The organism is Shewanella sp. SR1, assembly GCF_020447145.1.
Taxonomy (GTDB): domain Bacteria; phylum Pseudomonadota; class Gammaproteobacteria; order Enterobacterales; family Shewanellaceae; genus Shewanella; species Shewanella baltica.
Window position 1 is genome coordinate 1 of the sequence record NZ_JAJAEF010000010.1, and the last position, 181,004, is coordinate 181,004.

A 181,004-nucleotide genomic window follows, 5' to 3' on the forward strand; every position below is an offset into this window, starting at 1 on the left:
GTACATATTGCTATGAACACTCATTGTTACATTGATTTAAATTTTTGACTGCCAACCCGAAGGTTAAGCAGTTTCGATTAACTCAACACCTGTGAGTGTCCACACAGATTTGCTTGATAAATTGTTAAAGAGCGTTGACCACACACTGAGTTTTCAGCGGGTCAGGGCTGCGTATTCTACGCATTCCCGTTAGTGCGTCAAGTAGTTTTTTAAACTTTCTCAACACTCATCGTTTAGCTCGCTAACCGATGAACTGCTTGGTTTTCTTTGCTTAACTTGCGTTACGCTGTCTGCCGTGTCAGTGGATGCGCATTATAGGGAGATTGAGAAAGTCCGCAAGGGCTTTTTTGAGAAAAATGGATCTTTTTTTAATACTTTCAGTTAGTCACACAATACCCCCACTTTATCCTCAGACTTATCCACAAAATAGGTTTTAACGGTTAAATTTGCTACAGCGATGGGTTTGCTTTAATGGCTATCGATGAGAGTGAAATGATGTTCAATGGGGAATAACGACGATTAGCTATATAAAGAAGAGTAAGAATGTAATCCGGATGACACGAGAGTCGCGCTAGGCTTATTAAAGAGGAAATAAAAAGGCAACTTAGATAAGTTGCCTTTAGTGTGCGTTCTATTCTACTTATTCAGTAGGCTTAATCTGTCAGCAGATTAACTTAACTTGCCGTGACATTGTTTGTACTTGCGACCTGAGCCACAAGGACAAGGATCGTTACGACCCACTTTCTCACCATCACGGATCATCGGTGCTTGCGCAGTGACAGCTTCATGCTCATCACCACCGCCAACAAGCGACTCTGCCGCTGCGTGTTGATAGTCGCGCTGGATCTTGGCATCTTCTTCACGACGACGCGCTTCCATTTCTTCCACATCTGACTGAGCTTGAACTTGTACTTTCGACAGCACACTGATGACGTCGTGTTTCAAGGTATTCAATAGTTGTTGGAATAACTCAAACGACTCACGCTTATATTCTTGCTTTGGATTTTTCTGTGCGTAACCACGTAAGTGGATACCTTGACGCAGATGGTCCATCGCCGCTAAGTGTTCTTTCCACAGACCATCGAGCGTTTGTAGCATAACGGCTTTCTCGAACTGGCGTAGCACTTGCGCGCCAACCATTTCTTCTTTTGCCTTATACGCATCGCCCCAAGCAGTGATAATACGCTCACGTAGACTCTCTTCATGCAGATCGTCTTCTTTATCTAACCATTCCTGGATAGGTAGTTTGAGCATAAACTCTTGGTGTAGACGTTGCTCTAAACCTGGGATATCCCACAGCTCTTCTACTGATTGTGGTGGAATATACTGATCGATGACCGCGCCAATCACATCGTCTTGAATGTTTTGGATAGTATCTTCAATACTTTCAGCATCCATCAACTCGTTGCGCTGAGCGTAAACCACTTGGCGCTGATCGTTAGCGACGTCATCAAATTCAAGTAATTGCTTACGAATATCGAAGTTACGTGCTTCAACTTTACGTTGAGCGTTTTCGATTGCACGAGACACCCATGGATGCTCGATGGCTTCGCCTTCTTCCATACCCAGCTTTTTCATCATGCCAGAGACACGATCCGAGGCGAAGATGCGCATTAAGCTATCTTCCATCGACAGGTAGAAACGTGATGAACCCGCGTCACCTTGACGACCCGCACGACCACGTAACTGATTGTCGATACGGCGTGATTCGTGACGTTCGGTACCTAGGATGTGCAAACCACCCGCGGCGACGACTTCATCATGACGAATTTGCCAATCGGCTTTGATCTTAGCTTTTTGCTCAGCGGTTGGATTATCGAGTTCATCGATTTCCATGTTCCAGTTGCCACCAAGCACGATGTCAGTACCACGACCAGCCATGTTCGTCGCAATAGTCACGGAACCAGTACGGCCAGCTTGCGCGACGATTTCAGCTTCTCGTTCGTGGAATTTAGCATTTAAGACTTCGTGCGGAATTTTTTCTTGCACCATTAAGCGCGCTAACAGTTCAGACTGTTCGATTGAGACTGTACCCACCAATACTGGCTGACCACGTTCGCGGCAATCTTTAATGTCTTTGATGATAGCTTGATATTTTTCATCGGCGGTCAGGTAAACCAAATCCGCCATATCCTTACGCACCATTGGACGGTTAGTCGGCACAACGACTGTGTCTAATCCATAGATGTGTTGGAATTCGAACGCTTCAGTGTCGGCTGTACCTGTCATACCTGCCAGCTTCTCGTATTGACGGAAGTAGTTCTGGAAAGTGATCGAAGCCAATGTTTGGTTTTCGTTTTGAATGTGCACGCCTTCTTTGGCTTCAACAGCTTGATGTAAGCCTTCTGACCAACGACGACCCGGCATAGTACGACCTGTGTGTTCATCGACTATGATGACTTCGTTGTCTTGTACTATGTAATCCACATCACGCTCAAACAGCGTGTGCGCACGGAGCGCCGCGTTGACGTGGTGTAATAGGGAAATATTTGCAGCAGAATAGAGTGAGTCGCCTTCGGCTAACATGCCGCGCTCGATCAGCAGATTTTCTACTTTTTCTTGACCACGTTCGGTGAAATGCACTTGTTTGGCTTTTTCATCGATGCTGTAGTCGCCCTCACCCACATACTCTTCCGTATCTTCTTTATCTTGACGGATAAGATTAGGGATCAAGGTGTTGATCTTGATGTATAGCTCAGAGCTATCTTCAGCAGCGCCAGAGATGATCAGCGGCGTACGCGCTTCGTCGATTAAGATTGAATCCACTTCATCGATTAGGGCGTAGTGCAACGGACGTTGTACTCGTTCTTGCGGTGAAAATGCCATGTTATCGCGCAGATAATCGAAACCAAACTCATTGTTGGTACCGTAAGTGATATCGGCGTTGTAGGCATCTTTCTTTGCCTGCTGACCGAGACCTGCCACGTTGATGCCGACAGTTAAACCGAGGAACTCAAACAGTGGACGGTTATTCTCGGCATCACGACGTGCTAAGTAATCGTTCACGGTAATCACGTGAACGCCTTTGCCCGTCAATGCGTTTAAGTAAGCGGGCAAGGTTGCCGTTAAGGTTTTACCTTCACCCGTACGCATCTCAGCAATACGGTTACTGTCGAGTACCATACCACCGAGTAACTGTACGTCGAAGTGGCGCATGTCAAATACACGCTTAGACGCTTCACGTACTGTCGCAAACGCTTCAGCCATGATGCTATCTAATGAAGCGCCGGCAGCTAAACGCTCACGGAACTCAGCGGTTTTCGCTTTTAATGCTTCATCGGTTAATTTTTCATAATCAGCTTCTAGTGCGTTAATGCTAATAACGATCTTTTGAAGCCCTTTAAGGGTGCGGTCGTTGCGACTACCAAATACTTTTGTCAGTAATTTACCAAACATCTGAATCACTTATTCTCTGTAGGCCAAGTCCATGATGGAAACTAGAAGCCAATGTTTCAATTAACTTGCTTTGCGGTAGACAAACTTTTGTGGATCTATCTGCTGTCCGCCGCGCAACACTTCATAATGCACATGAGCCCCAGTTGAGCGCCCAGTGCTTCCCATACTGGCGATTGCATCGCCTTTTGCGACCACATCACCTACAGTCACTGACAAAGCTTTATTATGGCCATAACGCGTATGTAAACCGTTACCATGGTCTATTTCGACCAACTCGCCATAACCGAACATGTTCCCAGCCCAAGTTACTACGCCTGCAGCAGTCGCAACAACTTTGGCCCCTTCTCGGCCGGTAAAATCAATCCCCTTATGCACAGTCCTGCGACCGTTGAAAGGGTCATTACGTAATCCGTAGGGCGACGATAACCAACCTTTATCGAGTGGGATCCCTGATATATAACGTTCATCATCTATATGGTGGTTAGATGACACTGTTTCAAGTAGTGATAGCTGAACATTATTATTGTCAATTCGTGATGCCAACTTATCCATATCGTCGATAAGCTGTCCGAGCTCGATGTTAGTGCCTAATTCGCTCAAACCACCCACACCAACTTCGGATGAGAAATCGAAATCTTCATCCAATTTGTTCTGCTGGGCGACCTGTTGACCTAAGGCTTCGAGACGGGTGATCTTGGCTTGCATACGTGCAACATGAGTCACTAGCATAGCCAGTTGAGACTCGGTAGCACTTTTTAGCTCTAAGACTTGTTTCTTTTGTTGTTCGCGCACAAGACGATCGTTATCGACACTGGCTTGCTGATCTTGAAATCGAGCTGAGTTGTGTTGATAAATACCGGACCCAGTGGCCAACAATAGTATTGGAAGTAGCAACCAGCGTTTACTGGGCTGCCAGCGTGTGACGCCATTCCGACCTTGAATAAATACTGTTACACTCATAGCCTAATTCAGCCATCTTATTATCATATGAAAAAGCCCCCTCAAGATCTCAGCCAATTACTGCATCAATCGGGCAAATTACCCGACCTTGCTGAGAAAGCGGAACTACTTATGTATCTGAATCATCATGTGAAGCAGATTATCGCAGGTCCTGTTGCGGAGCAGCTAAAAGTCGCTAATTTCCGCCAGGGTGTTCTTGTGGTTGAAACCACTTCGGCGGCCTGGGCTGCACGAATTAATTTCCAAAAGCCGAAGCTACTAGCGCAGCTTCAAGCAGAAACGCTCCCAATCCTTACCGCAATTGAAGTTAAAGTCAACCCGAGATTAGCAATGTATGACGCAAAGCCTAAACAGGGACACAAAGAATTAAGCCCTGCGGCAGCGGAGCATATTGCGGCATTAGCGGAAAATATTGGCGGTTCACTGGGCGAAAAACTAAAACGGCTGGCCTCATTGGCCAGCCGTAATAAATAATCTCACCGCTTTTTAAGCAAATACAGCGCCACCTGGCACGGTAAAGCTAACGGGGACATCTGCTTCTTTTTCAAAGCTAACCAACTCCCACGCATCCTGTTGCGCCAGTAAAGCACGTACCAATTGGTTGTTCAGTGCATGACCGGTTTTATACGCAGTAAACTCACCTAAAATAGCGTGTCCTGCCACGTATAGATCACCAAACGCATCTAGAATTTTGTGCTTAACAAATTCGTCCTCATAACGCAGGCCGTCGGGATTAAGGACGCGATATTCATCAAGTACAACAGCGTTTTCCATGCTGCCGCCCAACGCTAGGTTGTTGGCTCGCAGATATTCGATATCACGCATAAACCCAAAAGTACGGGCGCGGCTGATATCTTTCACGAAAGCAGACGTTGAAAAGTCCATCACCACATGCTGTTGGCTACGAGCGATCTCTGGGTGCGCGAAGTCAATTTTAAAATTGACTCTAAAACCTTTAAAGGGTTTTAGCTCGGCCCATTTGTCGCCATCTTCAACACGCACAGGGCGCTTAATCTTTAAGTACTTCTTAGGTGCGGCCTGCTCTTTAATACCCGCAGACTGCAATAAGAAGACAAACGGGCTCGCACTGCCATCCATAATAGGAATTTCAGGCGCGTCCACTTCGATTACGGCGTTATCTATGCCTAAACCCGCAAGTGCTGCAAATAAATGCTCAATGGTCGAGATACGAATACCTTCGTCATTGACAAGTGCCGTACACATAGTGGTTTCACGAACTTGCTCTGCCTTCGCTGGAATGGCGACGGCAGGACTCAAATCAGTGCGCACGAGTACGATCCCTGAATTAACGGGCGCGGGCATTATGCTCAAAGTGACCTTGTTGCCAGAATGCAATCCGACACCAGTAGTTTTCACCATTTTCTGAACAGTTCTTTGAAATATCATTCAGTTACCCGTTTATATGCCAATTATAAAGCCTAATATTTGTACACTCAGCGTCGGCAAATTGGCCGCACTGGTTCAACATAATAACATAACTTTATTATGTCACACAAATGCAGCTATGCTGTGGTATTGCCCAAAACGAACAACACCTCACATATACGCTGGACTCAAACGCTATCGCTAGTCGGCTTGCTTACGCAAAAATGCTGGAATATCAAGATAATCCAACTCATGCTTTGTCGATGGTGCAGGCTGTGGCGCTGGCTGTGGTGCCGCTGGCAATACGTTGCCTTTTGGCGCAGCGTAGTTCACATGTACCGCTTCTTCGACATAGGCTTCGACTTTTGGTTCCACAACCACTGGCTCTGGACGAGGCGCAGGCTTAGACACCAATTGAATATCAGGACGCTTTTCAGCACCAATACCAGTAGCAACAACCGTTACACGCAGCTCATCACTCATTTCAGGGTCAATGACAGCACCAACAACCACAGTCGCGTTGTCAGAGGCATAAGCCTTAACGTGATTACCAACCGTTTCGAATTCTTCGATACTCATGTCCATACCCGCAGTGATGTTAACTAACACACCACGCGCACCGGCTAAGTCGATGTCTTCTAATAATGGGCTGGCAACAGCAGCTTCAGCCGCTTCTTCGGCACGGTCTTCACCGCGAGCGACGCCTGTACCCATCATGGCATTACCCATTTCAGACATCACAGTCTTCACGTCGGCGAAGTCGACGTTAATTAAACCTGGACGAGTGATAAGCTCGGCAATACCTTGTACCGCGCCAAGTAACACGTTATTCGCTGCGGCGAACGCATCGAGTAAAGAAGTGCCACGGCCCAATACTTTTAATAATTTTTCATTTGGAATCGTGATTAATGAATCCACGTGCTTAGCCAGCTCAGCAATACCTTGCTCGGCATAAGCCATACGCTTTTTCCCTTCGAATGGGAAAGGCTTAGTCACAACCGCAACGGTCAGAATACCTTCTTCGCGAGCGATTTGAGCGACAACTGGTGCAGCACCAGTACCTGTACCACCGCCCATACCGGCAGCGATAAAGATCATGTCAGAGCCTTTGATCGCCGCGCGAATGTTTTCGCGGTCTTCTTCAGCTGCTGCACGACCCACATCTGGGTTTGCCCCTGCTCCGAGACCTTTAGTGACATCGCGTCCTAATTGAATCGTTGAGCCTGCACCTGATTTTCTCAGGGCCTGAGCGTCTGTATTGGTAACGATAAACTCAACACCTTCAATGTTGTGTTTGACCATATGTTCGACAGCGTTACCGCCGCCGCCGCCAACGCCGATGACTTTAATCACCGCGTCGTCTGAGTGAGTATCCATGATCTCAAACATTGTCTGATCTCCGTGTTGCCTGCGTTATGAAAATTAAAATTCGCCCTTAAACCAGCTTTGGACCCGATTCCAAGCGCTAGTTACCCCTTGGCGCTCAGGACGTTCGAACTGACGTTCGATCACCCGTCGTGCACCGTAATGAAGCAGTCCAACTCCAGTGGAGTAAATAGACTGGTCCACGTATTCATATAAACCTTTGATCGGTAGCGGTGACGCTACACGAACTGGCATGCCGAACGTCGCTTCCGCGATATCGACCACACCTTGAATCGACGCTGTGCCACCTGTGAGCACAATACCTGCGGCGATTTGATCTTCTAATCCACTATCTTTCAACTCTTTAAGCACTAACTCAAACAGCTCTTGGTATCTTGGTTCTACCACTTCGGCGAGCGTGTGACGTGACATGCTACGTGATGGACGTCCACCTACCGATGGCACTTCGATACTGTCTTCGCGGCTCACCATAGAGCTGCGCGCACAGGCAAATTGCACTTTGATTTGTTCAGCATGTGACGACGGCGTGCGGAAAATCTTCGCAATGTCGTTGGTCACTTGGTTGCCCGCAACTGGCACAACCGCACAATGACGCAAGGCGCCGTTGGTATATACCGCAATATCTGTGGTGCCACCGCCGATATCGACGATACACACACCTAAGTCTTTCTCATCGAAGGTCAGCACGGCATCGGCCGAAGCAATCCCAGAGAACACTAAGTCGTCGACCTTAAGGCCACAACGCTCAACGCTCTTAGTGATGTTCTTCGCCATATCATTGGCGCAGGTCACTATGTGTACCTTGGCTTCCATACGCATGCCGGACATACCGATTGGGCTGCGAATGCCGTCTTGCACGTCGATCGCATATTCCTGTGGCAGCACATGTAAGATGCGACGTTCGGTCGGGATCTTCACCGAGCGAGCCGTGTGGATCACGTTATCAACGTCTTCCTGTGTCACTTCTTCATCGTTGATCGAGACCATGCCGTTTTCGTTTTGGCAGGCGATGTGTTTACCAGAGATGCTCAGGTAAACCGATGACACTTGGCAATCGGCCATTAATTCCGCTTGATCGAGCGCACGTTGTACACTGCGAACGATCGAATCTAAATCGTTCACGCCACCTTTATCCATGCCCCTTGAGGGATGGTTGCCAAGGCCGACTATGCTGATTTCGCCATCGGGCAGAACTTCGCCTATGATCACTGCGACCTTAGAGGTTCCTATGTCCAATCCGACGATAAGGTTTCTATCTTGGTTTTTGATCATTAATTATCGGCTCTCTTGTTTGTGCATCGCCCCAGCCTACGGCCAACCCTGTGTCGTAGCGCAAATCTACTCTGGCAACGGATTTCTCTTGTTTCGCCAAAACCGGATAAACAGTAATAAATCGCTGTATCCGTGCAATTTTATCTTCTCGACCTAAATCTAAAACGATGCCGTTTCCTAAGGTCGCGTGCCACGCATGTCGTGGCGTCAAATACAAACTGGCTAAGGTAAAGCCATTAATCTTTAACAGGGAGTTGATCTGTGCATAGACAGTCAACACCTCAAGGCCCATATCATCTGGCCCAGATAACTGCGGTAAATGCTCCAGCTCTGGATGCGATGGCGCTTCAAACACTTCACCATGCACATTCAACCAGGAGTCGCCATTCCAATGGGCCGCCGGCTGCTGCTCTTGCAAATACACCCTGAGTTTCGCTGGCCACTCACGTCTTACCGACGCGCGATACACCCAAGGTAAATCTTCTAACGCCTGTTGCACTAAGGTGATGTCAGCACTAAAAAAACTCCGCTGCATTAAATCCTGTAGTGCCACTTGTATATCTTTATCTGTGGTATAAGCCCGCTCACCTTTGATGGCAACGGCCTCAATCGGCAAGGTGCTGGCATCGTTTAAAAATTTATGTAACTGGTATCCACCAAATACAAAACTGGCCACGATGAAGAATAAAAAGCCAGCCCCGCTCCACAGATACCAATTAACCCGTGACATTCTTGCCCGCCAGTGCCGCCTCTTATCACTCCAAGACACGCTTCATTCCACCTTTAACGACACTCATTAAAAACCACAGAAAACCGGCCATTATATAGACCAAAATCCTTTGGTCAAAATTTCCTTTTCCTCGCAGATCAAGCGCTAAAGATCAGCTTGCTTGCGCAGGTAATTCCGCAACGGCAAAGCCCAATTCTGTCGTCGCTAACAATCGCGACAGGGCGCCAATATTACCTGCACCTTGGGTGAGTAATAAATCCCCCTCCTGCAATACATCGGGCAATACCTCTGCGAGCTGATCAGGACTGGCGATAAAGATCGGATCTAACTGGCCACGCAGGCGAATTGAGCGACATAAAGCTCGGCCATCGGCACCAGTGATCGGCGCTTCACCCGCACTATAAACATCGAGCAACAGTAAACAATCCACTTGGGATAACACTTCAACAAAGTCTTCATACAAATCACGGGTACGTGTGTATCTGTGTGGCTGATACGCCATAACCAGACGTTTGTCGGGCCAACCTGCACGGGCGGCTTTAATGGTCGCGGCGACTTCACTGGGGTGATGGCCATAATCATCGACTAACATAACTTCGCCCTTAGGCGTAGCAAACTTGCCCAAATGCTGGAAACGACGACCTATACCTTGGAACTCCACTAACGCCTGAGTAATGGCGCTGTCGTCGATTTCATCTTCGGTCGCGACCGCAATCGCAGCCAAGGCATTAAGCACGTTATGTTGACCCGGCAAGTTAAGCACCAGATCGAGATCAGCTTTGCCTTTACGTCTTACAGTGAAACGACACTGATGGCCTTGCTGACTGAAATTCAGCGCTTGCACGTCCGCATCGTCACTAAAACCGTAGGTCACGAGTTGACGACCAATCCGCGGCATGATTTCACGCACTACAGCATCGTCGATACACACAACTGCGACACCGTAGAACGGCAAGTTATGTAGGAAATCCACGAAGGTCGATTTCAATTTTTCGAAATCACCGCCATAGGTATCCATGTGATCGGCTTCAATGTTAGTTACCACACTGACCATTGGCTGCAAATGCAGGAAGCTCGCATCACTCTCATCGGCTTCGGCAATCAAGTAACGGCTGGTGCCTAATCTGGCGTTGGTACCGGCACTATTGAGCAAGCCACCAATCACGAAGGTAGGATCCCGCCCCGCTTGACCGTAAACACTGGCGATAAGGCTGGTTGTCGTCGTTTTACCATGGGTGCCCGCAATCGCCACACCATGACGGTAACGCATCAACTCGGCTAGCATTTCGGCGCGACGCACGATAGGAATACGTAATTCTTTGGCAGCAAGGATTTCTGGGTTTTCCAGATTAATCGCCGTGGAGACCACGACCACATCCACTTGCTGCACGTTTTCGGCAGCATGACCAATTTGGATCTTGGCACCGAGCAAACACAATCTGTCGGTCACGGCATTTTGCGCGATATCCGAACCACTCACCTGATAGCCTTCGTTCACTAACACTTCGGCGATCCCGCCCATGCCCGCGCCGCCAATGCCGACGAAGTGAATGCGCTTAATACGGCGCATTTCTGGGATCATGCTTCTCAGTTGTGCATATCTTTCTGTCTTAGTCATGCTTATCCTTTCTCAGCAAGGCTGATGCACACTGCGGCAACTTGTTCAGTCGCATCCAGTACCGCAACGTCTCTCGCTCTTTGGCCCATACGGGCTAATTCTGTTCTGTCATTGGCGAGCAACTGTAATTTGTTCGCCAGTTTATTCACATCCAAGATGGCCTGTGGCAATAGGAAAGCTGCGCCAGCCTCAACCAATACTTGAGCGTTACGGGTTTGATGATCATCCACTGCATGGGGATAAGGTACCAGAATACTCGGTAGCCCCACCGCCGCTAACTCAGACACAGTCAAGGCGCCAGCTCGGCACAATACCACATCAGCCCAGCGATAGGCGGCTTCCATATCGTCGATAAACTCAGCGATATTCACGCCACCATCTTGTCCTTGTTGCTGATATGCCGCCTTCACGCCCGTAAGATTATCTTTACCCACTTGATGCCAAACCGTCACTGACTGCTGCTGACTCAGTATCGCGACAGCTTCAGGCATAAGATCGTTAAATACTTTGGCGCCAAGGCTGCCACCGACCACAAGCACTTTTAAGGCTTTATCAGCCTCATGCTTAGGTTCTGCGCCTAAGGCAATCAGTTCTTGGCGAATCGGATTACCAACGACCTTGGCCTTCACTGTGGTAAAGGTATTTTTAAAGGCGCATAACACTTGCGTCGCAATCCGCGACAACAACTTGTTTGTCATCCCTGGGATGGCATTTTGTTCATGCAGCACCAGTGGAATTCCAGCTAATCTTGCCGCAACACCACCTGGGCCACTGGCGAATCCGCCCATGCCAAGGACCACATCGGGTTTAAACTCCGCAATCACGGCCTTAGCCTGCAATATTGAACGCACCACTTTAAAAGGCGCCGCGAGTTTTCGGATCAAACCATTACCGCGCACACCTTTGATATCGATGAAATCAATATCAAATCCATACTGAGGCACTAAACGCGCCTCCATACGATCGGCCGTGCCTAACCAACGCACTTGCCAACCCTGTTGAGCTAAATACTTAGCCACCGCCAGTGCCGGGAACACATGTCCTCCCGTACCACCCGCCATGACTAAAATACGTTTTCCTGTTGAAGTCATCACTTCAATCTCCCTTGCACGGCCTGAACTAATGTCATGCGCCGCTCGTAATCAATGCGCAGCAACATCATCGCTGCCGCAGTCATGACCCATAAACTACTACCACCGTAACTGATAAAAGGTAATGTCAGCCCTTTGGTTGGCAACATGCCGATACTCGCGCCGACATTCACCACAGTCTGAAAACAAATCCAAATACCGATGGCATAACCTAAATAACCTTCAAATGGCTTATCCATGGCTAGACACAAATTACCTAAACGAATCGATCTCAGCGCCACAAATAGCAGTACAGATAACACAGCGATAATGCCGATAAAGCCCAATTCTTCCCCGATCACGGCAAAGATAAAGTCAGTGTGCGCTTCGGGTAAATATTCTAGTTTTTGAATACTATTTCCGAGCCCTTGGCCGAACCAATCACCTCGGCCATAGGCCATCAAAGATTGAGTCAACTGGTAACCGCTACCGAAGGGATCTTGCCAAGGATCCATAAAGGAGGTCACTCGGCGGATACGATACGGTTCCAATAGCACTAGGGCCACAAACGCCAGTACGCCCGCAAAAATCAAGGCAAAGAAATCGAGTAAACGCGCACCGGCTAAAAACAATAGACCAACCGTTCCCACAAATAGCACCACCACAGTACCTAAGTCGGGCTGCATCAAAATCAGCACAGCGTAAATCGCAAATACTGCAATCGGCTTATAGAAGCCTTTAGCATTCTCGCGCACTTCCTGATGACGCCTCACTAAGTAACCCGCCATATAGATGGCGAAGGCAAATTTAGCGACTTCCGCCACCTGGATGCGAATAGGGCCTATGGATAACCAACGCGTTGCACCGTTTACCGTAGTGCCAACCACCAATACAGCCAACAACATCAAACCCACAATCAACAACAACATGGGGCTCCAGCGCTGCCAAGTTTGCATTTCTACTCTTAGCACAAATGCCGCAATGAATAAGCAACCCACTAAATAACCCACATGGCGAGTCATAAAATAAAATGGGTTCCCAGTGAGCGTTTGCGCTTCAGGCATAGAGGCTGACATCACCATTACAAAGCCGAAGCTAATCAAAGACAACACAGCCGCGAGCAAAGCACGGTCGTACAATTGCACGCCCGGGACTTCGGTATCACGTTGCCAATTGGGTATTGCTAAACGCAAACGCCCAAATAGGCTAAGTTGTCTTGCATCACTCGCCATTAAGTTGTCCCACGAGGTTTCTAAAATCATCACCTCGAGCCATGAAGTTACTGTACATATCTAAACTGGCGCAGGCTGGCGATAATAAAACGATATCACCAGAGGTTGCCAATTCAGCGGCTTTCGCTACCGCAGCAGCCATAGTGTCGACTCTTATCGAGCCGTCTTTCAATGCAGCAATCTTTTTACCATCGCGGCCTAAGGTGATGAGGTGTGTGACTTTAGCTAAAGCCACAGCTAAAGGCTTAAAATCGGCCCCTTTACCGTCACCGCCAGCAATCAAAATAATATCGCCTAAGTGGTCACTCAAGCCATCGAGCGCGGCGACTGTAGCACCGACGTTTGTCGCTTTAGAGTCATTGACATAGGTCACGCCATTCTTAACACCAACCACTTCACAGCGATGGGATAAGCCAGTAAAAGTACGCGCCACTTTTGCCATAACGTGCTTATCGACACCCACGACATCCACAAGCGCCATCGCCGCAAGTAGGTTGGCATGGTTATGACTGCCAATCAGCGACACTTCAGTGATCGGCATTATTTCGCTGCTACCGTGATAAATCTTGCTGTCGCTGATGCCCCATTCGTCCGCTTCTGGCGCCGCTAAACCAAAACTGTTTTGGTTCATTGGTTCTGGCGGTACGGTCAGTTTATCGTCACGATTAAAAAGTACGGCACGGGTTTGTTTGTATAAACGTAATTTAGCCTCGCGGTAGGCATCAATGTCACTGTATCTGTCCATGTGGTCTTCGCTGATATTCAAACAGGTCGCCACCACACACTTAAGACTGTGGGTGGTTTCCAATTGAAAACTCGACAACTCAAGCACAAATAAGTCCGCATTTTCATGCAGCAAATCCAGCGCAGGTACACCGATATTACCTCCGACGGCAACGGCAATACCCGCTTCCCTTGCCATCTCGCCCACCAGCGTAGTGACTGTCGATTTACCGTTAGAGCCAGTAATCCCAATCACACAAGGTTTACGGTCAGCAATCTCACGGGCAAATAGCTCAACATCACCAATCACTTCGATACCCATATCCACAGCGGCACGCACCTCTGGGGTATAAGTAGCAATGCCGGGACTGATAATGATCTGCGTCGCTTGCACAAGATAACGGCAATCGAACCCGCCAGAAATCAGCTTCACATCAGGAAAAGACGTCGCTAACGTTTCGGCGCCCGGAGGCTGCCGACGACTGTCCATCACCAATGGCGTAATGCCCTTTCCACACAAATAGCGCACCACGGACAAGCCCGTTGCCCCTAAACCTAACACTATGTGTGAATACTGATTTTGCATAACCAATTACCTTAATTTCAACGTGGCTAAGCCAAGTAAGACTAGGAATATCGAGATAATCCAAAAACGCACTATCACTCGAGGTTCAGGCCAACCTTTTAACTCATAGTGATGGTGGATCGGCGCCATGCGGAAAATACGCTGTCCACGTAACTTGTACGAACCCACCTGCAGGATCACCGACAGAGTTTCCATCACAAACACGCCGCCCATGATCACTAACAAAATTTCTTGTCGAACGAGGACCGCAATAGTGCCAAGTGCAGCACCTAATGACAGTGAACCCACATCGCCCATGAAGACTTGCGCGGGATAAGTGTTGAACCATAAAAAGCCCAGACCCGCACCGACAATGGCGGTACAGACGATCACTAACTCACCCGAACCGGGTAAATGCGGGATATGTAAGTAGTTTGCAAACTGAGCGTGACCCGACAAATAAGCAATCAAGGCAAACGCCGCCGCGACCATTACCGTCGGCATAATCGCCAAACCATCGAGACCATCGGTTAAGTTCACTGCATTGCTCGAACCCACAATAGTGAAGTACGCCAATACGATAAATACGGCGCCAAGTTGTGGCATCACGTCTTTAAAGAAAGGCACCACTAACTGGGTTTCGCCTGGATTTGCCGCCGTGGCATACAGGAAAAAAGCAATAAGCAGCGCAGCCAAAGATTGCAGAATGTACTTCCAGCGCGCGATCAAGCCTTTAGTGTCTTTACGTACCACTTTGCGATAATCGTCGATAAAACCGATCAAACCGAAACTGCCGAGCACAAACAGCATGACCCACACATAGCGGCTACCGAGATCGCCCCACAGCAACACGCTGATGAAAATAGCAGCCAATATCAGCAAGCCACCCATAGTCGGCGTGCCACGCTTACTAAAATGTGATTCTGGACCATCGTTACGCACAACCTGACCAATTTGCAGTAATTGCAAACGTTCAATCAGTTTAGGGCCAAACCATAAGCTAAAAACCAATGCGGTCAATAAGCCTAAAATGGCTCGAAATGTCACATAGGAAAACACGTTAAACCCGGTATGAAAACGGGTTAAATACTCGGCCAGATATACCAGCATTTACACTAACTCCCCACGCCCGAAGGCTACTGTTAGGCCATCCACGACCCGCTCCATGGCGGCGCTACGTGAACCTTTAACGAGAACCGTTACCTGTCCCGGTAACTGGTTAATATGCTTTATGAGTTTTTCTACTAACGTCGCCACACTGTCATAGTGCTCCGCACCGAAAGCTTGGCTCGTGTGCTGACTTAACGTTCCGGTGCAAAACAAGGCATCTATCCCCTGTTGCTTGGCCAGTTGCCCTAGTTCAGCGTGTAAAAGGGGCGCATTGTCGCCTAATTCTCCTAAATCTCCCAGTACCAGACAGCGATTTTCAGAAATTTCCTTTAACCAAGCGATTGCCGCCCCAACGGACACAGGATTCGCGTTATAGCTATCGTCGATTAGACGAACGCGTCCCAATTGACTCGGCTGCATGCGCCCTTTAACTGGCGTTAATTGGCTTAAGCCTTCGGCGATCTCTGTCAAACTTAATCCCAAGGCAATACAAACACTTGCAGCGGCTAGTGCATTACTCACCTGATGGCGACCCGCCAGCGGTAGTACCACTTGGCAAGATTCACCTGAGTAATTGAGCATAAAACGATAGCAACCATCGGCATTGGCCTTATGACCTGTAGCGATGACATCGATATGACGTTTAGCAGCACCATCTTGCTGGGAGAAGCTCAGTTGCTTATAAGGTCTTGCCTTAACGCTCATAAAATCGGCGAAGGCATCATCGGCGTTGATGATGGCGGTGCCATCGGCCTGCAGATGATTAAAAATTTCCGACTTAGCCTGCGCGACACCCGCCTGCGATCCAAATCCTTCTAAATGAGCGCTGCCGACGTTATTTACCAGCGCCACGTTTGGACGCACGAGTCCCGAGGTGTAATCAATTTCACCTTTATGGTTAGCGCCGAGTTCGAATATCCCAAACTCATCCGCTGGCGTTAAACGCAGCAAGGTAAGCGGCACACCGATTTCATTATTGAAGTTACCAGCGGTATAGAGGATTTGATGCTTTGCCGACAGAATGGTCGCGATCATTTCCTTCACGCTGGTCTTGCCGTTTGAGCCTGTTAACGCCACGCAAATCGGATTGATTTGATCACGGACATAAGCCCCTATCGCGCCCATGGCTTTTTGGCAATCGGGCACAATCAGCTGCGGAATATCAAAGGCTAATTCGCGCTCGACCATTAACGCCGCGGCGCCGTTCTCAATAGCGGTTGCAGCAAAATCATGGCCATCAAAACGCTCACCCTTTAAGGCTACAAACAGGGTTGCAGCGCCGATTTTGCGGCTATCACTGCTTAAATCTTCGATGGTGACGTCGTCACCGACTCGAAACGTACCTAAGTGTTGACTTAGGGTCTCGAGAGAAAGAGGGATCATCTTAATTGCTCCGATAACTGGCGTGCCAGGGCGCGTTCATCATAGTCATGACGCACACCTGCCGCCTCTTGGTAAGTTTCGTGGCCTTTGCCCGCAAGCAAGATCACATCGCCAGGTTTCGCCAATGCCACAACCTCTTTAATTGCTGCGATACGGTCAACCTGAGTCAATGCCTGCTGAGGGTGGGTTAGCCCTTGGATAATATCGGTAATAATTTGCGCGGGGTCTTCACTGCGCGCATTGTCGCTGGTCACCATAATGCGGTCGGCATATTGCTCTGCAGCTTTGCCCATCAAAGGACGCTTGCCCTTATCACGGTCGCCACCACAGCCAAATACGCACCATAAATCACCAGCACAATGGCGACGTAGCGCGTTTAACGCTTGTTCAATCGCATCTGGTGTATGGGCATAATCGACCACTAAGGTGATGTTATTCGCAGTCGTGAAACGCTCCATACGACCTGCGACGGGCGTTAGGTATTGCACTTGCTCGGCTAACGCTTTCATATCAAAACCTTGCAGATACAGGGCTGAGAGCGCCGCGAGTAAATTAGAGAGATTAAAGGTACCAAGAAGTGGTGAGTGAATTTCAGTTTCGCCCTCGGGCCACACTAAGGTTGCACTGACACCTTGATCGTCAAACTTGGCATTTTTAGTATAAAAAGCCGCGGCTTGATGACCTTCAATACTAAAGCCCCACATTTGCGCAGGCACAGATTTAAGTTCAGTCAACCAAGACTCGCCAACCGTGTCGTCGAGATTCAATAAACCGTGACCTAAGGTGCTGAAACGAAATAGGCTTTGCTTAGCGGCGACATAGCTTTCCATGTCGCCGTGGTAATCGAGGTGATCGCGCGTCAGATTGGTAAACACGGCAACATCGAATGGTACTGCATCGACGCGGCCTTGCACTAAGCCGTGGCTCGACACTTCCATGGCGCAGACACTCGCGCCTTGGGCTTCAAAGTCATGCAACTGACGCATTAGGGTAATCGCATCGGCTGTGGTGTTACCGCTATCGACGAGCTCGCCCCAGAGACCATTGCCAAGGGTGCCCATCACGGCGGCTTTGCGGCCGAGCGACGTTATCAGCTGGGCAGTCAGTTGGCTTGTCGAGGTTTTACCATTTGTGCCAGTAATACCAATCACCCCAAGGGATGTTGTCGCAGACTGATGCGCTAAGGGATAACGCTGGGCGGCGATAGCTGATACTTGGCGACTCAACTGGAAGAAATAAATCTGTACGCCGTGCTCGGCATTATCGCTGTGCAACACTTTGCCATGCTGATCAGCATCATCCGTGTGGACTAATACGGCTGCGGCACCTAAATCTAAGGCTTTTTCAATAAACTGTCTGCCATCAACCTTATGTCCTGGCAGCGCCAAAAACACATCGCCGCGACGTATTGCGCGGCTATCTAAGGTCAAATCGTTGAAGGACTGCGCGCCGGCATAATGCAGCCAAGGCGCGAGCAGATCCCGTAATAACATCATTCTGCTCTCCCGGCGGCGATACCCGCCAATTGCACTTGTTCTTTATCGGTAATGGGTTCAACGTTTAACATTTGCAGTGCGCCAGACATGACTTTGGCAAATGCCGGCCCCGCCACTGAACCACCATAATAGAGATCGCCCTTGGGCTCGTTCACCACCACCACTATCGCTAACTTAGGATTATTCGCCGGGGCAACACCTGCAAATAAAGCAACATAATCATCACCATAACCGCCAGCAACCGCCTTACGACTGGTGCCTGACTTGCCCGCAACCGGATAACCATCGATATGCGCCAAGGTGCCGGTGCCGCCTTTTTCTGTCACGCCGACCAGCATTTGCATCACATCGTGGGCCACCTCTTCAGAAATAACTCGCTCACCGACGGGGGGCTTTTTCAGTTTCATGATTGAGACGGGGAATAAGGTGCCGCCATTGCCTAAAGTGGCATACATGCGCGCAAGTTGCAGTGTGGTTGCCGTTAAACCGTAACCGAAGGACAAGGTGGCGCGCTCAAAGTCAGACCAACGGTGGCGGTCTTGAATAACCCCCGCGCTTTCACCCGTAAGGTTGATCCCTGAAAAACTACCGAGCCCCATAGATTGATAGGTGCCGAGTAACTGCTGCACCGGAATAGATAAGGCCAATTTACTGATGCCGACGTTACTGGATTTCGCCAGAATACGCGCCAAACTCATGTCGCCGTAGTTGGCAGGGTCGCGCACTTGGCGGCCGCCTAAACGCATCCAACCCGGTGAAGTGGCAATAATGTCAGTCGATTTGACTGTGCCCGCTTCAAGCGCCGCAGCCACTACAAAGGGCTTAATGGTCGAACCTGGCTCGAAAGTATCCGTCATGGCGCGGTTACGCATTCTGAAGGTTTGCAGATTGTCGCGCGCATTAGGGTTGTACGAAGGTGTATTTACCATCGCCAAGACTTCACCAGTGTGAATATCGAGTACGACGATGGAACCTGAGGTCGCTTGGTTCATCTCTGTGGTGCGTTTCAGCTCGCGGTACGCTAACTGCTGAATCCGTTGATCTATGCTGAGCACAAGATCATTCGGGCTTTCGCCTTCTTGGATAATATCGAGGCGCTCAACCACATGACCATCACGGGATTTACGCACTTTCTGTTTTGAAGGCGTGCCCGTTAGCCAGCTGTTATAAGCATTTTCTACGCCTTCAATTCCAACATCATCAATATTAGTGATACCGATAAGCTGAGCAGTGATTTCACCACCAGGGTAATAGCGGCGGGATTCAGATTTGAGGAAAACACCGGGTAATTTCAGCTGAGTGATGTAGTCCGCGACCGCAGGGGTAATTTGGCGTTTCAAGTAGGTAAAGCGTTTGGTGGGATTACTGCGCACCCGATCTAATATGTCTTCTACGGGTTCATGCAACACATCAGCTAAAGCTTGCCAGCGGCGCATATCCGCAAAGCCATTGTTATCGTTAACTTGTTTAGGATCGGCCCAAACGGCACGCACTGGCACACTGACGGCCAACATGTCGCCATTGCGATCGGTGATCAAACCACGCTGCACCTCACGGCTCGTGGTCCGTAAGGTACGCATATCGCTTTCATGGCGTAATTTGTCAGGTTCGATAATTTGAATGTAGGCTGCGCGTCCCACTAGGCTGCAAAATAGCGTACACACAAACCCCACCACTACGTATAAACGCCAATGGATTAGTTGTGGTTTCTGCGGTTTGCTTACCCGTTTGATTTTCGCTTGCCTAGTCATATCTTCCCTATACTCACGGCACCTTTACCACAACTTCTTCGCTGGGTAACGGACGACTCATGTTGAGTTCCTTAGAGGCAATGCGCGTAATACGACTGTGTTCCGTCTGCGATTGCTCTTCTAATAATAAATTGCGCCACTCAATATCTAATCTGTCTCGCTCCTGCAGTAACTGATCCCACTGGGTCGTTAGTTGGCGGCTAATATGGCTGCCATAAACAACCGCGACCGCATTGCAGAGCACGAGCAGAGCTAATAACAAGATCCATTTGTGCAGCCATAAATCGTGTAAGACGATCCGTGGCAGATTGATCGAGGGCTTACTCACAGTGCGCCCCTTAGTAATCTAAACGCTCGGCAATGCGTAACACTGAGCTGCGAGCTCTGGCATTGCGTTCGATTTCTTCGTCGGATGGCATAATCGCCTTGCCCACGGCGCGTAACTTACGCGACTTGTTAATTTGATCTTCAGTGACCGGAAAACCATGCGGCACACTTTCGCCTTGGCTATGGCGGCGAATAAAGCGCTTAACGATACGATCTTCTAAAGAATGGAAACTGATGACCGACAAGCGCCCTTGGGGAGCTAGTACATTGACCGCACCTTCAAGCGCTTGATCAATTTGATCTAATTCACTGTTGATATAAATACGTATGGCCTGAAACACCCGAGTCGCTGGGTGCTTATTCCGTTCTTTACTTTTAGTGATACGCGCGATCAAATCGGCTAAATCTTTAGTTCGTAAAAACGGGGTTTTTTCACGATCCGCAGCGATACAACGGGCAATATGGCGGGCGTTTTTCTCTTCGCCATAGGTCTTAAATACCCAAGCCATATCCTCAATTTCTGCGCGGGCTAACCACTGAGCAGCCGTTTGACCTTGACTGTTATCCATCCGCATATCGAGCGGGCCATCACGCATAAAACTAAAACCACGTTCGGCATCGTCAAGCTGAGGTGAAGACACACCTAAATCGAGTAATACGCCATCTATTTTGCCCACAAGCCCTAGCTCTTCAACGTAATCGGCTAATTGGCCAAAACCACCATGCACGATTTGAAAGCGTGGATCGTCAGCAAATTGTTTTGCCGCTTCAATCGCTTGAGGGTCACGGTCGATTGCGATCAATCGGCCATTTTCACCGAGTTGCTGCAACACTTGTCTTGAATGACCACCGCGGCCGAACGTGCCATCGATATAGATGCCATCGTCTTTGATGTTTAAACCGCCAACCGTTTCTGCTAGCAGCACGGATAAATGGGCAAATTCCTGACTCATTACTCTCTTCTTATTTAGTTATCGCGACTCGTTAAAGTGAAAAATCCGCGAGACGCTCGTTACTAGCAAGCTCCTCACTTCGAATCGTTTCCTGACACTCATCGATTTGCTGCAGCCAAGATTGCTCATCCCACAGCTCAAATTTGTTCAATTGCCCCACCAGCATGATGCGCTTATCTAAATTGGCATATTGCCTTAGCGGTGGTGGCAGTAATATGCGCCCATTACCGTCGAGCTCCACTTCGTGGGCGTAACCGAGTAACAGACGTTTTAACGATCTCTGGGTTTTATCGGTATCGGAAAGCTTTAACAACTTAGCTTCGATCAATTCCCATTCATGGATTGGATACAAGAGTAAACAAGCGGATTGGATGTCGACGGTAATCACGATGCGGCCTTGGTGCTCAAGCTGCAAAGGTTCGCGGTATCGCACTGGAATAGCGATCCGTCCCTTTGTATCTAAGTTGATAGCACTGGCTCCACGAAACACGCTAATTCATCCTTTCCTGTGATTTTTGATCCACAAATATCCACTATTTCCCACAACTGCTAAGTTTAGGGACAGTCGACAAGCAATGTCAAGGGATGGGATCCTTTTATAAATCCAGTCGGCAAGCGGGTTAGCAGCATGTTGAGCACTTAACCTAGCGACAAACTTTTGACATGAAAGACCAAGAGAGATCGACTAAACAGAAGAAACTACAGGAATAAATTGCGCCGAAATATTCAGCAACCTTTTGCTTTCAGGCGCTTGCGATGAAAAAAATGGGGGATTAATTCTGTATTTGTGGGATTTCACGGGTCGAGGAATAACCTTAAACCCAAAAAAGTAACAAAATAAACTTAAATTCAACCTTATTAGACAGTCAAAAAAGAGTTGGATTTAGCACGAAAATCTAAATAATTATCCGAGATAAAGACGATCATCTTTTTGCAGATGGTTGAATATTAATGTCACGATTGCGAGAAAGCTCAACGTTCCCACTCCAAATCCCGCAAAAGCACCACGCGAATCCAACAAACTCACCTCAATTTTGCACTCGCTACTATTGTTCCTTCTCAACCACTATTGATTCCTTCTCAAGCACTGTAGTTGCTTCACAATAAGTGCCGCTTTGGTTAGCATCGATTGCTCGTGCTTAGATCTTAACCCCCCTCATTCGCCTTAACGACTTAAACCGCGTATAGTCTAAATATTGACCGACTCCTGCCGATAACATGTTGAGAGGTGTAATAACAAGGAGGCGTTATGAGTGGATTGGATAGCATTTATGCCATGCTTGCGCAGCCAGTGAAAGCCGTGTTGCACCCTAAACGGGTCGTCGACCAAGTGAGTAGTGCAACCGCAAATGCCCCCGATAGCCATGAAACACCGCAGTCGCAGTTACCCCCAACGTTAGAAGGGCGCGACGCGAAAGTCAGGGAGAGACGCAAAGATGCTGATAACAACAAGAATAAGAAACGCCGTGCATCGGATGAGCCCGAAGAATTAAAAGAAGGTGTCGTGCTTGAAGTGACCGACGATACCGCGGAAATCAAAAAGCCACCGAGCCAACATATTATTGATGTTGAAGTATAAATCCGTACTGATATAAAACGGAAAAGGCGCAATCCTATTGGATTCGCGCCTTTTTATTCACCACAATCGAGTCACATTTCAAACCAACCCAATCTCAAACTTAATATCGAATTTAAGCATGCCTCAAGTCCAACGACTTGAGTTGAATGGCTTAAGTCGAATAGCTTAGTAGGCGCGAGTTCTGGCGACGGCATCTTGCCAACCTGCGTATAACCGCCCCCGAGTCTCGGCGTCAATATTGGGGATGAAATGCTTATCGATACAAGCTTTATGTTCAAGCTCTATGACACTCTCCCAAAAGCCCACCGCCAAGCCAGCTAAAAATGCCGCGCCCAAAGCGGTTGTCTCACAAACACTCGGCCTTAATACTTCGACATCGGTGATATCGGCTTGAAACTGCATCAAAAAATCATTGGCGACCGCGCCGCCATCCACCTTCAAACGCTTAAGGCTAACGCCACTGTCTTTGGTCATGGCATCGAGTAAATCTTTACTCTGATAAGCAATGGATTCTAACGCCGCACGAATAATATGATTACGGTTGGCGCCACGGGTTAAACCAAAGAGTGCGCCACGGGCATTGGGATCCCAATAGGGCGCCCCGAGTCCAACAAAAGCGGGCACTAAATACACGCCATTGGTATCAGCAACCTTAGAGGCAAAATACTCAGTATCACTGGCGTCACGAATAAGCCCCAGTTCATCCCGCAGCCATTGAATGGTCGCGCCCCCCATGAAGACTGAACCTTCGAGGGCATAGTTCACTTCGCCCTTCGGTCCCACGGCAACTGTGGTCAGTAACCCATGGTTAGAACGCACCGCTTTGGTCCCGGTATTCATCAATAAAAAACAGCCAGTGCCATAGGTATTCTTCGCCATGCCGGGCTCGACACACAGCTGACCAAAAAGCGCCGCTTGTTGGTCACCCGCCATCCCTGCGACTTGAATTTCACTGCCTTCACCGGCAATCCGCGTGGTGCCATAAACACTGCAGGAAGGCTTCACTTCGGGCAACAAAGACAAGGGAATGTCTAAAGCTTCAAGTAACTTGTTATCCCAAGTCAGGCTATGGATATTAAACAGCATAGTACGGGCGGCATTGGTGGGATCGGTGACATGCACTTTGCCCTCGGTTAACTTCCACACTAGCCAAGTATCGATAGTGCCGAACAACAACTCACCGCGCTCGGCTTGCGCACGAGCATTGGGCACATTATCTAGAATCCACTTGATCTTAGTGCCTGAAAAATAAGGGTCGAGTAACAGGCCTGTGTTTTCACGGACATACTCTTCTAGCCCTTGGGCTTTGAGTTGCTCACAAATTTCAGAGCTGCGGCGGCACTGCCACACAATCGCGTTATAGATAGGTTTACCTGTGGCTTTCTCCCAAATGACTGTAGTTTCCCGCTGATTGGTAATGCCAATCGCGGCCACTTCATCGCTGTGGATCCCCGCGCGCGCCAGCACTTCAACTAACACTGAACTTTGGCTTGCCCAGATCTCCATGGGATCATGCTCGACCCAACCCGGATTTGGATACAACTGGGTGAATTCCCGCTGGGACACGCTGACAATGTTTGCGTCGTGATCGAACACTATCGCCCTTGAGCTGGTCGTGCCTTGATCTAAGGCCACCACGTATTTTTTCTGCACGCTACTATCCTATCTGAACTCTCCGCCGCCTTTTTATGCCGGCGAGAATTAACATGAACCACTACTTATGCAATGAATATATTCGCAATTTTCTGCCGTGACCAGCAAGCAAGCCGAAAAACAAAATAACGCCACCATACTATAGCCATAAAAAAGCCCTGAAGATTCAGGGCTTTTTTAAACTACGCAGAACTTACATCTTATAGCTCATCTGGATACCCGCAAGCCACACATCGCCGCTCGCTTCACCGTTAAAGTTAACGACCGCTAAGCCCAGTAGATTTTGCTGTTCGTTGATTGGCGCATCACCTGTTGCTTTGATATACGTCACCGCAAAATCAAGGTTCAGATTCTTAGTCGCCTGATAACCAGCGCCGACAGAGAACCACAGACGGTCAGAGTCTGGAATTGTGGTTGTGCGCCACTCGTCATTTGCTGCGGTTTTGTCTAAAGCAACACCGGCACGCACTAACCAGTCATTATTCACTTGATAAGTGGTTCCCAGCGCGAAACGCCAGTTATCTTCAAAGTGTTCTTCTTTAACTAAATCAGACTCTAAATCTCCCTTAGGTTTAACGTCACCAGGGAAATAAGCCACCAGTTGATCAAATACACTCCAATCGGTCCAGTTCACGCTCGCGTGCATGGCCCAGTTATCGGTCAATTGATGATGGGAAGCAATTTCTGCAAAGGCGGGTAATTCAAGTGGTAAATACCCTTCGATAGACACATCTTGGCCGCCGGTATACAAGACGCCAGAAGCATGACCATCTAAGTCCAATTGCACGCCGCTGTGATACGCAAAACCTAAGCGGTGAGCCGGATTAATTTGCCAGCTTGCACCTAACTGCCAGCCGTAACCCACATCATCACCCTTCATGCTTTTCAGCTCAGTGCCACCAGGAGGTAACATAGCCTGCACGGGAGCAGGCAGATCAGGTTTGATGCCATCGACCCAACCGGGTAATGAAGCACCAATTTCGCCTTCACCATAAACGATACGTACACCAGCACCGACGCTAACAGCATCATTGATGCGATAAGCGATGTTTGGATTAAACTCAACGGTTGTAACTGAAGTCTTGTTACCAAAAATAGCCGCAGCGTGAGTCGCAGGTAATTCAGTGGCTAGACCATAGTTAGAATTTACCGCTAGGCCCCAAGTCCATTGATCATTTAACTGATTTGAGTAGTAAAAGTTTGGTACGAGTGCGTCATCGGCCACATCCAATGCATCACCAGCTATCACTTTAGGATTTGGGCCAATTAACGGCGAGCTAATGCTGACATCGCCAGTCACATCGACGTTTGGCATGACATAAATACCACCCGTCGATAACTGACGACCTTCGAGATAAGTCAACATGGCTGGATTACGTGCTTGAGCCGAAGCGTTATCCGCCATAGCCGCTTCACCGGCAAAGGCGCGGCCTAAGCCTGTGGCAGAATATTCGGCTAATTGAAAACCAGCGGCATGGAGTTGAGTCGTTGAACTTAACAAGGCTGCAGTGACAGCCAAAGTCAGAAGACGTTTTTGCATCGTTATTCTCTAATAATATTATTGTTATCTGTACTACTTAAATGAGTACTGCGGCGTTCAGGCAAAATAGAGCAAACACTCCAGATTGAATGCGAAGCAGTTTACTTATGCAGAAGATGTTTGCAACCAAAGGAGATAAAACAGACAAAAACTCTAGCTAACGATGACTTTAAAACAGATTTAGTGACCAATATCACCATTTAAACAAAACTCAGCCTATATTCGCCCAGTTACTATTCGCAGTGCTGATTAACTCAATATGGTGAAATAAAAAATAACCATAATAAACAACACAGTAAAATTAAAAATCGCAGAAACACGTGTAAATCATTCAGATGTAACAAATTCAGCATAAATCACTATCGATACAAAAATCCTATGACACACAAACAGCAGTAAAAATTTATCACTTAAAATACAACTAGTTAAACCATGAGTAGATGATGATTTAAAACAAAAGCGCCTAGGTGTTAACCTAGGCGCTTAAATATGGACTCAACACCAGTACAAATGTGCGCTGAAAAACTAACGGCGCCAACCTTGGATTTGGGTTTCGTACTGACTGATTTGCGCAGCGTGGGACAAGGTCAACCCAATTGCATCTAAACCGTTTAGCAGCTTATGCCTTGCCGATTCTGCCAGCGTAAAACTAAACTCGGCGCCCGACGGTGAAATCACTTTGCAGCTTGTGAGATCAACAGTTATTTGTGCGCCTGCTTCTGCCGCCACTTCATCCATTAATTGGCGCACCTGCGCGTGAGTTAACGCCACAGGTAACAGGCCATTATTGATTGAGTTACCGTAAAAAATGTCAGCAAAACTCGGCGCAATAATCGCACGCAGACCAAAGTCTGCCAGCGCCCAAGGCGCATGTTCGCGGCTTGAACCACAACCAAAGTTTTCCTGCGCCAAAAGAATCGACGCGCCTTTATAGCGGCTTTGATTCAATGAAAACTCAGGGTTAGGCAGATCGCCCGCATCATCTAAATAACGCCAGTCGTGGAATAAGTGCACGCCAAAACCATCGCGCGTCACCTTAGACAAAAACTGTTTCGGAATGATCTGATCCGTATCGATATTGGTGCTGTCTATCATGACCGCAAGCCCGGTATGGGTCGTAAAAGGTTGCATTAACTTCTCCTCTTGGGTTTACGGTAATTAGTAAGGTTTACGAATATCGACAAAATGCCCCGCCACCGCAGCGGCTGCAGCCATTGCTGGACTCACCAAATGGGTACGACTGCCGCGACCTTGGCGACCTTCGAAGTTACGATTACTGGTCGAGGCGCAGCGATCGCCCGCCTCTAATCTGTCATCGTTCATCGCTAAACACATAGAACAACCCGGTAAACGCCACTCAAATCCCGCTTCGATAAAGATTTTATCTAAGCCTTCGGCTTCAGCTTGTGCTTTCACTTGGCCAGAACCTGGAACGACAATCGCGGTGACGCCACTCGCGACTTTACGGCCTTTGGCATGTACGGCGGCGCTGCGTAAATCTTCAATCCGTGAGTTAGTACAAGAACCGATAAACACCTTGTTGATACTGATGTCTGTCATCGGCGTACCCGCACTCAGGCCAATGTATTCTAAAGCCTTTTCCATACTAGCTCGGGTGCTTGGGTTAGCTTCATTAATGGGATCTGGTACTTTGCCATCGATTGCCACCACTTGGCCAGGGTTAGTACCCCAAGTCAATTGCGGTGCAATATCGGCGGCATCTAACTCAACGACAGCATCAAACACCGCGCCGTCATCGGTTTTAATGGCTTTCCAGTAAGCGACAGCCTCTGCCCAATCTTCGCCCTTTGGCGCAAACTCGCGGCCTGCTAAATAATCGAAAGTGGTTTGATCCGGCGCGACCATGCCCGCCTTAGCCCCCATCTCAATCGCCATGTTACACACTGTCATGCGGCCTTCCATCGACAGGGCTTCGATCGCCTCACCGCAGAACTCCACCACGTAGCCAGTACCACCATCCATACCGATTTTGCCAATAATAGCGAGGACGATATCTTTGGCGGTCACGCCATCGGTGACATGGCCACGCACTTCAATCTTCATGGTCTTAGCTTTTAACTGACGCAGGGTTTGCGTCGCTAGAACGTGCTCAACTTCCGATGTACCAATCCCAAACGCCAATGCACCAAAAGCACCGTGGGTGGCGGTATGGGAATCGCCACACACAATCACAGTTCCCGGTAAGGTAATGCCTAACTCTGGGCCCATCACATGCACAATACCTTGATTAGGATGATGAATATCATATAAGCGCACGCCAAAGTCTTTACAGTTTTGCGCTAGGGTTTCCACCTGAGTGCGCGCCATCGGGCTTAGGGCATCTAAGCTGGCGCTGCGGGTTGAAGTATTATGATCCATAGTGGCAAAGGTTTTTTCCGGCGCGCGCAGCTTACGGCCCGCGACTTTCAAACCGCTGAATGCTTGAGGTGACGTCACTTCATGGACTAAATGTCTGTCAACATAAATGACCGGCGCTTCGCCTTCAGGAGAAGCAACGATATGTGCATCCCATACTTTTTGGTACAAGGTCTTTGCGTTCGTCATTACACACCTTCCTTTATAGCATTGGCGATAAAGTCACCCATTTCTGCCGTCGATTTCGCTTCACTACGCTTGTCGCTGCTCAATAACTCACCGGTTAAATAGCCAGAGTTCAAGGCTTTACTCACGGCGCGTTCAATCGCACTCGCCGCTTCTTCTTGTTTCAAGCTATGACGCAACATTAATGCTGCTGACAGAATTTGCGCGACTGGGTTGGCTATCCCTTTACCTGCGATATCCGGCGCACTGCCACCTGCTGGTTCGAACAAACCAAAGCCACTGCTGTTCATGCTCGCCGATGACAACAAGCCCATAGAGCCGGTTAACATGGCGATTTCGTCGGATAAAATGTCACCGAACAGGTTAGAACATAACATCACATCGAACTCATCGGGGCGACGCAGCAGCTGCATGGTCGCGTTATCGATATAGATATGTTCCAGCTCGACATCGGGGAAATCAACCGCCACTTCTTCAACCACTTGGCGCCACAACACTGAACAAGCCAGTACGTTGGCTTTATCCACTGAGGTTACTTTTTTACGGCGACCACGAGCGGCTTCAAAGGCGATGCGGGCGATACGGCTAATTTCGCGGCGGCTATAGCGCATGGTATCGAAGGCTTCTTCATTCTCGCCTTCACCTTGGCGGCCCTTTGGTTTACCAAAATAAATGCCGCCGGTTAACTCACGCACACATAAAACATCAAAGCCACGGGCAGAGATATCGCTACGCAGCGGTGACATATGCTCTAGGCCATCGTGCAGTTTGGCTGGGCGCAGATTGCAAAACAGTTCGAAGTGACCACGCAGAGGCAATAGCGCGCCGCGCTCAGGTTGTTCATTTGGCGGTAACTTTTCCCACTTAGGGCCACCGACTGAACCAAATAGAATCGCATCAGCCGCTTCACAACCTTTTAGCGTGGCATCGGGTAGTGGGCAACCGTGGTTATCGATGGCAATACCGCCGACATCGTATTGCGTATATTTGATATTTAAATCGAATCGCGCTTCCACTTCACGCAGCACTTTACGCGCCTCTGCCATCACTTCTGGGCCGATCCCGTCCCCTGCTAATACTGCTACTTGATAACTCATACGCCAGCCAACTCCTTTAAATGTGAATGCTTTATGCTCGACCTTGCTATTTTTTGGAAGCTTTTAGCGACTAGACGCCGCCTAGCTCTCGATTCTTTTGCATGCTTTGTTTGTAATCGGCGACCTTGTCTGCGCGGCACGTTAAGTTCATCACATGCACTAAAGCACGCGCCGAAGCTTCCACTACATCGGTCGCTAAACCTACACCGTGGAAGTTTTGCTCGTGGTAAACGGCGGTAATGTCCACTTGACCTAAGGCATTTTGGCCTACGCCCTTAGCGCCTAACTTGTAGCTGATGATGTCGATACGACGATCAGTAGCACGGGCAATGGCGTTATAGGCGGCATCAACGGGACCATTACCGGTTGCGGCTTCGGTTTTAATTTCACCGCCCACTTCAATACGAACGGTAGCTGTGGCAACGCCTTCGGTAGAGTCAGACTGCACCACTAATTGCTGCAATTGATAGTGATTGTCTTCTTCAGCCTGTGCTTCCATAAAGGCTAAGGCTTCTAAATCATAATCAAATACTTGTCCCTTTTTATCTGCCAATTTTAGGAACTCTTCGTACAGCGCATCCATATTGTAATCGTGCTCGCTATAACCCATTTCCTCCATGCGATGCTTGATCACATGGCGACCAGAACGCGAGGTCATATTTAAGTTATTGCGATTCAAACCTATGCTTTCTGGCGTCATGATTTCATAGGTATTTTGCGCTTTTAACATGCCATCCTGATGGATACCCGACGAATGGGTAAAGGCATTGGCACCGACAATTGCTTTGTTAGCCTGCACAGGCATGTTGCATAACTGGCTGACTAAATTAGAAGTACGGTGGATTTCCTTGGCGTTAATGCCCGTTTCCAAACCCAACATGCCCTTACGCGTCGCTAAAATCATAGCGATCTCTTCCAATGAACAGTTACCCGCACGCTCACCTATACCATTGATCGTACATTCGATTTGACGTGCACCGTGTTGCACTGCGGTTATCGAGTTCGCCACTGACAAACCTAAGTCATCGTGGCAATGCACTGAGATCACCGCTTGGTCGATATTCGGCACGCGGTTAAACAGGGTTTGGATAATAGTGCCAAACTCGCTTGGCACTGTGTAACCGACCGTATCGGGAATGTTAATGGTACGCGCGCCAGCAAGAATGGCGGCCTCCACCATGCGACACAGATTGTCGATTGGCGTACGCCCCGCATCCTCACAGGAAAACTCCACATCGTCGGTAAAGCGACGGGCGTATTTCACTGCGCCCACCGCCATTTCTAACACTTGATCAAACGAGCGCTTCAGCTTGCTTTCCACATGAATCGTCGATGTCGAAATAAACGTATGGATACGGAATTGATCAGCAACAGACAAGGCCTGCGCCGCAGCATCTATGTCCTTTTCAAGTGCACGGGATAACGCACAAACGCGGCTATTTTTGATGGTGCGCGCTATGGTTTGCACCGACTCAAAATCACCGGGTGATGAGACAGGAAAACCCACTTCCATCACATCAACACCTAGACGTTCCAGCGCCATGGCGATCTGTAACTTTTCTTTGACCGAAAGGCTTGCGGCTAACGCCTGCTCACCATCACGTAAGGTCGTATCAAATATAATTACTCTGTTAGACATCTCGCTTCTCCATGGAACGTCACCGTTCATTATTTAACTTTTGCCGTATTCAGATACAAAAAACCCCGCAACATTGGTGCGGGGTTTGTGAATGCTTTGCCTATTTATCGAGCGTGCAACACTAAGACCTCCGCGTATAAACCGCGAGGAGAGAGAGGAGGAGGTCGAGTTTGCTGCTAATTCTATTCATTTTATTTAAATATTTATTCTGTTCAAATAATCTAGGACGGTTAATATTTAACTTGCCTAGCCGAGAGTGTCAACCCTAATTTTTTCATGTTCCACTCATTCGACCTGTCTTAAGGCCAATAACTGTGAGTTCTATCCCCAAATAAGTGATCGATTCCACAGAATTAACTCGCTGTTTGGATTCAGAAAGCACTGGGATGTGTTAACTTATTCCCCTTAGAAAATAATAGTTTTTTATGCAAAAAACGATTAAGAAAAGTTATAATCTCGCCTTAGTGATTACGGATATTAGAGCTTACGCATTTTATGGAGCACAAAATGGATTTTCGCGTCTTGGTACTGAGCCTGTTGTTATGGCTGATCCCCTTTGGGGCGAGTGCTATAGACCAGTTGGATGAGCTCACAGAACTCGTCTACCAATATCCCAGTAAAGCCCTGACTCAAATCACTGCCTTAGAAAAACAATTTACAACCAGTGCCACTTCTGACATTAATCGACTCAGATTGAGTGTATTGAAATGCCAAAATCTGCTGCAACTGGGTGAGAACGAAGCCGCGATCAACGTAGCTCAGCTAGGCGAGGCCAATGCTAAGCAGCTTAAGCTCGATCAAGTTCGCCCCTACTTTTTGATTTGCCAGGCCGACGCCAATCTCAACTACAACAATATTCAGAATGCGCTGCCCTTGCTGGATTCAGCCATTACCTTAGCGCGACGCTATCAACAACCCCAAGCCTTAGTCGATGCCTTGCGTTTACGTGGTCAGCTCGATACCGACACCGATAACTTTTCCTCTGCCATCGAAGATTTACGTCTGGCCATCGATATTTATCCAGACATTCATACTCAGACCCAGAATTGGGTTTGGCCACCACAGGCTTATATTTATGCGGCCATGGGTAATTTACTCTACGCAACCCATGATTTCCCTCAGGCCATGTATTACACCAACTTAGGAATACAGAGCTCAGATGCCAAGGGCAAAGTGTTACATATCATTCTACGAAATGCGGCCAGAATAGCGCTCGATAATCAAGAGTTCGATTACAGTGATAAACTCGAAAAACAAGCAAAAGCACTACTGCCTGAACTCGGTTCGCCACTTGAGCTTGCCTACAGCTATGCCATTTTGGCATCGATTGCGCTCGATAAAGGCCGCATCGACACAGCCGAAGAATACCTTTCTATCGCCATCAATACCTTCAAGAAGCACAATCAGCAATTGGCTATGATGCGCTCGACCCGTCTGCTGGCACAAATACGCTTTGCCCAACATCAAGACGATGCCGCATTAATCCTAATGAATCACGCCATTGAACAAGCTGAAAATCTAAAGCAGTATTCTGATCTCAAAGGATTTTACGGGATCATGAGCGATCACTACTTAGTGCAAGGAGATTTTAAGCAGGCCTATTCTTTCTTACTCAAACGCTATCGAGCTGCCGAACTCGCCAATCAAGGGATGAACACTGCACGGATATTGCAATTTAAAGCCCGCCTGAATCAACAAGATTTGCAACAGGATCAGAATAGTCCTGCGCCACAAAAGGCATCGATCCTCCAAGAGTTAAATCTAGACTGGGCCTATAGCACACTATTTTTAATTGCGATGACGTTACTCGGCGGGGCTATTTGGTATTTGATTGATAAGCAAAATAATCGCGCGCCCCGTATCGAAGGTGAGGAGCCTGCGGAAACTCTGCTCCAACAAGTCACATCGGCCTTAAACATTGCCAAACAAGGTAATTATCCGCTGTCTTTATTACTTTTTAATGCGAGTCAAATACGGCAAGTTGACTTGCCGCCCCTGCAGGATGAGCTACAACACAGACTGCGAGAGCAAGATAAGTTAATCCGATATTCAATGGATGAAATTGTGATTATCCTACCGCACACCTCTGCTGCTGGTGCTAAGAAAGTAGTCAATCAATTAGTGGCGTGTATTCAACCTTGGCAGGGGTCAAGCAAGGTCAATATTGGTATCGCGGCAATGCAACAGTTTGATACGTTAGAGTCTTTAATTAAGCGCGCCAGTATCAATCAATTGGGCAAGGTTAAAATCAGTGAGAATAATCCAAACTATTATTCTCCCGCTAAATAAGCCGCGATTTCATCGAGAAAAGCGTCGCCGAAACGACTCAGTTTACGCTCGCCCACTCCGTTAACGGCGAGCATTTCCCCTGCACTGGTCGGCATCATGGCGGCCATTTCTGCGAGGGTTGCGTCGTTAAACACTAAATACGGTGGCACATCCTGCTGCTCAGCTATGGTTCTTCGCAGTAACTTGAGTCGCGCGAATAGCTTACGGTCGTAATTCAGCGGCGCCTTAGACTGGCTCACCTTACGTTTTGTGGTCGTTAACTGAATACGCGGTTCGGCGAGCATTAACGCCACCTCACCTTTGAGTACTGGTCGTGCCGATGGGTTTAAGGTTATAGATGAACCTCGCGTCACATCTTGACTCGCCAGTCCCAAATGGATTAACTGACGGATCACGCTCAACCAATACTCATGACTCTTATCTTTGCCAATTCCCCAAGTCGTAAGTTTATCATGGCCTCGGTCAACAATAGGGGCGCCTTTCGAGCCGCGCAACACTTCAATTAAGTGATTAATACCAAAACGCTGGCCTAAACGGAAAATACATGACAACACCTTTTGCGCATCTTCGGTGCCGTTATAACGCTTAGGCGGATCGAGGCAAATATCGCAGTTACCACAGGGCTCTAGTGCGCTCTCATCAAAGTAATGCAATAGCACTTGGCGACGGCAGGTTTGCGCCTCAGCAAACGCCGCCATAGTATTAAGTTTATGGAATTCGACTTGCTGCTGCGACCCGGGCTCAGACTGTTCAATTAAATGTCGCACCCGGCCAATATCGGCAGGATCAAACAACATAAAGGCCTCGGCATCGAGCCCGTCGCGACCCGCTCGGCCCGTTTCCTGATAATAGGCTTCGATACTTTTAGGGATATCGTAATGCACCACAAAGCGCACATTCGATTTATTGATCCCCATACCGAAAGCCACAGTGGCGACAACGATATCGATTTGATCTTTAAGGAAACTGTCCTGCACTGCGCCACGGTCTTCCTGCGTCATTCCCGCATGATAGGCCTTAGCATTAAAACCTTGCAGACATAAACGATCGGCAACCTCGTCGACACGGCGGCGACTGCTACAGTAAATAATCCCGTTGGTGCCATTTTGCTGGGTTAAAAAATGCCGTAACTGATTAGCAGCATTGAGCTTTTCCGCCACTGTGTAGCGAATATTAGGCCTGTCGAAACTAGAGAGTAAACGGAAAGGGTCAATCCCAAGTCGCTCGCAAATACTCTGCCGAGTTGCCTGATCCGCCGTTGCCGTCAGCGCCATCATGGGCACATAGGGGAAGAGTTGTTTTAGCTGACCGAGTGCCGCATATTCAGGGCGAAAATCATGACCCCATTGACTGATACAGTGCGCCTCGTCGATGGCAAACATCGCTAGCTGCAACGACTGCATTCGCTCAATAAAATCTGCGCTTAATAAGCGCTCTGGTGACACATAAAGCAGTTTTAACTCACCGTGGCGCAGCTGCCTTAATACTTCGGCGCTCTGCTCTCGCGGCAATGAAGAATTGAGATAAGCCGCCGCAACACCGGTTTGCAACAAGCTATCGACTTGATCTTTCATCAAAGAAATCAATGGAGATACGACAATCGTAATGCCATCCATCAGCAACGCGGGGAGTTGATAGCACAGACTCTTACCGCCGCCCGTTGGCATGATCACTAAGCAATCTTGCCCGCCGCAGACACGTTCTATCACCTCCCGCTGACCGTCCCTAAAGTCACGGTAACCAAACACCTGTGCGAGGCGTTGCGAGAGCGGATCATCATGCGTGTCGAGTACGAGCTTTTCCATGGATCTTCTATGTCAAAAGTGAGGGGGCCTATTCTATACCCAAACTAGTTCAAAATGCAGGATTCAACGGTAATTTAAAGCGCTTTAGACGAGGCAATTCACCACGATTGTAGCTATTTTAACCCCTAGTGGACTAAGCCAAAAATAACGAACGCGGGGTAAAGTGCTTTAAAGCCCGCCGAGACGGAGCGCCGAAGGCATTCTGAAACTCACAGGTTGCGCTAACTTGGGTATAGAGGCCTAAACCGCTCTGTCTTGCGTCAATATGAGATCATCCGTCTAGGTTATTTCGTTACAGTACTTTCATTTCAGCGACAGAGTTGCATTCGCGGTGAGCTTCACTGTAGATTAATTGCTCTAAGCCGCACTTTGTTCATCTCAGTGTTGATAACAAATCCAATTACGCCTAATGCAGTCACTCAGTGACAAGGACACAATAATGACCAGCCCAATCCAAGCCGAAGCTTTGAGAAGAGTCGCAGCAGTATTTGATCAACATGTCCCTTTCCATAATCTACTCGGACTCGATATCAAGCGTTATGACATTGATGGCGTTGAAGTCGTGATCAACATGAAGCCTGAGCTAATTGGCAATATCCACCAGCAAATCCTCCACGGCGGTGTGACCGCCACGGTACTCGATGTGGTTGGCGGACTCACGGCCTTTGCAGGACTGGTCGCCAGTCGTGATGATTGGACGGTCGAAGAGCTGCAGCAACGCCTGCAAACCCTAGGCACTATTGACATGCGCGTCGATTATCTGCGGCCGGGACGCGGCCTCACCTTTACCGGGACGGGCAGCGTGATCCGTGCGGGCAATCGGGTGTCTGTGTGCCGCATGGAATTGCATAATGAGCAAGGCACACATATCGCTTTTGGGACAGGCACTTATATGGTGGGCTAGCCGTTTCACCGCAGATAACTCATTTACCGTATTAAAGATCAAAGCCAGTAAACATCTTGATTAGCAAGATGTTTACTGGCTTTAATCGGCTATTTAATTTCTTATCGAGATATTCTGTAACCAAAAGAACGCGGCGATACCCTTGAGTCAGCGGTCAGACACACCTACAATCGCCGTCTTGTTGTCCTTCGAAGATGTCTCATGCAAGATCTTGAATACCGCAAAGGGATCCTACTCGCCGTCAGTGCTTACTGCATGTGGGGTTTTGCGCCTTTATATTTCAAATTACTCAATCATGTCTCCGCCACCGAAATTTTGCTCCATAGGGTGATTTGGTCGTTCGTGTTTATGCTGATCATCATGCAGTTTATCGGCGGGTTCTCACGCTTACGCTTACTGTTTAAACAACCTAAACAGCTGATGGTTCTCACCATTACTTCCATACTGATCGCGGGAAACTGGCTGCTATTTATCTGGGCGGTGAATAACGATCACATGCTCGATGCAAGCCTAGGTTACTTCATCAACCCTCTGCTCAACGTCTTGCTTGGCATGTTATTTCTAGGCGAAAGGTTACGTAAATTGCAATGGTTTGCGGTCGCACTCGCCAGCGCTGGCGTGTTAATCCAATTAATCTCTTTTGGCTCTATTCCGATTGTCTCACTGGCACTTGCGGGCACCTTTGGTTTCTATGCGCTGCTGCGAAAAAAGGTAAATGTGGATGCTAAGGCTGGCTTATTGGTCGAAACCGCAGTGTTATTACCGGTCGCGCTAATTTACCTAGTCGCGACCTTAGACACAGCGACAGCGAGCATGCTGACCAACGATTGGCAACTGAATCTGATGTTAATGGCAGCGGGAATAGTGACCACTATTCCTTTACTCTGTTTTGCAGGGGCGGCGGTACGAATTCCATTGTCTATGCTTGGATTTTTCCAATATATCGGCCCAAGTATTATGTTCATCCTCGCGGTGAGTCTGTTCAATGAGCCCTTCGATGCAGAAAAAGGCGTGACCTTCGGCTTTATCTGGAGCGCGCTGCTCGTTTTTACCTTAGATATGGCCTATAAACGCAAAGCGGCGTGATTATTATCACGCCGATACACAGTTACAGAAGTGATGATGACTTCTGTAACTGTGCTAAAAATTCACTCCCTTGCGGCACTGTCAGTAATAAACTGTAGCCTTTAGTCGTTGGCACTAACACTAACTGCGATTTATCTGTTATCGCCAGAAATGCTCTACCTTTTCCCTGCAAATTAAACCAGCCTAATTGAAACCCTGGCATGCCTATGCCGTTGGTTTTAAAGCTCGGCGTTAAATCTGCCTCTTGCTGTAAATCGACTATGCGCGCCTCGGCAGGCAATAAATCCGCGCGGGATAACTGCACTTTATAGAAGGGCACATCCACTGTAAGTTCAGTATCGGTTAACACTAACTCGGCGCTATTGGATTGATAAAAAACCCATGAAAATCCGCCCATCATCACCAGCAATATGCCTAAACTCGCCGACTTCGCTATCTTAGGCATATTTTTTAGCCATAACATCAGCAAGATACCCGCTAAACCGAGCAATAAGACGATAAAACTGAAGATAGAGGTCTGGGTGAAAGGGGCGAGTTCGAAGTATTGAGGACTCATTGGCAGCATCTCCCGTGCAGTGAAGCCTTAATCTGCCAACAAAGACATATTATGTCAACAAAAATGCCAGCGCTAATATGAGTACTAGGCTGGCATTGATTGGATTGATTTAGAACAGCTTAGAGATCGAGCGCGAGAATTTTTGAACGACGTTGATAGTTATACAACTGCTTTTTCTTCTGTGGCAGCGCTTCAACATCTTCAATCACAAAACCATGCTCAAGGAACCAGTGGATGCTGCGAGTGGTCAGCGCAAACAAGCGTGAATAGCCGCGGTTTCTGGCCTGATTGATTATGTTCTTTAGCAGCAAGCTGCCTCTGTCGGCATCGCGATAATCGGGATGCACCACCAAACAGGCAAACTCGCCCGCATTATCCTCTTCAAAAGGATAGAGCGCGGCGCAACCAATCACTAAACCATCGCGTTCAATCAACATGAACTGTTCGATTTCGATCTCAAGCTGCTCACGGCTACGACGCACCAGAATGCCTTGTTCCTCCAATGGACGAATAAGGTTCAGTACACCGCCAATATCAGCGATCGACGCACAGCGTAAACGCTCGGCACTCTCAGTCACGATTTGCGTGCCTATCCCTTCGCGAGAAAACAGTTCCTGCAGCAAAGCGCCATCTTCGAGGTAGCTGACTAAGTGGCAACGCGGCACACCATTACGGCAAGCATCGATACTGGCTTTCAAAAAAGCCATAGTGCCTACGCAGGCAGAACCTTGCTCGGCCAGCTTGCTCATGATGTTTTGCGCATCGTTTGGCATCAATTCGGCAATCACGTCGCCATTGCGATCGAGAATACCGTTTTGAGAGCTAAAACCGATCATCTTGTCGGCTTTAAGCTTGATCGCCACTTGGGTCGCGATTTCCTCGGCGGTTAAATTAAAGCTTTCACCGGTCACAGAAGCCGCAATCGGCCCCATCAACACTATGCAGTGATTATCTAACTGACGTTTTAAGCCTTGCACATCGATACGACGCACTCTGCCGCTTAAGCAAAAATCGATGCCATTATCCACGCCTAATGGCTGGGCAATCACAAAGTTGCCGCTCACTAAGTTAATTTGCGCACCTTGCATCGGCGTATTGCTTAAACTCATGGATAAACGCGCTGTGATATCAAATTGCAGTGCACCCGCAACTTGCTTGATCACTTTGAGCGAGTCTTCATCCGTAATACGCACGCCTTCGTGGTAGGCAGGTTCGATACCATTGACGGCTAATGCAGCATCAATCTGCGGCCTAGCGCCATACACCAACACCACTTTAATCCCTAAACTGTGCAGCAGGGCGACATCATTTAAGATGGCGCGGAAGTGATTCTGAGCCAAAGCTTCACCACCCAGCATGACCACAAAAGTTTTACCTCTGTGAGCATTAACATAGGGGGCAGAGTGACGAAATCCATCAACCAGTTCAGTGGTACGCACGCGTTATTTACACCTCATTTTTGAGCTGGCAGCGTCACGATGACATGCCAGGAATGAATCGCTAACTTTCGCGTATGGTATTGCATTTTAATTCACATATAAAGAATTTATTCTCACTAAAGTGCAGTTTTAATGATTTAAAGTGCTTAGAACCGCACTATTTTATATTTTCAGCAAGTGTTCACACTTTTTTAACTTCACAGGGGATGATTCAGCGGCTTAAGTTTGCGAGGCAATTATCTCAACTTGATGACTAACTACTAAAAAAAGCGCAAAAAAAAAGCCCCTTAAATAAGGGGCTTTTCTCGAAACACTAACCAAGGGTTACTTGATTTTTGCTTCTTTGTAGATAACGTGCTGACGAATAACTGGATCAAATTTTTTGATTTCCATTTTTTCAGGCATGTTACGCTTGTTTTTTTCAGTTGTGTAGAAGTGACCAGTTTTAGCTGTAGAAACTAATTTGATCTTCTCACGATTACCTTTAGCTTTAGCCATGATCTATTATACCTTCTCGCCACGAGCACGAAGTTCAGCAACAACAACTTCGATACCTTTTTTGTCGATCAGACGAATACCTTTAGTAGATACACGTAACTGTACGAAACGCTTTTCTTCTTCTAACCAAAAACGGTGGTTTTGTAGGTTAGGTAAAAAACGACGACGGGTCGCGTTTTTTGCGTGCGAACGGTTGTTACCAACCATCGGCTTCTTGCCAGTAACTTGGCATACTCTTGACATGTCAATCTTCTCCAAAAACAATTTTAACGCTCGAGCATTAATGTGCCTCGTATGGCCGTCGCCCGAGGCACAAAGAGGGCGCATTTTATACACGATCACAGAGTGAAGATCAAGTGTTAGATTAATTAATCCAGCCTCGTTCTGCAAAAGAAACTATCTCTCGATCACCTACAACCATATGGTCCAATAAGGATACGTCTATGGTTGCTAACGCATTTTTTAATCGCTCAGTTATTCGTCGGTCAGCCTGACTGGGCTCGGCAATACCAGACGGATGATTATGACAAACTATAACTGCTGCGGCCTTTTTCTCCAGCACTAAGCTCACCACTTCACGTGGGTACACTGAGGCTGAGTCTATTGTACCGCGGAATAATTCGACAAATTGAATCACTCTATGCTGGCTATCCAGCAGTAAAACTGCGAACACTTCATAGGAGCGATCGGCCAATTGTCTCATTAAATAGTCCCGAGTTAAATCGGGATTTGTTAAAACTTGACCTCTTTGCAGATTTTCCTGCGCTACACGCCGCGCTAATTCGGCCGCAGCTTGAAGCTGGGCGTATTTTACAGGTCCTACGCCCGGAAGTCGACATACCTGATTTCGAGGAGCACAAAGCAGGTTTCTGAGGCCGCCAAACTCGCTAATAAGCGACCTTGCAAGATCAACCGCGTTTAATCCCGCCAAACCGTTCCGCAGTAATACCGCCAATAACTCCGCATCCGACAGTTGCCCCGCCCCTTTTTGTAACAGTTTATCTCTGGGACCTTCACCCTCAGGCCAATCTTTAATGCCCATGCGACCTCCCTGTCATCTCACATATTTTCACTTTACTGAGTATGGACGAGATTTTTTGAACTGGGAGAGTCACTAAAATTCACCGCTTTGTGATATTGTTGGCGGCATTATTTCTATCTCGGATGATGTCTGTGAGTCTGACAAATAAAAACGTCCTGCTGGGCATTGGCGGCGGTATTGCGGCCTATAAAAGTGCTGATTTAGTCCGTCGCTTAAAAGAGCGTGGCTTTGATGTGCGCGTGGTGATGAGCCAAAGTGCGATGGAATTTATCACGCCTTTGACGCTGCAAGCGTTATCTGGACATCCCGTTGCCTCAAGCCTACTCGATCCTGCGGCAGAAGCAGCCATGGGCCACATCGAACTCGCTCGTTGGGCAGATCTCGTCATCATCGCCCCTGCAACCGCAAACCTATTGGCGCGGATTAATGCCGGCATGGCCGATGAGCTGATCACCACCACTTGTCTTGCCACAGAGGCGCCTATCGCCCTGTGTCCGGCAATGAATCAGCAGATGTACCGTAATCTGGCAACGCAGGCGAATTTAACCAGCCTGGCATCCCGCGGCTTTACCCTTTGGGGACCTGCAAGTGGCAGTCAGGCCTGTGGTGAAGTCGGCCCTGGTCGTATGCTAGAGCCATTAGACATCTCCACACTCGCTACGCAGTTTTTTGCCACTCATGACGCTGTTGAACTTAAGCCACTCGCAGGCCAGTCACTGCTGATTACCGCAGGGCCAACCCGTGAGGCGATTGATCCCGTCAGATACATTTCGAATCACAGTTCTGGAAAAATGGGCTTTGCCTTAGCCAAAGCCGCGGCAGATATGGGCGCAACAGTCACCTTAGTCTCTGGCCCAGTGAATCTAAGCACCCCAGAAGGCGTGACCCGCATCGATGTTGAATCGGCGCAAAATATGCTTGATGCTGTGATGAATAACGTTGATAAAAAAGATATTTTTATTGGCTGCGCCGCAGTTGCTGACTATCGAATTAGCGACATCGCCACCTGTAAGATCAAAAAATCGGCGGAAGAAATGCAACTTGCGCTGGTGAGGAATCCTGATATCTTAGCCACGGTTGCGAGCTTACCTAACCGTCCTTTTGTGGTGGGATTCGCCGCAGAAACCCATGATGTAGAAGCCTATGCGCGCGATAAACTCAAACGTAAAAACTTGAATATGATCGCCGCAAACGACGTTTCCGTTGCTGGTCTAGGCTTTAATGCCGATGCCAATGCCCTGCGAGTGTTCTGGCCGCACGGCAGTCAAGACTTGCCTGCCACTGACAAACTCACGCTGGCGCGGCAATTACTTTCGTTGATAGTGAAAGAAAAAACAAATACATGAAAACACCGATTGAATTAAAAATTCTCGACTCCCGTATCGGCTCAGAATTTCCTTTACCTGCCTACGCTACACCTGGCAGTGCAGGCATGGATCTTCGTGCCATGATCGACACGACTTTGACTATAGCACCGGGTGAAACCGTGCTTATTCCAACGGGGATTGCCATTCATGTTGCCGATCAAGGACTGGCTGCAGTGATTTTGCCGCGCTCAGGTCTTGGCCATAAACACGGTATCGTACTGGGGAATCTGGTCGGACTCATAGATTCAGATTACCAAGGACCCTTAATGGTGTCTTGCTGGAATCGTAGCGACAGTCCTTTTGCCTTAGAAATTGGCGATCGTCTCGCACAACTGGTGTTTGTTCCTGTAGTACAAGCACAATTCAAACTCGTTGATGAGTTCGACAGCTCAGATCGTGGTGAAGGCGGATTTGGCCATTCAGGCACTAAATAATCCCCTAAGTCGTTATTGAGCCAAGGATACTGCAATGGCTGTAAGCCCAAAAATTAATCGTCGTGAACATATTTTGCAATGCCTAGCGCAAATGCTAGAAACCAACCCAGGACAAAGGATCACCACAGCGAAACTGGCCTCAGAAGTCGGTGTATCGGAAGCCGCCCTATACCGTCACTTCCCGAGTAAAGCACGGATGTTCGAGGGCTTAATCGAATTTATCGAAGAGTCGTTATTGTCGCGCATCAATTTAATCATGGATGACGAAAAAGACACCATGAAGCGCTGCCAACTAGTGCTGCAACTGTTGCTGATTTTTGCCGAGCGTAACCCGGGTATTTCCCGCGTCCTCAATGGTGATGCGCTGCTCGGAGAAAATGAACGTCTGCGCAGCCGCATTAGTAATTTATTTGCCAAAATTGAAACCCAGTTGAAGCAAATTTTACGTGAAAAAACCCTGCGGGAAGGCAAAGGCTTCAACTTAGACGAAGCCATATTAGCCAATTTACTGTTAGCCTTTGCCGAAGGGCGAATCGCTCAATTTGTACGAAGTGAATTCAAACTCAAACCTACTACACACTTCGATGAACAGTGGCGTTTTATCCAACATCAACTTTTACAAAGCTAATGATTTTTCAACATAAAGGACGGTAACTATCGTCCTTTATTTCCGATATTCCTTCCTTGTTTCACTCCATCTTTTGTTTTATCCTCGGAAAACATTTTAAGAACAAAAAACACAATGATTTTACAAGGATGTCAGATGAAACCCTTCCGATTAGCCACTTTGGCTACGCTCTGCTTGCCAATGCTCCCTATAGCAACTTTTGCTGCAACTCCGACAACCACCAGTGCACTATCACAGGCACAATTATTCAGCAAAGGTGATGAGTACTCTGATGTAAAAATATCTCCTACTGGCAAATACTTAAGTGCAATCACGAGTGTCGAGGGTAAAAATGTTCTCTTAGTCTTAGACACCCAAACCAAAAAGCTCCTTAATGCGATAAGCTTCCCCGGTAATGCTCAAGTTGGTAACTATGAATGGGCCAATAGTGAGCGATTGGTACTGGCAAAAGAATACCTAAAAGGCTGGCAAGACACCCCCATCTACTATGGAGAATTATTGGCCGTAAATGCAGATGGTTCACGAAAGGCTTATCTCTTCGGCTTCGATAGTGGTGAGCAACAAACAGGTTCAAATATCAAGAAAAACACCCCTATGCGGGCGAGCGCATTTATTCTCGATCCTCTACCAGATGATGAACGCTACATGCTAGTTAACGCCATTCCATGGAACGATAGGATCAATCTGGATGTGGAACTGTTACAAGATGTCTATCGCGTAGACTTATTTAATGGAACGCGTAAACGCATCGCAGGCTCACCCATCGGCCAAGCCCGCTTTATGACAGACCATCAAGGGGAAGTTCGCTTCGTTGCCGGTGAGGACAGTAAAAACATCACTAAAGTGTTCTACCGCAAAGACGGTAACTGGGTAAATACCGATAAACTCAATCTAGGTCTTGCTGATTTTAAACCACTCTCCTTTGCCGATGATAAAAATACGATTTATGCGGCGGGACGCTCCCAAGGTGAAACCTTAGGGGTGTATAAAATTAATCTCGAAACGGGTGATAAAACTGAAATAATTCAGGATGAAAACGTTGACCCCAGTAACTTTTGGATTAACGGTACCAATAAACAACTTTACGCCGTCGAGTTTGAAAATGGCTACCCAAGTTATGCCTTCGTCGATAATGAGGATTCACACGCTAAATTGCTAAAAGATCTGCTTGGTGCTCTCCCTGGCCATCAAGTCCGAATTGTTAGCGAAACCCGAGATGCAGACAAACTCGTTGTACTTGCATTTAATGATCGTAATCCTGGTGATTACTACATATTTGATACAAAAAAACTGAAACTTGAATATCTAGTCGCCGCAAAGAAATGGCTCGACCCGGAGCAAATGGCTGAGGTAAAACCCATCAGTTTCACCAGCCGTGATGGTAAAAAACTCCATGGATATCTAACTCTCCCCTTTGGAAAAGAAGCTAAAAATCTGCCCTTAGTCGTCAATCCACACGGTGGCCCATACGGTATCCGTAACTGGTGGGGCTTTGACCCGCAAAACCAATATCTAGCGAGCCAAGGCATAGCCGTTCTACAAGTCAACTTCCGTGGATCGGGCGGGTATGGCGATGAATTTGAACGTGCAGGTTATCAAAAATGGGGCTCAGATATACAACACGATATCATCGACGGTACCCAATATGTCATTGACCAAGGTTTCGCCGATAAGGAGCGTATCTGTATCGTTGGCGGCAGTTTTGGTGGTTACAGCGCCTTGCAGAGCGCCGTACTTGCTCCAGATATGTTTAAATGCGCCATAGGTGTAGCTGGCGTATATGATCTTGAATTGATGTTTAATGAAGGCGATGTTGCCAGTAGACGCTCAGGCACTAGCTACCTCAAAGAAGTTCTTGGCCAAGATAAAGCGGTACTCAAAGCAATGTCACCTTCTGAAAACGTCGATAAACTCAAAGCAAACATACTATTGGTGCATGGTGGTGAAGATGAGCGAGCGCCAATTGAGCAACTCGAATCCCTCGAGAAGGGCCTAAAAGCTCACAATTATCCTTACCAAAAACTGGTAATGGACAATGAAGGACACGGTTTTTATAACGATGAGCATAGAGCGAAATACTATGAACAAATGCTCAGCTTCCTAAAAGCCAATCTAAAACTTTAGGATTTACTCAAACTTGCCGTCACTGCCAGTCTAAACTCGATTGGCAGTGGCTGATTTAAAGCCGATATCCGATAAGGACTATCGGCTTTTTCATGTGGCCCATGAGCGTTTTTCGGTATGAATTATCTGCAATTCGCGTTATCCTCCTCCCCCTATTCTTGCCCTAGCGAGAATAACAATAATTTGTATCTGATGCTGAACAGCCCAAGTACCACTCGATGCTCAGCATAGGTTTTCTGTTATAGCCGCTACGACGTAGTGGAGGATAAGATGGCATTAAGTGAAGCAGCAGTAAAAGTACAAGCCGCGTTATTAGAACGTGGACTTGAAACCCCAATGCTCCCAAGCGTTTACAGCAGTGAAGAACGTAAAGACAAGATTGAACATCATATGAAAGAAATCCTGACATTAATGTCATTGGATTTGTCAGATGATAGCCTTGCCGATACGCCGCGCCGCATTGCTAAAATGTACGTCGATGAAATCTTCTCCGGCTTAGATTATGCTAACTTCCCTAAGATCACGGTTATCGACAATAAGATGGGCTTCGATGAAATGGTGCGAGTGCAAGACATTAGCCTCACCAGCACCTGCGAACACCATTTAGTGACGATCGATGGTACTGCGACCATAGCTTATCTACCACGCAAAAAAATCATTGGTTTATCAAAGATTAATCGCATCGTGCGTTTCTTTGCCCAACGTCCACAGGTGCAAGAGCGTTTGACTCAGCAAGTGTTAGTCGCGCTACAAACCTTGCTCGAAACCAAAGACGTTGCGGTTAAAATGGATGCTGTGCATTACTGCGTAAAATCCCGTGGCGTGATGGACTCAACCAGTTCAACCACTACCACAGCACTGGGCGGCATTTTCAAGTCTAACCCTGCGACCCGCGCCGAGTTTTTGCACCAGTCTAAATAAATGTATTGAAGCGTAACGTGATTTAAAGCGTGCCTAAATCAATAGCAATCAATACCACTCAACAAAAAAACGCTGCGATTCCTTCTATAGAATCGCAGCGTTTTTTTGTTTTCATACCAACCCAATCAAACCCTTCTCGGTCTAGATTAAGGTCATTACTGGCTGATTAACTGATTTCACAAAGTTAGTGATCGCTACTTGATCAATACCAGCGGCTAAGCACTCAATTTAAATGCCGTATTGCTCGCGGTACTGGCTCACGGCGGCAAGTTGCACTTCCATTCCAGGCTTTTCTGATAAATAGCTAATGAGGTCGGCAAGTTTAATGATCGCCACTATGCCACAGCCAAAATCACGCTCAACCTCTTGAATAGCCGATAACTCGCCCTTGCCTTTCTCTTGTCTATCTAAGGCGATCAACACACCGGCTAATTGTGCTTTATGGGCTTCGATGATTTCCATAGACTCACGAATTGCAGTACCGGCAGTGATCACGTCGTCTACCAACATAACGCGGCCTTTCAGCTCGCTACCAACTAAGCTGCCACCTTCGCCGTGATCTTTTTTCTCTTTGCGGTTAAAGCAGTAAGGAATATCGATATCGTGGTGTTCACACAGGGCAACCGCCGTAGTGGTCGCAATCGGAATACCTTTGTAAGCTGGGCCAAATAGCAAATCGAAATCAATGCCTGAATCCACTAATGCAGCGGCATAGAAACGGCCTAAACGTGCTAGATCGCGGCCAGTATTGAACAAACCCGCATTGAAGAAATAAGGACTGATACGACCCGATTTAAGGGTAAATTCGCCAAATCGCAACACCTGACGTTCTAAGGCAAATTCAATAAACTCACGTTGATAGGCTTTCACAATATCTCCTTACGGCTTTGTCTTTTATTGGTTTTTATTAGGTAATGTTTTATTGGGCAACATTTAATTCGGTACAGGGCTTGTCTAACACTAGCATCTTGCTGCAGATAAAAAGTTGCAGCTAATAAAAAGCCCCGCACTCTATAACATGACGGGGCTTGTTCATCACCACACTATTAGTTCAGTGCGGCTTTCTGCACATCGACGATTTCACGAATACTGTTCTTCGCCAATGCCAACAGTTCGAGTAATTCTTCGTGGCTGAACGGCTCGCCTTCGGCGGTGCCTTGAATTTCAATGATCTTGCCCGTTTCCGTCATCACCACGTTCATGTCAGTTTCAGCGGCGCTGTCTTCGATATATTCTAAATCGCTTATCGCTTCACCCTTATAAATACCGACGCTGACAGCAGCGATAAGGAATTTCAGCGGGTTAGATTTAATGATGCCTTTACCGCGCGCCCAGTTCAGCGCATCCACTAAGGCCACACAAGCGCCAGTGATAGACGCGGTGCGCGTGCCACCGTCAGCTTGGATCACATCACAATCGATCACGATAGTGTTTTCGCCTAGGGCTTTCATATCCACACAAGCGCGCAGAGCACGACCGATAAGACGTTGAATTTCTTGCGTACGGCCAGATTGCTTACCGCGAGCGGCTTCACGATCCATACGGCTATGGGTCGAACGTGGCAACATGCCGTATTCCGCCGTCACCCAGCCTTGACCCTGACCTTTAAGGAAACGTGGCACACCTTCAGTAAAACTGGCGGTACAAAGCACTTTCGTTTCGCCAAATTCCACTAACACAGAACCTTCGGCATGGGCCGTAAACTGGCGAGTGATAGTGATGGGACGAGTTTGTGCTGGCGTTCTGTTACTTGGACGCATGCGAGATTCCTGTATTCTGAGTCATTGACCGATTTTGGCTGCATATTATAAGGGCTTGAGCCTTAGGATGCCATGCTTAGGGTGATTCTCTGGCAAACTCATCACACTCAAACGCCTAATCCGTGTCCTTATACCCAAACAACCTGAAGATGCAGAATTCAGCGGGAGTTTAACGCACTTTAGGCAAGGCCATTTATTGCTCCTGCATAAATGGCATTCACGCCATCCATGGCGATTGCGGTTATTTGCGGACCTAGTGGACTAAGTTAAAAATAACCAACGCAGCATAAAGTGCGTTACCCCGTGGTTAACATCAGCCGCCGGGACGGAGCGCCTAGGGCACTTCACTTCCGTGTTGCATCAATTCAAAAGGTAGCCGACATTATGTCATTGCTGCGCATTGAATTGCAGCACTCTAGGCGCTCTGAAACTCGTATCTTCAGGCAGCTTGGGTATATTTGCTGTATGCCTTTAATCCTAAAGCCATTGACTCTATAATCGCCTCTCATTATGACGATTAAACCATTAGGACAACCCATGATCCAAAGCATGACAGCCTACGCTCGCATCGAGCACAAAGCACAATGGGGCACTGCCTCCTGGGAAATTCGCTCAGTCAATCAACGCTATCTCGAAACTTACCTACGTTTACCCGAGCAATTCCGCAGTTTCGAACCCGTACTGCGCGACCGCCTACGTAAACGCTTAAGCCGCGGTAAAGTCGAAGTCAATCTGCGCTACGAACTGGCAGACAACAGCAATAACGAGCTGCAGTTGAATCAAGCGCTAGCAAAACAGCTATTAGGCGCCGCCACTTGGCTCAAGCAAGAAGCGGGACAAGGCGATGTCAATCTGACCGACATCCTTCGCTGGCCGGGCGTGCTAGCAAGCGGTGAACAAGATATGGATGCCATCGGCGCCGATCTGATGACAGCCTTCGATTCAGCCATAGATCAATTCATCGAAGCCCGTGGCCGTGAAGGCGAAGCCATCAAAGACATGCTGCTAAGCCGCTTAGATGGCGTGAGCGAGCAAATCGCCGTCGTACGCGAGCACATGCCAACGGTGATGCTATATCAACGCGAAAAGCTCACCAACCGCCTTGCGGAAATCAAAGGTGAACTCGACCCAGCCCGCATCGAGCAAGAAATGGTGCTACTGGCACAGAAACAAGATGTAGCTGAAGAAATGGATCGCCTCGAAGCCCATGTCGCCGAAGCCCGCCGCATCCTCAAAAAAGGCGGCAGCGAAGGTCGTCGTTTAGATTTTATGATGCAGGAATTCAACCGCGAATCGAACACACTCGCCTCTAAATCGATCAGCACTGAAATCACCTCTGCCGCAGTGGAACTTAAAGTTCTTATCGAGCAAATGCGCGAGCAGATCCAAAACGTTGAGTAATGATATTTAACACGTTTTAGATACCAAAAAGCCCTTAATGTAAGGGCTTTTTGTATTTTATGGCACTGAGGGAATATCAGTTAAAGCACTCACTCTGATTCACTAATATCGAGTGCGAAGTGCTGAGCTAGACTTAGTGAACAATCCTTTACGGTAACAGGATTTTTTGCAGCTCTTGGTGCGAGCCCACTTGATAGTGCGGGACGATACCGGCGGGTACGTCGTGGCCGTGGACGTTATACCAACAAGTATGAATACCGGCGTTGATACCGCCTTGAATATCTGAATGCGGGTTATCACCGACCATGAGCACAGCATCGCGCTCAGGATGGCCCATGAGTTCGAAGGCGTGCTCGAAGATACCCACATCGGGTTTGGCTATGCCGACTTTTTCTGAAATCACTAAAATATCAAAATGATGCTGCAAGCCTGTACGTTCTAATCGCACGGTTTGTAGCTCAGTAAAACCGTTGGTGATGATGCCTAGTTTAGCTTTACCTTGCAGCGCGGCTAATAACTCGCGGGCACCGGGTAGCGGCGAACAAATTTCGGCCATTGCTGATAAAAATGCACTATTGAGCGTCATGGCCGTGACAGATAATTTGGCTGCCCAAGGCTCGAAACGTATGGTCTGCAACTCGGCGGCAGTTATCTTGCCATCTTGATAATCAACCCAAAGTGGTTTGTTAACTAACTGATACTCGTCAAAATCCGCTTGGGTAAAATCGACCCCAAACTCACTGAACATCAACTTAAGCCCTTTTAAAGCATCGAAATAAAATAGGGTTTCATCGGCATCGAACAAAATCCATTGGTAAGGCAAGGACATAAGAACTCTCTTTCTGACAAAATAGCTAAGACCCATCCCCATGCCGTTCAGTGGCATCGAGAATGGTACATCGGCGATTGCGGCAATGCTGTGGCTAGCTGCCTAGCAGTAATCAAGATAAGCGATAAACATGAGCGATGAGCCCGAAAATAACTAGGCTTCACAGTCGACACCCGCAATCAGCAAGTGCATTAGTCTACCTTGCATCAAGGGCGATGATAACCACGATAATAAAAACTGACTGTTGAGGTATCATCAACAATAATTGCAGGGGAACGCGATAATCTAAGGACACCATGGAACACTTTTCGGCACTACCTATCTTTGTCACTGTAGTGGAATGCGGTAGCTTTTCGCAGGCAAGTCAAAAGCTTGGGCTGAGTAAATCGGCAGTGAGTAAACGCATTACCCTATTAGAACAAAGTCTGGGTATTCAACTTTTGCACCGTACCACTCGCAGCTTAAGTCTTACCGAGGCAGGCGCCCGCTACTTCGACTACGTTCGCCCTGCAGTTAAACTCGCAGAGGAAGGATTGGACGCTATTTCCGAGCTACAACAAGCGCCTCAGGGCAGTCTGCGCATCGCGGTTCCTATGGTATTTGGCCGCTTGCATATCGCCCCTTTGATCCCCGAGTTTCTGCGCCGCTACCCGAAAATACAGCTGCAAATGCAGATGGATGATAAGACCACCGATTTAATTGCTGGCGGATTCGATCTGGCGATTCGCATCGGCGAACTGCCAGATTCGAGCCTGATTGCCCGTAAAATTGCCCCTTGTTTAAGTGTCATTTGCGCCTCACCCGAATATCTCGCTCGCCACGCTGCGCCACAAACGCCGCAGCAACTCAGCCAACATAACTGTTTGTTCTACTCATATTTTCGTGATGGTGTTGAATGGACCTTCTTAAGCCCGCAGGGTCCCACTCGCATTCAGCCGAACGGTAACTACCAAGTCAACAATAGTGATGCCATTCACCAAGCCACACTCGATGGTTTAGGCATAGCCAACCTGCCCCGTTTCATGGTCGACACCGACTTACAAACAGGCCGCCTACAAGCCTTGCTCGCAGACCATCCCCTCCCCGAACATGGCATTTATGCGGTTTATCCGCAGCGGAAATATTTGCCGACTAAGGTGAGTGTATTGATCGAGTTTTTGATGGAGAAGCTGGCGAATTGAATGAGCCATACAGCAATTATAAATACTACGCCAATCTAAAAATTAATAACTTACTTGAAAAAATCAGCATAATGACTTTAAGAAAATTAAAGGAGTTAGTAAAGAATCCGCCTTCTTAGAAGGCGGCTTTGATTTGCCCCTGGAAGGGGCTATTCCAAGAACCTACATCATCTGCAACGGCAATTGAGCCTCATGTTCCTGATCTTGTTTATCTTGATGGCGCACATATCGTCTAATGATTTCTTCATTAACCCCTACTGCATCTACAAAATAACCTCTGGCCCAAAAGCTATTGCCCCATAGCTTTTTACGTATATGAGGGAATTTATTGAATAGCCTTATCGCACTTCTTCCTTTCAATACTCCCATCAGCGTTGATACTGACAGCTTCGGCGGGATTATGACTACCAAGTGAACGTGGTCTATCTGAACGTTTAATTCTAAAACCTCACAACCCTTCATATTGCAAAGGATATAAATTGACCTGTATAACTCCTTACCAAGGTTTCCTTTTAAAATTTTAAAACGGTACTTCGGAGTCCAAACAATATGATATTTGCAACGCCAATAAACATGTGATGAACTTCTATAATCGCCCATGCTTTTCGTTTCCTCTTACTTGTGGTGAATAAGAAGTCTCTTTTAGCATGGGCGTAATTCAGGCTATAGCCTCAAGGAACAATCACCACCGCCAGAGGCGGTGGTTTTGGGATAGCAATAAATGAAAAGTAGGGGCTGGAATAGGGCAGAGTTACTCATAGCCTTTCATCTATACAATCAGATGCCTTTCGGGAAGATCAGTTCACGTAATCCGGATATTATTGCGGTCGCTAAAAAGTTAGAACGGACGCCTTCGGCGCTTTCGATGAAAATGGCTAATATTGCGAGCTGCGATCCGAGTATTACGAACTCTGGGCGTAGTGGCCTTAAAGGTGCATCCTTGGCAGATAAAGCAATGTGGGCGGAAATGGTTGCTGACTGGGAGACCTTTTATATAAATAGTAGTAAGGCTTATGCCTCCATTAGCAGTACGGCTGAATTAACCGACATTTTAGCGATAAATGTTTCAGACTCAACTGATTACACTGCTGAAGACCGTTATGCTCAAACTAAAACACGTATAGGCCAACAGCAATTTCGTCAATCAGTATTGAGTGCATACGACTATCACTGCTGTATCACTGGACTCAATCAAGAAACCCTGTTGATTGCTAGCCACATTGTTCCGTGGCGTATACAAACCTCACAACGTCTAAATCCCACGAACGGTTTATGTCTTTCAAGTATCCATGACCGTGCATTTGATCAAGGGCTTATCACTTTCAATACTCACTTAGAACTCATACTTTCGAGCAAGCTCAATATAAAGTCCTGTCTCTTTGCTAAAAACAGCTTTGAACCATATGAGGGTAAAACAATTACATTGCCGACAAAATTTGCCCCAAACCCAGAGTTTTTAAATTTTCATCGAGAAACCATTTTCATCAATTAATGGCGAACAATAATCCAGCTAAAGTGTGATACCGTGAATATAAAACTTCGTAACCATTGCCAAGGCATTATGGTGGTTTAAGACACTATTGCTCACCGACAAAGCCTTCGTGCTGAGATATACTGTCGCCGCTGATTTGACACGCCAATGCGAAACGCCGATGTGAAAACTCATTGCTTACACCGCACCACTTGCACACACATTCTGAGCCCAATCTATGCCTGATAATGCCAACAATTCACCTATCACTACTCATGTTCAACCTACTGGCAATGCAAAGCACACTGGTCATTCACAGGTTGCCACGCCAGATGAGATGAATCCTGAACAGTCCAGTACGCTCAGTAGTGAACAGGCAAGTGTAGAAAAACAGAAGGTTTTTATCATAGGCCTACCGCGTACGGGTACGACGAGTGTGAGTGTGGCGTTATTGGAGCAAGGGCTTAAAGTGGCGCACATGGCCTTTACTAAACAGGCGTTTATGTTGGCCGATGCGATTTCTGATGTGCCCTGTTTTAGTGATTATCGGCAGCTTGATGGTCTATTCCCGCAGGCCAAATTTGTCTACCTCGATCGTGAAATGGCGAAGTGGGTGCCTTCAATGCAGATGCTGCTGGGTAAAATGCTGCCGCATTTAGAAGCAAAATCGGGGCGATTCCACCCGATTATGAAACGCAGTTTTCGGCACACGTTTGCAATCGATAAAGTGGCGGATCCCGCAGACGAGGCACATCTTATTGATTGTTATCAAAGGCATCAAAACGAAGTGTTCGCTTACTTTCATGGCCGAGAAGATTTTATCACGCTCGATATAAGCCATGCGGGGAGTTTGAGTCGCTTGCTGCAATTTTTAGGGTTAACCACGGATTGCCCAACCTTAGGCCAAGTGACGGATAGGGCGCTCTCGGACTCTCAAATAAAAAGTGCACCAAACCAGATATCACAGGAAGGAATAAGTCAGGCAAAGGGAAACATTCAGCCACAGAGAGTCAACACCAGCGAGCATGGACTGGATTTCCCTAAATTAAACGCTGGCACACACGTCGCGGCTTGGCATGAATATAAGCATCCTAATAAGGTGAACAGTAATAGCGCTGGCCCGCAAAGCCGTAAGTTTTTCGACTATACGCTTTAGCTGTACGCCCTATTGCTTGCGGCGTTTTACCACAGTGAGCCAATCTAGGCTCACGCCCGAAATGGCATTAAAGCCGCGGATACGGAAAATAAGTTGCAGTAGCTGCGGCCTTGGACGCACTTTAGGTTCGACCGAGCGCGGAATAAACCAGAGTGTCACTAAGGCTCGCAGTACGGTCGAGACTAAAAACACCACGAAGATAGGGCTCGATAACACGCTATCCCAACCCGACCAGACTAAAAAATCCGCCGCATGGGAGGCAATAGTGCCGCCCAATATCGCGCCAACAAATACACAGGCCGCACTCAAGGCTGCTTGCAAAGCGGCGTAGGTCGCAAAGTCACTGCGAAAGGGGCGGATATCATAAAGGTAATTTGCCGTGCTTAAGGTAAAGCCGCTCCACGCCAAGCCAGAGAAAGCTTGGATTGCTAATATATACAAATAGTTATCCGAGAATAGCCACATCAGCGGCAAGCTTGGGATCATACAACTGGTGATGATCATCACTAAACGATTGCCGAATTGATCGCTAAAGCGACCCCAAAATCGCAAGGTGACAAATTGAGTCGCTATCGAGGCCACACTGGCGAATACAAATTCGAGATAAGTAAACTTCAAGCCTTCCAACATGTAAACGGCAAAAAATGGTGCCGAGATCGCCACCATGCCCTGCATACTGGCGACAAATAAACTGTACTGACGAAAAGTTTTATCCTTCCACGCCTCACGAAAATGACCAATCGTCTGCAAAAATACGCCGCGCTGTTTGGGCTCACGCGGATCGGGATCGTGCATCTGCAGCAGTAACCAAGCCGACACAAACCGCCCCATCGCCGCGATAGAAAACAGCAGACTAAAGCCCAGCCACGCCATCTGCATCGAGTCGGTTAAGGTGAGTATGCCGCCGCCAATAAAGAACACACTCAAAGATGCGCCCATAGTGAGCCGAGTGCGCGCGGCGAAGAAAGTGCCTCGGCGCCGTTCGGGAACAATAGAACCCATCCACGCCCGCCAATGGGGTTGAATTAGATTGATAAAGCCATGGTAACCAACGGCTAAAGCGATAAAGATCCACACCGCATGTTCAGGGCCGAAAGCGGCTAACGCGCCCATCGCCAGCACAACACAGGCCTGAAAGGCGGCGCAAAAGACGATAAAAGTTCGGCGGGAGAAATGGCTGGCGAGCCAGACAGATAAAAGCTGGGAGATAGCGCCAAAAAGCTGAGGTAAACCTGTGACAAAGCCCATCTGCGCCAGGCTGGCACCGAGAAAAATAGCGTAGGCGTTGAAGAAGTTATCGCTGGTCGCCGTCATCATAGACGAGGCAACCGCCTCCTGCTGCGAGCGACACAGGGTACATCTTAACCAAGAGTTACGTTCGCTGCGCCGTGAACAAGTGACTAACGGCTGCGCCACAGGTGAATCCATACCAAGCAGAAATCCATATAATATTAAGGGATATTGCTCGATTATGTCGGATGAAATGCCATCTGCCTAGAACTTATAACAATCGTATTAAAGCAATCGTATTAAAGCAAAACGCCCAAAGCAAAGCCTTGGGCGTTTTGTTTATCAGTGCATTAGATCTAGAAACTGGCGCAATCACCAAGATCCATATCCTGACTTAGAAATGGGCTTTAAGTACCGTTTCTTGGTCGAGCAAGCTTTGGTACAAGGTAAACTGATTGGCGGCGCGGTCCAGATTATGGCCTTCGCGGTGAATATGGAAATACACATCACCGTTAAGGTAATCCGTTAAAAAACGCACGCCTATCATCAAACAAATCACCCGCGCACCGAGCCACAGACTGCGTTTTTCGTCTTCCGTTAAGACATCACCCAACTCGCTCAAGTAGCCACGGCAAATCGCGGCGAAGATATCTTGGCGCACTTGAACTTTATCCAAGGCCGTAGAGTCTTCTTCCTCTGGTGAGCAGAAAGTGCGAACCATGTCGCCGAAGTCATACATCAGATGACCTTTCATGCAGGTATCTAAATCGATAATCGCCATACTGGACATGTCGCGTTTATCGAAAAGCATATTATTGATTTTAGTGTCGTTATGACAAATTCGCAGCGGCAGCTTTGGCGATATTTCCGCGAGTTCATCCAGCAAAGCCTGCTGAGATAACGCGTAATCGACCCAATGACGGCAAAGATCTAAACGGTGTTGGCTATCGAGTTCGGCGGCCTGTTGCAACAAAGCCATGCGTCCCGGTAAATGGTGAAATTGAGGGATCACATCTTCGAGCTGAGTTGCATCAAAGTCACTCAGGGCTGAAGCAAAGTGACCAAAGGCCTTAGCCGCCATCTCTGCTTCTTGTTCCGACTTAACCACTTCAATACTGAGACTATGGGGCAAGTAACTGATCGCGCGCCAAAATCCTTGTTCGCCTAAATCGATAGCCAATTCACCCTCTTGGGTTAAACAAGGGCTAACGACTTTCAGGCCGTATTGTAGCTGCAACGACTTAGCGCATAAATGATGGCTAATTTTATCGGCATTGCTAACCAAAGCGTTGGGCGTTTTAAATACCTCAGTATTAATTCGCTGTAATACTAATTCGCCCGCAGGCCAGCGCACCAACAGGGTGTCATTAATGTGGCCATTACCGAGGGCAGAAATTTTTGCCTCGGCGGCTTCAATACCAAAATGAGGCAACACTGACTGCCTGATGAGTTTAATCACTCAATAACTCCGTTAATTTTTGTTTTACCCAGACAGTGTCCTGCGGATAAGTCACGCCGAGCCAAGGCTCACAGGCAACATCGACATAGACAGGCAAACCTTGCTCAATGCCCGCTTGTACTATGGCGGGCAAGTAACATTCAGACTTAGGTTGTTGACCCTGTTGCCCGATAAATTCGGTTAATTCACGTTTAATAACATCAAATATGCTTGGGGAGAAGCCCCAGCATGTCATAGAAACCAAGGACTCGGGCGGCAAACTCGCATGCCCCTGTGGGCCATCACCCACCAATTGCCCACCTTGCTCGGCGATATTGAGCCATTCGGCAACCGATTTAAGCTGACCATTTTCCACCTGGCACAGACCCCGGTTAACACCGCCGTGCTCCGACAATGTGAGTTCTATGGGATAGGCCACCATCATCCACTCTGTCGGTCTCATGCTTAAGCCTTTGGCTAACGAGGCAAATGCGCTATCACCATAAAAATCATCGGCATTGATAACGGCCATTGGTCCTTTAACGAGATGGCGTGCACTCCACAGTGCATGGGCCGTACCCCAAGGTTTTAGCCTGTGACTGATATCAGCCAGCTGCGCCGCCTCGGGTAAATCCGTTAAGGCTTGATAGCAAAAATGATAGGCAAAATCGGCGGGTAAAAACCGTGTCAGTATCTCAGTTAATTCAGTTTCTAACTCTGGGCGGATCACCAGCACAGCACGCTGAAAGCCACTGCGAATAGCCGACATGATCGATAACACCAACATGGGTTCGCCAGCTGGACCGAGCGCTGCCAATTGCTTATCGCCGCCGAAACGACTACCTAGCCCTGCAGCCATAATGACTAAGGTCAATTCTGTATTCATGCTGGATTGATATATTCAGTTCAAATTTAAAGATGCTTCCCCAAACCGCCGCGCCCAATACCAAGGCATAACGCATTTAAAACGCGGTTTGAGAAAAAGAGGAGCAAAAGTGTAATCTACCCCTCTAATTGTGACTAGCATTTAAGCAGAAATTTTATCGACTTAAGTTGCAGGCCTAAGCTGCGACCTAACTTGCAGTCTAAATCAACGCGCGATGTAATCACCAAAAGTGCGATTCTGTTCCAATATCGCTTGGCTGCCCTTAAGGCTGAACTTATAACCACACAGGCTGATACTGCCACGGCGCGCAAGGTCCACTATGATGGCTTGAGTGTCGAGTGGCGTGAATCGCGCCTCGGTTGCTGAGTCGGCTTTCAAATCCACAGTCACAGGGCGGTAGTCAGTGCCATTGTTAAAGGGCAACAGACTACAGGTTTTATCGCCCTTTGCCGTCGCTAAGGACCACAGATTTTGCGCTTTACCTTTCTCACCGAGCCAACGCATGATCAAGATGTCATCCTCCAGCGCCACAGAAAAGCCGTCCGGTAACGCGAGCGTCACCCGCTCACCCGCATAGGGCGCAATCGCGTTAACCGTTACCACGTCTGCCCCGTCGCCCGTCTCAGCGTCGCCACTTGGCCAAAGGCCCCAAACCAAGGCGAGCAAGACCACAACACCACAACCTATCCCCGCAGGACGCCAATAACGGCGTTCCAGTTTAGGCAGCTTAATCTTAGGCAGTACGAAGAAACGTTTCAGCGGCGCTAAAAACTCGAACAAACCGCGAAACAGCTCGGTCATCGAGCCAGAATCTTTCGCTTCGGCGCGGCGTTGACGCACTTCTTCGGCATGATCTCGATCGTTAAAGCTATCCGGCTCATCATCTTCTTCGGCGGCAAAACGCCAACCCGGTTCTGTACTGCGTTCGGCAGGATCTAATTGGGCCGCGTTAAAGTCGACATGTTTTAAATCAACATTAGCGACATCAACGTCGACTAAATCAATATTGGTCTGTTCGACACGACTGGCGTTAGCGGGGCGAAAATCCGCATGACTGTCGGGCACCACAAAATCGGCAGGATTTTGCGTCATCCGAGTAAGGGCATCAAAACGCAGTTCATCTTGGCGCTGGGCCTCAAGCTCGGCATCCGCCGCGCTCATAGTCGAGGCGACAATAGGTTCTGCAACATTAGATTCAGCAGCAATGGGTTCAGAGGCAATGGGTTCAACATGGGCAGATAAATCCACCTCAGGCTCAGAGGCCGTTGCGGCACTAATGGCCTGCGCATGCGACTGCTCAACATGCGGCTCATGTCGCTCAACTTGAGGCTGCGCTTGAATATGGGCAGTCGATTTGGCTGCCTGTCTTGCGGCAACCTCTTGAGTTTCTATCTCTTTAGCCGCCGCCTTTGGAACGATCGTCGGCTCCACACGGCGCCTAGGCATAGCTTGTGATGTCGGCGCATCCAGCTCAGGGCCGAAATAACCGTAGCGATAATCGACTATGGTTGGCGCAGGTAAACGCCAGCCCCAAAACGTCAGTCCAGCGGCTAACACTAAACTCAAGCCGATCAAGGCAATATGCACATCGGCCGTTAACAGCCAGATGAAAATAAATAAGGGTAATAGGAATACGCCAATCAAGCCTTTTGATTTATCGGCATCGGCCAAACGACGCAAACTGGCGAGCCCTAATAAAGGTAAGCCCAACAATGCCAGTAAATACATCAGGAAATTAGCCCCAAAAGCAGCGGCGGCAAGTGCAATACAGACGTAAACGCCAACACTGATTGCGACAAAGCGGGGACGAGAATCACGCCCGTGAAGGCAGAAAAGAGATTTTAACAGCACGACCCTTCCTTTATTGTTGTAAAAACGAGATACAAAAAGACACTCATTGCCTTATTCGCACGAGCGTAACCAATTTACCCGCAATTGTCAGTGCCTACGACCCTAGTCGGATAAAAATGCGCATAATATCGAAGTAAATCTAAAATAGGCTTAAATTGCTGGCCTACAAGCCCTAGTATTTCTATGGTCAAAATCGGTATAATGCTCGGCTTTCTGGGCCCTTCTTGCGTTAACCAATTGGATATTTAGCTCATGACCGCACGCGGAAATTTATTTATTGTGTCGGCGCCAAGTGGCGCAGGTAAATCCTCGCTGATCTCGGCCTTGCTTAAAGACAAGCCCGCTGACATGCAGGTTTCGGTATCACATACCACCCGCGCGCCACGCCCAGGTGAAGTCGATGGTCAGCACTATCACTTCGTTAATGTTGAACAATTCAAAGCGTTAATTGCTGAAAATGCCTTTTTTGAATGGGCAGAAGTGTTCGGCAATTACTATGGTACCTCGCGCCATGTGATTGAGCATACGCTCACCCAAGGTATCGATGTTTTCCTCGATATCGACTGGCAAGGTGCTGAGCAAGTTAAAGCTGTGATGCCCGATGCCGTTGGTGTGTTTATTCTGCCACCCTCGAAAGCCGAGCTAGAACGCCGCCTCACTGGCCGTGGACAAGACAGTAGCGATGTGATCGCCAGCCGTATGGCACAAGCCGTATCGGAAATGTCCCACTATAAAGAATATGATTTTATTATCGTCAACGACGATTTTGACACTGCGTTAGCTGATTTGCGTGCCATCATTCGCAGTCAGCGCTTAACCTGTGCTAGTCAGATCCACGCGCAAAATGATATGCTTAACGATCTGTTGGCAGGCCAACTGTCATAGTGTACAATTTTGCGTCATTTTTTCCCTAGATAAACTGGAGTTTCAACACATGGCTCGCGTAACTGTAGAAGACGCCGTAGAACAAATCGGCAACCGTTTTGATATGATCTTGGTTGCGGCGCGTCGTGCTCGCCAAATCGCCGTGCAGGGTAAAGACCCTATGGTTGAAGAGATGAACGACAAACCAACGGTTATCGCCCTGCGTGAAATCGAACTAGGTTTAGTTAACGCTCACACCTTAGATGCCGATGAGCGTCAAACGGTACGTGAACGTGAAGCAGCTGAAATTGCAGCAGTTTCAGCCATTGCTGAAGGCCGTTCATTATAAGAGTTGTTGAGTAAACACCTGTTTAGGTAAAAGGAGAGCTGCCACTTGTATCTGTTTGAAGGTCTAAAGGAGTCTGCTTCCGGTTACTTAGAACCCGAACAGGTAGAATTGCTCAAGCAGGCGTACCAGATTGCGCGCGATGCCCACGAAGGGCAAATGCGCACGAGTGGCGAACCTTATATTACTCATCCGGTTGCGGTTGCCCGCATCCTTGCTGACATGCGTCTTGATCATGAGACGCTGATGGCAGCACTGCTCCACGACACTATCGAAGATACTCATGTCACCAAAGACGATTTAGCCGAACTATTCGGTGTCGCGGTGGCCGAGCTCGTCGAAGGCGTGTCAAAACTCGATAAGCTAAAATTTCGCGACAAGAAAGAAGCTCAGGCTGAAAACTTCCGTAAAATGATGATGGCGATGACGCAGGATATCCGCGTTATCCTCATCAAGCTTGCCGATAGAACCCACAATATGCGTACCTTAGGTGCCCTGCGTCCCGACAAACGTCGCCGTATCGCCCGTGAAACCTTAGAAATCTACGCGCCCATCGCTAACCGTCTCGGTATCCATAACATCAAGACAGAGTTAGAAGACTTAGGTTTCCAAGCGTATTACCCCATGCGATATCGGGTGCTTAAAGAAGTCGTTAAAGCCGCCCGTGGCAATCGCAAAGAATTGATCCAAGGCATTGAAGCCGCTGTTTATACGCGCTTAAACGATGCTGGTATTCCAGGGAAAGTTAAAGGCCGCGAGAAAAATCTCTACTCCATCTATAACAAGATGCAGAGTAAAGAGCTGCAATTCCAAGAAGTGATGGATATCTACGCCTTTAGGGTGATAGTCGATTCCATCGACACTTGTTATCGCGTACTCGGCGCCATGCACGGACTGTATAAACCTCGCCCCGGTCGTTTCAAAGATTATATCGCTATCCCTAAAGCCAACGGCTATCAGTCACTCCATACCTCTTTGTTTGGTCCACACGGCGTGCCCGTTGAGATCCAAATTCGTACCGAAGATATGGACCAGATGGCCGACAAAGGGGTTGCCGCACACTGGGCCTACAAAGGCGGTGCGCAAACAGGCCAAGGCACGACGACTCAAGTGCGTGCCCGTAAGTGGATGCAAAGCTTGTTGGAATTACAACAAAGCGCCAGCACCTCATTCGAATTCGTTGAAAACGTGAAGACTGAACTCTTCCCAGAAGAGATTTATGTGTTCACCCCTGAAGGTCGCATTCTGGAATTACCCGTGAATGCCACCGCGGTAGACTTTGCCTACGAAGTGCATACAGATGTGGGTAATACCTGCGTCGGTGCCCGTGTTAACCGCCAAGCGTATCCGCTCAGCCAGCCGTTAATTTCAGGCCAAACCGTTGAAATCATTACCGCTAAAGGCGCGCGCCCGAATGCCGCTTGGTTAAACTTTGTGGTAACAGGTAAGGCCCGCGCTAAAATCCGCCAAGTGCTAAAGAGCCTTAAGGGTGATGACGCGATTGCGCTTGGTCGCCGCCTGCTCAACCATGCGCTCGGCAAGACTAAGCTCGACAGTATTCCGCCTGAGCAGATTGAAAAAGTCATTCGCGATACTAAACATACCACGCTCGATTCACTGCTCGCCGACATCGGCCTAGGCAATGCCATGAGCATTGTTATCGCCCAGCGTTTGATTGGCGATAATCTTGAGAATCAAGAAAGCCGCGACGGCCACATGATGCCAATTCGTGGCGCCGAAGGCATGCTCGTTACCTTCGCCAACTGTTGCCGCCCAATCCCTGGTGATGCCGTAATTGCCCACGTGAGCCAAGGTAAGGGCTTAGTGGTGCACATGGAAAACTGCGCCAACATTCGTGGTTATCAAGGCGAGCCTGACAAGTATATTCCTGTGCAATGGGATAATGTCGAAGGCGTTGATTACCAAGCCAACCTGCGGGTCGAAATCGTTAACCACCAAGGCGCACTGGCGAAGATCACCTCGATCATTGCCGCCGAAGGCTCGAACATTCACAACCTCAGTACAGAGGAACGAGATGGCCGCGTGTATTTGATCAACCTGCGGATTTCGGTGAAAGACAGGATCCATTTAGCCAACGTGATGCGCCGAATTAGGGTACTGCCCGAAGTGCTGCGTACGTCCCGTAATCGTTAATTAACTCAACATTAGAGAGAGCGTCATGGCAGAAAAAATCATTATAGCGACCGAAAACGCCCCTGCGGCCATCGGCACTTATTCACAGGCCGTCAAAGTCGGCAGCACAGTGTATTTATCCGGCCAAATTCCGCTTGTGCCAAGCACAATGCAAATTGTCAGCGATGATTTTGAAGCGCAAGTGGTGCAAGTATTTGAAAACCTAACGGCAGTTTGTACTGCTGCGGGCGGTTCAATCAACGATATCGTTAAGCTCAACATCTTCCTGATTGATTTAAGCCACTTTGCAAAAGTGAATGAAATCATGAGCCGTTACTTCAGCCAGCCATACCCTGCCCGTGCAGCTATCGGCGTGAAGCAATTGCCGAAGGATTCTCAAGTTGAAATGGATGGCGTGATGGAGCTGTAAGCTCTGGCATTCCCCTTCAACCAACAAAAAGGCGCTGCGGCGCCTTTTTTGTTGCCGTCACCAGCCTCTCTGACGCTTGCCATTCTCTTCATCTTATTTTCATACTCAGCTTGTAGGCTTTGGGCTCCATTCTCATATTTTACAATCCTGTAAACTATTTGCGCGGGCTCACAAAACTCGCCATACTGGGTGCAGCCAAAATAACAATAAAGAACAGGGAATTGCCAATGGATACAGCGATTAAGACGCCAATTGAAATGCTGGCGCACTGGGCTAAGACTCAGGGGGATCAAGTCTATTTACGCCAACCTATCAAGGGTCAATTCCTTGATTTTACTTGGGCCGAAGTTCAAGAAAAAGTTCAGCAACTGGCCGGTGCCTTACAGCATCTAGGCCTAGAGCGCGGTGATAAGATTGCCGTACTCTCTAAAAACTGCGCCGAATGGTTTATCACCGACCTTGCGTTAATGCACGGCGGCTATGTCAGCGTGCCGATTTACCCAACGGCCAACACAGATACCATTCGCTATGTGCTGCAACACAGCGGTGCAAAAGCCATTTTCCTCGGCAAGCTCGACCATTGGGCCGACCAAGAAGCCGGTGTCGGCGGCGAGCTGCTACGTCTTGCTATGCCCTACGATACAATGCCAGCCCAATATCAATGGGAACAATTACTTAAACTAGGTTATCCCCTAGTTGATGCCCCGCTACCGACGCCTGATCAAGTGATGACACTTATCTATACCTCTGGCTCAACGGGTCAACCTAAGGGCGCGATTCAAACCTTCGCTAGCTATGGCTGGACTTGCCAAGCGGTAGTGCGTGATTTACGCACCGACGGCAATGACAGACTGTTATCCTATTTGCCTTTAGCGCACATCACAGAGCGCGTCGCGATTGAAGGTTCATCCTTCTATTCCGGCAGCGTGGTCGCCTTCGTCGAGAGTCTCGACTCCTTCGTCGCCGACGTGCAAAGGGCAAAACCGACGGTATTCTTCTCAGTGCCGCGTTTGTGGAGCCTGTTCCAGAAAAACATCATAGACAAAATTGGTGTTAGTAAACTGAATCTATTGCTGAAGATCCCGTTAATCAGCAGCTTAGTGAAGCACAAAATCCATAAAGGCTTAGGTTTGAACCATTGTCGTTTGCTCGGCTCTGGCTCTGCGCCCATTCCGCCGTCGCTGATCCACTGGTATCACAGCATTGGTCTGAATATCTGTGAAGCTTGGGGTATGACAGAAAACTGCGCCTACTCGATTATCAACTACCCCTTCGATGCCCGTAAAATTGGCACAGTAGGTCGCCCGGTTGAGGATTGTCAGATCCGCCAAGGGGAAGATGGTGAGCTACTGCTTAAGAGTCCAGGGTTGATGACGGCTTATTATCTACAGCCCGAAGCCACTGCGGCAGCCTTCGACGCCGATGGTTTCTTCCACACTGGCGATTTATGTTCTATCGATGCCGATGGTTGCGTGACCATTACCGGCCGAGTGAAAGACAACTTCAAAACCGCCAAGGGAAAATATGTGGCACCCGTGCCTATCGAACGTAAATTGGCGCAGGACCCGCATGTTGAACTGATCTGCGTGATTGGCTCAGGCCTGCCGCACCCGGTCGCATTAGTGCAATTATCCGAAGGCGCTAGTTTACAGGCCCGCGAAGAAGTCCGCGCTTCACTCAAAGCGACACTCGATAGCGTGAATCCGCACTTAGAGTCACACGAACATGTGGATGCCATTATCGTGGTTAACGACCCTTGGACGATTGAGAACGATGTACTGACGCCGACGCTTAAGATCAAACGCCATGTGCTTGAAAAAGCCTTTAGCGAACGAGTTGATGGTATTCGTGGCGCCCAAGTTCGCTGGGAAGATGAGTTAACGCAAAAATAGCTCAGCTAAACAGAGTGATGCCCAATGTGGTTATCGACACAAATCTAGCACGCCTCGGCGTGCTTTTTTATGACATATTCTGTCAAATTTCGATAAAACCACGTATCATGTGCGCCTGTCGGCTAAGGGATGGTTCCCTTGTACTTTCTCATTCAATATAGGTTTAACAAAGTCCCGTGATGCTCATTACACTCTCGATTATTGGCGGTTTTATTATTTTAACCTTAGGCGCCGAAGCCCTAGTGCGTGGCGCGAGTGCTATCGCCCTACGCTTAGGTATTACGCCACTTATCATAGGCTTAACTATTGTTGCCTTTGGTACTAGCGCACCAGAACTGGCTGTGAGTGTCAAATCTGCCCTCGCCGGAAACAGTGGTATCGCCTTAGGTAACGTTATCGGCTCCAACATTGCCAACATAGGTTTGATCTTAGCGATCACGGCTTTAATCCGCCCTATCCAAGTGCAATCCCAAGTAGTGAAGCGCGATATCCCTTTGATGATCTTGGCGTCTATGCTGTTCTGGGGACTCTTGTTAGACGGCGAACTCAGCCTGATTGACGGTGTGGTTTTACTTTCACTACTGGTTGGATATTTAACCTTTAGCTATATCAGCTCGAAAAACAGCAAGAATGAAGAAGAGATTGAAGCGGGGCCGAATAACCCACTGCTTTCTGGCCTGTTCATCCTAGTCGGCATTAGCATGTTAGTTGGCGGCGGTATTCTGTTTGTAAACGGCGCAGTCGATTTAGCGAAAACCTTCGGCGTGAGTGAAGTCATTATCGGCTTAACGATCGTGGCGATTGGTACCAGTATGCCAGAGTTAGTGACCTCAGTGATTGCGGCACTAAAAGGTCAAAGCGATATCGCTATCGGTAACGTTGTGGGTTCTAACCTGTTCAATATTTTGGGCATTTTAGGTGTTACTGCCATAGTTCATCCAGTATCGTCACTCGGTTTCCAACCCTTCGACTTCATGGTGATGTTAGCTTTAGCCATAGTGATTCTGCCTTTTGCATGGACGGGATTACGCATCGGCCGCCGCGAAGGTTCTGTGCTGCTACTGACCTATTTAGGTTATATGGGTTACCTGATTAACCAAGCGAGCGCTCAAGCTTTGGTATAACACTCAGCGGTAATACCCACTTAAAACACCGGAGCCTCTCCGGTGTTTTGCTATCTGGGTTTCGCACTTTTAAAAAAAGACAAATTTAACACCCTTAAACTGATGACATTTGTCATGCGAAAGCCATGACCTTTGTGTCTGCATTTCTCCTGTCGAATTTCTGATAATGAGTCCGTACCCAAACACGGGGAAACTTACTCAATAAGGAAATACCATGAAAACATTATTAATCGTCTCAAGCTTAGCGCTTATCAGCAGCCACGCGTTTGCAGCGTCGCCCTCTAACGCCAACATCACCAGCATAGATGCGGCCTCAAACTCGATGAACCTAGCGCAGCTGCAACAACTGAGTGCCAGCACCCAAGATTACGACAAAGCCTATGCGAACTATCGCTTAGCCATTAGCGCCAATGTCATGGGACAAAAAGCCCTCGCCAGCAGTGCACTGACTAATGCACAAACTGCATTAGAAGCCTTAGAAACCAGCCAAGCTGACGCGGAATCCCTCGCGCTGTTATCGTCGGTTTATGGCATGCAAATCGCCTTAGACAATAGCAAAGGCGCAACTCTCGGGATGAAATCAGCCAAAGCCATTGCCAACGCCGAGCAGTTAGAACCCCAAAATCCACGGGTCGCGTTGGTTAAGGCGATCGCCGCCTATAACACGCCTGCTATGTTTGGCGGCAGCATGCAAAATGCTAAGACGCTCGCCACCACGGCAATAGAAAGATTCGCCCAACCTTGCGACGACATTTGTTGGGGGGAAGCCGAAGCTTACACGTGGCGCGGGCTAGCTAAACAGGAATTAGGCGATAGCCAAGGCGCGAGTGAAGATTGGCAACAGGCGATCAAAGTGCAAGCAGATTACGGTTGGGCAAAATTTTTGCTTCAACAAAATCAGCAATTAAGTGCAAACTAGACCAAGTTGTTAACAGAGACTGATGGCGCTGACCCCAGCGCCAATCCCTAAATAGAATAAATAACACAGTTGCATTGAGGCATTATGATCAGCACGCATCTTCAGCTCGAACGAAAACTCGCTTGGGTGTATTTGATAAACTTAGTGTTTTATCTTATTCCGCTTGCCATCAATGCGTATCCAGCATGGAAAATCGCCCTTAGCTTTGCCGTGCTCGTTCCTTTTATTGCCAGTTATTTTTGGGCCTATAAGTGCAATCAGAATAGCGCCTATCGCCCCATTCTGATGATGGTGGCCATCGCCACAGCAATCACCCCAATCAACCCGGGATCTATCTCGTTATTCACCTTTGCCGCTTTTTTCATTGGCTTTTTTTACCCTCTCAGAACCTGTCTGTTGGCTATTGCCGCCTTAATCGGCCTGTTGTTTGCCCTCAATGAGATTTACGACTTTAACAGTTACTACTTTCCGCTTTACGGCTCAGGATTGGTACTCGGTGTAGGCATGTTTGGCGTTGCCGAACGCAGGCGTCATCAACATAAATTGAAAGAACAGCAAAGCACTCAAGAAATTAGTACCTTAGCGGCTATGGTTGAGCGAGAACGCATTGCCCGCGATCTACACGACATCATGGGCCACAGCTTGTCTTCGATTGCGCTTAAGGCGGAACTGGCCGAAAAACTGCTGGCAAAACAAGAATACCAACTGGCCACAATCCAGCTTAATGAACTCGGTCAAATTGCCCGTGAGAGCCTCAGCCAAATTCGCCATACCGTATCTGACTACAAACATAAGGGTCTCGCGGATAGCGTGACACAACTGTGTAAACTATTGAGGGAAAAAGGAGTCAGTGTCGAGCTGACAGGCAATATCCCTAAACTGCCCGCCAGAATGGAGAGCCAGCTGGGGTTAATTGTCACTGAACTGGTGAATAATATTTTACGTCATAGCGGCGCAAGTCAATGTATTATCGACTTTATTCAGCAACCAGATAGGCTAGTCGTTGTGGTCAAAGATAACGGCCCAAGTAAACCTATCGCTGAAGGCAATGGCCTCACGGGGATACGCGAACGTCTTGACAGCTTAGGCGGCAGCTTGAGCTATAATCTCGAACAGGGATATGCATTTACCGTCAGTTTACCTTTGCAGGGAGCAACAGATTAATGAAGATTTTATTGGCGGAAGACCAAGCCATGGTGCGAGGCGCGCTCGCCGCACTCCTCACGCTTGCGGGAGGCTTTAATATCACCCAAGCGAGTGACGGCGATGAAGCCCTAAGTCTACTCAAACAGCAAAGCTTTGATCTCTTGCTAACCGACATCGAAATGCCTGGCCGCACAGGCCTAGAGCTAGCAGCTTGGTTAAAGGATCAACATAGTCAAACTAAGGTCGTGGTCATCACCACCTTCGGCCGCGCGGGGTATATCAAACGCGCTATCGAAGCCGGTGTCGGCGGTTTTCTGCTAAAAGATGCGCCCTCAGAAACCTTAGTCAACGCGATTCAACAAGTTATGGCGGGAAAACGAGTGATCGATCCTGAACTTGCCATGATGGCAATTGGTGACGTCGACCCACTCAACGATAAAGAGCGCCGCGCTCTACGCCTCGCCAGTGAAGGCAAATCCACCGCCGACATCGCCGAAACCCTCTTTATTGCCGAAGGCACAGTGCGTAACTACCTCTCCGAAGCCATAGCTAAACTCAATGCCAGCAACCGAATCGACGCCGCCCGTATCGCCAAACAAAAGGGCTGGCTGTAATCACGCTCACGGTTAACTACTCTTTCGTTCATATCGACAATTTTTGCGGCCTTAGCCGAAACCTAAGGGCCGCAAACTGACGTTAGTTATGCTGGCAAATAAGTCCCTCATTCTGCTTGAGATTGCCTTACGCTTATTCTCTGTTAATATATGTATAAATTCACAGTGATTGAGTGCTAACGACTTGCAGCAATTGGATCTTGTTCCGATCACCGACCTCAAAGGCGTCGCCAAAAAGGTCGCGGAGAAACTCGCAAAGCTCGGCATCACAACAGTACAAGATCTGCTGTTTCACTTACCCCTGCGCTACGAAGACAGAACCCAAATCTATCCGATTGCCGCCCTTATGCCCGGCAGTTACGGCACCATAGAAGCTGAAATCCAATCGACGCAGATCATTCAAGGCCGCAAGCGTATGCTGGTCTGCAATGTGCGCGACGATACAGGCAGCTTGAGCCTGCGCTTTTTTAACTTTTCCGTCGCCCAGCGTAATGCCATGCAAAATGGTTTGATGATCCGCGCCTACGGTGAAGTGCGCCGTGGCGGCCATCAAGCTGAGATAGTGCATCCAGAATATAAAGTCGTGTATCCCGGTGAAGATGTTCATCTGAGTGATACCCTAACGCCGATTTATCCCACAACTGAGGGCTTAAAACAGGCGAGTTGGCTCAAGCTGACCGAGCAAGCTTTGGTATTACTGGAAGATGGCGGCTTAACTGAGCTGCTGCCACCGCGGTTGCAACCAAACAACATCAGCCTTAAACAAGCGCTGCAAACGCTGCATCGGCCTCCTGCGGGGATATCTCAGTTCGATTTAGAGTTAGGCCAACACCCAGCACAGCAGCGACTCGTGCAGGAAGAATTACTCGCCCATAATCTCAGCATGTTACGTCTAAGACAGCGCAGTAATTTAGACGCTGCTGTCACCATGCAGGCCACGGGGCAGTTGCTCAATCCCTTCCTCGCCGCTTTGCCCTTTAAGCCCACGGGCGCCCAGCAAAGAGTGGTGGCCGATATAGGCAAAGATTTAGAAAAACCGCACCCTATGATGCGCTTAGTGCAAGGGGATGTTGGTTCAGGTAAAACCTTAGTCGCGGCGATGGCTGCGCTGCAAGCGATTGAAAACGGTTATCAAGTTGCCATGATGGCGCCAACAGAGCTATTGGCCGAGCAACATGCGACTAACTTTGCCGCTTGGTTTGAGCCACTCGGACTTAAAGTCGGTTGGCTGGCGGGTAAACTCAAAGGTAGGGTCAGAGCGCAATCCCTTGCGGATATTGAATCCGGCGCCGCCCAGATGGTGATTGGTACCCATGCTATCTTCCAGCAGCATGTGGTCTTTAGCAAACTCGCGTTAATTATCATAGATGAGCAGCACAGATTCGGTGTACACCAACGTTTAGGTCTGCGTGAAAAAGGCGTGAACCAAGGTTTCCACCCGCATCAATTGATCATGACGGCAACGCCGATCCCGCGCACGCTGGCGATGACGGCCTATGCGGATCTCGACACATCCATTATCGATGAACTGCCGCCGGGACGGACACCTGTGACCACAGTGGCGATTGCCGATTCACGCCGCAACGAAGTGCTCGAACGGGTGCGTAACTCCGTCATCACAGATAAACGTCAGGCCTATTGGGTGTGCACTCTGATTGAAGAATCCGAAGTGCTCGAATGCCAAGCCGCCGAAGACACGGCCGAAGAACTGCGCCTCGCCCTGCCCGAGCTCAATATCGGCCTCGTGCATGGCAGGTTGAAGAGTGCCGAAAAACAGCAAATTATGGCCGATTTTAAGGCGGGCATAATTCATTTACTGGTGGCGACAACCGTGATTGAAGTCGGCGTCGATGTGCCTAATTCCAGCCTGATGATCATTGAAAACCCTGAACGTTTAGGTTTGGCACAACTACACCAACTGCGCGGACGAGTCGGTCGAGGCGCCATCGCAAGCCATTGTGTGTTACTCTACAAGGCGCCATTGAGCCATACCGCCACCCAAAGACTGAGTGTACTCAGGCAAAGTAATGACGGTTTTATCATAGCGCAGAAAGATTTAGAAATTCGTGGCCCAGGTGAAGTGCTTGGCACTAAGCAAACGGGACTGGCCGAGCTGAAAATTGCCGATCTGGTGCGCGATCAAGCTTTGATCCCGCATATTCAAAAACTGGCAAATCATGTGATGGCGCAGGCCCCCGAAAAAGTCGATGCGATTATCTTACGCTGGCTCGGGCACAAGCAGCACTATGTGCAGGCTTAGGCAGTAAAGGGTAAAGGCCGAGGAGTGACATCTGCCTCGATACTCAAAATAAATTGTTTATGTTCAGCTAAGCGCTATAGACAAGCGCATGGAAACTTGCAAAATGAACCAGCGGTATTCCAATAGTCCGCTCTTGCACTTTAATGTTAGCTGCATGTATTCACCAAGTTACCTTGACACTCAAGCGAAGGATGTAAAATGCAAGTTAATCAAGATGATAGAATAACACCTCAAGAGACTTCTTCTAGCAGTAATCGCTTTGCGCTTTTTGCGATAGTGCTCGTCGTGCTACTTTCTGCCGGAGGATATTATTACTACAGCGGTGACTCAGATTCACCTAAACTCATCCCTAACGCGCCAATTGTATTGCCTGAAACACCGCCATCTGAGCCAATGACGCTCGAAAGTGCGCCAGAGCCAGAAACCACTGAGACGACGCCTGCTGTTACAGAAACAAACACCAACAGCACAGAAACCCCTGCGGTAACTGAGCCGGAAGTTATTGCTGAACCTGTACCTGCACTGGCTGAAAGTGATGCATTCGTACAACAAAAAGCCCTCGCCATTATCGATAACAATGTGCTGGGTTCTGCATTAGTGCAGCAAGATCTCGCGCGCCAATTTGTGGTGTTTGTCGATAACTTAGCTCAGGGCGAATTGACCCGTAAAGTGAGTCCACTCAAAGGCCCAGAGAAGCATTTCTCGGTTTCTGAAATCACCAACAAAGTGTATTTAAATCCTGAGGGTTTCCACAGATACGATGCCTATGTTGACTCGATTGCCAAAATGGACGAACAGACGTTAATGGTCACCTATAAGCAAATGACGCCTATGCTAGAGGAAGCCTTTACCGAACTCGGCTACAGCAACGCTAAATTCAACGACAGAATGCTGCAAGCGATTAAAATACTGCTCGCGGCGCCTATCATTGAAGATCCGATTGAGCTGAGCTCTATTAGCGTTAACTATCAATTTGTTGACCCTAACTTAGAGGCACTACCTAGCGCGCAAAAACTGCTGATCCGTATGGGTCCAGAAAATACCCGCAAGCTAAAAGTCGCTCTACGCAAACTCGAGAACCAACTGGCACAGTAAAACCTTGCCGTGGTGAAGACAAAAGGCGCTCAGTGCGCCTTTTTTCATTTTGAGCGCAAATCGCTAGGATAAAAAGCCTATCGAATGAGACTGCTATTGCGATATTTGTTACATAAATTCGATCGTTCTGCTGAAAATCACAGCACTTGATCCCATTGCGTTAACCCACACAATGCAAATGGCTTCATAAAAACGCGGGGCATAGTGTAGAATGGCTCCGCTGTAGAGGGCATTCCTAGCGTCATCGTCATTCATCAAACGCGTTTACACCTCACTATGGTATGACAATCCATCAATGTTCTAACTTAGTTAGGGATAACTAAGACAGCTTAAATTTAGTGTCGAGGCAAAGTAGTGCAACTAACATTCAGCATTCTCTCTTGGGGCGCTTGGGCCCCCCAATATCAGCACCCGCAAAGTTGGCAAACTTGGTGCAAAAACTCGGCTGAATTAAATCTCGACACACCACAGTCTGATACGACCGCTCCCGCACTCAAACACGTTCCAGCCATGCAACGCCGCCGTTTTAGTCGCTTGACTAAGATGATGTTAGAGGTGAGTTTTCAGTGCGAAATGCCTGCAAATTGTCGCTCTATTTTTGCCTCGCGCCACGGAGAGTTGCAGCGCACCATAGGACTGCTCGAAGACATTATCGCCAAACAGCCCTTATCGCCCTTAGGGTTTAGTCAGTCGGTGCACAACACCGCCAGCGGCATTTTTGGCATAGTGGCGGCCAATACCGCGCCGTCGACCTCAGTTGCGGCAGGTACCGAAACCCTGTCACAAGCTATGGTTGAAGCCTTCGCCCAGTTACACCAGTCACCAGAACCCTTGCTGTTAGTCTTCGGTGATGATCCTGTGCCACCTGTGTACGATGAGTTTACCCAAGAATTTGAATTGCCTTTGGCCCTAGGCTTACAGCTCGCGCCCTTCGATGCGCCCGCTTCGGTCAAGCTCACAGTGAGCCGCATCTGTGAGTCGACAGCATTAAATCCTTTGACCTATGGCGCCTTGCTCCACGCCCTCGCGACAGCGCAAAATATTTCAGGCTGCTTATCCCAATGGCATTGGAAGCTTGAGCATGTTTAATACTGCCCACAGCCATGACGCCGTCAAGGGTTATGAAGATTCAATGCACAATGCCGCTTATACCTTGCCGGAGACTCGCCGCGCTGGGCTGAGTTATGTGCCACGTTGGTTAGGCGGCGTGAGTTGTTATATCGCCTTTGGCTTAGGCGGCTTATTAAGCTCCTTGACCATTTTGCCTTTGCTGCGTTTTTGGCCAGGCACACCCGAAGCGCGGATTATTCGAGTCCAAAAGGCCGTGCATCTAATGTTCAAGGGTTTTGTCGCCATGCTCACTTGGGCGGGCGTGATCCACGTCAGCACCCACAGAGCACAACAACTGCATGACGCCAGAGGCGTTATCGTGATCGCCAACCATCCCAGTTTAGTGGATGTGGTCGTGTTGATAAGCCTCATGCCCAATGCGGGCTGCATAGTCAAACAAGGTTTATGGCGTAATCCGTTTTTGCGTGGTGTCGTGTCCTGCGCGGGTTATATTCCCAATCGCGGCGCCGAACTTATGCTAGAGGATTGCCGCGAAGTGCTCGCGAGGGGCACCAATTTAATTATCTTCCCCGAGGGCACACGCACGGTTGTCGGCGCGACCATTAACGACTTTGCCCGCGGCGCCGCCAACATTGCCTTAAGGGCCGAAGCAGATATTTTACCTGTGGTGCTGCGTACCAATGTCCGTGGTTTGACAAAGGAGCAACCTTGGTATGAGATCCCAAGGCAAACCATGGGGATGGCCGTTGAAATCGGCGCAACAGTTTCTTACCAGAAGTACCAAGCGGCTTTAGGTGAGCATGCAAAAATGGCCCGGCAGCTGACGCGGGATCTTGAACACTACTATAAACAACAACTCGAAAATAACTATGAACTTAAACAATGAAATAAAGCAGTTAATCATCGACTGTCTCGATCTTGAAGACGTCAGTATTGATGATATTGAAACCGATGCGCCGCTCTTTGGCGAAGGTCTAGGCTTAGATTCAATCGACGCCCTCGAACTCGGCTTAGCCATCAAGAAAAAATTTGATGTCAAAATCGAGGCTAATTCGGATGCCACTAAGGCCCATTTCCACAGTGTTGCCAGCTTAGCTAGCTTTATCGAATCACAGCGTCCATAGGAGAGGAACATGCAAAATCGTGAACAAATCCTCGCTATGCTGACCACTATTTTAGTGGACGAATTCGAAATTGAGGCCGAGGCGATTACGCCTGAGGCCAACCTGTATGAAGAGCTCGATCTCGACAGTATTGATGCCGTCGACTTAGTGATCAAGCTGCAGCAACTGACGGGTAAAAAGATCCAACCCGATGAATTTAAATCCGTTCGCACAGTCAACGATGTGGTGAATGCCATCGAAGGTTTAGTTAAAGACTAATGCGCGCCTTGCTACAAGTCTTAACCGCCCTCACATTGCTGGCCTATCCGCTTGCCGTGTATTTCGGGCTGAATTATTTGCCTGCTGGCACCATAGCGCTCGTGCTGTGTTTATTGCTGATTGTGCGGTTAATGCTACAAAAGCAAAAGGTTAAGACGTTAGTATTGCCCCTTTTGGTGGGGATTGCGCTTACGGCAGGCAGTTATCTTGCCAAGCGCAGCGACTGGCTTTTGTATTACCCTGTGGTAATAAATCTGACTATGCTGGCTCTGTTTAGTTATTCACTGCACACTGGCCCATGCATGATAGAGCGTTTAGCCCGCTTGAAAGAACCCGATTTACCGGATGAAGCCATTCCGTATCTTAAAAAAGTCACCCTACTTTGGTGCGGCTTATTTATCTTAAATGGCTCGATGGCGGCTTATACCGCTGGCTTTACTAGCTTAGCAACCTGGACCTTGTATAACGGTTTGATTGCATACGTACTCATGGGACTGCTCCTCGGTGGGGAGTGGTTATATCGCAGCTTTTGGTTGAAGAAAACATGACACAGCTACTCAAAAACTGGTTAACCCAAGGGCCCTTTGCCCAACAACTGATCAGCTTTAATCACCACGACATAGTCACAGGTGCATTATTTACCAATCAGGTGGCGTATTTTTACGAGCAACTGCTCGCCGCGCCCGAGAAAAAATGGCTGCTCGCGAGTGATACCAGCGATCTGTTTGCCGTCGGATTATGTGCCGCGCTGTTAGCGGGCAAAGAAATTATCCTGCCTCCCAACACCCAAACCGGCACCTTGAGCGAGTTAACGCACCAGTTTGATGGCATCTTGTCAGACAAGCCTTTGTGCGAATGCCAAGCTTTTGTGTTGCTGAAAAAGGAACTGAGCCTACCCAACAAACCTTGGCCCGCGAGCGAGGCTATCGGCGAGTTAGTGCTCTTTACCTCTGGCAGCAGCGGCGAACCTAAGGCGATCCGTAAAACACTTGAACAGTTAGATATCGAAGTGTCTGTGCTCGAACATACTTTTGCCGAGCATTTGCCCCATTGCAGCGTGGTATCCACAGTTTCCCACCAGCATATTTACGGTCTGTTATTCAAGATTTTGTGGCCGCTCGCCGCCAGTCGACCGTTTTTAAGCGAACAAATTGAATACCCAGAAACCCTAAGTTATTACACTGCCTTGCTGCCAAACCTGTGTTTGATCAGTAGCCCAGCCCAGTTATCGCGCCTGCCTAAAGCGCTAGAGCACGAGCGGCAACTGCGCTCACCGAGCTTAGTATTTAGCTCTGGCGGGCCATTAAGTTTTGTCGCAGCCAAAGGCGTCAACCAGTGCTATGGTCATCTGCCCATCGAAATCTTTGGTAGCACAGAAACGGGCGGCATCGCCTATCGCCGTCAGCATGAGGCCGATGAACCTTGGCAAGTGTTTGACCGCATCTCAATAGATCAAGATCCGACCGACGGCGCCCTGCTGCTGAAATCGCCCTATTTGGCCGACGATGAATGGCTACGCTGCGAAGATAAAATCGAACCAACCGAGAATGGCCAGTTTAGGCTCAAGGGCCGACTCGATCGCATCGTTAAGATTGAAGAGAAGCGTCTGTCGCTCGCGCAAATGGAAACCCTCATGTGCAGCCACGCCTACGTTGAGCAAGCCGCTCTGGTAGTGCTACCACAGTTTAAATCCCAACTTGGCGCAGTGGTGACCTTGTCAGAACTCGGTAAAAACGTGCTGCAAGAACAGGGCAAACTCAGTATTAACAATGCCCTAAAAGCACATTTACTGACCCAATTTGAGCGCGTCACCCTGCCACGCCGCTGGCGTTATCCGGATATTTTACCGCTTAACACTCAGGGCAAGCGTGTCACTGCCCAGTTAGTCGAGTTATTTGATCATGATTAAATCGAGTTTACCGCCGATCCTGCATTCCGATATCGGCATTGATAACATTGAATTACGTCTGTTAGTGGCGGCCGACCTTGAATATTTTAACGGCCATTTCCCCGAACAAGCCGTGTTGCCGGGCGTGACGCAATTAGATTGGGCGGTGCGTTTAGGCTGCCAACATTTCGGTTATTCAGAGGCGGTCGCTAACTTAGAAGTGCTTAAGTTTCAGCAACTCATACTGCCAGGCCAAGAAGTCACCTTAAGCATTAGCAATAATGCCGCTAAGGCAAAACTCACCTTCGCCTATTGCGATGGTGAAAACTGTTATGCTTCAGGTCGTATCGCCTTTGATAGAACGCCCGTTAACAGCAAATCTGCTACCAACATTAGCGATGAGGCAAGTCAGTGCTAACGCCTCCCAGCGACCTTGTTGAGTCGGCGCCCATCAAACTCGCCTTAGTGATCCCCAATTATAATCACAGCGCCGCGATTGCCCAGACCTTGGCCGAACTCGCCCAATTTAATCTGCCCTGTTATTTAATTGATGATGGCAGCAATGACGAAACCCGTTATTTGCTGCAATCCTTAGCCCAAACCTATCCTTGGGTGACTTTGCTGCTGCATCCGTACAATCGTGGTAAGGGCGCCGCTGTGATGACAGGGCTGCGCCGTGCCTACCGCGATGGCTTTAGCCATGCACTGCAGGTCGATGCCGATGGTCAACATAATCTCGCTGATATTCCGGCTATGTTAGCAAGGGCACAAGCTAAACCCGATGCGCTGATTTCGGGTAAGCCTGAGTACGATGAATCTGTACCTAAGGGCAGGCTTTATGGCCGCTACTTAACCCATTTTTGGGTATGGGTCGAAACCCTAAGCTTTGATATTCAAGATTCTATGTGTGGCTTTCGCGTTTATCCGCTGGCCGCCACTGAGCGATTACTGTGCCAGCAAGCCTTAACAGAACGAATGGATTTTGATATCGAAATCCTGGTTAAACTCTACTGGCAAGGGGTGGAGATTCTATTCCAGCCGACTAAGGTGATTTATCCCGAAGGCGGCGTCAGTCACTTTCAAGCTGTGGCAGATAATGTGCGCATCACTAAGCTGCACACACGACTGTTTTTCGGCATGCTCAAACGCTTGCCTTGGCTATTGAAGCGTAAATCACAGCGTAAATCGCAGCAACAAGCCGTGCAAACTTCCGATTGCTCGTCAGCAACATCATCGACTTCAGCAACCCATTGGTCTGGCATGAAAGAGCGCGGCAGTTACTGGGGCATCAAACTGTTAGCCGAGAGCTATCGCTTTGGCGGCCATTGGTTGTGCCGCGCCATTATGTATCCGGTGATTTGCTATTTTTTCCTCACAGGCAAAGTCACCCGTGAAGCCTCGTTAGATTTTCTGCGCCGCGTGCAAAAACTTGAGCCGCAACACCCTAAGCTCAATCAGCCTGTAGGCTGGCGCGATAGCCTGAATCACTTTTTAGCCTTTGGCAATGCAGCACTCGATAGAATCGATGCCTGGTGCGATCGTATCCAATTGAGCCAAGTGGATTTCCCCGACCGCCAAGTGCTGGCCGATCAGCTCGAAAGCGGCAAAGGCGCGGTGTTATTAGTGTCGCACCTGGGTAATTTAGAACTTTGCCGCGCCATTTCAATCCACCAGCGCAAAGTCAGAGTGAACGTCATGGTGCTAACTAGCCATGCGGAAAACTTCAATAAGGTACTCAAACAGTTAAACCCAGATAGCACACTCAATCTTATTCAAGTGACCGAACTGAACCCTGCAACGTCTATGCTGTTACAGCAAAAAATTGAGGACGGTGAACTGGTGGTGATTGCGGGTGATAGAACCTCATCGAATACCCAAGGCCGCGTCATGTATGCGCCGTTTATGGGCCAAGATGCCGCGTTTCCACAAGGGCCGTTTATTTTGGCGGGCTTACTCGATTGCCCCGTGTTTTTAATGTTTTGCCTGCGGGAACAAGGCCGTTATCGGGTGCATTTAGAACGCTTCGCCGAAACGCTGAAAGGCCCAAGAGCGGGCAGAATGGACAGATTACAGCAGGCCGTGAATCGCTACAGCGAACGTTTAGAATACTTGGCCAGACGCGAGCCTTTGCAATGGTTTAACTTCTTCGATTTTTGGCGCAAAGACAGCGAGCTACAACGCACCCCATCGCATTTAGTACAGCCCAATCCGTTACCGACAACTTCAGCATCATCGCCGATCCCAGATCAGGATCATAAGACAGACAGGACACAGCATTCATGAGCCACACCAAAGCAGCCGACTCCGAGAGTCAGTCAGATCTACAGACTGTTGAGTTCGGCCGTCAGTTTCTCACCTTAGAACAAGTGGTGGCCGTCGCCAAGGGCGCGCCAGTCAAGCTCTGTGACGATGCGGATTATCAAGAATATATCCAAAAAGGTGCGCGCTTTATCGATAGCCTGCTGCACGAAGAAGGCGTGGTCTATGGCGTAACCACAGGTTATGGCGACTCTTGCACAGTCAATGTGAGCTTAGATCTGGTCCACGAGTTACCACTGCATTTAACCCGCTTCCACGGCTGCGGTTTAGGCGAGACCTTAAGCATAATGCAGGCCCGCGCTGTGATGGCTTGCCGTTTAAACTCCTTAGCCATTGGCAAATCTGGCGTGACCTATGAGCTATTAAAGCGCATCGAAACCTTGCTGAATCTCAACATAGTGCCAGTCATCCCAGAGGAAGGTTCGGTCGGCGCCAGCGGGGATTTAACGCCGCTATCGTATTTGGCCGCCGTATTAGTCGGCGAGCGCGAAGTGATTTACCAAGGTGAGCGCCAAGCGACTCAAGATGTGTACGCTAAACTCAACATCACCCCGCACGTGCTGCGGCCAAAAGAAGGCTTAGCCCTGATGAACGGCACGGCTGTGATGACGGCTTTAGCCTGCTTAGCCTTTGATCGCGCGCAATATCTTGCCCGCTTAAGTAGCCGCATTACCGCCATGGCTTCGTTAACGCTAAAAGGCAACTCGAACCATTTTGATGAAATCTTATTTGCCGCCAAACCGCATCCAGGGCAAAACCAAATCGCCACTTGGATCCGTGAAGATTTGAATCACCACGAACATCCACGTAATTCGGATCGTCTGCAGGACAGATATTCCATCCGCTGCGCACCGCACATTATCGGCGTGTTGCAGGATGCGCTGCCGTTTATGCGTCAGTTTATCGAAACCGAAGTCAACAGCGCCAACGACAACCCGATTGTCGACGGCGAAGGCGAGCATATTCTCCACGGTGGCCATTTCTACGGCGGCCATATCGCCTTTGCGATGGATTCACTGAAAAATACTGTGGCCAACTTAGCCGATCTTATCGACCGCCAAATGGCGCTAGTGATGGACCCTAAGTTTAACAATGGCTTACCTGCTAACTTATCCGGTTCAACCGGCCCGCGCCGCGCGATTAATCATGGTTTTAAAGCGGTGCAAATTGGCGTGTCGGCTTGGACGGCAGAAGCGCTCAAGCACACTATGCCCGCCAGTGTGTTCTCACGCTCGACCGAATGCCACAACCAAGACAAAGTCAGCATGGGCACTATCGCCGCCCGCGACTGTACGCGCGTGCTGCAATTAACCGAACAAGTCGCCGCAGCTGCATTACTCGCCATGACCCAAGGCATTGGCCTGCGTATCGCCCAAAATGAATTAGACGAAGCCTCGCTCACGCCATCGTTAGCGAAAACCCTCGCCCAAGTGCGCGCCGATTTTGAGACCTTAATTGAAGATAGGCCGCTTGAAGCCGTGCTGCGCCAAACCATAGCTAAAATCCAAGCGGGCGAATGGGAAGTGTGCCGATGAAATCATTGCTCACTATCGATATGGAAATGCAAATTCCCTTCCACGATGTGGATTCTATGGGGATCACTTGGCATGGCAATTACCTGCGCTATTTCGAAATAGCCCGCTGTAAACTGCTCGATGAGCTGGGCTACAACTACCGCCAAATGCAAGCATCTAACTATGCGTGGCCGATTATCGATTTGCAGATTAAGTACGTCAAAGCCAGCACCTTCGAGCAAAAAATCACAGTGCGCGCCGAGTTAGTTGAGTGGGAAAACCGCTTGAAGATCAATTATCAAATTCGCGATGTCGAAACCGGTGCGCGCATCACTAAGGGTTATACCATTCAGGCGGCGGTCGATATGAGCACCCAAGAATTGTGCTTTGTTACCCCAGACGTGTTCCGTGACAAAATCGCCACCCTGCTCGCTAAGGTTGAAGACTAATGAACTCAGTACTGGCGAAGTGTGCATTATTCCTCTGCTTAGCTTTTGCTTTGATAAGCCAGCCACTCAAAGCTGGAACCTTAAGTGACAAGCTTGCCACGCCCGGTGATTATCAAGCACTCTTTAGCCAAAGTACGGATACCGCGCAGCTTGTCGCCTTAAGCCAAAAACTTAACTTGGGCGAAACGGTGCGAGGTCACTTTGTGCAATCTCGGCAGCTAAAGGTGCTCAAAAAGCCATTAATCAGCCAAGGTCAGTTTATCTTCGACAAAGAGCAAGGGCTGATCTGGCAACAGATAAAACCCTTCGAATCCCTACTGATTTTAAAGGATAAGCAACTGATCCAGCGTGATAGCCAAGGTCGAGTGCAGGTCAGCAAGGCCGACACCTCGGCAAGCGCCGCCGCTATGGGCGATTTATTACCCAGCCTAGTGCGCGCTATGCTCGGCGGGGATATTTCCGGTTTAAGCGAAAACTTCGAGCTGCACTTTCTCATCACAGACAGGTTAAGCCCAGACGGCCAATGGCAATTAGGCCTAACGCCCAAAGATCCCTTAATGAAAAAAGCCATCGCCAATATGGTGTTAGAGGGTAGCGATGTGTTGCAGTCCTTAGTGCTGCTGAGCGCCGCGCCGAATGTGACACCACAGGATATGACCCGCATCGACTTTAGTGCGCTTTCCCAAGGCACTCTCAGCGAAGCCGAATTAGCGCAGTATGCGTTGGCGCTCGAGGCGAGCAAACCTTAGCCATGGCCTCCAACTTCGGCGCGCGCGCCAATCAAGCTTTGATGCAATCTTCCCCCAAGTGGCGCCTCGCCATTTGGTTGCTATTGATGCTGTCAGCAAGTCTGTGGACACTGCAACTCTGGCAAAACGGCGCACGGGTGCAGAGCGATATTCTGGCCATGTTGCCGCATTTACAGCAGGATAAACTCACCGAACGCGCCCTTAACCAAGTTGAAGCCACGCTCGCCGATCAAGTCTATATTGCGCTTGTCGCCAAGGATGAAACCACGGCAATCGCTGCGGCTAAGCTCTTGATGCAAAAGCTTGAAACTGACCTTGTGGCAAGGGGTAAGCAAGGCGCGCTAACCGATATTCGCAGCGCCGATATGCAGCTCGGTGAAGCGCTAGGGCAATTCTATTTCCCCCACAGATTTAAATTACTGACAGCGCCGCAAGCTGAAGCGTTAGCCAGCCAAAATATTGAAAGTCTGATTGAGGCGGCCACAGCGCAGCTTTACAACGCCTTTAGTTACGCCAATAGCAACTTGCTCGCCCAAGATCCGCTGCTGTTATTCCCAGCCAATTTACTCGCCCTCGCGCCGAGTTCAAAAGTCAGAGCCAGCCAAGGGATACTGCTCGCGAATCAAGGCGATAATGTTGCCGCGGTCGTCATGGCAAAAGGGCGAGAAAGCGCTTTTAATCCCAATGCGCAATTAGCGCAGATGACGGCATTAACCCAAGGATTGGATGCCGTTAAACAAAGCTACCCAGATATTACCGTGCTCAAAGCTGGCGCCCTGTTTCATGCCCTTGCGGCAACGCAAACGGCTAAGAGTGAAATATCGATCCTCGGCCTAGCATCCTTACTTGGGGTAATAGCCTTAGTTTGGTTGGCGTTTCGTTCTGTAATGCCGCTACTGCTAGCAATCGTCACTATTTCTAGCGGGCTGTTGCTCGCCGTGACTTTTACCTTAAGCGTATTTGGCGAGCTGCATTTACTCACCTTAGTGTTTGGCACTAGCTTGATAGGCATTGCCATCGACTATAGTTTTCATTTTTACTGCGAGCGCTTAAGCAATACAGAGCGGAGCGCAAAGGCCACAGTGGCGTATATCTTCCCAACGGTGACACTCGCCTTTATCACTAGCGCTTTGGCTTATGTCGGCATAGGTTTAGCACCGTTTCCCGGCATGCAGCAAGTCGCGATTTTCTGCGCCGCGGGTTTGCTCGGGGCCTATCTCACCCTCATTCTCGCCTATCCACTGTTAGCAGGAAGTCGTTTGCCTGAAGGCTCCCGCCCGTTAGCGCTCGCGGGGACTTACCTTGCCTGTCTCACTCAGTTATCGAAACGATTTACCACGCCGTTAGGCATGGGCATGTTTGCTTTGGTGATACTAGTCTGGTGTCTGGTTGGCGTAACAAAGTTAACCGTCGATGACGATATTCGCCATTTGCAACAAAGCCCTGCGAGCGTGACTGAGCCAGAAAACCAGCTACGCCAGTTACTCAGTGGCGGCACAGACAATCAATTCTTATTGGTGCGCGCACCGAGCGAAGAAGCGCTGCTGCAACAGCTTGAGCGAGTGTCACCCATGCTTGATACCGCCATAACAAACCAAGAGTTAGGCAACTATGTCAGCCTTAGCCGTTATCTGCCCAGCCATCGAAAACAAGACACGGCTTACCACTTACAGGGCAAAATCTATCAAACTCAGATAGATACTGTGCTCACAAGCCTTGGTTTGGATGAAAATCTAAAGCCAGAACTGCAAGCCGCCTATTTGGCCGCGAAAACAGAGTACATCACGCCTGCTACATTCTTTACGCTAGGGGCAGGCAAGCAACTCGCGCCGCTGTGGCTCGCGCCGAATGAGGCTAACAGTCCAGCTGGCAATGGCCAGCCAAATGATGATGGGGCAAGCGCGGAACATGGAGCAGATCAGGGGGCCGATTATGGAGCTGATTATGGTGCAATAGTCCTCCTTGGTGGCATTCAGCAAATCGATGCCCTTAAGGCGCGTTTTGCCCATGATGGAAGCGTGCAGCTTATCGACAAGGTGGCGGACATTTCAGCCGTCATGGGACATTATCGATTGTTAACCCTAAAGCTGTTAGCCCTTGCACTTGGCATCGCACTCTTGTTGTTTAGCCTGAATTTCGGCTTTAAAAAAGCGGCGGTTGTGGTTGCCGTGCCAGCCCTTGCGGCCTTGCTCACGCTCGCAACCTTAGGCTTAACGGGCTCACCACTGAGTCTGTTCCATGCACTCGCGCTCATTTTAGTTTTCGGGATTGGGATAGACTACAGCTTGTTTTTTGCCTCAGCCCAGAACCACGGCAAGGCAGTGATGATGGCGGTGTTTATGTCCGCCTGCTCGACCCTATTGGCCTTTGGTTTACTTGCCTTTAGCCAGACCCAAGCGATTCACTACTTTGGCTTAACCCTATCACTGGGCATAGGGTTTACCTTTTTACTTTCGCCGTTGATTTTGACCACAACACTGGCTTTAACCACCAATCAGCTTCTAACGACAAAAAAGTCCTGATGACTACAAGGAACGTATTTTACATGTCTACACAGGTTCACGATTTATCAGCTATACCAAATTCACTTGATGTCGATGTGGCTATTATCGGCGCAGGGCCTTCGGGCGCCATCGCTGCCAGCCTGCTACACCAGCAAGGCAAGCGCGTGCTTGTGTTAGAAAAACAGCATTTTCCTCGCTTCTCCATCGGCGAAAGTTTACTGCCCTGCTGCATGCAGTTTATCGAAGAAGCGGGCATGTTAGATGCGCTCAATGCCGCTGGATTCCAACATAAAAATGGCGCCGCCTTTCGTCGCAATGGAACTTACACCACCTTCGATTTTACCGATAAATTTACTCCTGGGCCGGGCACCACGTTTCAAGTGCAGCGCGCCAGTTTCGATAAACTGTTAGCCGATACGGCCCAAAGCCAAGGGGTCGACATTCGCTACGGCGAAACGGTCGAGGCGATAGATTTAACCGAGAACCCACGCTTAACGGTGCGTAATGAACAGGGCGAGCTTTATCAAATCAATGCCCAATATGTGCTCGACGCCAGCGGTTTTGGTCGCGTATTACCCCGCTTGCTCAACTTAGAAAGTCCGTCTTGCCTGCCACCGCGCAGCGCCATCTTCACCCATGTTGAAGACAACATCAGCGATGCTAGCTTCGATCGTAATAAGATTTTGATCAGCGTCCACCCTGAACATAAGGACATTTGGTATTGGCTTATTCCCTTTAGCAATGGCCGTTGTTCACTCGGCGTGGTGGCTGAGCCGCAGTTACTTGAGCGTTTACAAGGTTCGCTTGAGCAACAATTGATGAGCATAGTCAATGAAGAACCTGGGCTTAAAGCCCTGCTGGCAAACGCTAAAGTGGTACAGGAATGCGCCACGCTCAAAGGTTATTCCGCCAATGTGTCACGCCTTGCGACCGACAAGTTCGCCCTATTGGGTAATGCGGGCGAGTTCCTCGATCCGGTGTTTTCCTCCGGTGTGACTATCGCCATGCAATCGGCGTCTATGGCGGCAAAATGCCTGACGAAACAACTCAATGGCGAAACGGTTGACTGGCAAGCCGATTACTCAACGCCTTTAATGCAGGGCGTGAATGCCTTTCGTACCTATGTGCAAGCTTGGTATGATGGCCGCTTTCAGGACGTGATCTTCTATGAAGAACCGAACGAGCGTATCAAGCAGATGATTTGTTCCATTCTGGCGGGCTATGCTTGGGATACAAATAATCCCTTCGTTAAAGACTCGGAGCGACGCCTTAACATGATAGTCGAACTGTGCCGAAACCCAGCCGCCACTCCAGCATTCGCAGAGGTCTAACCGCATGCCGCTAAACCTTAACGCTAAATGGCCAGTGATCGCCGCCCTGCTGCTCGCAAGCCTTGGGCTAACGGGCTGTAGTGAACTGCTGTTCAGGCAGACCTGTGTCGGGCTCGCTAAGGATATGCGTTATTGTTTGGCTCCACTGCCCCATGACTTTGCTCCCCCGACCGATAAGCCGTTGACTCATCCTAGGATACAGCCCGCGACTGAGTCTACAACTAAGCCCGCCATCATGGCGAGTCAGCAAACCGACAGCAATACTGGCGTATCTTCACCCCAGTCCTTTAGCCAAAAAGTCAGTATTAAAGTGGGTAAAGAGTCCCACGAACTGCTCACTCAATTGGAATTAGAGGGCGAGCGCATGACGCTCGTGGGTTTAGCGCCACTCGGACAGGCTTTGTTTACCTTGGTTTATGATGGGAATACACTCAGCAGTGAGCAAAGCGTGCTGCTGGGCGACAATTTTAAAGCCGAGTATTTAATGGCGATGATGCAACTGATCTATTGGCCTGAGCAGAGTATTCGCGCCCATTTGGAAGGTGGCCATTTAGTGACTGGTCTTTGCGATACGGTTGGGGGAAATCAGAGCGACACGCTTGTCGATACCCGAGTAATTACAATCCCCTGTCGCCAGATCTATAGCCAAGATACCTTGATCAGTAAAAGCGCCCTGCAAACCCATGTGGTGCAAATTCGTTATCAACAAAATGTCGGCGACGCCCTATGGCAAGCCCACATCAGCTTAACTATGCCACAGGCCAAGTTTGAGCTAGAAATCGAACCTATTTAACCTTTTAACACCCGCACTTCGCTGTGCCATGGTAAAAAAACGATACGCTATGATGAACAGAGTAGCCATTACACAGATTGGATTGTGTACCCCGCTAGGGCAAGATCCCCAGCAGGTTTTAGACCGCCTGATCGCGGGCGATACCAGCGCGATGCAGCGCAGTGACACACTCCTGTTCGAGCACCCAACCTTAGTTGCGCCAGTGACGGCTGCGCTACCAGCGATTCCTGCAAAGCTCATTCAGTTCGATTGCCGCAATAACCAGTTACTCCTATGCGCGGCGCAGCAAATTAACGCCACGATTGAACAAGCGAAACGGGATTTTGGTCATACCCGCATTGGCGTTGTGCTAGGCACGAGCACCTCGGGGATTTCTAAAGGTGAAGCAGCCCTGAGCTACCGCAATGAACACGGCCACTTTCCGGCGGATTACCACTATTTCCAGCAGGAGCTCGGCAGCACTAGCGACTTTTTGCGCCAATATTTTGAGCTAGATGGCCCTTGCTATACGATTTCAACCGCCTGTTCCTCCAGCGCAAAAGTCTTTGCCAGTGCCAAGCGTTTACTCAGCGCTAACCTCTGCGACATGGTGATTGTTGGCGGTGTCGATAGTTTGTGCCAACTCACAGTCAATGGTTTTAATGCTTTGGAATCTGTATCCAAAGGTCACTGTAATCCTTTTAGTATCAACCGTGATGGCATTAATATTGGCGAAGGCGCGGCCTTATTCGTGCTGACGACGGGCGAGTCCGATGTGATGCTGGCTGGCATTGGCGAGTCGAGCGATGCCCATCATATTTCCGCACCTCATCCCGAAGGCGCTGGCGCAATCACCGCCATGCAAGCGGCTTTGCAAGATGCAAATATTGCGGCACAAGATATTGGTTACATTAACTTACACGGCACAGCGACACCCAAAAATGATGCGATGGAAAGCCGTGCTGTGGTTGAAGTATTTGGCGCCAACACCCCGCCTTGCAGCTCGACCAAACCCTTAGTCGGCCATACCTTAGGTGCCGCTGGCGCAATCGAAGCCGCCTTCTGCTATTTATTGCTTTCGGCACATAATCATGGCCAAGTCCTGCCGCCCCATCAATGGGACGGACAAGTCGATCCACAGGACCCGTCCATTGCCTTAGTCGAACGCCATCAAATCGCCGCAAAAGGCACACTTAATTATGTGATGAGTAATTCCTTCGCCTTTGGCGGCAGCAATGCCAGCCTGATTTTTTGCCGTAACGAGGCCTAAAATGATGCCCTTTATTCAATTCAATTTACCCTTTGCCGAGCAGGATATTGCCGATTTCATCCCCCACAGGGCGCCGATGATCTTGGTCGATAAGATCATCTCTTATCAACGCGATACCTTAGTTACCGAAGTCACGATCACGGCGCAAAGCCCCTATTTCGACGATAAACATCAAGCCGTACCCAATTATGTGGGTATCGAATATATGGCCCAAAGTATTGCCGCACTGGCCGGAGTAGAAGCTAAGCTGCGCAATGATAAAATCCGCGTGGGTTTTCTGTTGGGGTCGCGCAAATTAGCGCTACATGCCAAGCAATATGAACTCGGGCGCACCTATCGCACCCAGGTAAACCGCCTCTATCAAGAGGAGTCGGGATTAGCGGTATTCGATTGCCAGATTTATCTGCTGCCCGAAGCCGGAAGCGATCAAGAGAAAATCTTAGTCGCCACAGCGAATGTGAATGTGTTCCAACCCCAAGACACGCAAGCCTACCTTGATGGAAATCAAGACGCGGGCAATAGAAGCCTTGGGCACTGACTTGGACACTAATATCGAGGCAATGCTGAGACCATGCAATCGCAGCAAACTGAATTAGCCTGTCGATAAAAGCGTTAGATTAAGCGCCGTAGCAAGCAGCTTTTTACCATAAATACATGAAACCCCATACCGACTCCTAAAGATAAAATGGGGTGGAGAAAATAGATGAATAACAGAGTATTAGTCACAGGTTCGAGCCGCGGCATAGGTAAAGCCATTGCCCTCAAACTGGCCGCAGCAGGCTTCGATATCGCCCTGCATTACCACAGCAATCAAACGGCGGCCGATGACACTGCCGTTGAAGTTCGCGCGCTTGGAGTCAATGTGAGCCTGCTAAAATTTGATGTTGCCGACCGCGCGACAGTCAAAGCCGCCATCGAAGCCGATATCGAGGCCAATGGTGCCTATTACGGCGTGATCCTCAATGCCGGTATCAACCGCGATACCGCCTTTCCCGCCATGACAGAAAGCGAGTGGGACAGCGTCATCCACACTAACTTAGACGGTTTTTATAATGTCATCCATCCCTGCGTGATGCCTATGGTACAAGGCCGCAAAGGTGGACGTATCATCACCTTAGCCTCGGTATCTGGGATCGCGGGCAACCGTGGCCAAGTGAATTACAGCGCCTCAAAAGCGGGTATTATCGGCGCGACTAAGGCACTGTCATTAGAACTGGCAAAACGCAAAATTACCGTCAACTGTATCGCCCCGGGCTTGATAGAAACCGACATGGTGGCCGATATCCCTAAGGATATGGTCGAGCAATTAGTGCCGATGCGCCGCATGGGTAAACCCAATGAAATCGCAGCCTTAGCCGCATTTTTAATGTCTGACGATGCCGCCTATATCACTCGCCAAGTGATATCGGTCAATGGAGGCATGATCTAAATGAGCGAGGCGACAAATCAAACACGCTTGGGTAAACGAGTGGTCATCACAGGCATTGGCGGGATTACCGCCCTAGGCCATGATTGGCCGACGATAGCGGCGAGCCTTAAGGCGCAGAAAAACTGCGTCGTCACTATGAGTGACTGGGATAGATACGACGGACTTAACACCCGTTTAGCCGCGCCCATTACTGACTTTGAAGTGCCAAGCCATTATTCGCGCAAGAAAATTCGTTCTATGGGTCGGGTTTCTATCATGGCGACCTGCGCCAGTGAACTGGCTTTACTCGATGCGGGGCTGTTGGATGACCCTATCGTATCCTCAGGTGAAATGGGCATCGCCTACGGTTCATCCACGGGCAGTACCGATCCTATTACCGCCTTTGGCGATATGCTAAAAACGGGCGATATGTCGGGCATCACCGCAACGAGTTATATCCGCATGATGGCGCACACCACAGCGGTGAACGTCGGCGTATTCTTCGGCTTAAAGGGCCGAATTCACACCACCAGCAGCGCGTGCACTTCGGGTAGCCAAGGCATAGGTTACGCCTATGAAGCTATCAAATACGGTCAGCAAACCTTAATGTTGGCGGGCGGCGGCGAAGAACTCTGTCCCACCGAAGCCGTCGTGTTCGATACCCTGTTTGCCACCAGCACTAAAAACTCGACGCCCGAACTCACGCCGCGCCCCTTTGATGCGGATCGTGATGGCCTCGTCATTGGCGAAGGCGCCTGTACCTTGGTGCTCGAAGAGCTCGAACACGCCAGGGCGCGTGGCGCAAAAATTTATGCTGAGTTAGTCGGTTTTGGCACAAATTCCGACGGCCAACACGTCACCCAACCGAATGCGCAGACCATGGAAATCGCCATCAGATTAGCCCTCAAAGATGCGCAGCTTGAGCCTAGCGCCATAGGTTATGTGAACGCCCACGGCACAGCAACCGACCGTGGTGATATTGCCGAGAGTCACGCGACTCAGGCGGTGTTTGGCGCTGAGACGCCAATTTCATCCCTTAAAAGCTACACGGGCCACACCTTAGGCGCATGCGGTGCGTTAGAAGCTTGGGTGAGTATTGAGATGATGAATGCGGGCTGGTTTGCGCCAACACTCAATCTTGAGAATATCGACCCACAGTGCGCTGATTTGGACTATATCCGCAACGAACTGCGCCCAATCGACACGGATTATGTGATGAGTAATAATTTCGCCTTTGGCGGCATTAATACCTCGCTGATTTTTAAACGCTGGACCAGATAACACCTAAAACCCACATAAGGACATAGCAATGAAACTACTGTTTGCAGGGATGCTGCTGAGCATCAGTTTATTAACCGCGCCGCTGCTTGCCAAAGAATACACGGTAGAAACCTATCAAGAAGTCTTTAAGGGCGACAACGAATTTAAGCAGAAGCAAGCCATCGAATCCTTAAGCCTTGCAGGTTTATCCGATCCTGCGATATACGACGTGCTCGAAGCTAAACTGCTTGCCTCTTTACCCCAAGCGACTGAAAAAAATGCCATCGACTATAGTGCTTGGTTAGTCAAAGGCTTAGCCTATTCGGGTAACGACAAGTACAGCGAAACCATCAACAGCATTATGAATGGCAACTATCACAAAAAACTCAAAAAATACGCATCTCAAGCCAATGAAAACCTAACGCAATATAAAAAGTGGAATGCCATTCTTGGGGATAAAAGCCAATATACTGCCGACCAAAGTCAGCAAAATAACGCCTTTGCCAATGCCCTTCGCAGCGATGATTTAGAGTTAATGCGACTAGCGGCTAAACGCATCATGGATGATCGTCAGTACGATGACTTTATCCTAGCCGTACTCAGTAACGAATTGAAAACGCCACGCTTAATGGCTGATGACAAACTCGCTATCGATACCTATGCCAACATGGCAAAAGCCCTAGCAAGCTCGGGCAACGCAGATTACCGCGACGTGATTGAGAATATTGCGACCACAAGTTCAAACCGAAAACTGCAAAAATACGCGGCAAGCTACCTGAAGAAATTCTATTAAACCAGCCCGTTTTACGCTTAATCGAGAAAATTATGGCCGAGCTTATCCTCGGCCATTTTTATATCCGTTTGGATCACTTTTTAAATTAAAAGAAAATTTACTGTTGGCCTTAGCGTTTGCTGATATTCGCCTTTACAGGCTTGCGATGGTAATCACTCACGACACTGTGAAATCTAAGTTGATAAACGAGAGTTACGGAAGGCGAAGAGACAGTTAAACATAGATATTGTTCAGAGTGAGGCCAACCATGGTACTGGCTCGGCGACGCGCAGCAAGTCCATCCTTGGATGCTCGACCGCCCCGTCCATGGGGCGGACGGTCGTCTCACCAATCACCATGATTTGCCTTTCGAGCATCTGCGTAACCTTAGGTTCAAAGACTAGAGCTAACATTTTATGATGGTAGGTTCAGCCAAAAATTTTAGAAAACTAACAATAGAAAGCTTGTTAAATAAGAGCTTAATGGCTCTTCGGATGAGGATAAATATGGCAATTTGGGATAAAGGCTCTGCTAACTAGAAAATTACGATCGTAGCGGATGATTATTTCAAGTGCTGAAATTTGTTATGCTTTCTGCTCATTTACTAGCTTACTAATTTCATTTGCGTGCAGCATCTCAATCGTACCAGGAACATTTATAGTTCTAAATTTCCCACCTGTCTCAATGTACTTATGCTCCTCTTTAACGTCGGCTTTCTCGTAACCTGCAAAATCACATAAATTTTTAAAGTAGTCATTTGAATATCGATAAGCAGCTACCAAATCGTCAGTTGTGGTTCCAATCGAAAGGTATTTCTCTTGCCCTTTACCTTCAACCTCTATGTCAAGATATATCCCTTTACCAGCTAGCTCATTATAGATTTCAGGAAGCCCTAGGGTGTAACTCAGGTTATGAATGGTTACACATGCATTGAGTAAATAAAGACTAAATACTTTCTCTGGATCTTTGTTTTTTAAAATGTAATCAATTTGCCATCTTGCAGCACCCAACAACCTTTCAATGGAACTAAACATGTCAGTGTTAACTTCAGGAATCCCAGAGTTTGGGTTACCTTTAAAAAAATTTTTGTGAATTCTGGGATGTATCTTAAACTGCCCATTAAAGACGCCAAAATAGTCTGCCCCTTCAAGTCTATCAAAGTATGAAAACAACTCTTTCCTATGCGAATAAAAAGCGTCTAAATTATTTTTATGCGCAGTAATTGCTATCTGCTTTGCTGTTTGTTCAGTCGCGTGAAATCGAGATATCAGGACAGCTAGCGGTATTGTAAGCGAAAGAAAAGTAAGAGGAATGGTACTAATATTGAAGAAAGTAGCGAGTCCATATGACGAAATATCAATTTCGTAACCATGCCATGCTATAGCGCCAAAGATAAAAAAATATAAAACAGGGATTAGAATACACAACCACAGTACGCCTTGCTTTAATAAGCCTTTTTCTGGGTTTAACCTGAAAGAGCTCCATCCTAAAACTGACATTATTAGTACGGGCGCAAGCAATAACGGCCCAAGGATAATTGATAAAAGCATTAATTCTTCCCTCAACCTTATATATCTCCATTGGCATAACAGTGTTCTACCCCGACTTTTCGTTAAGCCCCAAAAAATACACTAGGATCTAAACTTCCAGAGGAATATTATTTAAATATCACAGTAAGTTACCACCGTTATCGCATCACGTTCAACACTTTGTTGGACAAAAAACGCAGAAGAAAACAGTGCTTTTTGCTGCAAAAATTTGGTGATAGGAATCGAGCAAAATAAGGCAATCTAAAACTCCTCAGAGATGACTTCGCTAATGGCTTAGGATTTGCTTATCCACAGCGGCGCAATTGCAAACAGATAACAAAGCGATGACGCCATTATGGATAAGCCAAAATAATAGGGAGCACCCGATCTGCCATGAAATCCACCATAAGAGCCATGAAAATCACCTTAGATGACCTTAAAGGGCCAGAGATAGCGGCATTGCTGCAAGAACACCTCGAGGATATGCGAGCAACCTCTCCGCCTGAAAGCGTTCACGCATTAGATCTTGATGGCCTGCGTCAGCCCAATATTCACTTTTGGACCCTATGGGATGGCAACAATTTAGCGGGCTGCGGTGCACTAAAATGGTTAGATGCCGAGCACGCCGAGATCAAATCCATGCGCACCGCCGCGCCCTATAAGCAGCAAGGTATAGCGTCTAAAATATTGCAGCACTTAATTAACGATGCCAAAAGTGCTGGCATCAAACGCCTCAGTCTAGAGACAGGTTCGATGGACTTCTTCAACCCAGCTCGCCTGCTCTATAGCAAATTTGGTTTTGAAATCTGTGACCCCTTCGACGGCTACCAACTCGACCCCAATAGCGTGTTTATGACAAAGAAAATCTAATTTTAAGCAGTGGTAAACGGTACGAAAGCCGTTTACTATGCGCAACGCCAATCTCTGCATCAATAACGTTAACTTAAAATGTTCCCATTCAAGCCTTTCAACGTAAATCACCCCCAAAAATAGATAGTGCTTTTAATGAAAAATAGCCCAAGGCGACTATAGTTCTAACTAATGCAATGGAATTGCTAATTGACGCAATCACTTACATTTCAAATGTATTAAATAAGAAGTATATGAAAAAACCCAGCACATTCATTAGCACAGTGCTAATTGTGGCCATGACTTTACTAATCCTCCCCGCCATTGCTTATCTAAACCAAGCGATATCGGGAAGCTATGGCATTGAAACCCATCAAGATACTGATATTGATTTTACTTGGCAGGATATTCACGGCAAAACGCACCAATTTAGTGACTGGACTAAGGGACCAAGCTATCTGTTTCTTGGCTTTTTGAGCTGCTCACAAATTTGCCCTATTCGCGTACATCAAGTGCGCTCACTGATGGAACAACTCACTGAAAATGAAAGAACAAACATTCGTTTTCTGTTTGTCTCTATCGATCCTCAAAATGACCTGCCAGCCCTCAGAGCACAAATGATCGATAATCAGTCGGCGCAATTTTTTAGTGCCGAGTTAACCCCTGAGCGACTCGAAACCCTCCAGCGGCAACTGGCTGAAATATCAAGTCAAACTAGCGATATAAATCTGCACACAGGTAATCTTTATTTAATTTCACCCACGGGAAAGCTTAAACAAACCTATACTCAACAGCAGCTTATTACCGAAAGGTTGCTTTCCGATCTCAATACTATGATGTCTTCAAATTAGGCAAACAAAATGAATCACTCATCGAATAATTCAATGGCAGTTAAAAACGATCAGACCTTATATCGTCTGCTTCTCGCTCAGGCACCAATCCTTCTCGTAAGTGGGTTTGTTGGAGCACAGATGATAAGCTTTGCCATTTTGGCCGCAATTGCCGTATTGCTCGTCACCCAAATAAGTTACAGCCTGCTGAAGGCAACACCTATGTTTGCGATTGTGGCCGCCGTTATCATGATGACGGTTTCCGCCCTACTCATTCAGACCCAAATGGGGATGATTGAAATGCACTTTCATATCTTCGCCACTATGGCGATTTTCTTAATTTGCCAACGTTGGGAGCCTATAGTCGCAGCGCTACTGACTGTTGCGGTACATCATGTACTGTTCACGTATATTCAAATGCAGAGTGTGGAAATCAATCAGGTTGCCATCATGCTTTTTGCGGGTCAGTGCTCTTGGGATATCACGTTTGTGCATGCTCTGTTTGCCGCCGCCGAAGCGGGAATTCTGATCTTACTCGCCTCAATGATGCGTGTCGAATCGTCGGCAAATCAGCGTATTGCGGATGCGATTGAACAGATCTCTGAGTTTAAAGATATTTCTATTCGACTCGAGCCAGCTAAAAATCATGCCGAAATGGCGTTTAATACTATGCTCGAAGAACTCACCCAAGTGTTTTCCGATTATCGTGAAATTGCTGTTGATATGGCAAAAACCACTAACCACCTAAAACAGCTGAGTGATGAAACCCAACATACTGTGCATGAGCAAAATCAGCAGGCGCAACAAATTTCCGATACAGCGCAAAATGTCATTCAGCAGATCAGCCAAGCCGCTGCCGATAGCCATGACTCAGCACAAAGTGCGCGCCATGCCGCTAACTCTAGTGATGAAGACAGAAAGAGCGCGCTTAATATTATGGAAGATATGAAGAAGCTGGAAAAAAATACCACAGAAGTGACCCAGTTCTTAACCGAGTTAACATCAGACGTCAGTGCTATCACTAAATTACTCGAAGCGATCCGGAGCATCTCGGAGCAAACGAATCTGCTCGCACTCAATGCGGCTATTGAAGCCGCACGAGCAGGAGAAAGCGGCCGTGGCTTTGCCGTGGTTGCTGATGAAGTCAGAGCCTTAGCACAACGTACAGGCCGCTCAACCGATGATATCGCCACGGTCTTAACTCACCTTAACACCAGTATGATTAAGACTGTCGACTCAATGAACTTAAGCAAACAAAGCACAGTTGAAAACCTGAAACACACCAGTGAAATCGCTAATGGTCTCGCCCAACGCTCGGAACAGATCACCCATGTTGCCGTATCGAGTGAGAGCGTGGCACACACCACCCAATCCCAGAGCCAAGTGCTCGCTCACATTGGGGAAGATATTATCGATAACGCACATGCGATCAATGAATTGGCCACTAAAGTTAAGGAACTCTCATCGGGAACGCTAGCATTGAGCCAAATCGCTACCGCCTATCAAACTAAGGCGGCAGCCTACAAAATCTGATCTTTTAGTCATAGATGCTAAACGCCAAAACACGCCCCTTAACTAGCGTGTTTTGGTTTGCCATGCATGAATAATAAATCCAGCCAACAGACCCCAAAATGCGCTGCCGATACCCAGTACACTAAAACCTGATGCCGTGACCAAGAAAGTGATCACCGCTACTTCGCGATCTTCGGTTTTAGCTAATGCGGCAGTCAGGCTATTGGCGATAGTGCCAAGCAGCGCTAATCCGGCGATGGCCAGTACTAATTCCTTCGGGAAAGCGGAAAACAGACCAACCACAGTGGCGCCGAGTAACCCAGTGATAAAGTAAAATACGCCGCCCCACACTGCCGCCCAGTAACGGGTCGCGGGATTCGGGTCAGCTTCTTTACCCATGCAAATAGCCGCTGTGATGGCGGATAAGTTAAAGGCAAAACCACCAAAGGGCGCGAGGATAACCCCGATTAGCCCTGTGCTCGTGATCAAAGGCGAAATAGGCGGCCTGTAGCCATTACCGTGCAGCGCGGCGACGCCCGGCATATTTTGCGAGGCCATAGTCACTACAAACAGCGGTAACGCCACGCCAATCACACTCGCCAGCGAAAACTCAGGCATGGTCCATACCGGCATCGCCAGTTGCAACTGAACGGCATCTAACTTGAGTAAATCTAATTGAAAGCTCATGCCGATGCCCACCAGCAAGGTCAGCAAGATGATGTAGCGCGGCGCAAAAGGTTTAACCACGACAAACACCAACAGCATGATCAATATGAGGCTCAGCTGGGTTTGCATCGCCTGAAATAGCCCTAGGCCAAATTGCAGCAGGATCCCCGCCAACATGGCTGAAGCGACTGACTGCGGCATGATGCGAATAAGTTTATCCATCCAGCCCGCCACTCCACAAAGGGTAATTAACATCGAACTCACCAGAAACGCGCCTATGGCTTGGTTGACGCTCAATCCCGCTAGGCTGGTCACCATCAGCGCAGCGCCCGGTGTCGACCAAGCCGTTAGAATAGGATTCTTGTAGTAAAGCGATAATCCTATGCTGGTCACGCCCATGCCCACACCTAAAGCCCACAGCCACGAACTAATCTGTGCAGGTGTCGCCCCCACGGCCTCCGCCGCTTGAAAGATAATCACAGCCGAGCTGCTATAACCCACTAATACTGCAATAAAACCCGCTGATATTTTTGACAAACTCCCTGCATCTCGCCACATATTCACTCCCTTCCTCTGCAATTGATGTCGCCACCACGTTGTGCGCTATCGCTTATCAAATGAACAAGATAGCCTTCGTGCGCTATAACGTACGAGATGGACAAGATAGCACCTGTGCGTTATAACGTACAAACTAAATTTTTATAAAAATGATGGGGCCATTGTGCAGACGATAAACAGCTATCTCGCCACCACACTCAAAGCACTTCGCAACCAAAAGGGATGGAGTTTAGATAAAGCCGCCCAAGAGACAGGCGTCAGCAAGGCCATGATAGGACAAATCGAGCGCGGTGAATCGAGCCCAACCATTGCGACGCTGTGGAAAATTGCCAGTGGATTCAATATCTCGCTTTCGACCTTTCTCGAGCCCATGCCCCAGAGCCAAGGCGCAGTATTCCGTAAACCCGACGAATTACGCCAACAACCCGCCACCGACGGCATGCTAGTCGCCTCACTGTTTCCCTTTGAAGACCGTTTCGGTTTTGAGATGTTTGAACTCACTCTGCTGCCAAACTATGAGCGGCTTTCTGAGCCCCATGAAGCTGGCGTCACTGAGCATGTCATTGTATTAAGCGGCACGATGGAAGTGTTAGTCGATGGACAGTGGCAAACGCTCAAACAAGGTGAAGCGGTACGATTTGCGGCCGACAAACCCCATGGCTATCGAAATCTCAACGACCAAGCCGTGGTCTTCCACGACATCATTCACTATCAACGAGGCAGTGAATCTAGCTTGTAGCAGCTTATCTAACGCCAGTAATGCAGAGTTCGAGTACCAACAACGCCAAAGACCAAACCATTACTACCGATAATTTGCAACGCTTGCACTCGCCAATTCATTAGAATAAACTTATTGAAAATTTTCTAATGGTAGGAGCAATGCTATGTTTCAATCTTTACTGGCTAAGTTATCCGGCAGTCAATCGGGCGAAAAGTGTTGGCAATTGATTGAGCAAGGCGCACGGGTGATTGATGTGCGTTCACCAGAGGAATTTGCCTCCGGTCATTTGCCCCAAGCCATTAATGTGCCATTGCCAACGCTCGACCAATGGTTGCATCAAGTCGACAATAAACAACATCCCTTCGTGCTCTACTGTGGCGCGGGTATTCGAGCGCAAAAAGGCTGCGATATCCTCAAGGCCAATGGTTTTGGCTGCGTGGTGAATGGTGGCTCACTTAAAGATTTAGTCTGCTGCCAACCGAGCTAATTTAAGCCTTGGTTGTTCGGCGCCAATCTTACCAATCTGTATGTTGTGATGGTTTAGATATCTGCGAGGTGATGTATGCATAAAACGAATCATGCCAAAGCGTTACAGCTTGAAACCGCACAGGTTAACCCTGCTGAAAAGCCGGTTGAAACTGAACGCCCTGCACGCTTTAGCATCAGTCGTAATCGCGCCCAAGCCAGCACTAAGGTGCGTTATGTTGAGACTAGCGCCCTTACTAAAGGTTGCAGCCTTTGCGAATAAGAGCTAAATCTACGACTTAAACCTAGTAGCTCAAACCTAACCATTTAAGCCAAGGGTGCTTAGCTTAAATGCACATACAAAAATGCCAGCCCATTAACGGCTGGCATTATTTATTCAGCTAAAACAAATGACTCAGCTAATCAATGGGCCAATTAAGCCTTCAGTTGATCGATGCTGTGTTTCGCTTCGCTCATGCCTTTGTCGTGTGCTTCAGGACCCATGTTCAGCGCTTCGGCGTAAACCACTTCAACATTAGTGATACCAATAAAGCCTAAAACCGTTTTCAAGTAAGGTACAACGTGATCCGTTGGGCCATCTTTGTGAGCGCCGCCACGGGTCGTCACTAACACAGCGCGTTTACCTTCCACTAATCCTTTTGGACCTGTTTCAGTGTAAGTAAAAGTCACACCAGCGCGGGCAATGAAATCGATCCAGTTTTTAAGTTGAGCCGGAATAGTGAAGTTATACATAGGCGCTGCGATAACAATAGTGTCGTTCGCTTTTAATTCAGCAACTAAGGTATCTGATAATGCGAGCATTTCTTGCTGACGTACTGATAATTCTGCACCACCACGTAAACCAGAAGCGATTTCACCGTCTACCATAGGCAGTACGTCTTTACCGCCTAAATCACGGACTGTGATAGCGGCGCCTTGGGTTTCCCAGTGGCTAGCTAAGTGGTCAATTAACACGGCAGATTGTGAATAACCGCCAAGAATGCTTGATTTTAAAATTAAGACTTTAGACATAATCTGCTCCGAAAATAGGTAAATGACTCAGAGTCAGATGGAATATCTCAACTCTATGACGCTAGTGTATTCGCCCATAAAAAAGAAATAAAGTGGATAAAATTTGAGATTCACTTCGATTTTTTAGAAAGGTTATAGGTTGTTGCGACGCGCTATAAATTAACTCGCTTTCGGCGCACTGACATACAGGCCTTCGAATACCGCACAAAGCTTAGCATCACAATACAATTGCACAGCTAACTTCACTTTCACTCTGCGACCTCTTTGCAACGGACTGAGATCCACAGTTGGCCATTGCACTGTTACCACAGGATCACAAGTCACTGGAGCGAGATAACGAATATGGGCATCGGCGAGCACAATGTCACCCGCAACGCCAGCTAACTGCTGGTTCAGCCACACAGAGCCCCAGCCAGTTAAGGTCATCAAGGTATAAATGCTGCCGGCAAACATGGTCTGATGCAGATTAATATTGGGCGCTATCGGCGCAGTGACTCGAAATTCACCCTCGCTGTAATCGAGTGGCGCAATCTGCATAAATTCACTAACAGGAATAGTACTGTGCCACGTCTGGCGTAACTGAGTGAGTAATTGAGTAAGTAGTAATTCATCCATGTGCATTTACCTCGATACAACCCTCTTCACAGCTAACACCGAATAAGTTCAACACTCTATCCCCCAGAAAAACCACGCGATGACTAATTTAATAGCTAATTTAATAGCTAACGTAATAGCTAGCACAATAACTAACGCAATCACTCGCGCGATAAGAAGCTACACCTGCAGATTAAAAGTCACAGGGCCATCATTGACTAAGGACACTTGCATATCAGCGCCGAATTGTCCGGTTTCTGTGGTCACGCCCTTAGCGCGGCAAAATGCGACAAACTCTTCATAGAGTGCCAAGGCTTGATCTGGCGTACCTGCGCCCGAAAAACTCGGTCTCAGACCGCGGCCCGTATCGGCAGCCAAGGTAAATTGCGACACCACTAATAAAGAGCCACCGACTTGCTCTAGGTTGAGATTCATCTTGCCATTCTCATCGGAAAACACGCGATAACTCATCACTTTAGTTGCCAGTTTTTCCATTTTCTCGCGGGTATCCTGCTGCTCGACGCCCAGCAGAACCAACAGGCCCTTATCGATTGCACCTATGGTTTGATTATCGACAACCACACTGGCGCGGCTCACTCTTTGAATTAACGCAATCACAACTTTTCCTTTTTAGATTAAGGCTTAACGGGAACCATTTGCTGCATGAGCGGGATAGGACGAATATATTGATCGATGCCATCTGGCAGGGATTGCGCGACTTGCGCCAAACCGCCATTGGTCCATAACATAAAGCGACGTAACTCTTCGATTTCAACACGGTCAGCAAAGGTGACTGTGCCTTGTATTTGGATCACTGCGCCTTGGTCCAGCAACACGAACTTGGCAAAATTAAGCTTTTGATTCAAAGTGCCAATCACCACAGGCAGCTCTTGGCTAGCCTGTAATTGCGGATGCACGGCATAGAAACGATTCATTAAAATACGGTCAATGCCCGCAGAATTAATACTCGGCTCAAGCAAAAACTGGTTATCGCCAAACTGCACCGCAACTTTCGTCGGCGCAACTTTGGTGGCCAAGTAGTTCGCGTTAATCAACGCTTGATACAAGCGCTCAGCGGCAGCTTCATTGGTCAATCCACCCAGTTCAACGACTTTGGGCGCGACGGGTGCACTCACGGTCTCCTGAGTCGCCACTGGGTCAATCGCGCTGGTTTGCGAGGGCGCCGTGGCGGCACAGGCGGTTAATCCGAGTAAACTGGCACTGATGAGCAATGTTTTCATTGTATTTCCCTTTGATGTATCCACGACCACATAGCATGGATTTCTGCTGTGACCGCCAAAAACAACGACTCGCTATTGAGCATATGTCCGCCGTCGGCAACAGATTGAATCGTAATAGCATGCTCTAACCCAGCCAAAAAATCGCGCAATAGCGCCGCTGGGCAAATCGCATCCTGCATTCCTTGCAATAACACACTACGCGCCTTCACCCTAGGCGTCACGCGTTGCAACACACTCATGGCATTGAAGTAATCATGCCGAGCAAAGTGCAATTCGATATCCGCTAACGCTAATACTGGGTCGGGTAACTGTCTTGGCAACACCAATCTCGCCCCCGCGAGCTTTAGCTCCCACTGAACCCAACGCCGCGCAAAATGGTGCCGCAGGTTTTCATCGGCCGATGCCAAACCTTGATGGTACGAATCCAGCAGTTCAGTCAGCGATGGCGCAACGGGCGTATTACCACTGAAGAGTCGATAAGCCGCAGGTTGTAATTTTGCCGCGCCATCAGCGCCATAGAGCCAATCTATGCCTTCTTTAGACGGAATAAATAACGCCCACAGCACTTGCGCTATCACCCGTTCGGGAAATAATCCGCTGTAAATTAAGCCTAATGTGGCCCCAAAGGAGCCGCCCGCTAAACACCAGCGCTCAATACCTAACGCGAGGCGAATCGCCTCCATATCGCAGATCAAACCATTAAGATGATTATGGGCTAAATCGCTAAAGGGCAAGGATTGCCCAGAACCTCGTTGATCTAACAGCAAAATCCAATATTGATCGCCATTAAATAAAGCTAAATCACCGATATCACAACCCGCTCCCGGACCACCGTGCAAATACAACAGCGGGATACCTTGAGGATTTCCGTATTGTGCCAGATGTAATTGCTGACCATTGCCAACGCTAAACCAGTCGCGGCGGATAAAAGGGGGAAAGGATTCAGGCATTAAGTGTTATCGCCATTGCTTAACCGTGTAGGGATGTCATTCCGATTTCGCCACGGCCTTGAGTGCAGTCACCTCTGCCGACGTTAATACTGACGACGAATCACCTTGGCTAGTATCTGCTAATGGCTTGGCATTCAAGGCCGTTTCGTCATCAGAGCTTGATTCATAATCTAAATATTCTGGCATAGCCGCGGTAATTTCCGCGCCGAGCAACACTATCATCCACGATAAATACACCCAGACAAACACTATGGGGATCGTCGCGAGCGCACCGTAGATGGCTTCATAACTTGGAAACTGAGTCACGTACAAGGCAAAGCCTTTTTTACCTAGCTCAAACAAGAGCGCGGCCACAATAGCCCCCAATAACGCATGTAAAAACTTCACCTTCTGATTCGGCACCACCATGTATAACAGCAGGAATGCGGCAACTGAAAACAACATGGGCAAGCGCGCAATAAAAATCGGCAACATGCCCGATAAAGCTTCAGCTTCAAACACCTTCAGTGAAATCACATAGGAGGATGCGACCAAACTCGCCCCGACCAATACCGGCCCTAACGTCAGCACCATCCAATACATTGAAAATGCGACCACCACGGAACGCTTCTCTTTAGTGCGCCAAATGTTATTAAGTGATTTGTCGATGGCGGAAATCAGCATAATGGCAACCACCACTAAGGCCGCGATCCCCACGGCGGTGCCCTTAGACGCATTGCCCACAAATTCATTGATATACACTTGCACTGTGTCGCCAGCAGCGGGTAAAAAGTTTTCGTAAACAAAGCCTTCTATCTGCCCACGTATGCCTTTAAACACCGGAAAAGCCGACAACATAGACATAGTCACGGCCACCATAGGCACGAGTGACAATAGCGTGACATAGGCCAAGTGTCCGGCGCGAATATTGATCTGATCTTCCACTAAACGCCGCCTTAAATGCAGCAGGAAGTGCCAGATCCCGAGGAATAAGACGCGAATTTGTGCCAGTTCTATCTTCTTAGTCACGGGTTTCTCTTGATTCTGTTGGTATAGACTCGTTATCTTCGTACAATAAACACTTAATTTACAAGTCTAAGGAGTGAATTGATGTCTCAACAAGGATCTGCGGGTAACGTTATTTCCGCTATTGCTAGCCTATTTTTCCCTGGGTTAGGCCAACTATTACAAGGCCGCATTATGGCCGCACTGTTATTTTTCATTATCACAGTGGTGGGTTATGCCCTCTGGTGGCTAATTGTGCCCGCAGTAATAGGTGCTATCTTTCATCTGTGGAGCATTATCGATGCGGCCCGATTTAAGGCCGATTAATTTCAATTCACTCAGTGACGGAATACCCAATGAAAAGACTGATAACTTCAGGCCTGATTGCCGCAAGCCTCCTGCTCAGTGGTTGCCAAAGCGCCTATTACGGCGCGATGGAAAAGGTCGGTTACCATAAACGCGATATTATGGTCGACAGAGTTAAAGACGCGAAAGAATCCCAAGAGGACGCCCAAAAAGAGTTCAGCTCGGCCCTCGAAGAGATGCAAGCCCTACTCAATCACGATGGCGGCAACCTAGAAAAAGCCTATAACAAGGCTAAGGATGAATACGAATCGGCCCAAAGCGCCGCAGATAACGTCAGCAACCGCATCAAAAAAGTCGAAGATGTGGCCGAAGCGTTATTCGATGAGTGGCAAGATGAAATTGGCGAGATCAGCAAAGCCAGCCTGCGCCGTAACAGTGACGCTAAGCTCAAAGAAACGCGCCGCGCCTACGAACAATTGATCAAAAGCATGCACCGCGCCGAATCAAAAATGCCACCTATCCTTACCGCCATGAAAGACAACATGCTGTATCTCAAGCATAACTTGAACGCCCAAGCCATTGGTGCGATCAAAGGCGAATTTGCCAGCCTGCAAACCGATATTTCGGGCCTGATTAAAGAGATGAACAAATCGATTAACGAGTCGAACAAATTTATCGAGTCACTCGAAAAATCAAAAAGTTAGCTTGAATACCTTTGACTCATTCGAGGCGCAAGCTGTTAGTTTCAATTAAAGAAAATAGAACTAACAGCTTGGGCTAACTCATCGCCGCTTAATATGAGTCATTGTTAGTGAGTTGCTGACATGGCACATCACACTAAGTGATTGACCATTCATCAAATTATCCCGCAGGAAAAATCTACCGCGAGTTGTACACACGATCCAAGCGACAGGCCGGATTCAAATTATCCGTCTTAGATCGCTAATGCTTGTTCAAGATCGGCAATTAAATCTTGAGGATCTTCAACGCCAATACTCAGTCTAATCAAGTTATCGTTCACCCCAGACGCTAGCCTGCTCGCGACATCCATTGCCGCATGAGTGGTACTTGCTGGGTGGCAAGCTAAGCTTTCTAGATCGCCTAAACTGACCGCTTGAGTAAATAGGTTTAAATTATCTAAAAACTGCGCCGCTCGGCTAAACCCGCCTTCAAGCTCAATACTCACCATACCGCCAAAGGCATTTATCGTTTCACTCAAAACTTGATGCCCTGGGTCCTGTGAAAGCCCTGGATAATAGACTTTTGCGACGCTCGGATGTGATGCTAAAAAAGCAGCGACTTTAGCGGCTCCCGCAAGATGGGCATCCATTCGCAACGCTAAAGTACGTAAACCGCGCAGCAGTAAATAGGCTTCCTGTGGCCCAATAGCAGCCCCAATATGCTTAAGTGCTATGGTGCGAATTGGCTGCATTAATGCTTTACGGCCCGCGACCACACCCGCGATTAAATCACCATGCCCACTTAAATATTTAGTGGCACTGTGCATCACGATATCTATGCCATGTTCCAGCGGTTTGAATAAATACGGCGTTAAAAACGTATTATCACAAATGGTGATTGCCCCAACCCGCTCAGCGGCGAGCTTTACCTTACGATAATCACTGACTTTTAAGGTCGGATTGGTAATAGGCTCAAATAAGATAATTTTTGTCTCTGGGCTTATCTCAGACAATAAATGGTCGTCATCTTGATAACGGCGCACTGTAATGCCCGCGCGGGTCAGCGTTTGGATTAGAAATGCCGCAGTACCACCATATACAGGGTCGATAAATGCGATTTCATCACCTTGACTGGCCAAGGCATAGAAAATACTGCTGATTGCCGCCATACCACTCGCAACCACGAGCGCGTCATCAGCCCCCTCTAGCTGGGCCAATTGGTGTTCGAGTGCCTGTACAGTGGGGTTCGCCATACGACTGTAGATAAACCCCGGCTGTTCACCGGCAAAACGCGCTCGACCATCTTCGGCACTGCCATAGGCAAAAGTGCTACTTTGATAGATAGGTGTCGTGAGCGCACCCGTTGAGTTTTCAGCGGCATGGTGGGTGTGAAGTAATTTGGTTTTAAACTGCATAATAGATCCTAATAACAATTAAATAGCATTGGCAAATGAGGCGTAATGCGCTTTCGCAACATCAGGATGTGAGCGTAAACGTCCTTTTAATACGTTTTGGCCAACTTGGTGAAAGAGTGGATTTAATGGATCGCTTGCAGGCCCTTGGGCTTGGCGTGCCAAATATTCAGGCAAGGGTAACAAGGGAACCGTAGCGTTCAACTGTGCCGCCATAAAAAAGGCGCAAGAGTAGCGCTCAACTCCAGCAGGCGGGCTAGTGACCCTGTGATAAGTGGCTTTTAAATACCCATTAGAGGCTAACTCAAGTAACTCACCTATGTTAACAACAAAGGCGCCTTCCAAGGGCGGTATGCTTAACCAACCTTCGTCAGTCTGAACTTCTAAACCCGATTGCTTATCTTGCAGCACTAAGGTGAGGTAGCCAGGATCTTTGTGCGCTCCCACCCCTTGGCCAGAAGTCTCTCCATTCGCACTTGGATAACGGATAAGCTTCATGTGTTGATATGGGCCAGCGTCAATCGTGGCATCGAATGCAGTCTCTGATTGCTCTAATGCGACAGCGAGCGCCTTCAATAGCGTAACACTGGTATCGGCTAAGTCCTGTTGCCATTCCAATAAAATCGTTTTCATCTGCGGTAATTGGGACGGCCATTGATTAGGTCCTTGTAATTGCGACCATTTTGGCACATCCGAACGCGGAGGATTAGCGGTTTCCTCTTGCATTATGTCAAATTGCTCACGCAAATCTGGCTTCCCTAAGGTTAATTCACCTTGTAAACGGGTATAACCGCGAAAATGAGGCGTGTTCGTCATTTTCACCGCGAGCTTATCGGCGAGAGGGAGCGCAAAGAAATCCCTAGCTAACTGAAGTACTTGCTGCTGTCTCGCGAGCTCAATGCCATGGCCAGTTAAATAGAAAAAACCTATCCTTCTAGCTGCATCGGCAAGTTTATTGATGAAGGCGTGACGACTTTGCCCACCCGCATGCCAATCGCTTAAATTCAATATCGGTAATTGTTCCATCAATGACTCCAATTCAACGCATGATTTGAGTCGGATTCTATGCCTTTATAAGGTAATGGATAACGAATTAATAACTATTTGATATATCAAACAAGAATATTAGATCATTTGGATATATAGGCATCTAGGCTTCCATACTTCCCTTTCACTTGTCGATGAGTCGTAACGTTACTCATCTCGCCTCCCTGCAATCCCTTCTTTTTTTGTGCAAGCCCAAAACACTTGGCTTTGTGAGCTATGGCGCGCTTTAGTGGATTGATAGCGCCAATCTTAGACCTATCGCACAATTTCACTTATTACTCAAAAACTTATCATCAGTTCATCACTCAGACACTGTACTCGTTACTCATTCGCTGTATTCATCACTATGACTTTTATCGAATCACTCACCCTGATGCTGGCACTCATGTATCTCGCCTCGCTCAGCTATTGGAGCGGCAAGAAATGGGGCGCTGTCGCCACACTGTTACTCAGCGTCGGCGCTGTCGCGATTAGCCTTTACTGGCCATTGGCACTCGGACTGATTATTGCGCTGCCGTTGGCATTATTGGGGCATAAATTTGCACCTGATTCCTTCAAGGGTGAGATTAAGATAAACACCCTGCGGGAAGGCACTCAGCATGTCTTGGCGCTATCGCTTTTACTGGTTGCCGTGCAATACACAATCAATACCATACTGCTTAAGCAAGGGATCACACCTTGGCTCATGCGCCCCGATGTGGTCGATGCTTTCCTGCCAATTGCTGGCGGCATTGAGCTTAAGGCTATTGTCAGTCTGAATTTATGGGATCAAACCCATCCTGCAGCGGCAGTGATGTTAGCTGCGGTATTACTCACAGGATTACTCTGCAAGCGAGCATTTTGTGGTTGGGCTTGCCCATTAGGTTTGGCAGGGGAATATCTGTATGCCTTTAGAAAACGCTTTATTAAATCAGAACTAACACCACCCGCTTGGCTCGATTGGCCAATGCGTATGCTCAAGTATCTATTGTTGCTTGGCCTCTGTTACATAGTGATTGGTATGCCAGCGCAATCGATTCCTAATTATCTCGAAGGTAATTACCATAAGATTGCCGACTTGAAGATGGCACTGTTCTTTCTAACACCTAGCCTAATTACCTTATTAGTGTTTGCGTTGATCCTTGCCTTAGCCGCATGGCGCCGTCAGGGATTCTGCCGTTACTTGTGCCCCTATGGTGCCATGCTCGGGATCTTAAGTTTTGCGAGTCCCTTAAAAATCCGCCGCGATAGCCAGCACTGTCTTATCGAAGCAAAAGGGATGAAATGTGACAAGTGCACCCGCGCCTGCCCAGCAAACATCATAGTGCACACCAAAACCACGGTTCGCAGTGACGAATGCCAAGCCTGTATGCGCTGCGTCGCCGCTTGTCCAAAATCTGCCGCCCTTGGCCTAGGACTTAAATCCGGCCACAGACTCGGCCACAAGGGATTACTCGCATTAGTACTCATCACCTTATTTATTCTGCCGCTTGGCGCTTACTTAGCAGGTTTCTGGCATAGCCAAACACCCGACAATATCCGCATGGAACTGATCCAAGTGATAGATAGAGTTGGGCATTAGCTAATACCCCAAAAGCACACTGCAGATAATGGCTTACATCACTATCTGCAGTATTTTTAATATATAAGTCATAACATTGACTACAATCAGGCAACCACTCGATTTTATCGCAGATACTATTCCTATACGGATACTAGAAAAGTGGTTTTATGTTCCCTAACATGGAGCTAGCCTATGCGACCCGACCGACAGCAACTGATCCGTTCGTTATTTGACGAATATATTGAGATGTATTCCTCCCGTGATGACAGGCTAACCCACCGCTTTAGTGAGAACTTTAGCGGCTATGCTGGCAGTAGTGACCAGCTTGTCACCGACAGGGAAGAATGGGTGCGGATCACTCGGCAGGACTTTGCACAAGTGCCTGAGCGGATCCATATCGAAATGTTAGCTCTCTCCTTACAAGATCTTGCCGATAACCTCGTAGTTGTGACTGCCTTTTTCCATATCCACTTACCCATCCCTAATCCTATGCTTTCCCGCGAGACAGCACGGCTAGTGTTGATATTTCGTTTAGAACACAAAGACTGGATGATTGCCCACAGTGGCATATCCATCCCCTACGGCTTAGCCCACAAGGGAGAGATTTACCCGATAGCACGATTAGAGGAACGTAATATCGAGCTTGAATCCATGATCAAGGCACGAACCTGTGAGCTGGCAGAAGCCAATAGGCAACTCGAAATACTCAGCAATACCGATGGTTTAACCAATATCGGCAACCGCCGCCTATTTGACATGATGTTACAAACGGAGTGGAGCCGAGGACAAAGGAGCAATTCCTCACTGGCCCTCATCATGCTCGATATTGACCACTTCAAACAATTTAACGATCACTATGGCCACCTCGCCGGCGATGATTGCCTTAAACAACTGGCCAGTACTTTATCCCAGTCGGGCCGCAGAGCCGGCGAACTCGTTGCTCGCTACGGTGGTGAGGAATTTGTCATTCTGTTACCCAATATCGACAAAAAAACGGTACTCGACACAGCGCAGCATATTCATCAACTGATCCAATCCATTGCCATTCCACATGCAAATACTGACCTTGGTATTGTGACCGCCAGCGCAGGAGTCGCTTATCTGAATCCCGCTAAGCAACACGATCCTTTAGAGTTAGTTCGCCAAGCAGATTTTGCTCTATACCGCGCAAAATCAGCAGGTCGCAATTGCATACGTGTGATGGATGAGAATGAGGTTTAAAAGATAAATCAACTGAACAATTTAGATTTATACGTTAGGTGATATTGATCGATTGATGAGTGTAGCGCGCCTATTGCCGCTTGATATTGCCCTCCAAGAACCCAACCGCTCTCCATAAACTGGATAACGGCTTTGTGGTAACAAAGATATTCCATTTTTCAACGATAATGATGAGGATAGTATTAGGGCGTGTTGACGCTCCGAGATTAAATTTTGTTCGCTCTGGCAAGCTAGTGATCGCGAAACGAAGAGTGAAGTGTCGTTATTCTACTCAAATGATAAGCGGCTTGTGTAATGAAAGTAAGAGCAATAGCTTGCCAGACGAACCCTTTGGGCGCGTTTGGCTGGCGTTTCTGCCGCGTTATCCCCCGTTTATGTAGAATAACGACACCACACGGGCTTTGCCTTGGATAAAAGCAAGCCAAATCGCGGCAAAAACAACCATGTAACGTCAATGCGCCCTAATTACAGATGCACTAACTCTCCATTACGCCAAGGTTCTATCACCACTTTTATATGATTATTAGGTGCAAGTAGCAGCTTAAACGCATCCGATACACAATCTATTCCCACTTTACCCGTCAGTAATTTTTGCCAAGGTATTTTACCTTGGGCTAACGCCTCTAAACATTCACTAAACTCATGCGGTTGGTAGTAGTAAGAAAAGCGTAGATCCAGTTCTTTAACCGTTGCATAACCATAATTAATACTAGAGGTCGCGGTATGAATGCCTGCCACCACAATGGTCGCATTAACCGGGGCCCGGCGAATAAGGCGATCTACTAGGGTATGCTGGCCAACACATTCAAAAATAACCAATCGCTTACCAGCGGCTGACTCCGCAGCAAAAGTCACTTCATCATGTTCACTTGGGTTAACTACTTGAGTCGCACCAAAATCACCAGCCAATTGCAACTTATGTCCCTGCAAATCTGCCGCGATGATGTTGCTCACGCCCCTCGAATGCAGCGCTGAAATAACCGCTAGACCGATAGGACCGCAACCCACCACTAATGCGGTATCTCCAATACAGATACCGCTGCGATTAGCTGCGTGTAAACCTACAGCTAATGGCTCAGTTAAGGCTACAGCCTCTGAAGGTAAATGCTCTGGTACTGGCAATAACAAGGCTTCATCGAGAATAAAATACTCAGAATAAGCCCCCGACAGCCCAGGCGTGACCCCTACTCCAGCACCATTTTGGCTAAGGAGAATGGGCACCGACGTGACCCGACGACCCGTCGCCAACGTTTGTTGGGTGTCTGGACCAAATTTAACTATCTCAGCACAAAATTCGTGGCCGAGCATCACAGAGGTGTGATCATCCAAACTGTTGGGCATCACACCCAGCTTACGATAAAAATCAAAAACTTCGCTTGAATGGCGAGTGATATGTAGATCTGAGCCGCAAATTCCGCAGGCTAAACTGCGCACTAAAACTTGCCCTGCCTGTGGCTCAGGTATCGGCACCTGCTGCACATTCACAGCACCATCTTGCATAACAATGGCGTTCATTTTACTCATAGTGACGCCCTTTATTATTCGTGGCTAAGGCCTGCAATGGCGCCCGGCTTAATGTAACGCGGCGTAATACCCTGCGCTTTGGCAGCAGCCATAATGGCTTGTTCAATCCAGCCTGCATCCATGATAAACATCAGATTACCGTCCGTATCAAAGTTAATGTTGGCACCCGAGATCACCATAAAACCATCGGCACCACCGGAGTCGGCAGGGCAATGGAAAGTATGAATAGATCCGCCAGGCTCATACAGATAACTGCCCGCGGTTTGCGGTTGATCCGGATATTCGAGGTAGTGCCAAGAGCCACTTAGGGTATAAAAATGCACCACGCCAGTGTGAAAATGCTTTGGCAGCGTAATACCCGCTTTAAATTTAGCGCGAATAACCCAAGTACCATTTTCTGGATCTAAAAATAGCGGATAGACGTCAACGCCAGGCAAGGCATCTTTGATAACCTTGTCTTCGTTTGTATTGAGCGTGAGCAAAAAATCTTGATGTTGGATAACGCCAGGTAATGCCATGTTGAATTCCTTTTTATTTTTATTGTGTTAACGGGTTAAGTCACTACCCCAGTAGCGGATATTTAAAGTGTTCAAAGCCGTCACTCGCGCTTACAGTGCAACCATTAATGCAGTTAGCTTCATCGCTGACTAAAAATGCCACTATGTCAGCAATTTCACTTGGCTGAGTGAACGTCTGGCGCATCTGCTCTTTACGGATGTGGTCCCATAAACCTAGGGCTTCATATTGACGCAGCATAGGTGTATCAACGCGACCAGGTGCGACGGCACAAACCCTAATACCTAAAGGCGCCAGCTCAAGAGCGGCGCATTTTGTCATCATGTCAACAGCGGCTTTACTGACGTTATAAGTGAAAGTCATTTCCGAGGCTAATTGTGCGTAAACCGATGAAGTATTGAGAATAACCCCCTTACTTTCTTGACGACGGAATTGACGGCCCGCTGCCAAAATACCGTAGTAAACCCCTTGCTGATTAACCCGCGTCACAGGCTCAAAATCAGCGATGGGATCGTGATCGAGCAAAGGCTTAGGTGCGCCAATTCCGGCGTTATTGATCATGATATCGAGCTGACCAAAGTGCGTAACGCCATGCTGTACCATAGCCTCAACTTGTTGATAATCAGTGACATCGACTGAGAATGTGATCAGTTTATCCTTGGGGTAATCGTTAAACACTGTTAATGCCGACGCCGATAAATCCGCCGCCAGCACTTGTGCACCTTCGGCGAGTAATTTTTTAACAATGGCTTGGCCTATCCCCCCAGCCGCCCCCGTTACCACAGCAGTCTTATTGGTTAATCGCATGACTTCCTCTTTTTATCGTTATTGATTTAATTGTAAGGCCACTCCAATTTAGACGGTTAATTGCGCACGTTCTTGATGTTTTACGAGTATAACTTGATATACTACGAGTCATATTAGGAAAGTCTGGCAGAAGGGTGATGTATTTAGTACGCAGCGGGGCAGTAGGTCAGTTTGAACAACTGGTCTTGGAGCTCGGAGAAAACCCGATTGAAATAATGCAACAAGCAGGCTTACGACAGGCACAGTTCCGAGATCCCAATACTTATATCGCCTATGCAAGACTGGCCGAATTACTGGAGATTGCAGCACTGCGTTGCCGCCAGCCACTGTTTGGCATTTTGTTAGCTCAGCGCCAAACCTTGCACGTACTTGGCGATCTGCCAATGCTAGTGTCGCGCACCGCAACGGTAGCTGACGCGCTGGCGCGGGTGAACCAATACCTCTATTTACATGCGTCGGGAGTGTCACTACAACGAGATCCGCAGGGCGACTACATGCGCTTAGCGCTCACACTCAATGTGAATTCACCGCGCGGCCTGACGCAGTTAATACAAATGAGCGTTGCCCAGCTGGCCATGTTTGTCTCAGGCCTGCTCAATATCAGCGTTAACAGCATAATATTGCATCTGCGCCAAACGAAAGAGAATGACGATGACGCAAACCGCCTTGTGCGTCTACCACCCATCCGCTTTTACGAAACCTTCGATGGCATAGTATTAAAAACATCCCAACTTGCCAGCCGCAATCATCATGATGAAGATGCACTCAACCGCCACTTACAGTCACATTTACAATACTTACAGAGCCACTATCCAGACAATTTAGCAGATCAGGCACGGGACTTAATCCATCGCCTATTACCCACTGGCGAATGCCGTATCGAGCGGGTATCTGCAGCGCTCGGATTACATGAGCGCACTCTGCAAACTAAACTCAAACACGGCGGCCAAAGCTATCGCCAATTATTACAAGAGGTCCGCCAGAACAGAGCAGAGCAGCAACTCACTTATGGGGTTCAAACCATTACTGAAATCGCACTGCAACTTGGCTACGCCGAAGTTGCGGTATTTAGTCGTCATTTTAAGAGCTGGACTGGGAGATCACCAAGGCAATGGCAACAGCAAAAGAAGGAATTACAGGCAACAAAAAGCCCCGCATAGTTTCCTATGCAGGGCTTTTTAAACCGATTGACTCACCTTAATGGCGTGCCACCTGAATCATCAGGCTGGCATTAAGCGCGGTTAAAGCGCTTACGATCGTTTTCAGTCAAGTGTCTCTTACGAACACGAATGTTCTTAGGCGTTACTTCAACTAATTCGTCATCATCGATGAACTCAAGCGCTTGCTCAAGTGTCATTGTGATTGGCGTAGTCAGTACTTGAGCTTCGTCAGTACCAGAAGCACGCATGTTGGTCAGCTGCTTACCTTTCAGACAGTTAACTGTCAGATCGTTTGAGCGAGCGTGGATACCAACTACTTGGCCTTCGTATACTTCAGCGGCATGGCCGATAAAGAGACGACCGCGATCCTGTAGACCGAACAGTGCGAAGGTCAGAGCCTTACCTGTAGCGTTAGAGATCAATACGCCGTTAGCGCGTTGACCGATATCGCCACCTTTGTGTGGACCGTAATGGTCGAACGAGTGGTAGATTAGACCAGTACCAGAAGTCGCAGTTAAGAATTCAGTTTGGAAACCGATTAAACCACGGCTTGGGATGATGAAGTCGATACGTACACGACCTTTACCATCAAGCTGCATATCTTTCATTTCAGCTTTACGGGTACCTAACTTCTCGATCACTGTGCCTTGATCTTCTTCTTCAACGTCAACAGTCAACGTCTCGTATGGTTCACACAGTTCACCGTCGATGGTTTTCAGAATTACTTCTGGACGTGATACGGCTAACTCGTAACCTTCACGACGCATGTTTTCAATCAGGATTGATAAATGCAATTCACCACGACCAGATACGCGGAAGCGATCTGGACTTTCTGTTTCTTCAACACGCAGTGCCACGTTGTGGACTAATTCTGTTTGCAGACGTTCCAGAATGTTACGTGAAGTCACATACTTACCTTCTTTACCAGCAAAAGGTGAAGTGTTAACTTGGAAAGTCATGGTCAGAGTTGGTTCATCAACAGTCAAAGCAGGCATTGCTTCTACTGCGCCAACGGCACAGATAGTGTCAGAAATTTTCAGCTCGCCTAAACCTGTGATAGCAACGATGTCGCCCGCGTTAGCAATTTCAACTTCAGTACGGTCTAGACCCATGTAACCTAATACTTGGCCCATTTTACCGTTACGAGTTTTGCCATCAGCGCCAATAATGGTCACTTGTTGGTTAGTTTTAACGCTACCACGCTTGATGCGGCCGATACCGATAACACCCACGTATGAGTTGTAGTCGATTTGCGAAATTTGCATCTGGAACGAACCTTCGGCGTCAGCATCTGGGAAAGATACTTTTTCAACGATAGTTTGGAACAACGGCGTCATATCATCGCTCGCTACATCCGGATCTAAAGTTGCAAAACCGTTTAACGCAGAAGCGTAAACGATTGGGAAATCTAACTGCTCGTCGGTTGCGCCTAAGTTGTCGAACAGGTCGAATACTTGGTCGATAACCCAATCTGGGCGTGCACCTGGACGGTCAATCTTGTTGATAACAACGATTGGCTTTAAGCCTTGAGCAAACGCTTTCTTTGTTACGAAGCGAGTTTGTGGCATTGGACCGTCAACGGCATCAACCAGCAATAATACTGAGTCAACCATAGACAGAACACGCTCAACCTCACCACCGAAATCGGCGTGGCCTGGGGTATCAACGATGTTAATACGGTAGTCGTTCCACTTGATGGCAGTATTCTTTGCCAGAATCGTGATCCCACGTTCCTTTTCAAGATCGTTGGAGTCCATCACCCGCTCAGTGGCTTCTCCTCGGGTTGCAAGGGTGCCTGACTGTGACAGCAACTTGTCTACCAGGGTCGTTTTGCCATGGTCAACGTGTGCAATAATGGCGATGTTACGTAAATTCTCTAGCACGGATAAACCTCTTACCATCAAACAAAAATAGGGATATTTCAGTAATTCGTTATGGCGATCTAGCTCGATCCGCCACAATAAAAAGCGTGCCATTCTACTCCAGAGCGGCCTTGGCGCACAGGATTATTTTTGAACACTTATAAAACAATCCGCCAATCCTTGGGTAATTCCTGCCAATATTCCATTGAGTGAAATCCTCTACCGCCACAGTTAAAGCACTGTTCAATTGCCATATTCGTAGGAAAAATCAGAGTTAAGCAGCTGAATTTGCTATTTTTCATACTCTAGACGCAAACCATTTCTGCTGATTTAAACATCAATTAAAATTGATGTCACCGCGATGAAATCATCTCGCCGAGAAACAGCAATAAATTCTAGCGTACATTTAACTGAGCATTCATATTGGCGTTTATGACCGCGAAAACTGAATGTCTTTAAGACTCACTTCATTGTCACGCTATACCTTTATTACGCATCATTGATTCACTTGGTCTGTGAACAGCAAAGACATTTCGCACATGAGAACGAACTCTTTCCTAATAATATGATAATAAACCACTATTGGATTGAGAATGCGTGGCATAGTTGGACAGACTAGCGTGGTTTTATGACAATTATGCGGCGGCGAAACAGCCCAGAGAAATAGTCCAGTTCTGTGCTGAAAAGATGTGCTAGATTCAGTGCAGCTGTCCTTATGCGACTAATGTGAGCCAAGGCGTCACTGCCATCTCACTGCCACATAAGCAGTGCATGTTATTACTTTGGATCCCAGCCTAGGTTTGCATGAATCAATTCAGTGCGCACCAAAATGGATTGATGCACCAAAATGCCACAGCCAAAAGCACCATAGTGGTGCAAACGCGAATCCAATTAAGTGCAATAAAGATTTTAAACCATGTTAATCAGTGAGTTAAATTATTGGCATGGATATCGCTTTATCGCTCGTAAGTTTGGCTCAAGATAAATCACTTGAGTTAAAAGATTATAGAAGGGGCATCCCTTTACCCTACCGGAGGCTTGAGAATGTCAGTTGAATCAGTTTTAAAGCAACTTGAAGAATTAGAAGTTAAGTTCGTTGATTTACGTTTTACCGACACTAAAGGTAAAGAGCAGCACGTATCTATTCCTTCTCATCAGGTAGATGCTGATTTCTTCGAAGATGGCAAAATGTTTGACGGTTCTTCTATCGCAGGTTGGAAGGGCATTAACGAATCAGACATGGTACTGATGCCAGATCCAACGACATTCGTACTGGATCCTTTCACAGAAGAAACCACAGCGCTGATCCGTTGTGACATTCTTGAACCAGGTACTATGACGGGTTATGACCGTGACCCACGTTCAATTGCTAAAAAAGCAGAAGCTTACCTAATCTCTACAGGTATCGCTGATACTGTTTTGATTGGCCCAGAACCAGAATTCTTCCTATTTGATGATGTCCGTTTCGGTACTGACATGTCAGGTTGTTTCGTTAAGATCGACGCTAAAGAAGCGGCTTGGAACTCAGGCACTAGCTACGAAGGCGGCAACACAGGTCACCGTCCATTCACTAAAGGCGGTTACTTCCCAGTTGCACCGGTTGACTCATCACAAGACCTACGTAGCGCTATGTGTTTAGTGCTTGAAGAAATGGGTCAAGTGGTTGAAGCGCATCACCACGAAGTGGCGACTGCGGGTCAAAACGAAATCGCAACTCGCTTCAACACGCTAACTAAAAAAGCGGATGAAATCCAAATTCTGAAGTACGTAGTGCACAACATGGCACACGCTTACGGTAAGACGGCGACTTTCATGCCTAAACCCATCGTTGGCGACAACGGTAGCGGCATGCACGTTCACCAATCTCTGGCGAAAGACGGTGTTAACTTGTTCGCTGGCGACAAATACGCGGGTTTAAGTGAAACGGCTCTGTACTACATAGGTGGTATCATCAAGCACGCTCGCGCGCTGAACGCTTTCACTAACCCAAGCACTAACTCTTACAAGCGTTTAGTGCCACACTTTGAAGCACCTGTTATGTTGGCCTACTCTGCCCGTAACCGCTCTGCATCAATCCGCATTCCTGTGGTACCAAGCCCTAAAGGCCGTCGTATCGAAGCGCGTTTCCCAGATCCACATGCAAACCCATACTTAGGTTTCGCAGCGCTGCTGATGGCGGGTCTTGACGGTATCCAAAACAAGATCCACCCAGGTGAAGCGATGGACAAAGATCTGTACGATCTGCCTCCAGAAGAAGCGGCTGAAATCCCACAAGTGGCAACGTCATTAGAAAACGCCCTTGAAAACCTGCAAGCTGACCATGAGTTCCTGACTAAAGGCGGCGTGTTCAGTGAAGATTTCATCCAATCTTATATCGTACTGAAAACAGCTGAAGCTGAGCGTGTAGCACGTACAACTCACCCACTTGAGTTTGAAATGTACTACAGCTTGTAATCCTTACTCGCAAATTGATTAAGCCCCGACTTGTCGGGGCTTTTTTATAGATGAAGCTCTGACTAGCTATAAAGCCAAATCCATTAATCATAAAAAATCAAAATCCATCACGTATAGATTTCAAACCTTTTCGATTTAAAATCAATCACACCTTGCACTCACTCAATGCAATCGCTAGCTTGAGAATGTCCATGCAGCACGATTAATCCTGATCACTTGGGCGCATCTTATTCATAAAAATAACAATAGGCGTTTACCTATGTGGCAAAAGATAAAACCTTATAAAGATTCCATCGTGCTGCTCACCGCGTTATTACTGGGCGGCCTGCTCGGTGTCGGTTTGCCAGAGCTGGCGCTCACGCTCAAACCTTTAGGGCAAATTTTCCTAAACCTGTTGTTTATGATTATCGTGCCGCTGGTCGCGATTAGCGTGACCTCCTCCATTGCCCGTATGACGGATTTGAAGAAACTCGGCGCTCTGTTAGTGTCAATCATGGCGGTGTCGATTGTGATGGCGATTATCCCCGCCGTTGGCATTATCGGGCTGGCCTTGTTTTTCGACCCCGCCCAAGGCGTTACCTTAGATCTCAATCAAACCATCAGCGATACTACGGGGACAATGGATTTTGTCGGCCTGCTGACCACCAATGACTTTTCAGGTTTATTATCAAAATCCAATATCTTAGCCCTGATCATCATGTCGGTTATTGCGGGGATTGCGATAGGTCAATCGGGGGAAGATGGCAGAAAAGTCTCGGCATTACTCGACAGTTTTAATACCGTCATCATGAAGATAGTCTCGATCATTATGGTGGTAGCTCCCGTGGGACTCGGTGCCTATTTCGCCTCGACAATGGCGAGCCAAGATCCGCAGCTCGTTGTCACCTTTGCCCGCGCCGTTGGCCTGTTTATGGTCGCCTGTTTTATCTATCTAACCGTGGGTTCAACCTTTTACGCTTGGCTTGGCGGTGGCACTCAAGGGGTTAGACAATTTTGGCGCTTCGCCCTCGAACCCGCAGTGACGGCACTGGGCACCACATCATCGCTCGCCACCTTACCCGTCACCTTAAGAACCGCGCTAAAGATGGGCATTAAACCCGAAATCGCCGACATCAGCCTGCCATTATTGGTCAATTTAAATAAGGGCGGCGCCTCAATCATCACAGCCCTAAAAATCGTGTTTATCTATTCGTTACTCGGATTAGATTTCACCGTCGATGTGTTTATGGTGACCATACTGATTTCGGTTCTATCGGCCTTTATCATAGGCGGCGTGCCGGGCGGCGCTTTCCTCGGAGAGATTTTTATCGTCACGACCTTAGGCTTGCCAATGGAAACCATCCCAATTTTAGTGGTGATAGGGGCAATTACCGATGCGCCATCGACGGTCATTAACGTGGTACACGACTTGAACGCCTGCCAGATCATCGAGCGGCTAAATCGTAAACGACTCTAAAAAAATGCTCAAACACTCAGGTTTGGGCATAGCTATTTATCCACAGAGCTCTTATCAATTGGCTACCGATTGGCTTTTATCACGTCCAGTAACAACTTGATATCGGCCATATTGTTGTAGATATGCGGCGAAATACGGATCCCCATGCTGCGGGCGTCGACGCTGATGTTCGCGTTCGCTAATGCAGTCAATATTGCATGTTGTTGCTCAGCAAACTGCAAAATCAGCGTACCGCTGCGCTTTTCAACATCCCGCGGCGACACAAACTCATGTTCGAGCTCTTGCGCCACGGCATCAATTAACTGCTGATTGCATTTACGCAGCAAAGGAACACCTAAACCCGCAAGGTAATGAATGCTGTGGGCGGCAATGGCATAGGGTGCGATTGAAGGCGTTCCACCCCAGAAGCGCATTGCGGAATGCTGGTAACGAAAATCATGGATATCGAACTCGAACGGATTCTCGTGGCTAAACCACCCCACATCCTTTGGCTGGCAACTCTCCAATATGGCGGGATTAACCCAAAGATAGGCGGCACCAGGGCCGCCGCAGAGCCATTTCACACTCGACCCGATTAAAAAATCAGGTTGTAGGCGCGCGAGATCTAGCGGAATAATCCCCGCCGATTGCGCTACATCCACTAAGCTCAAACAGCCTCGCTCACGGGCTATGGTGAAAATATTGGCTAATGGCGCCTGCTGCCCCGTATTCGAATAAGCATGGCTGACAAACACCAGATCCACATCGCGGCTGATATGCGCGTCCCACACATTAGGGTCAGTGACATCAAGTCCCTTAGGAATAAAACGCACTTCGCAGCTAGCTGGCAGCGCTTTTTTAAGGGCGAAACCCATGCTGGGGAAATCAATCTCACTCATCAACACAACGGCGTGTTCGCGATTTAATCGGTCGAGTGACATAACGATTTTAGTCAGTGCACTGGAAAGATTTACCTGAGGGCAAAAGTCCTTTTGGTGGCCGTTAAACAGTTTGGATAAAGCAAAGGTAAAATCATCAATCACACTCAGCCACTGACCCCAAGGCTCGCGCCCCGATTCCTGCCAAGGCGCAAAAAAGGCTTCTTTGAAGACCTGTTCGGTCGATTTTAACGGTCGACCGACGGAATGGTTCAATAGATATCCTGGACCCGCGAGGTAAAAGTCCTTTTTAAAGTCTTCAAACATAGTGTTATCTCAAACTCTCTTTTAATTTTTTAATCTCATAATAACGCGTCCGAATATCGCTGCGCTGAACGGCGGCGCGCCTATCTCTGAGTCGCTCCAATGAACCGAGTAGCACATGCAGTGGCGGACCACTGGCGGTGACCTTAGCTAAATGCTGCTGCTCCATACTTGTCGAAGGCTCGGCAATATATTTAGTCACTAACTCATTATGGTGCTGAATCGCAGTCTCGCCATGTAATTCGCAGACTTCGATAAAGAGTCGCAAATTTTCTTGATACCAAGTTTGGTTTGCACTGTCTTTTGCCTGCAGGAAATCATCCATCAAATTCGGCCGACGCATGCACTCACGCAATATCTGCTGATCCTCTGGCATCATGTACAAAAACTTGTCCACCAGCATTTGCGAATAAGAAGCTTCATTGGCGAAACAAAGACCTAGCGTTAAATCGATTACATTAATCCCCGCAAAATCCCCCGCGTTGGCACCGCGATAAATGACCGAGCCCACCCGATACGGTTTGTAGTAAGGGCGAACACAGTAAAAGAAACGATCCGTATCTAATCGATTGAATAATTGAGTATTCGACTCAATCACATCCTGCAATGCCTGTTTAGCGACTCGCAGTAAATCGTGACTGATGGGATGGGAAATACCCAAAGGCTGGATCTTCAATAGCGCATCGGCGGCGCGTTTATAGGCCAAAATGCCTTTAGTGTTGTAATCCACAAACAACTTTTCAGCGGGAAGATCGGTAAAGCGCTTATAAATGCCATTGTGGGCCCGATTGTGCGTAGTTAAATGTGCGGTAGCAAAGCGCGGCGTGACGCCTATTGAAGCGCCGATGTGCATGGCAAGCGCGGAGGCTTCGGCTAATGGCGATGTGGTTTCCCGCGAAGGCTCGGTAATCTCATGGCGTCGACAGGCCGCCATATACAGGCCCACATTGCCGAGTAAATCAAAAGCACTGTCGAACCCTTCGTCGGTATTGCCCTCATCGAGCAAGGCCTTAATCAACTCTCGCCCTTCACTCTCCAGCGCCAACTTAGCTTCTGCGCCGATATCAAGCACATTGGCCCGATCCGCTTGTTGGTAGTAAAGCTGTTCGAGCTCTGAGTTGAGTTCGACAAAGCGACTGCGGATCCAATCATCGAAGGCTTCGGTATTAAAGGTGGCTGGTTTCACGGGCTTATCCTTGAGTATTGTTATCGTTCTTGTAAACGGAGCGAGCGCAAAGTCTTAGCCCATTCCGTAAAACTCGTTAACCAGAATGCAACTTATCGCTACGTGTTTCTAGCGCTAGGTCAAATTTCCGAAAAATCTCATGCCATTTTTTATTTACACCATGCGCCAGCGCAATTTTTCAAACGCTTTTCCTCCGCAGAATGTCCCTGAAAACACTCATCACTCAACAAATCGCTAAGCGGTAGATTCCGCAGAGGTAAATCGGATGATTTTAATGGAATTTATAGTAGTGCTTAGTTGCCTACTACTCGGTACCCGCTACGGCGGTATGGGACTCGGCCTCATCAGCGGCATAGGTTTGTTTTTACTGATATTTGTCTTCGGTTTAGCGCCGGGACAACCGCCAGTACAAGTTATGCTAACGATTCTTGCGGTGATCGGCTGTGCGGCCGTATTACAAACCGCAGGCGGTTTGGATGTGATGATGCAGTTTGCCGAGCGCCTACTGCGCCGCCATCCACAATACATCACCATTCTGGCACCGCTGACCACTTGGACGCTGACCTTCCTTTGCGGTACAGGCCATGTGGTTTACACCATGTTCCCGATTATTTCCGACATCGCGCTGAAGAAAAATATTCGCCCAGAACGCCCAATGGCGGTGGCATCCGTCGCCTCGCAAATGGCGATTTGTGCTTCGCCCGTGTCGGTAGCGGTTGTGTCTATGGTGTCGATTCTCGCATCGCAGCAAGGTGTGGGCCGCGCCTACAATCTGCTCGAAATTTTAATGGTGTCCGTACCGGCATCGCTTTGCGGCGTCATGGCCGCCGCACTTTGGAGCCTACGTCGCGGTAAAGATTTAGATAAAGACGAAGAGTTCCAAGAACGGATTCAAGATCCTGTCCAAAGAGCTTTTATCTATGACAAGAGTGAAACCCTGCTAAACCAACGTTTTCCTAAGGAAGCTTACTGGGCAACGGGGATTTTCTTTGCGGCTATTGCAGCTGTGGTGCTGTTAGGTTCCTTTAGTGAACTGCGCCCAGCCTTTGAAGTTAAAGGAAAAACGACCTTATTATCGATGAACTTAGTCATCCAGATGATGATGTTAATTGCGGGGGCATTTATCCTGATGACCTGTAAAGTCAAACCGACAAACATCTCTAATGGACCCGTCTTTAAAGCGGGCATGGTGGCGATTTTCTCAGTATTTGGGGTGGCGTGGATGAGTGATACTTTCTTCATCAGCCATATGGATGTGCTTAAAGAAAACCTGTCCCACGTGGTGCAAAGCCAGCCTTGGACCTATGCCTTAGTGCTGTTCCTCATCTCTAAGCTTGTTAATAGCCAAGCAGCGGCGCTGACTGCCATTGCGCCTATGGGTCTCGCCTTAGGGGTAGATCCAAAACTCTTGATCGCTTTCCTTCCTGCAAGCTACGGGTATTTTGTGCTACCTACTTATCCAAGCGATCTGGCCTGTATCGGCTTTGACCGTTCAGGCACAACTAAAATAGGTAAGTTCATTATTAACCACAGCTTTATCATTCCAGGTTTTATCGGCGTGGGTACCGCATCGACCGTCGGTTATCTGCTGGCGACAGCCTTGCTCTAGTCTGTATTTCACAAATAATAAAGGCCGCGATGCGGCCTTTATGTTGAATAGCATGGAACGATAAGTTTAAGCGCGATACATGGCCAAAAACATCTTGATATTGGCGTCGATAATCGCTTGCTGGTGCTCATCATTATTTTTCATATGGAACAGCTTAGGCCAGAATGCAAACGCGCCACATCGAGAAACTCAGGCTGCTGAGTCACTGCTCTTTACCATTCGACAGATTCCCATTTGTCGGCGCTCAAAAGCTCACAACTTAAGTATTAAGCTTCTTCCTGCTAACGCTAAACCCTAGACGACAGCTTAGTTGCAGGCATAAAATCGCTTGCCTTGTCATTTTAAATATCCAACTGAATTAACGGTATTAATACTTCAGACTGGCCGTATGCGGATGAGTAAAATCGCGAGTGCCAGAAGTAGATTGGTGATTTGAATCTTTAGAAACGCCATGATCAATTAACATTCACCTTATATGGTCGCGCTCATGTCTGTGCTCACTTGGCTAAAAAAACACCTTCATCGCGCCTTTCATGGCAACAGCCCACTAGGGCGACAAGCTGACTTAGCCGCCATTTTTAATCCAGCGCAAATGCCCGACATCGACTTGCCGACAAACCAAGCCTATCCGCCAGTGACACCAATAGTGCAGGCCGATATTTATGCCTATCAAGTTCACGGCTTACTGACCTTAGAAGGCAAGCAAACCTTAGATACGTTGATTGGCAATGCAGGTTTTGCAGTATTGCCCGAACATGCCGCCAGCTTTAATGGCCTGATAACCCATCCGAGCCAAGCGACCAGCTTGCAGATCAACCAATATGCCGATTTTGCGGGGATCTGCGTCAGTTTAATCAGCAACGACAAAGCACTATTAGAACAACTGATTGCGTTCAAATCGACTTTACCTCACCCTTGGGAAAGCTTTCCCCATGTCGATCCCAATACACTCGGCAGTCTTCAAGGGAATATCGATTTTTGGTGTAACTATTTTTGGCGCCCCTATTGGCTGTCACTTTCAGCAGCTGAGCGCTTGCAGTACCCCGTAAATTGGCAGGAATTCAGTGATTTTCATTAGAGCTTGAGAGAAGCACTAAGGCTTAATGCAGGATAAAAAATGAAGTTAACATATGTTGGATTAGCACTATCGTTACTGCTACTTGGCGGCGATCTGATCCCTGAGTCACCGGTGATCCCAGTCAAAGGCGCCAGCAGTAAAGATTGGAACAGCCAAACCTTTTGGTATGAACCTTGGGGGCCATCGGGCGTACATAAGGGGATAGATATTTTCGCCGCCAAAAACACCGCCGTGATTGCGCCAACGCCTATGTTGATCTTCTATCGAGGCGACTTCTTTAAAGGAGGTAATGTGGTCGTTGGTCTAGGTCCTAAATGGCAAATTCATTATTTTGCCCATTTAGCACAAATTGAATCAGCCACGGGATTAATTGCCTACCAAGGTGAAACGCTGGGTACTGTCGGCGATACGGGTAATGCTCAAGGTAAACCGCCACATTTGCATTATTCCATTTTGAGCTTATTGCCTAAACCTTGGCTGATAGATACTTCAACCCAAGGATATAAAAAGGCCTTTTATCAAAACCCCATCAGCTACTTAGAAACACACTAAGACTTAGGTGATGAGTAACATAGCGGCTTCGCGACAATATCAACTACAAATGAAGATTCAGCAACTCGCCATGTCGGCAAACTCAGTGAATGTCAGCATGGCCGTCACATTATATGAAGAAATGAACGGAGACTTATGATTCAGCAGACTTACTATCCAGAGTCACAGAGTTAACTGCCGCAGCACCCACAGCATGACACTCGGTATCGGCCTCTGCAGCTAATGATTCCCTATCCGCCTTCGCAATGTATTTAGGTTTATTGCTCGATTGCAGTTTGGCATTGGCCTTTTTCGCCTTGCTCTTCAAGGTTTGGTTTATCTTCTTTTTACGGTTCATCAGGGCACCAATGCAGATACGGAATAAAGGGGCGCGATTATAGCCTTCCACCTGCACGCCAGACAATCGAAAGCACTAAGTCAGATCGCCTCAGGCCATCAAACCCACGCCCAACGCTAACCAAATTAACAAGCCTAGTTAACAAACCGCGTTTGCAAGCCAAGTCATCAAGCCTGCGACCAAACCATCAGATCGCGAAAGCCATGCTAAACGCTAAATAAGGTCATATCTTACCGACATGAACTCGCACTAGGTAACCCTTGAGGTTTAATCTCGATACCGAGTGCTGTGTCGCAATTTATCAATACTGCTGCCAAATCGTGCAATTTCCTGTATGACACGACTAGACAAGCCGTTATTCCTCCCCTAAAATCGCGACAGAATAAAAATCGTTATCATTTGTAATGCCGTTTAATGGAATATGGACTTATGCCAAAGGAGCCGGTGTAGCAAACTCATTCACCCTTAGCAGGAAGTTATATGACATTCAAAACCTCGTTTGTTGCTTTAGCCGTATTTGCAGCGCTAAGCCAATCCGCAGCGGCTCAAGATGCCCCCGATAGCAATTCAAATAACAAAAATAAAGACATAGAAAAAATCACTGTCACCGCGAGTCGGATGGATAAATCCCCAAGCTCAATCCCCAATACCGTCACTATCATCGACCGCGCCCAGTTAGAAGAACAGTTCCGCACCACTAAAGATTTATCAACCATTATCGGTAACTTGGCTCCGAGCTTTTCGCCAAGCCGCCAGAAGATGAGTAACACAGGCGAAACCCTGCGTGGTCGTCCGCCGCTGATCATGATCGACGGCGTACCGCAATCAAACCCACTTCGCAGTGGGGGTCGCTCGGGTCAAACCATAGATCCAGCCATGATTGAGCGTATTGAAATCATTCACGGTGCCAATGCAATGCACGGTCTCGGTGCCCAAGGCGGCATCATCAACTACATCACTAAAAAACCGACAGGCGACAGCGAACAGGTTGTAAGTTTCGATGTGACAGTTCCTGATTCGATGAAATCCAACGGCTTAAGCTTTGGTGCCAGCTATGCGTTTTCTGGCGAGTCAGAATTTATCGACATGATAGGCTCGGTTAGCTACCGCAATAATGGCGTCTATTACGATGCCAACCATAACGTCGTTGGTGTGGACACGACTCAAGGCGAGTCGATGGACAGCCAAAGCAAAGACTTCTTCATCAAACTTGGCCACAACTTCGACGAGTCGCGCCTTGAGTTAATGGTTAACCATTACACCGCAGACAACAATGGCGATTGGATGCCAGTTGCAGGCGACAAACCCAATGGCGTGCCCACGGGCGCAGTTAAAGAAACCCAGCCATGGGAAGCGGCTAACAACCAAGTGACCACCACCAGTTTGACTTACACCCACGCCAACATTGGTGGCCAACAACTTAACCTGCAACTCTTTAATCAAGATTTTAAAGCGGTTTATGGTGGCGGCTGTTTCGACAGTTTCTACGATCCATCCTTCGAAGGTAGCGACCAAGTGATCCAGTGCGGTGTCGGCAGTAAAGGCGAAAGCTTGTACTACGAGCAATCGCGTAATGCTTCAGTTAAATGGGGTTTAAAAAGCTCATTGATTGCTAAAGATATTGCGGGTTCAGGGATTGATGCGGCCTACGGTGTCGACCTTTTCCGCGATACCACAGAGCAAGATTTAGTGAAAACGGGTTTTTCGTGGGTTCCGGAAAGCACCTATGACAACGTCGCGCCATACTTACAGTTAGATTATGATTTAATTGAAAATCTAACTCTATCGACTGGTGTTCGTTACGAACATGCCGAGTTGAGTGTCGATGACTACAAAACCCTATGGGGTGCGGGCAACAAGCAAATTGCAGGCGGTTCGGCCACCTTCGATGAAACCTTATTCAACGTCGGTATCTCCTACAAAATCACCCCAGACATTCGCGTTTATACCAGCTATAACCAAGGTTTTGGTATGCCGGATATCGGCCGTATTCTGCGTGATGGTAAAAGCTTCCCAGGCGACAATCCCAGCATAGATGACTCATTGGCACTCACGCCGATCGTCACAGATAACGTCGAAGTTGGTGCCGATTATCAAGGTAAATACTTAAGCGCTAAGTTTGCATATTATCGTTCGGCCACTGATTTTGGCTCACGTTTAGCCTTAAATGGCGATGGTTTCTACGACGTGAAGCGGGAAAAAAGTGTCATCGAGGGTATCGAAGCCAATGTTACCGCCTACCTCACCAGCAATGATGATCTTGGCATGAACATCGCCATTCAACAGGGCGAATACGATTCAAATGGTGATAACAAAGTCGATACCGATCTCGATGGCGCAAATATTTCGCCCAACCGTATCAACCTGTTCTGGACCCATAACTTCGATAATGACATGTCGACCCGCGTTCAAGCCAACTACTACATGGACCGCGACTTTAAAAATGCTGCGGGCAACAAGTACGCTGAGTTTGATGGCTATACCACAGTCGACGCTTCCTTCTCTATGCCGCTTTACACTGGCACCCTGAGCTTAGGTCTGCAAAACCTGTTTAATAAGGATTATTTCAATTATTACTCACAAACCATGGGTACAAATGATCGTTATTTCAAAGGCATGGGACGTACTGCGACAATAGGCTACACCTTGCCTTTCTAAGTGAAAGGCTCATTTTGAAGCATAAAAAAGCGCAATTAAATTGCGCTTTTTTATTGTGTGGAAGAAAGCAATTTATGCCTTGGTCACGACCCAGAGTGCATGTAATAAACCGGGGAACCAGAACAGTAAACACAACACTATGTTTATCAGCAGATCTTTACCCGCTCCTGCCTTCAAAAATACGGCAACAGGAGGCAATAGAATCGCAATAATGACTAAGAGTAATTTATTTGTATCCATAACAGGGCATCCTTAAAACGGAGATTGTAGGCGAATCAACAGGGTCTAACTTCGCAGGAAGACTCAGAATTTGCAAACATTTTAGCTTACAAGACAGCAAATAACCCAAGTTATTCTCTAAATAAAGGCACTTAATATCGCCATAAATTCAAAAGAGGATAAAGCCCGCCTCCTGCCAATAAATACAGATTAAGATATCCTATAAACTTCAACCGAAAATGCCTAAAAGCATCTATAGTTAAAGAAAAATATGAAGTAAAAGAATGATATTTGATCCCCAAGCCCTATTACTCATCAAATTTATTTGCCTACTGGCCAGCACCGCAGCCGTGGCATGGGGACTCATTGCTAAACCCTTACAGATTGCGACTCAGGCCAGTATGCGCTTTTCGCTGGCGAACTTGTTCGTCCTCCTAGGCATCATACTCAACAGCCAACGCTCAGAAGCCTCAAGTTACCTTTTTTGGTTCTGCTCCGATATGGCTATTTTGTTTGGATTCATCCTATTACGCTGGGGTACTAAGGCACTTTTCAGGCTGAGTCCCAGCGTTAAATCCGATCTTATTCTCTTGGCAATCACGGCCAGTGTGATGATCTCGGTTCCCCCCAACTTCAGCTCCGAACGCACCTTAGCCGTTGTTTTCTCCGCCTGCGCCGCGCTGATTTTTACCATGCTAACGCGGGATAACTATCAGGCCATTAAACGCGATACGGGGAATCGAGTCGCCATCGCTATGGTCATGCCTTTAGTCGCTATGGTGGGTATTTTTATCATTCGCATCTTTATCGCCCTGCTTTCCCCAGAAGAAAGTCCGATGTTTATCGCCATGCACACGCACGAAGCGATACCTGTGCTGTGGTTTTATGTATTTCTAACCCTATTGATCAATATCGTGATGATAGGTAATGCCATGACGCGACTCGTCAGCAAAATCCGTATGTTAGCGGAACGGGATCAACTCACAGGCCTGTGGAATCGGCGGGCTATGCATAAATTTCTCAACAATATCCATCAACGCTGGCTAAGGGATAATGTGCCTTACAGTATGATTTTATTGGATCTTGACCATTTTAAAGAGATTAACGATCAATACGGTCACGATGCGGGTGATCTCGCCCTGCTGACGGCGGCGAGACTGTTTGGATCGGTATTGCGAGAAAATGATGCCCTATGTCGTCACGGTGGTGAGGAGTTTCTGGTGATTTTGCCCGCGACCGATGCACCCGCTGCCAGAGCCGTTGCCGAGAAATTGCATCAAGTACTTAAGGATAATTCATTTATCTGGCAAGGTGTTACGATAAAAATCCATGCCAGTTTAGGTTACGCCACTATCTATCAAGGATGCCAGCCAGACAAGCTACTCATGCAAGCGGACCAAGCCATGTACCGCGCCAAATCTGAGGGCCGAGATCGTATTTGCCAAGCTTGCTAGGCTTTCGCAAAATCTTGCTAGCCTCACGCAAAAATAACGCTACCCGTATTAATCCCCTTTCGCTGGCCAAGCCAAAATATCGGGTTCAGACCACTCAATCAGCGCTTCAGTCACACCTGCAGCGGCAAAATGTTCACCTTGAGTCGGCACATCCCTATACGCGTAATCACGCCAGCCAGTGACTTCATCGCCATAGCGAAAATGCAGACAGTAGGCGTGCAGATAACAACGATCCGCCGCCATGCCACCGTATAAATCATCGCCTAAAATCGGCACACCTAAGCTTGCTAAGGCGACTCTTAATTGATGGGTTTTACCCGAATGGGGTTTAAGCAAATATAAACGCAATCCCTCACTGACACTCAATGAAAAAAACTGCGTAATCGCTGGATTCTCTTTAGTGCGCAGCAGTTTAAACATGCTACGCCGCGACTTTGCCATGTCACCAATCACCCAGCCTTGCTTCTTCTTCGGCTTACCTTTCGCGAGGGCGAGGTAATATTTCTGCACTTTATGGGCGGTAAATAGCTCAGTAAATTGCTTAGCGGCGACAGCGCTTTTGGCCAGAATCAACAGACCGGACGTGGGCGTGTCTAATCTATGCACGGCAAAAAGCTTAATCCCCAGATCTTGCTCAGCCTGCGCCACTACGCCCGCTGTTCCGTCCTGACTGTGGAAATGCACTTTGGCTGATTTGGAGATAACAAGGAAGTCAGCCTCATCGGCTATGATTCGATACATGGAGTTCTCGACACTGTAATGCGGATCATCGACTTAAAACTTAATAGTGACCACTAAGCCGGGATGATTATCCGTGAGATGAATTTTAGCATTGTGCCGTGAGAGAATCGCTTTGACCATAGATAATCCTAAACCTGTGCCCTGTAAATGTCGGCTAGGGTCGAGGCGTACTAAGCGTTCGAACACTCTTTCTTTACTGTCGTCGGGAATACCGGGGCCATTATCGCGGATCTGAATTTGCGGGCCTGATTGGATAATTTCAATCCGCGCACCTTGGCCAGAATACTTCATCGCGTTATCGACGAGATTATATAAAGCTTGGAATAATAAGTATTTATCACCAAATACCTTATGGTCAGCCAACAGCGACAAACTCAAGGTTTGCTCATTGGATTCTGCCACGGCATCGGCCATGTCCAACAAATCGGTACACAGTTGCGCTAGGCTTAACTCCTGCAAGTCCAGCGTCTGCTGACCTTCTTCGATACGCGTGAGTGACAACATGGCATCAAATGTCGCTAAACAATGGTCGAGCTCCTCGGTCAAAATGGCGCAACCCTCGCTAATCTCATCGCTGGGTTTACTCGCCAACTCTTCAAGACCAATGCGGATATGTGACAGTGGAGTACGTAAATCATGGGCGATATTATCGGTCGCGCCGCGCACTGCCATCAGGTTATTTTCGAGGATATCCAGCACATTATTAAACTGCAGCGCCAACATATCGAACTCATCCTGACGCCAACTCAAGGGCAAGCGGGTGTCATAGTGGCCGCGTTCAATCTGTTCACTCAAGCGGTTGTATTGCACTAATCGACGTAAAATCGCCTTAGAAAACAGATAGCCGAGCGCTAAGGTCAACACTATCGTAAGCATCACGGCTGTCGCCGCAGCGCTGATAAACTTATCGATTAATGTCGCTAAGTTATCGGTACGGGTCGCAATCAACACTGGGCCATAGCGTGTCATTACCAGCCCGCCGGTAAGAATATGCAGCTTATCTGGGCCACCGGTTAAGATGGGGAAATCCCGCGTTTGTGGCAGCATGGGCATGCCTTCGGGCATAAAGCTCAAGGCACCGACCATATCGTAGCTATTACGCCAAGCGATCAGAGCGGTTTGTGGATCGGCGGCGCGGATTTGAGCGGCAAAACTACGGCGATCAACTGTTAAGGCAAGTTGCTGATAACGTTGGGTCTCTGACTCTAAATATTGAGTCACTTGATACTGTTGCTCGATGATCAACTGTCGATAGAGGGCAAATAGCAGCGCCCCAATGATCACCGTCACTAAGGTCGAAAAGACGATTGTGATGCGCCAGGCGCTGCTTTGGTAAGGCTTAATGCCTTTGTCGTAAGCGATAACCCGCTCCCCTCACGGTTTCGATAAGCTCGCCATGGCCTAACTCTTCAAACTTACGGCGTAATTTTGCGATATGCACATCGATAACGTTCGTGCGTGGGTCGAAGTGATAATCCCACACCGCTTCGAACAACAAGGTGCGGCTAATCACTTGATTCGCATGTTCCATTAGATACTTAAGTAACTGGAACTCTTTTGGCTGCAGCATCAACTCTTGCCCGTCTAACGTCACATTACGGGTCAGTAACTCCATCTTCAATCCACCGACAACAAGATCTGTGGTGACTGGCACAGATTGGCCACGGTGCATGAGTTTTTCGGCGCGTACTAATAACTCAGAGAAGGCAAACGGCTTAGTCATATAGTCGTCGCCGCCCGCGCGCAGGCCTTTCACTCGCTCATCAACGTGCGCTAAGGCAGATAAAATCAGCACTGGGGTTTGATTGCCCGTTGCCCTTAAGGCGGCCAATAATTTCAAGCCATCGAGCTGGGGTAACATGCGGTCGAGGATCACGAGATCGTACTGACTGCTTGTGGCGAGTGACAGACCTTGGTGGCCATCGCTCGCCGTTTCGATATTGTGGCCCTGCTCAAGAAATCCTTTGACGATGTAATCAATCGTCGTCGCATCATCTTCAACTAAAAGTATTTTCATCTGTATGTTGCGCTCCTCAATCCTAAATACTCGTTTGAGCACTCGATTGACTTAGATGTTTCAATCCCACTTGAGTAAAGGTAACGGGCGTAAATTTTCGACATCAAAAGCCAATTTAAACTTACCCGTATCGTCCAGCAGCTTAAGCTCTAAATAACTGATACCTAAGTCGTGATCTAACTTTGCCTCGGTTAAGAAGGCTTTGTGATCTTTAGTGGCCTTAGCGATTAAGCCTGAAAATGTTTGATCTTTTGCCGCGATCAAACGTGTCGCCTCAACCTCACCGAGATCATCCGCGCTTACTTTACTCGCCTTTTGTTTCAGCAACTTACCATCGCGGGCACGATATTCAAACCGCGTTATAGAATTGGCCAAGGGATTAATCAACTCAAATTGGTAGACTAATTCACCCTCTTGCTCTTCCATATTAAATTCGGCAATCACGCCGGAGAACCCTTTTTCGATCTGCTGCATAACGCTCAGCGGCGGTACATAGTCTCCACCCGCAAACATCGAATACATGCTCTGAGCCGCTGTTGCGACGCCAGATACCAACATGAATCCTAGCAACCATAGTCTCATGGCTCCTCCATATAAATCAGCTAAGTTTGTATCTTATGAGACAATCAGTTAGAAGTCGATGGGACCAATTGTCCCTGTGCGCGATTCCAAGCCAATCTCCCATAATCTACCACTGGATATAGCATCACACTGCGTTAGCCTTAACTCAGGTTTGGTCATAAATGGAACGAAAATTCCCTTTCAACAGCACCTAAGTTATTAGCTTTTAAGCCAAACACTCAATCATTTTGTGGCTAATGTGTTAAGTCTACCTAATACCAGCTGAAACACCGATGGAAACAAGATTAAGCTTTGATCATCTGGGGATTTTGAAGTATGACATTTCCAGTGAAATACCATAATTTAGCCATTTAAAATCAAGCTGATTGAATTTTAGCGGGTATTTTAGTGCATTTGTGTCGTCAAAAAGTACGATTGGCAAATAGACCGCACTCAACTAAAGTCAGTCTGATAACCAAGCGTCAAGTAATGGCATTTTTTAATCGGAGCGAATATGAAACCAGTCACACGATGGATAAGCTTGAGCTTGCTACTCGTCGCAGCATTAAGCGCTTATGCCTATGGCAGCGCCACCAGTGCATTGGTGTTCATCATCTTAGGCATGCTATTGGAAGGAACATTTTGGATTGGATTACTGGGTAAAAAACGTCATTAGAGTGCGAGATCACATTATTCCAAAATATGAATTTGTTCGGATTTGAGTGCCACTGTGGTTTGCATTCCTTTTGTGAGTGCAAGCTTTTGGGCAAAATGCAGCGAGACTTCGGTGTTAAGTTGTAACTGAGTACCTGTGACATAGCAAATAAGCCGGACCGATTCCCCCATCACCAGCATAGCGTCGATAATTGCTGGGTAAAAAACGTCATTAGAGTGCGATATCACGTTATTCCAAAATATGAATTTGTTCGGATTTGAGTGCCACTGTGGTTTGCATTCCTTTTGTGAGTGCAAGCTTTTGGGCAAAATGCAGCGAGACTTCGGTGTTAAGTTGTAACTGAGTACCTGTGACATAGCAAATAAGCCGGACCGATTCCCCCATCACCAGCATAGCGTCGATAGTGACATCTAACTTATTAAAACTGCGGCATAAACGTCCGTTAGATATCGAGTTAAAGCGAATGCCTTGGTTGGGGATCACCCAACGCACTTTGCTGCCAACGGTGCGGTCTGTGCCATAGTCGCAGGCGATCAACTGCTCGCCAAACTTAAGCCAAGTGAGGTCTTTTGTGCTGTCTTGAAGCACCACTTCACCGTCGAAAATATTCCTTAGCCCCATCTGCCGCGCCACCGCTTCATTGCGGGGCCGCGACAACACCTCGAAAGGTGCGCCCTGCTGTAGCATCTTCCCTTGGCTGATCAAAATCATCGAATCGGCTAGCAACAAAGCTTCATTTAAGTCATGGGTAACCATGATCACTGGGCAGAGTAGCTGCTCCTTGAGGCGCGCCAGTTCGAGATATAAACGCTCGCGGGTTTCCCGATCAACTGCCGAAAAAGGCTCATCGAGTAATAACACTGAAGGTTCGCGGGCAAGTGCACGGGCAAGCGCAACCCGCTGGCGCTGACCGCCAGATAAATGCGCTGGCAATCTATCGGGTAGGCCTTGTAGGTTGACTCGCTCAAGCCAATCTTTCGCGCGCACAATACGCTCAGATTTGGGGATATGATCAAGCCCAGCGACTACATTCTCTAAGGCAGTGAGATTAGGAAATAAGCCAAAATGCTGCGGCATATAACCGATATGGCGTTGCTGCGGGCTCAAGGCGATGCGCGCTTTATCATCAAACCAAGGCCGATCGCCAAAATGGATTTGGCCCGTATCGGGATGATTTAATCCAGCGATCATCCGTAGCAAGGTCGTTTTGCCACCGCCAGACGGCCCTACTACAGCGAGCACTTCGCCAGCCTTGCAGCGAAAATCAGCGTTGAGTTTAATGTGTTTATGGTTTTGGATCTGACACTGCAGATCAGCGATGATTTGCGCCACGCTGACCTCCTAAACGCCGTGACAAACTGGTAGTGAGCGCCAAAGCCGTTACCGCAAACAGTAATAACACTAATGACATAGTGCCTGCGGCATTAAAATCGAAGGCTTGCACACTGTCGTAGATAGAAATCGAAATTGTCTTAGTCTCGCCAGCGATATTGCCGCCCATCATCAACACGACGCCAAACTCGCCGAGCACATGGGAGAAACACAACACCAGCGCGGTTAGCACACCCGGCCACACCATAGGCAATTCAATCTTAAGCAATATTTTAAGTCGGCTCATGCCACAACAAGCTGCGGCATCGCGGACATCATTCGGCACAGCTTCAAAGGCCCGCTGGATCGGCTGCACCGCGAAGGGGATATTGACGAACACAGAAGCGATAACCAGGCCTGAAAAATGAAACACGAGCTGCTGGCCCGTCAATTGCTCTATCCATCGTCCGAGCCAACTCTGACTACCGAGCCCCACCAGCAAGTAATAGCCAATCACGGTCGGCGGTAACACTAAAGGCACCATGATGAGTGCCTCGACCCAAGATTTGCCGACAAATTGACGATAGGCCAAGGCTCGCCCCGCGAGTATCGCAAGGGGGATCAGCACCAATACTGTGATGCTGCTGAGTTTGACCGATAACCACAGCGCCTGCCAATCCATTGAAATCCTTAACTTACTGGCAAACCAAAACCGTATTGAGTGAATACGGCGCGGGCGGCGTCTGACTGTAGATATTGGTAGAAACGCTCGGCGGTTGAGCTCGCCTTAGGCATTAACGCCATACGTTGATTCAGCGGACCGTGGAGATCTGTGGGTAAAGCTAAATAATGACCGAGGGCTTGAAACTGCGGCGCAATCGCCAGTGATAAAGGAATAATTCCGCCTTGAGTCGAGCCGCTGATCGCAAACTGCGCCGCTTGGGAGGCATTTTCGCCTAAGATCAACTTAGTTTGTAGCTCATCCCATAACCCGAGTTTTTTCAATAACTCACGGGCGCGTTCGCCGTAGGGCGCATGGTCAGGATTGGCGATCGCAAAGCGCTCTAGCTGGCCCGCTGCCAATAATGCTTTTAGGCCATTGAGTTCGATATCTAGTGCGAGCGGTGAATTTTTAGGGGCGACTAAGGCTAAACGGCCAACGGCATACTGCACGCCCTCGCCTTGGGTAAAACCGACTTTGTTCAGCTCGGCAATATAACGCTCATCGGCGCTCAGCAGCATTTCAAACGGCGCACCGTGTTGAATTTGAGCGACAAAATTTCCCGATGAACCATAAGAGACCCGTACTTTGAGACCCGTTTCTGCGGTGAAGTTTTTAACAATGTCATCCAAGGCAAACTTGATATTAGCCGCCGCGGCGATGGCAGGAATCGGCGCATTATCCGCTGCGCGACTGGTCGATGGCACGACTGCCAAACAAAAAAGCAATGCAAAACCAAAGGCATGGAACAAACGGGTCAAACTCTGCATTGGGTCACCTCAGTGCCGTTTTTTCGTTCATGTAGAGCTAGCAAGCTGCCTTGCCACTGCGCGTATTTTTGCTGCAACTAATCTTTGTGTTGCCACATTTTGGCAGCTTGTTCATCGGCATCTTTCGCCTCAACCCAGCTTTTACCTTGCTCGCCAGCTTCTAATTTCCAGAATGGCGCCTTGGTTTTTAAAAAGTCGATTAAGAATTCACAGGCAGCAAAAGCGGCTTTGCGATGGGCGCTGGTTACGCCGATAAATACAATTTGCTCACCTAAGGCCATAGTGCCCACGCGGTGGATCACAGTGACTTTGTTCAGTGGCCAGCGACTGCGCGCCTCGACAACGATTTGTTCTAGCACGGCTTCTGTCATGCCCGGATAGTGCTCTAAGGTTAAGTCAGTCACGGCGGCGCCATCATTAAAATCACGTACTTTACCGACAAAAGTGACTACAGCACCATCGCTATCATCTTGAGCCAACTGCCGATATTCGTCGGTCACACTAAAATCGACTTCTTGCACTCGAACTGCGGGTAATAAGCGCATATTAACCTCCGGTAACGGGTGGGAAAAAGGCGACTTCATCACCATCGTTTACAGGCGTATCCCATTGACTGATGGTCTGATTTACTGCCACCAGCAATTTGTCTGAGGTTAATACTTTTGCCCATTTATCGTCGGTAGCCGCCAGCGTCGCACGTAACGCTTCGGCGGTTTGTGTCTGCTCGCTCGCCTCTAGGCTTAATTTAGCTGTGCCCAATAATTCTCGAACTTGAGCAAAAAACAACACGTTAATCATAATCTTCTCTCGTTTTTGATCCGCTAAACTGACTCACCAATAGCGCGTCAGACTTAAGCTTGGACAGCTTCGCTCACTTGCTAATCTGCCGAGTGGCTAAAGCCTATTCTGTCAGGCTAAACCTTAAAATGTCCCGACTTGCCGCCGCGTTTTTCTAGCAAACGAACTTGGGAGATCACCATATCTTTTTGCACGGCTTTGCACATATCGTAGATAGTTAATGCTGCCACTGAGGCCGCAGTTAAGGCTTCCATCTCTACGCCTGTTTTGCCGGATAATTTACACTGACTGGTGATACGCACGCGGTTATGTTCAGGCTGCGCTTCTAAATCGACTTCAACCTTAGTCAACATCAGTGGATGGCATAAAGGGATAAGATCTGAGGTTTTTTTCGCGGCTTGAATACCCGCTATACGTGCAGTGGCAAACACATCACCCTTGTGGTGGCTGCCGCTCATGATCATCTCAAGTGTCGTGCTCGCCATCTCGATAAACGCTTCGGCACGGGCTTCGCGCTCGGTAACGGCTTTTTCGGTGACATCGACCATATGGGCGTTGCCATCGGCATTAATATGGGTAAATACATTGCTCATTGGAGCGATCCTTTCGTTTGAGGACAAAACAAAGTGCAAGGGAAATTGGGCTTATACTCGCGCTAAATCGGCGCTGATGAAGAACCTAAATACGGGTTAGCCACCAATAGAGGCGAGATGCTGAGTGACACCTGTAATGCCTTGATGCAAGTAATGGGTTGCTTTCTTCTGGGCTAATTGACCGTGCAAACGCTCAATTAATTCCGCTTGTTGGCTAGAATGCTGCAGCAGATCACGCAAATCGACACCGGATTCGGTAAAGAGGCACAAGTGCAACTTGCCCTTCGCCGATACGCGCAGGCGATTACAGCTGGCACAGAAGTTAGTCGCATAGGGCATGATCAAACCAATACGACCTTGATAATCACTGCGGCTAAAGTTTTGCGCTGGACCATCATCGGCGCTTGGCGTATCTAATTGCCAACCATCCGCCAGTAACTGCGCTTTAATGTCAGCGCCCGCTAAATGATGTGCTTCAAAATACTCACGGCCTAAACCCGTTTCCATTAACTCGATGAAACGTAAATCGATTGGCGTGTTTTTAATCCAATGCAAAAAGCGCGGTAAATCTTTATCGTTTAGGCCTTTAAGCAGGACAGCATTGATTTTTACGCGCTCAAAACCCGCCGACAAGGCAGCATCGATCCCCCGCATCACTTCGTCGAATTTATTCTCGCCGGTGATTTGGTAAAACATTTTGGGATCTAAACTATCCACAGACACATTGATACGGCGCAAGCCCGCATCGAACCATTCTTTGGCATGCTTTTCGAGTCTATAGCCATTAGTGGTTGTCGCTATGGTGTGAATGCGCGGGTTATCGGCGACGACACGGATGATGTCGGTAAAGTCTTTACGCAGGGTGGGTTCACCGCCTGTAATGCGGATTTTTTGGGTGCCGACTTGGCTAAATGCAGAGACTAAGTTTTCTATCTCATTGAGAGATAAGAATTTTGGCTTGCCGTCAGGATGATAACCGTCGGGGAGGCAATAACTGCATTTGAAGTTACAAACGTCAGTGACTGACATCCGCAAATAGTGAAATTTTCGACCAAAGCTGTCTTGTAATTGAGACATGATCACCTTTCCAAGTGTGGGAGGTGAGAGCATTTCTTATCCCACCCCGGTGGCATTATTACCACGGCTACACCTCCATATCTTTCGACTTAGGTAGGCAAGCTCGGAGAACCGTCACCGGTGATTATAGGCCGAAAGTACTCACTAGCTATACCCCTAAACAGGTATTTATTAACCTAGATCACGCTAGCGTGAATAATCTGTGACAGTCCTCACCTAAAGATTTGTACTGAATTAGACTAAACAGCCGCTTAATCCACTGTGACCTTATCTTATTTTCAGGTAAGGTGGTACAAGCAATAAAACGCCCGTTTACAAACTACAACACTCGATAAAAATCGGGGAAACGTGAAGGAAGAGGTGAACTGATGGAACGCGAATCAATGGAATTCGATGTTGTTATCGTCGGCGCAGGTCCAGCAGGCTTGGCCACCGCGTGTCGATTAATGCAAATATCACAGGATTCAGGTAAAGAAATTACCGTCTGTGTGGTCGAAAAAGGCTCAGAAGTGGGCGCGCATATTCTGTCAGGCGCAGTGTTCGAGCCAAAAGTGCTAGACGAGCTGTTCAGCGACTGGCGTGAGAAAGACGCCCCAGTGAAAACCGCTGTCACCCACGACGAAATCTACCTGCTCAGCTCTGCCACCGACGGCCGAGTGATGCCTAATGCCTTTGTGCCAAAAACCATGCACAACGACGGCAATTTTATTATCAGTGTCGGTAATCTATCCCGCTGGCTTGCTAATCGCGCCGAAGAACTCGGTGTCGAAATATTCCCCGGCTTTGCCGCCAGTGAATTGCTATTTAACGTCGATAACAGCGTTAAAGGTATTTTGATTGGCGATATGGGAGTAGGCGCCGATGGTGAGCCTAAAGACAGCTTTATGCCCGGCATGGAACTGCACGCTAAATATACTGTTTTCTCAGAGGGTTGCCGCGGCCACTTAGGCAAGCAACTTATCGAAAAATACCATTTAGATAATGGTAAAACCCCCCAGCATTACGGCTTAGGCTTCAAAGAAATTTGGAAAGTCCCCGCTGAGCAACACGAGCAAGGTAAAGTGGTGCACACAGGTGGCTGGCCATTAACCGAGGGCGCATCGGGTGGCGGCTTCCTTTATCACATGGAAGACAACCAGATTGCTGTCGGCCTCATTATCGATTTGAACTATAAGAATCCGCATCTGAGTCCATTTGACGAATTCCAGCGCTATAAAACTCATCCTGTGATTGCAAAGTATTTAACCGGCGGCGAACGCCTCAGTTACGGCGCCCGTGCGATTACTAAAGGCGGCTTGAACTCGCTTCCTAAGATGAGCTTCCCCGGCGGCCTGATCATCGGCTGTAACGCTGGGACTTTGAATTTCGCGAAAATCAAAGGCACTCACACTGCGATGAAGAGCGGTATCGTTGCGGCAGAAACCTTAGGTAAAGCCATGATGGCGGGTGTTGAAGGCGGGAAAGATCTCGACTGTTACCAAACTCATATCGAAGAAAGCTGGCTGCATGAAGAACTGCATAAATCGCGCAACTTTGGCCCTGCGATGCATAAGTTTGGTACCTATTTAGGCGGCGCCTTCAATTACATAGATCAAAACTGGTTTGGCGGAAAGTTCCCTATCACACTGCGTGATGAACACCCAGACTATGCGCAAATGGCCTCCGTGAGCGCTTACAGCAAGATTGATTACCCAAAACCCGATGGCAAGCTCAGCTTCGACAAACTGTCCTCTGTGTATCTGTCGAGCACTTATCATGAAGAAGATCAGCCCTGCCATTTACGTCTTAAAGACAGCAGCATTCCACTGGGTATCAACCTGACTCAGTTTAATGAGCCAGCACAACGCTATTGCCCTGCCGGTGTGTATGAAATCGTCGAAGAGGCGGGTCAGCCTAAGTTTGTGATCAATGCGCAAAACTGCATTCACTGCAAAACCTGCGACATTAAAGATCCTAGCCAAAACATCACTTGGGTGACGCCAGAAGGCGGTGGTGGTCCTAACTACCCCAATATGTAACTTGTCACCAATAAATGTTAATAGCGGCGCTCAATGGAGCGCCTTTTTTTTCACCTTTGAAACAAACATCTCACTTTTTTTGCTTGCCCTTATCTACGACATTGGCCACAATTGCCACACATAAAAGAGTTCGTTTTCAATCACCATCCCATTTCCATCTATACTCTACATAATTAGATCTACTGCAAGACCAACGGGTTAGGCCAAATAAATGTTTTATACGCTGTTTTATTCAGCATTCGGCCTAGACTAAGGTTAACTTTTCACATTCCTGTCCGATAATCTTTTACCGTACAAGAGTGCGTTGACCGATAACGCAAAACAGTCCAACACAGGCATATTGATATTTATGATATTTAATAACCTCACCATTAAGCAGAAAATTCTGCTAACAGTGACATTTGCAGTACTGCTGTCGACCATACTCGTCGGCGTATTAAGCCAACGTAGCGCTAAAAATGTCGTACAACAACGGATGTTAGGTTCGGAACTGCCGAGTTTGATGATGCAGATCCGCAATAAGATCGATCTCGACATCTCCACTTTAATGAATGCTGCAGAGCAATTGGCCAGCAGCCGCATGTTACTCCAATGGCTCGAAGACGGCAGACCACAGGCCCAAGAAACCCAAGTGGTTGCCCAACTGAAAGACATCACGCGTCAATATAAGCTAGCGCAAGCCTCCTACGCCGACAGACAAACTGCCGCCTATTACACTCAGGATGGTTTCCTGCGCGTGCTCACCCCTGCGCAGGATGGCTGGTTTTTTGGTTACCGCGACAGTGGCCAAGAACGTATGTTGAACGTATTCACTGAGGCCAACGGCGAAGTCAAACTCTTCATCAACTACCAGCAACCCAATGGTCGCGGCTTAGTCGGGCTCGCTAAATCACTCGATGATATGGTGCGTTTACTGAGTTCATTTAAGATTGAAGAAACAGGATTTGTTTACTTAGTGGATGCTAAGGGTGAAGTGAAACTCCACCCAGATACGAGCCAAATTGGTAAGAGCAACCTAAGCAACTTATACAAAGATGCGAACTCAAGCGCCTTACTAAACCGCGGTGATTTCAATCTGATCAATACCAAGATCAATGGCGAAAACATGCTGGTTGCCAGTAGTTATATCGCGTCTATGGATTGGTACTTAGTGGCACAAGTGCCAGAAGCCGAAGTGTTTGCGCTATTAACCGAAGCGGCTTATCAGATCTTAATCTGGACACTGTTGATTGCAGCGGGCTTTATCGTTCTCGCTATCGTTGTTGCAGGTTCTGTGAGTCGTCCAATCGCCCAAGTTGCCGCTATGTTCCGCGACATAGGCGAAGGTGAAGGTGACTTACGCCAACGCTTACCCGTCAATGGTGAAGATGAGATTGCGCAACTCGCTAAGGGATTTAACAGCTTTATCAGCAAGATCCAAGATTCGGTCATCGAAGTGGCGCAAACCAGCGAACAGCTCGGTTTCTCCGCTAAGGATGTGTCGAATCAGGCACAGCAAACCTTAGAAGACAGCCACGAGCAGAAAGATCGCACTATGATGGTGGTAACAGCCATTAATGAAATGGGCGCGACGGTTAACGAAATTGCCAGTAATGCTGCCCAAGCAGCGGTTGCTGCAAGAGATGCTGACACTGAAGCCAGCAGCGGCCAAGTTGTGGTAACCCGTGCCCGCGATACCATTAACCAATTGTCAAAAGACGTTGGCCAAGTGGGCGAAGTGATTGAGTCCCTCGCGACCCACACTAAATCCATTGGTGGGATTTTAGATGTGATCCGCGCTATCTCTGAACAGACAAACTTGTTAGCCCTCAACGCGGCAATTGAAGCGGCACGTGCCGGTGAAGCTGGACGCGGTTTTGCTGTCGTCGCCGATGAAGTACGTAACTTAGCATCACGTACCGCAGCTTCGACCAATGAAGTGCAAGGCATGATCGACAAGTTGCAATCGGAAGCCAGCCGCGCAGTGAATGCGATGGCCCAGAGTCGTACTCGCTCCCATGAAGGTGTTGTGGCCGTCGATGAAGCCAGCAAATCGTTGATTGGTATTAGCGATCGCATTGGTCTTATCAGCGACATGAACATCCAAGTTGCTGCGGCAACGGAAGAGCAATCCACAGTTGTGGAGGACATCAACCGTAACGTCACAGAAATCAACGATATTACTCAGCGTACAGCCAATACTGCACAAGCGGCAGCACAGGCGAGTTTAGCCTTGAATCAACTGTCACACCGTTTAGATACCTTAGTGGCCAAGTTTAAGGTGTAACACCTTAAACTTACGCCATAAAAAACGCCTTAGATGGAAACATCTAAGGCGTTTTTCTTTAACTCAAAGAGGCGATCAATCCATAGCAATAAATTTAATCGTTAATGGATATTTATATACCTTACCCTCACTGGCCTTAATAATCGCCAGCACAGTGCACACCAAATCGAATATGCCGAGTATGGCTAAAAAGATAAAACCTATCCCGACCAAAGCGAGTACGCCGCTGATGATCACATAAATCAGCAGGCTCAATTTAAAGTTCAAACAACTACGGCCACATTGATCGACAAATGCGGACTCTTCGCGCTTCATCAGCCAGATAATCAAAGGACCAAGAATCGAGCCCAGCGGCACTAGGTATCCAACAAAGCTTGAGGCGTATACCAGTAAGCCAAAATCTTTATCACTTTTTGTAACGGGTTCAATCATAAGGTCATCCCTGTTTTATCATTATGAATATAAATACTTATTTACCGCTCGGCCCATATAAGCGCATTTGCCAATCTTCTACTGTCTGTGATGCTAAGCGCCGTTGTAGGCTATTCACCCAACTCTGCGCTAATCCCTCGCAGCAAGCTAAACGATCATAGCCGCTGGCATTAAAGGTGGGTGAAAAATAGAGTGCCATAGCCTCGGCGACACTAATGTCCGTACGGCGCTCAACCAGTTCAATCTTATCGTTTAACTGAATAATCCCAGGCGTTAATACTCGATAAAACCAACCACATAATTGGCTCTGCTGCATGGCGAGGGCAAATTCTTTGTGCCCAAATTGCAGATTCAACTTAAAGCAAGGTGAACGCGGCTGAGTGACCTGCACTGTTACGGCGCCAATTTGTAAGATATCACCAATATTAACTTGGGTTTCGTTCAACCCAACGGTACTGATGTTCTCTCCCATGCTGGGCGCATCTTCGAGTTGAGTAATTAAATCCCAACGACGATATTGGCCGTAATGCTCGCGGGGAAAATGATGTAACACGCGATCGAGTCCGCCATGGTGTTTAGGATCGGCCTGTGCGTCCCCTTCGACATGGCTAACATGTACTAGCAGTTGTTGAGCAGCTTGCTTGCCATCAATACCTGTGGCGACACCTGCCACTTCCTGCAGATGCGTCCCTAAATACAATCCAGATAACTTATTGATCAACAACGTTGACATCTGTAACCCCCAATCCATAACCCATCTCGCATTACCGCCAGAGTGTAAACCGCAATACGCCAGTAACACAATCAACTCGCTCAATAGCTCATAAAAGTAGGCGCAATCTTGCCGCCAATAAGCACGGGGCTGAATCTATGAATGATTTAACACTACTTGATTTCGACCGGCTTCCTTAGCCTGATACAAGGCCAGATCGGCACGCTTGATCAGATCTTCTGCAGGCTCTTGCGCCTGATGCTCGGCGACGCCAATACTGGCAGTAATAGAAATATGTAATCCATTCACTTTAATTTCCCGCTGAAAAATAAGCTCACGGATCTGTTCAGCCAGTTCTGCCGCTCGGGTTAAATCCATCCCCGGAAGTAAAATCAAGAACTCCTCGCCGCCCCAACGACATAAAATATCCTGTTGCTGCAGCGCGCCACGCAACATATTCGTCATGGTTTTTAATACTAAGTCACCAATCCCATGCCCATAGCTGTCGTTCACTTTTTTAAAGTGGTCAATATCCAGCAAGAGTATTGAAATCGGCGATTGTGCCAACTTAGCCTTATCTAACGCCTGCCTAAAGTACTCATCAAATACCTGACGGTTAGCGGCGCCAGTAAGCTTATCGGTAGACGCCATGACTTCTAATTTGCGCTGATAACGACCTAAGGTCATGTTGGAGATGAATAAAATCCCTAGGGTCACCATTAGGCTTAAGCCCAAGTTGCCCCAAAAAGTATTTAGCAACTCCCGCTCCTGTGGCGCATCTTCCTGCTCAACAATCAAATACCACTTAAACTCAGGGACTAGGCGGCTGTTGAGATAAACGGTTTTACCATTTCTCTGGTAGCTAAAAGCCGCACTTGGACTGGTTAAAATACGCGTCGCTAAATTTTCAAGCCCTGGACTGGTTTGCAGCGAATCCGCACCATCATATTCATCGCCATGCAAAGTGACATTGCCCTGCCGATCGGTAAAGAACACTCGACGGTTATAACGTTTTTGATAAAGCTCGATGAGGGACTTAACCTTTTCAACCGCCAAACCCACACCGGTAACGCCTATAAATTTGCCTTCAAAATCAAAAACTTTATAGTTTACGAATACGGTTGTTTTACTGCGGTCCGCCGTATCAGCATCAATATTGACCTCATAATGCTCAGATTCGGGTAAAGAGCGCACTCGAAAGTACCAAGCATCATCGGGCTCAACATCTTGGATTTGTTTTAAAATGCCCGTGGAGTGGTAATAATGCCGACTTTTCTCTGACACAAAAAAACTGGTGACTGTATCGTATTTCTCTTGGATTTCCTTAAGGTAACGGATCAGTTTTTCTGGCTCTTGCTCGTGGCTTAATGTCCAATCGCGAACAAAAGTATCCTGCGCCATCAAGGATGAAATAAAGATAGGTCGCAGCAGGTCCTGTTGAATTTCTGAGTAAATATTGTCACTTGTGAGCGGGAGGGTATTACTCTCGATTTGTTGACTCAGTGAGTCATGGGCCACCTTGTAACTGATACCACTGGTCACTAAGAAGGCGACTAAAAGCAAAACAGAGAGCAGCCAAATAAATTTATTCTTATCATTCCAAGCGTTATTGCCCATTCTCAACTCCAAAGACTACAGAACACCTTGAGTGGCTTATTATTTTAATGTCACGATAACTATTTTAGTTGAATAAATGTTAACGCAATTGCGCCATGGCCGCACAACATTTCAGCTTTATGAATGTTCTGCGATGGAATAACTTTATTTTGAGCAAAAAAATGCCTCGTTGGGGAAACGAGGCAAAAAACATACTAACCAATAAATGGGAGAAAAGCACAAGAAAACGTTAAGGGACAAGAGCTATGCGCCACAAGACATACTCTAGCAAGACCGTATGACAGAAAGATGACTCAAACTGCTCATCCGCAGATTTATCATGCGATTTGCTTCGCCTCTAAATACTGTTTCAGTGCCTCACCCGGAATAGAACTATCGGTTGCCACCGCAAATGCCGCCCAAACAGCGCCTTCTGCCATCGCCTCGGTAATCGACTGACCAGTGCATAGACTATGGATAAGTCCCGCCGCATAGGCATCACCAGCGCCTGTGGTATCAACAACAGTGGCAGGGATAGCAGCGACATGCTGCACTTGATCGTGCGTGTAAACCTTAGCCCCATTGATGCCATCGGTGACAATAAAGTAACGCAGACACTCACCGCCAATGCTTTTGCCATATTCCCAAGAGGCGCCATCACAACGCCCTTGGATATCACTCATGGAAGCCAGCAAAATATGACAAGGTCTCTGCCTGTCATCTTTGGCTAATTGCGCGACCACAAGACAATGTTCCAAGGCTGTCTTTGCCCAACTGACCGAACCTTCAGCGGAAGTATTGAAATACAGCGCGTCCCATGGCTGCCATTTCGGCGGCACTGATAACTCAAATATGGGTCTTTGTGGCCGAATAATCGTCCGTTCACCGTCTGGCGTCATCACGAGTAGCATTTCGCAAGTGTTACCAGCTCGGCGCTGCACTAAACGGCAATCGAGTCCTTGAGTGCTGGCTTCTGCAATGAGCCAATCTCCCATGTCATCACGGCCAACTTGACTCACCAATGCGACGCTATGCCCTGCCCAAACTAAACCTAATCCGGTATTTGCCCCGCCGCCACCGAGCCTTTGTCCACCATCTTGATAATGGAAACGCCCACCTGTTTTTAAAGGTTTATCAAGCAGTAAAATCCGATCACAGTTGAGATTGGCAACTAACAAAATATTCGCCATTACGCGGCTCCAAAGGGCAAAAAAAGACTCAAGGCCAGAAGATGAAAACAAAGAAATATCAATCTAGAGCAAAATGCTCACTGGTACAATCCAATCATCAAGATAGCAGCACCATCAGGCTATGGCTGACGCCTGTGTAAGCATTTGTCCCGAATAAGACAAGGAAAAAAATGCGCAGCCATACGGTAAAACTGACTGTTTCAGCTCAACCCTCTGTTTAAAATAGATTTCTATATTGCATGACGCCCAACGGCATAAATGCATACAACAAACTTCAAACCAGCTCAGTTAAATAGCAATAACTGTCGTTAAAATATGTGAAGTGAATAAGGAATTAAATTTATGAATGGAATCAAACGCTATGCTAATGGAAAGATGGGATACCGCTGAAGAAAAAGCTGAGCAGCTACGCCGTTACCAGCTCTGCCTTGATGAGTTTAATGAGCTGGATTTTCACGATGTATATGTCACAGAAATTAAAAAAGAATACCAACAACTTGCAGAACTAGTAAAAGTGCAGTCAACGTCGGATCCCGAGCGCTAACTGCACTTACCTATTTAGTCACTTAACCATAAATCTTCAATTACTTTATTGGCGTCAATGGTGATAAAGACGCAAATTGTACTGCCAACGTCCAATCTGTGATGACCATATCTGACGGCTGCCAACTGTCATCAACCCACTCATAAATCAATCCTGGATTTTCCTCAGCATTGACTAACAAACGCCGTCCATCTTGCAATACCAGCGTATAATCGAGCCCCTGTGCATCGACACTTTCAATGTCCCCCAAGACATTATGTTTAATGGCCGAAATGGTTCCCATTGCCTTAACGGCATCGCTCCCCTTTGCACCGCTGTAAAACGTTAACGCCTCGTTTGCGACAGTCTTATGAAAGACAAACTCCTCAGTCACACCCACTACGATCGATTGATCAAGTTCGTACCAGGCGGGTATCCATAATGCGTTAATTGTCATCCCGTTATATCCTGCATAATAATTTTACGGACGGGATCATTCTGCCTTAACCCCGACAGAGAAAATACTCTTAAGGGATAAAATAATTTTAATCCTAAAAAGGATGGCATCACGAAACGCAGTGCTCACTTCCTTTGTAAGATAACCTTAACTCCAAAGGTCATGTCTGAGATGTTTTAGTGCCAGTGGCTGATGTTGGACTCAATTCGTGTTTCTGTTAGTTTGTAAAACACTTTGCCTCAAATCGACACATTAAGCTGACAAAGTGATCCTGAGCCCAGTAATCGCGTATAGAGTCACACACGATAGATTCATATTCCCATGCTTGCACCGCAGGCTGATAAATACGGAGTTTACTTGCCTATGGATAAGCCCATAACGCAACCCCCTCAAACCCTTAAGCTAATTGGTGAAACTGAGGCAGGAAAGCGTCTAGAGCTTAAGCAGTACTTTAATCAGACATGGGCTCTGTACGAGTCACTGTTTGATTTGATCCAAGAAGATAGCGCCTATTACCTCAAAGCCGAGCCACTGCGCCATCCGTTGATCTTTTATTTTGGCCATACGGCCACTTTCTATATCAACAAACTCAAACTCGGCAAATTTCTCGACGAACGGGTAAACGATAACTTCGAATCCATGTTTGCCATTGGTGTCGATGAGATGTCTTGGGACGATCTGAACGAGCAACATTACCCATGGCCGAACGTAGCTGAAGTGCGCAGCTATCGCCAACAAGTTAATGCTGTCGTCAATCGCGTGATTGATGAAATGCCGCTGGCGCTGCCGATCACTCAAAACAGCACAGCTTGGATCATTTTGATGGGTATTGAACATGAGCGAATTCACTTAGAAACCTCATCGGTGATCATCCGCCAACTGCCATTGGAACATGTCGCGCCCAACAGCCTCTGGGCTGCGTGCCAAGACTTCGCCGCCGCCGAAGCCAACAGTTTACTGGCTGTAAAAGGGCAGAAAGTGACCTTAGGTAAAACTGAACAAGATGAAACCTACGGCTGGGACAACGAATACGGCCATAAAATCTTTAATGTTGTCGACTTTAAGGCCTCTAAATTCTTAGTCTCGAATCAAGAGTATCTCGCATTCGTCGAAGCTGGCGGCTATAGCTCACCCCAATTTTGGAATGAAGAAGGCCAAGCTTGGCTCGCTTACACCCAAGCTCAAATGCCGCGTTTTTGGCGCTTAAAACAAGATAAATGGTGGCAACGTAACTTATCGGAAGAAATCCCGCTGCCATTAAACTGGCCTGTAGAAGTGAATCAACTCGAAGCTAAGGCCTTCTGCAATTGGAAAACCGAGCAAAATCAAAGCAACATTCGCCTACTGACAGAAGCCGAATGGTACATCTTACGCGAGAATGTGCCCGCCGATGCGCCCGATTGGCACGAAGTGCCGGGCAATATTGCTTTGGCTTATTACGCCTCTTCTTGCCCAGTGAATCGCTTCGAACATAATGGCTTTTTCGATATTGTCGGTAATGTTTGGCAATGGACAGAAACCGCAATCGATGGCTTTAACGGTTTTGCCGTGCATCCACTCTACGATGATTTTTCGACCCCAACCTTTGATGGTAAACATAATCTCATCAAAGGTGGCTCGTGGATCTCCACAGGTAATGAAGCCATTGCTTCGTCACGCTATGCGTTTCGTCGACATTTTTATCAACACGCTGGCTTCCGCTATGTGGAATCCACGCAAAATCCCGCCCAAATGGCCGAGGTCAATGTGTACGAAACTGATGAACTGATTTCCCAATACCTTGAATTCCACTATGGCGCCGAATATTTCGGGGTTGCTAACTTCTGCGTCAATGGCGTGCAGCAAGCGCTCAGTGAAATTCAACTCACCCATACGGCCAAAGCGCTAGATATCGGCTGCTCTGTAGGCCGAGCGAGTTTTGAACTGGCAAAAGTGTTTGATCATGTTGATGGTATCGACTTTTCGGCGCGCTTTATTCAACAGGCCTATGCGCTGACCGAACAAGGTGAAAAACGTTACACCATACGTACCGAGGGCGACTTACAGGAATTTAAGAGCGCGAGTCTGGCTAAACTTGGATATGAGCTTGAGGCGAAAAAAGTCAACTTTATGCAAGGTGATGCCTGTAATTTAAAGCCAATGTATACAGGTTATGACTTAGTTTATGCCTCGAACCTTATTGACCGACTGAACGATCCTAAGCACTTTTTAACCAGTATTGCCCAGCGAATTAATCAAGGTGGATACCTTGTTATTACTTCGCCATACACTTGGCTTGAGGATTATACGCCGAAGGATAAATGGCTCGGTGGCGTTAAAGTCAAAGGAGAGAACTTCACCACCTTAGATGGCTTGACCGAAACCTTAATCGGCCAATTTGAGCTAGTCGCAGTGAAGGAAATCCCCTTCGTGATCCGCGAGACTAAACGTAAATTCCAACATTCCATCTCAGAAATGACAATTTGGCGTAAGCGTTAATGCTGTCTCATGGAATAAACCGCTGAAGTCTCAATAAAAATATCCGCCAGAAATCCATTTCTGGCGGATGTGTAACATCCAGCTCAGTCATCTTTGCAGCATCAACTAAAGTTGAACACGGCAAATACAGCGCAAATACCTACACCTTAAACTGTGCCGTTGTTAAACCAAGCTGATTTGCTAACCCTAACAAACTGCGCGTACTCGCTGCCACTTGGCTGATCGCCGCGCTATTTTCTTCCGCCGCCACGCTCAAGCCCGCAATCCCCTGTGCAATCGTTGCCGAAACCGTTGTTTGCTCCTCCGCGGCGGTGGCGGTTTGGATCATTAATGCCTTTAAGGTTTCTAAACGTAAAGCGATGTCATCCACTGCGGCTTGCATGCCATCGGCATCTTCTGCTGTTTTAGAGGCTTCAGTAGTACAAGTCACACTATGCAGCGCCAACACGCCAGACTGCTGCTGAATGCCTTTTAACACTTGGCCAATATCCTGAGTAGCCAACTGAACCTTAACCGCTAACTGGCGCACCTCATCGGCAACTACGGCAAAGCCACGACCATGTTCACCAGCTCTCGCCGCTTCAATCGCCGCATTAAGTGACAGCAGATTCGTTTGTTCGGCTATGGCATTAATCACAGCCAATACCGAACCGATTTTCTGACTGTCGGCCTCAAGGCTGCCCACTTGCTGATGTATGGTCGCAAAACTGCTCAAGGTCACTTTCAAGCTTTTACGTGTGCTGGCTAAATTTTGCGAAAGAATTTCACTCGAATGAGTACAGGCAGAGACTTCATCAGAGGATTTAAGCGTATTCGTGCTGATTTCCGCGGCGGCATAACTCATTTCTTCGACTGCGGTTGCCAGCATATCGGTCTCTTTCGCCTGCATCTGAATACTGCAATCGGCTTGGGTCATAGCGGCAGAATTTTGTTCAGCGGCGGATTCGAGTTCATGTCCAACGCCCACCAGCTGACTAATGATTTCTTTGAGCTTTGTTTGCATCCGGGCCAACCAGCTCATCAGATGATTATCCGTTTGAACATGGGGCAGATTATGGGTGAGATCCCCAGAGGCAATCATGCTGGTCAAGTTACACATATCCTCAGGCTCACCGCCGAGTGGCTTCAACACAAATCCTGTGACTAACTTAGCAGCAGCGAATGCCAGCACTAAGGCCGCCACACAAACAAATAAGCCGATAAATAGCATTCGATAGGCCGGCGCCGCGATTTCGCTCACATCAATTTCAGCCATCAAGCCCCAACGTAAGCCAAGTTCAACAACGGGAGAATAGGCAGATAACACCGGATTATGATTGTAGTCATTCACTTGCATCACACCAGTCTTACCCGACAGCGCCTCTTTCACCGCAGGTGTGTCGACACCATTCTGGGCAACCGTTCCAGCGAAGGAAGCGGTCACAGTGCGATTGTTCGGGTCAAGAAAAGAATCGGAACGCATGCGATTATTGGGACCAATTAAATAGGTCTCGCCACTTTGTCCCATACCTTCGCGGATCTGCATAACTCGGTTGATGCGGTCAATTGATACTTGAGCCGCCACCACTAATCTTTGCTGATTGAATTGAATCGACTGACCAATAAATGCTGCCGGTTGGCCATTTGAAGGAGCGTATGCGGAGAAGTCTTGCAGTAATACAGTACCAGTAGACCCCAAAGCCTTATTGAATAATTGCGCTAATCCCGAATCATGGTAGGGCCCAGTGCGAAGATTTGTGCCGAAATCCGACTCCTTCGCGGCGGTGTAAAACACAGTGCCGTCATCCCGAATGATGAACAGATCATAGAAACCTAAAGACTTATTTAACGACTTTAAGGTCTCATCAAGGTCGGAGATAGTATCGAGGCTTTTTTGGCTGGCGATCACCGCACTGACGGCCTGCAGGTTATCTGAAAAGTCCTGAAACATACCGACAATCTGTCGCTGCTTGATCTCGCGCACCGCCACTAAACGAGACTGAGCCTCGGCAAATAACTCATCCCGAGCAATGTAAGTCACTATCGCGGTAGCAAATATGAGGGGTAATAGGACAATCAATAAACTGATCAGCTGAATTTTACGAGTAAAACCCATGGTGAGACTCCTTGTCGCGCTTCTAATTCCATTCATTCACTTTTTGCAAAATTAAATCTGCCCTAAAACTATAGGAGAAGAATCTCAGCTAAACAAAGCGGCGCCGACTATTTTCATCAAAAGTTCACCTAAATGCCGCCAACCAATTATTTTTAAATAGAAAAATGATTAATAACTTTAAATGACAGCCAAGCCATACCGACCATTTCAAACAAAATGATATAGTGGAAAACACTTTATAAACCGAACGTTAGCATCACCTTATATTCAGTACGCATATCCACACGACAAATAATGCATTGAAATTTATTAAATATGCATATAAATTCATCCCAAGCCAATTTATAGAGGATTAAAAATGAGTTTACTCGAGCAAGTGTCTGTATCTAAAAAAGCCAATATTTACTTTGATGGTAAAGTTGCCAGTCGTAGCGTATTTTTTGCCGATGGTAGTAAGCAAACCTTAGGCGTAGTTCAGCCTGGAGAGTATGAGTTCTCGACTTCACAAGGCGAAATCATGGAAGTGATTAGCGGCCGTTTTGAGGTGTTACTACCAGAAACGACTACTTGGCAAGAATTTAGCGAAGGAACTCAGTTTGAGCTTGCTGCAAATGTCAGCTTTAAAATTCGTAATACAGCCATTGCAGAGTACTGTTGCAGCTACCTGTAATCATCTTGATTGAGTAAAAGTTTCAATATCAATTATGAATCTAATGCTCACAGTGACGGTTTATCTCAGCACTGTGGGTATTTTGTCCTACCGAACCATTTCTCCTTGCCACAATTTCACCCTCTGCATGCTTTATCCGTTTGCCTTTTTATCAATTTGATAGCTTTATTAGGCAGACCCAAGACAGCTTAAACCTCGCGACTTAAAGAAGACTAAATCGGGCGTGCTGATATCGCCGATAAAAACAACACTAGACGACCGGTCTATTTTGGCTTATCCTAGACCACATGAAAATTGAAACTCAATCCACTCGCCAGCACATTCTCGACATCGGCTATAAGCTGATCGTACGAAAAGGCTTCTCCAGCGTCGGCTTATCACTACTGCTGCAGGCCGCCGAAGTGCCTAAAGGCTCGTTTTATCATTACTTCAAATCCAAAGAACAATTTGGTGAAGCGCTCATAACCGATTATTTTGAGAAATATCAGTTAGATTTAGACGCATTATTCAATAACTCAACACTGACGGGCTATCAACGCTTAATGCAGTACTGGCAACAATGGTTGCACGTACAAGCTGATGGCTGCGTAGATCAAAAATGCCTCGTCGTGAAACTCAGTGCTGAAGTGGCAGATTTATCCGAAGCCATGCGAGTTGCCTTACTTAAAGGTTCCGCCGGCATCATAGACAGGTTAACCACTTGTGTTCAAGTTGGCATAAACGACAGTTCAATCGCCGAGCAAGATCCTCAATCGACCGCTGAAATGTTGTATCACATGTGGTTAGGTGCCAGCTTAATGAACAAGTTAGGCCACAGCCCCGCGGCACTTGAACGTGCACTCGTGACGACTAAAGCTATTTTAACGCCTAAAACGGCCCTTTAACTTAATACCGATTCAAAACCAATATTTGCTGATGTCAGTCAGCCTAGATTTTTAAAGAATACATTTTCACGCCACAAAATTAGACGACTGGTCTACTAATTTAACGGGCGATTAATTAACGCAGCGCATTTAACACTGCTAATTTAAAGAAGCTCACTTAAAGTAATAAGGGATAAATCATCCATGCTAAATTTTAACTATTACAACCCAACCCGTATCCGTTTTGGTAAAGACACTATCGCCGAAATTGATGCTTTAGTACCGAGCGATGCTAAAGTCATGATCCTATTTGGCGGCAGCAGCGCCAGAAAAACCGGCACGCTAGATGAAGTTAAACAATCATTGGGCAATCGTTTCGTTGTCGAGTTCGATGGTATTGAGCCAAACCCAACCTATGAAACCTTAATGAAAGCCGTCGCCCAAGTGCGTGAGCAGAAGATCGACTTCCTCCTCGCAGTGGGTGGTGGCTCTGTTATCGATGGCACTAAATTTGTTGCCGCTGCGGCGGTATTCGAAGGCGAACCTTGGGACATTCTCACTAGTTGGGGCGCAAAAGTCACTCAAGCTATGCCTTTTGGCTCAGTATTAACCTTGCCTGCGACGGGTTCAGAAATGAACAACGCCAGCGTAGTGACCCGCAAATCACTGCAAGCTAAGCTGCCATTCCGTAATGACTTGGTTTATCCACAATTCTCAATACTTGATCCGACGAAAACCTTCACCCTGCCAGAACGCCAAGTGGCCAACGGTGTCGTCGATGCTTTTGTGCATATCACAGAGCAATACCTCACTTACCCAGTCAACGCCGCCGTACAGGACAGATTTGCCGAAGGTCTGTTACAAACCTTGATTGAGCTTGGTCCACAGGTACTAGTTCAACCCGAAGATTACGACATTCGCGCTAACTTAATGTGGGTCGCCACTATGGCACTCAACGGCACGATTGGCGTAGGCGTTCCGCACGATTGGGCAACCCACATGATAGGCCATGAACTGACTGCGCTTTACGACATCGACCATGCGCGTACATTGGCAATCGTATTGCCTGCCCTGCTGCAATGTACCAAAGAGGCTAAGCGCGAAAAGTTACTCCAGTACGCAGACCGAGTGTGGCACATCAACACAGGTACCGATGACGAGCGCATCGATGCCGCTATTGCAAAAACTAAGGCTTTCTTCGAAGCCATGGGCATACCGACACATTTATCTGCCTATGATCTCGATGCCAGCCACGTTGATACCGTAGTGAAACAGCTTGAACTGCACGGCATGGTGGCACTCGGCGAACATGGCAACATTAACCCAGCAATGAGCCGTGACATTTTGACCTTAGCCCTATAACGTCAAATGAACTAAACCCAAAGCTCACACGTATTGATGTGAGCAACTTAGGTAAAGGTATGAAAATGAATATATTAATGGTACTTACATCACACGATAAACTCGGCGACACAGGTTTAAAAACCGGCTTTTGGCTCGAAGAATTCGCCTCACCTTTTTATGAGTTTAAAGATAAAGGTTTTGACATTACCGTAGCCTCGCCATTGGGCGGTCAACCACCGCTCGACCCAAAAAGTGATGAGCCAGACTTTCAAACTGAAGCCACTGCGCGCTTCAGTAAAGATCCTGAGGCACAAGCACTGCTAGCAAATACCACTCGCTTAAGTGAAATCAACGCAGCTGATTATGATGCGGTTTTCTATCCAGGCGGCCACGGCCCACTGTGGGATCTTGCCGAAGATAAACATTCTATTGCCTTGATTGAACAATTCTATCAAGCGAATAAACCCCTAGGACTTGTCTGTCATGCGCCTGCAGCACTACTGCACCCTAAAGCCAGTGATGGTAAGCCATTGGTCAGTGGCAAGCGCGTTACCGGTTTCAGTAATTCTGAAGAAGAAGCAGTGCAACTTACTCATATCGTGCCATTTTTAGTCGAAGACATGCTGCAGAAAAACGGCGGCACTTATGTCAAAGGTGATGATTGGACAAGCTTTGTTGTCGCAGATGGCCATTTGATCACAGGTCAAAACCCAGGATCATCCGAAGCCGTTGCGCAGGCCATCGTCGCGCAACTGAACGCCAGAGGCTAAGCGATAAATGACGCGACACGCTCAGCTTGAAGTGAATAATGACAAGCTCGAGTGTGCTAAATGCGGTAGAAATAGCTATCGCACCATAATGGTGCGATAGCTAAAAATGTACTCTCACAATCGAAAGGGAAGCCAATGATCACCTTGCACCATCTCAATAAATCACGCTCTAAACGTATCATCTGGTTGCTAGAGGAACTCGGTCAACCTTATCAAATTAAGAGTTATCAGCGTGATAGCCAGACTTTTCTCGCGCCACCCGAACTCAAGCAAATTCATCCGTTGGGCAAATCACCCGTTATCGAAATGGACGGTCAAGTGATTGCCGAGTCAGGCGCGATCACTGAGTATCTGATTGAAAAATATGCGGCAGACACCTTAGCGCCAGCAAGAGACAGCGCTGACTACGTCGATTATCTGCAATGGTTACACTTTGCAGAAAGCTCAGCCATGCTACCTTTGTTACTGCGTATGTTCGTGCAAAAGGACGGCTGTAAAACCAACTTCCTTGAAGGTTATGCCGCGATAGAAGTCAGTAAGATAAGCCACTATTTCAATGATATGTTGGCCGGTAAAACCTATCTGGTTGCAGACAAGCTCACAGGTGCGGATATCATGATGTCCTTCGTGGTGGAGCTACTGGCTAACAGTGGCGACCTCGAAAAATTCGAACACATTCAACGCTATGCCACTCAATTATCCCAACATGCCGCTTGGGTTAAAGCGAGTGAGATCGAGAAAAAACTCGACGCAAGCGTGTAATTTACAACTCGAGTTCGGGCACATGAGTGTGCCCGAACTTCAGCTCATTCAACCCAATCCGATTTCTAGCTCCCCTTTCCTGTCGCGCTTTGCGCCTTCCATATGGCGACGCCGCATAACAAACACCATGATTTTTGATGTAAAAGAGACTAATCTTGATTAACTCTCTCTCAAGGCTACAGGGACTTTAGCATGCGTTCACTCACACTCATCGGCTTAGTGCTATTTAGCATGTTAGCGCAAGCGACGGTTTATAAATGGGTCGATAAAGATGGCAAAGTCCATTACTCAGATGAGCCGCAGCCAAATGCCCAAGTCGTTGAGCTAAAAGAGAAGACCTTAAATCAAATTGCCCTTCCTCTGCCCAAAACAGACTCAAATAATGCAAACCAAGCAATTGAATCTATTCAATATCAAGTTAATATCACTTCCCCAGCAGAAGAAGAAACCGTCAGAGATAATAATGGCGATTTCGACGTCGTTGCGACTATCACCCCTGAGCTAAAAAGCCAGTATTTAATGGTCCTCAAACTCGATGGCACCCCCGTCGGTCAGCCGCAAATTGGCGGTACCTTCAAACTCAAAAACATCGACCGGGGTGAACATACCTTAGTCGTTGACGCTTTGACTCAAAACGGCAAAGTCTTTGCATCAAGTTCACCAAGAAAGATATTTCTTCATCAAGCTGCTAAGCGTTAATGTCGCTATTTGTATAGTTAGAGTTAGTATAAAAACTTTAAATACATAGAGTTAGATTAACCGCCCCAGACTAAACCGTTTGATGAAGACAAGTTGCAGCTTGCACCAGATTGGTGCACCATGGTGGTGCAACCCTATTTCTAGGAACGGTCGATGGATAAAGAGACACTGCTCAATCATTTAGTTACCGCTGTACTTGTCATAGATAAGGATCTTAAGCCTTGTTATGCCAACGCAGCAGCAGAGCAATTATTAGGTGTTGGCAGCCATAGACTCGTAGAACAAGCTTTGCCTGAGCATTATCAAATCCTCGGTGTCGAAGCCCAGTTATTGAGGGATGCGGTAAAAGCTGGCCAAGGTTTAACGGTCAATACGGCGGCCCTAGTCACGCTCGATGGTCAGCACCATACCGTTGATTTAACCCTTATTCCCCTCGATGACGAGGCTGAACTCAGCCTGCTCGAACTGCGCCAAGTCGATCAACAAAGACGCATTCATCAGCAGCTGAGCCAAGATGCACAGCAACAAGCGGCGCAGTTTCTGGTGCGCAACTTAGCCCATGAAATCAAAAATCCTTTAGGCGGTCTTCGCGGGGCGGCGCAATTGTTATCGCGGGAGTTGGATGATCCGGCGCTGAAGGAATTCACTACCCTCATCATAGAGCAGGCCGATCGACTGCGTAATTTAGTGGATCGCCTGCTCGGCCCCCAAAGGCCAACACAGCACAGTCTGCACAACATCCATCAAGTGGTGCAAAAGGTCTATAAATTAGTTGAAATGGCGCTGCCCGCCAACATCCAACTCAAACGGGATTATGATCCATCCATTCCCGATATCGAGATGGACCCAGACCAAATGCAGCAAGCCGTGCTCAACATTTTACAAAATGCGGTGCAGGCGCTTGAGCATTCTGGCGGCGAAATTTTGATCCGCACTCGCACTCAACACCAAGTCACCATAGGTTCACAGCGTCACAAGCTAGTGTTAACCCTATCGATTATCGACAACGGCCCCGGTATACCGCCTGAGCTAATGGACACATTATTTTATCCAATGGTGACAGGTCGTGAGCAAGGTTCAGGTTTAGGCCTCTCAATTGCCCATAATATTGCCCGTTTACACTCGGGAAGAATCGATTGCCTCTCCAGCGCTGGGCACACCGAATTCATCATTTCATTACCGATTTTAGGCGCTAAATAATTTCGACAGTACCTACCCATACCGTATGAGGAAGCAAGATGCGAATTAGTGAACAAGTGTGGATCCTCGACGATGACAGCTCGATACGTTGGGTACTCGAAAAGGCACTTCAAGGTGCCAAGCTCAGTACCGCCAGCTTTGCCGCCGCCGAATCCCTGTGGCAGGCCTTAGAAATATCGCAACCGCACGTGATAGTGTCGGACATCCGTATGCCAGGCACAGACGGTTTAAGCCTGCTCGAACGATTGCAAGTACATTACCCCCATATTCCCGTGATCATTATGACGGCCCACTCGGACTTAGACAGCGCAGTCAGTGCCTATCAAGCGGGCGCATTTGAGTATCTGCCTAAACCCTTCGACATCGATGAAGCGATCTCACTGGTCGAGCGCGCACTCACCCATGCCACTGAACAGAGCCCCGCACCCGCGCAGGAAGCCCAAGTCAAAACACCCGAAATCATAGGTGAAGCGCCAGCGATGCAGGAAGTGTTTCGCGCCATAGGCAGGCTTTCACGCTCATCCATCAGCGTGCTAATCAATGGCCAATCTGGGACAGGTAAAGAACTCGTGGCGGGTGCATTACACAAACACAGCCCACGTAAAGATAAGCCATTTATCGCGCTGAACATGGCTGCGATCCCTAAGGATTTGATCGAATCTGAGCTATTCGGCCACGAAAAAGGTGCCTTCACTGGCGCAGCCAATGTCCGCCAAGGTCGCTTCGAACAAGCGAACGGCGGCACGCTCTTTTTAGATGAAATCGGCGACATGCCGCTAGATGTACAAACACGATTACTCAGAGTGCTTGCCGACGGTCAATTCTACCGCGTCGGTGGCCATAATGCGGTGCAAGTGGATGTGCGTATCATAGCGGCGACCCACCAAGATCTTGAATTATTAGTGCAAAAAGGCGGCTTTAGGGAAGACTTGTTCCATCGTCTCAACGTGATCCGCGTGCATTTGCCGCCACTGTCACAAAGACGGGAAGACATTCCCCAACTCGCCACCCATTTCCTCGCCTCGGCAGCGAAGGAAATTGGCGTGGAAACTAAGATAATGACCAAGGAGACCGCGGTAAAGCTCTCCCAATTGCCTTGGCCCGGTAATGTCAGACAACTCGAAAACACCTGCCGCTGGTTAACCGTAATGGCATCGGGGCAAGAAATTTTACCCCAAGATTTACCGCCAGAATTACTGAAAGATCCTGTGAGTGTCACCCACACGGCGAAAGGCAGCCAAGATTGGCAATCGGCACTGACTGAGTGGATAGATCAAAAACTCTCGGAAGGAAACAGCGATCTATTAACTGAGGTACAACCCGCTTTCGAACGCATACTGTTAGAAACTGCGCTGCGCCATACTCAAGGCCATAAACAGGAAGCGGCGAAACGTTTAGGCTGGGGACGAAATACCTTAACGCGAAAACTCAAAGAGCTGTCGATGGATTGAGTAAATAAAATAACGTTATCACTCGTAATCCCGACACAAGATTATTAATAATAAAAAAGTAAAAAGGGATATTTTCATATCCCCTTTTATTTTAAATTCTTTTCATTGGCATTAATTAAATATGCCAAATATAAAGAAATTAGAATTGATAATGCACACCTACAGCGAATTGCTTAATATCGGTGTCAATATCGTTTAACCCTAAATAGCTACGGTCTGCATCTAAATCGCCCGTAGTGACATCATAGCTTACACGGATATTTAAGTGTTCTGTTACGGCGGCATTAACGCCTACACCGTAAGTCCAACCAAAACCAGTAAAGTCTTCATCGTAACCATAGCCATCAACATTCACAGCCATAGATGCGATACCCACTTTGGCATAGGCAGAGAAAATATCATTGATTTGTGCAGTAAATTTAGGTGTGAAGCTTAATGCGCCAGTACTAATATCAACATCCTTATCGCCTAAGTCGCCAGTGGCGAACAGGTTAGCTTCTAAACCAAACCACTCATTGAAGTTATAGCCACCGTATACGCCCACACCAGTACCGGTTTCTGAACCATCAAAAGCATCAGCTGTGACTCTATTTAATGCGCCACCCACATAAAATCCAGTAGTGTCGGTTGCAGCAGATACTTGAGTAGCCGCGAATGCTGATAGTATAGAGATAGCAACAATTGATAATTTATTCATCATATTTCCATAATGATTTAACGTAAGTATTAGATGGCGCGGATATTACAATAAGCGATTAATAAGTGTCATTGTTTAAATTATCAAAGTACAAACCATACAGCATTGATTCAGCTTAAGTCGAAAAATGGAAGTTATAGTTATTCGTTATGTAACAAAACTATATTTACTGTAAGTATTATTTTTTAAATTGAAACAATTAACGGTTTTAACTTAGAACCCGCAACAATCCTATAAAACTTGCATATAGCCAACGGATGAGGGAGCGACGCCTTCTGACATCCAAACATTCGGATACGACAACTCGGCCAGTCGCGACACAAATAATACGGGTGCGCCAAAGGAATAATGGCCAGATATGGACTCGATAAGTTTGGTTAGATATTTCGAAATCAATTTTCTGCGGTAGGTAATAAAGATGTTTACGCAGGACTAACTGACTCCAAGCCCCCACTATCACAGGAGTGACTGTACTATCTGCTTGATTCACTCTCGAGGACTGCGCTTGAGTTGAAACCGTAATTTCCGCATCTGCTGGAACGCTAACATCACGAATCTCAGATTCGACTATCAACTCAAAGCGAGTCGATAGCCTCTGATAGCGACATATCAATCGAGTGGAATGATCCCATCTGTGACCTTGCTTCTGCATCCATGCCATCGCTTACCCTTACTTTATGTTTCGTTGACTTCAGGTTTGACTGGGTCTTGGTGAATAATCACCTCGGCATCTTCAAAGGCGGCCTTAACCCTTATCCCTGTCGTATCGGCAATACTGTGGGCTTCATTCAAACTCAGATTGCCATCAAGCTCTAAATGGAATTGGATAAAAACGGTTTTGCCAGCCTGACGAGTACGCAAGTCATGCAGACCTTGTACCCGTGGATCTTCCATTGCGATTTGCGTGATTTGCTGGCGAGTTTCTTCGTCTAACTCCCTATCTAGCAAAGCTTGAATTGAGCGATAGCCCAAGCCAAAGGCTTGATGACCAATATAGAATGCAATCATTACCGCAAACAAGCCGTCAGCCCACCACCAACCATACTGGGATAGGACGAGTGCTAACAGTACCGCGCCATTGAGGAATAAGTCCGACTTGTAATGCAGTGAATCGGCTTCGACCACAGTGCTTTTTGTCGCCGCTAATGCGCGTTTTTGCAATGTCACTAAAGCTAACGTCATAATAATCGCGATGACAGAAACCACCACTCCTATGGTGGCATTTTCGACGGGAACGGGCGTTAATAACCGCTCGCCACCATAAAAAAGCAATAAGAAAGCGGAGCCCATAATAAAGGCGGATTGCGCTAAAGACGCTAACGGCTCAGCCTTACCATGGCCATATCTGTGGTCATGATCCGGCGGCACAAGCGCGTAACGAATCGCAATAAAGTTGATGATGGAAGCGAGTGCGTCGGCAAAGGAATCCGTCAAAGATGCCAACATACTGGCAGAGCCGGAATAAAGCCAAGCGAACATCTTGATAAGAATAAGGATCAAAGCGGTAGCCACGGAAGCGCGGCTAGCCAGTTTGACCCAAAAATCGTATTGGGAAGTCTGAGTCATAAAGGGATCTATATTGGGAAGCTATGACCCTATTGTATATCAGCTAAGACGCTTAACCGCGAGGTTCTTTACCAGCTTGTGCTTCAAATCGCGCTTTAAACTTAGCTTGCTGCTCTGGCGTCAACAGATTGTATATTTGATTATGTAACTTCATGCGTTCAATGGCTTGAGCTTGACGCTGCTCTTGCTGCGCGCTCATCAGCGCCTTGGCTTGTACTTCATCAAAATTAGGTGCCGTCATCAAAGCCTGCATCTCAGTGCGATGGGCCAAACGCTGTTCTTTCGTTGGGCGGCTATCGGCTCGCGCAGCTTTCTGCTCGGCGAATAGCTTTTTGATGTCAGCTCTTTGAGCATCCGTTAAATCCAGCCCTTCAAACATACGATGCATACCGCCCTGATCCATATGTCGGCCGCCATGTTCCATACGATCGCCCATCATGCGGTCGCCTTTGTGGAATTCAGATCGGGAGAAATCACAGCCACCGTCCATAGGTTCAGCATTGACTGTCGTCGCGAAAACCGCAGAACTCGCTAGAATTGCAAACAGGCTCGCTTTCAAAGGTGATAATGTTTTCATAGTGTTAACCTCAGTGGTTCAACTTTAATATTGCAAGTAATAAGACACAGTGACGACCCTTTTAAGCCGAGTCACTTTCGACCCTTCCAGTCTAAACCCCTATATGTAAGTGAGGACGTTGCCTGAGTAAATCACTGTAAAGTTGCATCAATTCAAAAGGTGGCCGACATTCTGTCATTGATGCGCCTTGAATTGAATCACCCTAGACGCTCTGAAACTCGTATCTTGAGGTGGCTTGGATATAGCAGATTCTCTATTCTTTACTTTGGCTTACATTGCTACACAGCAATTGACATCAAAACAGGTATACTCAGCCAAAGCGCTAAAAGTGCCTGTGTAAACGGGCACGCAAGGCCACATTACAGAGATTAAGGAACAGTATGAGTCGGATATTATTAATCGATGACGATCTGGGTTTATCGGAGCTACTAGGGCAACTGCTCGAGTTAGAAGGGTTTCAATTAACCTTGGCCTACGACGGTAAACAAGGTTTAGATCTGGCACTGAGTGCGGATTACGATCTGATCTTACTCGATGTCATGCTGCCTAAATTGAACGGCTTCGAAGTCCTGCGTGCACTGCGTCAGCACAAGCAAACGCCAGTATTAATGCTGACCGCCCGCGGCGATGAAATCGATCGCGTAGTTGGGCTTGAAATCGGCGCCGATGATTATCTGCCAAAGCCGTTTAATGACAGAGAATTAATCGCCCGTATCCGCGCAATTATTCGTCGCTCGAACTTAACAACCCAAGAAATCCATGCCGCGCCCGCCCAAGAATTTGGCGATTTACGCTTAGACCCATCGCGCCAAGAGGCTTATTGTAACGAGCAGTTAATCATACTTACAGGCACAGAATTCACTCTGCTGCACACCCTAGCGCTGCACGCGGGAGAGTTGATGAATAAGGAAGAGTTAAACGAGAAAGTGCTCGGCAAAAAACTCATGCCCTTCGATCGCAGCTTAGACATGCATTTATCGAATCTACGTAAAAAACTCCCCGAGCGTAGCGATGGGCGGCCAAGGGTGAAAACTATCCGTGGCAAAGGTTATATTTGGCTTCCATAACGGCGGTATCGACTGTGCCTAATCGTTTATTTATCAAATTATTGCTCGGATTCTGGCTCTGCAGCTCGCTGATCATTGCCTTGGTCGGTCTGTTGCCATTGCTGCAGCAGAGTCACGACCGTGCGCCGCTGCCACCTCACCTTGAAAAGGTTCTATCGACCATAGCGCAGCGCATTCAAGAAAATCCTGCCTTACTGGAATCCGACTTTCTTCGTCGCTGGGAAAGGCACAGAGACATGGAAGGCAAGCCGCTACGGGTTTATCTCGTCAACAGCCAAGGCCAAGTCGTCAACACCCACAGAGTGAGTCGTGGCGTACGTAGCTTTATGTTGATGGCAGATGAAGAAAAACAACCTATTAGCCATCAGTTTAAAGATGAGCTGGTATTTGGCCCCTTTCAATTCAATCTGGGCGCCGAGACTTATTCACTCTACGGCCGTCTGCCGGATAACCATCCGCGGCCTTGGTTCTTCTTCTTCGCCGAAAATAAGTTATTAACTTTAAGCCTAGCGATTTTCCTGTCGGGACTATTATGTGGCCTGCTCGCTTGGCATCTAGGTAAGGCATTAAATTCACTTAAAAAGAGTGCCAATGCCCTCGCTGAAGGCGACTTAAGTAACCGTGTCGATAAGTCCACCACTCAGCGCAACGACGAAATTGGCCAGCTCGCCACGGCTTTTAACAGCATGGCCGATTCCATCGAAGCTATGGTGAATAATCAGCAGCGGCTCATGGGGGATATTTCACATGAACTGCGTACCCCATTGACGCGACTGCAATTATCCCTCGCCCTCGCCCGTAAAAAAGGTCAACAAACCGCCGAAACTGAACGCATAGGTTATGAAGCAGAGCAACTCGAAAAGCTTATCAGTGAATTGTTAGAACTCTCGCGGGTCAAGCTTAGCACTAACGAAACCAAGGTGCATTTAGGCTTGGCAGAATCCTTGAGCCAGGTATTGGACGATGCGGAATTTGAAGCCGAACAGCAAGGTAAAAGCATTACCATCGATATCGATGAAGAAATTGAGTTAGCGCACTTTCCTAAATCACTTTCCCGTGCGATTGAAAATCTGCTGCGTAATGCAATTCGCTACGCCGCAAGCGACATTCACCTGCAGGCGAGTGCGACTGCTGATCAAGTACAAATTACAATAAAAGACGATGGTCCAGGCATCGATGCCGCCGAACTCGATGCCATCTTTAAACCTTTCTACCGCCCCGACTCGGCAAGACAGAGAGAAAGCGGTGGCTGGGGGCTCGGACTGGCAATCACTGAAGCGGCAATTACCGCCCACAAAGGTAAGATTAAAGCCGAGAACCGTATACCAACCGGTCTTGAAGTGACGATCACACTGCCGAAATAGCCAATATGAAGACAAGTAAACTTGGTAAAACGGATGGCATAGTCGTAGATGGCAACACCTCAGTGTTGCAATCGCTTTAAAGTATTAGAAGCTAGATTACAGCTTAACTAATACACGCCCTGTGACTTGGCCTTGGATAATTTGATTCGCGAAATCAGGAACCTCTGCCAATGAGATCTGCTGGCAAGCTTGCTGATAGAAATGTGCAGGTAGTGCTTTAATCACAGCTTCCCACGCGGCTTTTCGTTTCTCAAATGGACAAGAAACAGAGTCGATTCCCAGTAAACTCACACCCCGTAAAATAAACGGCATAACGGTTGTCGGTAATGCAAAACCGCCCGCTAAACCACAAATAGCGGCGGAGCCACCGTATTGCATTTGCGCCAATGCTTTAGCGAGGATCTTGTTGCCAACGGTATCGACCACACCCGCCCAGCGCTGCGCCTCAAGCGGCTTAGCATCTTGTTCAAGCTCACTGCGATCAATCACTTCTGCGGCGCCAAGCTCCTTCAATAAAGGTGCATTTTGTTCAACCCGACCACTGCAGGCCACCACACGATAGCCAGCATTGGCGAGTAAAGTCACCGCCACCGAACCCACACCACCACTAGCACCTGTGACCAAAATATCCCCACTTTGCGGTGTTATCCCAGCCTGCTGCAGCGCTTGCACGCACAACATCGCCGTGAGTCCTGCGGTGCCTATCCTCATAGCTTTAGCGGCATCACAACCTTGCGGCATAGGCACCAGCCAGTCGGCTTTAACGCGCGCTTTTTGCGCCATACCACCCCAGTGATTTTCGCCCACGCCCCAGCCGGTCAAAATAACCTGATCGCCGACTTGGTATCTTGCATCAGTCGATTCGCGCACTACGCCCGCAAAATCAATGCCTGGCACCATAGGAAACTGGCGAATGATTTTGCCCGTACCCGTCACAGCTAAACCATCTTTATAATTCAGCGAGGAATAGGCAACCTCAACTAAGACTTCCCCTTCTGGTAAATCAGCTTCTGTGATCTGTGAAACTTGAGCAAACGTGCGTTTATCTTCTTGCGTCAGTAGTAAGGCATCAAACATAAATTGCTCTCCGAAGGCCATGAAAATCGTATTAAACGATATTCAAAAAGTTACCATAAAAGGCATAGGCGCTATTAACAAGCAGACTTATGGCTAATAGTAAACGCTGAGATCTAAACAGATTAAAGAGAATGACCCAGAGTGATCGAGCGCAAAAGATGGCAAGATCTAGCGTCTTTATTGCTTTAAACTCGCCTGCTGTAAAGCGCCACTTTGACCCCAGTAACGGGCAAACTCAGTCAAGGTCATTCCGGCATTATTCGTTAGGTTCGCATTGCATTCTTTCGCGTATAGCCGCTTTACAATATTGAATTCGGCCTTAATCACAGCGCCCATCATTGCCGTATTACCACGCTTATCTTGCAAACAAGCATCAGCACCATGCTCAAGCAATAAATCCGTTGCAGCCTCTTGGCCGTTATAAGCCGCCACCATTAGCGCGGTATAGGTTTGACTATTTCTCTGGTCAATAGGGAAGCCCGCATCGAGAAAATGCTCAAGCACTGTGATATCGCCGGTACGCGCTGCAGCAAAAAAGTAGTCCACCAGCAATTGTACTTGTGCGGTATCGGGCTCGTCCGCTTGGCTGACAGTTGCGGATGCCTGAGCCGAACCTGCGCCCATCACCACCGACATACTCAGTGCCGCAATCATCAATAATAAGATAGCAATAGTGTGTTTCATCAATAACTCCCGCGCAGCAAAAATAGAGATTTAAACAATAAGAGGTGACGAAATGCCCGCAAGACGCCCTCTTAAACTGGGCAGAAAAGAGCTTGATTACGCCTTGCGGGACTTACTGGGTTTGAGCGGTTTAACGCGAATCTGCACCAAATCGCTCTAAAATGATGAGTTAAATTGCACGCTGTTTAACGTCGGCCAAATCACCTTTTACGGCCTTGGTTAAGCGCTCACCAAACTCTGGGTCTGCACGATAAAAGTGACTGAGCATCTGATGCTTCACATTGGTATCGTTCACTTTGCCTAAGTCACCGGCCAAGTTAGTGATCAGATCTGCTCTATCTTGCTTGCTCAAGCTGCGATAAAAGACGCCCGCTTGGCTAAAGTTATCCTGCTTGCTAATAGCCGTTTGTTGCACAGTCCCCGTCAGCGCAGTTGATACCGCACGATAACGATTATCTTCGGCCAAGGCTAAATGTACGCTCGGTTGATAGTTCACATCGGACTGGGTATGCCCCATATTGCCCGCACCTTCTTGGTTGTGGTTTGCCACCGCCACTAAGGGTTTATTAATCGGCAATTGCGACAAATTCGCGCCGAGTCGATACAGCTGAGTATCGGCGTAGGAGAACATACGGCCTTGCAGTAATCTGTCTTCCGAAGGCTCAATCCCAGGGATCAAATTCGATGGCGCAAATGCCGCTTGCTCAGTCTCTTGGAAGAAGTTTGCAGGCATGCGGTTCAGCGTCATAGTGCCCACTTTTTGTTCTGGCACATCTAGCCACACCTTAGTGGCGTCTAGTGGGTTGTAATCAAACTTATTAAGCTCAGTCGGGTCGAGTAATTGAACGTAAAGATCCCACTTAGGATAGTTACCCTTGTTGATCTCACTATAAAGATCATCGGTTAAATGGTTAAAGTTTTGCCCTTGGACTTTAACCACTTCATCGGGACGTAAGCCTTTAACACCTTGCAGACTCTTCCAGTTAAATTTCACGTATTTAACTTGGTTATCTCGATTCACAAATTTGTACGCATGCACACCGAAACCGTCCATTTCACGATAACTGGCAGGTACACCTAAGTTACTGTAAACCTGAGTCAACATATGGGTTGAACCCGCTTCGTGACTGAAAAAATCGAAGAAACGATTCGGATCTTGCATATTGGTCACTGGCGATGGTTTGAGTGAATGCACCATGTCAGGAAACTTGATCGCATCGCGAATGAAGAATACGGGTAAGTTATTACCCACTAAGTCCCAGTTACCTTGGTCCGAATAAAATTTGGTCGCAAACCCTCGGGGATCACGCAGCGTTTCTGGCGAACCTTTCGAGTGGATCACGGTAGAAAAGCGCACAAATACGGGCGTCACTTTACCTTTTTGTGCAAAGGGTGCCGCTTGGGTTAGGTTGCTAAAATCGCCACTCGATACAAACTCACCATGCACACCTGTACCTCTGGCGTGGACGACACGCTCAGGAATACGTTCACGGGCAAAGCGTTGTAGCTTCTGGATAAGCTGCACATCTTGCAATAACACGCTGCCATTACTGCCCGCTGTGGTCGAGTTTTGGTTATCACCCACAGGTGCACCATTGTCACGTGTCAGGGTATTTGTTGGTAAAGTTTGAGCCTGTACATTCAATGTCAGACCCATAGAAATAATTAAAAGGCTTTTAGTAAGATGCATAACAGTTCCTCTTCTATGCATAACGCCAAGCTCTTTTCTGCCTGCCCGCAGTATAGTTCTGAATTTGTAATTAGAATAAGCGATCTTTATCGATTACATGAATCAATAAAACCTATTAGACATAAATTGGCAACAACAAAAAGTCAGATTGTCAGATACTGAAGCTAGAGATTGTGGACTAAAACCTCTCGGTTTTAGTCTATTGCGAAGTGGATAAACGTGGGGTGATTAAGAGATATTTAGCGATAGATTGAGCTTCGTAACAAGAGCCGTAAGCGAGCATTAATCCTTAAGCCCCATCTGTTTTAATCGCCGGTACAAGGCATTACGGCTGATCCCTAAACGCTTAGCGCATTGGCTCACATTGCCATTACAGGCTTGGTATGCCTGCAGCACATTGCTATAAATCGCCTCATTTAGGGAATCCGATTGAACCTTTGTAACATTCGGCTCCACAGCGAACTTACCACTTTGCAGGGGTGATGCAGAACGTTGACGGCTTACCTCTTTAAATTCATCACATAAGGGTGCAGCTTGTAACAGGTCTCCTTTTAACGGCTCGCATGTGAGTTTGTCCGCCAGATAATCGGGTAAATGTTGCCAAGTTAAGGTGTCATCACCTTCAGCCATTAAACACGCGACTTGCATAAGATTATCGAGCTCACGCAAATTGCCGGGCCAGTCGTGTTGCATCAGCAACCCTAACAACTCAGGGCAGATCTCCTGCGGCGCAATGCGATGTTTACGATGCAATTTATGGATAATACGCTCAATATCCTGCCGCTCGCGTAGCGCAGGTAAGCGCACTTGTAGACCATTCAATCGATAGAATAAATCCTGCCGAAACAGACCCTGCGCCACTTGTTGCTCCAAATCCATATGGGTCGCGGCAATGATTTGAATATCAACTTTAAAACTTTGATTACTGCCAACCGGCACCACTTCGCGCTCTTGCAATACCCTAAGTAAACGACTCTGGGCCACCAGCGGCATTTCGCCAATTTCATCTAAAAACAAAAAGCCGCCGTGGGCTTGGCGAATTTTGCCGATAAATCCCGTACGGTTCGCCCCAGTAAAAGCGCCCGCCTGATAACCAAAGAGTTCAGACTCGACTAACTCGGCAGGTAATGCCGCGCAGTTCACCGCCACTAAATGCTCGGTGCGACGCGCGCTCTGGGCGTGGAGCTTTTTAACAAACTGCTCTTTACCTACGCCAGTTTCACCAAGCACTAACAGCGGAATTTGTTTGGTGATCACCTTATTGGCATGTTGCCATGCGCGCTCAAGTTGAGGATCGCGAAACCGCACGCCCAGTTGATTAAGCGATTTATTGCTAGTCGCTACCCGACTCTTGATGCTGGGAATATTTAAGGGCTGAGTCTGTAGATGCAAGTCTAAATGCTGATTAAAGCCACCCGCACGGCTCCAATTATCGCCTAAGTACTGCTCGACGGCATCGCCAACCTTGGCATGGCTAAGCAATTGTTTCGCCATGGGATTGCACCCCACAATGCGACCATCACTATCGGCAATCACTATGCCCTGCCAACCCGAATTCAGCAGGTTTGGCTGCGCCGCTAAATCGATTCGATAACGGCTATCGGGCAAGTGACACAAGAGTGCGGTCTCGACCTGCTGCGCCAAGCTCGACACTAACATCAGCGTCTGCTGTGTGTGTCTTTGCTGCTCGCTGGTGATATCTATCACCCCGAGCATCTCACCTTGGGGGGAAAATATTGGGCAGGCGGTGCAACTCATAAAACGATTCTGGCGAATAAAATGCTGCTCACCCACCACAGATACGGCTTGTTTGGCGGTGAGTGCCGTCCCTATTGCATTGGTGCCTTTGTGCTGCTCGAGCCAATTCACCCCGATATCCAAAGCCACGTCCGCCAGTTTTGTGGAGTAACGGCTCACGCCCCAGTGCCTAAGCACATAACCATCGGCATCGGAGAGCAAAAGTCGGCTATTAGAATGCGCCATCAACTGATTGAATAAAGGCAAAGCATGGGATTGCACTAATGCAATGAGCATTTGATATTGCTCATGTTTCTGCTTTAGTTCGCTGGCGTCGAGCCTAAGCTCTTGGGGTAACTGAAATTCTGACAAGCCAGCGCCAATGCTGCGCTGCCACGAATCGGCCAACCACGCCTGTGTCGATGGTAAATGCGGTTTAACTGCCATAGCCGTGCTCCCCCGAGCTGTGTTCCGTTTCGGCACAGTTGCAGTGTGCCATTCGATGACAAAGTGACCACAGGACACACCTCTCTCCCTGAGTGCCCACACCGTTTCAAATCTGCAAAATTAGCTTTTCATCATACTGTTAGCGCAACAAGTGTACAACTCTTGCCAGTTTGGCACTCTCCTTGCGATGCACCCTTAGTATGCAGGCCTTAGGTGTTGCATAAGAGAACACTAAGCCAATCAATATGATTGGCTTAAAGCAAAACGAAAAATATATAAAAAGGCATCCATTAGAGATGCATCAACAAGACTCCCTTGCTGAAGCTCAGAGCGTAAAAAGCGCCAACGCCCAGCATGCCATCCACAAGAAGGAATGATTCTATGATTTATGCTCAACCCGGAACCGCAGGCGCAATCGTTAACTTCAAAGAAAAATACGCCAACTTCATCGGCGGTAAATGGGTCGCCCCAGTCAATGGCAAATACTTCGACAATCGCTCACCCGTTAATGGCCAAAACTTTTGCCAAATCCCGCGATCCGATGCACAAGATATTGAATTAGCTTTAGATGCCGCCCACGCAGCCAAAGAAGCATGGGGCAAAACTTCAGTCACCGAACGCTCAAACCTGTTACTGCGCATTGCCGATCGAGTCGAACAAAATCTCGAATATTTAGCCGTCGCCGAAACCTGGGAAAACGGTAAAGCGGTGCGTGAAACCTTAAACGCCGACTTGCCCTTATTTGTCGATCACTTCCGCTACTTTGCCGGTTGCATCCGCGCACAGGAAGGCAGCGCCGCCGATATCGACGGCAACACAGTCAGCTATCACTTCCCAGAACCTTTGGGAGTAGTCGGCCAGATCATTCCTTGGAACTTCCCGCTCTTGATGGCGGCATGGAAAATCGCTCCTGCGCTGGCGGCGGGTAACTGTGTGGTACTCAAGCCTGCGGAGCAAACACCAGTATCGATTCTGGTATTACTCGAGCTGATTGAAGACCTATTACCCGCGGGCATTCTTAACGTAGTCAACGGCTTTGGCGCGGAGGCGGGACAAGCTCTGGCCACCAGCAAACGCATTGCTAAGCTTGCGTTTACGGGCTCTACAGAAATTGGTTATCACATTTTAAAATGCGCCGCCGAATCCTTAATCCCATCAACTGTTGAGCTTGGCGGTAAGTCGCCGAACGTATTTTTTGCCGATGTAATGGACCATGAAGACGAATATTTAAATAAAGCCGTCGAAGGTATGTTGCTGGCCTTCTTTAACCAAGGTGAAGTCTGTACTTGCCCGTCACGGGTGCTAGTCCAAGAGTCGATTTTCGATCGCTTCATCGAAAAAGTGCTCGCCCGCGCCCAAACCATTAAGCAAGGCGATCCATTAGATACCGACACTCAAGTGGGTGCTCAAGCCTCCAAAGAACAGTTCGATAAGATCTTAAGTTACTTAGCCATAGGTAAGGCTGAAGGTGCAGAAGTGCTACTGGGCGGCACACTTTGCCAACTCGATGGCGGCCAAAGCGAAGGCTACTACATCAGCCCAACCATTATGAAAGGCCACAATAAGATGCGTATCTTCCAAGAGGAGATCTTCGGCCCTGTGATTTCGGTCACCACTTTCAAAGATGAAGCCGAAGCCTTAGCGATCGCTAACGATACTGAGTACGGCTTAGGCGCTGGTGTGTGGACACGGGACATGAACACGGCTCAACGTATGGGACGTGGCATTCAAGCGGGCCGCGTTTGGATTAACTGTTACCATGCCTATCCTGCCCATGCCGCCTTTGGTGGTTACAAAAAATCCGGCATCGGCCGCGAAACCCATAAGATGATACTCAACCACTATCAAAATACTAAGAATCTCTTGGTGAGTTACGATGTGAATCCTTTAGGTTTCTTCTAAGGTTTTTGGGGCTCAAACAAGCTGATGTGAGGAAGCTTTTATTTAGGTTTTTAAACGTCTTTGCAAGCAGGCTTATAAAACTTTCCGCATGAGTAATAGATATAAATGATGAACATGAAAGGGCGAATAGCCCTTTCTTTTTTAACTCAATTTAATTCAAACCTCACTCAGTTTATATTATCAATCCGCGCTAAACGCTGAGCCAATTCGGCCATAGCGGCGGCCGTTTGCGGATCGCTTTGGGGATCAACAACTTCAATCAGCTTAAGTTTCGGCCGCGCCGTTAACCAAGAGCTGCCCGCAGTAATGACTAAATCCAGCACAAACTGACCGTAATAGTGCAGTCGCAAGCGGTTATCGGCTATGGGCCAGTGTGAGTGCAGTAAAAATGAATCATACATTTGCGCCAAAGATGTCGTCGCAATGAGCTTAAACGCTTCATCAAGCAGGCTAAACTCGGTTGATTCTTCGAAGGGACAATCAAAAGAAGTGATGACCAGATACCCCGAGGTTTTATTGGGTAAAACGCAGCGATATTGGCCTTCAATCACTCGGCCAGTAATAAAGGTATGAGTATGTTGGCCATTGAAATACAAAGGCATTTTTAGTGGATTAAGCTCAAGTCCATCAGTACGTACTGTTAGCAGTGAAAACGCCGTTATCGGCTGCATCCTTTACCCCACTTATCTCACCTATCCGCGAAAACACTCGTCGCGTGGCTCTTGCGGATTCAAATCACTAGGGCTGGCGGCTTTTCCAATAACAGCCCAATAAGATCAAGTAACCGACAAAATATGCCACGAGATCGAGTGGATCAAAATGGCTACCTATCACTATCCGCGCCAAGCGATTTCCGCCCAAGCCTAGCTTGTCGACTAAACCCCAATACTGGCCAAACTCGATAGCAAAGGCAAACAGCAATACCGCAAACGCCAGCCAAGGAGTTTGAAATAAGCGCAGAATGTGCTCGCCTGTGCTTTTTGATGTGCGGCTTGCGATGGGAATAGCTACGGCTTTTTCTACCGGGCTGACGACAGGAACGACAGCCCGCACCATGCAAAACAGCAAGATCACCACCAATACATCGCCCACAAAACCACGAATAAAACCCGCAGGCGCATATAAAGCGATTAAGACTTCAGTCAAAAATAATAAAACGGCATAAATAAAAAAGGATTTACGACTCGGATTGCGGCTGATGAAAGCGCGAATAACGGCGGTAGACATAGATACGTTAGTCCCTAACTTCACTCGGTTGAGGTGGCAGAATCTACCGTAATACCAAGAGGTTAACAAGCGAGTTTTCGTTGGCATTTAAGACTCGTCACCCAGGCAAGCGCGTCACTCAACCCCATCAACTCAATGAATGTTCGCGCCTCAAAATTTAAGCGAGGTTTAAGTTTGGGTTAAGTAGCCTACACCTAAACCAACTTAGGAGCGTCACACCATGTCATCAAACACACTGCAAACCATCAAAGTCTGGGACCTGTTGATCCGCATATTCCATTGGTCTCTCGTCAGCTTTTTCACCTTAGCCTACCTCACTGAAGGCGAAGACGAGTGGATGACCATCCACAGTTACGCAGGTTATAGCATCTTAATTTTACTGGTGTTTCGCCTGCTGTGGGGCGTGATTGGTACCCACAATGCGCGCTTTAGCAACTTTATCACTCGCCCTAAAGAAGTGCTGGTGTACCTCAAAGGGCTCATCACAGGCAAAGCCAAAGACTACATAGGCCATAACCCCGCTGGAGCAATGATGATAGTGGCCTTGATTGCTAGCATCGCCATCACGGGATTCTCAGGCATGGCTCTGTACGCCACCGACGGACACGGCCCATTAGCCACAAGCTTTTTCGCCACTTGGCCCGAAGGCGCCATAAAAGAAGTCCATGAATTCTTTGCCAACTTCACAGTGTTCCTTGTGGTCATCCATGTTGGCGGCGTCATCGTCAGCAGCCTGCTACACAAAGAAAACTTAGTCAGAGCCATGGTCACGGGCAAGAAACAACGCCCTGTGGAACAAGAAGATTAATACGTTAACCATTTTGCTTAGCAACAAGACATCCAGCCAAAAGGAATGCCCTATGAACAGATTAACCAGACACACGAATAAAAGTCGCCTTGCTATCGTCGCGATTTTCACCTTGCTGCTGAGCAGCCTTAGCGTTAGCGCCGCTAACAGTAAAGTGCAAAGCCTGCCACTTAGCGCCGAGCGCATTGGCACGCAGCTGCAAAGCTATCAAGCACAAGGCGCAGGACCCTTTACCGCCGCCGCAGGACAAAAGCTTTGGCTACAGGACATGGACGGTCGTAGCTGCGCCAGTTGCCATACCGCCAAAGTCACCGACATGGGGATGCACCAAAACACCCGTAAACCCATTGACCCAATGGCGCCGTCGATTACCGCAGATCGGTTAACAGACTCAGCCAAAATCGAGAAATGGTTTACCCGTAACTGTAACTGGACCTTTAAACGCGACTGCACGCCACAGGAAAAAGGCGATGCCTTACTCTGGTTAAGCCTGCAATAACCGCCAAATTTCGACCTTATAACTCATTCAATAAGATCAATTAATTTCAATACCTTCCACAGAAGGTAACGGCACAAAAAGGAAGATGTCATGACTAAACAAGCACACCCTATTAGCTGGTTCTTAGGTTCATCACTCACAGCTGCGGCATTAGCCATTGGCGTTATCGGTGTCAGCCTAACCTTAACCGGCACAGGCTATGCGGACGATGGCCGCGGGCTCAGCCGCGCCATTCCACAAAATGCGGAATATACGGCAGAATGTGGCAGCTGCCACATGGCTTACCCCGCGAACTTGCTCCCCGCCGACAAGTGGCGCGCCATTACCGCAAATCTTGAGAATCACTTTGGTGACAACGCCAGCCTAGATCCTCAAGTCACTGCTAGAATTGAGGAATATCTGGTTCAACATGCGGCGCAAAATGGTAAGGTGATGAAAAACAGCACGCCACTACTTGCAGGCGCTGGGCCGCAGAAGATCACAGAACAGGCATTTTTTATTCGCAAACACGATGAGATCCCAAGACGTATGGTGCAAGATAACCCCAAAGTCGGCTCATTCAGTCAATGCAGCAATTGTCACAACCTCGCAGAGAAGGGCATATTCGATGAAGATACCGTTAATATTCCTGGCTTTGGCCGTTGGGATGATTAGCAGCCCCAGCTGCAATGCCCACGACGATGATCTTTCAAACAAGGTGGTAGAGTGGGTTAAGGAGGGCAAGGTTTTGCCCTTCGACACCATAATGCAACGCTATGAATCACGGCTAAAGGGACGGTTGCTCGATCTCGAAGTCGAGCAAAAACATGGCAGGATCATCTACGAGCTCGAAATCCTCCGTGACGATGGCATAGTGTATGAAATCAAGATTGACGCCAAAACTGGCGAGTGGCTAAAGGAAAAGGTCGACTGATGCGTTTGCTATTGATTGAAGATGATACCGATCTGGTCGCGCGCCTCATTCCCGCCCTTAACAAGGCGGGTTATACCGTCGAGCACACCGATAACGGTATTGATGGCGCCTTTTTAGGCGAAGAAGAAAACTTCGAAGCCGTGATCCTCGATCTCGGTTTACCCGGCAAACCCGGTCTACAAGTCCTCGGACAATGGCGACAAAAAGGCTTAGCCATGCCAGTGCTGATCCTCACCGCTCGCGATGCGTGGCACGAGCGGGTCGATGGCCTCAAGGCGGGTGCCGATGATTACCTTGGCAAGCCTTTTCATATTGAAGAACTACTCGCAAGGCTCGAAGTGTTGATCCGCCGCCACTTTGGCCGCGCCGACAATGTGTTGCAACATGCGGGCGTTTCCCTCGATGTCGACAAACAAGCCGTCACCAATGTCGACGGTGAAGTGATAGAGCTGACTAAGATTGAATATCGCCTACTGCATTATTTAATGGTCAATCCCAGTAAAATCGTCTCTAAGTCAGAGCTCAGTGAACGCATTTACGAAGAAGATCAAATCAAAGACAGCAATGTCATCGAAGTGTACGTCAACCGCCTGCGTCAGCGCTTAGGCAAGGATTATATCGAAACCCGTCGCGGCCAAGGTTATCGACTCAAGGAGTAAAAGGCGTGTATTCACTCAAGGGTTATCTGACGCGCAATCTGCTGATCACGCTCACCTTTGCCATGGTGCTGTTACTGTATTTTCTGTACCAAGGTATACAAATATTAACCCAAGACTTTGTTGCCTCGCGATTGCAACACGATGCCGACAGCCTGATCTCCGCCCTGAATAACAATCCCGACGGCACCTGGGCGCTCACCACCAACCGCTTGCCCAATGTGTACCACAGGGTTAATTCTGGGCATTATTTTGCGATTCTAATCGGCGAGCAAACCCTGCGCTCACGCTCCCTATTCGACCATAACGTGAACATGCCAAAGCTGGCCGCGGGTGAGCACCAGCAAGCCACTGAGTTTGTCGGCAAAGAACATTGGCTGATGTTCAGTCAGGGCGTAATCAAAGATGATCAGTTAGTTACCCTGTGGGTAACAGAAGACATCAGCGAGCTCGAACAGACCCAAGTGCAATTTTTAGCCTTTGCCAGTGCGGCGGTGTTGCTCACGATTGTTATTCTATTAATGGCGCAGTATCAGCTACTTAAACGCGGCTTTAAACCCTTAGAGCAGATGCCAGAAGCCATACGGCAGATGCGCACCCAAGGGCAAGAAATCAATTCAGACCAAATGCCGAGCGAAATCATCCCGCTGATTGAGGAGATAGATCGTTTAGTCAATCAATTGGGCCAACGAGTACAACGCTCCCGTAATGCCTTGGGTAACTTAGCCCACGAAATGAAACGTCCGTTACAAGGACTGCAGTCCTACCTAGAAAGCCTTCCACCAGAACAGAGGAGTGTGGGCAGCAAGGTGCTCGCAAACCTGCACCACATCATTGAGAGAGAGCTTAAGCGCACTAAGATAGTCGGCCTGTCTACTCCAGGGCGTTATACCGTGCTCGATGACGATCTCGCGCCGCTGATTCAAGTGATGCAGCGCATCTACCCAGACCGCATTATTCATAGTCATTACGCGAGTGGCTTAGTGATGCCATTTGACCGCGATGACTTACTCGAACTCTTAGGCAATTTACTGGATAACGCCTGCAAACATAGCCGCAAGAACATTGAGATCCGTATAGTGCATCAAACGGCTCCCACCGCAGGTTATGGGATCTTAGTCAGCGATGATGGCGAAGGCGTCTCCGATGCCGCACTGTCGATTATCATCGAGCGCGGCATTCGACTAGATGAAAGCATCCAAGGTCATGGCTTAGGATTATCAATCTGTAAAGATATCGTCGACAGTTATCAGGGCGAACTTAGCTTTAGCCACGCGAAACAAGGTGGACTCGAAGCCAGCGTATTTCTGCCGATCCCAAGTTAAGCGGTATACTCAGCCAAACCATGCTCAATTAAGCCTGCCGCCACATCATGTAGACAAGCCAGCAGAATCGAGTATTCGTGCCACTATGTCGCACCATTAAGCCCTTTGCATAACACAAGCCCAGAGATTTATATGAAAGTTATCGACCTAAAATCGGCCCCGCAGCACATTCCACAGCTGGCACAATGGCATCATCAAGAATGGGCACATTTAAGTTCCGCGGACGCCACAGTCACCACACTCATTGAGCAGATGAGCGAGTACCTCACCGACGCCGCCATTCCTAAGATGTTTATCTGTGAAGACGCTAACCAAGTCATGGGCTCCTCCTCATTAACCGCAGCAGATATGGATACCCGGACCGACCTAAGCCCTTGGCTGGCTAATGTGTATGTTAATCCACACTATCGAAATAAAGGCTTAGGGAAAATATTAGTCAATGCCGTCGTTGATTATGCCAAAGCACTCGGATTACAAAATATCTATTTGTTTACCGCAGACAAAGCAGACTTTTATCAAACGCTTGGTTGGTCAAAGATTTCACGGGAAGATTATATGGGCGAGATGGTCACGATAATGGAATATGAATTTAAGAAGTGAATGTTTAAGGAGAGTGAGCAAGCTCCACGACGGGCGCCGTGAAGCTGTACATGCTGGCTAAATATCTAGATGTGATATCCAATACTTAGCGACAAGCCAAAGGCTTTAGTCAATTTCTATATCCACGCCGAAACGATTGGATAGTTGGCGTTGCTCGTGCAGAATTTCAATTCGGCGGCGAGTGTCTTGGGTCAACTTGTCTTTGAGGCGCAAACCACTAGTAATGGCGGCTTTTTTTGCTTTCTTGCTCTTAGTTGTCGTTGCATCCGTTGGACTCTCGACGGCTTGAGATTCGATAGACATAGCTAACTCCTTTAATTAGAACCTTAAATAGGCTCTTCCAGTAAATCCCTGCTCAAAACGAACAAACAGGTCATCTTTATAATGAGTCAATTCGCCATTCACTATTTAAGTAATAGATAATTTGGCGACTCATAAACTTACGGCTCATATCATTTACCTAAGCCAACAAAATTAAATCACATGCTAACAGGATAAAAATAATCGAGACGTAAGGTCGAAATGAAAAACTGAGTATTGATTGACTTCATCGGCGTAACAGAACCCTAACGAGCCCTAAATTTCCAGCGACAAAGCGGCATAACATAGGTAGAGAAAGAACAGGTGGTAATGCAGAAAGGTTGGTAAGCTCAAGCGGCAAAGCGCTGCTGCGCAACAATTAGGCTGCGCAACAGTACTACATCTAGCCTAGATTTACGACTTATATGGCATAGCGCCAAGGTAATCTTTCTTGCCAATTTCAACACCGTTGTGGCGCAAAATCGCGTAGGCTGTTGTTACATGGAAGTAAATGTTCGGAATCGCATGCTCAATAGCAAACTCATAACCCGTCAGATATTTTCCTTCCCAACGCGGTTGTGAGACATGGATCGTGGCCGCATTAGCAAAATCATCCGCTTTGAACGTCGCTAAGTAATCTAATACTGAGCTAATACGCGCTTGCAAATCAGCTAAAGTCGTTTCGCTATCATCGTGCTTTGGCACTGTATCTAAGTTATCGGTCAAACGTGCCACGCCAATTTTGGCAGTATCACAGGCAATTTGAACTTGGCGAATAAGGTTAAATTGATCCGGCGCTAAACGTGAGTTTAATAGCACCGCCATATCGACTTTCTTGAGGTTTGCGAAGCATTCGCCCTTTTCAAGAATAACGCTTAAATTTTTCAGCATCTTGCTAAATTGTACAACCGTTAAATCATAAAGCATGGCATTGACCTCAGTGATGGACGCTACAAAACTGCAGCACTTAAGACTATCTTGGGGCAAATAACTCAATTTCAATCATTCTTGGAATTTAAGTATTTGCTTAACAATAAACACACCTAAATAAGCCCTATTAAGCAGCTAAAAATGACAAGAAACAGGTGGAACCTTGTGAGGAAAAGCATTTATTAAGCGAAAGAGGTTAATATTCAATCAGAGAAACAGTAGTAGACGGTACAAAATTTGGACAATTGAACGAATAACAGCTTGAGATATCACCAATAATGTTAATTTTTCCACAACGAAAAAAGCCTCTACATTGCTGTAGAGGCTTTCATCTTTATGATGGCGGGTGAAATATCGCGCAGCGATGAGCTCATGAACGAGAGGCATTGATGCCAAGCAGGGATGCTGTTGGACGGGACGGCCGCGACGATTGAAATAGATAAATTCCAGGTACGAAAAAGCCCTAACATTGCTGTTAGGGCTTATCGAAATGTTGGCGGAGCGGACGGGACTCGAACCCGCGACCCCCGGCGTGACAGGCCGGTATTCTAACCAACTGAACTACCGCTCCTTTAGTCTAACGTTTGCACGTTAACCTAAATTAGGCGCTTGGCGATGACCTACTCTCACATGGGGAGACCCCACACTACCATCGGCGCGTTTGCGTTTCACTTCTGAGTTCGGGATGGGATCAGGTGGTTCCACAAGGCTATTGTCA

The 181,004-nt window shown here is 47.9% G+C and carries 171 protein-coding genes, 1 tRNA gene, 1 rRNA gene, 2 pseudogenes and 1 riboswitch; of the genes and pseudogenes, 86 read left to right on the plus strand and 89 right to left on the minus strand.

All coding sequences use genetic code 11. The annotated features are described in order from the left end of the window. Positions 1 to 669 precede the first annotated feature (669 nt). The gene (gene secA, locus KV201_RS11125; RefSeq protein ID WP_226059445.1) at positions 670 to 3,396 is read right to left on the minus strand and encodes a preprotein translocase subunit SecA; all 2,727 of its coding nucleotides are present in this window, start codon (positions 3,394 to 3,396) and stop codon (positions 670 to 672) included. Between the two features lie 60 nt (positions 3,397 to 3,456). After that, positions 3,457 to 4,356 (minus strand): M23 family metallopeptidase, encoded by a 900-nt coding sequence (locus KV201_RS11130; RefSeq protein ID WP_006079901.1) that lies wholly within the window; start codon positions 4,354 to 4,356, stop codon positions 3,457 to 3,459. 27 nt (positions 4,357 to 4,383) lie between these two features. Here KV201_RS11130 and KV201_RS11135 point away from each other — a divergent pair, with 27 nt between their 5' ends. Further along, positions 4,384 to 4,830, plus strand: a complete 447-nt coding sequence (locus tag KV201_RS11135) for a DUF721 domain-containing protein (RefSeq protein WP_006086703.1) — start codon at positions 4,384 to 4,386, stop codon at positions 4,828 to 4,830. A 12-nt stretch (positions 4,831 to 4,842) separates the two neighbouring features. On the opposite strand, the gene lpxC is transcribed toward KV201_RS11135, so the two are convergent. The 15 genes from lpxC to mraZ all read right to left on the minus strand — a co-directional run bounded on the left by lpxC (position 4,843) and on the right by mraZ (position 21,848). Further along, on the minus strand, positions 4,843 to 5,763 hold the full coding sequence (gene lpxC, locus KV201_RS11140) for a UDP-3-O-acyl-N-acetylglucosamine deacetylase (RefSeq protein ID WP_011845621.1): 921 nt from the start codon (positions 5,761 to 5,763) through the stop codon (positions 4,843 to 4,845). A 180-nt stretch (positions 5,764 to 5,943) separates the two neighbouring features. Then, positions 5,944 to 7,131 (minus strand): cell division protein FtsZ, encoded by a 1,188-nt coding sequence (ftsZ, locus tag KV201_RS11145; RefSeq protein ID WP_006079898.1) that lies wholly within the window; start codon positions 7,129 to 7,131, stop codon positions 5,944 to 5,946. A 33-nt stretch (positions 7,132 to 7,164) separates the two neighbouring features. Beyond that, positions 7,165 to 8,400 carry a cell division protein FtsA gene (gene ftsA, locus KV201_RS11150; protein WP_006079897.1) on the minus strand — a complete coding sequence of 412 codons (1,236 nt, stop codon included), beginning with the start codon at positions 8,398 to 8,400 and terminating at the stop codon, positions 7,165 to 7,167. Then, entirely contained in the window at positions 8,381 to 9,130 is a 750-nt protein-coding gene (locus KV201_RS11155; RefSeq protein ID WP_012586608.1) for a cell division protein FtsQ/DivIB, read from the minus strand. The genes ftsA and KV201_RS11155 overlap by 20 nt, the downstream gene beginning before the upstream one ends. A 151-nt stretch (positions 9,131 to 9,281) precedes the next feature. Further along, complete coding sequence (gene murC, locus KV201_RS11160) at positions 9,282 to 10,748, minus strand: UDP-N-acetylmuramate--L-alanine ligase (RefSeq protein WP_006079895.1); 1,467 nt, start codon at positions 10,746 to 10,748, stop codon at positions 9,282 to 9,284. A gap of 2 nt (positions 10,749 to 10,750) precedes the next feature. Beyond that, positions 10,751 to 11,839 (minus strand): undecaprenyldiphospho-muramoylpentapeptide beta-N-acetylglucosaminyltransferase, encoded by a 1,089-nt coding sequence (gene murG / locus KV201_RS11165; protein WP_226059446.1) that lies wholly within the window; start codon positions 11,837 to 11,839, stop codon positions 10,751 to 10,753. Further along, entirely contained in the window at positions 11,839 to 13,050 is a 1,212-nt protein-coding gene (gene ftsW / locus KV201_RS11170) for a cell division protein FtsW (RefSeq protein WP_113941076.1), read from the minus strand. Before ftsW ends, murG begins: the two co-directional genes overlap by 1 nt. Further along, a complete protein-coding gene (murD, locus tag KV201_RS11175; RefSeq protein ID WP_131525724.1) occupies positions 13,040 to 14,359 on the minus strand; it encodes a UDP-N-acetylmuramoyl-L-alanine--D-glutamate ligase in 1,320 nt (439 codons plus the stop codon). Before murD ends, ftsW begins: the two co-directional genes overlap by 11 nt. Positions 14,360 to 14,365: 6 nt before the next feature. After that, positions 14,366 to 15,448 (minus strand): phospho-N-acetylmuramoyl-pentapeptide-transferase, encoded by a 1,083-nt coding sequence (gene mraY / locus KV201_RS11180; protein ID WP_006079891.1) that lies wholly within the window; start codon positions 15,446 to 15,448, stop codon positions 14,366 to 14,368. Then, complete coding sequence (gene murF / locus KV201_RS11185; RefSeq protein ID WP_006079890.1) at positions 15,449 to 16,831, minus strand: UDP-N-acetylmuramoyl-tripeptide--D-alanyl-D-alanine ligase; 1,383 nt, start codon at positions 16,829 to 16,831, stop codon at positions 15,449 to 15,451. Further along, positions 16,828 to 18,327 carry a UDP-N-acetylmuramoyl-L-alanyl-D-glutamate--2,6-diaminopimelate ligase gene (gene murE, locus KV201_RS11190; RefSeq protein ID WP_226059358.1) on the minus strand — a complete coding sequence of 500 codons (1,500 nt, stop codon included), beginning with the start codon at positions 18,325 to 18,327 and terminating at the stop codon, positions 16,828 to 16,830. The genes murF and murE overlap by 4 nt, the downstream gene beginning before the upstream one ends. Beyond that, on the minus strand, positions 18,324 to 20,078 hold the full coding sequence (locus tag KV201_RS11195) for a penicillin-binding protein 2 (protein ID WP_226059359.1): 1,755 nt from the start codon (positions 20,076 to 20,078) through the stop codon (positions 18,324 to 18,326). Before KV201_RS11195 ends, murE begins: the two co-directional genes overlap by 4 nt. Before the next feature lie 13 nt (positions 20,079 to 20,091). Further along, on the minus strand, positions 20,092 to 20,406 hold the full coding sequence (gene ftsL / locus KV201_RS11200) for a cell division protein FtsL (RefSeq protein ID WP_006079887.1): 315 nt from the start codon (positions 20,404 to 20,406) through the stop codon (positions 20,092 to 20,094). Between the two features lie 10 nt (positions 20,407 to 20,416). Beyond that, positions 20,417 to 21,358: a 16S rRNA (cytosine(1402)-N(4))-methyltransferase RsmH gene (rsmH, locus tag KV201_RS11205; RefSeq protein ID WP_226059360.1), complete on the minus strand. Its 942-nt coding sequence runs from the start codon at positions 21,356 to 21,358 to the stop codon at positions 20,417 to 20,419. Between the two features lie 31 nt (positions 21,359 to 21,389). Then, complete coding sequence (mraZ, locus tag KV201_RS11210; protein WP_011982222.1) at positions 21,390 to 21,848, minus strand: division/cell wall cluster transcriptional repressor MraZ; 459 nt, start codon at positions 21,846 to 21,848, stop codon at positions 21,390 to 21,392. 759 nt (positions 21,849 to 22,607) lie between these two features. Between mraZ and KV201_RS11215 the strand changes: the two genes are divergently transcribed. Further along, positions 22,608 to 22,937, plus strand: a complete 330-nt coding sequence (locus KV201_RS11215; protein ID WP_006079884.1) for a hypothetical protein — start codon at positions 22,608 to 22,610, stop codon at positions 22,935 to 22,937. A gap of 165 nt (positions 22,938 to 23,102) precedes the next feature. Here the strand turns inward: KV201_RS11215 and glpK are convergent, their stop codons facing one another. The 6 genes from glpK to leuA all read right to left on the minus strand — a co-directional run bounded on the left by glpK (position 23,103) and on the right by leuA (position 31,428). Further along, positions 23,103 to 24,590: a glycerol kinase GlpK gene (gene glpK, locus KV201_RS11220; RefSeq protein WP_226059361.1), complete on the minus strand. Its 1,488-nt coding sequence runs from the start codon at positions 24,588 to 24,590 to the stop codon at positions 23,103 to 23,105. Between the two features lie 193 nt (positions 24,591 to 24,783). Then, a complete protein-coding gene (locus KV201_RS11225) occupies positions 24,784 to 26,130 on the minus strand; it encodes an outer membrane protein transport protein (protein WP_226059362.1) in 1,347 nt (448 codons plus the stop codon). 525 nt (positions 26,131 to 26,655) lie between these two features. Continuing rightward, entirely contained in the window at positions 26,656 to 27,261 is a 606-nt protein-coding gene (gene leuD, locus KV201_RS11230) for a 3-isopropylmalate dehydratase small subunit (protein WP_071940395.1), read from the minus strand. 27 nt (positions 27,262 to 27,288) lie between these two features. Next, positions 27,289 to 28,695, minus strand: coding sequence for a 3-isopropylmalate dehydratase large subunit (gene leuC, locus KV201_RS11235; RefSeq protein WP_226059363.1), 1,407 nt, complete (start codon positions 28,693 to 28,695; stop codon positions 27,289 to 27,291). Next, a complete protein-coding gene (leuB, locus tag KV201_RS11240; RefSeq protein ID WP_226059364.1) occupies positions 28,695 to 29,789 on the minus strand; it encodes a 3-isopropylmalate dehydrogenase in 1,095 nt (364 codons plus the stop codon). Before leuB ends, leuC begins: the two co-directional genes overlap by 1 nt. A 70-nt stretch (positions 29,790 to 29,859) precedes the next feature. Continuing rightward, a complete protein-coding gene (gene leuA / locus KV201_RS11245) occupies positions 29,860 to 31,428 on the minus strand; it encodes a 2-isopropylmalate synthase (RefSeq protein ID WP_226059365.1) in 1,569 nt (522 codons plus the stop codon). 507 nt (positions 31,429 to 31,935) lie between these two features. On the opposite strand from leuA, the gene KV201_RS11250 reads away from it, so the two are divergent. After that, a complete protein-coding gene (locus tag KV201_RS11250; protein WP_226059366.1) occupies positions 31,936 to 33,717 on the plus strand; it encodes a diguanylate cyclase in 1,782 nt (593 codons plus the stop codon). On the opposite strand, the gene recQ is transcribed toward KV201_RS11250, so the two are convergent. Beyond that, positions 33,699 to 35,522 carry a DNA helicase RecQ gene (gene recQ / locus KV201_RS11255; protein WP_226059367.1) on the minus strand — a complete coding sequence of 608 codons (1,824 nt, stop codon included), beginning with the start codon at positions 35,520 to 35,522 and terminating at the stop codon, positions 33,699 to 33,701. The two genes, KV201_RS11250 and recQ, sit on opposite strands and share 19 nt — an antisense overlap. Positions 35,523 to 35,961: 439 nt before the next feature. On the opposite strand from recQ, the gene KV201_RS11260 reads away from it, so the two are divergent. After that, complete coding sequence (locus KV201_RS11260) at positions 35,962 to 36,426, plus strand: thioesterase family protein (RefSeq protein WP_006079875.1); 465 nt, start codon at positions 35,962 to 35,964, stop codon at positions 36,424 to 36,426. Between the two features lie 201 nt (positions 36,427 to 36,627). Then, entirely contained in the window at positions 36,628 to 37,512 is an 885-nt protein-coding gene (gene rarD / locus KV201_RS11265) for an EamA family transporter RarD (protein ID WP_006079874.1), read from the plus strand. A 22-nt stretch (positions 37,513 to 37,534) separates the two neighbouring features. Here the strand turns inward: rarD and KV201_RS11270 are convergent, their stop codons facing one another. From KV201_RS11270 to radC, 5 genes are all read right to left on the minus strand, one after another. After that, on the minus strand, positions 37,535 to 38,068 hold the full coding sequence (locus KV201_RS11270; protein WP_063885026.1) for a PH domain-containing protein: 534 nt from the start codon (positions 38,066 to 38,068) through the stop codon (positions 37,535 to 37,537). Positions 38,069 to 38,187: 119 nt separating this feature from the next. Next, positions 38,188 to 39,507 carry an amino-acid N-acetyltransferase gene (gene argA, locus KV201_RS11275; RefSeq protein ID WP_006079872.1) on the minus strand — a complete coding sequence of 440 codons (1,320 nt, stop codon included), beginning with the start codon at positions 39,505 to 39,507 and terminating at the stop codon, positions 38,188 to 38,190. A gap of 324 nt (positions 39,508 to 39,831) precedes the next feature. Further along, on the minus strand, positions 39,832 to 40,005 hold the full coding sequence (rpmG, locus tag KV201_RS11280) for a 50S ribosomal protein L33 (RefSeq protein ID WP_006079871.1): 174 nt from the start codon (positions 40,003 to 40,005) through the stop codon (positions 39,832 to 39,834). Positions 40,006 to 40,011: 6 nt separating this feature from the next. Next, entirely contained in the window at positions 40,012 to 40,248 is a 237-nt protein-coding gene (gene rpmB, locus KV201_RS11285; protein ID WP_006079870.1) for a 50S ribosomal protein L28, read from the minus strand. Between the two features lie 121 nt (positions 40,249 to 40,369). Then, positions 40,370 to 41,047, minus strand: a complete 678-nt coding sequence (gene radC / locus KV201_RS11290; RefSeq protein WP_006079869.1) for a DNA repair protein RadC — start codon at positions 41,045 to 41,047, stop codon at positions 40,370 to 40,372. Between the two features lie 122 nt (positions 41,048 to 41,169). On the opposite strand from radC, the gene coaBC reads away from it, so the two are divergent. From coaBC to folE, 5 genes are all read left to right on the plus strand, one after another. Then, positions 41,170 to 42,393, plus strand: a complete 1,224-nt coding sequence (gene coaBC, locus KV201_RS11295) for a bifunctional phosphopantothenoylcysteine decarboxylase/phosphopantothenate--cysteine ligase CoaBC (protein WP_226059447.1) — start codon at positions 41,170 to 41,172, stop codon at positions 42,391 to 42,393. Then, positions 42,390 to 42,848, plus strand: a complete 459-nt coding sequence (dut, locus tag KV201_RS11300; protein WP_006079867.1) for a dUTP diphosphatase — start codon at positions 42,390 to 42,392, stop codon at positions 42,846 to 42,848. Before coaBC ends, dut begins: the two co-directional genes overlap by 4 nt. A 34-nt stretch (positions 42,849 to 42,882) precedes the next feature. After that, positions 42,883 to 43,476 carry a nucleoid occlusion factor SlmA gene (gene slmA / locus KV201_RS11305; protein ID WP_006079866.1) on the plus strand — a complete coding sequence of 198 codons (594 nt, stop codon included), beginning with the start codon at positions 42,883 to 42,885 and terminating at the stop codon, positions 43,474 to 43,476. A 135-nt stretch (positions 43,477 to 43,611) separates the two neighbouring features. Next, the gene (locus tag KV201_RS11310; protein WP_226059368.1) at positions 43,612 to 45,600 is read left to right on the plus strand and encodes a S9 family peptidase; all 1,989 of its coding nucleotides are present in this window, start codon (positions 43,612 to 43,614) and stop codon (positions 45,598 to 45,600) included. 270 nt (positions 45,601 to 45,870) lie between these two features. Then, complete coding sequence (folE, locus tag KV201_RS11315; RefSeq protein WP_006079864.1) at positions 45,871 to 46,521, plus strand: GTP cyclohydrolase I FolE; 651 nt, start codon at positions 45,871 to 45,873, stop codon at positions 46,519 to 46,521. 228 nt (positions 46,522 to 46,749) lie between these two features. On the opposite strand, the gene pyrE is transcribed toward folE, so the two are convergent. Together pyrE and rph are read right to left on the minus strand one after the other, a co-directional pair. Further along, positions 46,750 to 47,391: an orotate phosphoribosyltransferase gene (gene pyrE / locus KV201_RS11320; RefSeq protein WP_011845601.1), complete on the minus strand. Its 642-nt coding sequence runs from the start codon at positions 47,389 to 47,391 to the stop codon at positions 46,750 to 46,752. A 176-nt stretch (positions 47,392 to 47,567) separates the two neighbouring features. Beyond that, complete coding sequence (gene rph, locus KV201_RS11325) at positions 47,568 to 48,281, minus strand: ribonuclease PH (RefSeq protein ID WP_006079862.1); 714 nt, start codon at positions 48,279 to 48,281, stop codon at positions 47,568 to 47,570. A gap of 537 nt (positions 48,282 to 48,818) precedes the next feature. Between rph and KV201_RS11330 the strand changes: the two genes are divergently transcribed. Continuing rightward, entirely contained in the window at positions 48,819 to 49,682 is an 864-nt protein-coding gene (locus tag KV201_RS11330; RefSeq protein ID WP_006086670.1) for a YicC/YloC family endoribonuclease, read from the plus strand. Positions 49,683 to 49,830: 148 nt separating this feature from the next. On the opposite strand, the gene yjjG is transcribed toward KV201_RS11330, so the two are convergent. After that, the gene (gene yjjG / locus KV201_RS11335) at positions 49,831 to 50,511 is read right to left on the minus strand and encodes a pyrimidine 5'-nucleotidase (protein WP_226059369.1); all 681 of its coding nucleotides are present in this window, start codon (positions 50,509 to 50,511) and stop codon (positions 49,831 to 49,833) included. A gap of 296 nt (positions 50,512 to 50,807) precedes the next feature. On the opposite strand from yjjG, the gene KV201_RS11340 reads away from it, so the two are divergent. Next, positions 50,808 to 51,692: a LysR family transcriptional regulator gene (locus KV201_RS11340; RefSeq protein WP_226059370.1), complete on the plus strand. Its 885-nt coding sequence runs from the start codon at positions 50,808 to 50,810 to the stop codon at positions 51,690 to 51,692. 162 nt (positions 51,693 to 51,854) lie between these two features. Here KV201_RS11340 and tnpA read toward each other — a convergent pair whose 3' ends face one another. Beyond that, on the minus strand, positions 51,855 to 52,292 hold the full coding sequence (tnpA, locus tag KV201_RS11345; RefSeq protein ID WP_226059371.1) for an IS200/IS605 family transposase: 438 nt from the start codon (positions 52,290 to 52,292) through the stop codon (positions 51,855 to 51,857). A gap of 121 nt (positions 52,293 to 52,413) precedes the next feature. Between tnpA and KV201_RS11350 the strand changes: the two genes are divergently transcribed. After that, on the plus strand, positions 52,414 to 53,184 hold the full coding sequence (locus KV201_RS11350; protein ID WP_226059372.1) for an HNH endonuclease: 771 nt from the start codon (positions 52,414 to 52,416) through the stop codon (positions 53,182 to 53,184). 217 nt (positions 53,185 to 53,401) lie between these two features. Continuing rightward, positions 53,402 to 54,319: a sulfotransferase family protein gene (locus KV201_RS11355; RefSeq protein ID WP_226059373.1), complete on the plus strand. Its 918-nt coding sequence runs from the start codon at positions 53,402 to 53,404 to the stop codon at positions 54,317 to 54,319. A gap of 9 nt (positions 54,320 to 54,328) precedes the next feature. Here KV201_RS11355 and KV201_RS11360 read toward each other — a convergent pair whose 3' ends face one another. From KV201_RS11360 to KV201_RS11375, 4 genes are all read right to left on the minus strand, one after another. Then, positions 54,329 to 55,747, minus strand: a complete 1,419-nt coding sequence (locus tag KV201_RS11360) for an MFS transporter (RefSeq protein ID WP_226059374.1) — start codon at positions 55,745 to 55,747, stop codon at positions 54,329 to 54,331. Positions 55,748 to 55,943: 196 nt separating this feature from the next. Beyond that, positions 55,944 to 57,008, minus strand: coding sequence for a phosphotransferase enzyme family protein (locus KV201_RS11365; RefSeq protein WP_226059375.1), 1,065 nt, complete (start codon positions 57,006 to 57,008; stop codon positions 55,944 to 55,946). After that, complete coding sequence (locus KV201_RS11370; protein ID WP_226059376.1) at positions 57,001 to 57,873, minus strand: NTP transferase domain-containing protein; 873 nt, start codon at positions 57,871 to 57,873, stop codon at positions 57,001 to 57,003. The genes KV201_RS11365 and KV201_RS11370 overlap by 8 nt, the downstream gene beginning before the upstream one ends. Before the next feature lie 204 nt (positions 57,874 to 58,077). Beyond that, positions 58,078 to 59,724: a hypothetical protein gene (locus tag KV201_RS11375; RefSeq protein ID WP_226059377.1), complete on the minus strand. Its 1,647-nt coding sequence runs from the start codon at positions 59,722 to 59,724 to the stop codon at positions 58,078 to 58,080. Positions 59,725 to 59,976: 252 nt separating this feature from the next. Between KV201_RS11375 and gmk the strand changes: the two genes are divergently transcribed. From gmk to KV201_RS11525, 30 genes are all read left to right on the plus strand, one after another. Continuing rightward, the gene (gene gmk / locus KV201_RS11380; protein WP_006079843.1) at positions 59,977 to 60,609 is read left to right on the plus strand and encodes a guanylate kinase; all 633 of its coding nucleotides are present in this window, start codon (positions 59,977 to 59,979) and stop codon (positions 60,607 to 60,609) included. A 49-nt stretch (positions 60,610 to 60,658) separates the two neighbouring features. Then, on the plus strand, positions 60,659 to 60,937 hold the full coding sequence (gene rpoZ / locus KV201_RS11385) for a DNA-directed RNA polymerase subunit omega (protein ID WP_006079841.1): 279 nt from the start codon (positions 60,659 to 60,661) through the stop codon (positions 60,935 to 60,937). A 45-nt stretch (positions 60,938 to 60,982) separates the two neighbouring features. Next, a complete protein-coding gene (gene spoT, locus KV201_RS11390) occupies positions 60,983 to 63,088 on the plus strand; it encodes a bifunctional GTP diphosphokinase/guanosine-3',5'-bis pyrophosphate 3'-pyrophosphohydrolase (protein ID WP_006079840.1) in 2,106 nt (701 codons plus the stop codon). 25 nt (positions 63,089 to 63,113) lie between these two features. Further along, complete coding sequence (locus KV201_RS11395; RefSeq protein ID WP_006079838.1) at positions 63,114 to 63,497, plus strand: RidA family protein; 384 nt, start codon at positions 63,114 to 63,116, stop codon at positions 63,495 to 63,497. A gap of 227 nt (positions 63,498 to 63,724) precedes the next feature. Continuing rightward, complete coding sequence (locus KV201_RS11400) at positions 63,725 to 65,389, plus strand: AMP-binding protein (RefSeq protein WP_063885002.1); 1,665 nt, start codon at positions 63,725 to 63,727, stop codon at positions 65,387 to 65,389. Between the two features lie 179 nt (positions 65,390 to 65,568). Beyond that, positions 65,569 to 66,513: a calcium/sodium antiporter gene (locus tag KV201_RS11405; RefSeq protein ID WP_006079835.1), complete on the plus strand. Its 945-nt coding sequence runs from the start codon at positions 65,569 to 65,571 to the stop codon at positions 66,511 to 66,513. A gap of 214 nt (positions 66,514 to 66,727) precedes the next feature. Further along, positions 66,728 to 67,432 (plus strand): hypothetical protein, encoded by a 705-nt coding sequence (locus KV201_RS11410; RefSeq protein ID WP_226059378.1) that lies wholly within the window; start codon positions 66,728 to 66,730, stop codon positions 67,430 to 67,432. A gap of 84 nt (positions 67,433 to 67,516) precedes the next feature. After that, entirely contained in the window at positions 67,517 to 68,596 is a 1,080-nt protein-coding gene (locus tag KV201_RS11415; protein ID WP_226059379.1) for a sensor histidine kinase, read from the plus strand. Then, positions 68,596 to 69,192, plus strand: coding sequence for a DNA-binding response regulator (locus KV201_RS11420; protein WP_011845584.1), 597 nt, complete (start codon positions 68,596 to 68,598; stop codon positions 69,190 to 69,192). The genes KV201_RS11415 and KV201_RS11420 overlap by 1 nt, the downstream gene beginning before the upstream one ends. 184 nt (positions 69,193 to 69,376) lie before the next feature. Continuing rightward, positions 69,377 to 71,452: an ATP-dependent DNA helicase RecG gene (gene recG, locus KV201_RS11425; protein ID WP_226059380.1), complete on the plus strand. Its 2,076-nt coding sequence runs from the start codon at positions 69,377 to 69,379 to the stop codon at positions 71,450 to 71,452. Between the two features lie 198 nt (positions 71,453 to 71,650). Continuing rightward, on the plus strand, positions 71,651 to 72,547 hold the full coding sequence (locus KV201_RS11430; protein WP_226059381.1) for a DUF3014 domain-containing protein: 897 nt from the start codon (positions 71,651 to 71,653) through the stop codon (positions 72,545 to 72,547). 354 nt (positions 72,548 to 72,901) lie between these two features. Next, positions 72,902 to 73,636 carry a beta-ketoacyl synthase chain length factor gene (locus KV201_RS11435; RefSeq protein ID WP_226059382.1) on the plus strand — a complete coding sequence of 245 codons (735 nt, stop codon included), beginning with the start codon at positions 72,902 to 72,904 and terminating at the stop codon, positions 73,634 to 73,636. Then, positions 73,629 to 74,504 (plus strand): 1-acyl-sn-glycerol-3-phosphate acyltransferase, encoded by an 876-nt coding sequence (locus KV201_RS11440; protein ID WP_226059383.1) that lies wholly within the window; start codon positions 73,629 to 73,631, stop codon positions 74,502 to 74,504. Before KV201_RS11435 ends, KV201_RS11440 begins: the two co-directional genes overlap by 8 nt. After that, positions 74,488 to 74,742: a phosphopantetheine-binding protein gene (locus KV201_RS11445; protein WP_006079824.1), complete on the plus strand. Its 255-nt coding sequence runs from the start codon at positions 74,488 to 74,490 to the stop codon at positions 74,740 to 74,742. The genes KV201_RS11440 and KV201_RS11445 overlap by 17 nt, the downstream gene beginning before the upstream one ends. Before the next feature lie 9 nt (positions 74,743 to 74,751). Further along, the gene (locus tag KV201_RS11450; protein ID WP_006079822.1) at positions 74,752 to 75,000 is read left to right on the plus strand and encodes an acyl carrier protein; all 249 of its coding nucleotides are present in this window, start codon (positions 74,752 to 74,754) and stop codon (positions 74,998 to 75,000) included. Then, entirely contained in the window at positions 75,000 to 75,548 is a 549-nt protein-coding gene (locus KV201_RS11455) for a hypothetical protein (protein ID WP_226059384.1), read from the plus strand. Before KV201_RS11450 ends, KV201_RS11455 begins: the two co-directional genes overlap by 1 nt. Next, on the plus strand, positions 75,545 to 76,909 hold the full coding sequence (locus KV201_RS11460; RefSeq protein WP_226059385.1) for an AMP-binding protein: 1,365 nt from the start codon (positions 75,545 to 75,547) through the stop codon (positions 76,907 to 76,909). The genes KV201_RS11455 and KV201_RS11460 overlap by 4 nt, the downstream gene beginning before the upstream one ends. Next, positions 76,902 to 77,306, plus strand: coding sequence for a thioester dehydrase (locus KV201_RS11465; RefSeq protein WP_126490998.1), 405 nt, complete (start codon positions 76,902 to 76,904; stop codon positions 77,304 to 77,306). The genes KV201_RS11460 and KV201_RS11465 overlap by 8 nt, the downstream gene beginning before the upstream one ends. Further along, positions 77,300 to 79,171, plus strand: coding sequence for a glycosyltransferase (locus KV201_RS11470; protein WP_126490997.1), 1,872 nt, complete (start codon positions 77,300 to 77,302; stop codon positions 79,169 to 79,171). The genes KV201_RS11465 and KV201_RS11470 overlap by 7 nt, the downstream gene beginning before the upstream one ends. After that, a complete protein-coding gene (gene hutH, locus KV201_RS11475) occupies positions 79,168 to 80,742 on the plus strand; it encodes a histidine ammonia-lyase (RefSeq protein WP_126490996.1) in 1,575 nt (524 codons plus the stop codon). The genes KV201_RS11470 and hutH overlap by 4 nt, the downstream gene beginning before the upstream one ends. Then, positions 80,739 to 81,170 carry a thioesterase family protein gene (locus tag KV201_RS11480; protein ID WP_063884990.1) on the plus strand — a complete coding sequence of 144 codons (432 nt, stop codon included), beginning with the start codon at positions 80,739 to 80,741 and terminating at the stop codon, positions 81,168 to 81,170. The genes hutH and KV201_RS11480 overlap by 4 nt, the downstream gene beginning before the upstream one ends. Further along, positions 81,170 to 81,919, plus strand: coding sequence for an outer membrane lipoprotein carrier protein LolA (locus tag KV201_RS11485; protein ID WP_226059386.1), 750 nt, complete (start codon positions 81,170 to 81,172; stop codon positions 81,917 to 81,919). Before KV201_RS11480 ends, KV201_RS11485 begins: the two co-directional genes overlap by 1 nt. A gap of 2 nt (positions 81,920 to 81,921) precedes the next feature. Beyond that, positions 81,922 to 84,441 (plus strand): MMPL family transporter, encoded by a 2,520-nt coding sequence (locus KV201_RS11490; RefSeq protein WP_226059387.1) that lies wholly within the window; start codon positions 81,922 to 81,924, stop codon positions 84,439 to 84,441. 23 nt (positions 84,442 to 84,464) lie between these two features. Next, positions 84,465 to 85,754, plus strand: coding sequence for an NAD(P)/FAD-dependent oxidoreductase (locus KV201_RS11495; protein ID WP_012586551.1), 1,290 nt, complete (start codon positions 84,465 to 84,467; stop codon positions 85,752 to 85,754). Positions 85,755 to 85,758: 4 nt separating this feature from the next. Beyond that, positions 85,759 to 86,547: a DUF3261 domain-containing protein gene (locus tag KV201_RS11500; protein WP_226059388.1), complete on the plus strand. Its 789-nt coding sequence runs from the start codon at positions 85,759 to 85,761 to the stop codon at positions 86,545 to 86,547. A gap of 49 nt (positions 86,548 to 86,596) precedes the next feature. Beyond that, complete coding sequence (locus KV201_RS11505) at positions 86,597 to 87,796, plus strand: beta-ketoacyl-[acyl-carrier-protein] synthase family protein (RefSeq protein ID WP_226059389.1); 1,200 nt, start codon at positions 86,597 to 86,599, stop codon at positions 87,794 to 87,796. A gap of 4 nt (positions 87,797 to 87,800) precedes the next feature. Next, positions 87,801 to 88,334, plus strand: coding sequence for a hotdog family protein (locus KV201_RS11510; protein ID WP_226059448.1), 534 nt, complete (start codon positions 87,801 to 87,803; stop codon positions 88,332 to 88,334). A 165-nt stretch (positions 88,335 to 88,499) separates the two neighbouring features. Next, entirely contained in the window at positions 88,500 to 89,225 is a 726-nt protein-coding gene (locus KV201_RS11515) for a 3-ketoacyl-ACP reductase FabG2 (protein ID WP_226059390.1), read from the plus strand. After that, positions 89,226 to 90,485, plus strand: coding sequence for a beta-ketoacyl-ACP synthase (locus tag KV201_RS11520; RefSeq protein WP_226059391.1), 1,260 nt, complete (start codon positions 89,226 to 89,228; stop codon positions 90,483 to 90,485). A 28-nt stretch (positions 90,486 to 90,513) separates the two neighbouring features. Further along, a complete protein-coding gene (locus KV201_RS11525; protein ID WP_012586545.1) occupies positions 90,514 to 91,257 on the plus strand; it encodes a hypothetical protein in 744 nt (247 codons plus the stop codon). Between the two features lie 230 nt (positions 91,258 to 91,487). Here KV201_RS11525 and KV201_RS11530 read toward each other — a convergent pair whose 3' ends face one another. Further along, on the minus strand, positions 91,488 to 91,649 hold the full coding sequence (locus KV201_RS11530; protein ID WP_226059392.1) for a hypothetical protein: 162 nt from the start codon (positions 91,647 to 91,649) through the stop codon (positions 91,488 to 91,490). Between the two features lie 171 nt (positions 91,650 to 91,820). Then, positions 91,821 to 92,786 (minus strand): hypothetical protein, encoded by a 966-nt coding sequence (locus KV201_RS11535; protein ID WP_226059393.1) that lies wholly within the window; start codon positions 92,784 to 92,786, stop codon positions 91,821 to 91,823. 372 nt (positions 92,787 to 93,158) lie between these two features. On the opposite strand from KV201_RS11535, the gene KV201_RS11540 reads away from it, so the two are divergent. The 3 genes from KV201_RS11540 (at position 93,159) to KV201_RS11550 (ending at position 95,977) form a co-directional block, all read left to right on the plus strand. Beyond that, complete coding sequence (locus KV201_RS11540) at positions 93,159 to 93,635, plus strand: GNAT family N-acetyltransferase (protein WP_226059394.1); 477 nt, start codon at positions 93,159 to 93,161, stop codon at positions 93,633 to 93,635. A gap of 233 nt (positions 93,636 to 93,868) precedes the next feature. Beyond that, positions 93,869 to 94,465, plus strand: coding sequence for an SCO family protein (locus KV201_RS11545; RefSeq protein WP_226059395.1), 597 nt, complete (start codon positions 93,869 to 93,871; stop codon positions 94,463 to 94,465). 120 nt (positions 94,466 to 94,585) lie between these two features. Continuing rightward, a complete protein-coding gene (locus KV201_RS11550) occupies positions 94,586 to 95,977 on the plus strand; it encodes a methyl-accepting chemotaxis protein (RefSeq protein WP_226059396.1) in 1,392 nt (463 codons plus the stop codon). Between the two features lie 42 nt (positions 95,978 to 96,019). Here KV201_RS11550 and KV201_RS11555 read toward each other — a convergent pair whose 3' ends face one another. Beyond that, positions 96,020 to 97,180 carry a benzoate/H(+) symporter BenE family transporter gene (locus KV201_RS11555; RefSeq protein ID WP_226059397.1) on the minus strand — a complete coding sequence of 387 codons (1,161 nt, stop codon included), beginning with the start codon at positions 97,178 to 97,180 and terminating at the stop codon, positions 96,020 to 96,022. Between the two features lie 163 nt (positions 97,181 to 97,343). On the opposite strand from KV201_RS11555, the gene KV201_RS11560 reads away from it, so the two are divergent. The 3 genes from KV201_RS11560 to KV201_RS11570 all read left to right on the plus strand — a co-directional run bounded on the left by KV201_RS11560 (position 97,344) and on the right by KV201_RS11570 (position 98,649). Then, positions 97,344 to 97,919, plus strand: coding sequence for a helix-turn-helix domain-containing protein (locus tag KV201_RS11560; protein ID WP_226059398.1), 576 nt, complete (start codon positions 97,344 to 97,346; stop codon positions 97,917 to 97,919). Positions 97,920 to 98,064: 145 nt separating this feature from the next. Then, positions 98,065 to 98,388 carry a rhodanese-like domain-containing protein gene (locus KV201_RS11565; RefSeq protein WP_011845563.1) on the plus strand — a complete coding sequence of 108 codons (324 nt, stop codon included), beginning with the start codon at positions 98,065 to 98,067 and terminating at the stop codon, positions 98,386 to 98,388. A gap of 75 nt (positions 98,389 to 98,463) precedes the next feature. After that, entirely contained in the window at positions 98,464 to 98,649 is a 186-nt protein-coding gene (locus tag KV201_RS11570; RefSeq protein WP_226059399.1) for a hypothetical protein, read from the plus strand. Between the two features lie 152 nt (positions 98,650 to 98,801). On the opposite strand, the gene azoR is transcribed toward KV201_RS11570, so the two are convergent. The 6 genes from azoR to KV201_RS11600 form a co-directional block, all read right to left on the minus strand. Next, positions 98,802 to 99,398 carry an FMN-dependent NADH-azoreductase gene (gene azoR / locus KV201_RS11575; protein WP_011982177.1) on the minus strand — a complete coding sequence of 199 codons (597 nt, stop codon included), beginning with the start codon at positions 99,396 to 99,398 and terminating at the stop codon, positions 98,802 to 98,804. Between the two features lie 159 nt (positions 99,399 to 99,557). Then, positions 99,558 to 100,013 (minus strand): thioesterase domain-containing protein, encoded by a 456-nt coding sequence (locus tag KV201_RS11580; RefSeq protein WP_226059400.1) that lies wholly within the window; start codon positions 100,011 to 100,013, stop codon positions 99,558 to 99,560. Positions 100,014 to 100,172: 159 nt separating this feature from the next. After that, positions 100,173 to 100,610, minus strand: coding sequence for a D-aminoacyl-tRNA deacylase (gene dtd / locus KV201_RS11585; protein WP_011982175.1), 438 nt, complete (start codon positions 100,608 to 100,610; stop codon positions 100,173 to 100,175). A 17-nt stretch (positions 100,611 to 100,627) separates the two neighbouring features. Continuing rightward, positions 100,628 to 101,233 (minus strand): hypothetical protein, encoded by a 606-nt coding sequence (locus KV201_RS11590; protein ID WP_226059401.1) that lies wholly within the window; start codon positions 101,231 to 101,233, stop codon positions 100,628 to 100,630. Next, positions 101,230 to 102,183, minus strand: coding sequence for an alpha/beta fold hydrolase (locus KV201_RS11595; protein WP_226059402.1), 954 nt, complete (start codon positions 102,181 to 102,183; stop codon positions 101,230 to 101,232). Before KV201_RS11595 ends, KV201_RS11590 begins: the two co-directional genes overlap by 4 nt. Before the next feature lie 36 nt (positions 102,184 to 102,219). Then, positions 102,220 to 103,191 carry a virulence factor BrkB family protein gene (locus tag KV201_RS11600; protein WP_126490982.1) on the minus strand — a complete coding sequence of 324 codons (972 nt, stop codon included), beginning with the start codon at positions 103,189 to 103,191 and terminating at the stop codon, positions 102,220 to 102,222. Positions 103,192 to 103,272: 81 nt separating this feature from the next. On the opposite strand from KV201_RS11600, the gene KV201_RS11605 reads away from it, so the two are divergent. Both KV201_RS11605 and KV201_RS11610 read left to right on the plus strand, forming a co-directional pair. After that, positions 103,273 to 103,494, plus strand: coding sequence for a hypothetical protein (locus KV201_RS11605; RefSeq protein WP_006079786.1), 222 nt, complete (start codon positions 103,273 to 103,275; stop codon positions 103,492 to 103,494). A gap of 29 nt (positions 103,495 to 103,523) precedes the next feature. Further along, positions 103,524 to 104,177: a DUF2959 domain-containing protein gene (locus KV201_RS11610; RefSeq protein ID WP_226059403.1), complete on the plus strand. Its 654-nt coding sequence runs from the start codon at positions 103,524 to 103,526 to the stop codon at positions 104,175 to 104,177. A 230-nt stretch (positions 104,178 to 104,407) separates the two neighbouring features. On the opposite strand, the gene KV201_RS11615 is transcribed toward KV201_RS11610, so the two are convergent. Next, positions 104,408 to 105,568 (minus strand): PLP-dependent aspartate aminotransferase family protein, encoded by a 1,161-nt coding sequence (locus KV201_RS11615; RefSeq protein WP_226059404.1) that lies wholly within the window; start codon positions 105,566 to 105,568, stop codon positions 104,408 to 104,410. Between the two features lie 18 nt (positions 105,569 to 105,586). Then, positions 105,587 to 106,591: an isopenicillin N synthase family oxygenase gene (locus tag KV201_RS11620; RefSeq protein ID WP_226059405.1), complete on the minus strand. Its 1,005-nt coding sequence runs from the start codon at positions 106,589 to 106,591 to the stop codon at positions 105,587 to 105,589. Positions 106,592 to 106,958: 367 nt separating this feature from the next. Between KV201_RS11620 and KV201_RS11625 the strand changes: the two genes are divergently transcribed. Together KV201_RS11625 and KV201_RS11630 are read left to right on the plus strand one after the other, a co-directional pair. Further along, positions 106,959 to 108,173 (plus strand): 4Fe-4S binding protein, encoded by a 1,215-nt coding sequence (locus KV201_RS11625; RefSeq protein WP_226059406.1) that lies wholly within the window; start codon positions 106,959 to 106,961, stop codon positions 108,171 to 108,173. A 174-nt stretch (positions 108,174 to 108,347) separates the two neighbouring features. Continuing rightward, positions 108,348 to 109,376 (plus strand): diguanylate cyclase, encoded by a 1,029-nt coding sequence (locus KV201_RS11630; RefSeq protein ID WP_226059407.1) that lies wholly within the window; start codon positions 108,348 to 108,350, stop codon positions 109,374 to 109,376. Positions 109,377 to 109,841: 465 nt separating this feature from the next. Here the strand turns inward: KV201_RS11630 and KV201_RS11635 are convergent, their stop codons facing one another. The 3 genes from KV201_RS11635 to KV201_RS11645 are packed head-to-tail and all read right to left on the minus strand — an operon-like array spanning position 109,842 to position 112,223. Further along, the gene (locus tag KV201_RS11635; RefSeq protein ID WP_226059408.1) at positions 109,842 to 110,900 is read right to left on the minus strand and encodes a zinc-binding dehydrogenase; all 1,059 of its coding nucleotides are present in this window, start codon (positions 110,898 to 110,900) and stop codon (positions 109,842 to 109,844) included. A gap of 14 nt (positions 110,901 to 110,914) precedes the next feature. Beyond that, positions 110,915 to 111,418 carry a 2,4'-dihydroxyacetophenone dioxygenase family protein gene (locus KV201_RS11640; RefSeq protein ID WP_226059409.1) on the minus strand — a complete coding sequence of 168 codons (504 nt, stop codon included), beginning with the start codon at positions 111,416 to 111,418 and terminating at the stop codon, positions 110,915 to 110,917. Between the two features lie 43 nt (positions 111,419 to 111,461). Next, a complete protein-coding gene (locus tag KV201_RS11645; protein ID WP_226059410.1) occupies positions 111,462 to 112,223 on the minus strand; it encodes an SDR family NAD(P)-dependent oxidoreductase in 762 nt (253 codons plus the stop codon). 137 nt (positions 112,224 to 112,360) lie between these two features. Here KV201_RS11645 and KV201_RS11650 point away from each other — a divergent pair, with 137 nt between their 5' ends. Next, a complete protein-coding gene (locus KV201_RS11650) occupies positions 112,361 to 113,383 on the plus strand; it encodes an AraC family transcriptional regulator (RefSeq protein WP_226059411.1) in 1,023 nt (340 codons plus the stop codon). A gap of 71 nt (positions 113,384 to 113,454) precedes the next feature. Here KV201_RS11650 and typA read toward each other — a convergent pair whose 3' ends face one another. After that, complete coding sequence (gene typA, locus KV201_RS11655) at positions 113,455 to 115,266, minus strand: translational GTPase TypA (RefSeq protein WP_012196535.1); 1,812 nt, start codon at positions 115,264 to 115,266, stop codon at positions 113,455 to 113,457. Between the two features lie 1,023 nt (positions 115,267 to 116,289). Here typA and glnA point away from each other — a divergent pair. Both glnA and KV201_RS11665 read left to right on the plus strand, forming a co-directional pair. Beyond that, complete coding sequence (gene glnA, locus KV201_RS11660; RefSeq protein ID WP_006079778.1) at positions 116,290 to 117,699, plus strand: glutamate--ammonia ligase; 1,410 nt, start codon at positions 116,290 to 116,292, stop codon at positions 117,697 to 117,699. Positions 117,700 to 117,958: 259 nt separating this feature from the next. Next, positions 117,959 to 119,155 (plus strand): dicarboxylate/amino acid:cation symporter, encoded by a 1,197-nt coding sequence (locus KV201_RS11665; RefSeq protein ID WP_226059412.1) that lies wholly within the window; start codon positions 117,959 to 117,961, stop codon positions 119,153 to 119,155. A 62-nt stretch (positions 119,156 to 119,217) separates the two neighbouring features. Here the strand turns inward: KV201_RS11665 and KV201_RS11670 are convergent, their stop codons facing one another. Together KV201_RS11670 and KV201_RS11675 are read right to left on the minus strand one after the other, a co-directional pair. Next, on the minus strand, positions 119,218 to 120,339 hold the full coding sequence (locus KV201_RS11670; RefSeq protein ID WP_226059413.1) for an aminotransferase class V-fold PLP-dependent enzyme: 1,122 nt from the start codon (positions 120,337 to 120,339) through the stop codon (positions 119,218 to 119,220). A 4-nt stretch (positions 120,340 to 120,343) separates the two neighbouring features. After that, positions 120,344 to 121,522 (minus strand): monodechloroaminopyrrolnitrin synthase PrnB family protein, encoded by a 1,179-nt coding sequence (locus tag KV201_RS11675; protein WP_063884962.1) that lies wholly within the window; start codon positions 121,520 to 121,522, stop codon positions 120,344 to 120,346. Between the two features lie 265 nt (positions 121,523 to 121,787). On the opposite strand from KV201_RS11675, the gene KV201_RS11680 reads away from it, so the two are divergent. Next, positions 121,788 to 123,131: an anaerobic C4-dicarboxylate transporter gene (locus tag KV201_RS11680; RefSeq protein ID WP_006086569.1), complete on the plus strand. Its 1,344-nt coding sequence runs from the start codon at positions 121,788 to 121,790 to the stop codon at positions 123,129 to 123,131. Positions 123,132 to 123,197: 66 nt separating this feature from the next. Here KV201_RS11680 and KV201_RS11685 read toward each other — a convergent pair. Beyond that, positions 123,198 to 123,299: pseudogene (locus KV201_RS11685) on the minus strand (TetR/AcrR family transcriptional regulator); the annotation flags it as partial. 307 nt (positions 123,300 to 123,606) lie between these two features. Between KV201_RS11685 and KV201_RS11690 the strand changes: the two are divergent. Genes KV201_RS11690 through KV201_RS22540 form a run of 3 tightly spaced genes read left to right on the plus strand, consistent with a single transcriptional unit; the run spans position 123,607 to position 124,900 of the window. After that, positions 123,607 to 124,209, plus strand: coding sequence for a hypothetical protein (locus KV201_RS11690; RefSeq protein WP_226059414.1), 603 nt, complete (start codon positions 123,607 to 123,609; stop codon positions 124,207 to 124,209). A 39-nt stretch (positions 124,210 to 124,248) separates the two neighbouring features. After that, the gene (locus tag KV201_RS11695) at positions 124,249 to 124,761 is read left to right on the plus strand and encodes a M23 family metallopeptidase (protein WP_226059415.1); all 513 of its coding nucleotides are present in this window, start codon (positions 124,249 to 124,251) and stop codon (positions 124,759 to 124,761) included. 10 nt (positions 124,762 to 124,771) lie between these two features. Further along, entirely contained in the window at positions 124,772 to 124,900 is a 129-nt protein-coding gene (locus KV201_RS22540; RefSeq protein WP_264175225.1) for a hypothetical protein, read from the plus strand. Here the strand turns inward: KV201_RS22540 and KV201_RS11700 are convergent. Then, positions 124,895 to 125,164 carry a DUF2986 domain-containing protein gene (locus KV201_RS11700; RefSeq protein WP_319000217.1) on the minus strand — a complete coding sequence of 90 codons (270 nt, stop codon included), beginning with the start codon at positions 125,162 to 125,164 and terminating at the stop codon, positions 124,895 to 124,897. The genes KV201_RS22540 and KV201_RS11700 overlap by 6 nt on opposite strands. Before the next feature lie 414 nt (positions 125,165 to 125,578). Here KV201_RS11700 and KV201_RS11705 point away from each other — a divergent pair, with 414 nt between their 5' ends. Beyond that, entirely contained in the window at positions 125,579 to 127,756 is a 2,178-nt protein-coding gene (locus tag KV201_RS11705) for a TonB-dependent receptor (RefSeq protein WP_226059417.1), read from the plus strand. Positions 127,757 to 127,828: 72 nt separating this feature from the next. Here KV201_RS11705 and KV201_RS11710 read toward each other — a convergent pair whose 3' ends face one another. Continuing rightward, positions 127,829 to 127,996: a YqaE/Pmp3 family membrane protein gene (locus KV201_RS11710; protein WP_006079767.1), complete on the minus strand. Its 168-nt coding sequence runs from the start codon at positions 127,994 to 127,996 to the stop codon at positions 127,829 to 127,831. 263 nt (positions 127,997 to 128,259) lie between these two features. Here KV201_RS11710 and KV201_RS11715 point away from each other — a divergent pair, with 263 nt between their 5' ends. Further along, the gene (locus KV201_RS11715; protein ID WP_226059418.1) at positions 128,260 to 129,429 is read left to right on the plus strand and encodes a GGDEF domain-containing protein; all 1,170 of its coding nucleotides are present in this window, start codon (positions 128,260 to 128,262) and stop codon (positions 129,427 to 129,429) included. A gap of 48 nt (positions 129,430 to 129,477) precedes the next feature. Here the strand turns inward: KV201_RS11715 and KV201_RS11720 are convergent, their stop codons facing one another. The 4 genes from KV201_RS11720 to KV201_RS11735 are packed head-to-tail and all read right to left on the minus strand — an operon-like array spanning position 129,478 to position 132,769. Then, on the minus strand, positions 129,478 to 130,170 hold the full coding sequence (locus KV201_RS11720) for a TIGR01621 family pseudouridine synthase (protein ID WP_226059419.1): 693 nt from the start codon (positions 130,168 to 130,170) through the stop codon (positions 129,478 to 129,480). Between the two features lie 33 nt (positions 130,171 to 130,203). After that, positions 130,204 to 131,460 (minus strand): HAMP domain-containing histidine kinase, encoded by a 1,257-nt coding sequence (locus KV201_RS11725; RefSeq protein WP_226059420.1) that lies wholly within the window; start codon positions 131,458 to 131,460, stop codon positions 130,204 to 130,206. 49 nt (positions 131,461 to 131,509) lie between these two features. Beyond that, positions 131,510 to 132,187 (minus strand): response regulator transcription factor, encoded by a 678-nt coding sequence (locus KV201_RS11730; RefSeq protein ID WP_006079763.1) that lies wholly within the window; start codon positions 132,185 to 132,187, stop codon positions 131,510 to 131,512. Positions 132,188 to 132,247: 60 nt separating this feature from the next. Next, positions 132,248 to 132,769: a hypothetical protein gene (locus tag KV201_RS11735; protein ID WP_006079762.1), complete on the minus strand. Its 522-nt coding sequence runs from the start codon at positions 132,767 to 132,769 to the stop codon at positions 132,248 to 132,250. A 493-nt stretch (positions 132,770 to 133,262) separates the two neighbouring features. Here KV201_RS11735 and KV201_RS11740 point away from each other — a divergent pair, with 493 nt between their 5' ends. Then, positions 133,263 to 133,424 carry a hypothetical protein gene (locus KV201_RS11740; RefSeq protein WP_107403301.1) on the plus strand — a complete coding sequence of 54 codons (162 nt, stop codon included), beginning with the start codon at positions 133,263 to 133,265 and terminating at the stop codon, positions 133,422 to 133,424. A 14-nt stretch (positions 133,425 to 133,438) separates the two neighbouring features. On the opposite strand, the pseudogene KV201_RS11745 reads toward KV201_RS11740, so the two are convergent. The 8 genes and pseudogenes from KV201_RS11745 to moaA form a co-directional block, all read right to left on the minus strand. Further along, a pseudogene (locus KV201_RS11745) lies at positions 133,439 to 133,612 on the minus strand (ABC transporter ATP-binding protein); the annotation flags it as partial. A gap of 40 nt (positions 133,613 to 133,652) precedes the next feature. Beyond that, entirely contained in the window at positions 133,653 to 134,756 is a 1,104-nt protein-coding gene (locus KV201_RS11750; RefSeq protein ID WP_226059421.1) for an ABC transporter ATP-binding protein, read from the minus strand. Beyond that, a complete protein-coding gene (gene modB, locus KV201_RS11755) occupies positions 134,737 to 135,417 on the minus strand; it encodes a molybdate ABC transporter permease subunit (RefSeq protein WP_107949675.1) in 681 nt (226 codons plus the stop codon). Before modB ends, KV201_RS11750 begins: the two co-directional genes overlap by 20 nt. 8 nt (positions 135,418 to 135,425) lie before the next feature. Next, a complete protein-coding gene (gene modA / locus KV201_RS11760) occupies positions 135,426 to 136,226 on the minus strand; it encodes a molybdate ABC transporter substrate-binding protein (protein WP_226059422.1) in 801 nt (266 codons plus the stop codon). A 77-nt stretch (positions 136,227 to 136,303) separates the two neighbouring features. After that, on the minus strand, positions 136,304 to 136,771 hold the full coding sequence (moaE, locus tag KV201_RS11765; RefSeq protein WP_226059423.1) for a molybdopterin synthase catalytic subunit MoaE: 468 nt from the start codon (positions 136,769 to 136,771) through the stop codon (positions 136,304 to 136,306). Between the two features lies 1 nt (position 136,772). Beyond that, on the minus strand, positions 136,773 to 137,024 hold the full coding sequence (gene moaD / locus KV201_RS11770) for a molybdopterin synthase sulfur carrier subunit (protein WP_006079756.1): 252 nt from the start codon (positions 137,022 to 137,024) through the stop codon (positions 136,773 to 136,775). A gap of 116 nt (positions 137,025 to 137,140) precedes the next feature. After that, entirely contained in the window at positions 137,141 to 137,617 is a 477-nt protein-coding gene (gene moaC, locus KV201_RS11775; protein WP_226059424.1) for a cyclic pyranopterin monophosphate synthase MoaC, read from the minus strand. A gap of 96 nt (positions 137,618 to 137,713) precedes the next feature. Next, entirely contained in the window at positions 137,714 to 138,694 is a 981-nt protein-coding gene (gene moaA, locus KV201_RS11780) for a GTP 3',8-cyclase MoaA (protein ID WP_037392248.1), read from the minus strand. Further along, positions 138,682 to 138,815, minus strand: a riboswitch (molybdenum cofactor riboswitch). (Overlaps the previous gene by 13 nt.) Positions 138,816 to 139,062: 247 nt before the next feature. Here moaA and KV201_RS11785 point away from each other — a divergent pair. Together KV201_RS11785 and KV201_RS11790 are read left to right on the plus strand one after the other, a co-directional pair. Next, a complete protein-coding gene (locus KV201_RS11785) occupies positions 139,063 to 140,712 on the plus strand; it encodes an electron transfer flavoprotein-ubiquinone oxidoreductase (protein WP_006079753.1) in 1,650 nt (549 codons plus the stop codon). A 349-nt stretch (positions 140,713 to 141,061) separates the two neighbouring features. Beyond that, a complete protein-coding gene (locus KV201_RS11790; protein ID WP_006086544.1) occupies positions 141,062 to 142,978 on the plus strand; it encodes a methyl-accepting chemotaxis protein in 1,917 nt (638 codons plus the stop codon). Positions 142,979 to 143,053: 75 nt separating this feature from the next. Here the strand turns inward: KV201_RS11790 and KV201_RS11795 are convergent, their stop codons facing one another. From KV201_RS11795 to KV201_RS11810, 4 genes are all read right to left on the minus strand, one after another. Continuing rightward, positions 143,054 to 143,410: a DUF4870 domain-containing protein gene (locus tag KV201_RS11795; RefSeq protein ID WP_006079751.1), complete on the minus strand. Its 357-nt coding sequence runs from the start codon at positions 143,408 to 143,410 to the stop codon at positions 143,054 to 143,056. Positions 143,411 to 143,447: 37 nt separating this feature from the next. Beyond that, positions 143,448 to 144,143 (minus strand): MOSC domain-containing protein, encoded by a 696-nt coding sequence (locus tag KV201_RS11800; protein WP_226059425.1) that lies wholly within the window; start codon positions 144,141 to 144,143, stop codon positions 143,448 to 143,450. A 135-nt stretch (positions 144,144 to 144,278) separates the two neighbouring features. Beyond that, a complete protein-coding gene (locus KV201_RS11805) occupies positions 144,279 to 145,739 on the minus strand; it encodes a sensor domain-containing diguanylate cyclase (RefSeq protein ID WP_006079749.1) in 1,461 nt (486 codons plus the stop codon). Positions 145,740 to 146,056: 317 nt separating this feature from the next. Beyond that, positions 146,057 to 146,908, minus strand: coding sequence for a PfkB family carbohydrate kinase (locus KV201_RS11810; protein ID WP_071940482.1), 852 nt, complete (start codon positions 146,906 to 146,908; stop codon positions 146,057 to 146,059). A gap of 361 nt (positions 146,909 to 147,269) precedes the next feature. On the opposite strand from KV201_RS11810, the gene KV201_RS11815 reads away from it, so the two are divergent. Continuing rightward, positions 147,270 to 147,452 carry a hypothetical protein gene (locus KV201_RS11815; protein ID WP_071940509.1) on the plus strand — a complete coding sequence of 61 codons (183 nt, stop codon included), beginning with the start codon at positions 147,270 to 147,272 and terminating at the stop codon, positions 147,450 to 147,452. Between the two features lie 40 nt (positions 147,453 to 147,492). On the opposite strand, the gene KV201_RS11820 is transcribed toward KV201_RS11815, so the two are convergent. Beyond that, positions 147,493 to 147,888, minus strand: coding sequence for a hypothetical protein (locus KV201_RS11820; RefSeq protein WP_071940483.1), 396 nt, complete (start codon positions 147,886 to 147,888; stop codon positions 147,493 to 147,495). A 363-nt stretch (positions 147,889 to 148,251) separates the two neighbouring features. Here KV201_RS11820 and ovoA point away from each other — a divergent pair, with 363 nt between their 5' ends. Beyond that, positions 148,252 to 150,366, plus strand: a complete 2,115-nt coding sequence (gene ovoA, locus KV201_RS11825) for a 5-histidylcysteine sulfoxide synthase (protein ID WP_226059427.1) — start codon at positions 148,252 to 148,254, stop codon at positions 150,364 to 150,366. A 139-nt stretch (positions 150,367 to 150,505) separates the two neighbouring features. On the opposite strand, the gene KV201_RS11830 is transcribed toward ovoA, so the two are convergent. Continuing rightward, complete coding sequence (locus KV201_RS11830; RefSeq protein WP_226059428.1) at positions 150,506 to 152,461, minus strand: methyl-accepting chemotaxis protein; 1,956 nt, start codon at positions 152,459 to 152,461, stop codon at positions 150,506 to 150,508. Positions 152,462 to 152,819: 358 nt separating this feature from the next. On the opposite strand from KV201_RS11830, the gene KV201_RS11835 reads away from it, so the two are divergent. From KV201_RS11835 to glnG, 8 genes are all read left to right on the plus strand, one after another. Continuing rightward, entirely contained in the window at positions 152,820 to 153,131 is a 312-nt protein-coding gene (locus KV201_RS11835) for a pyrimidine/purine nucleoside phosphorylase (protein ID WP_006086532.1), read from the plus strand. 287 nt (positions 153,132 to 153,418) lie between these two features. Next, entirely contained in the window at positions 153,419 to 154,015 is a 597-nt protein-coding gene (locus KV201_RS11840) for a TetR/AcrR family transcriptional regulator (RefSeq protein WP_071940486.1), read from the plus strand. Positions 154,016 to 154,198: 183 nt separating this feature from the next. Next, positions 154,199 to 155,356, plus strand: coding sequence for an iron-containing alcohol dehydrogenase (locus tag KV201_RS11845; RefSeq protein WP_226059429.1), 1,158 nt, complete (start codon positions 154,199 to 154,201; stop codon positions 155,354 to 155,356). Between the two features lie 59 nt (positions 155,357 to 155,415). After that, on the plus strand, positions 155,416 to 156,108 hold the full coding sequence (locus KV201_RS11850; protein ID WP_226059430.1) for a type 1 glutamine amidotransferase domain-containing protein: 693 nt from the start codon (positions 155,416 to 155,418) through the stop codon (positions 156,106 to 156,108). A 135-nt stretch (positions 156,109 to 156,243) separates the two neighbouring features. Continuing rightward, positions 156,244 to 156,870, plus strand: a complete 627-nt coding sequence (locus tag KV201_RS11855) for a glutathione S-transferase family protein (RefSeq protein WP_226059431.1) — start codon at positions 156,244 to 156,246, stop codon at positions 156,868 to 156,870. Positions 156,871 to 157,062: 192 nt separating this feature from the next. Further along, positions 157,063 to 157,569, plus strand: a complete 507-nt coding sequence (locus tag KV201_RS11860) for a DUF4124 domain-containing protein (protein WP_226059432.1) — start codon at positions 157,063 to 157,065, stop codon at positions 157,567 to 157,569. Between the two features lie 153 nt (positions 157,570 to 157,722). Continuing rightward, positions 157,723 to 158,769 (plus strand): nitrogen regulation protein NR(II), encoded by a 1,047-nt coding sequence (gene glnL, locus KV201_RS11865; protein ID WP_012586497.1) that lies wholly within the window; start codon positions 157,723 to 157,725, stop codon positions 158,767 to 158,769. A gap of 38 nt (positions 158,770 to 158,807) precedes the next feature. After that, positions 158,808 to 160,220, plus strand: coding sequence for a nitrogen regulation protein NR(I) (gene glnG / locus KV201_RS11870; protein ID WP_006079736.1), 1,413 nt, complete (start codon positions 158,808 to 158,810; stop codon positions 160,218 to 160,220). A 139-nt stretch (positions 160,221 to 160,359) separates the two neighbouring features. Here the strand turns inward: glnG and KV201_RS11875 are convergent, their stop codons facing one another. The 4 genes from KV201_RS11875 to KV201_RS11885 all read right to left on the minus strand — a co-directional run bounded on the left by KV201_RS11875 (position 160,360) and on the right by KV201_RS11885 (position 163,060). Further along, positions 160,360 to 160,917 (minus strand): porin family protein, encoded by a 558-nt coding sequence (locus KV201_RS11875; protein ID WP_226059433.1) that lies wholly within the window; start codon positions 160,915 to 160,917, stop codon positions 160,360 to 160,362. A 208-nt stretch (positions 160,918 to 161,125) separates the two neighbouring features. Continuing rightward, positions 161,126 to 161,578: a hypothetical protein gene (locus tag KV201_RS22610; RefSeq protein WP_310473083.1), complete on the minus strand. Its 453-nt coding sequence runs from the start codon at positions 161,576 to 161,578 to the stop codon at positions 161,126 to 161,128. Between the two features lie 14 nt (positions 161,579 to 161,592). Beyond that, positions 161,593 to 162,483, minus strand: coding sequence for a cation diffusion facilitator family transporter (locus tag KV201_RS11880; RefSeq protein WP_226059434.1), 891 nt, complete (start codon positions 162,481 to 162,483; stop codon positions 161,593 to 161,595). A gap of 52 nt (positions 162,484 to 162,535) precedes the next feature. Next, positions 162,536 to 163,060 (minus strand): Spy/CpxP family protein refolding chaperone, encoded by a 525-nt coding sequence (locus tag KV201_RS11885; protein ID WP_226059435.1) that lies wholly within the window; start codon positions 163,058 to 163,060, stop codon positions 162,536 to 162,538. Between the two features lie 380 nt (positions 163,061 to 163,440). On the opposite strand from KV201_RS11885, the gene KV201_RS11890 reads away from it, so the two are divergent. Both KV201_RS11890 and KV201_RS11895 read left to right on the plus strand, forming a co-directional pair. Beyond that, positions 163,441 to 164,127: a response regulator gene (locus tag KV201_RS11890; protein ID WP_006079731.1), complete on the plus strand. Its 687-nt coding sequence runs from the start codon at positions 163,441 to 163,443 to the stop codon at positions 164,125 to 164,127. Between the two features lie 14 nt (positions 164,128 to 164,141). Beyond that, on the plus strand, positions 164,142 to 165,491 hold the full coding sequence (locus KV201_RS11895) for an ATP-binding protein (RefSeq protein ID WP_226059450.1): 1,350 nt from the start codon (positions 164,142 to 164,144) through the stop codon (positions 165,489 to 165,491). A 96-nt stretch (positions 165,492 to 165,587) separates the two neighbouring features. On the opposite strand, the gene KV201_RS11900 is transcribed toward KV201_RS11895, so the two are convergent. The 4 genes from KV201_RS11900 to KV201_RS11915 all read right to left on the minus strand — a co-directional run bounded on the left by KV201_RS11900 (position 165,588) and on the right by KV201_RS11915 (position 171,126). Beyond that, the gene (locus KV201_RS11900; protein WP_226059436.1) at positions 165,588 to 166,568 is read right to left on the minus strand and encodes an MDR family oxidoreductase; all 981 of its coding nucleotides are present in this window, start codon (positions 166,566 to 166,568) and stop codon (positions 165,588 to 165,590) included. A 177-nt stretch (positions 166,569 to 166,745) separates the two neighbouring features. Beyond that, positions 166,746 to 167,252: an ankyrin repeat domain-containing protein gene (locus KV201_RS11905; protein ID WP_226059437.1), complete on the minus strand. Its 507-nt coding sequence runs from the start codon at positions 167,250 to 167,252 to the stop codon at positions 166,746 to 166,748. 169 nt (positions 167,253 to 167,421) lie between these two features. After that, complete coding sequence (locus tag KV201_RS11910) at positions 167,422 to 168,942, minus strand: catalase (RefSeq protein WP_319000218.1); 1,521 nt, start codon at positions 168,940 to 168,942, stop codon at positions 167,422 to 167,424. 282 nt (positions 168,943 to 169,224) lie between these two features. Further along, positions 169,225 to 171,126 (minus strand): sigma-54-dependent Fis family transcriptional regulator, encoded by a 1,902-nt coding sequence (locus KV201_RS11915; RefSeq protein ID WP_226059438.1) that lies wholly within the window; start codon positions 171,124 to 171,126, stop codon positions 169,225 to 169,227. Between the two features lie 381 nt (positions 171,127 to 171,507). On the opposite strand from KV201_RS11915, the gene KV201_RS11920 reads away from it, so the two are divergent. Next, the gene (locus tag KV201_RS11920) at positions 171,508 to 173,028 is read left to right on the plus strand and encodes an aldehyde dehydrogenase family protein (protein WP_226059439.1); all 1,521 of its coding nucleotides are present in this window, start codon (positions 171,508 to 171,510) and stop codon (positions 173,026 to 173,028) included. Between the two features lie 167 nt (positions 173,029 to 173,195). Here the strand turns inward: KV201_RS11920 and KV201_RS11925 are convergent, their stop codons facing one another. After that, positions 173,196 to 173,699, minus strand: a complete 504-nt coding sequence (locus tag KV201_RS11925; RefSeq protein ID WP_226059440.1) for a hypothetical protein — start codon at positions 173,697 to 173,699, stop codon at positions 173,196 to 173,198. Between the two features lie 67 nt (positions 173,700 to 173,766). Further along, positions 173,767 to 174,255 carry a DUF2809 domain-containing protein gene (locus KV201_RS11930; protein WP_226059452.1) on the minus strand — a complete coding sequence of 163 codons (489 nt, stop codon included), beginning with the start codon at positions 174,253 to 174,255 and terminating at the stop codon, positions 173,767 to 173,769. Positions 174,256 to 174,475: 220 nt separating this feature from the next. Between KV201_RS11930 and KV201_RS11935 the strand changes: the two genes are divergently transcribed. From KV201_RS11935 to KV201_RS11965, 7 genes are all read left to right on the plus strand, one after another. After that, positions 174,476 to 175,063, plus strand: coding sequence for a cytochrome b/b6 domain-containing protein (locus tag KV201_RS11935; RefSeq protein ID WP_063884926.1), 588 nt, complete (start codon positions 174,476 to 174,478; stop codon positions 175,061 to 175,063). A 52-nt stretch (positions 175,064 to 175,115) separates the two neighbouring features. After that, positions 175,116 to 175,562: a DUF1924 domain-containing protein gene (locus KV201_RS11940; protein WP_226059441.1), complete on the plus strand. Its 447-nt coding sequence runs from the start codon at positions 175,116 to 175,118 to the stop codon at positions 175,560 to 175,562. Positions 175,563 to 175,652: 90 nt separating this feature from the next. Continuing rightward, on the plus strand, positions 175,653 to 176,216 hold the full coding sequence (locus tag KV201_RS11945; RefSeq protein ID WP_011845503.1) for a diheme cytochrome c: 564 nt from the start codon (positions 175,653 to 175,655) through the stop codon (positions 176,214 to 176,216). After that, the gene (locus KV201_RS11950; RefSeq protein WP_012196525.1) at positions 176,209 to 176,475 is read left to right on the plus strand and encodes a PepSY domain-containing protein; all 267 of its coding nucleotides are present in this window, start codon (positions 176,209 to 176,211) and stop codon (positions 176,473 to 176,475) included. The genes KV201_RS11945 and KV201_RS11950 overlap by 8 nt, the downstream gene beginning before the upstream one ends. Further along, the gene (locus KV201_RS11955; RefSeq protein ID WP_226059442.1) at positions 176,475 to 177,134 is read left to right on the plus strand and encodes a response regulator transcription factor; all 660 of its coding nucleotides are present in this window, start codon (positions 176,475 to 176,477) and stop codon (positions 177,132 to 177,134) included. The genes KV201_RS11950 and KV201_RS11955 overlap by 1 nt, the downstream gene beginning before the upstream one ends. Positions 177,135 to 177,139: 5 nt before the next feature. Then, positions 177,140 to 178,456, plus strand: coding sequence for a sensor histidine kinase (locus KV201_RS11960; RefSeq protein WP_226059443.1), 1,317 nt, complete (start codon positions 177,140 to 177,142; stop codon positions 178,454 to 178,456). Between the two features lie 132 nt (positions 178,457 to 178,588). After that, the gene (locus KV201_RS11965; protein WP_226059444.1) at positions 178,589 to 179,056 is read left to right on the plus strand and encodes a GNAT family N-acetyltransferase; all 468 of its coding nucleotides are present in this window, start codon (positions 178,589 to 178,591) and stop codon (positions 179,054 to 179,056) included. Positions 179,057 to 179,161: 105 nt separating this feature from the next. On the opposite strand, the gene KV201_RS11970 is transcribed toward KV201_RS11965, so the two are convergent. The 4 genes from KV201_RS11970 to rrf all read right to left on the minus strand — a co-directional run. Continuing rightward, on the minus strand, positions 179,162 to 179,359 hold the full coding sequence (locus KV201_RS11970) for a hypothetical protein (RefSeq protein WP_006079715.1): 198 nt from the start codon (positions 179,357 to 179,359) through the stop codon (positions 179,162 to 179,164). A 411-nt stretch (positions 179,360 to 179,770) separates the two neighbouring features. Continuing rightward, on the minus strand, positions 179,771 to 180,283 hold the full coding sequence (locus tag KV201_RS11975) for a DUF1993 family protein (RefSeq protein ID WP_011845500.1): 513 nt from the start codon (positions 180,281 to 180,283) through the stop codon (positions 179,771 to 179,773). A gap of 497 nt (positions 180,284 to 180,780) precedes the next feature. Then, positions 180,781 to 180,857 (minus strand) — tRNA-Asp (locus KV201_RS11980). A 36-nt stretch (positions 180,858 to 180,893) separates the two neighbouring features. After that, a 5S ribosomal RNA gene (gene rrf / locus KV201_RS11985) occupies positions 180,894 to 181,004 on the minus strand; the annotation flags it as partial.

Coding starts and splice junctions, on each gene's coding strand:
- KV201_RS11790 (WP_006086544.1), top strand. CDS start 141,062: ATGATATTTAATAACCTCACCATTAAGCAGAAAATTCTGCTAACAGTG.
- leuD (WP_071940395.1), bottom strand. CDS start 27,261: ATGCAACCTTTTACGACCCATACCGGGCTTGCGGTCATGATAGACAGC.
- KV201_RS11795 (WP_006079751.1), bottom strand. CDS start 143,410: ATGATTGAACCCGTTACAAAAAGTGATAAAGATTTTGGCTTACTGGTA.
- leuB (WP_226059364.1), bottom strand. CDS start 29,789: ATGAGTTATCAAGTAGCAGTATTAGCAGGGGACGGGATCGGCCCAGAA.
- KV201_RS11505 (WP_226059389.1), top strand. CDS start 86,597: ATGATGAACAGAGTAGCCATTACACAGATTGGATTGTGTACCCCGCTA.
- KV201_RS11430 (WP_226059381.1), top strand. CDS start 71,651: ATGCAAGTTAATCAAGATGATAGAATAACACCTCAAGAGACTTCTTCT.
- KV201_RS11970 (WP_006079715.1), bottom strand. CDS start 179,359: ATGTCTATCGAATCTCAAGCCGTCGAGAGTCCAACGGATGCAACGACA.
- KV201_RS11800 (WP_226059425.1), bottom strand. CDS start 144,143: ATGTCAACGTTGTTGATCAATAAGTTATCTGGATTGTATTTAGGGACG.
- moaA (WP_037392248.1), bottom strand. CDS start 138,694: ATGTCTCAATTACAAGACAGCTTTGGTCGAAAATTTCACTATTTGCGG.
- hutH (WP_126490996.1), top strand. CDS start 79,168: ATGAGCCACACCAAAGCAGCCGACTCCGAGAGTCAGTCAGATCTACAG.
- KV201_RS11850 (WP_226059430.1), top strand. CDS start 155,416: ATGAAAATGAATATATTAATGGTACTTACATCACACGATAAACTCGGC.
- KV201_RS11350 (WP_226059372.1), top strand. CDS start 52,414: ATGAAAAGTAGGGGCTGGAATAGGGCAGAGTTACTCATAGCCTTTCAT.
- rsmH (WP_226059360.1), bottom strand. CDS start 21,358: ATGAGTCAGGAATTTGCCCATTTATCCGTGCTGCTAGCAGAAACGGTT.
- KV201_RS11420 (WP_011845584.1), top strand. CDS start 68,596: ATGAAGATTTTATTGGCGGAAGACCAAGCCATGGTGCGAGGCGCGCTC.
- yjjG (WP_226059369.1), bottom strand. CDS start 50,511: ATGTCCTTGCCTTACCAATGGATTTTGTTCGATGCCGATGAAACCCTA.
- gmk (WP_006079843.1), top strand. CDS start 59,977: ATGACCGCACGCGGAAATTTATTTATTGTGTCGGCGCCAAGTGGCGCA.
- KV201_RS11835 (WP_006086532.1), top strand. CDS start 152,820: ATGAGTTTACTCGAGCAAGTGTCTGTATCTAAAAAAGCCAATATTTAC.
- KV201_RS11580 (WP_226059400.1), bottom strand. CDS start 100,013: ATGGATGAATTACTACTTACTCAATTACTCACTCAGTTACGCCAGACG.
- secA (WP_226059445.1), bottom strand. CDS start 3,396: ATGTTTGGTAAATTACTGACAAAAGTATTTGGTAGTCGCAACGACCGC.
- KV201_RS11620 (WP_226059405.1), bottom strand. CDS start 106,591: ATGGAACAATTACCGATATTGAATTTAAGCGATTGGCATGCGGGTGGG.
- KV201_RS11465 (WP_126490998.1), top strand. CDS start 76,902: ATGATTAAATCGAGTTTACCGCCGATCCTGCATTCCGATATCGGCATT.
- murC (WP_006079895.1), bottom strand. CDS start 10,748: ATGACTAAGACAGAAAGATATGCACAACTGAGAAGCATGATCCCAGAA.
- KV201_RS11665 (WP_226059412.1), top strand. CDS start 117,959: ATGTGGCAAAAGATAAAACCTTATAAAGATTCCATCGTGCTGCTCACC.
- KV201_RS11705 (WP_226059417.1), top strand. CDS start 125,579: ATGACATTCAAAACCTCGTTTGTTGCTTTAGCCGTATTTGCAGCGCTA.
- murD (WP_131525724.1), bottom strand. CDS start 14,359: ATGCAAAATCAGTATTCACACATAGTGTTAGGTTTAGGGGCAACGGGC.
- KV201_RS11395 (WP_006079838.1), top strand. CDS start 63,114: ATGGCAGAAAAAATCATTATAGCGACCGAAAACGCCCCTGCGGCCATC.
- KV201_RS11595 (WP_226059402.1), bottom strand. CDS start 102,183: ATGCCTGAATCCTTTCCCCCTTTTATCCGCCGCGACTGGTTTAGCGTT.
- KV201_RS11945 (WP_011845503.1), top strand. CDS start 175,653: ATGACTAAACAAGCACACCCTATTAGCTGGTTCTTAGGTTCATCACTC.
- KV201_RS22540 (WP_264175225.1), top strand. CDS start 124,772: ATGAGTAACATAGCGGCTTCGCGACAATATCAACTACAAATGAAGATT.
- KV201_RS11715 (WP_226059418.1), top strand. CDS start 128,260: ATGATATTTGATCCCCAAGCCCTATTACTCATCAAATTTATTTGCCTA.
- KV201_RS11355 (WP_226059373.1), top strand. CDS start 53,402: ATGCCTGATAATGCCAACAATTCACCTATCACTACTCATGTTCAACCT.
- KV201_RS11215 (WP_006079884.1), top strand. CDS start 22,608: ATGAGTGGATTGGATAGCATTTATGCCATGCTTGCGCAGCCAGTGAAA.
- coaBC (WP_226059447.1), top strand. CDS start 41,170: ATGATGTCTGTGAGTCTGACAAATAAAAACGTCCTGCTGGGCATTGGC.
- KV201_RS11530 (WP_226059392.1), bottom strand. CDS start 91,649: ATGTTAGCTCTAGTCTTTGAACCTAAGGTTACGCAGATGCTCGAAAGG.
- KV201_RS11485 (WP_226059386.1), top strand. CDS start 81,170: ATGAACTCAGTACTGGCGAAGTGTGCATTATTCCTCTGCTTAGCTTTT.
- KV201_RS11740 (WP_107403301.1), top strand. CDS start 133,263: ATGAAACCAGTCACACGATGGATAAGCTTGAGCTTGCTACTCGTCGCA.
- rpmG (WP_006079871.1), bottom strand. CDS start 40,005: ATGGCTAAAGCTAAAGGTAATCGTGAGAAGATCAAATTAGTTTCTACA.
- modA (WP_226059422.1), bottom strand. CDS start 136,226: ATGCAGAGTTTGACCCGTTTGTTCCATGCCTTTGGTTTTGCATTGCTT.
- KV201_RS11690 (WP_226059414.1), top strand. CDS start 123,607: ATGGTCGCGCTCATGTCTGTGCTCACTTGGCTAAAAAAACACCTTCAT.
- KV201_RS11930 (WP_226059452.1), bottom strand. CDS start 174,255: ATGTCTACCGCCGTTATTCGCGCTTTCATCAGCCGCAATCCGAGTCGT.
- KV201_RS11565 (WP_011845563.1), top strand. CDS start 98,065: ATGTTTCAATCTTTACTGGCTAAGTTATCCGGCAGTCAATCGGGCGAA.
- KV201_RS11400 (WP_063885002.1), top strand. CDS start 63,725: ATGGATACAGCGATTAAGACGCCAATTGAAATGCTGGCGCACTGGGCT.
- KV201_RS11805 (WP_006079749.1), bottom strand. CDS start 145,739: ATGGGCAATAACGCTTGGAATGATAAGAATAAATTTATTTGGCTGCTC.
- KV201_RS11250 (WP_226059366.1), top strand. CDS start 31,936: ATGGATTTTCGCGTCTTGGTACTGAGCCTGTTGTTATGGCTGATCCCC.
- KV201_RS11730 (WP_006079763.1), bottom strand. CDS start 132,187: ATGAAAATACTTTTAGTTGAAGATGATGCGACGACGATTGATTACATC.
- ftsW (WP_113941076.1), bottom strand. CDS start 13,050: ATGGCGAGTGATGCAAGACAACTTAGCCTATTTGGGCGTTTGCGTTTA.
- KV201_RS11590 (WP_226059401.1), bottom strand. CDS start 101,233: ATGAAAACATTGCTCATCAGTGCCAGTTTACTCGGATTAACCGCCTGT.
- KV201_RS11925 (WP_226059440.1), bottom strand. CDS start 173,699: ATGCAGCCGATAACGGCGTTTTCACTGCTAACAGTACGTACTGATGGA.
- KV201_RS11950 (WP_012196525.1), top strand. CDS start 176,209: ATGATTAGCAGCCCCAGCTGCAATGCCCACGACGATGATCTTTCAAAC.
- rarD (WP_006079874.1), top strand. CDS start 36,628: ATGCAAGATCTTGAATACCGCAAAGGGATCCTACTCGCCGTCAGTGCT.
- KV201_RS11640 (WP_226059409.1), bottom strand. CDS start 111,418: ATGGCATTACCTGGCGTTATCCAACATCAAGATTTTTTGCTCACGCTC.
- KV201_RS11940 (WP_226059441.1), top strand. CDS start 175,116: ATGAACAGATTAACCAGACACACGAATAAAAGTCGCCTTGCTATCGTC.
- KV201_RS11915 (WP_226059438.1), bottom strand. CDS start 171,126: ATGGCAGTTAAACCGCATTTACCATCGACACAGGCGTGGTTGGCCGAT.
- KV201_RS11905 (WP_226059437.1), bottom strand. CDS start 167,252: ATGAAACACACTATTGCTATCTTATTATTGATGATTGCGGCACTGAGT.
- KV201_RS11130 (WP_006079901.1), bottom strand. CDS start 4,356: ATGAGTGTAACAGTATTTATTCAAGGTCGGAATGGCGTCACACGCTGG.
- KV201_RS11535 (WP_226059393.1), bottom strand. CDS start 92,786: ATGCTTTTATCAATTATCCTTGGGCCGTTATTGCTTGCGCCCGTACTA.
- KV201_RS11975 (WP_011845500.1), bottom strand. CDS start 180,283: ATGCTTTATGATTTAACGGTTGTACAATTTAGCAAGATGCTGAAAAAT.
- glnG (WP_006079736.1), top strand. CDS start 158,808: ATGCGAATTAGTGAACAAGTGTGGATCCTCGACGATGACAGCTCGATA.
- KV201_RS11955 (WP_226059442.1), top strand. CDS start 176,475: ATGCGTTTGCTATTGATTGAAGATGATACCGATCTGGTCGCGCGCCTC.
- KV201_RS11360 (WP_226059374.1), bottom strand. CDS start 55,747: ATGGATTCACCTGTGGCGCAGCCGTTAGTCACTTGTTCACGGCGCAGC.
- KV201_RS11630 (WP_226059407.1), top strand. CDS start 108,348: ATGCGACCCGACCGACAGCAACTGATCCGTTCGTTATTTGACGAATAT.
- KV201_RS11310 (WP_226059368.1), top strand. CDS start 43,612: ATGAAACCCTTCCGATTAGCCACTTTGGCTACGCTCTGCTTGCCAATG.
- KV201_RS11710 (WP_006079767.1), bottom strand. CDS start 127,996: ATGGATACAAATAAATTACTCTTAGTCATTATTGCGATTCTATTGCCT.
- KV201_RS11410 (WP_226059378.1), top strand. CDS start 66,728: ATGAAAACATTATTAATCGTCTCAAGCTTAGCGCTTATCAGCAGCCAC.
- KV201_RS11500 (WP_226059388.1), top strand. CDS start 85,759: ATGCCGCTAAACCTTAACGCTAAATGGCCAGTGATCGCCGCCCTGCTG.
- KV201_RS11615 (WP_226059404.1), bottom strand. CDS start 105,568: ATGCAGTTTAAAACCAAATTACTTCACACCCACCATGCCGCTGAAAAC.
- mraY (WP_006079891.1), bottom strand. CDS start 15,448: ATGCTGGTATATCTGGCCGAGTATTTAACCCGTTTTCATACCGGGTTT.
- KV201_RS11670 (WP_226059413.1), bottom strand. CDS start 120,339: ATGTTTGAAGACTTTAAAAAGGACTTTTACCTCGCGGGTCCAGGATAT.
- rph (WP_006079862.1), bottom strand. CDS start 48,281: ATGCGTCCAAGTAACAGAACGCCAGCACAAACTCGTCCCATCACTATC.
- KV201_RS11460 (WP_226059385.1), top strand. CDS start 75,545: ATGACACAGCTACTCAAAAACTGGTTAACCCAAGGGCCCTTTGCCCAA.
- KV201_RS11840 (WP_071940486.1), top strand. CDS start 153,419: ATGAAAATTGAAACTCAATCCACTCGCCAGCACATTCTCGACATCGGC.
- moaE (WP_226059423.1), bottom strand. CDS start 136,771: ATGCGCTTATTACCCGCAGTTCGAGTGCAAGAAGTCGATTTTAGTGTG.
- murG (WP_226059446.1), bottom strand. CDS start 11,839: ATGACTTCAACAGGAAAACGTATTTTAGTCATGGCGGGTGGTACGGGA.
- murF (WP_006079890.1), bottom strand. CDS start 16,831: ATGATCCCTCTTTCTCTCGAGACCCTAAGTCAACACTTAGGTACGTTT.
- KV201_RS11370 (WP_226059376.1), bottom strand. CDS start 57,873: ATGAATACAGAATTGACCTTAGTCATTATGGCTGCAGGGCTAGGTAGT.
- KV201_RS11455 (WP_226059384.1), top strand. CDS start 75,000: ATGCGCGCCTTGCTACAAGTCTTAACCGCCCTCACATTGCTGGCCTAT.
- KV201_RS11890 (WP_006079731.1), top strand. CDS start 163,441: ATGAGTCGGATATTATTAATCGATGACGATCTGGGTTTATCGGAGCTA.
- leuA (WP_226059365.1), bottom strand. CDS start 31,428: ATGTCTAACAGAGTAATTATATTTGATACGACCTTACGTGATGGTGAG.
- KV201_RS11820 (WP_071940483.1), bottom strand. CDS start 147,888: ATGACAATTAACGCATTATGGATACCCGCCTGGTACGAACTTGATCAA.
- KV201_RS11260 (WP_006079875.1), top strand. CDS start 35,962: ATGACCAGCCCAATCCAAGCCGAAGCTTTGAGAAGAGTCGCAGCAGTA.
- rpoZ (WP_006079841.1), top strand. CDS start 60,659: ATGGCTCGCGTAACTGTAGAAGACGCCGTAGAACAAATCGGCAACCGT.
- KV201_RS11510 (WP_226059448.1), top strand. CDS start 87,801: ATGCCCTTTATTCAATTCAATTTACCCTTTGCCGAGCAGGATATTGCC.
- KV201_RS11330 (WP_006086670.1), top strand. CDS start 48,819: ATGATCCAAAGCATGACAGCCTACGCTCGCATCGAGCACAAAGCACAA.
- KV201_RS11900 (WP_226059436.1), bottom strand. CDS start 166,568: ATGTTTGATGCCTTACTACTGACGCAAGAAGATAAACGCACGTTTGCT.
- KV201_RS11855 (WP_226059431.1), top strand. CDS start 156,244: ATGATCACCTTGCACCATCTCAATAAATCACGCTCTAAACGTATCATC.
- KV201_RS11550 (WP_226059396.1), top strand. CDS start 94,586: ATGATAAGCTTTGCCATTTTGGCCGCAATTGCCGTATTGCTCGTCACC.
- KV201_RS11540 (WP_226059394.1), top strand. CDS start 93,159: ATGAAATCCACCATAAGAGCCATGAAAATCACCTTAGATGACCTTAAA.
- KV201_RS11490 (WP_226059387.1), top strand. CDS start 81,922: ATGGCCTCCAACTTCGGCGCGCGCGCCAATCAAGCTTTGATGCAATCT.
- dut (WP_006079867.1), top strand. CDS start 42,390: ATGAAAACACCGATTGAATTAAAAATTCTCGACTCCCGTATCGGCTCA.
- radC (WP_006079869.1), bottom strand. CDS start 41,047: ATGGGCATTAAAGATTGGCCTGAGGGTGAAGGTCCCAGAGATAAACTG.
- folE (WP_006079864.1), top strand. CDS start 45,871: ATGGCATTAAGTGAAGCAGCAGTAAAAGTACAAGCCGCGTTATTAGAA.
- KV201_RS11195 (WP_226059359.1), bottom strand. CDS start 20,078: ATGACTAGGCAAGCGAAAATCAAACGGGTAAGCAAACCGCAGAAACCA.
- KV201_RS11605 (WP_006079786.1), top strand. CDS start 103,273: ATGTCTCAACAAGGATCTGCGGGTAACGTTATTTCCGCTATTGCTAGC.
- KV201_RS11935 (WP_063884926.1), top strand. CDS start 174,476: ATGTCATCAAACACACTGCAAACCATCAAAGTCTGGGACCTGTTGATC.
- KV201_RS11680 (WP_006086569.1), top strand. CDS start 121,788: ATGATTTTAATGGAATTTATAGTAGTGCTTAGTTGCCTACTACTCGGT.
- KV201_RS11845 (WP_226059429.1), top strand. CDS start 154,199: ATGCTAAATTTTAACTATTACAACCCAACCCGTATCCGTTTTGGTAAA.
- KV201_RS11695 (WP_226059415.1), top strand. CDS start 124,249: ATGAAGTTAACATATGTTGGATTAGCACTATCGTTACTGCTACTTGGC.
- KV201_RS11625 (WP_226059406.1), top strand. CDS start 106,959: ATGACTTTTATCGAATCACTCACCCTGATGCTGGCACTCATGTATCTC.
- ftsZ (WP_006079898.1), bottom strand. CDS start 7,131: ATGTTTGAGATCATGGATACTCACTCAGACGACGCGGTGATTAAAGTC.
- KV201_RS11440 (WP_226059383.1), top strand. CDS start 73,629: ATGTTTAATACTGCCCACAGCCATGACGCCGTCAAGGGTTATGAAGAT.
- KV201_RS11610 (WP_226059403.1), top strand. CDS start 103,524: ATGAAAAGACTGATAACTTCAGGCCTGATTGCCGCAAGCCTCCTGCTC.
- recQ (WP_226059367.1), bottom strand. CDS start 35,522: ATGGAAAAGCTCGTACTCGACACGCATGATGATCCGCTCTCGCAACGC.
- KV201_RS11920 (WP_226059439.1), top strand. CDS start 171,508: ATGATTTATGCTCAACCCGGAACCGCAGGCGCAATCGTTAACTTCAAA.
- KV201_RS11810 (WP_071940482.1), bottom strand. CDS start 146,908: ATGGCGAATATTTTGTTAGTTGCCAATCTCAACTGTGATCGGATTTTA.
- glnL (WP_012586497.1), top strand. CDS start 157,723: ATGGATAAAGAGACACTGCTCAATCATTTAGTTACCGCTGTACTTGTC.
- KV201_RS11445 (WP_006079824.1), top strand. CDS start 74,488: ATGAACTTAAACAATGAAATAAAGCAGTTAATCATCGACTGTCTCGAT.
- KV201_RS11815 (WP_071940509.1), top strand. CDS start 147,270: ATGCTAATGGAAAGATGGGATACCGCTGAAGAAAAAGCTGAGCAGCTA.
- KV201_RS11340 (WP_226059370.1), top strand. CDS start 50,808: ATGGAACACTTTTCGGCACTACCTATCTTTGTCACTGTAGTGGAATGC.
- KV201_RS11720 (WP_226059419.1), bottom strand. CDS start 130,170: ATGTATCGAATCATAGCCGATGAGGCTGACTTCCTTGTTATCTCCAAA.
- KV201_RS11495 (WP_012586551.1), top strand. CDS start 84,465: ATGTCTACACAGGTTCACGATTTATCAGCTATACCAAATTCACTTGAT.
- KV201_RS11875 (WP_226059433.1), bottom strand. CDS start 160,917: ATGAATAAATTATCAATTGTTGCTATCTCTATACTATCAGCATTCGCG.
- KV201_RS11520 (WP_226059391.1), top strand. CDS start 89,226: ATGAGCGAGGCGACAAATCAAACACGCTTGGGTAAACGAGTGGTCATC.
- KV201_RS11515 (WP_226059390.1), top strand. CDS start 88,500: ATGAATAACAGAGTATTAGTCACAGGTTCGAGCCGCGGCATAGGTAAA.
- KV201_RS11155 (WP_012586608.1), bottom strand. CDS start 9,130: ATGTCACGGGTTAATTGGTATCTGTGGAGCGGGGCTGGCTTTTTATTC.
- moaD (WP_006079756.1), bottom strand. CDS start 137,024: ATGATTAACGTGTTGTTTTTTGCTCAAGTTCGAGAATTATTGGGCACA.
- lpxC (WP_011845621.1), bottom strand. CDS start 5,763: ATGATATTTCAAAGAACTGTTCAGAAAATGGTGAAAACTACTGGTGTC.
- KV201_RS11880 (WP_226059434.1), bottom strand. CDS start 162,483: ATGACTCAGACTTCCCAATACGATTTTTGGGTCAAACTGGCTAGCCGC.
- KV201_RS11650 (WP_226059411.1), top strand. CDS start 112,361: ATGTATTTAGTACGCAGCGGGGCAGTAGGTCAGTTTGAACAACTGGTC.
- rpmB (WP_006079870.1), bottom strand. CDS start 40,248: ATGTCAAGAGTATGCCAAGTTACTGGCAAGAAGCCGATGGTTGGTAAC.
- KV201_RS11885 (WP_226059435.1), bottom strand. CDS start 163,060: ATGAAAACATTATCACCTTTGAAAGCGAGCCTGTTTGCAATTCTAGCG.
- modB (WP_107949675.1), bottom strand. CDS start 135,417: ATGGATTGGCAGGCGCTGTGGTTATCGGTCAAACTCAGCAGCATCACA.
- KV201_RS11735 (WP_006079762.1), bottom strand. CDS start 132,769: ATGAGACTATGGTTGCTAGGATTCATGTTGGTATCTGGCGTCGCAACA.
- azoR (WP_011982177.1), bottom strand. CDS start 99,398: ATGTCTAAAGTCTTAATTTTAAAATCAAGCATTCTTGGCGGTTATTCA.
- KV201_RS11910 (WP_319000218.1), bottom strand. CDS start 168,942: ATGCATCTTACTAAAAGCCTTTTAATTATTTCTATGGGTCTGACATTG.
- KV201_RS11415 (WP_226059379.1), top strand. CDS start 67,517: ATGATCAGCACGCATCTTCAGCTCGAACGAAAACTCGCTTGGGTGTAT.
- tnpA (WP_226059371.1), bottom strand. CDS start 52,292: ATGGGCGATTATAGAAGTTCATCACATGTTTATTGGCGTTGCAAATAT.
- KV201_RS11570 (WP_226059399.1), top strand. CDS start 98,464: ATGCATAAAACGAATCATGCCAAAGCGTTACAGCTTGAAACCGCACAG.
- KV201_RS11270 (WP_063885026.1), bottom strand. CDS start 38,068: ATGAGTCCTCAATACTTCGAACTCGCCCCTTTCACCCAGACCTCTATC.
- KV201_RS11785 (WP_006079753.1), top strand. CDS start 139,063: ATGGAACGCGAATCAATGGAATTCGATGTTGTTATCGTCGGCGCAGGT.
- KV201_RS11225 (WP_226059362.1), bottom strand. CDS start 26,130: ATGCAAAAACGTCTTCTGACTTTGGCTGTCACTGCAGCCTTGTTAAGT.
- KV201_RS11135 (WP_006086703.1), top strand. CDS start 4,384: ATGAAAAAGCCCCCTCAAGATCTCAGCCAATTACTGCATCAATCGGGC.
- KV201_RS11405 (WP_006079835.1), top strand. CDS start 65,569: ATGCTCATTACACTCTCGATTATTGGCGGTTTTATTATTTTAACCTTA.
- KV201_RS11545 (WP_226059395.1), top strand. CDS start 93,869: ATGAAAAAACCCAGCACATTCATTAGCACAGTGCTAATTGTGGCCATG.
- KV201_RS11965 (WP_226059444.1), top strand. CDS start 178,589: ATGAAAGTTATCGACCTAAAATCGGCCCCGCAGCACATTCCACAGCTG.
- glnA (WP_006079778.1), top strand. CDS start 116,290: ATGTCAGTTGAATCAGTTTTAAAGCAACTTGAAGAATTAGAAGTTAAG.
- ftsA (WP_006079897.1), bottom strand. CDS start 8,400: ATGATCAAAAACCAAGATAGAAACCTTATCGTCGGATTGGACATAGGA.
- slmA (WP_006079866.1), top strand. CDS start 42,883: ATGGCTGTAAGCCCAAAAATTAATCGTCGTGAACATATTTTGCAATGC.
- KV201_RS11480 (WP_063884990.1), top strand. CDS start 80,739: ATGAAATCATTGCTCACTATCGATATGGAAATGCAAATTCCCTTCCAC.
- KV201_RS11830 (WP_226059428.1), bottom strand. CDS start 152,461: ATGGGTTTTACTCGTAAAATTCAGCTGATCAGTTTATTGATTGTCCTA.
- KV201_RS11645 (WP_226059410.1), bottom strand. CDS start 112,223: ATGCGATTAACCAATAAGACTGCTGTGGTAACGGGGGCGGCTGGGGGG.
- KV201_RS11555 (WP_226059397.1), bottom strand. CDS start 97,180: ATGTGGCGAGATGCAGGGAGTTTGTCAAAAATATCAGCGGGTTTTATT.
- KV201_RS11525 (WP_012586545.1), top strand. CDS start 90,514: ATGAAACTACTGTTTGCAGGGATGCTGCTGAGCATCAGTTTATTAACC.
- KV201_RS22610 (WP_310473083.1), bottom strand. CDS start 161,578: ATGGCATGGATGCAGAAGCAAGGTCACAGATGGGATCATTCCACTCGA.
- moaC (WP_226059424.1), bottom strand. CDS start 137,617: ATGAGCAATGTATTTACCCATATTAATGCCGATGGCAACGCCCATATG.
- KV201_RS11450 (WP_006079822.1), top strand. CDS start 74,752: ATGCAAAATCGTGAACAAATCCTCGCTATGCTGACCACTATTTTAGTG.
- murE (WP_226059358.1), bottom strand. CDS start 18,327: ATGATGTTATTACGGGATCTGCTCGCGCCTTGGCTGCATTATGCCGGC.
- ovoA (WP_226059427.1), top strand. CDS start 148,252: ATGGATAAGCCCATAACGCAACCCCCTCAAACCCTTAAGCTAATTGGT.
- leuC (WP_226059363.1), bottom strand. CDS start 28,695: ATGACGAACGCAAAGACCTTGTACCAAAAAGTATGGGATGCACATATC.
- KV201_RS11635 (WP_226059408.1), bottom strand. CDS start 110,900: ATGAGTAAAATGAACGCCATTGTTATGCAAGATGGTGCTGTGAATGTG.
- KV201_RS11860 (WP_226059432.1), top strand. CDS start 157,063: ATGCGTTCACTCACACTCATCGGCTTAGTGCTATTTAGCATGTTAGCG.